Source organism: uncultured Reyranella sp., assembly GCF_945957355.1.
GTDB lineage: Bacteria > Pseudomonadota > Alphaproteobacteria > Reyranellales > Reyranellaceae > Reyranella.
On sequence record NZ_CAMFKM010000006.1, the window covers coordinates 115,343 to 339,430 of the forward strand.

219 protein-coding genes, 2 tRNA genes and 2 pseudogenes (2 of these 223 only partly in view) are annotated in these 224,088 nt (G+C 65.8%); 85 read left to right on the top strand and 138 right to left on the bottom strand.

The features are described 5' to 3' along the window. Nucleotides 1-3, top strand: the 3' portion of a protein-coding gene (locus Q0Q48_RS11970) for an SGNH/GDSL hydrolase family protein (protein ID WP_295137793.1). The gene continues 1,053 nt to the left of window position 1, outside the view; the window shows 3 of its 1,056 coding nt (coding positions 1,054-1,056); its start codon lies beyond the left edge, outside the window; it ends in the stop codon at nt 1-3. A gap of 10 nt (nt 4-13) precedes the next feature. Here the strand turns inward: Q0Q48_RS11970 and Q0Q48_RS11975 are convergent, their stop codons facing one another. Continuing rightward, the gene (locus Q0Q48_RS11975) at nt 14-409 is read right to left on the bottom strand and encodes a VOC family protein (RefSeq protein WP_295137795.1); all 396 of its coding nucleotides are present in this window, start codon (nt 407-409) and stop codon (nt 14-16) included. 83 nt (nt 410-492) lie between these two features. On the opposite strand from Q0Q48_RS11975, the gene Q0Q48_RS11980 reads away from it, so the two are divergent. From Q0Q48_RS11980 to Q0Q48_RS11990, 3 genes are read left to right on the top strand one after another with little or no spacing between them, the layout of a single operon-like run. After that, a complete protein-coding gene (locus tag Q0Q48_RS11980) occupies nt 493-1,710 on the top strand; it encodes a winged helix-turn-helix domain-containing protein (RefSeq protein ID WP_295137797.1) in 1,218 nt (405 codons plus the stop codon). Between the two features lie 25 nt (nt 1,711-1,735). After that, nucleotides 1,736-2,869 carry an amidohydrolase/deacetylase family metallohydrolase gene (locus tag Q0Q48_RS11985; protein WP_295137799.1) on the top strand — a complete coding sequence of 378 codons (1,134 nt, stop codon included), beginning with the start codon at nt 1,736-1,738 and terminating at the stop codon, nt 2,867-2,869. Between the two features lie 2 nt (nt 2,870-2,871). After that, on the top strand, nt 2,872-3,108 hold the full coding sequence (locus Q0Q48_RS11990; protein ID WP_295137801.1) for a hypothetical protein: 237 nt from the start codon (nt 2,872-2,874) through the stop codon (nt 3,106-3,108). A 169-nt stretch (nt 3,109-3,277) separates the two neighbouring features. Here Q0Q48_RS11990 and egtD read toward each other — a convergent pair whose 3' ends face one another. Together egtD and egtB are read right to left on the bottom strand one after the other, a co-directional pair. Next, a complete protein-coding gene (egtD, locus tag Q0Q48_RS11995) occupies nt 3,278-4,237 on the bottom strand; it encodes an L-histidine N(alpha)-methyltransferase (protein ID WP_295137803.1) in 960 nt (319 codons plus the stop codon). Then, nucleotides 4,234-5,418: an ergothioneine biosynthesis protein EgtB gene (egtB, locus tag Q0Q48_RS12000; RefSeq protein WP_295137805.1), complete on the bottom strand. Its 1,185-nt coding sequence runs from the start codon at nt 5,416-5,418 to the stop codon at nt 4,234-4,236. The genes egtD and egtB overlap by 4 nt, the downstream gene beginning before the upstream one ends. Nucleotides 5,419-5,519: 101 nt before the next feature. Between egtB and Q0Q48_RS12005 the strand changes: the two genes are divergently transcribed. Next, nucleotides 5,520-6,422: a hypothetical protein gene (locus tag Q0Q48_RS12005; RefSeq protein ID WP_295137807.1), complete on the top strand. Its 903-nt coding sequence runs from the start codon at nt 5,520-5,522 to the stop codon at nt 6,420-6,422. Here the strand turns inward: Q0Q48_RS12005 and Q0Q48_RS12010 are convergent. Further along, on the bottom strand, nt 6,419-6,586 hold the full coding sequence (locus Q0Q48_RS12010) for a DUF1328 domain-containing protein (protein ID WP_295137809.1): 168 nt from the start codon (nt 6,584-6,586) through the stop codon (nt 6,419-6,421). The two genes, Q0Q48_RS12005 and Q0Q48_RS12010, sit on opposite strands and share 4 nt — an antisense overlap. Nucleotides 6,587-6,710: 124 nt before the next feature. On the opposite strand from Q0Q48_RS12010, the gene Q0Q48_RS12015 reads away from it, so the two are divergent. Together Q0Q48_RS12015 and Q0Q48_RS12020 are read left to right on the top strand one after the other, a co-directional pair. Next, nucleotides 6,711-6,842 carry a hypothetical protein gene (locus Q0Q48_RS12015; protein WP_295137812.1) on the top strand — a complete coding sequence of 44 codons (132 nt, stop codon included), beginning with the start codon at nt 6,711-6,713 and terminating at the stop codon, nt 6,840-6,842. Between the two features lie 9 nt (nt 6,843-6,851). Next, entirely contained in the window at nt 6,852-7,247 is a 396-nt protein-coding gene (locus Q0Q48_RS12020) for a DUF2177 family protein (RefSeq protein WP_295137814.1), read from the top strand. Here the strand turns inward: Q0Q48_RS12020 and Q0Q48_RS12025 are convergent, their stop codons facing one another. The 8 genes and pseudogenes from Q0Q48_RS12025 to Q0Q48_RS12060 form a co-directional block, all read right to left on the bottom strand. Continuing rightward, the gene (locus tag Q0Q48_RS12025; protein WP_295137816.1) at nt 7,248-7,517 is read right to left on the bottom strand and encodes a GNAT family N-acetyltransferase; all 270 of its coding nucleotides are present in this window, start codon (nt 7,515-7,517) and stop codon (nt 7,248-7,250) included. Between the two features lie 60 nt (nt 7,518-7,577). Beyond that, nucleotides 7,578-9,149 (bottom strand): ABC transporter substrate-binding protein, encoded by a 1,572-nt coding sequence (locus Q0Q48_RS12030; protein WP_295137818.1) that lies wholly within the window; start codon nt 9,147-9,149, stop codon nt 7,578-7,580. 112 nt (nt 9,150-9,261) lie between these two features. Continuing rightward, nucleotides 9,262-9,852, bottom strand: a complete 591-nt coding sequence (locus Q0Q48_RS12035; RefSeq protein ID WP_295137820.1) for a hypothetical protein — start codon at nt 9,850-9,852, stop codon at nt 9,262-9,264. A 12-nt stretch (nt 9,853-9,864) separates the two neighbouring features. Then, nucleotides 9,865-10,065, bottom strand: a pseudogene (locus Q0Q48_RS12040) (CsbD family protein); the annotation flags it as partial. A 207-nt stretch (nt 10,066-10,272) separates the two neighbouring features. Then, on the bottom strand, nt 10,273-10,422 hold the full coding sequence (locus tag Q0Q48_RS12045) for a hypothetical protein (RefSeq protein WP_295137822.1): 150 nt from the start codon (nt 10,420-10,422) through the stop codon (nt 10,273-10,275). Nucleotides 10,423-10,523: 101 nt separating this feature from the next. Next, nucleotides 10,524-13,088: a response regulator gene (locus Q0Q48_RS12050; RefSeq protein WP_295137824.1), complete on the bottom strand. Its 2,565-nt coding sequence runs from the start codon at nt 13,086-13,088 to the stop codon at nt 10,524-10,526. Then, entirely contained in the window at nt 13,081-14,808 is a 1,728-nt protein-coding gene (locus Q0Q48_RS12055) for a sensor histidine kinase (protein ID WP_295137826.1), read from the bottom strand. The genes Q0Q48_RS12050 and Q0Q48_RS12055 overlap by 8 nt, the downstream gene beginning before the upstream one ends. 14 nt (nt 14,809-14,822) lie before the next feature. Continuing rightward, nucleotides 14,823-15,746, bottom strand: coding sequence for a response regulator (locus tag Q0Q48_RS12060; RefSeq protein WP_295137828.1), 924 nt, complete (start codon nt 15,744-15,746; stop codon nt 14,823-14,825). 348 nt (nt 15,747-16,094) lie between these two features. Here Q0Q48_RS12060 and Q0Q48_RS12065 point away from each other — a divergent pair, with 348 nt between their 5' ends. From Q0Q48_RS12065 to Q0Q48_RS12080, 4 genes are all read left to right on the top strand, one after another. Beyond that, nucleotides 16,095-16,559 (top strand): sigma-70 family RNA polymerase sigma factor, encoded by a 465-nt coding sequence (locus Q0Q48_RS12065; protein ID WP_295137829.1) that lies wholly within the window; start codon nt 16,095-16,097, stop codon nt 16,557-16,559. Nucleotides 16,560-16,692: 133 nt separating this feature from the next. Further along, entirely contained in the window at nt 16,693-17,274 is a 582-nt protein-coding gene (locus Q0Q48_RS12070) for a sigma-70 family RNA polymerase sigma factor (RefSeq protein ID WP_295137831.1), read from the top strand. A gap of 118 nt (nt 17,275-17,392) precedes the next feature. Continuing rightward, complete coding sequence (locus tag Q0Q48_RS12075; protein ID WP_295137833.1) at nt 17,393-17,620, top strand: NepR family anti-sigma factor; 228 nt, start codon at nt 17,393-17,395, stop codon at nt 17,618-17,620. A 249-nt stretch (nt 17,621-17,869) separates the two neighbouring features. After that, a complete protein-coding gene (locus Q0Q48_RS12080) occupies nt 17,870-18,634 on the top strand; it encodes a glucose 1-dehydrogenase (protein ID WP_295137835.1) in 765 nt (254 codons plus the stop codon). Between the two features lie 4 nt (nt 18,635-18,638). Here the strand turns inward: Q0Q48_RS12080 and Q0Q48_RS12085 are convergent, their stop codons facing one another. The 6 genes and pseudogenes from Q0Q48_RS12085 to Q0Q48_RS12110 form a co-directional block, all read right to left on the bottom strand. After that, on the bottom strand, nt 18,639-19,226 hold the full coding sequence (locus Q0Q48_RS12085; RefSeq protein WP_295137837.1) for a hypothetical protein: 588 nt from the start codon (nt 19,224-19,226) through the stop codon (nt 18,639-18,641). Nucleotides 19,227-19,252: 26 nt separating this feature from the next. Continuing rightward, the gene (locus Q0Q48_RS12090) at nt 19,253-19,756 is read right to left on the bottom strand and encodes a prepilin peptidase (RefSeq protein ID WP_295137839.1); all 504 of its coding nucleotides are present in this window, start codon (nt 19,754-19,756) and stop codon (nt 19,253-19,255) included. 10 nt (nt 19,757-19,766) lie between these two features. Next, nucleotides 19,767-19,901, bottom strand: a complete 135-nt coding sequence (locus Q0Q48_RS12095) for a Flp family type IVb pilin (protein ID WP_295137841.1) — start codon at nt 19,899-19,901, stop codon at nt 19,767-19,769. A gap of 273 nt (nt 19,902-20,174) precedes the next feature. Continuing rightward, nucleotides 20,175-21,008: a CDP-diacylglycerol--serine O-phosphatidyltransferase gene (pssA, locus tag Q0Q48_RS12100; RefSeq protein ID WP_295137842.1), complete on the bottom strand. Its 834-nt coding sequence runs from the start codon at nt 21,006-21,008 to the stop codon at nt 20,175-20,177. Nucleotides 21,009-21,031: 23 nt separating this feature from the next. Beyond that, nucleotides 21,032-21,730, bottom strand: a pseudogene (locus Q0Q48_RS12105) (phosphatidylserine decarboxylase); the annotation flags it as partial. Nucleotides 21,731-21,752: 22 nt separating this feature from the next. Further along, complete coding sequence (locus Q0Q48_RS12110; RefSeq protein ID WP_295137843.1) at nt 21,753-22,796, bottom strand: LysM peptidoglycan-binding domain-containing protein; 1,044 nt, start codon at nt 22,794-22,796, stop codon at nt 21,753-21,755. 116 nt (nt 22,797-22,912) lie between these two features. Here Q0Q48_RS12110 and Q0Q48_RS12115 point away from each other — a divergent pair, with 116 nt between their 5' ends. From Q0Q48_RS12115 to Q0Q48_RS12130, 4 genes are all read left to right on the top strand, one after another. Further along, nucleotides 22,913-23,506: a TIGR00730 family Rossman fold protein gene (locus tag Q0Q48_RS12115; protein ID WP_295137845.1), complete on the top strand. Its 594-nt coding sequence runs from the start codon at nt 22,913-22,915 to the stop codon at nt 23,504-23,506. A gap of 175 nt (nt 23,507-23,681) precedes the next feature. Next, the gene (locus Q0Q48_RS12120; protein WP_295137847.1) at nt 23,682-25,904 is read left to right on the top strand and encodes an NADP-dependent isocitrate dehydrogenase; all 2,223 of its coding nucleotides are present in this window, start codon (nt 23,682-23,684) and stop codon (nt 25,902-25,904) included. An 80-nt stretch (nt 25,905-25,984) separates the two neighbouring features. After that, the gene (locus Q0Q48_RS12125; protein ID WP_295137849.1) at nt 25,985-27,202 is read left to right on the top strand and encodes an NADP-dependent isocitrate dehydrogenase; all 1,218 of its coding nucleotides are present in this window, start codon (nt 25,985-25,987) and stop codon (nt 27,200-27,202) included. Nucleotides 27,203-27,209: 7 nt separating this feature from the next. Then, entirely contained in the window at nt 27,210-27,884 is a 675-nt protein-coding gene (locus Q0Q48_RS12130) for a DUF429 domain-containing protein (protein WP_295137851.1), read from the top strand. A gap of 133 nt (nt 27,885-28,017) precedes the next feature. On the opposite strand, the gene Q0Q48_RS12135 is transcribed toward Q0Q48_RS12130, so the two are convergent. The 6 genes from Q0Q48_RS12135 to Q0Q48_RS12160 form a co-directional block, all read right to left on the bottom strand. Continuing rightward, nucleotides 28,018-28,857, bottom strand: a complete 840-nt coding sequence (locus tag Q0Q48_RS12135) for a universal stress protein (RefSeq protein ID WP_295137853.1) — start codon at nt 28,855-28,857, stop codon at nt 28,018-28,020. Nucleotides 28,858-28,956: 99 nt separating this feature from the next. Next, the gene (locus tag Q0Q48_RS12140; RefSeq protein WP_295137855.1) at nt 28,957-29,943 is read right to left on the bottom strand and encodes a tripartite tricarboxylate transporter substrate binding protein; all 987 of its coding nucleotides are present in this window, start codon (nt 29,941-29,943) and stop codon (nt 28,957-28,959) included. Next, the gene (locus tag Q0Q48_RS12145) at nt 29,940-31,085 is read right to left on the bottom strand and encodes a beta-propeller fold lactonase family protein (protein WP_295137857.1); all 1,146 of its coding nucleotides are present in this window, start codon (nt 31,083-31,085) and stop codon (nt 29,940-29,942) included. The genes Q0Q48_RS12140 and Q0Q48_RS12145 overlap by 4 nt, the downstream gene beginning before the upstream one ends. Nucleotides 31,086-31,194: 109 nt before the next feature. Beyond that, on the bottom strand, nt 31,195-31,467 hold the full coding sequence (locus Q0Q48_RS12150) for a DUF2312 domain-containing protein (RefSeq protein WP_295137859.1): 273 nt from the start codon (nt 31,465-31,467) through the stop codon (nt 31,195-31,197). Between the two features lie 118 nt (nt 31,468-31,585). Continuing rightward, nucleotides 31,586-32,536, bottom strand: a complete 951-nt coding sequence (locus tag Q0Q48_RS12155) for a polysaccharide deacetylase family protein (protein ID WP_295137861.1) — start codon at nt 32,534-32,536, stop codon at nt 31,586-31,588. A gap of 14 nt (nt 32,537-32,550) precedes the next feature. Then, entirely contained in the window at nt 32,551-33,681 is a 1,131-nt protein-coding gene (locus Q0Q48_RS12160) for an FAD-dependent monooxygenase (protein WP_295137863.1), read from the bottom strand. Between the two features lie 308 nt (nt 33,682-33,989). Between Q0Q48_RS12160 and Q0Q48_RS12165 the strand changes: the two genes are divergently transcribed. Genes Q0Q48_RS12165 through Q0Q48_RS12180 form a run of 4 tightly spaced genes read left to right on the top strand, consistent with a single transcriptional unit; the run spans nt 33,990 to nt 37,175 of the window. Further along, entirely contained in the window at nt 33,990-34,967 is a 978-nt protein-coding gene (locus tag Q0Q48_RS12165) for an ABC transporter substrate-binding protein (RefSeq protein WP_295137864.1), read from the top strand. After that, entirely contained in the window at nt 34,964-35,779 is an 816-nt protein-coding gene (locus Q0Q48_RS12170; RefSeq protein ID WP_295137866.1) for an ABC transporter ATP-binding protein, read from the top strand. The genes Q0Q48_RS12165 and Q0Q48_RS12170 overlap by 4 nt, the downstream gene beginning before the upstream one ends. A 3-nt stretch (nt 35,780-35,782) precedes the next feature. Beyond that, nucleotides 35,783-36,544 carry an ABC transporter permease gene (locus tag Q0Q48_RS12175; RefSeq protein ID WP_295137869.1) on the top strand — a complete coding sequence of 254 codons (762 nt, stop codon included), beginning with the start codon at nt 35,783-35,785 and terminating at the stop codon, nt 36,542-36,544. 13 nt (nt 36,545-36,557) lie between these two features. Next, the gene (locus tag Q0Q48_RS12180) at nt 36,558-37,175 is read left to right on the top strand and encodes a MarR family transcriptional regulator (protein ID WP_295137871.1); all 618 of its coding nucleotides are present in this window, start codon (nt 36,558-36,560) and stop codon (nt 37,173-37,175) included. 5 nt (nt 37,176-37,180) lie between these two features. On the opposite strand, the gene Q0Q48_RS12185 is transcribed toward Q0Q48_RS12180, so the two are convergent. Together Q0Q48_RS12185 and Q0Q48_RS12190 are read right to left on the bottom strand one after the other, a co-directional pair. Next, a complete protein-coding gene (locus Q0Q48_RS12185; RefSeq protein WP_295137873.1) occupies nt 37,181-37,477 on the bottom strand; it encodes a DUF1244 domain-containing protein in 297 nt (98 codons plus the stop codon). 60 nt (nt 37,478-37,537) lie between these two features. Continuing rightward, the gene (locus Q0Q48_RS12190) at nt 37,538-38,311 is read right to left on the bottom strand and encodes an N-formylglutamate amidohydrolase (protein WP_295137875.1); all 774 of its coding nucleotides are present in this window, start codon (nt 38,309-38,311) and stop codon (nt 37,538-37,540) included. Nucleotides 38,312-38,340: 29 nt separating this feature from the next. On the opposite strand from Q0Q48_RS12190, the gene Q0Q48_RS12195 reads away from it, so the two are divergent. The 8 genes from Q0Q48_RS12195 to Q0Q48_RS12230 all read left to right on the top strand — a co-directional run bounded on the left by Q0Q48_RS12195 (nt 38,341) and on the right by Q0Q48_RS12230 (nt 45,772). After that, complete coding sequence (locus Q0Q48_RS12195) at nt 38,341-39,618, top strand: glycerate kinase (RefSeq protein ID WP_295137878.1); 1,278 nt, start codon at nt 38,341-38,343, stop codon at nt 39,616-39,618. Then, on the top strand, nt 39,615-40,034 hold the full coding sequence (locus tag Q0Q48_RS12200; protein WP_295137880.1) for a hypothetical protein: 420 nt from the start codon (nt 39,615-39,617) through the stop codon (nt 40,032-40,034). The genes Q0Q48_RS12195 and Q0Q48_RS12200 overlap by 4 nt, the downstream gene beginning before the upstream one ends. A 9-nt stretch (nt 40,035-40,043) precedes the next feature. After that, nucleotides 40,044-41,300, top strand: a complete 1,257-nt coding sequence (gene otnK, locus Q0Q48_RS12205) for a 3-oxo-tetronate kinase (RefSeq protein WP_295137882.1) — start codon at nt 40,044-40,046, stop codon at nt 41,298-41,300. Further along, on the top strand, nt 41,297-41,944 hold the full coding sequence (otnC, locus tag Q0Q48_RS12210; protein WP_295137884.1) for a 3-oxo-tetronate 4-phosphate decarboxylase: 648 nt from the start codon (nt 41,297-41,299) through the stop codon (nt 41,942-41,944). Before otnK ends, otnC begins: the two co-directional genes overlap by 4 nt. A gap of 13 nt (nt 41,945-41,957) precedes the next feature. After that, nucleotides 41,958-42,743: a 2-oxo-tetronate isomerase gene (otnI, locus tag Q0Q48_RS12215; RefSeq protein WP_295137886.1), complete on the top strand. Its 786-nt coding sequence runs from the start codon at nt 41,958-41,960 to the stop codon at nt 42,741-42,743. Between the two features lie 3 nt (nt 42,744-42,746). Continuing rightward, entirely contained in the window at nt 42,747-43,661 is a 915-nt protein-coding gene (gene ltnD / locus Q0Q48_RS12220) for an L-threonate dehydrogenase (RefSeq protein ID WP_295137888.1), read from the top strand. A gap of 9 nt (nt 43,662-43,670) precedes the next feature. Then, a complete protein-coding gene (pyk, locus tag Q0Q48_RS12225; RefSeq protein WP_295137891.1) occupies nt 43,671-45,083 on the top strand; it encodes a pyruvate kinase in 1,413 nt (470 codons plus the stop codon). A gap of 434 nt (nt 45,084-45,517) precedes the next feature. Next, complete coding sequence (locus Q0Q48_RS12230; RefSeq protein ID WP_295137893.1) at nt 45,518-45,772, top strand: hypothetical protein; 255 nt, start codon at nt 45,518-45,520, stop codon at nt 45,770-45,772. A gap of 116 nt (nt 45,773-45,888) precedes the next feature. Here the strand turns inward: Q0Q48_RS12230 and Q0Q48_RS12235 are convergent, their stop codons facing one another. The 14 genes from Q0Q48_RS12235 to Q0Q48_RS12300 form a co-directional block, all read right to left on the bottom strand. Then, the gene (locus Q0Q48_RS12235; RefSeq protein WP_295137895.1) at nt 45,889-47,352 is read right to left on the bottom strand and encodes a Rieske 2Fe-2S domain-containing protein; all 1,464 of its coding nucleotides are present in this window, start codon (nt 47,350-47,352) and stop codon (nt 45,889-45,891) included. Between the two features lie 174 nt (nt 47,353-47,526). Beyond that, a complete protein-coding gene (paaK, locus tag Q0Q48_RS12240) occupies nt 47,527-48,816 on the bottom strand; it encodes a phenylacetate--CoA ligase PaaK (RefSeq protein WP_295137897.1) in 1,290 nt (429 codons plus the stop codon). Continuing rightward, complete coding sequence (locus Q0Q48_RS12245) at nt 48,813-51,443, bottom strand: DUF2339 domain-containing protein (protein ID WP_295137899.1); 2,631 nt, start codon at nt 51,441-51,443, stop codon at nt 48,813-48,815. Before Q0Q48_RS12245 ends, paaK begins: the two co-directional genes overlap by 4 nt. 30 nt (nt 51,444-51,473) lie before the next feature. Next, entirely contained in the window at nt 51,474-52,709 is a 1,236-nt protein-coding gene (locus tag Q0Q48_RS12250; protein WP_295137901.1) for an amidohydrolase family protein, read from the bottom strand. Between the two features lie 39 nt (nt 52,710-52,748). After that, entirely contained in the window at nt 52,749-53,345 is a 597-nt protein-coding gene (locus Q0Q48_RS12255) for a tetratricopeptide repeat protein (RefSeq protein ID WP_295137903.1), read from the bottom strand. A gap of 19 nt (nt 53,346-53,364) precedes the next feature. Continuing rightward, a complete protein-coding gene (locus Q0Q48_RS12260; protein ID WP_295137905.1) occupies nt 53,365-54,684 on the bottom strand; it encodes a heterodisulfide reductase-related iron-sulfur binding cluster in 1,320 nt (439 codons plus the stop codon). A gap of 1 nt (nt 54,685) precedes the next feature. Next, nucleotides 54,686-55,855 (bottom strand): glycolate oxidase subunit GlcE, encoded by a 1,170-nt coding sequence (gene glcE / locus Q0Q48_RS12265; protein WP_295137907.1) that lies wholly within the window; start codon nt 55,853-55,855, stop codon nt 54,686-54,688. Nucleotides 55,856-55,859: 4 nt separating this feature from the next. After that, nucleotides 55,860-57,347, bottom strand: a complete 1,488-nt coding sequence (locus tag Q0Q48_RS12270; RefSeq protein ID WP_295137909.1) for an FAD-linked oxidase C-terminal domain-containing protein — start codon at nt 57,345-57,347, stop codon at nt 55,860-55,862. Between the two features lie 80 nt (nt 57,348-57,427). Further along, complete coding sequence (ykgO, locus tag Q0Q48_RS12275; RefSeq protein WP_068191747.1) at nt 57,428-57,553, bottom strand: type B 50S ribosomal protein L36; 126 nt, start codon at nt 57,551-57,553, stop codon at nt 57,428-57,430. A 172-nt stretch (nt 57,554-57,725) separates the two neighbouring features. Further along, on the bottom strand, nt 57,726-58,331 hold the full coding sequence (locus Q0Q48_RS12280) for a UdgX family uracil-DNA binding protein (protein WP_295137913.1): 606 nt from the start codon (nt 58,329-58,331) through the stop codon (nt 57,726-57,728). A 1-nt stretch (nt 58,332) separates the two neighbouring features. Further along, on the bottom strand, nt 58,333-59,205 hold the full coding sequence (locus Q0Q48_RS12285) for a DUF72 domain-containing protein (RefSeq protein WP_295137915.1): 873 nt from the start codon (nt 59,203-59,205) through the stop codon (nt 58,333-58,335). A 45-nt stretch (nt 59,206-59,250) separates the two neighbouring features. Next, a complete protein-coding gene (gene clpS / locus Q0Q48_RS12290) occupies nt 59,251-59,556 on the bottom strand; it encodes an ATP-dependent Clp protease adapter ClpS (RefSeq protein WP_295137917.1) in 306 nt (101 codons plus the stop codon). Nucleotides 59,557-59,576: 20 nt separating this feature from the next. Further along, nucleotides 59,577-61,019 carry a 4-hydroxyphenylacetate 3-hydroxylase N-terminal domain-containing protein gene (locus Q0Q48_RS12295; protein ID WP_295137919.1) on the bottom strand — a complete coding sequence of 481 codons (1,443 nt, stop codon included), beginning with the start codon at nt 61,017-61,019 and terminating at the stop codon, nt 59,577-59,579. 25 nt (nt 61,020-61,044) lie between these two features. Beyond that, on the bottom strand, nt 61,045-61,641 hold the full coding sequence (locus tag Q0Q48_RS12300) for a glutathione S-transferase family protein (RefSeq protein WP_295137921.1): 597 nt from the start codon (nt 61,639-61,641) through the stop codon (nt 61,045-61,047). Nucleotides 61,642-61,705: 64 nt separating this feature from the next. Here Q0Q48_RS12300 and Q0Q48_RS12305 point away from each other — a divergent pair, with 64 nt between their 5' ends. Next, nucleotides 61,706-62,545, top strand: a complete 840-nt coding sequence (locus Q0Q48_RS12305) for a TauD/TfdA family dioxygenase (RefSeq protein ID WP_295137923.1) — start codon at nt 61,706-61,708, stop codon at nt 62,543-62,545. An 85-nt stretch (nt 62,546-62,630) separates the two neighbouring features. On the opposite strand, the gene Q0Q48_RS12310 is transcribed toward Q0Q48_RS12305, so the two are convergent. The 3 genes from Q0Q48_RS12310 to Q0Q48_RS12320 are packed head-to-tail and all read right to left on the bottom strand — an operon-like array spanning nt 62,631 to nt 66,496. Beyond that, on the bottom strand, nt 62,631-63,695 hold the full coding sequence (locus Q0Q48_RS12310; protein WP_295137925.1) for an ABC transporter ATP-binding protein: 1,065 nt from the start codon (nt 63,693-63,695) through the stop codon (nt 62,631-62,633). Further along, nucleotides 63,692-65,398: an iron ABC transporter permease gene (locus Q0Q48_RS12315; RefSeq protein WP_295137927.1), complete on the bottom strand. Its 1,707-nt coding sequence runs from the start codon at nt 65,396-65,398 to the stop codon at nt 63,692-63,694. Before Q0Q48_RS12315 ends, Q0Q48_RS12310 begins: the two co-directional genes overlap by 4 nt. Before the next feature lie 3 nt (nt 65,399-65,401). After that, nucleotides 65,402-66,496 (bottom strand): extracellular solute-binding protein, encoded by a 1,095-nt coding sequence (locus Q0Q48_RS12320; protein WP_295137929.1) that lies wholly within the window; start codon nt 66,494-66,496, stop codon nt 65,402-65,404. Nucleotides 66,497-66,679: 183 nt separating this feature from the next. Here Q0Q48_RS12320 and Q0Q48_RS12325 point away from each other — a divergent pair, with 183 nt between their 5' ends. Further along, entirely contained in the window at nt 66,680-68,275 is a 1,596-nt protein-coding gene (locus Q0Q48_RS12325) for an AMP-binding protein (protein ID WP_295137931.1), read from the top strand. A 27-nt stretch (nt 68,276-68,302) separates the two neighbouring features. Continuing rightward, on the top strand, nt 68,303-68,692 hold the full coding sequence (locus tag Q0Q48_RS12330) for a Rid family hydrolase (RefSeq protein WP_295137934.1): 390 nt from the start codon (nt 68,303-68,305) through the stop codon (nt 68,690-68,692). Here the strand turns inward: Q0Q48_RS12330 and Q0Q48_RS12335 are convergent, their stop codons facing one another. Genes Q0Q48_RS12335 through Q0Q48_RS12345 form a run of 3 tightly spaced genes read right to left on the bottom strand, consistent with a single transcriptional unit; the run spans nt 68,693 to nt 71,189 of the window. After that, nucleotides 68,693-69,460, bottom strand: a complete 768-nt coding sequence (locus tag Q0Q48_RS12335) for a C13 family peptidase (protein ID WP_295137936.1) — start codon at nt 69,458-69,460, stop codon at nt 68,693-68,695. Nucleotides 69,461-69,483: 23 nt separating this feature from the next. Then, a complete protein-coding gene (locus Q0Q48_RS12340) occupies nt 69,484-70,146 on the bottom strand; it encodes a TetR/AcrR family transcriptional regulator (protein WP_295137937.1) in 663 nt (220 codons plus the stop codon). Further along, a complete protein-coding gene (locus tag Q0Q48_RS12345; RefSeq protein ID WP_295138272.1) occupies nt 70,143-71,189 on the bottom strand; it encodes a phosphotransferase family protein in 1,047 nt (348 codons plus the stop codon). Before Q0Q48_RS12345 ends, Q0Q48_RS12340 begins: the two co-directional genes overlap by 4 nt. 124 nt (nt 71,190-71,313) lie before the next feature. Between Q0Q48_RS12345 and Q0Q48_RS12350 the strand changes: the two genes are divergently transcribed. From Q0Q48_RS12350 to Q0Q48_RS12390, 9 genes are all read left to right on the top strand, one after another. Continuing rightward, a complete protein-coding gene (locus Q0Q48_RS12350; protein ID WP_295137939.1) occupies nt 71,314-72,129 on the top strand; it encodes a sulfite exporter TauE/SafE family protein in 816 nt (271 codons plus the stop codon). A 165-nt stretch (nt 72,130-72,294) separates the two neighbouring features. Next, nucleotides 72,295-72,705: a tripartite tricarboxylate transporter TctB family protein gene (locus tag Q0Q48_RS12355; RefSeq protein WP_295138274.1), complete on the top strand. Its 411-nt coding sequence runs from the start codon at nt 72,295-72,297 to the stop codon at nt 72,703-72,705. A 1-nt stretch (nt 72,706) separates the two neighbouring features. Further along, nucleotides 72,707-74,215, top strand: a complete 1,509-nt coding sequence (locus tag Q0Q48_RS12360; RefSeq protein ID WP_295137941.1) for a tripartite tricarboxylate transporter permease — start codon at nt 72,707-72,709, stop codon at nt 74,213-74,215. A 32-nt stretch (nt 74,216-74,247) separates the two neighbouring features. Beyond that, nucleotides 74,248-75,204 (top strand): hydroxymethylglutaryl-CoA lyase, encoded by a 957-nt coding sequence (locus Q0Q48_RS12365; RefSeq protein WP_295137943.1) that lies wholly within the window; start codon nt 74,248-74,250, stop codon nt 75,202-75,204. Beyond that, nucleotides 75,201-75,557, top strand: a complete 357-nt coding sequence (locus tag Q0Q48_RS12370) for a cupin domain-containing protein (RefSeq protein ID WP_295137945.1) — start codon at nt 75,201-75,203, stop codon at nt 75,555-75,557. Before Q0Q48_RS12365 ends, Q0Q48_RS12370 begins: the two co-directional genes overlap by 4 nt. A gap of 77 nt (nt 75,558-75,634) precedes the next feature. Next, nucleotides 75,635-76,819, top strand: coding sequence for a CoA transferase (locus tag Q0Q48_RS12375; protein WP_295137947.1), 1,185 nt, complete (start codon nt 75,635-75,637; stop codon nt 76,817-76,819). A gap of 49 nt (nt 76,820-76,868) precedes the next feature. After that, the gene (locus tag Q0Q48_RS12380) at nt 76,869-77,573 is read left to right on the top strand and encodes a DUF6134 family protein (RefSeq protein WP_295137949.1); all 705 of its coding nucleotides are present in this window, start codon (nt 76,869-76,871) and stop codon (nt 77,571-77,573) included. Continuing rightward, complete coding sequence (locus Q0Q48_RS12385) at nt 77,570-77,953, top strand: hypothetical protein (protein ID WP_295137951.1); 384 nt, start codon at nt 77,570-77,572, stop codon at nt 77,951-77,953. The genes Q0Q48_RS12380 and Q0Q48_RS12385 overlap by 4 nt, the downstream gene beginning before the upstream one ends. A 1-nt stretch (nt 77,954) precedes the next feature. Then, complete coding sequence (locus Q0Q48_RS12390; protein WP_295137952.1) at nt 77,955-78,812, top strand: alpha/beta hydrolase; 858 nt, start codon at nt 77,955-77,957, stop codon at nt 78,810-78,812. Between the two features lie 39 nt (nt 78,813-78,851). Here the strand turns inward: Q0Q48_RS12390 and Q0Q48_RS12395 are convergent, their stop codons facing one another. The 6 genes from Q0Q48_RS12395 to Q0Q48_RS12420 form a co-directional block, all read right to left on the bottom strand. After that, on the bottom strand, nt 78,852-79,484 hold the full coding sequence (locus Q0Q48_RS12395) for a LysE family translocator (protein ID WP_295137954.1): 633 nt from the start codon (nt 79,482-79,484) through the stop codon (nt 78,852-78,854). Then, entirely contained in the window at nt 79,484-79,954 is a 471-nt protein-coding gene (locus Q0Q48_RS12400; RefSeq protein ID WP_295137956.1) for a DUF3237 domain-containing protein, read from the bottom strand. Before Q0Q48_RS12400 ends, Q0Q48_RS12395 begins: the two co-directional genes overlap by 1 nt. Nucleotides 79,955-79,976: 22 nt before the next feature. Beyond that, nucleotides 79,977-81,578, bottom strand: coding sequence for an AMP-binding protein (locus Q0Q48_RS12405; protein WP_295137958.1), 1,602 nt, complete (start codon nt 81,576-81,578; stop codon nt 79,977-79,979). A gap of 9 nt (nt 81,579-81,587) precedes the next feature. Continuing rightward, a complete protein-coding gene (locus Q0Q48_RS12410; RefSeq protein WP_295137960.1) occupies nt 81,588-81,995 on the bottom strand; it encodes a rhodanese-like domain-containing protein in 408 nt (135 codons plus the stop codon). A gap of 91 nt (nt 81,996-82,086) precedes the next feature. Next, nucleotides 82,087-84,135: an NAD(+) synthase gene (locus tag Q0Q48_RS12415; protein WP_295137962.1), complete on the bottom strand. Its 2,049-nt coding sequence runs from the start codon at nt 84,133-84,135 to the stop codon at nt 82,087-82,089. A 71-nt stretch (nt 84,136-84,206) separates the two neighbouring features. Continuing rightward, nucleotides 84,207-84,281 (bottom strand) — tRNA-Val (locus Q0Q48_RS12420). A 127-nt stretch (nt 84,282-84,408) separates the two neighbouring features. Here Q0Q48_RS12420 and Q0Q48_RS12425 point away from each other — a divergent pair. From Q0Q48_RS12425 to Q0Q48_RS12435, 3 genes are all read left to right on the top strand, one after another. Further along, nucleotides 84,409-85,311: an N-formylglutamate amidohydrolase gene (locus Q0Q48_RS12425; RefSeq protein WP_295137964.1), complete on the top strand. Its 903-nt coding sequence runs from the start codon at nt 84,409-84,411 to the stop codon at nt 85,309-85,311. 354 nt (nt 85,312-85,665) lie between these two features. Continuing rightward, nucleotides 85,666-87,165, top strand: a complete 1,500-nt coding sequence (locus Q0Q48_RS12430; protein ID WP_295137966.1) for a M81 family metallopeptidase — start codon at nt 85,666-85,668, stop codon at nt 87,163-87,165. An 8-nt stretch (nt 87,166-87,173) separates the two neighbouring features. Then, a complete protein-coding gene (locus Q0Q48_RS12435; RefSeq protein WP_295137968.1) occupies nt 87,174-88,634 on the top strand; it encodes a D-aminoacylase in 1,461 nt (486 codons plus the stop codon). 53 nt (nt 88,635-88,687) lie between these two features. On the opposite strand, the gene dksA is transcribed toward Q0Q48_RS12435, so the two are convergent. The 4 genes from dksA to Q0Q48_RS12455 form a co-directional block, all read right to left on the bottom strand. After that, nucleotides 88,688-89,113 (bottom strand): RNA polymerase-binding protein DksA, encoded by a 426-nt coding sequence (gene dksA, locus Q0Q48_RS12440; RefSeq protein ID WP_295137970.1) that lies wholly within the window; start codon nt 89,111-89,113, stop codon nt 88,688-88,690. 191 nt (nt 89,114-89,304) lie between these two features. After that, nucleotides 89,305-90,078, bottom strand: a complete 774-nt coding sequence (locus Q0Q48_RS12445; RefSeq protein ID WP_295137972.1) for a DNA-binding domain-containing protein — start codon at nt 90,076-90,078, stop codon at nt 89,305-89,307. Continuing rightward, a complete protein-coding gene (locus Q0Q48_RS12450) occupies nt 90,062-90,901 on the bottom strand; it encodes a DUF692 domain-containing protein (RefSeq protein WP_295137974.1) in 840 nt (279 codons plus the stop codon). The genes Q0Q48_RS12445 and Q0Q48_RS12450 overlap by 17 nt, the downstream gene beginning before the upstream one ends. Nucleotides 90,902-90,903: 2 nt before the next feature. Then, complete coding sequence (locus Q0Q48_RS12455) at nt 90,904-91,152, bottom strand: DUF2282 domain-containing protein (protein WP_295137976.1); 249 nt, start codon at nt 91,150-91,152, stop codon at nt 90,904-90,906. A 102-nt stretch (nt 91,153-91,254) separates the two neighbouring features. On the opposite strand from Q0Q48_RS12455, the gene Q0Q48_RS12460 reads away from it, so the two are divergent. Next, nucleotides 91,255-91,449 carry a DUF3553 domain-containing protein gene (locus Q0Q48_RS12460; RefSeq protein ID WP_295137978.1) on the top strand — a complete coding sequence of 65 codons (195 nt, stop codon included), beginning with the start codon at nt 91,255-91,257 and terminating at the stop codon, nt 91,447-91,449. Here Q0Q48_RS12460 and mobA read toward each other — a convergent pair. Further along, a complete protein-coding gene (mobA, locus tag Q0Q48_RS12465) occupies nt 91,412-92,092 on the bottom strand; it encodes a molybdenum cofactor guanylyltransferase MobA (RefSeq protein ID WP_295137980.1) in 681 nt (226 codons plus the stop codon). The genes Q0Q48_RS12460 and mobA overlap by 38 nt on opposite strands. 47 nt (nt 92,093-92,139) lie before the next feature. On the opposite strand from mobA, the gene Q0Q48_RS12470 reads away from it, so the two are divergent. Next, the gene (locus Q0Q48_RS12470) at nt 92,140-92,940 is read left to right on the top strand and encodes a hypothetical protein (RefSeq protein ID WP_295137983.1); all 801 of its coding nucleotides are present in this window, start codon (nt 92,140-92,142) and stop codon (nt 92,938-92,940) included. Between the two features lie 6 nt (nt 92,941-92,946). Here Q0Q48_RS12470 and pdeM read toward each other — a convergent pair whose 3' ends face one another. Then, the gene (pdeM, locus tag Q0Q48_RS12475; protein WP_295137985.1) at nt 92,947-93,642 is read right to left on the bottom strand and encodes a ligase-associated DNA damage response endonuclease PdeM; all 696 of its coding nucleotides are present in this window, start codon (nt 93,640-93,642) and stop codon (nt 92,947-92,949) included. Nucleotides 93,643-93,744: 102 nt separating this feature from the next. Between pdeM and Q0Q48_RS12480 the strand changes: the two genes are divergently transcribed. The 6 genes from Q0Q48_RS12480 to Q0Q48_RS12505 all read left to right on the top strand — a co-directional run bounded on the left by Q0Q48_RS12480 (nt 93,745) and on the right by Q0Q48_RS12505 (nt 100,866). Then, nucleotides 93,745-94,536, top strand: a complete 792-nt coding sequence (locus tag Q0Q48_RS12480; protein ID WP_295137987.1) for a DUF1849 family protein — start codon at nt 93,745-93,747, stop codon at nt 94,534-94,536. 40 nt (nt 94,537-94,576) lie between these two features. Next, nucleotides 94,577-95,986, top strand: coding sequence for a deoxyribodipyrimidine photo-lyase (locus Q0Q48_RS12485; protein ID WP_295137989.1), 1,410 nt, complete (start codon nt 94,577-94,579; stop codon nt 95,984-95,986). Nucleotides 95,987-96,010: 24 nt separating this feature from the next. Then, complete coding sequence (locus Q0Q48_RS12490) at nt 96,011-97,372, top strand: FAD-dependent oxidoreductase (RefSeq protein WP_295137991.1); 1,362 nt, start codon at nt 96,011-96,013, stop codon at nt 97,370-97,372. Beyond that, a complete protein-coding gene (locus tag Q0Q48_RS12495; protein ID WP_295137993.1) occupies nt 97,369-98,142 on the top strand; it encodes a DUF1365 domain-containing protein in 774 nt (257 codons plus the stop codon). Before Q0Q48_RS12490 ends, Q0Q48_RS12495 begins: the two co-directional genes overlap by 4 nt. A 79-nt stretch (nt 98,143-98,221) precedes the next feature. Further along, complete coding sequence (locus tag Q0Q48_RS12500) at nt 98,222-99,331, top strand: cyclopropane-fatty-acyl-phospholipid synthase family protein (RefSeq protein ID WP_295137995.1); 1,110 nt, start codon at nt 98,222-98,224, stop codon at nt 99,329-99,331. 59 nt (nt 99,332-99,390) lie between these two features. Beyond that, on the top strand, nt 99,391-100,866 hold the full coding sequence (locus Q0Q48_RS12505; protein WP_295137997.1) for an MFS transporter: 1,476 nt from the start codon (nt 99,391-99,393) through the stop codon (nt 100,864-100,866). Here the strand turns inward: Q0Q48_RS12505 and Q0Q48_RS12510 are convergent. The 5 genes from Q0Q48_RS12510 to Q0Q48_RS12530 are packed head-to-tail and all read right to left on the bottom strand — an operon-like array spanning nt 100,863 to nt 105,214. Further along, a complete protein-coding gene (locus Q0Q48_RS12510) occupies nt 100,863-101,942 on the bottom strand; it encodes a DUF1501 domain-containing protein (protein ID WP_295137999.1) in 1,080 nt (359 codons plus the stop codon). The genes Q0Q48_RS12505 and Q0Q48_RS12510 overlap by 4 nt on opposite strands. Nucleotides 101,943-101,952: 10 nt before the next feature. Continuing rightward, the gene (locus tag Q0Q48_RS12515; protein ID WP_295138001.1) at nt 101,953-103,515 is read right to left on the bottom strand and encodes a DUF1800 domain-containing protein; all 1,563 of its coding nucleotides are present in this window, start codon (nt 103,513-103,515) and stop codon (nt 101,953-101,955) included. Between the two features lie 10 nt (nt 103,516-103,525). Further along, nucleotides 103,526-104,068 (bottom strand): Spy/CpxP family protein refolding chaperone, encoded by a 543-nt coding sequence (locus Q0Q48_RS12520; protein ID WP_295138003.1) that lies wholly within the window; start codon nt 104,066-104,068, stop codon nt 103,526-103,528. 1 nt (nt 104,069) lies between these two features. After that, nucleotides 104,070-104,618 (bottom strand): hypothetical protein, encoded by a 549-nt coding sequence (locus Q0Q48_RS12525; protein WP_295138005.1) that lies wholly within the window; start codon nt 104,616-104,618, stop codon nt 104,070-104,072. 38 nt (nt 104,619-104,656) lie between these two features. After that, entirely contained in the window at nt 104,657-105,214 is a 558-nt protein-coding gene (locus tag Q0Q48_RS12530) for a sigma-70 family RNA polymerase sigma factor (RefSeq protein WP_295138006.1), read from the bottom strand. Nucleotides 105,215-105,308: 94 nt separating this feature from the next. Here Q0Q48_RS12530 and Q0Q48_RS12535 point away from each other — a divergent pair, with 94 nt between their 5' ends. Then, on the top strand, nt 105,309-106,865 hold the full coding sequence (locus Q0Q48_RS12535; RefSeq protein ID WP_295138008.1) for a gamma-glutamyltransferase: 1,557 nt from the start codon (nt 105,309-105,311) through the stop codon (nt 106,863-106,865). Between the two features lie 87 nt (nt 106,866-106,952). On the opposite strand, the gene Q0Q48_RS12540 is transcribed toward Q0Q48_RS12535, so the two are convergent. The 4 genes from Q0Q48_RS12540 to Q0Q48_RS12555 all read right to left on the bottom strand — a co-directional run bounded on the left by Q0Q48_RS12540 (nt 106,953) and on the right by Q0Q48_RS12555 (nt 112,164). Further along, on the bottom strand, nt 106,953-107,129 hold the full coding sequence (locus tag Q0Q48_RS12540) for a hypothetical protein (protein WP_295138010.1): 177 nt from the start codon (nt 107,127-107,129) through the stop codon (nt 106,953-106,955). 202 nt (nt 107,130-107,331) lie between these two features. After that, nucleotides 107,332-107,898 carry a TIGR00645 family protein gene (locus Q0Q48_RS12545; protein ID WP_295138012.1) on the bottom strand — a complete coding sequence of 189 codons (567 nt, stop codon included), beginning with the start codon at nt 107,896-107,898 and terminating at the stop codon, nt 107,332-107,334. A gap of 87 nt (nt 107,899-107,985) precedes the next feature. Next, nucleotides 107,986-110,247, bottom strand: coding sequence for a mechanosensitive ion channel family protein (locus Q0Q48_RS12550; RefSeq protein WP_295138014.1), 2,262 nt, complete (start codon nt 110,245-110,247; stop codon nt 107,986-107,988). 306 nt (nt 110,248-110,553) lie between these two features. Continuing rightward, on the bottom strand, nt 110,554-112,164 hold the full coding sequence (locus Q0Q48_RS12555; protein WP_295138016.1) for an NAD(P)/FAD-dependent oxidoreductase: 1,611 nt from the start codon (nt 112,162-112,164) through the stop codon (nt 110,554-110,556). 133 nt (nt 112,165-112,297) lie between these two features. Here Q0Q48_RS12555 and Q0Q48_RS12560 point away from each other — a divergent pair, with 133 nt between their 5' ends. Continuing rightward, nucleotides 112,298-112,483, top strand: a complete 186-nt coding sequence (locus Q0Q48_RS12560) for a hypothetical protein (protein WP_295138018.1) — start codon at nt 112,298-112,300, stop codon at nt 112,481-112,483. A 24-nt stretch (nt 112,484-112,507) separates the two neighbouring features. Here Q0Q48_RS12560 and Q0Q48_RS12565 read toward each other — a convergent pair whose 3' ends face one another. Continuing rightward, nucleotides 112,508-113,101 carry an NAD(P)H-dependent oxidoreductase gene (locus Q0Q48_RS12565; protein WP_295138020.1) on the bottom strand — a complete coding sequence of 198 codons (594 nt, stop codon included), beginning with the start codon at nt 113,099-113,101 and terminating at the stop codon, nt 112,508-112,510. Between the two features lie 117 nt (nt 113,102-113,218). Further along, on the bottom strand, nt 113,219-113,626 hold the full coding sequence (locus tag Q0Q48_RS12570; RefSeq protein ID WP_295138022.1) for a DUF333 domain-containing protein: 408 nt from the start codon (nt 113,624-113,626) through the stop codon (nt 113,219-113,221). Between the two features lie 81 nt (nt 113,627-113,707). Here Q0Q48_RS12570 and Q0Q48_RS12575 point away from each other — a divergent pair, with 81 nt between their 5' ends. Further along, on the top strand, nt 113,708-115,153 hold the full coding sequence (locus Q0Q48_RS12575) for a DHA2 family efflux MFS transporter permease subunit (RefSeq protein ID WP_295138024.1): 1,446 nt from the start codon (nt 113,708-113,710) through the stop codon (nt 115,151-115,153). Here Q0Q48_RS12575 and Q0Q48_RS12580 read toward each other — a convergent pair. Next, nucleotides 115,150-115,647, bottom strand: a complete 498-nt coding sequence (locus Q0Q48_RS12580; RefSeq protein ID WP_295138026.1) for a TspO/MBR family protein — start codon at nt 115,645-115,647, stop codon at nt 115,150-115,152. The genes Q0Q48_RS12575 and Q0Q48_RS12580 overlap by 4 nt on opposite strands. After that, entirely contained in the window at nt 115,644-116,315 is a 672-nt protein-coding gene (locus tag Q0Q48_RS12585; protein WP_295138028.1) for a DUF1345 domain-containing protein, read from the bottom strand. Before Q0Q48_RS12585 ends, Q0Q48_RS12580 begins: the two co-directional genes overlap by 4 nt. Before the next feature lie 62 nt (nt 116,316-116,377). On the opposite strand from Q0Q48_RS12585, the gene Q0Q48_RS12590 reads away from it, so the two are divergent. The 6 genes from Q0Q48_RS12590 to Q0Q48_RS12615 all read left to right on the top strand — a co-directional run bounded on the left by Q0Q48_RS12590 (nt 116,378) and on the right by Q0Q48_RS12615 (nt 122,495). Beyond that, nucleotides 116,378-117,007: a trimeric intracellular cation channel family protein gene (locus Q0Q48_RS12590; protein WP_295138029.1), complete on the top strand. Its 630-nt coding sequence runs from the start codon at nt 116,378-116,380 to the stop codon at nt 117,005-117,007. A gap of 112 nt (nt 117,008-117,119) precedes the next feature. Then, nucleotides 117,120-117,896 (top strand): orotate phosphoribosyltransferase, encoded by a 777-nt coding sequence (locus tag Q0Q48_RS12595; RefSeq protein ID WP_295138031.1) that lies wholly within the window; start codon nt 117,120-117,122, stop codon nt 117,894-117,896. A gap of 27 nt (nt 117,897-117,923) precedes the next feature. Then, nucleotides 117,924-119,585: a peptide ABC transporter substrate-binding protein gene (locus Q0Q48_RS12600; protein WP_295138033.1), complete on the top strand. Its 1,662-nt coding sequence runs from the start codon at nt 117,924-117,926 to the stop codon at nt 119,583-119,585. Continuing rightward, nucleotides 119,582-120,562 carry an ABC transporter permease gene (locus Q0Q48_RS12605; RefSeq protein WP_295138035.1) on the top strand — a complete coding sequence of 327 codons (981 nt, stop codon included), beginning with the start codon at nt 119,582-119,584 and terminating at the stop codon, nt 120,560-120,562. Before Q0Q48_RS12600 ends, Q0Q48_RS12605 begins: the two co-directional genes overlap by 4 nt. Further along, on the top strand, nt 120,559-121,461 hold the full coding sequence (locus Q0Q48_RS12610) for an ABC transporter permease (RefSeq protein WP_295138037.1): 903 nt from the start codon (nt 120,559-120,561) through the stop codon (nt 121,459-121,461). Before Q0Q48_RS12605 ends, Q0Q48_RS12610 begins: the two co-directional genes overlap by 4 nt. Next, nucleotides 121,461-122,495: a succinylglutamate desuccinylase/aspartoacylase family protein gene (locus Q0Q48_RS12615; protein WP_295138039.1), complete on the top strand. Its 1,035-nt coding sequence runs from the start codon at nt 121,461-121,463 to the stop codon at nt 122,493-122,495. The genes Q0Q48_RS12610 and Q0Q48_RS12615 overlap by 1 nt, the downstream gene beginning before the upstream one ends. Before the next feature lie 71 nt (nt 122,496-122,566). Here the strand turns inward: Q0Q48_RS12615 and Q0Q48_RS12620 are convergent, their stop codons facing one another. The 7 genes from Q0Q48_RS12620 to Q0Q48_RS12650 form a co-directional block, all read right to left on the bottom strand. Continuing rightward, nucleotides 122,567-123,427 carry a DUF6671 family protein gene (locus tag Q0Q48_RS12620; protein ID WP_295138041.1) on the bottom strand — a complete coding sequence of 287 codons (861 nt, stop codon included), beginning with the start codon at nt 123,425-123,427 and terminating at the stop codon, nt 122,567-122,569. Nucleotides 123,428-123,454: 27 nt separating this feature from the next. Further along, nucleotides 123,455-124,648, bottom strand: a complete 1,194-nt coding sequence (locus Q0Q48_RS12625) for a M20 aminoacylase family protein (RefSeq protein WP_295138043.1) — start codon at nt 124,646-124,648, stop codon at nt 123,455-123,457. 134 nt (nt 124,649-124,782) lie between these two features. Beyond that, nucleotides 124,783-125,820, bottom strand: a complete 1,038-nt coding sequence (locus Q0Q48_RS12630) for an oligopeptide/dipeptide ABC transporter ATP-binding protein (RefSeq protein WP_295138045.1) — start codon at nt 125,818-125,820, stop codon at nt 124,783-124,785. Further along, entirely contained in the window at nt 125,813-126,835 is a 1,023-nt protein-coding gene (locus tag Q0Q48_RS12635; RefSeq protein ID WP_295138047.1) for an ABC transporter ATP-binding protein, read from the bottom strand. Before Q0Q48_RS12635 ends, Q0Q48_RS12630 begins: the two co-directional genes overlap by 8 nt. Before the next feature lie 12 nt (nt 126,836-126,847). Further along, entirely contained in the window at nt 126,848-127,786 is a 939-nt protein-coding gene (locus Q0Q48_RS12640; RefSeq protein ID WP_295138049.1) for an ABC transporter permease, read from the bottom strand. A 1-nt stretch (nt 127,787) separates the two neighbouring features. Continuing rightward, nucleotides 127,788-128,783 (bottom strand): ABC transporter permease, encoded by a 996-nt coding sequence (locus Q0Q48_RS12645; protein ID WP_295138051.1) that lies wholly within the window; start codon nt 128,781-128,783, stop codon nt 127,788-127,790. 103 nt (nt 128,784-128,886) lie between these two features. Continuing rightward, nucleotides 128,887-130,503 (bottom strand): ABC transporter substrate-binding protein, encoded by a 1,617-nt coding sequence (locus Q0Q48_RS12650; protein ID WP_295138053.1) that lies wholly within the window; start codon nt 130,501-130,503, stop codon nt 128,887-128,889. A 200-nt stretch (nt 130,504-130,703) separates the two neighbouring features. Between Q0Q48_RS12650 and Q0Q48_RS12655 the strand changes: the two genes are divergently transcribed. From Q0Q48_RS12655 to hemA, 3 genes are all read left to right on the top strand, one after another. Continuing rightward, nucleotides 130,704-132,113, top strand: coding sequence for an aspartate aminotransferase family protein (locus Q0Q48_RS12655; protein ID WP_295138055.1), 1,410 nt, complete (start codon nt 130,704-130,706; stop codon nt 132,111-132,113). Nucleotides 132,114-132,115: 2 nt separating this feature from the next. Then, the gene (locus tag Q0Q48_RS12660) at nt 132,116-132,469 is read left to right on the top strand and encodes a hypothetical protein (RefSeq protein ID WP_295138057.1); all 354 of its coding nucleotides are present in this window, start codon (nt 132,116-132,118) and stop codon (nt 132,467-132,469) included. Nucleotides 132,470-132,572: 103 nt separating this feature from the next. Further along, entirely contained in the window at nt 132,573-133,796 is a 1,224-nt protein-coding gene (gene hemA, locus Q0Q48_RS12665) for a 5-aminolevulinate synthase (protein ID WP_295138059.1), read from the top strand. A gap of 5 nt (nt 133,797-133,801) precedes the next feature. On the opposite strand, the gene Q0Q48_RS12670 is transcribed toward hemA, so the two are convergent. Continuing rightward, entirely contained in the window at nt 133,802-135,016 is a 1,215-nt protein-coding gene (locus Q0Q48_RS12670) for an MFS transporter (protein WP_295138061.1), read from the bottom strand. A 72-nt stretch (nt 135,017-135,088) separates the two neighbouring features. On the opposite strand from Q0Q48_RS12670, the gene Q0Q48_RS12675 reads away from it, so the two are divergent. Then, nucleotides 135,089-135,499, top strand: coding sequence for a hypothetical protein (locus Q0Q48_RS12675; RefSeq protein WP_295138063.1), 411 nt, complete (start codon nt 135,089-135,091; stop codon nt 135,497-135,499). A gap of 4 nt (nt 135,500-135,503) precedes the next feature. On the opposite strand, the gene Q0Q48_RS12680 is transcribed toward Q0Q48_RS12675, so the two are convergent. The 4 genes from Q0Q48_RS12680 to gor all read right to left on the bottom strand — a co-directional run bounded on the left by Q0Q48_RS12680 (nt 135,504) and on the right by gor (nt 140,273). Further along, a complete protein-coding gene (locus Q0Q48_RS12680; protein ID WP_295138065.1) occupies nt 135,504-136,133 on the bottom strand; it encodes a glutathione S-transferase N-terminal domain-containing protein in 630 nt (209 codons plus the stop codon). Between the two features lie 16 nt (nt 136,134-136,149). Next, nucleotides 136,150-137,298 (bottom strand): hypothetical protein, encoded by a 1,149-nt coding sequence (locus Q0Q48_RS12685; RefSeq protein WP_295138067.1) that lies wholly within the window; start codon nt 137,296-137,298, stop codon nt 136,150-136,152. A gap of 39 nt (nt 137,299-137,337) precedes the next feature. Next, entirely contained in the window at nt 137,338-138,783 is a 1,446-nt protein-coding gene (locus Q0Q48_RS12690; RefSeq protein ID WP_295138069.1) for a class II 3-deoxy-7-phosphoheptulonate synthase, read from the bottom strand. Between the two features lie 95 nt (nt 138,784-138,878). Then, nucleotides 138,879-140,273 (bottom strand): glutathione-disulfide reductase, encoded by a 1,395-nt coding sequence (gor, locus tag Q0Q48_RS12695; protein ID WP_295138071.1) that lies wholly within the window; start codon nt 140,271-140,273, stop codon nt 138,879-138,881. A gap of 138 nt (nt 140,274-140,411) precedes the next feature. On the opposite strand from gor, the gene Q0Q48_RS12700 reads away from it, so the two are divergent. Further along, complete coding sequence (locus Q0Q48_RS12700) at nt 140,412-140,900, top strand: EF-hand domain-containing protein (RefSeq protein ID WP_295138073.1); 489 nt, start codon at nt 140,412-140,414, stop codon at nt 140,898-140,900. 72 nt (nt 140,901-140,972) lie between these two features. Here the strand turns inward: Q0Q48_RS12700 and Q0Q48_RS12705 are convergent, their stop codons facing one another. The 6 genes from Q0Q48_RS12705 to Q0Q48_RS12730 all read right to left on the bottom strand — a co-directional run bounded on the left by Q0Q48_RS12705 (nt 140,973) and on the right by Q0Q48_RS12730 (nt 147,126). Next, nucleotides 140,973-142,193, bottom strand: a complete 1,221-nt coding sequence (locus Q0Q48_RS12705) for an ABC transporter substrate-binding protein (protein WP_295138075.1) — start codon at nt 142,191-142,193, stop codon at nt 140,973-140,975. A gap of 189 nt (nt 142,194-142,382) precedes the next feature. Next, nucleotides 142,383-143,600, bottom strand: coding sequence for an ABC transporter substrate-binding protein (locus Q0Q48_RS12710; RefSeq protein WP_295138077.1), 1,218 nt, complete (start codon nt 143,598-143,600; stop codon nt 142,383-142,385). A 98-nt stretch (nt 143,601-143,698) separates the two neighbouring features. Then, on the bottom strand, nt 143,699-144,706 hold the full coding sequence (locus tag Q0Q48_RS12715; RefSeq protein ID WP_295138079.1) for a branched-chain amino acid ABC transporter permease: 1,008 nt from the start codon (nt 144,704-144,706) through the stop codon (nt 143,699-143,701). Between the two features lie 2 nt (nt 144,707-144,708). Further along, nucleotides 144,709-145,614, bottom strand: a complete 906-nt coding sequence (locus Q0Q48_RS12720; RefSeq protein WP_295138081.1) for a branched-chain amino acid ABC transporter permease — start codon at nt 145,612-145,614, stop codon at nt 144,709-144,711. A 10-nt stretch (nt 145,615-145,624) separates the two neighbouring features. Continuing rightward, complete coding sequence (locus Q0Q48_RS12725; RefSeq protein ID WP_295138083.1) at nt 145,625-146,338, bottom strand: ABC transporter ATP-binding protein; 714 nt, start codon at nt 146,336-146,338, stop codon at nt 145,625-145,627. Further along, nucleotides 146,338-147,126 (bottom strand): ABC transporter ATP-binding protein, encoded by a 789-nt coding sequence (locus tag Q0Q48_RS12730; RefSeq protein ID WP_295138085.1) that lies wholly within the window; start codon nt 147,124-147,126, stop codon nt 146,338-146,340. The genes Q0Q48_RS12725 and Q0Q48_RS12730 overlap by 1 nt, the downstream gene beginning before the upstream one ends. 260 nt (nt 147,127-147,386) lie before the next feature. Between Q0Q48_RS12730 and Q0Q48_RS12735 the strand changes: the two genes are divergently transcribed. After that, nucleotides 147,387-148,484, top strand: coding sequence for a hypothetical protein (locus Q0Q48_RS12735; protein ID WP_295138087.1), 1,098 nt, complete (start codon nt 147,387-147,389; stop codon nt 148,482-148,484). Between the two features lie 69 nt (nt 148,485-148,553). Here the strand turns inward: Q0Q48_RS12735 and glmS are convergent, their stop codons facing one another. Both glmS and glmU read right to left on the bottom strand, forming a co-directional pair. After that, nucleotides 148,554-150,377: a glutamine--fructose-6-phosphate transaminase (isomerizing) gene (gene glmS, locus Q0Q48_RS12740; protein ID WP_295138089.1), complete on the bottom strand. Its 1,824-nt coding sequence runs from the start codon at nt 150,375-150,377 to the stop codon at nt 148,554-148,556. A gap of 27 nt (nt 150,378-150,404) precedes the next feature. Continuing rightward, nucleotides 150,405-151,778 (bottom strand): bifunctional UDP-N-acetylglucosamine diphosphorylase/glucosamine-1-phosphate N-acetyltransferase GlmU, encoded by a 1,374-nt coding sequence (gene glmU, locus Q0Q48_RS12745; RefSeq protein ID WP_295138091.1) that lies wholly within the window; start codon nt 151,776-151,778, stop codon nt 150,405-150,407. Between the two features lie 59 nt (nt 151,779-151,837). Here glmU and Q0Q48_RS12750 point away from each other — a divergent pair, with 59 nt between their 5' ends. Both Q0Q48_RS12750 and Q0Q48_RS12755 read left to right on the top strand, forming a co-directional pair. Beyond that, the gene (locus tag Q0Q48_RS12750) at nt 151,838-152,542 is read left to right on the top strand and encodes an HAD-IA family hydrolase (protein ID WP_295138093.1); all 705 of its coding nucleotides are present in this window, start codon (nt 151,838-151,840) and stop codon (nt 152,540-152,542) included. 35 nt (nt 152,543-152,577) lie between these two features. Beyond that, a tRNA-Val gene (locus tag Q0Q48_RS12755) sits at nt 152,578-152,652 on the top strand. 137 nt (nt 152,653-152,789) lie between these two features. On the opposite strand, the gene Q0Q48_RS12760 is transcribed toward Q0Q48_RS12755, so the two are convergent. Continuing rightward, the gene (locus Q0Q48_RS12760; RefSeq protein ID WP_295138095.1) at nt 152,790-153,821 is read right to left on the bottom strand and encodes a glycosyltransferase family 61 protein; all 1,032 of its coding nucleotides are present in this window, start codon (nt 153,819-153,821) and stop codon (nt 152,790-152,792) included. Nucleotides 153,822-154,342: 521 nt separating this feature from the next. On the opposite strand from Q0Q48_RS12760, the gene Q0Q48_RS12765 reads away from it, so the two are divergent. Together Q0Q48_RS12765 and Q0Q48_RS12770 are read left to right on the top strand one after the other, a co-directional pair. Continuing rightward, nucleotides 154,343-154,984 carry a hypothetical protein gene (locus Q0Q48_RS12765; RefSeq protein ID WP_295138096.1) on the top strand — a complete coding sequence of 214 codons (642 nt, stop codon included), beginning with the start codon at nt 154,343-154,345 and terminating at the stop codon, nt 154,982-154,984. Nucleotides 154,985-155,167: 183 nt separating this feature from the next. After that, on the top strand, nt 155,168-155,644 hold the full coding sequence (locus tag Q0Q48_RS12770; protein ID WP_295138098.1) for a histidine phosphatase family protein: 477 nt from the start codon (nt 155,168-155,170) through the stop codon (nt 155,642-155,644). Nucleotides 155,645-155,894: 250 nt separating this feature from the next. On the opposite strand, the gene Q0Q48_RS12775 is transcribed toward Q0Q48_RS12770, so the two are convergent. Continuing rightward, a complete protein-coding gene (locus Q0Q48_RS12775) occupies nt 155,895-156,674 on the bottom strand; it encodes a hypothetical protein (RefSeq protein ID WP_295138100.1) in 780 nt (259 codons plus the stop codon). Then, nucleotides 156,671-157,696 carry a GSCFA domain-containing protein gene (locus Q0Q48_RS12780; protein ID WP_295138102.1) on the bottom strand — a complete coding sequence of 342 codons (1,026 nt, stop codon included), beginning with the start codon at nt 157,694-157,696 and terminating at the stop codon, nt 156,671-156,673. Before Q0Q48_RS12780 ends, Q0Q48_RS12775 begins: the two co-directional genes overlap by 4 nt. A 495-nt stretch (nt 157,697-158,191) precedes the next feature. Between Q0Q48_RS12780 and Q0Q48_RS12785 the strand changes: the two genes are divergently transcribed. The 3 genes from Q0Q48_RS12785 (at nt 158,192) to Q0Q48_RS12795 (ending at nt 162,237) form a co-directional block, all read left to right on the top strand. Continuing rightward, a complete protein-coding gene (locus Q0Q48_RS12785; protein ID WP_295138104.1) occupies nt 158,192-159,382 on the top strand; it encodes a multidrug effflux MFS transporter in 1,191 nt (396 codons plus the stop codon). 83 nt (nt 159,383-159,465) lie between these two features. Next, a complete protein-coding gene (locus tag Q0Q48_RS12790) occupies nt 159,466-161,091 on the top strand; it encodes a dihydroxyacetone kinase subunit DhaK (RefSeq protein ID WP_295138106.1) in 1,626 nt (541 codons plus the stop codon). A 90-nt stretch (nt 161,092-161,181) separates the two neighbouring features. Then, entirely contained in the window at nt 161,182-162,237 is a 1,056-nt protein-coding gene (locus tag Q0Q48_RS12795) for a 2OG-Fe(II) oxygenase (protein ID WP_295138108.1), read from the top strand. 18 nt (nt 162,238-162,255) lie between these two features. Here Q0Q48_RS12795 and Q0Q48_RS12800 read toward each other — a convergent pair whose 3' ends face one another. The 6 genes from Q0Q48_RS12800 to Q0Q48_RS12825 form a co-directional block, all read right to left on the bottom strand. After that, a complete protein-coding gene (locus tag Q0Q48_RS12800) occupies nt 162,256-163,263 on the bottom strand; it encodes a TauD/TfdA family dioxygenase (RefSeq protein WP_295138110.1) in 1,008 nt (335 codons plus the stop codon). 31 nt (nt 163,264-163,294) lie between these two features. After that, nucleotides 163,295-164,806, bottom strand: a complete 1,512-nt coding sequence (locus Q0Q48_RS12805; protein ID WP_295138112.1) for a M81 family metallopeptidase — start codon at nt 164,804-164,806, stop codon at nt 163,295-163,297. Between the two features lie 157 nt (nt 164,807-164,963). After that, a complete protein-coding gene (locus Q0Q48_RS12810) occupies nt 164,964-165,512 on the bottom strand; it encodes a carboxymuconolactone decarboxylase family protein (protein WP_295138114.1) in 549 nt (182 codons plus the stop codon). 72 nt (nt 165,513-165,584) lie between these two features. Beyond that, nucleotides 165,585-166,253: a ChrR family anti-sigma-E factor gene (locus Q0Q48_RS12815; RefSeq protein ID WP_295138117.1), complete on the bottom strand. Its 669-nt coding sequence runs from the start codon at nt 166,251-166,253 to the stop codon at nt 165,585-165,587. Continuing rightward, nucleotides 166,250-166,807, bottom strand: coding sequence for a sigma-70 family RNA polymerase sigma factor (locus Q0Q48_RS12820; RefSeq protein ID WP_295138119.1), 558 nt, complete (start codon nt 166,805-166,807; stop codon nt 166,250-166,252). Before Q0Q48_RS12820 ends, Q0Q48_RS12815 begins: the two co-directional genes overlap by 4 nt. Before the next feature lie 12 nt (nt 166,808-166,819). After that, nucleotides 166,820-168,214, bottom strand: coding sequence for a M20 family metallopeptidase (locus Q0Q48_RS12825; RefSeq protein WP_295138121.1), 1,395 nt, complete (start codon nt 168,212-168,214; stop codon nt 166,820-166,822). A gap of 54 nt (nt 168,215-168,268) precedes the next feature. Between Q0Q48_RS12825 and Q0Q48_RS12830 the strand changes: the two genes are divergently transcribed. Next, nucleotides 168,269-169,414 (top strand): iron-containing alcohol dehydrogenase, encoded by a 1,146-nt coding sequence (locus Q0Q48_RS12830; RefSeq protein ID WP_295138122.1) that lies wholly within the window; start codon nt 168,269-168,271, stop codon nt 169,412-169,414. 142 nt (nt 169,415-169,556) lie between these two features. Here the strand turns inward: Q0Q48_RS12830 and Q0Q48_RS12835 are convergent, their stop codons facing one another. Genes Q0Q48_RS12835 through Q0Q48_RS12850 form a run of 4 tightly spaced genes read right to left on the bottom strand, consistent with a single transcriptional unit; the run spans nt 169,557 to nt 173,964 of the window. Next, nucleotides 169,557-170,405 (bottom strand): alpha/beta hydrolase, encoded by an 849-nt coding sequence (locus tag Q0Q48_RS12835; RefSeq protein ID WP_295138124.1) that lies wholly within the window; start codon nt 170,403-170,405, stop codon nt 169,557-169,559. A gap of 56 nt (nt 170,406-170,461) precedes the next feature. Further along, entirely contained in the window at nt 170,462-171,436 is a 975-nt protein-coding gene (gene speB, locus Q0Q48_RS12840) for an agmatinase (protein WP_295138126.1), read from the bottom strand. A gap of 17 nt (nt 171,437-171,453) precedes the next feature. Beyond that, on the bottom strand, nt 171,454-172,791 hold the full coding sequence (locus Q0Q48_RS12845; protein WP_295138128.1) for an aminotransferase class III-fold pyridoxal phosphate-dependent enzyme: 1,338 nt from the start codon (nt 172,789-172,791) through the stop codon (nt 171,454-171,456). Between the two features lie 30 nt (nt 172,792-172,821). Beyond that, on the bottom strand, nt 172,822-173,964 hold the full coding sequence (locus Q0Q48_RS12850; protein ID WP_295138130.1) for an FAD-binding oxidoreductase: 1,143 nt from the start codon (nt 173,962-173,964) through the stop codon (nt 172,822-172,824). Nucleotides 173,965-173,990: 26 nt separating this feature from the next. Between Q0Q48_RS12850 and Q0Q48_RS12855 the strand changes: the two genes are divergently transcribed. Next, entirely contained in the window at nt 173,991-174,179 is a 189-nt protein-coding gene (locus Q0Q48_RS12855; protein WP_295138133.1) for a hypothetical protein, read from the top strand. A gap of 2 nt (nt 174,180-174,181) precedes the next feature. Here the strand turns inward: Q0Q48_RS12855 and prpF are convergent, their stop codons facing one another. The 5 genes from prpF to Q0Q48_RS12880 all read right to left on the bottom strand — a co-directional run bounded on the left by prpF (nt 174,182) and on the right by Q0Q48_RS12880 (nt 179,850). Beyond that, on the bottom strand, nt 174,182-175,351 hold the full coding sequence (prpF, locus tag Q0Q48_RS12860) for a 2-methylaconitate cis-trans isomerase PrpF (protein ID WP_295138135.1): 1,170 nt from the start codon (nt 175,349-175,351) through the stop codon (nt 174,182-174,184). A gap of 20 nt (nt 175,352-175,371) precedes the next feature. Beyond that, on the bottom strand, nt 175,372-177,009 hold the full coding sequence (locus tag Q0Q48_RS12865) for a putative 2-aminoethylphosphonate ABC transporter permease subunit (protein WP_295138276.1): 1,638 nt from the start codon (nt 177,007-177,009) through the stop codon (nt 175,372-175,374). Between the two features lie 64 nt (nt 177,010-177,073). Further along, nucleotides 177,074-178,141 carry a putative 2-aminoethylphosphonate ABC transporter ATP-binding protein gene (locus Q0Q48_RS12870; protein WP_295138137.1) on the bottom strand — a complete coding sequence of 356 codons (1,068 nt, stop codon included), beginning with the start codon at nt 178,139-178,141 and terminating at the stop codon, nt 177,074-177,076. A gap of 88 nt (nt 178,142-178,229) precedes the next feature. Beyond that, on the bottom strand, nt 178,230-179,276 hold the full coding sequence (locus Q0Q48_RS12875) for a putative 2-aminoethylphosphonate ABC transporter substrate-binding protein (protein WP_295138139.1): 1,047 nt from the start codon (nt 179,274-179,276) through the stop codon (nt 178,230-178,232). Between the two features lie 103 nt (nt 179,277-179,379). Beyond that, nucleotides 179,380-179,850 carry a MarR family transcriptional regulator gene (locus Q0Q48_RS12880; protein WP_295138141.1) on the bottom strand — a complete coding sequence of 157 codons (471 nt, stop codon included), beginning with the start codon at nt 179,848-179,850 and terminating at the stop codon, nt 179,380-179,382. Nucleotides 179,851-179,899: 49 nt separating this feature from the next. Between Q0Q48_RS12880 and Q0Q48_RS12885 the strand changes: the two genes are divergently transcribed. Further along, complete coding sequence (locus tag Q0Q48_RS12885) at nt 179,900-180,358, top strand: ester cyclase (protein ID WP_295138143.1); 459 nt, start codon at nt 179,900-179,902, stop codon at nt 180,356-180,358. On the opposite strand, the gene Q0Q48_RS12890 is transcribed toward Q0Q48_RS12885, so the two are convergent. After that, complete coding sequence (locus Q0Q48_RS12890; protein ID WP_295138145.1) at nt 180,355-181,170, bottom strand: isocitrate lyase/phosphoenolpyruvate mutase family protein; 816 nt, start codon at nt 181,168-181,170, stop codon at nt 180,355-180,357. The two genes, Q0Q48_RS12885 and Q0Q48_RS12890, sit on opposite strands and share 4 nt — an antisense overlap. Before the next feature lie 33 nt (nt 181,171-181,203). Here Q0Q48_RS12890 and Q0Q48_RS12895 point away from each other — a divergent pair, with 33 nt between their 5' ends. Beyond that, nucleotides 181,204-181,983: a hydratase gene (locus Q0Q48_RS12895; protein ID WP_295138147.1), complete on the top strand. Its 780-nt coding sequence runs from the start codon at nt 181,204-181,206 to the stop codon at nt 181,981-181,983. A 63-nt stretch (nt 181,984-182,046) separates the two neighbouring features. Here Q0Q48_RS12895 and Q0Q48_RS12900 read toward each other — a convergent pair whose 3' ends face one another. From Q0Q48_RS12900 to Q0Q48_RS12910, 3 genes are all read right to left on the bottom strand, one after another. Next, nucleotides 182,047-182,517: a hypothetical protein gene (locus Q0Q48_RS12900; RefSeq protein WP_295138149.1), complete on the bottom strand. Its 471-nt coding sequence runs from the start codon at nt 182,515-182,517 to the stop codon at nt 182,047-182,049. 36 nt (nt 182,518-182,553) lie between these two features. Next, on the bottom strand, nt 182,554-184,038 hold the full coding sequence (locus Q0Q48_RS12905) for an NAD(P)/FAD-dependent oxidoreductase (protein ID WP_295138151.1): 1,485 nt from the start codon (nt 184,036-184,038) through the stop codon (nt 182,554-182,556). Between the two features lie 64 nt (nt 184,039-184,102). Then, complete coding sequence (locus tag Q0Q48_RS12910) at nt 184,103-184,474, bottom strand: RidA family protein (RefSeq protein ID WP_295138153.1); 372 nt, start codon at nt 184,472-184,474, stop codon at nt 184,103-184,105. Between the two features lie 114 nt (nt 184,475-184,588). Between Q0Q48_RS12910 and Q0Q48_RS12915 the strand changes: the two genes are divergently transcribed. After that, nucleotides 184,589-184,969 carry a rhodanese-like domain-containing protein gene (locus Q0Q48_RS12915; RefSeq protein WP_295138155.1) on the top strand — a complete coding sequence of 127 codons (381 nt, stop codon included), beginning with the start codon at nt 184,589-184,591 and terminating at the stop codon, nt 184,967-184,969. Between the two features lie 3 nt (nt 184,970-184,972). Here the strand turns inward: Q0Q48_RS12915 and Q0Q48_RS12920 are convergent, their stop codons facing one another. The 3 genes from Q0Q48_RS12920 to Q0Q48_RS12930 all read right to left on the bottom strand — a co-directional run bounded on the left by Q0Q48_RS12920 (nt 184,973) and on the right by Q0Q48_RS12930 (nt 187,357). Continuing rightward, nucleotides 184,973-185,602, bottom strand: coding sequence for a hypothetical protein (locus Q0Q48_RS12920; protein WP_295138157.1), 630 nt, complete (start codon nt 185,600-185,602; stop codon nt 184,973-184,975). A gap of 9 nt (nt 185,603-185,611) precedes the next feature. Further along, nucleotides 185,612-186,436 (bottom strand): isocitrate lyase/phosphoenolpyruvate mutase family protein, encoded by an 825-nt coding sequence (locus tag Q0Q48_RS12925; RefSeq protein ID WP_295138159.1) that lies wholly within the window; start codon nt 186,434-186,436, stop codon nt 185,612-185,614. 69 nt (nt 186,437-186,505) lie between these two features. Then, on the bottom strand, nt 186,506-187,357 hold the full coding sequence (locus Q0Q48_RS12930; protein WP_295138161.1) for a hypothetical protein: 852 nt from the start codon (nt 187,355-187,357) through the stop codon (nt 186,506-186,508). 236 nt (nt 187,358-187,593) lie between these two features. Here Q0Q48_RS12930 and Q0Q48_RS12935 point away from each other — a divergent pair, with 236 nt between their 5' ends. Both Q0Q48_RS12935 and Q0Q48_RS12940 read left to right on the top strand, forming a co-directional pair. Beyond that, nucleotides 187,594-188,868: a DUF3300 domain-containing protein gene (locus Q0Q48_RS12935; RefSeq protein ID WP_295138163.1), complete on the top strand. Its 1,275-nt coding sequence runs from the start codon at nt 187,594-187,596 to the stop codon at nt 188,866-188,868. Further along, nucleotides 188,865-189,797, top strand: a complete 933-nt coding sequence (locus Q0Q48_RS12940; RefSeq protein ID WP_295138165.1) for a DUF2950 domain-containing protein — start codon at nt 188,865-188,867, stop codon at nt 189,795-189,797. The genes Q0Q48_RS12935 and Q0Q48_RS12940 overlap by 4 nt, the downstream gene beginning before the upstream one ends. 9 nt (nt 189,798-189,806) lie before the next feature. Here the strand turns inward: Q0Q48_RS12940 and Q0Q48_RS12945 are convergent, their stop codons facing one another. From Q0Q48_RS12945 to Q0Q48_RS12960, 4 genes are all read right to left on the bottom strand, one after another. Continuing rightward, complete coding sequence (locus Q0Q48_RS12945) at nt 189,807-190,166, bottom strand: GFA family protein (protein ID WP_295138167.1); 360 nt, start codon at nt 190,164-190,166, stop codon at nt 189,807-189,809. A gap of 243 nt (nt 190,167-190,409) precedes the next feature. Next, nucleotides 190,410-191,864, bottom strand: coding sequence for a phosphonoacetaldehyde dehydrogenase (phnY, locus tag Q0Q48_RS12950; RefSeq protein ID WP_295138169.1), 1,455 nt, complete (start codon nt 191,862-191,864; stop codon nt 190,410-190,412). Between the two features lie 9 nt (nt 191,865-191,873). Beyond that, on the bottom strand, nt 191,874-193,130 hold the full coding sequence (phnA, locus tag Q0Q48_RS12955; RefSeq protein WP_295138171.1) for a phosphonoacetate hydrolase: 1,257 nt from the start codon (nt 193,128-193,130) through the stop codon (nt 191,874-191,876). Between the two features lie 11 nt (nt 193,131-193,141). Continuing rightward, complete coding sequence (locus Q0Q48_RS12960) at nt 193,142-194,293, bottom strand: 2-aminoethylphosphonate--pyruvate transaminase (RefSeq protein ID WP_295138173.1); 1,152 nt, start codon at nt 194,291-194,293, stop codon at nt 193,142-193,144. On the opposite strand from Q0Q48_RS12960, the gene Q0Q48_RS12965 reads away from it, so the two are divergent. Both Q0Q48_RS12965 and Q0Q48_RS12970 read left to right on the top strand, forming a co-directional pair. Then, on the top strand, nt 194,292-195,233 hold the full coding sequence (locus Q0Q48_RS12965) for a LysR substrate-binding domain-containing protein (protein ID WP_295138175.1): 942 nt from the start codon (nt 194,292-194,294) through the stop codon (nt 195,231-195,233). The two genes, Q0Q48_RS12960 and Q0Q48_RS12965, sit on opposite strands and share 2 nt — an antisense overlap. 69 nt (nt 195,234-195,302) lie before the next feature. Further along, nucleotides 195,303-196,988 (top strand): Na/Pi cotransporter family protein, encoded by a 1,686-nt coding sequence (locus Q0Q48_RS12970; protein ID WP_295138177.1) that lies wholly within the window; start codon nt 195,303-195,305, stop codon nt 196,986-196,988. Here the strand turns inward: Q0Q48_RS12970 and Q0Q48_RS12975 are convergent. From Q0Q48_RS12975 to Q0Q48_RS13010, 8 genes are read right to left on the bottom strand one after another with little or no spacing between them, the layout of a single operon-like run. Then, complete coding sequence (locus tag Q0Q48_RS12975; RefSeq protein WP_295138278.1) at nt 196,955-199,420, bottom strand: FAD-dependent oxidoreductase; 2,466 nt, start codon at nt 199,418-199,420, stop codon at nt 196,955-196,957. The two genes, Q0Q48_RS12970 and Q0Q48_RS12975, sit on opposite strands and share 34 nt — an antisense overlap. Then, nucleotides 199,417-200,589 (bottom strand): iron-containing alcohol dehydrogenase, encoded by a 1,173-nt coding sequence (locus Q0Q48_RS12980; protein ID WP_295138179.1) that lies wholly within the window; start codon nt 200,587-200,589, stop codon nt 199,417-199,419. The genes Q0Q48_RS12975 and Q0Q48_RS12980 overlap by 4 nt, the downstream gene beginning before the upstream one ends. Next, complete coding sequence (locus tag Q0Q48_RS12985) at nt 200,589-201,953, bottom strand: glutamine synthetase family protein (RefSeq protein WP_295138181.1); 1,365 nt, start codon at nt 201,951-201,953, stop codon at nt 200,589-200,591. Before Q0Q48_RS12985 ends, Q0Q48_RS12980 begins: the two co-directional genes overlap by 1 nt. Before the next feature lie 28 nt (nt 201,954-201,981). Next, complete coding sequence (locus Q0Q48_RS12990) at nt 201,982-203,286, bottom strand: TRAP transporter large permease subunit (protein ID WP_295138183.1); 1,305 nt, start codon at nt 203,284-203,286, stop codon at nt 201,982-201,984. Between the two features lie 23 nt (nt 203,287-203,309). Beyond that, nucleotides 203,310-203,894, bottom strand: coding sequence for a TRAP transporter small permease (locus Q0Q48_RS12995; RefSeq protein ID WP_295138186.1), 585 nt, complete (start codon nt 203,892-203,894; stop codon nt 203,310-203,312). Next, complete coding sequence (locus tag Q0Q48_RS13000; protein ID WP_295138189.1) at nt 203,891-204,904, bottom strand: TRAP transporter substrate-binding protein; 1,014 nt, start codon at nt 204,902-204,904, stop codon at nt 203,891-203,893. Before Q0Q48_RS13000 ends, Q0Q48_RS12995 begins: the two co-directional genes overlap by 4 nt. Before the next feature lie 54 nt (nt 204,905-204,958). Continuing rightward, on the bottom strand, nt 204,959-206,632 hold the full coding sequence (locus Q0Q48_RS13005) for a hydantoinase B/oxoprolinase family protein (RefSeq protein ID WP_295138191.1): 1,674 nt from the start codon (nt 206,630-206,632) through the stop codon (nt 204,959-204,961). 10 nt (nt 206,633-206,642) lie between these two features. Next, nucleotides 206,643-208,721 carry a hydantoinase/oxoprolinase family protein gene (locus Q0Q48_RS13010; RefSeq protein WP_295138193.1) on the bottom strand — a complete coding sequence of 693 codons (2,079 nt, stop codon included), beginning with the start codon at nt 208,719-208,721 and terminating at the stop codon, nt 206,643-206,645. A 59-nt stretch (nt 208,722-208,780) separates the two neighbouring features. Here Q0Q48_RS13010 and Q0Q48_RS13015 point away from each other — a divergent pair, with 59 nt between their 5' ends. From Q0Q48_RS13015 to Q0Q48_RS13030, 4 genes are read left to right on the top strand one after another with little or no spacing between them, the layout of a single operon-like run. Further along, nucleotides 208,781-210,010 carry a cyclic nucleotide-gated ion channel gene (locus Q0Q48_RS13015; protein WP_295138195.1) on the top strand — a complete coding sequence of 410 codons (1,230 nt, stop codon included), beginning with the start codon at nt 208,781-208,783 and terminating at the stop codon, nt 210,008-210,010. Beyond that, nucleotides 210,007-211,698, top strand: a complete 1,692-nt coding sequence (locus Q0Q48_RS13020; protein WP_295138197.1) for an FAD-dependent oxidoreductase — start codon at nt 210,007-210,009, stop codon at nt 211,696-211,698. Before Q0Q48_RS13015 ends, Q0Q48_RS13020 begins: the two co-directional genes overlap by 4 nt. A gap of 26 nt (nt 211,699-211,724) precedes the next feature. Then, nucleotides 211,725-213,131, top strand: a complete 1,407-nt coding sequence (locus Q0Q48_RS13025) for a mannose-1-phosphate guanylyltransferase/mannose-6-phosphate isomerase (protein ID WP_295138199.1) — start codon at nt 211,725-211,727, stop codon at nt 213,129-213,131. A gap of 2 nt (nt 213,132-213,133) precedes the next feature. Continuing rightward, nucleotides 213,134-214,096, top strand: a complete 963-nt coding sequence (locus Q0Q48_RS13030) for a hypothetical protein (RefSeq protein WP_295138201.1) — start codon at nt 213,134-213,136, stop codon at nt 214,094-214,096. On the opposite strand, the gene Q0Q48_RS13035 is transcribed toward Q0Q48_RS13030, so the two are convergent. From Q0Q48_RS13035 to Q0Q48_RS13080, 10 genes are all read right to left on the bottom strand, one after another. Then, nucleotides 214,093-215,391 (bottom strand): glycosyltransferase family 2 protein, encoded by a 1,299-nt coding sequence (locus Q0Q48_RS13035; protein ID WP_295138203.1) that lies wholly within the window; start codon nt 215,389-215,391, stop codon nt 214,093-214,095. The two genes, Q0Q48_RS13030 and Q0Q48_RS13035, sit on opposite strands and share 4 nt — an antisense overlap. 10 nt (nt 215,392-215,401) lie before the next feature. After that, a complete protein-coding gene (locus Q0Q48_RS13040; protein ID WP_295138205.1) occupies nt 215,402-216,646 on the bottom strand; it encodes a glycosyltransferase family 2 protein in 1,245 nt (414 codons plus the stop codon). Between the two features lie 16 nt (nt 216,647-216,662). Next, nucleotides 216,663-217,379, bottom strand: coding sequence for an ATP-binding cassette domain-containing protein (locus Q0Q48_RS13045; RefSeq protein WP_295138207.1), 717 nt, complete (start codon nt 217,377-217,379; stop codon nt 216,663-216,665). A gap of 2 nt (nt 217,380-217,381) precedes the next feature. Continuing rightward, the gene (locus tag Q0Q48_RS13050; protein WP_295138209.1) at nt 217,382-218,659 is read right to left on the bottom strand and encodes an ABC transporter permease; all 1,278 of its coding nucleotides are present in this window, start codon (nt 218,657-218,659) and stop codon (nt 217,382-217,384) included. Then, entirely contained in the window at nt 218,659-219,657 is a 999-nt protein-coding gene (locus Q0Q48_RS13055; protein WP_295138211.1) for an efflux RND transporter periplasmic adaptor subunit, read from the bottom strand. The genes Q0Q48_RS13050 and Q0Q48_RS13055 overlap by 1 nt, the downstream gene beginning before the upstream one ends. 55 nt (nt 219,658-219,712) lie before the next feature. Next, nucleotides 219,713-220,867 (bottom strand): polysaccharide biosynthesis/export family protein, encoded by a 1,155-nt coding sequence (locus tag Q0Q48_RS13060; RefSeq protein ID WP_295138213.1) that lies wholly within the window; start codon nt 220,865-220,867, stop codon nt 219,713-219,715. A gap of 91 nt (nt 220,868-220,958) precedes the next feature. Further along, entirely contained in the window at nt 220,959-221,342 is a 384-nt protein-coding gene (locus tag Q0Q48_RS13065; RefSeq protein ID WP_295138215.1) for an STAS domain-containing protein, read from the bottom strand. Then, complete coding sequence (locus Q0Q48_RS13070) at nt 221,339-222,505, bottom strand: glycosyltransferase (protein ID WP_295138217.1); 1,167 nt, start codon at nt 222,503-222,505, stop codon at nt 221,339-221,341. The genes Q0Q48_RS13065 and Q0Q48_RS13070 overlap by 4 nt, the downstream gene beginning before the upstream one ends. Nucleotides 222,506-222,510: 5 nt before the next feature. Further along, complete coding sequence (locus tag Q0Q48_RS13075) at nt 222,511-223,317, bottom strand: ABC transporter ATP-binding protein (RefSeq protein WP_295138219.1); 807 nt, start codon at nt 223,315-223,317, stop codon at nt 222,511-222,513. Further along, on the bottom strand, nt 223,295-224,088 hold the 3' portion of the coding sequence (locus Q0Q48_RS13080) for an ABC transporter permease (RefSeq protein WP_295138221.1). It continues 49 nt past the right edge of the window; the window shows 794 of its 843 coding nt (coding positions 50-843); its start codon lies off the right edge, out of view; the stop codon is at nt 223,295-223,297. The genes Q0Q48_RS13075 and Q0Q48_RS13080 overlap by 23 nt, the downstream gene beginning before the upstream one ends.

Below are 224,088 nucleotides of genomic sequence, written 5' to 3' on the forward strand. Positions count from 1 at the left end.
TGACTCGGCCCGCTCACCAGGTGATGTGCACGCTGTCGGCGGACCTCACGTGGGGACCGTGATAGACCGCTTCGACATTGTTGCCGTCCGGATCCAAAGCAAAGGCCGCATAGTAGCCGGGATGGTAGTCCCGCGGCCCCGGCGCTCCGTTGTCCCGGCCGCCCGCCGCCAGCACTGCGGAGTGGAATCGATCGACCGTGGCGCGATCCCTGGCCTGGAGGGCGAAATGCACATGCGCGACAGCGGTGCCGACATCCACCCATAGCTCGTCGGCGAAGAAGTGGTCCTTGCCGTCGACGAGCGGGATGCCGAGCGCTTCCATCGCCGCCTTGTAGAAGCGCCTGGACGCCTCGAGATCCTTGACCTTTAGATGCAGATGATCGATCAGGCGGCCGCGATTCGTCTCCATGATTCCTCCCTCCATCGAATGGCTGGGAGGGAAACGCCCTTATTCAGTGGCCGTTGCGGCCGCGCCTGGATTAGGGTGGCACCGTGACTCGCAAGGTTGACAAGATCGGCGCCGCTGCCGCCCGGCGCGTTGCGCTGGCGGCCCAGGGCTTCGGCATTCAGCGCCCCGACGGCGCCTCCAACCTGGGCCATGTAAAACGCGCCATCGACCGGTTGGGCCTGCTGCAGATCGATTCGGTCAACGTGCTCGTCCGCGCGCACTACCTGCCGCTGTTCTCGCGCCTCGGCAACTACGACAGCTTGCATCTCGACAGGCTGGCCTGGGGCGGCAAGAGCCGCCGCGGTCTCTTCGAGTTCTGGGCGCACGAAGCCTCGCTGCTGCCGCTCGCGTCGCAGCCCCTGCTGCGCTGGCGCATGGCGCGCGCGGCCGCCGGCATCAGCAAGGGCTCACTGCAGGAGTTCGGCCGCGAGAAGGCGACCTATATCGAAGAGGTTCGGAGGGAGGTCGAGGATCGCGGGCCCATTGCGGCCTCCGACCTGTCGGACGGCGGCCCCAGGCGCGGGCCGTGGTGGGGCTGGAACGACGGCAAGCGGGCGCTCGAATGGCTGTTCTTCGCCGGCATCGTCACGACAGCGACGCGACGCGGTGCGTTCGAGCGGATCTACGATCTCACCGAGCGCGTATTGCCGGCGGACATCCAGGCGCTGCCAACGCCCTCGCCCGAGGAGGCACAGCGTGAACTGCTGCGCCTTTCCGCCCGCGCGCTGGGCGTCGCGACCGAGTTCGACCTGCGCGACTACTATCGCCTGCCCGTCGCCGACACCAAGGCGCGGCTCGCCGAACTGGTCGAGGCGGGCGACCTGATCCCGGTCGACGTCGAAGGGTGGAAACAGCCGGCCTATCTCGACCCGGCCGCCCGCCAGCCGCGGCAGATCGAGGCGCGCGCCCTGCTCGCCCCCTTCGACCCGTTGATCTGGGAGCGGGACCGCACGGAGCGTATCTTCGACTTCTTCTATCGCATCGAGATCTATACCCCGGTCGCCAAGCGCAAGCATGGCTACTACGTCCTGCCGTTCCTCCTGGGGGACCGGCTCGTCGGCCGGATCGACCTGAAGTCTGACCGCGCCAATTCCAGGCTGCTGGTGCCGGCTGCGCATCTCGAACCCGGTATCGAGGCGTCCGACGTCGCCGCGCCGATGCTAGAGGAGCTTCGCCTGATGGCGGACTGGCTGGGCCTCGAAGACCTCGGCCTTCCTCGCGCTGGGGCGCTGGGGCGCGAGTGGAGTAGAATGGGTAAGTGATGTGCGTGAAAGGGAAGAAGCAAGCATGAACGATCTGGTTCTCAAGGGCGGCCGCGTGATCGACCCCTCGCAGGGCCTCGACCGCGTGACCGATATCGCCTTCGCCAGCGGCAAGGTCGCCGCCATTGGCGATGGCCTGTCGGGCAACAATACGCGCGATGTCTCCGGCAAGATCGTCTCACCGGGCCTCATCGATCTGCACACGCACGTCTATTGGGGCGGCACTTCGCTCGGCGTCGAAGCGGAACTGCTCGCGCGCTCCGGAGGCGTCACGACCTTCATCGATGCCGGCAGCGCCGGACCGGGCAACTTCCACGGCTTCCGCAAACACGTGATCGAGACCTCGCCGGTCCGCATCCTGCCGTACCTCAACGTCTCCTTCCCGGGCATCTTCGCCTTCTCGAAGTCGGTGATGGTGGGCGAGAGTGCCGACATGCGGCTGCTCGATGCGCGTGAGGCGGTGCGAGTGGCGCGTGAGCACAAGGACCTGGTCCTGGGTGTGAAGGTCCGCGTCGGCAAGTCAGCGAGCGGCGATTCCGGCATCATGCCGCTCGACATCGCGCTGGACGTCGCGGAGGAGACGGGCCTGCCGATGATGGCGCATCTCGACTCGCCGCCGCCGTCGCGGCACGAGGTGGTGAGCCGCCTGCGGCCGGGCGACATCCTCACCCATTGCTTCCGGCCGTTCCCCAATGCGCCGGTCCAGGCCGATGGCAGGGTGCGCGACGAGATCCTGGCGGCGCGGGCACGGGGCGTGATCTTCGACATCGGCCATGGCGGCGGATCCTTCGGCTTCGGCACGACGCGCAAGATGCTGGCCGCGGGCTTCCTGCCCGACGTGATCTCCTCCGATGTGCATGCGATCTCGATCGAGGGCCCGGCCTTCGATCTCCTCACCACCATGTCGAAGTTCCTCTGCCTCGGGCTCGACCTCGCCACGGTAATCAAGCTTGCGACCACGAATGCCGCGGCGGCCATCAAGCGGCCCGATCTCGGCACGCTCAAGGTCGGCAGCGTCGGCGAGGCCACGGTGATCGACCAGGCAAGCGGGACGTTCGACTATGCCGATTCGATCGGCGAGAAGCTGATCGGCGACAAGCGCCTCCTGTCGTCGGGCGTCGTGCTCGCGGGCCGCTGGTGGCATCCGCTCCCAGGCTGAAGATGCCTGACGACGATCCCGCCTCTCCAGCCTGCCTCGCCCATGAAGCCGAAGACGCCTACATGGGCTTTGCGACGCGCGAGGAGATCGTCCGCTTCCTGGTGGAACTGGACAGGGCACCGGCCGCCGCGAAGGCACACATGCTGAGGAAGATGTTGCCGAAAATCCGCGACGAACTGCTGCATGAACAGCTCAAGAGCCGCCTGTCGGCAATTGAATCCGGCAAATCAAACACTTAGGGAGAGCCATTTTTTTGGGCCAGTCAGCAACCCCAAGGGCTCGGTCGCCGTTGATCTGACGCGACCGGATAGTTGGCGTTGCCTCTGCCCCCGCTCAGCAACGCCCCTCTCCCCATCCGGCGTCCCAGCCCGCTCCTGAACACCTCGGGAGCGGGCTTTCTCTTGCGGCCTAAGTGAGGAAGACGATCGCGAACAGCCGGGCCGGATCGGTCCAGGTATGGGCAATCGAAAATCCGCCCTGCCGGGCCAGTTCGCCGATGCCGGCGGTGTCATATTTGTAGGAATACTCGGTATGGACCCGATCGCCTTTCGCGAAGGTGAATCGGCGGCCGGCAACCATGACCGTCTGATCGCGGAGACTGCGGAAGTAGATTTCGATGCGGCCTGCAGCCTCAATATAGAACGCCTCGTGGGCGAAGGCCGAGAGGTCGAAGTTAGCGTCCAGCTGGCGGTTCATGCGTCGAAGGAGGTTCAACGTGAACTGCGCCGTTACGCCGGCCGCGTCGTTGTAGGCATCGTGGAGAAGCCGTGGATCCTTCTTGAGGTCGATGCCCAGGATCAAAGCGCCGTCGCTTCCCAGCAGCCGGCGCGCACGGCGCAGAAAGAGCACCGCCTCCTCCGGCATCAGGTTGCCGATCGTGGAACCGGGAAAGAAGCCGATCCGGCGAGCACCATTGATCACGGACGGAAGCGCGTCGATCGCCATGTAGTCGCCGGAAACCGGATCGACCCGCAGCCACGGATAGTCCTCGCGCAGCCGCCGTGCCGTCGCATCGAGGTGCTCGCGCGAGATGTCGATCGGCACATAGGCGTGAAGATCCGGCATCGCCTCGAGCAGGAGTCGGGTCTTCACGCTGGATCCGCTGCCGTATTCGACGAGCGCACATCCCGGTCCGGCAAGGCGCGCGATGTCGGCCGCGCATTCCCGCAGGATCGAGGTCTCGGTTCGCGTGGGATAGTATTCCGGCTGTTCGCAGATCGAGTCGAATAGCGCCGAGCCACGAGCGTCGTAGAGGAACTTCGCGGGAATTGCGCGCGGCGATCCGCCCAACCCCGAGAGAACGGCACGACGGAAATCCTCGCGATCGGCGGCATCGCCGCCATCCATCGCCAGAAGCGGGACATTCATCGGAGATCCTCCGCGAGACGGATTCCGCCGAACATCCAGCGCGCGTCGGGCGGAAAGAAGTTGCGATAGGTGGGGCGGACATGGCCGGCTGGCGTTGCCGTACATCCGCCACGCAGCACCATCTGACTGGACATGAACTTGCCGTTGTATTCGCCGACGGCACCGGCTGGTTCGCGATAGCCGGGATAGGCGACATATGGACTCGCCGTCCATTCCCAGACCTCGCCGATGCCTTCCACCGCAGCGGAGGCGATCTCCCACTCCGCTTCGCGCGGCAGTCGCTTGCCCGACCACTTGGCGAAGGCGGCAGCCTCGAAGGCGCTGACGTGACAGACCGGCCGCGTCGCATCGACCGGTTCGAGGCCCGACAGTGTGAAGACGTGCCAGGCCCCGTCCTTCTTCTCCCAATAGAGGGGGGCCTCCCAGCCGCGCTGCTTCACGCAGTCCCAGCCGGCTGACAGCCAGAACTCCGGCCGACGGTAGCCGCCATCCTCGATGAAGCCGAGATACTCGCCGCAATTGACCGGACGGATTGCCATGGCGAACGCGTCCAGCCAGCACCTGTGGCGCGGTCCCTCATTGTCGAAGGCGAAGCCCTGCCCGTCATGTCCGGTCTCGACCAGGCCGCCCTCGAACTCGCGCCAGCCCATGGCTTGCACTGCCTGCGCCTTCCTGGTCGGGGCGGTTCTATAGGCGGGCCGCAGCGGGTTCAGGGAGAGTGCGTGCTTGATGTCCATCAGGATCAGCTCCTGATGCTGCTGCTCGTGCTGCAGCCCCAATTCGACGAGGTCATGCGCTTGATGTTCACGCCGCAGGAAATCGAGCATGGCGGTCGTGACGTGGCGACGATAGGCCAGCACTTCCTCGACACCGGGCCGCGTGATCAGCCCGCGTTGCGGCCTTGGGTGCCGCGGCCCCACCGCCTCGTAGTAGGAATTGAAGAGATATTCGTAGGCGGGATCGAAGATGCGGTAGCCGCTTGCGTACGGCCGCAGCACGAACGTCTCGAAGAACCACGTCGTGTGCGCGAGGTGCCACTTGGTGGGGCTCGCGTCCGGCATCGACTGCACGGTCTGGTCTTCCGCCGAGAGCGGAGCGGCAAGTTCCTCGCTGCGGGAACGGACAACCTGGAAGGTATGGAGGCCGCGCATCTCCGCGGAAAGCGTCATCGATTTTGCCACGGGACCTCCGCACGCCATAACGTGGTGCCGCGCCGGTCGGTTGCAAGGGCGCCACCGGACGCTCACCCTGTAGCGTCCGCTCGTACTGATGAGGGAAGCAAGTGCCGATTTGCGAGATCGACCCGTGGCGCACTCAATATTTCGCGAAGGTGGCTTGCCCTGCGCACGTCTTCATACCGACTGAGGACTCGGATGCCTGGCTCTGGAACCCGCAACACCGCTGGACTTATGACAAGCTGGCCGTAGCGACACGGCAGGGACTCGAGGCGGCGCCCCATGGCGTGGCGCCGAAGACCTATCCGGTTTTTTCCAAGCCGGTCTACAACCTCAAGGGCATGGGTGTCGGCAGCCGAGCGCTACGCTCACAGGCCGACTACGAGGCCGCGTATCAGCCCGGTCACATGTGGATGCCCTTGCTCGACGGCGAACACATCAGCAGCGACGTAGCCTTGGTCGACGGTGCGCCGAGGTGGTGGCGGCATGCTGCTGGCATTGCAAGCGGCGACGGCACGTTCGACTCCTGGGAGATCCGCGCCCGGCCCGAGCCCGCCGTCGAAAGCTGCGCGGGCGACTGGTGCCGGCAACACCTCGCAGGATACACCGGCATGGTGAATCTTGAGACGATCGGCGGACGGATCATCGAGATGCATCTGCGGTTCTCCGACCAGTGGCCGGATCTCTATGGCGAAGGCTGGGTCGAAGCGCTGGTGCGGCTCTACGCGCAGCAGGAGTGGCTCTACGAGGATCGTGACAGGCGTACGGGCTACAGCGTCGTCCTGTTCATGCCGCACGGTCGTTCCTATTACCATCCGCCTCCTGCGCTCCTCGAAGGGATTGAGAGAATGGCAGGCGTATCGAGCGTCCAGATCACTTTTCACGAATCGATGGCGCCGGAGAAGCACGCCATGCCACCCGGCGGCTTCCGGGTGGCCATCATCAATTGCTGGCACCGCGAGGCAGGGAATGAAGCCCGCTCCCTGCTCCGCGATCACTTCAGCGCCTAGAGATTGCGACGGACGAAACCAGCAAACAGGCTGACGACGAAAAGAATCAGCGCGATCACGAACAGGATCTGCGCCATGCCGGTAGCGGTCGAGGCGATGCCGCCGAAGCCGAAAATGCCGGCCAGCAGGGCGATCACGAGGAACATCAGGGCCCAGTACAACATTTGCTTGCTCCTTCCGCGCATTGGCAGGTGTTGCGCGAATGAACGTCGGGGCGCGACTACGGGTTCCACCGGGCAACCCTCTCCTTCACGCGGGCGTTACCTCGACGAATGAGGAGGACGTATTATGCAGCCCGAAGTTACTCCGACCGAAGCCCGCAGCGGTGTCGTTACCGGGCGCGTCATCACCGTGCTCATCGTCTCGTTCATCGGCGCGGCGGGAGGCATGGCACTGGCCTGGTACCTGCTCACACACTAAGTTTCGTCGATGAAAACCCTGGCCGTCAGCTATCTCGTCGCGCTCGTCATACTGGCTATTCTCGACGGCTTGTGGCTGGGCGTCGTCAGCCGCGAGTTCTACAAGGCGCGGCTGGGGCAGATGCTCCTGGACAAGCCGGTCTGGAGCATCGCCCTGCTCTTCTATCTCGTGCACGCTGCCGGCATTGCCGTGTTCGCGGTCCCGCCCGCGGTCAATGCCGGCACCTGGGCGAGCGCCTTACTCTATGGCGGCTTGTTCGGCTTCTGTGTCTACGCGGCCTACGATCTCACCAACCTGGCGACATTGCGCGGCTGGCCGATGGCCGTGAGCGCCGTCGACCTGGCGTGGGGCACCGTCGCAACGGCAGCCGCGACGGTCGTGGCCTTTCTTGTCGTGAAGCCCTGATCAGCGCTTGCTGTCGTCGAACTCCGGATGCCGGCGCACATAGGCAACGACGAAACTGCAGGCGGGGACGATTCTGAAACCCTGATTGCGCGTGTCCTCCAAGGCGGCCTTCACGATCCTCGCACCGATGCCCTTGCCCTCGTCCTCTGGCGGAACCTCGGTATGTGTGAAGACCCGCGAGTCGCCCTGTTGGCGATAAGCGGCAATCGCCAGGCCATGATCGACCTGAAGTTCATATCGTTGCTGCGCGACATTGTGCGTGACTGTCATCGTCCACCTGTCATTGGGCACGCCCGCCCCGCAACGGGGCGAGCGCGGGACCGGTTGCCGCTAGCGGTCGACTTCCCAGAACATGGGGTAGGACGACTGGATGAGGTTTTTCAGGTCGCTGCGATATCCGGCGGGTCTCGTGAACTGCCCCCACATCACGGCCGGGACCAGTTCATAGGCGAGGACCTGGATGTCGGCGGCGATCTTGCGGCGTTCCTCGAGCGTGCCGGCCCGCGTGTAGGCCTTTAGCAGGTCGGGAATGCGATTGTCGCAGGACCAGCCCGGGAAGTCGTTGCAGGTCGCCGCGATATAGAAGTGCGTGAGCGGCGAGAACATGTCCGTTCCGTTTGAATAGACCGGAAACATCGACCAGCCATCCTTCTTGGCACGACGCGCCAGAACGGTCGGCCAGTCGCGCGGCTGCTGCTCTACGGTGAAGCCAACGTCCTTCATGTTCTGGACCAGCACCTGCGAAGCGGTTTGGCTAATCGATCCAGCGACTTCGAGGATGATGACCGGCTCGCCCTTGTAGCCGGAAGCCTTCAGTTCGGCACGGGCCGCGGCGAGGTCGAACTTGTTGCCGCTGGCGCCCGCATCCGTCGAAAGCGGCGCGCCACACATCCAGAACGAAGCGCAATTCTTCGTCTGGTACTTGTCCGGCACCCCGATCGCCGTCAACGTCGCATCGGGGTCGACCAGCTTCCACATGACCTTGCGCACCGCCGGATTGTCGAACGGCGGGAAAGCATGATTCAGTCGGAAATTGCCCTGGAACTGGTGAATACCGCCCAGGCCCAAGAGCTTGACGGACTTCTCCTTTTCCAGGACCGGCAGCATGTCGAACGGCAGGTACTGCATGTAGTCGATCTCGCCCGCGATCAGCGCGTTGGCACCGGTCGACGGGTCCGGCATCACGCGCAGGGTGAGCTGGTCGATCTTCACGTTCTTTCCACCGGTCAGAAAATCCGGCGTTTCCTTGCGCGGTAAATAGGCGGCGTTGCGCTCCAGCACCATGGAATCGCCGGGCCGCCACTGGTTCTTGAGGAAGCGGAAGGGACCGGACCCGATCGGCTCGGGAATGCGCTGGTCCGCCGGTGTCGCGGCAAGACGGGCCGGCATCATCACCGGCAGCGGTGCATTGGGCTTGCCCAGCACGTCGAGCAGCAGCGGGAACGGCTGCTTGAGGACAAACCTGATGGTCTTCTGGTTCGTCGCTTCCAGCGTATCCGTATCCGCCATCAACATCTTGCCCAACGGATCGCGCACCGCCCAGCGCTTCAGCGAGGCCACGCAATCCTCGGCCGTCACCGGGTTGCCGTCATGCCATTTCAGCCCGTCGCGCAAAACGAAGGTCCAGGTGAGCTTGTCGGGACTGCTGTCGAAGCTCTCGACCATCTGCGGCTTGATCTCGCCCTTGTCGTTCATGGCGAAAAGCGTGTCGAAGACATGGGTGCCGAAGGTCCGGGTGATCGCGGCCGTCGTCGCGTGCGGATCGAGGATCGTCACCTCGGATTCCAGGACCACCGTCAGCCCCTTGGCCGCCCGCGCCTCGCGCGGCCTGATCAAAGACGCGCCCGCCAGGGCGACACCGCCTGCCAGTGCCGTCCGACGTCCAAAAACAGTGCTACGCATGTGCAGGATTTCCCTTTGTCCCCAGGGCACCACCGTACCGGTGTTTCAGGTCAAACGAAACGGGCCGGCCTCTCCTTTCGGAGAGGCCGGCCCCCACCGTTTCGAAAGGCGGTTACGCCGGGGACAGAATACGGCAGGTCACCCGATCGACGAACGTCGACACGGGCGGCCCGTAGACGGGGACACCCCAACGCTCGCCGGGGCCGGCCGGAGAAAGGACCACGCGCGTGTCCTGGACCGGACGACCGCCGTTCGTAAAGGTGCAGCCCACGACCGGATCGACGACGCTTCCGCTGTTGTTGGTGACATAAACCACGGTCAACCAGTTCTGTTGCGGCACGGCCTGAAGCCACGGGCTGTCGATTACCACGACGGGCACCGTCGGACCGGCAGTGATGGGTACGGTCCCCATCAGGTTGCCTCGCGGCCTCTGAACGACGACTTGGGTTGCCACCGACTGGGCGCTCGGATCGAACGCCTTGTCCGCCGGCGTCTTCGGCATAGCCGCCTGCTGTTGCGGGGTCTGATTGTCCTTGCTGACATTCTCGGGCGTCCAGACCTTTCCGGTCCGTTCGTCCTTGAACTGCGTCAGCCCGTTGGTCGAAACCCCAGCGCCGACCGTGCCAGGCGCCTGGGCAAACGCCGACGTCGAGGCGACGACGACCGAAGCGGCCAGCGTTGCCAGAAGAGCGGAGCGCTTCATGATCATCACTCCTCACATATCCTTGATGCGGGACTTCTCCCAGGTGACGACCTGCGCCTCGGCTTCACTCTTCGAGATGCCGTAGCGGGCCTGGATCTTGCCGACCAACTGGTCGCGACGGCCCTCGATGGCGAGGAGGTCGTCGTCTGTGAGCTTGCCCCATTGCTCCTTCACGGCGCCTTTGGTCTGATTCCAGTTGCCCTTGAGCTTTTCCCAAAGCGTCTTGGCGTCGCTCTGAGCGGTCGTCTGGCCGGGCGTCTGCGCGTTGGCGACGAGCGGCAGTGACACGATGGCGAAGCCGGCGCATGCGGCCAGCTTGACGATTGATCGCATGGAGAACCTCCTGTTGGGACCTGGTAACGGGGCGGCCAAACCGAGGTTGCCGGGGTCGTTTGAGGCCGACCCGGGCGCGACCCGCGCCTAAACCCAGAGCGATTTCAGGGCGAACGCGATCGGAATGACGATGATCATGGCGACGTAGAGGTCCATGAGTTCGCCCGCCAGTGGGCCATGGTCCGAACGATCCTGCGTCATGATGTTCGACGTTTCGGGCACTTGCTTGGACTTCATGATCCCCTCCACGATTGCCCCATCCTGAACAGATGAACGCCGCAAAATCGTGCGGGGTTGCAGCCGTCGCGCGGGATTCTTGGGGCGGTCTGTGGATGGCTTCAGCCCGACTTGCGTACAGTGTGGTCGAGGGCCTGCTGCAGGTCGATCGACGAATAAGGCTTGGAGATGAACTGGATTCCGTCGCCCTGCAGGCCCGGGCGGCTGTAGCCGCTGGCAATTACGACAGGCAGCGACGGGTAGCGTTCCCGCACCTTTGTTGCGAGTTCTTCGCCGCTCATCCCCGGCAGGCCCACGTCGGTCACCAGAAGATCATAGCCCGCTTCATGTTCCAGCAGGTCCAGAGCGGCCTCGCCGCTGCCGACCCCGGATACCGAACATCCCAGCCGTTCCAGCATGTCCGTGGTCGACATGCGAAGCAGGACCTCGTCTTCGACCAGCAGGACGCGCCTGGCCCCTCCCCCAGCGGCCGGCGGGGCGACCTCTTCCGAGGAAGCGTCGGGTTCCGGTGGGGATATGGGCCGCCGGTTTGCCAGCACGCTGCGCAATTTGGCTGAAAGCGCATCGCTGCTGTAGGGCTTGGCGATCATGGGATAACCCGACCGCGAATGGTCCGGGATCAGGCCGCGAGCGAATCCGGACGTCAGGAGGACCGCGATTCCGGGCCGCAGGCGTTGCGCCAGTTGCGCCAGCTCGACGGCGGTAATCGTCCCAGGCATGACGATATCGGTGAACAGCAGGTCGAACGCGCAATCCCTCTCCAGGATCGCCGCCGCAACATCGGGATCCTCGGCAGCCTCCACCCGATACCCCCAGCCCTTCAGCATGTCGACGACGGCCCGCCGGACGTCTTCGCTGTCCTCCACAACGAGGATTCGCTCGCTGCCGCTCACGGCGCTGGCTGGGTCAGCCGCTTCTTCGACGACCGGATCCTCGGTTCGCGGCAGATAGAGCTTGATGCTGGTGCCCTGTCCAATCGCGCTGTCGATGCGGATATGGCCATTCGACTGGCGCACGAAGCCGTAGACCATGCTGAGGCCGAGGCCCGTGCCCTTGCCGTCGCCCTTCGTCGTGAAGAATGGATCGAACGCCTGCGCCGCAATCTCGGGCGGCATGCCGGTACCGGTGTCGCTGACGTCGACCAGGACATACGGACCGGGCGTCACTTCGGGATGAAGGGCGGCATAGCGGCGGTCGAGGGTGGCGTTCGAGACTTCCACCCGAACCGTGCCACCGTCGGGCATGGCGTCGCGAGCATTGATGGCCAGATTGAGGATGGCGTTCTCGAGCTGGCCCGCGTCGATCCTGGCGTTCCATGGATTCTCGGCAATCTTGAGCTCGATGGCGATGCGCTCGCCCAGCGAGTGGCGCATCAGGTCGGCAAGGTCGCCGACCAGCCTGGCGATGTTAGTGGGCTGCGGCGTGAGCGGCTGACGCCGTGCGAAGGCCAGGAGCTGCTGGGTGAGCCGCGCGCCGCGATCCGCCGCCGCCGTCGCGCTCTGCACGCGCGACAGCATCGCGGCATTCTCGGCGGCCTCGCCCTTCAGCAGATCGAGGTTCGCGCGAATGACCTGCAGGATGTTGTTGAAGTCGTGTGCCATGCCACCGGTGAGCTGGCCGGTGGCTTCCATTTTCTGGCCCTGCCGAAGGGCAGCCTCGTCACGCAGCTTCTCGGTAATGTCGACGCATCGCACCACGGCGCCACCGCCCGACATCTCGCCACGGTAGATCTCGTAGTCACGACCGTCATGCGCAACCCGGACCACGGCCGGCCCCCTGGCGGGAGTCGTGGCGAGGTCGAGCGGCAGGAGCAGCGCACGGGTCGCGGGTGAGCGGTCCGAGAGCAGTTGATCCAGGGTTGGTGGCGCCTGCTTGCCCGGCTCCCATTGCGCCAGCCTGGCGAAGGCCTCGTTCCACGCCACGACACGCCGCTCCCCGTCGATCACGAAGATCGGATCGCGCAGGCTCTCCAGGGTCGCCTGGAGGAGGCGCGACCGGCCGGCGAGAGCATGCTGGCTGCGCTCCAGGCGGCCGGCGCCGCGAACGATGATGTAGATGCCGACGATCAGGCAGACGAACGCTCCGCCCATCACGAGCAGACCGGCCATGTCCGCCTGTTCCTGCTCCGATCGCAGGGCCGTGAGGCGCCGCGCCAGCAGGAGCCTCTGCCCTTCGACGAGAGCATCGCTCAGCAGCCTGACCTGGCTGAGCATCGCCCGGCCTGCGCCCGTCCGGTCGAGCGCGAGGGCCGCCTCGCGACCATTGAGCTGATACGCGCCGACCGTAGCGTTCAGCTGGTCGAATTTCTGAGTCGTAACGCTGCGGAATTCATCGAACTGCCGCGTGGTATCGGGATCGTCCGCCACGGCGGCCTCGAGCTGGCGCATGCTCGATTCGATCCTGAGGCGCGCGCGCTCATAGGGCTCCAGGCTCGAGACATCGCCGGTCAGCAGAAAACCGCGCAGCCCGATCTCGGCATCTTGCACGGCGATCACCATCTCCCGCATCAACGCCATCGTCTCGTAGTTGGCCACGACCAGGCGCTGTTGCCGCGCCGCCGACTTGGAATGCGTGAAGGCCAGCATGAGGCCTGTCGCGATCAGCACGGCGAGGATGATTCCGGCGATGACCCCGGTCGAACGTGCCGATCGCAGGAGGCTAGGCATTTGCCGGCTCGTCCGCGGCAGGCATCGGAAAGACGACGATTACCCTGTTGCCGCCCTCGGGCATGCGTTCGATGGTGACCTCGCCGCCCAGCTGCATGGCCAGTCCGCGGATCAAGGTGAGGGCAAAGCCACCCTTCGCGTCTGGGATCGGTGCGCCACCATCCCGGGCAACGCCATTGTCCTCGATGACGAGCTGGACCTCCTCGCCGCGCTCACTCGTCTCGATGCGGACTTCCGGCGTGGCCGCCTTGCTGAAATCATGGGTGAGCGCAATGCTCACGGCTTCCGTGACGATCAGGCCGATGGGAATGGCCGTGTCCGGACCAACCGCCATGATCGGCGCGCGGATGTGATAGCGCGGCGCCTGATGGCCGAGCGGCCTGCGGCCAACCGATATCTGCCGCACGAGATCGCTGATGAACTGCTGGAAGTCGACCAGCGACCAGCTCGACCGCTCGTAGAGATGGCGGTGCAGAATCGACAGCGTAAGAACGCGGTTCTGCGCATCGCCGAAGAAGCGCCGGATGCGCGGCGACCTGATCTCGCCGGCCTGGAGGTTGAGCAGGCTCGATATCATCTGCAGGTTGTTCTTCACCCGGTGATGGATCTCGCGAAGCATGTGGTCGCGCTGCTCCAGGTTGGCCCGCAGGGCGGCCTCGCGGCTGGCGATGGCTTCCGCCATCGCCGTCACGCCCGCCCCGACCGAGGCCATTTCGGGACTCCATGGTCGTGGCGGCGACAGGGTGATGTTTTCCCCGCGAGCGACCTTGTCGGCAAAATCCTGGATATAGCGGAGAGGCCGGACACACCAGCGGTCGGCACCAAACCAGATCACCAGCAGCACGACCAGCGACGCGACCACGACGAGGAAAAACGGCGCCCAGGCTCCGGCAAAAGCCAGCGCAGAGTCGCCGACCGGTGCCGACACCACGGCAAAAAGAGCGTTGCCGCCAACCGGCCGGACACGAAATTCGTAGAACGAGCCGTCCTGTCCGAAGTCGGAGAACCTGACCTGGCTGCCGGTCAGGACCTCGGCCAGCCGTGCCGGCACCGGCAGCCGCCGCATTGCCGTTGCATCGCCCCCGATGGGGGCCCCCGACCGATCGACCACGGCCACGGCAGTCCCGCCAGTGCTGTCCGCCTGGGCGGCCGCCTGCGCCAGCGCTCTCAACGAGATGCCCATGGCGCACATGCCGCGAAACGCGCCGTCGCGAATGATGGGAATGGCGATAGGAATGATTGCGTTCGGGGTGATGCGGCTGGCGATCGTATCGCCGATGACGAGTTCCGTGGCGGGCCGCACCTTCTGGAAGACATCGCGATCGGCGAATGACATGCCGACAGCCTTGGGGTCACTTGCGCATCGTGCAATGCCCTGTTCGCCAGTCACAAGTGCGGTCGAATACTGACCGGGGTATGCGGCGAGCACCTTCGACAGATAGCTCCCGCACTGTGCAATGGCGGACGCGGGCGGATCGTTCGATGCGCTCTGCTCGATGGACTTGTCGGCACAAGCAGCCGACAGGAGGCGCCGCGACGCCTCGAAGAGGCTGGCATAGCGCGCCACCGCCAGGTCGGATACCGAGCCCAGCGCGGCAACCCGCTGCGCGGCATCGGCCTCCTCCTGGCGTTCAGCCTGCCAAGCCGCCACCCCGAGTACAGGCAGCAAGGCCAGCGCAACGAGCGTGACGAGCTTGGAGCGAAGCGACCATCGCGCCACGGCTCTGCTCGGGCTCAGATCGATACGGTATCGAGAGCCTGTGCGATCGCCGCGCGAAGAAGGTCAGGATCGAACGGCTTGGAGATCACGAAAGCCGGCTCCACCTGCTTTCCGGTCAACAGACGCTCGGGGAAGCCCGTCACGAAGATCACCGGGACGGACATCGACTTCATGATCTGGTTCACGGCGGAGATGCCGCTGTCGGAGCCGCGAAGCTGGATATCGGCCAGCACGAGGTGCGGCGAATGCTTCTTGGCGAGCTCGATGGCGGCCTTTTCGGTCGCGGCGATGCCCACGACCTCGTGGCCGGCGTTGCGCACGATGTCGGCAACGTCGAGCGCGATGACGGCCTCGTCCTCGATGACGAGAATGCGAACCGAGGCGACACGCTGGAGTTCCCGGCGCGCTTCCTCGAGGCTGCGCTCGGCGGCGTCGACGCTGACGCCCAGAATATGGGCCGCATCGCCCACGGTGAAGCCTTCCAGCACCGTCAGGAGCAGGACCTGACGCTGCATCGGTGCCATTTCGGTGAGCGATTCCTTCAGGCGGCCGCGGACGCTTTCGCCGTCGCTTGCCGCCTCCTCCAGATCGCCGAACGGCTGACGAAGCCGATGGAACAGGGCAAACACGCCGAGCTTGGTGTCTTCGGCCCCGGCGATGAGCTCCGGCTGCTCAACGGCGACCTCGGCGCAAAGGCGAACCCATTCATCGCCGCGCTGCTGCGAACCGGTAACCGCCCTCGCATACCGACGCAGGAAGGGCAGCGTCCTCGTGATCGCCTCGGACACCTTCTTCGAAGCTACCTGCTCATCAGCCACGTCGTTCTCCCTCATCGCTCCAACAACCTTGCCGCAGGCCGGCGCGGTACAAGGCCTACAGTACGCCGCGGGCGCCTGCAGACAACTCACTATTGCACTATCACCAGTGGCCAGGCCCAATTCGACGCTGCCCCGCGTCCGGCCCTGCAAAATGCTTGCGGACGGGATCCAGACTCCCGTCCGCAATTTCCGACTGCCTGTCCCCTGTTATCTCGTCCTCAATGGAGCCAGCCCAACACCCACATCAGCAGCAGCACCGGGATCGGTACCCCCAAAAGCCAAAGGATTGCCGCGCGTCCCATACAGTCCTCGTCATGGCATGAATGTCGGCAGCACAACGCATGACAGCCTTGCTGGTTCCACACCAACCGATTGCGGCGCTCCGTGCGGAAAAGAGCAGCCTGTCTCCGGGCCGCTATCGAGATTCGCCCTTTCACCGTCGCGACGTCATCCCCAAATGGAGAAACGATGAAAGAAGAGATCGTCGCACTCCTCCCCGATCTTCGTGCGTTTGCACGCTTCATGTGTCGCGAGCGCGAGGCGGCCGACGATCTCGTGCAGAACACCATTCTCGCCGCTCTCGACAAGCAGACGCAGTTCACGCCGGGCACCAATCTCAAGGGCTGGCTCTTCACCATCATGCGTAACCGTTTCTATTCCGATCTCAGGACCCAGCGTCGCCGCCCACTGACGATCGACAGTGAGGCAGCGGCGCCGTTGCCCGCGGTGGACAATCCCGAAGCGACGATGGCCTTGAAGGAACTCTCCACGGAACTGTGGAAGCTCAACCCCCAATCGCGTGAAGCCCTGGTGTTGATCGGCGCGGGCGGCTTCTCCTACGAAGAAGCCGCCGCGTTGTGCGGCTGTTCGGTTGGCACCCTGAAGGCACGCGTCTCCCGCGCACGGAAGTATCTCTCAGAAAAGCTCCAGTAGAGACGTTCGAAAGAGTCTCCGGAACCGTTTCCGCTTATATTCCAATCACTTAGCAGATTCATCCATTCTTGTGTAACCAAACCGGGACGCGGGCATTCATTCACCACAGGACGCAACTTTCCGGAGATTGCCAATGACCACGCAGACCAAGCAGGATGAAGCCACTGGGGATTTTCACGAGCAGCTCAAGACCGTCCTGCCCCGCCTGCGCATCTACGCCCTGTCCCTGACGCGCGACCGGGACGCGGCGGAGGATCTCGTCCACGACACCGTGATCAAGGCTCTGACCGGCCGGAACAGTTTCCAGCCTGGTACCAACCTAGCGGCGTGGCTGTTTCGCATTCAGCGAAACGAGTTCATTTCGGGACTGCGCCGCCGGCGTCCGACGGTGCCAGTTGACACCGCAATCGCCGAATCACTTTCTCATCCCGCTCATCAGGAAAGTGGCCTCGTCATGCGTGAATTCATGTCGGCGTTCGGGAAGCTTGCTGCGGCGCAGCGCGAGGCTCTGCTTCTGGCGGTGCTCGAGGGCCTGCCCTACGAGACGATCGCCGAACATACCGGTGTATCGGTCGGCACGGTCAAGAGCCGCATCTCTCGCGCGCGCGATACGCTCGAGCGGCTCCTGCTGGAAGGGGAAGCCCGCCCCTCGTCCGGCCCCGGCCGGACGTCCGCCTACCTCCGCGATGACGATTCCCCGGTCGCGACTCGTTAAAAGTCCTCTTTCACGACCGACGTTTGGGTGCGACAAAGTCATGAGTGGTCCCAGGGGGAGAGTTGGATGGGTCGGACAGGATCCCGCGGAGTGGAGTTCCGTCTCCGGGGAGCATGTTATGGCCACTAACGACGACAAGCCCGAGGACGGACGCGCCGGTGGCCCGGCGCGTTCGAAGCCTCGCAGCAGTGATCGGCCGTTCGACATGTGGCTGCACAAGCAGCTTCACGCGATGTACGATGAGATCGCAAGCGAACCGCTGCCTGACGATCTTCTCAATCTCATCGACAAGGATGCCGCCAGCGACAAGAAGCGTGGTGCATCGGAAGAGCCGCCCAAGAAGTAGGCGTCGGGTTTCGTCGTCACAACCTGGCGATACGTCCACCACACATTCCCCAATGAAATGGCGGCGATCTTTCGATCGCCGCCACCCTTGTTCGCAACCCGCCGGTCAGCCCGGCCGGCACGCCGCGAACTCGTATCGCGCCACCACTCCGTTTTGTGCCGCCACTGCCTGTACCCAACGACCGTCCTCTGTTTCGGGTTCCGCGAGTTCGCTATAGGGACGAAGACAAAAAAACAGGGAGGTACATCGATGGAGCTCTTTGATCTTTCCGGCCGCGTGGCCGTCGTTACCGGCGGCAATGGCGGCATCGGACTCGGAATGGCCTTGGGCATGGCGCGCGCCGGCGCGACCGTCGTCGTCGCGGGCCGCGACGCCGCCAAGAACGAGGCGGCGGTCAAGGAACTGCAGGCGACCGGCGCAAAAGCCGCCTCGATCGTCGTCGATGTGCTGAAGGAAGAGTCGTGCCGCGCGCTCATCGCCAATACGGTCGCAGCCCATGGCCGGCTCGACATCCTGGTGAACAACGCCGGCATCAACATTCGCAAGCAACCGCAGGAATACTCGCTCGCCGAATGGCACCAGGTGATGGATAGCAACCTGACCAGCGCGTTCCTGTGCAGCCAGGCCGCCTATCCCGAGATGAAAAAGGTCGGGGCGGGCAAGATGATCAACATCGGCTCGATGATGTCGATCTTCGGCGCCTCCTTCACGACGGCCTATGCGGCAAGCAAGGGCGGTATCGTGCAGATGACGAAGGCGATGGCCACCGCCTGGGCCAAGGACAACATCCAGGTGAACGCGATCCTGCCCGGATGGATCGACACCGCGCTCACCCAGCGCGCTCGTCGCGACGTGCCGGCGCTGCACGATTCGGTGCTGAAGCGCACCCCGGCCGGACGCTGGGGCACACCCGGCGACTTTGCCGGCATCGCGGTTTTCCTGGCGGCATCGGCGTCGGACTATGTCACCGGCGCCGCCATCACCGTCGATGGCGGCTATTCGGTGCAGGGCTAGGCGATCAGGGCGAGACGATCCGGCAGTCGGCGCGATCGACGAACAGGTCGGTCCTGGGTCCGTAGATCGTGATTCCACCACGCACCCCGGCGCCGACGCCAGGCACCAGCACACGGGTTTCCTCGACGAGTTTCCCGGCGTTGGTGAACCGGCAGTCGATCATCGGCGCCAGTGTGCCCGCGCTGTTGTTGTTCACGTAGAGGACGACCTGCCAGCGCTTTCCCGGAACCGCCCGCAGACTGGCATTGTCCATCGTCACGAGCGGCGTGCTCGGGCCGGCGGTCGGCGCGGACCAACCGAGAGCCGAGAATTTGGGCCGCTGCACCACGACGCCCTTGATCCGCGCGGCCTGGGCCAGCGGATCGAAGGCGAGATCGGCCGGCGTGGGCTTGCCGATCGGCCCCTGCCCGACATTCTCCGGCGTCCAGATTTGACCCGTCTTGGGGTCGCGGAACTCGGGCATGCCGGGGGTCGTAGACACTTCCACATGGCTGCGGGGCACTGGCGGCGGCGCGGTCTGCGCGCCTGCGGCGGTCGCCACGAGTATGGCGGCCGCAGCCACGATGACAGTCTTTGCGATCGGCGAAATCATGGGCCCTCCGTGTTCGGCTGCCGATCTCAACCGACGACCAGCCTGGTTGCAACCCAAAGTCCGCCTACTGCGATCGCGGGGCCGTAGGGCAGTCGCCGGCGCAGCGCCGCCTCGCCCGGGCCCGAAACCGGACCAACGGGCGCTCCCGCCAGAAGGGCGATGCCCAGCAGGCCGCCCGCCACGGCTGTCACCAGCAGCAGATCGAGGATCTGAGCCGGACCTGCGAACAGGGCCACTGCGGCCAGAAGCTTGACGTCGCCTCCGCCCATCATGCCGGCGGCAAACGCCGCCGCGCCCGCGGCAAACAGGCCGGTCGCGCAGGCGATCGATACGCCGATGGCGCTCAATGGGAAAGTGCCGCTCGCCAGGCCAAAGACGGCCCATGCGGCAAAAAGGGCCGCGATGGCGATCGAAAGCCCGTTTTCAATGTGGAGAGTGCGCAAATCCTGCCACGCCGCCGCAATCAGCAGGACCGCGAGGATCGCCAGGCAGCCGGTCTGGAGGAGCGTCACCAGATTCGGCAAAGCCACCTGCTGCTCGCTAGTTGAGGGCCGCCGCACCGAGGACGTGGCTAACCTTGTCGGTGACCGATCGGATCGATGCGATCGCGGCAACCGCGATCAACGAGGTGATCAACGTGTATTCGACGGCCGTGGCGCCTTGGGTGTTCTTCATCAACCGACGGAAGATCGAAAGCATTCCCCAGCCTCCAGCCTAGACTTGCCGGCCCCGTGCCGAATCAACTTAGGGAAAATACTTAATGTGAAATCTCAGGTCAATTGAAAGCCGACCATTTTGTGTCATCATTTCTAATAATTTGATTCCAATGGGGAATTTCTGTGGCCGTCATCGAGTCGCGCCGTCGGCAAACGAGGTGTCCCGAGGTAAGGAATCGGGAAATCTGAACCCGAGAAACGGCCGGCGGACGCCTCCCCGCAGCGGCACGACTCAGTCGCCCGAGGGGCTTCCCCGGTCGACGGCGCGCAGCGGCACCACCCCTGCCGCCTCGGCCGCCTTGCGATCCTGCGCCGCCTGCCGGCGATAGGACAGAAGGCTGAAGGGAATCAGGCACATGTAGCCGAGCCCGATCAGGGACAGCGCGATCCAGGGGGCGCTGGCCAGCACCCCCATGACCAATGCAGCCGCCAGCAGCGTCGGCAGCACGAGATGGCGCGGGATCCTGCCCTTCTTGAACGAGAAAGTCGGCACGCGGCTCACCATGAGACCACCGACGGCGACCAGGACCAGGCCGACGACGACGGAATGGCGGGGCCATGCCGCCTCGATCTCGAAGCTCACCATGAGCGGCATCAAAGCCAGCAAGGCGCCCGCCGGCGCCGGCACACCGGTGAAGTAGGATCCCGTCCAGACGGGCGGCGGCGTGTCGGAAACCAGAGCGGTATTGAACCGCGCGAGACGCAGCGCCGAGCAGATCGGGAACATCAGGGTCACGATCCAGCCCAGAGCTCCGACATGGCTCAAGGAGGCGAGATAGAGGACCAACGCCGGAGCGACGCCGAAGCAGAGGAAATCCGAGAGGGAATCGAGTTCGGCACCGAAGCGACTGGTGACGCCCAACCGGCGCGCCACGCGGCCGTCGAGAGCATCGAAAATCGCCGCGACGATGATGGCGATCACGGCCAGCCGCATCTCCCCCTGCAGGGCGAAGCGGATCCCCGTCAAACCGGAGCACAGGGCGGCGAGTGTCAGGACGTTCGGGATCAGCCGGTGAATGGAGAAGCCACGCAATCCGCCGCGTTGCGAGCGCAGGTCGCTATCCATGCAGGACTCCCTCGAATTCGTCGCTAGAACTCGATGGCGAGACGCGGCCCCGCCATCACGGGGTCGAGTTCGGCCATGACGGTCTCGCCGCCGATCATGCGCTGCCCCGGAGAAACCAGCAGCCGCGCACCTTCCGGCAGGTAAAGGTCCGTCCGACTACCAAAGCGGATATGGCCAAAACGTTCCCCCGCGACCACCGCCTGCCCCGGCTTCACATAGCAGACGATGCGGCGGGCAACGTATCCCGCGATCTGCACGCAGCCGATAACGCGGCCGTCGGCGCGGCGCAACGCCAGTGCCGTGCGCTCGTTGTCTTCGCTGGCCTTGTCGGCATTAGCACTCAGGAACTTGCCCGGCCGGTAGGCCACGACGTCCACGGTCGCGGCGCAGGGGCTGCGGTTGATGTGGACGTCGAATACACTGAGGAAGATCGAGACCCGTGTCAGCGGCTTGTCGCCGAGGCCCAGTTCCTGCGGCGGAACGGCGTCGACGACCATCTGCACCAGGCCGTCGGCCGGCGCGATCAGCAGCCCGTCATCCTGCGGCACGCCGCGCGGCGGGTCGCGGAAAAAGTAGATAGACCACAAGGTGACGACGAACAGCGGCCAGAACAGCCACGCTGCGCCGGTCAAGGCGGCCAGGAACGTCGCGGCCGCAAACAGGGCGATGAATCGCCAACCGTCCTCGAGGATCGGCACCAGGAAATTGGCAAGCATGAGTGTCGCGCTCTTCGTTGTCCGAAGGTCAGTTGACCTTGGGCAGGCTGAGGATTTGTCCGGGGTATATCAGATCGGGATTCTTAACCTGATCCTTGTTTGCGGCGAAAATGACGGTGTGACGCCACCCCGCACCATAGTGCGCCTGCGCAATGTTCCAGAGATTGTCTCCCTTTACGATGTGCAGCCGCCTGCCGTCGGCGCTCGAGACCGGCGCCACGACAACGCGCTCGAATGGCAGTTCGAGGCGCGCGACGGGCTTGCCGTCGGTGGCGATACGATCGAGCCTGAGCATATGCTTGCCCTGTTCGACCGGGTCCGCGGGCTTCAGCCGCCAGCGACCGTCGGCGGCCGCCCTGCCTTCAGCGACCAGCCTGTCGTTCATGTATGCCCTGACGACGGTGCCCGGAGCGGCCAGGCCCGAGACGGTGACGTGGCCGCCGTCGTCGTAGTCCAGCGTCGACACGGAAAGATCGGCCGACTTCGGGAGGCCGGCGGACGTGGGCGGCTGCACGAGGGTTGCAGCGCCGGCCGGCGGCGAGATCATGACCAGCGTCTCCGCACGCGGCTGAGCGGGGGCGTTCGCTGCGGGCGGCTCCGGCACGACGGCGACAACGGCCTGCTCGGAGGTGAGCGGCGCCTTGCCCTCGAAATGCTGCACGACGCGCAATTCGTGCTGGCCGACCGTGAGCGGCGGGTCCTGGACGATGATGACCCACTCCCCGCGCGAGTCGGATTCTGCCTTGGCGATCTCCTTGCCGCCGTCCAGCAGCACGATCTTGGCGCTGGGGGCGGCTCGGCCAGCGATCACCGCGCGGCCATCCGGGCCGATACGGGCGACATCGAACGAGGGCGAGGAAGGGGCGGCCGATGGAACCGATGCGGGCGCCGGGGCAGTGGTTGCGGTCGAGGTGCTGGCAGGCGTAGGCCCCGATGCCGGGCCGCCAATGACGGCTTTGACCGGCTGGTCGATGGCGGCCTGCTCGCTCAACTTCCCGCGCCATGCGACGCCGAGGGCGATCGCGATCACCACCGCGCCCACAGCGACCAGCCCGAAAACAGTTCGTGACATCGCCCTCCCAACGGTGCGACCACCATCCCCATTGGCGTCGCAGCCAGCCTTTGCGTAACAATACCATGTCACACCGTCGCTGAAACGCGCCGGATCGTCCCAGAAAAGCAGCTTTCGTGCCCGAGATCACCCCCTCTTCCCTCTGCGTCTTCTGCGGCGCCCGTTTCGGAACAGACCCCGCCACGCGGGAGACCGCCGTCGGCCTGGGACGGCTTCTCGCCGCCCAGGGCATTACCCTGGTCTATGGCGGCGGCGGCGTCGGCCTGATGGGGCTGGTCGCCAATGCCACCCTCGACGCCGGCGGCCGGGCCGTGGGCATCATTCCGAACTTTCTCCTGCAGCGCGAAGCGGGCCATCCGGCGCTCACCGAGACCGTGGTCGTCGAGACCATGCACGAGCGCAAACTGCAGATGTTCGAGCGAGCGGACGGTTTCGTGGTGCTGCCCGGTGGCATCGGCACCCTGGAGGAGTTCTTCGAGGTCCTGTCCTGGCGGACCCTCGGTCTCCACAGCAAGCCGATCGTGATCATCGATCAGGGGGGCTACTGGGAGCCCTTGGCCGCCCTCCTCCGTGGCGTCGTGGAAGGTGGATTCGCCGAGCGAACCCATCTCGACCATGTCGCCTTCGTAAGCGACTTGAAGGACGTCCTGCCCGCCATTGCGGCAATGCCCGCGTTCAACGGCTTCGAGAAGCGCCTGGACAAGGTCTGATCCTTTCGCATGACGAAGCCAGGCCGGTTTTCTGACGGCGCCTCCGCGTCCTGCGCCGGCTGCCCGTAGGCATCCTGCCCAGATTGCCTTTGCCTCTCGGCGGTGCAACAAGACTGGCCACAATCAGCAATTTATCAACCCAGCCGAAACCAAAGCGGCGCACGGAGGTGCAGGTATGTCAGATCTCGAAATCGTCTGGACGAAGGTCGATGAGGCCCCCGGACTTGCGACGTATTCCCTCCTTCCGATCGTCGAGGCCTTCGTCGCGACAGCCGGCGTGAAGGTGAAGCTGAAGGACATTTCGCTGACCGGCCGCATCATCGCGAATTTCCCCGAGAAGCTGAAGCCCGAGCAGAAGATTCCCGACGAGCTTGCCGAGCTCGGCAAGCTGACGCTGAAGCCGGAAGCCAACATCATCAAGCTGCCGAACATCTCGGCCTCGATCCCGCAGCTCAAGGCCGCGATCAAGGAGCTGCAGGCCAAGGGCTACGACATCCCCAACTACCCCGACAGCGACGCGACGCCGGCCGACAAGGAAATCCGCGCCCGCTACGGCAAGGTGCTGGGCAGCGCCGTCAATCCGGTGCTGCGCGAGGGCAATTCCGACCGCCGTGCCGCCGGCGCCGTGAAGCAGTACGCCCGCAAGCATCCGCACAAGATGGGCGCCTGGAGCAAGGATTCGAAGACCCGCGTCCTCCACATGACGGCCAACGACTTCTACGGCTCTGAAGTCGCGACGACCCTCGCCGCGCCGACGAACGCCCGCATCGAGCTGGTCGCCGCCGATGGCGCGACCACGGTGCTGAAGCCCAAGATTCCGCTCAAGGCCGGCGAGATCATCGACTGCTCGGTGATGAACGCCAAGGCGTTGCGCGCGTTCTACGCTTCGGCGATCGAGGCGGCGAAGAAGGACGGCGTCCTGTTCTCGCTGCACCTCAAGACGACCATGATGAAGATCTCCGATCCCATCCTGTTCGGTCATTGCGTTTCCGTGTTCTTCGCCGACGTGTTCGCCAAGCACGGCGAGACGCTGAAGAAGCTGGGCGTCGATCCCGACAACGGGCTGGGCGACATGCTGACCCGCATCGAGACGCTGCCGGACGCCGAGAAGGCCGCGATCAAGGCCGACATCCAGGCCGAGTACGCCAAGCGGCCCGGTCTCGCCATGGTCAACTCCGACAAGGGCATCACCAACCTGCACGTCCCCAGCGACGTGATCATCGATGCCTCGATGCCGGCGATGATCCGCGAATCGGGCAAGATGTGGGGCGCCGACGGCAAGCTGCACGACTGCATCGCCGCGATTCCCGACCGGTGCTACTCGACGCTGTATCAGGCCGTCATCGAGGACTGCAAGGCGCACGGCGCCTTCGACCCGAAGACGATGGGCACGGTGCCGAACGTCGGCCTGATGGCCCAGCAGGCCGAGGAGTACGGCTCGCACGACAAGACCTTCCGGATCGCGACCGACGGCAAGGTCAATGTCGTTGCCGAAGACGGAACTGTGCTGATGACGCAGAAGGTCGAGGCCGGCGACATCTTCCGCATGTGCCAGGTCAAGGACGAGCCGATCCGCGACTGGGTCAAGCTGGGCGTGCGCCGCGCACGGCTCACCAACACCCCGGCAGTGTTCTGGCTCGATGCCAAGCGTGGCCACGATGCGCAGCTGATCGCCAAGGTCGAGAAGTACCTGAAGGAAGAGGACACGAAGGGTCTCGACATCCGCATCCTGGCGCCGGTCGAGGCGATGAAGTTCTCGCTCGACCGCATCCGCAAGGGGCTCGACACGATCTCCGTGACGGGCAACGTGCTGCGCGACTACCTGACCGACCTCTTCCCGATCATGGAGCTCGGCACCTCGGCCAAGATGCTGTCGATCGTGCCTCTGCTGAACGGCGGCGGCCTGTTCGAGACCGGCGCTGGCGGCTCTGCCCCCAAGCATGTCGAGCAGTTCCAGCACGAGGGCTACCTGCGCTGGGATTCGCTGGGTGAGTTCCTGGCGCTGGGCGCCTCGCTGGAGCATCTGGCGCAGACGACCGGCAACGAAGACGTGAAGGTCCTTGCCGAGACGCTCGACGAGGCCAACGCCAAGATCCTCGAGGACAACCGGTCGCCCGCCCGCAAGGTTGGAGAGATCGACAATCGCGGTAGCCATTTCTATCTGGCCAAGTACTGGGCGGAGGCGCTGGCCCGCCGCGACAACAGCACGGCGCTCTCCGCCCGCTTCAAGCCGCTGGCGAAGAAGCTGGAGGAGAACGAGGCCAAGATCGATGCCGAGCTGATTGCCGCGCAGGGCAAGCCGGTGGATACGGGCGGCTACTATCTGCCCGACCCGAAAAAGACCACGGCGGGCATGCGGCCGAGTGCGACGTTGAACGAAGCGCTCGCTGCCCTCTAAAGCAGCGTCAGGTCAAGCCGCCCCGGGCAACCGGGGCGGCTTTCTAAATGGTGCGTTACGCGAAGTGTGAGGTCCGGAAGATGCCGAAGATCAAGGTCAAGAACCCGGTCGTCGAGATGGACGGCGACGAGATGACCCGCATCATCTGGGCATTCATCAAGGACAAGCTGATTCTTCCCTATCTCGACGTCGACCTGAAGTACTACGACCTCGGCATCGAGAATCGCGACAGAACCGGCGACCAGGTGACGGTCGAGTCGGCCAGGGCTGCGCTGCAGTACGGCGTCGCCGTGAAGTGCGCGACCATCACGCCGGACGAAGCGCGGGTCAAAGAGTTCAATCTCAAGGAGATGTGGCGGTCGCCCAACGGCACCATCCGCAACATCATGGGCGGCACCATCTTCCGCGAGCCGATCGTCTGCAAGAACGTGCCCCGCCTCGTCCCCGGCTGGACGCACCCGATCGTCATCGGCCGCCACGCGTTCGGCGACCAGTATCGCGCCACCGACTTCGTGGTGCCGGGCAAGGGCAAGCTCACCGTCCGCTTCGAGGGCGAGGACGGAAAGGTCATCGAGCATGAGGTGTTCGACTTCCCGGCCGGCGGCGTCGCAATGACGATGTACAATCTCGACGAGTCGATCATCGGATTCGCGCGAAGCTCGTTCAATTATGGCCTGATGCGCGGCTGGCCGGTCTACCTGTCGACCAAGAACACCATCCTCAAGCGCTATGACGGCCGCTTCAAGGACCTGTTCCAGGAGGTCTTCGACAAGGAATTCGCCGACAAGTTCAAGGCGAAGAACATCCACTATCAGCACCGCCTGATCGACGACATGGTCGCCTCCGCCCTGAAGTGGCACGGCGAGTTCGTCTGGGCCTGCAAGAACTACGATGGCGACGTCCAGTCCGACACGGTGGCCCAGGGCTTCGGCTCGCTCGGTCTCATGACGTCGGTGCTGCTGACTCCGGACGGCAAGACCGTCGAGGCCGAGGCCGCGCACGGCACGGTGACGCGCCACTACCGTGAGCACCAGCAGGGCAAGCCGACCTCGACTAATCCGATCGCCTCGATCTTCGCCTGGACGCAGGCCCTGAAGTACCGCGGCACCTTCGACGACACGCCGGAGGTGGTGAAGTTCGCCGAGGCGCTCGAGAAGGTCTGCGTCGAGGCCGTGGAGAGCGGCAAGATGACCAAGGACCTCGCGCTGCTGATCGGCATGAATCAGGCCTACCTGACCACCGAGGAGTTCCTCGCCGTGCTCGACGGCAACCTCAAGAGCCAGATGGCCAGCTGGTAGGGCGCATTTGATCGTCGCCGGCGCCGACGGTTGCCGCACCGGCTGGGTGGTTTGCCGGCGTGACAGTGACGGTGCCCTCGACGTTGGAGTTGTGAAGACCCTCGCGGAGGCCTGCGAGGGTCTTTCCGTTCTGGCCGTCGACATGCCGATCGGCCTCGTCGACGAGCCGCGGCCCGGGCGCGCCTGCGAGCGCGAAGCCCGCGCCCTCATGCCCGGCAAGACGAGCTCCGTCTTCCCCACCCCCTGCCGGCCGGCCCTCGCCTGCGCCACGCATGCCGAGGCCAACGCCCTCAGCAAGGCACTGGGTGTCGGGCTGACCCGGCAAACGTTCCACCTCTTCCCCAAGATGCGCGAGGTCGACGCGCTGATGCGCGGCAACGAGACCTTGCGCTCGATCGTCTACGAGGCGCATCCCGAACTGGCCTTTGCGCGCATGAACGACGGCAAGCCCGTGCTCAGCAAGAAGCGCCGGCCCGAAGGCTTCGGCGAGCGCCTCGAGTTGCTCGCTCGACACGGCTTCCCGTGGGAGCCACGATCGCTCCCCGGCGCTGCCCGCGACGACGTGCTCGATGCCATGGCCGTCTGCCGAACGGCCCTCCTGATCGCCCAGGGTACGGCGACGCGCCTGGGACCGGCGCAAGAGCGTGACCGCCACGGCCTGCCGATGAACATCTGGTTCTAAGGCGCTGTTAAAAAAGGCTTTTCAGAAAAACCGGCGAGCAACGGTGCCCCATCGACGGCCCCGCGGGGCCCAATTCCGGAGGGTGCGACATCCACTTCGTTTGTTTCGTTTATTCGCGAAGACTCCGGCTCACTCAGTGGTAGATGAAGAGCGGAACAGGAGCGTTGTCGAACAGGTGCCGGGTCGTTGAGCCGAAAAGAATCTCCCGGACTCCACGATGACCGAACGCTCCCATGACGAGCAGCCGCGCGCCTGTTTCCGAGGCGCGCCGCAGCAGGACATCCGCCGGATTCCCTGTCGTTGCGACCGCCTCGACGTCCGCCTCGACCTCATGAAGAGCGAGGAAAGAACGGGCCCGTTCGGCAACCGACAGGGCGGCGGATTGCTCGCGCCCGATTGACAGGATGCGCGCCCTGGAAGTTCCGAAAATCCCCATCAGCGTCGCGACCTGCAATGCCTTCGCAGCCGGCGCGCTTCCATCGTAGGCCACGAGCACGGGTCCGCTATCCGCCCACTCGGGCCCGGTCACCACGACGGGACGGCCGCCTTTGGCGATGATGTGATCGACGAGCGGTGTCAACCCGTCGATTGCCTCGAGATGAAACTCGGCGTCCCGGCCGGTGACGACCAGGTCGCACGTCTCGATCATCCGAAGCAATCCGGCGCGCACGTCCGCTTCCATCGTGGCGCATTCGGCATCCATGCCCTCGTCGGCCAGGCAGCGCCGGAACACCTCAGGCAGTTCCGCGATCCTTGCGCGTCGTTCGTCCGCCAACTTCTTGCGATGTTTCAATCGGTCATGGGCATACTGCTCACCGCCGATCGGAACCGGCTCGACGCGATCGAGATCGCTGACATCGAGTGCAGTCACCCCTCTTACCTGGGCTCCACACTGTCGAGCCAGTGCTATGGCCAGCCCCCGGGCGGCGACGGCGGATGGCGTGTCATCGACAGTAACGAGAATCGAACGCATGCATCCCTTCTTCCACAACACCTGACGCTAGAGAGACCGTCGGTCGCCGCATTGACCTGCATCAACGTGGCGGCAGCGGCAGGATAAAATGGCGTCGGACTACTCCGGCTTGATCCCCGCCGCCTGCAGCACCGGCACCCAGATCGGCTCCTGCACCTTGAGCCAGTCGGCAAGTTCCTGCGGCGTGCCGCCCATGGCGACGAAGCCGCGCTTGGCGAGATCATCCTTCTGCCCGGGCGTGCCCACGGCGGCGTTCAGCGCCTGGTTCAGCCGGGCAACGACCGCGGGCGGCGTGCCGGCCGGCGCGAGCAGCGTATAGACGATCGTACCATCGACATCCCCCGCGCCCAGCTCCTTGAAGGTCGGGATCGTCGGCGCGACCGAGGACCGTTCCAGCGAGGCCATTGCATAGGGCTTGAGCTTCCCGGATGCGATCTGCTGCGCGACGCTGGTGATGCTCGACATGCCGAGCTTGATATGGCCGCCCAGCAGATCGGTCACCAGCGGGCCAGTGCCGCGAAACGGCACGTGCGTCAGCTTGATCCCGTTCAGCATGGCGAACTGCTCCGTCGACAGGTGCATCGGCGTGGTCAGGCCGGCCGTGCCGTATTGCACCGAGCCCGGCGCCGCCTTGGCTGCAGCAATGATCGCTCTCAGGTCCGGCCACGGCGCATCGAGGCTGCCGACGAGGACGGATTCCTGCTTCGCGATGAAGCCGACCGGCACGAAGGCCGTCTTCGCGTCGAAACCGAGCTTGGCCACGATGTGCGGATAGAGCGGCAGGTTGTTGGCACTGACCACCAGCCAATGGCCGTCCGCCGGCTGCTTGGCCACGAATTCGTGGGCGATGCTGCCGCCGCCACCGCCCTTGTTGTCGACGATCACCGTGGCGCCGCCCATGCCACCGAGCGCCTTCTGCATGGGCTCCTGGATCGCCCGTGCAAGCGAGTCGGTGCCGCCGCCCGGCGGAAAGGGCACGACGATATGGACCGGCTGAGATGGGAAAGTCTGGGCCCGCGCCGCCGGTGCCGCGCCCGCCGCAAGGGCGGCGAGCGAGAGTTTGAGCAAGGTTCGCCTCTGGTTCATCGGTCGGACGAACTCCTCACGGCCGCGGCACCGCCTCCCACATCGATCTTCTGACCGGTGTCGGTGATCTTGCCATTGTCGTTCTTGAACACCTGCAGGTTCTTCTCGTTCATGTTCTGCACGACGATGACAGAGCCGTCGCGCGAGAAGGACGCTCCCTGTGACCAGCCGCCGATCGGCGCCTCGCCGGTCTTGGTCAGGCCGGTGCCGTCGAGCCTGTAGAGCACGACCATCCCGTTGGGCTTGTATTGCGGCGCATTCTTGGGCCGCGTCGAGCCCGCATGCGCGACCCCCGCGATCCAGCGGCCGTCGCCCGACATGATCATGCCTTCGAGGTTTTCATGACCGATGTCGGCGGTACCCACGATCTTGCCGCTGGCGAGGTCGATCACGGTGAGGATGCCGTTGGCCTTGGGATCGCCAAGGCTCGCCACGACAGCGGACTTGCTATCGGGCGTCACCGAAACGGCATATGGCCGCGGCGCCACGTCGAGCACCGAGGACGAGCTGACGGTGTCACCGCCCAGCTTCACCAGTTCAACCTTGGCGTCGCCATTGCGCGTCACCACCCCGGTCGCACCGTCGGGCGACACCGCCACGTGGCTGAGCAGCGCCTTGGCGTCCGTCAACGGCACGGTCTTCTGCAGCCTGACATCCTTGCCGTCGATCGACAGGATCGAAATCGATCCCGCCATGCGATTGGCGACGTAGGCGCGCTTGCCGTCCCGGGTGATCGAGATGCCGGCGGCGCCCGCGCCGGTATTCAGCGTGCCGAGAATCCTGCGGTCCTTGAGATCGATGATGGTCACGCGATCGTCGGGGACCAGCTTGGTCGGGTCGGCGGGATCGAGCTTCGACGAGGAGGCGATCAGCGCAAGCGATTCGTCTGGCGTGATCGCCACTGAAAGCGGTGGTCCCACCACGCTGCCCGGCACATTCGACACGGTGCCCACGACCTTCACCGGCAGGGCGCGGAGATCCATGATCGTGATCGTATCGGGCGGCGGATTGGTGACGTTCTTGTTGACGCCGTTTTCCTGGATGATCTTGTGATCGTTAGAGGAAACGGCGATCTGTGCTTGGGCCTGCAGGGCGCCAAGACTCAACGCTACACAAACGCCCGTGATGACGGTGTTTCGCATGGAAGTTCCTCCTCGGCCCGCTCCTGTCGCCGGAGCATTCTGCCGTGGAGAAACCTAGCGCCTGCGTGAGGCCTGCGAAATCAATTTCCCGTATTCAGTCGAGGGGCGATCAGACCATGCCGAGGGCATGCTTGTAGACGTCGAGCAGCGTCTCCTGCTCTGCCCGGTCGGCAGCGTCCATGGCGCGCATCGAAACGATCTTGCGCATGGTCTTGACGTCGTAGCCGACGCCCTTGGCTTCGCTGTAGACGTCCTTGATGTCGCCGCCGATGGCCTTGCGCTCTTCCTCGAGCTTCTCGATTCGCTCGATGAAACTCTTCAGGCGGTCGGCCGAGATCGGGCCCGCTTTGGTCTTCTTGGAAATCGAGCTACCGTCCGGCATGTCCAACTACTCCATGGTCCGACCGGCAAGACCATAGAAGCGACCACCGTGTCCACTCAATTACATCGACGCCCTGAAACGTGGGGATAACGGGGACTGTGGCCTGGCCTCCGGTGCTCTATGCACGAGCCGGGAAGCGTGTTCGCCAATGCTGCGCGATGTCGATGCCGCGGCAGAACCAGACCCCTTCGCGAGCCTTCGCATGCTGCAGGAACCTGACGAGGCCGCCCGCACGGCCCGGCCGTCCGATCAATCGATCATGAAGGCCGATCGACAGGAGCTTCGGCGCGCCGGCCGCCCCCTCCTCGTAGAGGAAGTCGAAGGCGTCGCGCATGTATTCGAAGAAGTCCTGGCCGGTCGAGAAGCCGGAATTCGCATCGAAGCGATTGTCGTTGGCTTCGTATGAGTAGGGAATCACCAGATGGGGGCCGTGCGCGGTCTCGACCCAGTAGGGCAGTTCGTCGGCGAGTGAGTCCCGGTCGTACAGAAAGCCGCCCTCCTCGGCCACGAGCCGGCGCGTATTCTCGCCGGGGCGCCCGGTCATCCAGCCCAGCGGACGGCTCCCGGTGAGGCGTGTCAGGATTTCGACTGCCCGGCGGACATGCTGGCGCTCGGTCGCCTCGTCCACGTCGCCATAATCGATCCAGCGATAGCCGTGGCTGACCATCTCGTGGCCGCGCTCGACGCAGGCCCGCGCAAGCAGCGGATTCTGTTCCAGGGCGCGGGCGACACCCAGCACGCTGACCGGCACCGAGAATCGCGCGAAGATGTCCAGAAGCCGCCAGGCCCCTCGCCGGCTGCCATACTCGAAGACCGATTCGACGAGCGGCACCCTTCGGCCGGCCCTGGTATCCACCCCGATATCGTTCAGCATCCCTTCCGACACCGGATCGCCGTTGAACATTGTCGACTCGCCGCCGCCCTCGACATTGAGGTTGAAGTTGACGGCGATCCGGGCATTTCCCGGCCAATGGGGATTGGGCGGCATCTCTCCGTAGCCGACCAGATCCCGGGCCTTCATCGGATCGGGACGAATATCGCTGGCGCCGGCGGGGGCGAGGATAGGCATTTGTGGCTCCGGGATCAGGCGGCGGCGTCGAGCGGGGCGTTGCAGGGATCGTAGGCGAAGAACCAGTCGACCTCCGTTGGCCCGTGCATCCAGGTATTGTCGATCGAGATGCGCTGCACTTCGGCGACCCGCGGGATCCGGTTGGCGGCGTAGCGGCAGAAGGCCGCCTCCGGGTCGGTGGCCTCGACGATGCAGCGGTGGAGGATGGCGGCGTCCTCGATCGCCATCGAGCCACCAGCGGCCATGAACGGCCGGACGGCGTGGCAGGCGTCGCCCATCAACACGACGCGGCCCTCGTGCCAGCGGTCGTTTCGCGGCCGGTCCATGATCGGCCAGACGGTCACGTCCGTTGCCGCCTCGGCCGCCCGCAGCAGTTCGGGATGGAAGCCTTCCAGCGCGGAGACGAAATCGTCGCGCGTGCCGGGGATCGGCGTGCCATCGCCGTCCCAGCGACTGGCTGGAATGGCGGCCATCACATAGACCTCGTCCCGTCGCGCGGTCATGTAATAGACGAGCACGTGGCGGTCGGGGCCCCACCATTTGGTGCAATCGCGGATGGCCAGGTCGCCAAGCCGCTCGGCGGGAAAGACCGCCCGCGGCGCGATGCGTCCGATGAAGCGCGGCTCTTCCTTGCCGAGGATCTCGTCGCGTACGCGCGAGCGAATCCCATCGGCTCCGATCACGATATCGGCCTCGGCGCTGGCGCCGTTGTCGAAGGCCAGCCTGATTCCGGCGGGAGTCTCTTCGAGACCCGCCAGCCGATGGCCGAACCGAATCGTTCCCGGCGCGAGCGGTGCCTGAAGGATGCGATGCAGGTCGGCCCGATGAATGTTGACGAATGGACCGTCGAACCGCGCTTCGCAGGCGGCATCGAAGATCAGTTCGTACAGCGTCTCGCCCGTGTCCCATGCCCGGCTGACGAAGGCATCCGGCCGGATGCCGGTTTCCGTGAAGCTGCGTTCGAGGTCGAGGGACCTAAGGACCTTGGCGACGTTGGCACCAAGGATGATGCCCGCGCCGATCCTCGAAAAGTTGGGCGTCTGCTCGTAGACGGCGACGGGGTATCCGTCCCGCTGCAACAGAGCCGCCACCGTCAGCCCGGCCAATCCGCCGCCGACAACGGCTATTCGCGTCTGCCGATCCATCCGTTCCACCTCGATCAACGTCTTTCGAGGACCCTTCGTAAATCATTCGACTTCGAATGAATAGAGGCCAGAACACGATCTCCAACACAACACACCCGCGCCACAATCATTGAAACTTGCTCGATAATAGGCGCTTTGGTGTGCATTCTGATCAAGAGATAGGCACTCGCAGATCCGCTCAATATGGAGCCAGACGTCTCTTTTCATTCGATGTGGAATGAAATATGCAAAGGCTCCTGGGTCTTCAGTGCGGCGATGGCGCCGCAGCCCGCCGGGGGCCTTCCCAGTTCGAATCGAGGATGTGATCCATGAAACTGCTTGGACGTTTCGCCGCCGCAATCGGCCTCGTCGTCGGCATGGCCGGCGCCGGCGCGTTACCGGCCCGCGCGACCGACGTGAACTTCATCACCGATTTCGGCTTCAACGGACGGCACGCCTATTTCTATGTCGCGCGCGAGAAGGGCTACTACAAGGAAGCGGGTCTCGACGTGACCTTCCTGCGCGGCCAGGGCTCGGCCGATGCGATCAAGAAGGTGGCCGCCGGCCTCGCCACGATCGGCTTTGCCGATGCGGGCTCGCTGGTGCTGGCCCGCGGCAATGACGGCGTCCCGGTGAAGCTGGTCTCGATCGTCTATGCCCGGCCGCCGCAGGCCATTTTCGGCGTGAAGGGAACGGGCATCGCCAAACCCAAGGATCTCGAAGGCAAGACGATCGCCGATACCGCCTCAAGCTCCGTCCGCCTGCTCTTCCCGGCCTTCGCCAAGGCGGCCGGCATCGACGCCAACAAGGTGAAATGGGTCGTCGCGGAAGGCTCCGCCCTGCCCTCGCTGCTCGCCAACGGCCGGGTCGATGCGATCGGCCAGTTCTCGGTGGGCGAGCCGCTGATCGCGGCAGCGATCGCGCCCAAGGAAACGGTCCGCATCGCCTACAAGGATTCGGGGCTCGACTACTACGGCAACGGGTTGATCGCGTCCGAGGAGACGATCGCCAAGCAGCCCGAACTCGTGCGGGCCTTCGTCAAGGCGACGATCAAGGGCATGAAGGACGCCTTCGCCAATCCGGCCGAGGCCGCCGCCATCATGGCCAAGTATCAGAAGGAGCTGGCGCCGGCGATCATCGAAGGCGAGACGAAGCTCGTCGGCGAACTCGCGACCGTTCCCGGCCAGCCGCTGGGCAGCATCAACCCGAAGAGCATCGCGGGAACCGTCGAGGTCATGTCGGCGAACTTCACCCTGAAGTCGCCCGTGCAGCCGGCGCAGCTCTACGCTCCGGGCTTCGTCGAATGATCGCGGCCGCTGGTGGCCTGGCAGCCGCCCCTCCGCCGGCGGCGGACGTGGCGGCCATCGATCTCCGGGGTGTGAGCAAGCACTACCCCGGCGCGGTGGGAACCTCGGTCCATGCGCTGGGGCCGATCGACCTGCGGATTCCGACCGGCAGCTTCGTGGCCGTCGTCGGCCCCTCCGGCTGTGGCAAGTCGACCCTGCTGCGGCTGGTCGCCGGCCTGGAGATGCCCGACACCGGCACGATGTCGCGCTATGGCACGCCGCTCGACGCGCCCTCCCATGAGGTGGGAATCGTCTTCCAGGAACACGTGCTGTTCCCCTGGAACACGGTGCTGGAGAATGTGCTGCTCCCGGCCGACGTGCTCGCCCTGCCCAAGGCGGCGGCGCGGGAGCGCGCCCTGCGCCTTCTCGAAATGACGGGTCTCGCCGCCTTCGCCCATCACCGTCCCCAGATGCTGTCCGGCGGCATGCGCCAGCGCGCGGCGCTCTGCCGGGCGCTGCTCGCCGATCCGCGCCTGTTGCTGCTCGACGAACCGTTCGGCGCACTCGATGCCCTGACGCGCGAAGAGCTTTCGCTCGAACTGTCGGGCCTCTGGCAGGACCTGGGACGGACCGCCTTCCTGATTACGCACGACATCGAGGAGGCGATCCTGCTCAGCGACCGCGTGCTGGTCATGTCGCCGCGACCCGGAAGGATCCGCGCCGACATCGAGGTCGATCTGCCGCGCCCGCGCAATGCCGACACGCCCAGACTGCCGCGCTTTCAGGAGCTGAAGCAGGAAATCCGCGACATCATCTTCGATCGCCGGGCCTGAGCGATGAGCGTGTCTCCGTCCTCTCGCCTCGCCGGCCGCACCACCATCCTCGCGGTTTACCTGGCGCTGCTGGTTGCCTGGGAACTGTCCGTTCGCGTCTTCACCATTCCCGCCTGGATCCTGCCCGCCCCGACCGAGATCGGCAGGACGGCCGTGCAGTGGGCGCCCGAGCTCGCCCTCAACAGTCTCGTGACCTTGCGCGAGACCCTGGTGGGATTCGGGCTCGCCATCGTGCTGTCCCTGCCGCTCGCCGTGCTGATCGCCCTGAACGCCACCGCCCGCAGGCTGCTCTATCCGATCCTGCTCGGCCTCCAGTCGGTGCCCAAGGTCGCGGTCGCTCCACTGATCATCCTGTGGCTCGGCCTCTCGGAATGGCCGAAGATCGTGATCGTCGTCCTGGTCTGCTTCTTCCCGATCCTGGTCAACCTGATCGCCGGGTTGGAGGCCGCCCCGCGCACCATGCTCGACCTCATGCGCTCGCTGGGCGCCTCGCAGCACATGATCTTCCGGCGCCTTCGCATTCCCGTGGCGCTGCCGCACTTCTTCACCGGCTGCAAGGTGGCGGTGACCTTCGCCGTCATCGGCTCGGTGATCGGCGAGTTCGTGGCGGCGCAGGAAGGGCTCGGTTATCTCATCCTCATCTCGACATCGCAGTCGCAGACTCCGCTCGCCTTCGCCGCCATCGCCCTGCTGACCCTGCTCAGCATCGCCCTCTTCCATGGCATCGAATGGATCGAGCGTCGCGTCGTGAACTGGACGCCCTGAACCCGCGCGTGCCATGACGGGCTTCGACGGAGGGACGATGGGCAGCGGCAAGCTGGAAGCGGAAGGCAAACCGGAGACCGAGGTCGCGAAGCCGCAACGGCCGGGCCGGCGCCCCACGGCCAAGGCCCGGGCCGCGCGGGACCAGGTGGATGCCATCTTCTCGCAATGGCGCGCCGAGCGGCCCGACATCGACACCAGCCCGGTACAGATCTACGGCCTGATCGCGCGCATCCAGATCCAGTGCACCGCCTTCATCGAGGAAGCGCTCGTGCCCTTCGACCTGACGCGCGGCACGTTCGACGTGCTCACTGCTCTCAGGCGCGCCGGCACTCCCTACTCCCTCACGCCCAAGCAGCTCGTCCAATCGCTATTGCTCAGCGGCGCTGGGCTGACGAGCCGCCTGAACAAACTGGAATCGCAGAACCTGATCGCCCGGCTCGCCGAGCCCAGCGATCGCCGGACGCTACGCGTCCAGCTCACGGCGGCGGGCGAAGCCGTCATCAACGAGGCCATCCCGCGCGTCTTCGACGTGCAGCGCAGCCGCCTGCAGAAGCTGGGCGACGATGGCCAGAAGCGGCTTCTCGAAGAACTTTCGCGCTTCGCCGAGGCGATCGACACCTGGCCGGGCTAGTCCCTTCAGCCGTGCTTGTGGGCCTTCTCGAAGGCCTTCTTCTGGTCGGCCGAGGCGTCCTTCTGGAACTTCGCCTTCCACTCGTCGTAGGGCATGCCATAGACGATCTCGCGGGCCTTCGGATCGGCGATCTCGACACCCTGCTTGCCAGCCTCCTCACGATACCAGCGCGACAGGCAGTTGCGGCAGAAGCCGGCCAGGTTCATCAGGTCGATGTTCTGGACGTCGGTGCGCTCCTGGAGATGCGATACCAGACGCCGGAAGGCGGCGGCTTCGAGTTCGGTGCGGGTCTTGTCGTCCATGATCGCCTCCCGGAAGTGCGGACTGAAATCCAGTTCCGGATATAGGCTCGGCTGGCCGGATTAACCAGACACCAACGCCTTTTTGACCGCGGCCGAGATCGCGGGGGCGAGCCGGCGGCCCCAGGAACGGGCGTCGCCCGGTGTGCTCATGAGATCCTGCCGGACTTCGAGCGAGCAATGCGGCAGCGCCCGCGGCCGGGCATGGGCGGTCAACGTGTATTCGTAGGACGCGCGCGCCGAATAGGGTTCGTTGTCGCCCACCACGAGCATAGGATCGCGGCGCAGCTCTTCCAGCAGCGGCTCGGGCAGGCGCGGATCGTCGTTCCACAGCACGCCGACATGCCAGGGACGGACGAAGCCCTTCATCACCGGTGTGAAGCTGTGCATCACCAGCAGGCAGACCGTGCGCCCGCCCTCCGTCATTGCGTCGAGCAGGCGGTCGACCTCGCGGTGGTAGGGCCAGAAGCAGGCCTCGGCACGGGCGTCGACCTGTTCCCTGGTCAGGTTCTTGTTGGCCGGAATGACCGTCTCGTCGCTGATCTCCGGTGTCGAGCCCTCGCCGCCCGGCCAGCGGTTGCAGTCGATGACCAGCCGCGAATAGCCGGACGCGACCAGCGGGGCGTCGAGCACCTTCGCCAGTTCGATCGCCGCATCGAGCCCGCCGATGTCCCAACCGATATGCTGCGACAGCTCGCTCTCGGAAATGCCGAGGTCGCCCAGCGCCTGCGGGACCGCCTTGCTGGCGTGATCGCAGAGCAGCAACAGCGGCGCCCGCCCCTGTTCGTTGAAGACGGAAAACGGCGGCGGATCGCCCGGCCGGAGCAATGGTTGCATCGCGCCCCTATAGTGCGAAGATCGGGCAAATGAAAGATGCCGACGCCCGCGCCCTGCTGCGCGCCCTCTTCGATGCCGCCCTCGCCGCCGCTCGTCCCGCCACCTGTCTCGCACCCTACATCGCCAAGCTTCAGCCACCCAAGGGCCGCACGATCGTGATCGGCGCCGGCAAGGCGAGTGCCGCCATGGCGCGCGCCGTCGAGGACCAGTGGCCGCATCCACTCGAGGGGCTGGTGGTGACGCGCTACGGCTATGGCGAGGCCTGCAAGCGCATCGAGATCATCGAGGCCGCGCATCCCGTGCCCGACGACAAGGGCCGCGAAGCCGCCGGCCGCATCTACGAGCGCGTGCAGGGACTGAGTGCCGACGATCTCGTGCTCTGCCTGATCTCGGGCGGCGCCTCGGCGTTGCTCGCGTTGCCGGCCCCCGGCCTCACCCTGAACGACAAGCAGGACGTCAATCGCGCCCTGCTGAAATCGGGCGCCAACATCGTCGAGATGAACACGGTGCGAAAACACCTCTCGGCGATCAAGGGCGGCCGGCTCGCGATCGCTGCCCAGCCGGCGCGCGTTCTCTCCTGGCTGATCTCCGACGTCCCGAATGATGACCCCGGCGTCATCGGCTCGGGCCCGACCGTCGCCGACAAGACGACCTTCGCCGATGCGCTCGCTGTGCTCGCCAAGTACCGGATCGATCCGCCAGTCACCGTGCTCAAGCATCTGCAGGAAGGAGCCGCCGGCCGCATCGAGGAGACGCCCAAGCCCGGCGATCCGCGCCTCTCCAATGTCGAGACCATCATGGTCGCCACCCCCAGGCGCTCCCTGGAAGCCGCCGCCGCCGTCGCCAAGGAACACGGCGTGGAAGTGGTCATGCTGGGCGACAATCTCGAAGGCGAAGCACGCGAGCTGGGCGCCGCACACGCGTGTCAGGCCATCGAGCTCGCCAAGCGCGGCGGCAAGCCCGTCGCGATCCTGTCCGGGGGCGAGACCACCGTCACGGTGCGCGGCAAGGGCCGCGGCGGCCGCAACGTCGAATATCTGCTGGCGCAGGCCATCGCCGCCAGTGGCGCGTCCGGTATCTGGGGCCTGTCAGCCGATACCGACGGGGTCGATGGCGCGGAGGATATTGCCGGCGCGATATTCACACCCGACACGCTGACGCGTGCACGTGCCAAGGGCCGCGATCCGCAGGCCATGCTCGACGACAACGATGGGCACGGCTTCTTCGGGCTTCTGGGCGACAGCCTGATCACCGGGCCGACGCGAACCAACGTCAACGACTTCCGGGTCACTCTGATCGCGCCATGACGACCTATCCCGGTTCCTGCCACTGCGGCGCGATCACGATCGCGCTCACCTCCGACATGCAGCCGGAGCAGATGCGGGTCGGCCGCTGCGCCTGTAGCTTCTGCCGCCGCCAGGGCGCCCGCACCATGGGCGATCCGACGGGAAGCGTGGCATTCCGCAGCGCACCAAATGCCCTGTCGCGCTACCGCTTCGGCCTCGGCATCACCGATTACCTTCTCTGTGCCCGTTGCGGCACCTATGTCGGCGCCGTAATGCCCGAGGAAAACGGCACCATCGGCATCGTCAACGTCAACTCGCTCGACATCCGCGACACTTTCGATGCTGCACCGCCGTTGCACCATTACGACGGCGAGGATGAGGCCCGGCGGCGCTCCCGGCGCCGAAAGTTCTGGATGCCTGCAACCGTCATCGCCTAACGTCATCCCATGGCCATTCTTGGAGTGATCGCCGACGACTTCACCGGCGCAACCGACATCGCGGGCATGCTCGTCAAAGGCGGCATGCGCACGATCCAGACAATCGGCGTACCGGCGAAAGGCACCATCCCCGACGATGTCGATGCCGTCGTCGTCGCGCTCAAGACCCGCTCGATCCCGGCGGCCGACGCGGTCGCACAATCTCTCAACGCGCTGAAGGCCCTGCAGGACGCGGGCTGCGTTCGCTTCTTCTTCAAATACTGCTCGACCTTCGATTCGACCGACGCCGGCAATATCGGCCCTGTGGGCGATGCGCTGCTGGATGCGCTGAAGGCAAGGCAGGCGATCTACTGCCCCGCCTTTCCGGTGAACGGCCGCACGATCTTCTTCGGACATCTGTTCGTGGGCGACGTGCTGCTTTCCGACTCGCACATGAAGCACCACCCACTGACGCCAATGACCGACGCCAGCCTGGTGCGCGTGCTGGCGCGGCAGACGCCGCACAAGGTTGGGCTCGTGGCACTGAAGCAGGTCCAGTCCGGCTCGGCCGTGCTGCGCGAGTCGCTCGACAAGCTCGCGGCCGACGGCGTGCGCCACGTCGTGGTCGATGCCGTGGCGGACACCGATCTCGGCATCATCGGCGAGGCGATCGGCGACGACACGCTCGTCACGGGTGGCTCGGGCGTGGCGCTCGGCCTGCCCGCCGCGTATCGCCGCCGCGGACTGATGCAGCACAAAGCCGGCGCCGACGCACTGCCAAAGATCGACGGCGCGCCGGCGGTGCTGGCCGGTTCCTGCTCCGCCGCCACGCTGGGCCAGATCGCAGCCTTCAAGGGGCCGCATCTCGCCCTCGACACGGATGCGATCTGCCGCGGCGAGGACGTCGCCGGCAAGGCCCTCGCCTGGGCCCGCGAGAAGCTCGGCACGGCTCCGATCCTGCTGTCGGCCAGCGACACGCCCGACGCGGTGAAGGCGCTGCAGGCCAAGTACGGTATCGAAAAATCGAGCCTGGCGATCGAGAAGACCATGGCTGCCCTGGCACGCGGCCTCGTCGAGGCCGGCGTCGGCCGTCTCGTCGTCGCGGGCGGCGAGACCTCCGGTGCTGTCGTGAGCGCGCTCGACGTCACGGCGCTGCGCATCGGCCCCGAGATCGATCCCGGCGTGCCGTGGACCGCGTCGGTCGGCGCGAGGCCGATCCTGCTCGCGCTGAAGTCCGGCAATTTCGGCGCGCCCGATTTCTTCACCAAGGCATTCGACAGATTATGAGCACCGCAGAAACCAAGATGCGCGAGCAGATCTGCGCGCTGGGCGCCAAGCTCGCGGCGCGCGGCCTCTGCCCCGGTACCTCCGGCAACATCAGCGCCAGGGTGGCCGACGGCTGGCTGATGACGCCGACCAATTCCTCCCTGGGCGAGTTGGAGCCCGGTCAGCTCTCCAAGATCGATCTCTCCGGCAAGCATGTCGCTGGCGATCCACCGACCAAGGAAGCGCTGCTGCATCGCTCGGTCTACGACGTGCGGCCGAAGGACGGTGCGATCGTCCATCTCCATTGCACGCATGCGGTGGCGATCTCCTGCCTCGACCCTTCCTGCCACCACAATGCCGAGACGACCCTGCCGCCGATCACGCCCTACTTCGTGATGCGGGTCGGCAAGCTGCCGCTGATCCCCTACTTCAAGCCGGGCGACCCCAAGCTCGCCGATGCCATCCGCGACTATGCCAAGGGCCATCGCGCGGTATTGTTGGCCAATCACGGCCCTGTCGTCGCGGGAACCTCCCTGTCCGCCGCCTCCGCCTCGATCGAGGAGCTGGAGGAAACGGCCAAGCTCCACCTGCTGCTACAGGGCTTCAAGCTGCGCACGCTCTCGGATGCGCAGGTGCGCGACGTCGAAGAAGCCTATCCTTCCTGATTGGACCAGAAGAATGCCCAAGCTCGCCGCCAATCTTTCGTGGATCTACCAGGAAGTGCCGTTCCTGCAGCGCTTCGGCGCCGCCGCGGCACACGGCTTCAAGGCCGTCGAGATCCTGTTTCCCTACGAGGCGCCGGCGGCCGAGATCGCTGCAGAACTGAAGAAGCACAAGCTCACGCAGGCGCTGTTCAATCTGCCGCCGGGCGACGCGAGCAAGGGTGAGCGCGGACTGGCCGCCCTGCCCGGCCGTGAGGCCGAGTTCGCCGCCGCCATCGACAAGGCGCTGGACTATGCCCAGGCGCTGGAGTGCCGGACCCTGCACGTGATGTCCGGGATGATCGCGCCCGGCGCCGACGTGAAGGCGATGCACCGCACCTTCATCTCGAACCTCAGGAAGATCTGCGACCGCACGGCCAAGATGGATCTCACCATCGTGCTGGAGCCGATCAACCATCGCGACATTCCCGGCTACTTCACCAACACGACCGACCAGGTGAAGGCGATCATCGACGAAGTCGGCGCGCCGCATCTGCGCCTTCAGCTCGACCTCTATCACCTGCAGGTCACCGAGGGCGATCTGCAGAAGCGGATGGAGCACCTCTTCCCCCTCACCGCACACGTCCAGATCGCGGGCAATCCCGACCGCAACGAGCCCGACATCGGCGAAGTCAATCACCTCTACCTGCTCGATGTGCTCGACCGGCTGGGCTACGAGGGATATGTCGGACTCGAATACAAGCCGAAGACCACGACCGGCGCCGGCCTCGGCTGGGCCGGCAAATACGGCATCAAGGCCTGATCCATGACCGACAAGAACACACCCGTCGTCGCATTCGTAGGCCTGGGCTCGATGGGCCTCGGCATGGCGAAGAACCTGCTGAAACATGGCCACAAGGTGATCGGTGTCGATCCCAGTGCCGCGGCGCGCGAGGCCTTCGTCGCGGCAGGCGGCACGACGGCCGCGTCTCCCGCCGAAGCCGCGAAGACCGCCGACGTCGTGGTCGTCGCCGTCGTCAATGCCCAGCAGGTCGAAGCTGTGCTCTATGGCGAAGGGGGCGCCGTCGCCACGCTCCGAAAGGGCGGCCTCGTCATGCAGTGCGCCACCTGCCCCGCCACTTTCGTCCGCAAGCTCGACGAGCGTCTCGCGACGACCGGGCACGAGCTGCTCGATGCACCGATGTCCGGCGGGCGGGCACGCGCGGAATCCGGCGAACTCACTTTCATGTCCTCCGGCAATGCCGGCGCCTTTGCCGCGGCCGAGTCCATCCTGTCCGCGACCTCTGCGAAAGTGTTTCGCCTCGGCGACAAGGCGGGCATCGGCTCGCTGGTGAAGACGGTGAACCAGCTCCTGGCCGGCGTGCACATCGCGACGGCCGCCGAAGCGATGGCGCTCGCCGCCAAGGCAGGCGCCGATACGCGCGCGGTCTATGACGTCATCTCGGCCAGCGCCGGCAATTCCTGGATGTTCGGCAATCGCGTGCCGCACATGCTCGACGACGATTACACGCCGCTCTCCGCAGTCGAGATCTTCGTGAAGGATCTGGGCCTGGTACTCGACACCGGCCATGAGCTGCGCCTGCCGCTGCCGCTGGCCGCCGCCGCGCACCAACTCTTCATCGCGGCCGCCGGCGCCGGTCACGGCAAGCTGGATGACGCCGCCGTCGTCAAAGTTTACGAGGCGGCCGGTGACTTCAAAGTGTCGTCGCCCTCCAGATAGACTGGTCCCATGCACCGCAATCGATTCACCAAAATCGTCGCCACGCTCGGCCCTGCTTCCTCGACGCCAGAGCGCCTGCGGACCCTGTTCGAAGCCGGCGCCGATGTCTTCCGGCTGAACTTCAGCCACGGCCAGCCGGAGGATCACCGCCAGCGGGTCGATCAGCTTCGCGCGCTTGAAAAGGAATACAAGCACCCGATCGCCATCCTGATGGACCTGCAGGGCCCCAAGCTGCGCCTCGGCACCTTTGCCAAGGGACCGATGGACCTGAAGAAGGGCCAGAAGCTGCGCTTTGACATGGATGCGGCGCCGGGCACGGCCAAGCGCATCCCCCTGCTCCATCCCGAGATCTTCAAGGCGGCGAAGCCGGATGGCCTGTTGCTGATCGACGACGGTAAGGTGCGCCTGCGCATCGTCGAGCATGATGCCGAGACCATCGACACGGTGGTCGAGGTCGCGGGCACGATCAGCGATCGCAAGGGCGTCAACCTGCCGAACCTCGTCCTGCCGGTGTCGCCGATGACGCCGAAGGATCACAAGGACCTGGTGTTCGGCCTGTCGCTGGGCGTCGACTGGGTGGCACTGTCCTTCGTCCAGCACGCCCACGACATCGCCGAGTTGAAGAAGCTGGTGGCTGGCCGCGCAGCCGTGATGGCCAAGCTCGAGAAGCCACAGGCGATCGAGCATCTCGACGAAATCATCGAGCAGAGCGACGGTATCATGGTCGCCCGCGGCGATCTCGGCGTCGAGATGCCACCCGAGGCCGTGCCGCCGCTGCAGAAGCGAATCCTGGCTGCCTGCCGCGCCGCCGGAAAACCGACCATCGTCGCGACGCAGATGCTGGAGTCGATGATCCACTCGCCGACTCCGACGCGCGCCGAAGTCTCCGACGTGGCCACCGCCGTCTATGACGGCACCGACGGGGTCATGCTGTCCGCCGAATCCGCGTCGGGCGATTACCCCATCGAGGCGGTCACGATCATGGACCGCATCCTGAAGAGCGTCGAAGGCGACCCGCTCTATCGCCGCCTGATGGATGCGAGCCGACGCGAGCCCGAGGCCACGACCGCCGACGCGATCAGCGCCGCGGCACGCCAGTGCGCCCACACGCTTTCGGCCGCCGCCATCGTCACCTACACCAACACCGGCTCGACGACCCTGCGGGCGGCGCGCGAACGGCCCGATGTGCGGATCCTCTGCCTGACGCCCAACCTCAACACGGCGCGGCGCATGACGCTCACCTGGGGTGTCCATCCGGTCCGAACCGAGGATGCGCACAACTTCGCGGACATGGTCCAGCGCGCCGTGCGTGTCGCGCGTCACGAAGGGATCGCCAAAGAAGGCGAGCGCCTCGTCATCACGGCGGGCGTCCCGTTCGGCACGCCGGGTGCGACCAATATCCTGCGCATCGCCTACGTCTGACGCGCTGTGCGCGCTTGATTTTGGCTAGGGATGGTCACCATCCCCTCTCCGTAGTGTTCCGTACGAACACAACGAGAGGTTCCATGTCTCGCCGCAATTTCGCCACCGTTGACGCTCTTTTGATCCTGGTGTGCATCGTGATCTTCGCCGGTGGCGTGCTTGCGCAGCGGGGCGCGTCTTCCACGCCGGCAACGCCTCCCACACACGCTACCGGAGACAGGCCATGAAACGCCGCCGACTCTCGCTCGGCTGGATCGATTTCCTCGTGATCGCGGCGTCTATTCTCACCTTTGCCGCAGTGGCCGGCGCGACGCTCGGACATGGCTGACACAAACGACCTTGGTGTCGCCTCAGTGCGGTCGCGGCTCCGACCGAAATTGGAATCATAAGGCAACCTTTACAGCCCAGCCGAAACACCGTTCCCAGAGGCCAACATGAACCAAGGCCAGAAGAAGAAGCGGGCGATCGCCGTCCCCTATGAACTTCGCAAGTCACGCTTTTCGTGGATCGACCTGCTCGTGATCGCCGCCGCCCTGATCACGCTCGCGGTCGTCATCGACGCCTCGGTGGGCCGTGCAAAGGCAGCAGCCCCCGTAACACAGGTGAACCTCATTGCGCCTGAGATCAGCCAGCTTCCCGACGATCCCGGGCTACTGAAGGCCCGACTTCGCCTGGCCTCGGGACTCTAGAGTCTTTCCACCTCAACTCTGTCCACTCGCCTCATCCGTCGAGAGGCATCGCCGCCCAATGCCCCTCGGGATGAGGGAACCCAGACTGGTCCTTTGACCCACAGCCGACTTGGCAGTCACTCCTGTCTGCCGGCGTCGATTGTCGCCTGGCCTCTCGACATGGCGACATCATAGGCCTCCTCGAACCACTCGATGCGCTTCTCATGCGCGCCGAGGATCGGAGAGCCCTCAAACTGATGGGCGATCTTTTGCATCTGCTCGCAGGCTCGGCGGTCTTCGTCGGTGATTTTCTTCGTGAAGTGTCGCACGAGATGCGCGCGGATCACGTCCAAGAATGGACGTGTCCAGCGATCGAGTGCGCGCTCTTTCGCTGGAAATCCTGTCTGGAAAAGCCACGTCATATGGCGTGTTTGGCTTGGGGATGCCGGCGCAAACAGCTGGACGTGGCAAAACCAGTAAGGTCGTGCGTTGAAGATTGAAACAGCAAGGTTGGGAAAGATATTGAAGATGCGATAGTCGCTTGGAATATAGCGATTCTCCCGGCACGCCACCGACATCGAGGCCAGCGTGCCGTCGTGGCCCGTAAAGTGCGCGCTATGCATGCCGAAGCGGAAGTACGCAATTTCGCTGTTCTTGGCGTAGCGATTTTTGTGATGGATCGCGACATTGTGGTAGTCGTCCATCGTAATTTCCATCGACAGCTTCCAATTGGCGCCAATTTGGCCGTTCAAACGCTGTGGATGCTTGGGCATCGTGCACATGGCATCGAGGATGGGAAAGCCTTCGCCGAGATAGTCCTCGAGGCTTTCCGACGTATTCCCTCCTGGAAACCTGCCAAAGACGAGAGATCCGCAGGTGGCGATGTCCAAAGCGACCAATTTGGCGCCGACCTCGCGTGGATTGGTGCCGAACAGTTCCAGACAATTGGGGATGCCGACCGCATGGCCGTCTCGATTGTAGTGCCAATGGTGAAAGCCACAAACGATCGGGCCGTTACCCTTGTCGCACGTTCGCAAAGGAAAAAACCGATGCGCGCAGCGATTCTCAAATCCTTTGATCGTGTCACCGAATCTCTGCACGAAGACCGACCGACCGCCCAAGGTCGTGCGAAACCAGTCTCCGTCCTTCTCCAGGTCCGGAGTAATCCCGAGAAGCGTCCAGCAATGCCCCAGCATGGCCTGCTCTTCCCTGAACTCGCTGTCGCCGGTAAGGGCGCGCGCCCAGTCGGGCGAGATACTTTCTCCTCGGCCGGGCCTCGGCGAGTTGGCGGTGCCATGCCGGTTGCCGTTGGTTAGCCAGTACTCGGTGTCTGCCACCCGGGCAGCGATGGGACCGTCGTCGCCCACCTCTGGGGGAAGGGCAAAAGAAAAGGCATGTTTGCCGTCGCCAATGCCGGTAGCAGCCAAATCGGACCGAAACGTATCGGCGCGTGCGACGCCGGCGAGAATGCCGCCAGCGTAGATTTCAACGGAGAGCCGCTCGCAGGGGCGACTACCGTCTTGCGCCCAACCATGGACGCGCCCGCCGCTCAACGCGTCGAGGCTCCCGCGATATCGAGATCGCTGCAGAAAATCGAACATTCGCGCCAAAGTGGTCTGCCTCAGTTCGCAATGCAGTCCGCGATTGGAGTCCGCTCGTTCTGGCCAGCCCGTTAGCTGATCGGAGCGTAGGCAGGAGAGCGGCTGGCGACAAGATGGTTTCTGCGGCGGGCGGCCGGTAGCCCTCGCCGACCAAATCCGGTCGGCGTCGGAATTCTAGGCTTTCGGGCGCTTGTCGATGACGCGGCGCGCCTTGCCCAACGACCGCTCGATCGTCCCGGGCGCGGCAACCTCGACATCGGCCGTGAGGCCGCACATCCCCTTGAGCCTTCGGGTCAGTTCGGTGGCCGACTGAAGCCGAGCCCCCTGCTCCTGAACCTGCCGCGCCTCGACGCGCACCAGCAGATCGTCGAGCGCGCCCGTCCTCGTCAGCTCGATGACATAGTGGCCGCTCAGGGCCGGATCGCGCAGGATCTGTTCCTCGACCTGGCTCGGGAAGAGATTGACGCCGCGCACGATCAGCATGTCATCGCTGCGGCCGGTGATCTTGGCCATGCGCCGCATCGCGGTGACCGAGCCCGGCGTCAGGCGCGTGAGGTCCCGCGTGCGATAGCGCACCACGGGCATCGCTTCCTTGGTCAGCGTCGTGAAGACCAGTTCGCCCGGCTCTCCCTCGGCCACCGGCTGGCCGGTCACGGGATCGACGATCTCGGGATAGAAATGATCCTCCCAGATCGTCGGCCCGTCCTTCGTCTCCACGAACTCGCAGGCGACGCCCGGTCCCATCACCTCGCTCAGCCCGTAGATGTCGACGGCGTCGATGCCGAGCCGCCGCTCGATTTCGGCTCGCATCCCCTCTGTCCACGGTTCGGCACCGAAGATTCCGATGCGCATCGCCGTGTCGCGCGGATCGACGCCCTGACGTTCGAATTCGTCGGCGATCGCCAGCATGTAGGATGGCGTCATCAGCACGATCCGGGCGCCGAACTCGCGGATGAGCTGGACCTGCCGCTCGCCGAAGCCGCCGGACATCGGCACCACGGTACAGCCCAGCCGCTCCGCGCCGTAATGCGCCCCCAGCCCGCCCGTGAAAAGGCCGTAGCCGTAGGCATTGTGGATGATGTCGCCCGGCCGCGCACCGCCCGCGAACAGCGAGCGGGCCATCAGGTCGCCCCAGGTGGCGATGTCTTTTGCCGAATAGCCCACTACAGTCGGGCGGCCGGTGGTGCCGCTGGAGGCGTGCAGACGCACACAGCGCTCGCGCGGGATCGCCAGCATGCCGTAGGGATAGGCGTCCCGCAGGTCTCCCTTCTCCGTGAAGGGAAAGCGCGCCAGATCGTCTAGACCAGCAAGCTGGTCCGGATGGACGCCCGCGGCCTCGCACTTGGCGCGGTACGGCGCCTGGTTGTCGTAGGCGTGACGCAACGTGGTGCGCAACCGGTCAAGCTGCAGCGCCCGCAGCGCATCGATCGACAGGCCGAGTTCGGGAAACGACGCTCCGGTCATTTGCTGTCGAATCCGAAACGACGGTAGGCGTACCCCAGACCGATCAGGGCGGCTCCGAGTCCGAGGAATGAGAAGACCCGCAAGAGGCCCTGCAGCCCCGCCATGTCGATCAGGAACACCTTGGCGACCACGATGCAGACGAGCACCATGCCGGCATGGCGAAGCGCCGCTGCCTGCCTCAGGAAGCCGAGCGCCAGCAGGGCTACGCCGAACAGCAGCCAGGCGATCGAGTAGGCGTAGAGTTCCAGCCCGTGGGCGTCGAAACCGCGTCTCTCGAACCCGGGATCGAAGAAGTGGCGCACTTCGAAGGAGACATAGGCAAAGGCCAGGACAGAGGCTGCCGCTTCGACGAGGAGATCGACCCGCCGATCGGGCTCGACGTCGATCCAGCGGCGCGCCAAGGCAGCCATCGCGGCCGGCGCGGCATAGGCCAGCAGCAGCCCGTTGAGGATCGGCAGCCGGCCAACATCGGCCGGCTCGAACACGGGATTGGCGACCAGCACCTGGACGATCAGCACCACCGCGACCGCCACCCCGCCGCTCAGGCGCCACGCCCACAGCGCCACGAGGTCGCCGTCGAGCCGCGCCTTCCACAGGGCCGCCAGGGCAAAGGCGCCCCAGACCAGCACGTAGCAGGCCCGTTCCATGAAGCTCGCATCGGGCATCATCATGGCGGTCGGCTGGAAGAGGCTGCGCACTTCGAGCGTCAGCAGGACGAAGACGAGCAGAGCCGCCGCCGCTTCGACGGCCCGCACCAGCCGCATGTCGCCGGTCGGGCGCAGGAAGCGTAGCGCCACGACCAGCGCGGCGACGGAGAGGCCGTAGCCCCAGAGCATCCAGTTGAGGATCGGCGTCAGGCCGATCGGGTATTTCAGGATCTCGGGGTTCACGACGAAGCGCACGATCACGATCGCGAGCAGCGGCCAGCAGAGCCGGCGCAGGGTTACCAGCCCGAGCTGCGCGGAGATGGCGGCGACCGCGGCCAGCTCGATCGCGTAGGCGACGGTGATCCATTCGCGATTGAGCTCGAGCGGAATGGCCGCGCCGATGAAGAAGGTCACGCCCGCTGCCAGGAAACCCAGGGCTTCGGTGGCGCCCGGCATGGTCCCGCGCCAGCGGGTGAGACGCTCGGCGCCTACAAGGAACGGTGCCGCAAGGCCGACGCTGATCAGGCCCCAGGGAATGCCGGGCGTACCGCGCAGCCCGTACCAGGCGAGCAGGAAGTGCGAGAGCGCGGCCGACACTGAAAGGGCTGCCCAGAAACCCGGCCGGGCGGCGTTCCACAGCAGCGCGAAGGCCGCAGCGGCGTACAGGCCGCCGAACACCGTGACAAGCCAGCCGAAGCGGCCGTCGTTCCACTCGGAAGGCACACCGCTCGCCGTCCACCACCAGAGCGCCAGCGCCGCCAGCGACAGGGCCGGGGCGAGGCCGGCGGCGAACTGGAAACGCGGCGCCCAGCGCGAGAAGGCAAAAATGCCGATCCCGTGCACGGCCAGGGCCACCCAGCCGGCCGTCTGCGCGCCGCCGTCCTGCGCGATGGCCATCACGAGCAGGCCGCCGGTGACGGCCAGCGAGGCCCAGACGAGCGCCAGCACATCCTTTGCCGGGTTCTCGCTCTCCTGCAGGCGCCGCCAGGACGCCCAGACGAAGAGGCCCGCGAGAGCCACCAGGAAGAGTCCGACCCAATGCAATTCCGGCTGGTCGGGATCGGCCAGCATCCAGATGCAGGTCCACAGCGCAGAGCCCGCCAGCACGCCCCAACCGAGCATCCACCAGCCGCGGAGCCGGATCACCGTGAGCGTGCCCGCAGCAATGGCCAGCAGATAGCCGAACAGGACAGGCGTGTTGGGCTGCTCGCTACCGATGATCGCGGGGCTCAGGAAGCCGCCGACGAAGGCCAGCGCCGCCACGAAGATTCCATGCCGCAGCGAGAGCGTGATCGCGAAGGCTGTCAGGGCCGCCGCGCCGCCGCCGGCCGCCACCTTGGAGATCATGTCGTAGAGCGCCACGGCCGAGAGCAGCGATCCGTAGAGTGCCGCCACACCGGCGGCGGCCAGCGCCTGCGAGACGCGATCGTCGTGCGGCCGCATGCGCTCCGCGCCTGCAATCAGGGCGAAGCCGAACAGGGCCGCGAGGATGACCCGCACCTCGGGCGAGAGGTACCCCTCCTCGATCGAGTAGCGGACGAGGAAGACGGCCGCCAGGGCCAGGGTGATCGCGCCGACCCAGATGAAGGCGCGTGATCCCAGCCGCTGCTCCCATCCGCCCTTCACCGGCTCGACGGTCGGGAGTGCGGGAGGCAACGCGGACGTTGGCGGGGATGCCGGCAGGTCCGCACCGATGACGATCGCCTCGGGCTCGGCCTGGGGCTCCGGAACAAAGGGCGGAGCCGGCGGTGGCGGCACGAGCGTCTCGACCGGCGTTACCGGAAACGGAGCGGCTTCGGCGGGTGGTGGAAGTGGCTGTTCGCCAATGGCAGCGATCTGGCGCCGCAGCGCCGCCATTTCGGAGGCCAGTCGATCGTTCTGCGCGCGCAGGCCCGACGTGCGGACCAGCGCCATGATGGCGATCAGCGGCGTGCCGAGCGCCCAGGCGATCCCGACGAGGATGAGGAAGATTTCTTCCACGAAGGCTCCGGGATCGCCCTGCCCTGCTCTTTATTCCGCCGCGACGCGAACGGCTTCGCTCGAGAAGGCCGCGCGGTTGTCGCGGGCGACGAGGCCGCGCTTTACCACCATCCGGTGGTTCTCCTTGCGTGCGGCGCGCTTGATGTCGGCCAGCGCGTCGCCGTCGCAAATGACGAAGTCCGCCACGTTGCCTTCCCTGATGCGGCCGTGATCGCTAAGCCGCATAAGGTCGGCCGCACTCGCGGTCGCGAAGAACAGGGAGTCGCGGCTCGAAATGCCGATGTCGCACATGAACTCGAGCTCGCGCGCATTCTCGCCATGGCGATTGTGCGGTGTGCCTGCGTCGGTGCCCATCGCAATGCGGCCGCCGGCCGAATAATACATCTTGGTCGCGGCGATGTGGCGGTCGAACACGCGGCGGCTCTTCTCGATGACGTAGTCGGGAATCGACCGGTCACCCTCGTCGTAGCCCTTGAGGATGTTCTTCACCGCCGCCAGGGTCGGCACCAGCCAGACGCCGCGCTCCTTCATCTCGCGGCAGCATTCCTCGTCCATGAAGATGCCGTGCTCGATCGAATCGATGCCGCCGCGCACCGCGTTCAGGATGCCCAGAGCACCCTGCGCGTGGCTGGCGCAGCATTTGTGGAAGCGATGCGCCTCCGAGATGCCGGCCTTCATTTCCTCGGCGCTGTAGTGCGCGTCCTCGGGATTGACGCCGGCGGTCATCACGCCGCCGGTGGCCATGATCTTCACCAGGTCGGAGCCGGCATGGACCTGCTCGCGCACCGCCTTCACCACCTCGTCGACACCGTCGGCAACGCGGCCGACGCGATTGCCGTGGCCGCCGGTCATGCAGATCATGCGGCCGGCGCAGCGCATCGTCGGGCCGAGGAAGCGGCCGGCGTTGTAGGCGTCGCGGATCGCGAACTCGATATAGTCCTTGCCGCCGCAGTCGCGCACGGCGGTGACGCCGCCTTCCAGGGTCTGGCGCATGAACTCCATGCCGCGCACCGTGAGCTGGGCGGCGCTCAGGCGATCCTGGACGGCGCCGGGATTGCCCTCGGCGCCCGACAGCGAGTGGACGTGGCAGTCGATGATACCGGGAATCAGCGTGGCGCCCGAAGTATCGACCGTCTCGCCGGCAAAGCCCTTGAACTCGCCCGCCGCGGCGACGCGCTTGATGCGGCCGCCCTCTTCCAGCACCGCCTGCCCGTCCTGCACCTTCTCGCCATCGAAAAGACGACCGCCGACATACAACGTGGCCATTGACCCAACTCCTGAACTGAACGCTCGAGCGACTTTGACCTACGTCGAGGGCCGGCCGCAACCCAACGGATCGGCATCCGCGCCGTTATCCCCGCCCAATGCCTTCAGGCGCGCGATCTCGCCGTCGATTCCTGCGATATGCGGGTTCCACTTGCGCGCCAGCTCGAAGGCAGCCACCGCCCGTGCATTCTCACCCATTTCCGCGCGGATCATGCCCAAGCCGGAATAGGCGCCGAAATGGCGCGGCTCGCGTTTCACCGTCTCGCAAATATCGGCCAGCGAGGCCGGGAAGTTACCCATCAGCCAGTGCGCGGTCGCCCGCTTGTTCCACGCTTCTGACAAATCGGGCGCCAGGTCGATCAGGCGCGTGAAGGTCTCGATCGAGGCCTTCAGCTCCTGCTGCTGCATCTCGGCGATGCCGCGCATCATGACCGCGCGCTGGCCCATGTCGGGCACCATCACCCACTGTTCCCAGATCGCCGCCTCGAGCGACCTGATGGCGGACGGATCGGTGGCGCTCTGCAGCTTGATGAACAGGGTGTCGAGCATGGTGCCGCTCCCGGCGTTCTGCGCCTGCACGTTGGCCCCGAGCATCAGTCCGATCAGGGCGGCAAGGCAAGCGCGAAGAGCGTTCATGCCTCCCCCACGTTCGCGGTCAGTCGAGCGCGGCCGGCTTCGGACCGCCGGTGGCCCAGTCGAGCAGCTCGACCGTATGGGCGATGGGTATGCCGGTGCCCGCGGCGATGTTGCCGATGCAGCCGAAGTTGCCGGCCGCGATCACGTCGGGCTTCAGGCTCTCGATGTTGGCCACCTTGCGGTCGCGCAGGCGGCGCGAGAGTTCGGGCTGCAGCACCTGGTAGGTGCCGGCCCAGCCGCAGCAGAGATGGCCCTCGGGCACGTCCTTCACGACGAAGCCTGCGTCGCGCAGCAGCCGCTTGGGCGGCTCGATCACCTTCTGGCCATGCTGCATCGAGCAGGCCGAATGGTAGGCGACGGTGAGGCCCTTGGGTTCGACGTTCACGAGCCCGATCTCGGCCATCACTTCGCTGACGTCCCTCGCGAGCTTCGCGACCTGCTGTGCCTTTTCCTGCCATTCCGGCTCGCCGGCCAGCATGTTGCCGTAGTCCTTGACCGTCGTGCCGCAACCCGAGGCATTGATGACGATGGCATCGAGGCCGGCACCGTCCATCTCTCGCAGCCAGGCGGTGATGTTGGCCTTGGCCAGCGCGATCGCCTGTTCGTTGCGCCCGACATGGAGAACCGACGAACCGCAGCAGCCCGAGCCCGCGACGTTCACCACTTCGATGTCGTGACGGGTCAGCAGCCGCACCGTGGCCTCGTTGACCTCCGGCGCCAGCACCTGCTGTCCGCAGCCCGGCATCAGCGCCACGCGCTTGCGGCGCAGGCCCTTGGCCGGAAAAGTCTGCGGCCGGTCCACCGGCGACGGACCGCGCAGGCGCGCGGGAACTGCATCGAGCATGGCGCGCAGCCTGCGGAGAAAGGTGGCGCCACCCGGATCGGGGCTGGTGGCCGGCAGCAGCGGCGCCAGCGGCTTGGCGAGACGTCCCAGCATCATGGCCCAGCGGAAAGCGGTGGGCCGTGGCATCAGCCAGGCCAGCAGCCCGCGCATGAAACGGTCGGCCGGCGCCCGCGCATAGGTCTCCTCGATGCGGTGGCGGCCGTGATCGACCAGATGCATGTAGTTCACGCCCGACGGGCAGGTCGTCATGCAGGACAGGCAGGACAGGCAGCGATCGACGTGCCGCACCTCCTGCATCGTGGGCGCGCGATCGCCCTCCAGCATCGCCTTGATGAGATAGATGCGGCCGCGCGGACTGTCGCGTTCGTCGCCCAGCAGCACGAAGGTCGGGCAGGTGGCGGTACAGAAGCCGCAATGCACGCACTTGCGCAGGATGTGCTCGCTGCGCGCATTCTCGGGATCGGCAAGCTGGGCCAGGGTGAAATTGGTTTGCACGTCAGCCCATCCGGCCTGGATTGAAGAGACCCTTGGGGTCGAAGCTTTCCTTTACACGTGCCGCCAACGCCAGCAGCGCGGCAGGCTGGGGCTGGAAGACCGACACGGCAGCGCGCACTGTCTCGGGCGCGCGGATCAGGGTCGCGTGACCGCCGGTCGCGCCCAGCGCTCCACGAACCAGCCGGTGATCGGCATCGTCCGAGGGCGGCAGTGCCAGCCAGATCAGCCCGCCCGACCAGTCGTAGAAGGCCTGTGCGGCGGGACGCTGCGCCTTGACGCGCGCCAGGATCGCCGGACCTTCGGTCGGAGGACAGGAGATCTTCCAGACGATTTCGTCGGGACCGGCGTTCAATGGCGTGACGTCACGCACCTCGCGCCAGAAGGCCCGACTCTCCAGGGTGCCGAGTTCCTCCATTTTCGCGCCAGCGTCGACCATCAGATCGCGCAGGCCCTTGAGACGCGCTTCGACCGAAGGCGCCACGCCTTCGAGGCGCAGCGCCGTGCGACCCGGCAGGTGGGCAGCGCCCGAGACTTCGTGCGGGCTGCCCATCGCCGCGCACATCGCCTGAACGGCCGCAGCGTCGTCGAGGCCCAGCAACAGCAACGTCGCCGTCTGGTCCGGCGCGGGCAAAACCTTGACCGAGACTTCGTCGAGCACGGCCAGCGTGCCCCAGGATCCGGCAAGGACCTTGGAGAGATCGTAGCCGGTGACGTTCTTCATCACGCGGCCGCCGGACTTGAACGCTTCGCCGCGCCCGTTGACGCCGCTGAAGCCCAGCAGGTGATCGCGCGCCGCACCGGCCGAGAGGCGGCGCGAGCCCGCGAGATTGCCCATGACGGCACCGACCAGCGTGCCCAGCCCCGGCTCACGCCCCAACATCGGACCGAGATCGGGCGGCTCGAAGGCCAGCATCTGGTTGCGCTGAGCGAGCAGCGCCTCGACCTCGCGCATCGGCGTGCCGGCACGCAAGGTGACGACCAGCTCCTCGGGCGCGTAGTCGACGATGCCGGAGATACCGGAGAGGTCCAGGACGTGATCGCACCGCATCGGCTTGCCGAGCGCGAGCTTGCTGCCCTCGCCACGCACGTCGAGCGTAACGCCCTCGCCCAGCGCCCACTCCACCGCCTGCCGCAGCTCCTTCGCGTCGCGCGGCTTGATCGTACCAGTCATCGGATCAGAACCGCGGGATGTCGGGGAACGGGATGTTGTTCTGCGTCACGACCAGCCGGCCGAGTTCGGCGCAGCGGCGCAGCTTGGGGAACACCTTGCCGGGATTGAGCAGATGATCGGGATCGAAGGCGCATTTCACGCGCATCTGCTGGTCGAGATCGATCTCGGTGAACTGCACGCCCATCAGGTCGCGCTTCTCGATGCCGACGCCATGCTCGCCAGTCAGCACGCCGCCGACCCGCACGCAGAGCCGCAGGATGTCGGCGCCCAGCTCCTCGCAGCGCCGCAGTTCGTCGGGATCGTTGGCGTCGAACAGGATCAGCGGATGGAGATTGCCGTCGCCGGCATGGAACACGTTCACGACGCGCAGGCCATACTGTTTCGAGAGCCGGCGCATCTCCGCCAGCACCTCGACCAGTTTGCCGCGCGGCACCGAGCCGTCGAGACACATATAGTCGGGCGAGATCTGGCCGACGGCGGGGAATGCGGCCTTGCGGCCGGCCCAGAAGAGCACCCGCTCCTGCTCGTCGTGGCTGACCCGGATGGTCGTGGCGCCGCGGCCCCGGGCGATCTCGGCCACCCGCTCGACAAGGTAATCGACCTCGACCGGCGGCCCGTCTAGTTCGACGATCAGCAGCCCTTCGGCATCGAGCGGATAGCCCGCCCCGACATAGGCCTCGGCGCACTTGGTCGCGTCCTTGTCCATCATCTCCATGCCGCCGGGGATGATGCCCGAGGCGATGACGGCGGCGACGCAGTCGGCCGCGCCGGCCTCGGTCGGGAAGCCCAGCAGCACAGCGCGCGCGGTCGAGGGCTTGCGCAGGAGGCGGACGGTGACTTCGGTCACGACGCCCAGAAGCCCTTCCGAGCCGGTCATCAGGCCGAGCAGGTCGTAGCCGCCGGAATCGAGATGTTTGCCGCCCAGCCGCACCACCTCGCCGTTCATCAGCACCATCTCGATGCCCAGCAGGTTGTTGGTCGTGAGCCCGTACTTCAGGCAGTGCACGCCGCCGGAATTCTCCGCGACGTTGCCCCCGATCGAGCAGGCGATCTGCGAGCTGGGATCGGGCGCGTAGTAGAAGCCTTCGTGCTCGACGGCCTTGGTGACGCCGAGGTTGGTGACGCCGGGCTGCACGCGGGCGCAGCGGTTGGCGTAGTCGATCTCAAGCACACGGTTGAACTTGCCCATGGCCAGCAGGATTGCGTCGCCCACCGGCATCGAGCCACCGGACAGCGAGGTGCCGCCGCCGCGCGGCACGACCTTCACCTTGTTGTCCTGGCAGTAGCGCAGGATGGCGGCCACCTGGGCCACGGTCTCGGGCAGCACCACGACCAGCGGCATCTGCCGGTACGCCGACAGCGCGTCGCATTCGAAGGGGCGCATGCCGTCGAGATCGTCGATGACGCCCTCGCCTGGAACGATGGCACGCAGCGCGGCGACGATCTCCGACCGGCGGGCAAGAATGGCGGGATCGAGCGGCGGCATCTCCATCCTTCGCTCATACGCCAAATGAAAAAGCGGCGAAAGCCGAAGCCTCCGCCGCTTTTTTCGCAAAGACGCTGACGCCGTCTTCAGCCCTGGCGGGCCTTGAAGCGCGGGTTGGTCTTGTTGATCACGTAGACGCGGCCCTTGCGGCGCACGATGCGGCAGTCCTTGTGACGGAGCTTCACCGACTTGAGAGAATGACGGATCTTCATGGCCCTAACTCAACAAAAAGCCCCGGCCGGGCCGGGGTGAATTCCGAAAGCGGGCGGAAAATACGGACCGCGAACGCTTCCGTCAACCCATTGATTTTCCACCCAACTTTCGCGCGCCCTTATGGCGTGGAGGAGCGGATTCGTCAATGATCCCAACGACTTGAACGCAAGATCATGCGTTGGCGATCAGCGCAGCCGCTTCCAGGTCGGCCACGAGGGCCGCGAATCCCGCTCGGCGCCCCGCCTCGTCGGGCATCCGCAGGAGGGCGGATGGGTGGGTTGTCACCATGCCGCGATGGCCGCCAGGCAGTTCCAGCATCCGCCCGCGCTCGCGCGACAGCACGATGGAGCGGCGCCCGGTCAGGCTCTGCGCGGCGGTGACCCCCAGCGCCAGTATGAGGACCGGTCGCACCAGCGACATCTCCTTGTCGATCCAGACTTTGCAGACCTCTGTCTCGTAGCGGTTCGGCCGCTTGTGCAGCCGCTTCTTGCCGCGCGGTTCGTTCTTGAAGTGCTTCACGGCGTTGGTGAGATAGACCTTGCCGCGATCGATGCCCGCCTCGGCCAGGGCCCGGTCGAGCAGCTTGCCCGCCGGGCCGACGAACGGACGGCCGGCCAAATCCTCCAGATCCCCCGGCTGCTCGCCCACCAGCATCAGCTTCGCGCGCGCCGGCCCTTCACCGAATACGGTCCGTGTAGCGCTGCGATAGAGCGGGCAGCGCGTGCAGGCTCTTGCCTCCTCGGCCACCGCCTTAAGTTCCGCTGCGGCACTCGCCATCCTAGCCCCCCAGCTTCTGCATCAGGGTGCGCGCATCCCCCGGCGCATGCAGCTTGTCGGTATTGTCAAAGTACACGTAGACGTCGCGCCGGCGGAGGCGTGCCAAGGGCCGTCCGGCGAACGTGCCGTCGGTCATGGGCGCCCCATCGCGCCAAGCCGCCACGCGCATCGCCCAGCGCGAGAGCTCTCGCTCGCTGTAGGCACTGCGATAGAGCTCGCTCGCCCCGTGGAGGCGGCAGTAGACGAAGTCTGCCGTCAGATCCATCAGCAGCGGCCAATCGACCGTGTCCGCACAGACCAGTGCGATCCGGTGCCTGCGCAGTAAGGCAATGAAGGCCGGATCACGGAAGCTCTCGTGGCGGATTTCCACCGCATGCCGGATCGGGCCCGGACTTTCCGACCGCAGCCACGCGCGAGCCCTCAGGCGATGATCGTGCTGCCGGCCGAGCCGCACCGCCTGCTCGGTGTCACGTGGCAGGACCTCGAAGAAGCCCTCCAGCCTCTCCGGCTCGAAGCGGAAGCTGGGTGGGAACTGCCAGAGGATCGGCCCCAGCTTGCGGCCCAACCGCAGCACGCCCGAGGCCATGAAATTTGCCAGCGGCGCCACCGGATCACGCAGCCGCTTCATGTGGGTGAGAAAACGCGGTCCCTTGACCGCGAACACGAAATCGTCGGGCGTGGCATCGAACCACTGCCTGAACGAGTCCGGCACCTGCAGACTGTAGAAGGTGCCGTTGATCTCGACCGTCGGGAATATCGTGGCGAGATGGGCGAGTTCATCCTTTTGCGGCAGGCCTACCGGGTAGAACTGGCCACGCCACGGGGTGTAGCGCCATCCCGATACGCCGATACGGACCTCTGATCGTCGAACCATGCCGCCAAACGATGCGCGCGCACAACGGTTGCCCCTCCTCGGGCCCTACTCCTCAGGTTCGGTACTGAACTCCAAGGGATGGCCGGCGCCACGGGCCATGTCGTTGGCCTCACTTGCCTTGGATTCGGCAATGTCACGGGTGTAGGTCGCGACGACGCAGGCGCCGCGCTGATGGGCCGTCATCATCACGCGGTAGGACTGTTCCTCTGTCATGCGGAACACGGCCTTCAGGACGACGACCACGAACTCGCGCGGGGTGTAGTCGTCGTTCAGCAGGATCACCTTGTAGAGCGGCGGCTGCTTGGTCTTCGTCCGCTCCACCGCCTGCGGCTTGGTGTCGATATCGCTCATCGGCCCCTCCTCGCCCTGCCCTAATGATGCGCCTCGTCCAGGAAGCGCTGCACGAGCCGGTCGGCCCGGCTGCGATCGGTGAACTGCAGGTGGCGCGCCAGGTTGCGCGCCGACGAGGCCAGATAAAAGCGCTCGTACTGCTCGTTGCGGCTGGCCAGCGCACTGCCGGCGAAGTCCCAGGCGAGCCGGAAGACGCGGATGCGCTCCTCCGCCGCCATGCCCTTGGCGCCCGGCAGGTAGCGGTCGATCAGCGGCCGCAGGTCCGGATCGGCGAGCTGCGCCGCGGTCGGCGCGGCCAGCAGATTGTGCGAACCGATCAGGCGCAGGATCTCGTTCACCCTCGGAAACCAGAGCGGCAAGGTGGCCCGCAGCGCATGCAACGGGCGGACGCCGCAGGTCCACAGGCCCGACGGCCACTCGCGGGCCTCCGCCTCGGCAGCGACGATGGCGGCTCGCGTGAACTCCGCATAAGTCCAGATCTCGCCGATCATGCGTTGCGTCTCGGGATCGACGGCGTTGATCGACGACGCCATGCGCAGCGCGAGTCCCCAGGCGAAGTCGAGCTTCGTCCACGCCCGGATCATCGTCTGCTGCATGATGTTGGGCTGCCAACTCGACGTCATCACCGTGTTGTACGTGGCGAGATTGCGGTCGATGAACAGCCGGTCGCGCGGCACCTCCACGTCATCGAAGATCACGAAGGCGTCCTGCTCGTCGAAGCGGCCCGAGAGCGGAAAGTCGAACCGGTTGCCCGGCGCCGACATCGAATCGCGGCAGAGGAATTTCAGGCCCGGCGTGCCGATGGGGATACAGAAGGAGAGCGCATAGTCGTCGGAGCCCTGGGGCAGAGGCGCGCCGGGATAGACTGCGATCTCGTCGGCGAAGGGCGCCAGGGTCGCCAGCACCCGCGCGCCGCGCACGACGATGCCGTGCTCGGTATCGCCGACCTTGCGCAGGGCATGGGCGTTGCCGGCCGACGGTGCATCGCCCGTGGCCTTGTCGACGGTGGGCTGAACGATCGTATGCGTGAGCGCCACGTCGCCGCGTCGCAGGAATTTCTGGTAGGCGACCAGCCGCTCGGCGCCCGCCTCGTTGCCGTGCGCGCCCCACTCGTCCATCCGGCCGGCGAAGCCCGCATAGGTGACGTTCATGTAGTCGGGCGTACGGCCCATCAGGCCGACCGAGTATTCCGCCACCTGCCGCAGCGCCGTGTGGCGCCGTTGCAGGTCCTCCCGCGAGCGCGGGATCAGATGGCTGACCGGTATTGGCTCACCGGTCTCCGGATCCGGCGCGAGGCACGTCACGGCGTCTCTGTGGTGGAGATCATAGACCTCGGCCAGCGCATGGGCCGCCCCACGTAGCCTGGGGTGGTCGACGACGTCGGCGATCTTCTCGCCGTCGACCCAGACGTCGCGCGGGCCACGAAGGCCCTTCAGGAATTGTTCACCCGTCCGTGCCGGCATTGCAGCCCTCCCCGGACGAGGACTGTCACCCCACCGGCATCGTCTCGGCAAGAGGCGGCAGCTTCACGACCCTGTCGTACCAGGCCGAAAGCTTGGGATGGCCCGGACGCCACGGCTCGTTGGCGTAGCGGAAGTCGAGATAGCCCAGCGCGCAGCCGATGGTAATCTCGCCGATCGTGGTCAGGTCGCCCAGCGAATCGGCCTGCTTCTCCAACTCGTCCAGCGCGCGCGTGACCTTGCCCTGCTGCAGGGCAATATAACTCTGCCGTCCCTCGTCCTGGGGCAGTGCGATCTCGCGGCGACGCGGCTGCGTGGCGTCGAGGATGCCGTCGCCCAGCGCTTCCTGCGTCAGCGCCTTCCAGCGCGCCGGTCCGACCGGCGGGAACAGCTTGGGTGCATTGCCGATGCTGTCGAGATACTCGCAGATCACCGGGCTGTCGTAGATCGACGTGCCGTCGTCGGTGATCAGCGTCGGCACTTTTGACAAGGGGTTCACCGGCAGCAGGGCCGGATCGGTCGTGCCGATCTTCCAGCGTTCGATCTTGTCGTTGAGCCCGCGCGCGATGGCGCAAGCCATCACTTTGCGGACATACGGGCTTGCAGCGGAGTAGGCGATCTTCATGTCGGTCCCCCTTGAGATTCATCGGATCGGCGCGCACGTTATCCCGCATCCCGGGAGCAACGCCATGAATTTCCAGACCGAGAAACTGGCCCCCCACATGGCCGCAGCGGTGAGCGGCATCGACCTCAACATACCGGCTGACGACGCGACGCAGGCCGCCCTGACGGGCGCGCTGCACGACAACCTCGTGATCTGCATCCGCGATCAGCACCTGGTGCCGCCAGTCTTCCTCGCGGCCATGTCCAGGTTCGGAACGCCGATGCTGCGCAAGCAGCTCGCCCGCACACCGGAATGCGCGGAGGTGAACATCATCTCCAGCGAGGATCGCGACGTGCTGGGCGACGGCAAGAAGATCGTGAACGGTGCCAACTGGCACACCGACGACAGCTTCATGCAAGCCCCCTGCTCTCTCACCATGCTCTACGGCGTCGAGGTTCCGTCGCGCGGCGGCGACACGCAGTTCACCAACATGTATGCGGCCTACGAGGACCTGTTGCCGGAGATGAAGGCGCGCATCGATCCGCTGAAGGTGATCCACAAGTACCATTCGAGCCGCAAGCTCAGCCGCATCTCGACCCGCCCGGCAGAGGAAATGGCGGCGATGCCCGAGGCAACCCATCCGCTGGTGCGCACCCATCCGGAGACCGGCCGCAGGTCGCTCTATCTCAATCCCAACCGCATGGAACAGGTCGTGGACCTCGACCGCGCCGAGAGCGACAGGCTGCTCGACGAGCTGATCGCCCATGCGACCCAGCCGAAGTACGAGTACCGCCATGCCTGGCGACAGGGCGACATCGTGATCTGGGACAATCGCTGCACGATGCACAAGGCCAACGCCGACTATCCTGAAGGCGAGCGCCGGCTGATGCACCGGGTGATCGTGGCAGGGACCGAGCCGTTCTGAGGGCTCATTGGAGCGCGCCACTCCAGTGGCGCTCTTCGCTTAAACTAACGACGTATGAGCGCCACTGGAGTGGCGCGCTCCATTGTCAGGCTTCGAGCAGCACACAGTGCTCGGGCGCGAAGGACAGCGTCACGTCGGCGCCTTCCGGCAGCAGGTTGGTCGGCGGGCGGCGCACGATCATCGCGCCCACCGGACTGTCGACGACGTACTGCACGAAATCGCCGTGGAACAGGCGCTGGCGGACCTTGCCGGGCACATGGTTCTCGCCGGCCAGCGGCTCCAGCCCGATATAGGCGGTACGGACGGCGACCTCCGTCTCCTTGCCGTGCGGCTTGTGCGGCGCCATGACCTTCAGCACCGTGCCGCCCTGCGCGACGAAGGTGCCGTCACCGGCGGGCCTGCCCTTGATCAGGTTGGCCGAGCCCACGAAGTCCGCGACGAAGCGGCTGCGCGGCTTGTTGTAGATTTCCTCCGGCGTGCCGATCTGCTCGATGACGCCCACGTTCATCACGATGACACGGTCTGAGATCGCCAGCGCCTCCTCCTGGTCGTGCGTGACATAGACCGAGGTGATGCCCAGCCGCCGCTGCAGCTCGCGCAGCTCGACCCGCATCTCGGCACGCAGCTTGGCATCGAGATTGGAGAGCGGTTCGTCGAACAGGACGACGGTCGGCGAGAAGGCGATGGCACGGGCCAGCGCCACGCGTTGCTGCTGGCCGCCCGACAGTTTCGACGCACCGCGCTCGGCGAGATGGCGCATCTGCACCAGGTCGAGTGCGCGTTCGACATTGGTCTTGAGGGCGGCCTGGTCCTGTTTGCGCACCCGCAGGCCATAGGCAACGTTGTCGAACACGCTCATATGCGGCCAGATGGCGTAGGACTGGAACACCATCGACACGCCGCGCTGCTCGGTCTGCACGTTGGTGCGCGTCGCCGCATCGTACACCGCGCGACCCTCGAGGCTGATGCGGCCGCCCGACGGATGCTCGAGCCCGGCGATGGCGCGCAGGGTCGTGGTCTTGCCGCAGCCTGACGGTCCGAGCAGAGTGAGGTGCTCGCCCCGGCCGACGGTGAAGCTCACGCCGTTCACCGCGACCTGGTCGCCGTAGCGCACGACCAGATCCTGCACCTCGATACGCGTCTCGCTCACTGCAACTCCTTGGTCATGCCGCGCGCCACGCGGAACAGGATGACCAACGCCACGATCACGGTGAAGGTCTGGATCAGGGCCATCGCCGCCGTCAGCTCGGTGCCGCTGGTGGCGAAGGCGCTGACGATCGACGGCGCGATCACCTTGGCGTTGGGTCCCATCAGGAAGGCCGACGCGCCCAGTTCGCGCACGCAGGCCATGAAGATCAGCAGCCACGCCGCCAGGATGCCGGGCTTCAGAAGCGGCAGGGTGACGGTGCGCATCTGATAGGCCCAGGAGGCGCCGCAGACGCGCGCGCACTCCTCAAGGCTCTTGTCGATCTGCAGCACCACGCCCGCCAGGGTGCGCACGCCGAGCGGCAGCATGACCGTGAAGTAGGCCAACGCCAGCAGCCAGAGAGTTCCATAGATGCCGATCGGGATATTGAGCCAGGCCCACAACAGCGCCAGGCCGAACACGAGGCGCGGCACGGCCTGCGGGAACATCACCAGATACTCTATGGCGCCGCGGCCGCGCAGCTGCGAGCGGTAGATGATCCAGACCAGCAGCGCCATGATCACCACGCCGACCGTGGCGACCCCGAGGCCCAGCATGATGCTGTTGAACAGCGCCGTGCGCACCGGACCGAGGGACAGCGCCGTCTGGTAGTTGGCGAGGGTCCACTGCGCCTGGTCCAGGAGCACGGTGGCGAAGCGCTGCAGCGAGGTCATGAGCAGCGCCGCGATCGGGAAGACCACCGCCAGCGCGACATAGAGCGCGCAGACGCCAAACAGCACCCAGGCGAGCCGTCCCATTTCCATCGGCCGCGGCCGGAAAGCCTTGCCGCTGATGGTGGTGAAGGTGCCGCGGCGGATCATGCGCCGGTAGAAGGACAGCATGAGGAACATGACGACGAACAGGGACAGTCCCATCGCCGAGGCGCGGCCGTAGTCGGGCGGATAGGACAGCGTCGAATCCCAGATCGCCGTCGTGATGACGTAGATGCGCCCGGGAATGCCGAGCACGAGGGCGGCGGCGAAGGAGCCCAGCATCTCGGCGAAGACGAACAGCATGGCGCCCAGCACGCCCGGCATCACCAGCGGCAGGGTCACGGTGAGCATGGTGCGGAACTTGGAGGCGCCCATGACCCTCGCCGATTCCTCGAGCGCCGGGTCCATCGACTTCATGGAGGCCGAGATCATCACGAAGGCGACCGTGCCCTCGAACAGGGCCATCACCCAGGCGATGCCGAAATGGGTGTAGATGTCGGCAATGTCGCCGGTGCCGCCCACCGCCTTCCACAGCTGGTTGACAAAGCCGCTCTTGGGTCCGGCGATCACCGCCCAGGCCAGCGCACCGACCAGTGGAGTCATGTAGTAAGGCAGCTCCATCAGCCGCTCGAGCTTCTCGCGGCCGGGCACGTTGGTGCGCGTCAGGATCCAGGCCAGCGTGAAGCCGATGAAGATCGCCATCACGGTGGCCATCACCGCAATGATCAGCGTGTTCCAGACGGTCTTCAGATCCTCCTCGAAGATCGCGATGTAGTTGGCGATGCCGAACTCGACCGGCGGAAACGCCATCGGATCGCCGACGTTCAGCGACTCCTCGACCAGGAACACCATCGGGAGCAGGACCAGGAAGCCGACGATCAGAAGGACCGCCAGTGTCGTCAGGGCCTGCCCGTTCAGTCGTGGGCGCAATATGCCCGTGGACGCATCAGCCAAAGCCTAGCGCCCGGTGCCGACGATACGGTTCCATTCCTTGGCAAAGGCCGGACGATCCTTCTCGAAGGCATTCCAGTCGGCCGGCGAGAGCAGCTTCATCTTGCTGAGCGGCACCGTGTCCGCCCCGCCTGGCGGCGGCACGTCGGGGCGCGGCGAATGGAGCAGCAGGGCATCGGCGAGCGCCTTCTGGCCGACCGGCGAGAGGAACCAGTCCATGAACAGCTCGGCAGCGTTGGGATGCGGCGCCTGGTCGACGATGCCGTAGGTCTCGGGCACGGCCGGCACGCCGGTTTCCGGGAATACGAAGGCGAGCGGCGCGCCCTTGGCCTTGAACTCGATGTAGCCCGAATACTGGGCGCCCATGATGATCTTGTCTTGGCCGTCGACCAGGCGGCCATACTGCTGGACATAGGAGTCAAAGGCGCGCGGCTTCTGTTCGCCGAACTTCTTGAAGTAGTCCATGCCGAGGATCGGCATCAGCATGTACCATACGCCGTGCTGCAGGCCCGAGTTGGACACCTTGACGTTGATGCTGTCCTTCCACTTCGGATCGAGCAGATCTTCCCACTTCTTGGGTGCATCGGCCGCCGGCACCTGGTTGGGGTTGTAGGCAATGCCGGCCATGATGACCGACCCCCAGGTCCAGAACCCTTCCGGCTGGCTCTTCGCCTCCTTGGGGAAGAATTGCATCTCGGGCGAGATGTACTGGCGGAAGCCGCCCTTGCGCTGGAAGTCCAGGATCATGCCCATGTCGGAAATCTGGATCACGTCGACCAGATAGGACTTGGCCTGCCGCTCCGACAGAACCTTCGCATACAGCGCGCCGGCCTGCAGCCGGACGTAGCTGGTCTTGATCTCGGGGAACAGCTTGTTGAAAGCGGCGAGCAGCTTGACTTGCCCCTGCTCGGGGTCAGTGGAGTAGAGCGTGAAGGCGCCCTCGGCCTTGGCCTTCGCCACGTCGGCGCAGGTCTTGAAGCCGTCCATCTGCTTCGGGGCGGCGCAGAGCTTGGCTCCGCCGGTAGCCTGGGCGTTTGCCGGATAGGCAGCGGCCAACGCGATAGCGCACAGAGCCGCGGACGCGGCAGCGAACAGCTTCATTGTTTCCTCCGATTGGCTCTTATTTGCAGCGAAGGTAACGACCGCTGCACGGAGGTTCAATCGCTGTGTTATTCGTCACCCTGATACGCTGACTGCACCGTCACGTATCTTGTCGCGATGACGGGCTGCGCCGGGTCGAGGCGACGCTTGAGCTGGGATGGTGTTCGAGTAGTCTCCGCGCGCATGCCTCCCGCCCAACCCGCCGCCGATGTCTGGTCTCTCATGGCCGACATCGCCGAGCTGACGCCCGACGCGCCGGCCCTCCTCCATGGAGACCGGACGATCTCCTTCCTCGAGCTCATCGAGAACGCGCGGCGCGCTGCCCAGGGTCTTGCCGACCTTGGCGTCGGTCCGGGCGATCGCGTGGCGCTGTGGCTGCCCAACGTGCCCGCCTATCCGATCCTCTACCTCGCCTGCATCCGGCTGGGCGCCATCGCCGTCGCCGTGAACACGCGCTATCGCGCCGTCGAGGTTGCCGACATCGTCGGCCGATCGGGTGCCAAGGTGCTGGCGTGCGCGCCCGGCTTCCGGCGCATCGATTTTCTCGCGATTCTGGCCGACATCGAGCCGGAATCGCTCGACAGGCTCTCGGCCGTCGTCACCGTCGGGGACGAACCCGCGTCGGTGTCGTCCGGCATCGAACGGTTGCGGCGTGTGCCGTTCGAGCGACTGCTGTCACGTCCACGGCTTGGACTGAACCACGCGAAGGCCAGCGCACCCTGCAACATCTTCACCACCTCGGGCACGACCAGCGCGCCGAAATTCGTGCTGCACCGCCAGGGCGCGATCGCGGGTCATGCCCAGCAGGTCGCCCGCGCCTTTGGCTTCACGGCGCCCGACACGCTGTCTCTTTCCATCCTTCCGCTATGCGGCGTCTATGGCTTCGACCAGACGATGGCAACGCTGGCCGCCGGAAAGCCCTGCGTGCTGGTCGAATCCTACGAGATCGACGAGATCGTCCGGCTGATCGAGCGGCATCGCCCGACGACGATGTTCGGCAGTGACGACATGTACGCCCGTCTGCTCGACGCGGTGCCCGGCGAGAGTCCCTTCCCATCGGTGAAATGGGCCGGCTACGCGGCCTTCAATGCCTCGCTCGACGATATCGCGGAAACCGCGGAGGGACGCGGCCTGCGGCTCTGCGGACTCTATGGCATGAGCGAGGTGCAGGCTCTCTACGCGCTGCAACCGATCGATTCGGACGTGGCGTTTCGCAAGAAGGGCGGCGGCATTCCCACCTCACCGCTCGGTCATGTCCGGGTGCGCGATCCGGAGACCGGCGAACTGCTGGGCGTCGGCCAGCCGGGCGCGCTGGAATGCGCGGGCCCGTCTTTGATGGTGGGCTACTACGGCGACGAAAAGGCCACTGCCGAAACGGTCACCGCGGATGGCTATGTCCGCACCGGGGATCTCGCCGAACTCGACGGACGGGGCGGCTTCACCTTCCTCAGCCGCATGGGCGACGTGCTGCGGCTCTCGGGCTTCCTGGTGAACCCGCTGGAGATCGAGGCTCATCTGCAGAAGCTGCCCGGCATCGCCGCCTGTCAGGCGATCGCCGTGCCGCGCCCCGACGGCGTTCGCGCCGTCGCGTTCGTGATCCTGGCCCCCGGCGCGACTCTCGACGAGGCCTCAGCCATCGCGCACTGCCGGCACGGCCTCGCTAACTACAAGGTCCCGCTGCGGGTCTTCGCGATTGACGATTTTCCCAGGACGCCCTCGCCCAACGGCTTCAAGATCCAGCGCGCCCGGCTGCGCGACATGGCGCAGGAAAGGCTCTAGCATTCCCGCGAGCAGGGGAGAGAAACGATGACCAGGCGTAAGAGCATCAATTATCCAGGCTACAGCCACCAGAATCCGATTCCCAATGCCAGCCGCATCGGCAACATCGTGATGTCGAGCATCATGAACGGCACCGAGCCCGGCACGCGCAACGTCCCGCCCGACCTCAGCGCGCAGGTCATCAACATCTTCAAGCACATCAGGCTCTGCATCGAAGCCGCCGGCGGCACGCCCGACGACATCATCAAGATCAATTTCTGGATGAAGCAACCCTCGACCGGCCGCGCGGCGCTGAACGACGAATGGGTGAAGATGTTTCCCGACGAGGCCTCGCGCCCGGCGCGCCACACGCTTCAACTCTCGGGGGACAGCCCGCACCAGGTGACGTGCGACTTCACCGCCGTGATCGGTGGTTAGTTACCGACCGGGAATCCTGAGATTGGCGACCGCGGCCCCCACGAAGATCTGCGGGCGAGAGGGCGTGCGGATGCCCATGCTCTTCTCGAGGTTCTGAACGCAGGTCCGCGTGGCCTGGGCGAGCTGGCCCCAGGTCGAGGCCGCATCGAACTGCTGCAGCAGGCACTGGTCGTAATAAGTAAAGCGGTCGCCCGCGCCGCAGCCGAAGCTGACACGGTCGGCCGCGGCAGCCGTCAGAACCACGCGGTTGGGCTGGCGCATGGCCGTCGTCAGGAAGACGCCGCTGTGGCAGGCCGAGACGACGAGAACGGTCGGCCGGGAGCCGCAACCGGCGTCCAGTGCATTGTCGAGGGTGCCAGGTCGAATGACGCCGTTGGCCAGCCGCAGCACGACACCAGTCTCGTTGCCGTGGCTGGTGATATAGGCAAGACATGCCTCCGCACCACCGCCGTTGCGCAGCGCGCTGGACACGTTCGCTGCACTGGCGACCTCGGCCGACGGGTTGCGTCCCGGATCGGAAGTAAGCATGCGGATGTCTCGCACACCGCGCGCCGAGAGCTTGTCGCGCAACGCGTCGATTCCGTTGTCGAAGGATGGGCTGTTGTTGTCGCCGGCAATCAGCACGGCACGCCATCGCGGCGCCGGCACGTCGCCGGGCGCAGCCGCCATGGACGTGCTTCGGCCGACAGGCGGCGCCGCATCGGAATCCTGTGTGCAGGCGACGAGCGACGCCAGCAACGCGACCAGGGCGACGACGCGAAACAACATTCTTCCCGCTCCAGTTACCAAACTCAGGCCTGCGGCGCGGCTCCGACGACGCGCAATGCCATGTCGGTATAGAGCTTCGCCATCTGCTCTTCGGTGAGATCACCGCCCGGACCGTACCACATCGATACATGGGTGCACTGGTCGAGCAGCGCCATGGCGATCGCCTTGAGATCGTGCTTTCCGTCGACGCGCGGCGGATCGAACACGCCGCGCTCGACCCCGTGCTCGAGGATGGTCACGACGATGTCACGAATGGCCCGGCGGCTGCGGCGGATATCGGCCACGCGAGCGGAGTCCAGCCAGCCGATCTCGCGGTTGGCGACCAGCGCCTCGATGCGCAGGCGGCAGTGGCGCATGACATAGACCCGCACGAAGGCCGCGAGTTCGGCGCGCGGATCGCCGCCCGCTCCCGCCACCGCTTGCTGGCACTGCCGCTCCAGTTCGCCCTGGGTCGAGGCGATGATGTCGTGCAGCAGCTCGTCCTTCGACTTGAAGTGATTGTAGAGCGCGCCCTGCGTCAGGCCGCAGGCCTTCATGATGTCGCGCACCGTGACGACCGGGTAGCCACGTTCGGCGAACTGCGCAAAGGCCGCGGCGCGGATCGCCTCCACGGGCGGACGCGGCTCACGCTCCGCGACGGCCGCAGGCACCTCGTCGTCGGCATGCATCGTCTTGCGCTTGCTCATCGCGAGGCTCCGGACATGTTGCTCACGATTTCCCAAGCGAGGTCGGCCGCAGGCTTCACCAGCTTGCCGGACTCGGCCGCGCGCATGTTCGAGGCCGTGCCGTCGAGCGACCGCGCATAGACGCCCTGGCGGATGCATGACACGCGGAACAGGTTATACGCCATGTAGAATTCCCAAAGTGCGGGCTCAGGCACGGCGCGCTTCGACAGGGTGCTGTAATAGCCTACCATCTCGGCCTCCGTGGGAAGGCCCAGAGCGGCGAGGTCATGTCCCAGCAGCCCGCCCCAGTCCTTCGGCGTGCGCCACAGCATGCAGAGATAGGCGAGTTCGGCCAGCGGATCGCCCAAGGTCGAGATCTCCCAGTCGATGATGCCCAGCACACGCGGCTCGGTGGCGTGGAAGATCATGTTGTCGAGGCGGTAGTCGCCATGGACCAGCACCGTTTCGTCGTTCGCCGGCAGGTTGGCCGGCAGCCAGTCGAACAGCCGGTCCATGGACTCGATCTTTTCGGTTTCGGAAGCCTTGTACTGTTTTCCCCAGCGCGAGATCTGGCGGGCCACGTAACTGCCGGGACGGCCGAAATCGGCAAGGCCGAGAGCGGCATAGTCGACCCTGTGGAGCCGGGCAAGCGCCTCGAACTTGGCCTGGTAGATGTCCCGCCGCCCCTCTTTAGGGACGTCCGGCAGCAGCGGATCCCACAGCACGCGGCCGTCGCAATATTCCATTATATAGAAAGGCGTACCCACCACGCTCACGTCCTCGCTGAGCGCGTAGGCCCGCGGGGTCGGCACGTCGGTACGATTGAGGGCCGAGATCACACGGAATTCGCGGTCGACCGCGTGAGCCGAGGGCAGCAGCTTGCCGGGCGGCTTGCGGCGCAGGACGTAGCGGCGTCCGGCGCCGTCGGTCAGCCGGTAGGTCGGGTTGGACTGGCCCCCCTTGAACTGCTCGGCGCGGACCGGCGGCACGAAGCCCTCGACGTTGCCGGCCATGAAGCGGCCGAGCGATTGCTCGTCGAACCGGTGCTTTTCCTGCACCGCCATCGTGCCGATATAGTCCTCGCCCCGCCGTGACACCCGAAAGCCTCCTGAACGACCATTTATATTGGCCAGGAGTTTGCTCGTCCGGTGGGGCGCATGCAATATCGACCAACGGGGACATTGACGCGTGGAAACGCTGCTTACGAGCTATTCGCCGGCGGCCTGGACCGCCCTTCTGGCAACGGGCGTTCTGATCGGTCTGCTGGCAGGCTTGCTGGGGGTCGGCGGCGGCGTCGTGGCCGTTCCGATCCTGCTCGAAATCTTCGAATTTATGGGCATTCCTACTTCACTCGCTGTGTCACTTGCGGTCGGCACCGCCCAAGCCAGTATCCTCATTGCTTCGACCACGGCCGCCGCGGCCCACTGGCGGGCTGGGACGATTGATAGGGAACTCGTGCGATCTTGGCTGCCGGCCCTGATGGTCGGCGCCATGATCGGGTTGGCCGTTGGGCCGTTCGCGCCATCATGGGTGCTCACCAGCCTCTTTGCGGTGATCGCCGCCGCACTTGCCGTGAAAATGGCGGCGGGTGATCGCCTCATTATTGGGCATCAGCAGCCTCAAGGCCGGCTCGCTCTCATGCCCCCCACGCTGGTGGGCGGGCTGGCCGCCGCCGTAGGGGTCGGCGGCGGAACCCTGAGCACCCCGGTGCTGACTCTGTTCTCGTTCTCGATCAAGCGCGCCATCGGTGCGGGGGCACTGTTCAATCTCGTGATCGCCGTGCCAGCGACCCTGGTCTTCCTGCTGATGGATCTGAACACCCCAGGCCGGCCCGCCGATGCGCTAGGCGATGTCGCCCTGTTTTGCGTTGCAACCCTCTCGCTTCCGGCGCTCTTTGTCGCGCCGGTCGCGGCGCGGTGGTCGACACGCGCTCCCGTGTCTTTGCTGCGGCGCTTGTTTGCGTTCTGCCTCGCTGTAATCGCAGTCCGTCTGCTGCTTAGGTAGTGCATTTAGCACTTGTATTGCACTTGGCACTTGGGCAAAGCGGCCGAATTGTGTTTAGCTGCTGGCGGCCCGGAGGTTCGGGCCCAACAGCACATCTGAAGACTACGCGTTTCTGGGGAGGCATCGTTGAATCGATTCCTGAGCAAGGACTTTTTGTCCGGGCTGATGTTCATTGGCTTCGGGCTGATCGCACTCTACTTCGGGCAGAAGCTAGCAATCGGGACACCCGTTCGCATGGGGCCGGGATATGTCCCGCGAATGCTGTCCCTCATCCTCATCGGGCTCGGAATCCTGGTCTGCATCGTCGCCATCGTGAGCGGCAGCGAGCCGGTCGAACGGCTCAAGTGGAAGCCGATCACGCTGGTGACCATCGGCATCATCTGCTTCGGATTGCTGTTCGAGCGCGCCGGCCTGATCCCCGCCCTTGTCGTGCTGATCATGATTTCCTCGCTGGCCGGTGAGGAATTCAAGTTCATGGAGGTGATCGGAAACATCGTGGTCCTCTCTGTTCTCTGCACGCTCGTCTTCAAGGTTGGGCTGGGCATGAACATCAACGTCCTGCACGGAGTCTGGTGAGATGGAACTGCTCGACAATCTCGCCCTCGGCTTCAGCGTCGCCTTCTCCTTACAGAACCTGACCTACGCGCTGCTGGGCTGTCTGCTCGGCACGCTGATCGGCGTTCTTCCCGGTATCGGCCCGGTGGCGACCATCGCCATGTTGCTGCCGATCACCTTCCACCTGCCGCCGACGGCCTCGCTGATCATGCTGGCCGGCATCTACTACGGCGCGGCCTATGGCGGTTCTACGACGTCGATCCTGGTTAACCTGCCGGGTGAAGCCTCTTCGGTCGTCACCTGTCTCGATGGCTATCAGATGGCGCGCAACGGGCGTGCCGGTGCGGCGCTGTCGATCTCCGCCGTCGGCTCGTTCTTCGCCGGCACCGTCGGCACGGTGATCATCGTGCTGTTCGCCGAGCCGCTGACGCGTATGGCGCAGAAGTTCGGACCGGCCGACTATTGTTCGCTGATGGCCCTCGGCCTCGTCGCAGCCGTCATCCTCGCGAGCGGCTCGGTCGTCAAGGCGATCGCCATGATCTTCCTCGGCCTGCTGTTCGGCCTTGTCGGCACCGACGTGAACACCGGCGCCCAGCGCTTCACCTTCGACATCCCGGAACTGAGCGACGGCATCGACTTCGCGCCGATCGCCATGGGCCTGTTCGGCATCGCCGAAATCGTGGTGAACCTGGAGAGACATCTCACGCGCACCGGCGGCACCATCAAGGTAACGTCGTTGTGGCCGACCATGGAGGAAGTCCGGCGGGCCGTTCCGGCGGCCCTGCGCGGCACCTTCCTCGGCGCGGCGCTCGGCGTGCTGCCGGGCGGCGGTCCGACCCTCGGCGCCTTCTCGTCCTATACGCTCGAGAAGAAGATCTCAAAGAACCCCGGCCAGTTCGGCAAGGGCGCGGTCGAGGGCGTCGCGGCGCCCGAGGCGGCCAACAACGCCGCCGCCCAGACCTCGTTCATCCCGATGCTGACCCTGGGCATTCCGTCCAACGCCGTCATGGCGCTGATGGTCGGCGCCATGATCATCCAGGGCATCCAGCCGGGCCCCGAGGTCATGACCAAGAAGCCGGACCTGTTCTGGGGCATGATCGCCTCGATGTGGATCGGCAACGCCATGCTGGTCATCATCAACCTGCCGATGATCGGCATCTGGGTGAAGCTGCTGACCGTGCCGTATCGCTTCCTGGCGCCGGCCATCCTGCTCTTCTGCTGCATCGGCGCCTACAGCCTGCAGAACAGCACCTTCCACGTCATGCAGGTCGCCATCTTCGGTATCCTCGGTTATGTGTTCGTCAAGCTGGGTTGCGAGGGTGCGCCGTTCCTGCTGGGCCTCGTGCTGGGACCACAGATGGAAGAATATTTCCGGCGCGCCATGCTGCTCTCGCGCGGCGACGCGATGGTCTTCCTCCAGCGTCCGATCAGTCTCGGCCTGCTCATCACGACGGGCGTCCTGCTGTTGCTGATGGCCTTGCCAAGCTTCAAGAGGGCGCGCAAGGAAGCATTCGTGGAAGAGGAGGGCTGACGCCCTCCTCCCAGAAAATCCGGAGGAAGACCATGTCGGACCTGCCCAAGCGCGTGACCATCGACGAGGAGGGTCCTCGCGAGGGCTTCCAGTCCGAGAAGAAGATGATCCCGGTGGCCGACAAGGTTCGTCTCATCGAGGCGCTTGCGGACACCGGGTTGAAGCGCATCGCTTGCGTTTCCTACGTCAACCCGAAGCGCGTGCCGACCATGGCCGACGCCGAGGAAGTAGCCTCCAGGATCGATCGCAAGCCCGGCGTGCAGTACAGCGCGCTGTGGCTGAACCAGCAGGGCCTCGAGCGTGCGCTTCGGGGCCCTTTGCACGTCGACGGCGGCGTTCGCGTCACCGCCTCAGACACCTTCTCCCGCAAGAACATTGGCAAGTCGGTGCCCGACGCGATGGTCGAGCAGCGCATGTCGCTCAAGACCTTCAAGGATCGCGGTATGCCGGTCGAATGGGGCATCATCCTGGGCGCCTTCGGCTGCAACTACGAAGGCGAGCTGTCGACCGAACTGATCCTGCAGCGCGTACAGCTTGCGCTCGACGAGGCTGAGCTGGCCGGCTTCAAGCTGAAGGGTATCAAGCTCACCGACGCGATGGGCTGGGCCACCCCCGCCTCCGTTGAGCGCCTGATCGGCGCCGTGCGTTCGAAATGGCCCGATCTCGAGATCGCCCTGCATCTCCATGACACGCGCGGTACCGGTTCGGCGGCAGCCTATGCCGGCCTTCGCATGGGCGTCACCAGGTTCGACGCGTCCGTCGCGGGCCTAGGGGGCTGCCCCTTCGCCGCGACCGATGGCGCGGCCGGCAACATCTGCACCGAGGACTTCGCCTTCATGTGCGAGGAGATGGGCGTGGAGACCGGCCTCGACATCGACCGGCTGATCGAGGTCGCGAAGCTCGCCGAGGAGATCGTCGGCCGCCCCCTGCCCGGCCACGTGATGCGCGGCGGCACCCTGAAGGCGGCTCGCCGCAAGGTCGCCGCATGAACGTCGAGACCCTGGCCAGCCCCGGCCCGGATTCCACCTATGTCGACGTGAAGGACGTGCCGTGGCAGCCGACGCGCTTCCCCGGGATCGACTGGAAGATCCTGATGGAGCAGAAGGAGACCGGCCTCTCGACGGTGCTGATGCGCTGGGCGCCGGGCGCCCGCCTGCCGAAACACGAACATGTGGCGATCGAGCAGACCTACGTGCTCGAAGGTTCCTTCGCCGATCATGCCGGCGTCTGCCGGGCCGGCAATTACGTCTGGCGGCGTGCCGGCAGCCGCCACGACGCCTGGACCGACGAAGGCTGCCTCATGCTGGCAGTCTTCCTGAAGCCCAACACCTTCTTCGATTAGAACCGGTCCGCGACCTCTGCTAATGCTGCCCATAGCAGCCCGCCCCGTCGAGGCGGGCGCCAGGGAGGCAGAGGTATATGTCAGGCGTTCTGGAAGGCATCCGCGTACTCGATTTCGGCCGCTACATCGCCGGTCCGTTCTGCGGCACGATGCTGGCCGATCTCGGCGCCGAGGTGATCCGCGTCGAGAAACTCGAGGGCAGCGAGGACCGATGGGTGACACCGGTCGTCGAGGGCGGCGAAGGCGCCATGTTCCTCCAGATGGGGCGCAACAAGCTCGGCCTCACCTTGAACCCGATGAAGCCCGAGGGCCGCGAGATCGTGAGGAAGCTGGTCGCGACGTCCGACGTGGTGATCGCCAATCTGCCCTACGAAGACCTGCAGAAGATGGGCATCGACTACGAGAGCCTGTCCGCCATCAACCCTCGCATCGTCCTCGCCACCACCTCGACCTTCGGCTCGGAAGGCCCCTATAAGACGCGTGTCGGCTTCGACACGATCGGCCAGGCGATGTCGGGCGCCATGCACCTCTCGGGCGACGGCGACACGCCGACCCGCATGAACGCCCCGTTCGTCGATTTCGGCACGGCGCTCCTCAACACCGTGGGTGTGCTCGCCGCCCTCATGGAGCGCACCAAGAGCGGCAAGGGCCAGAAGGTCGAGACCGCCCTGCTGCGGACGGCCATCAACATCACGAACGGCCACCTCATCGAGCAGGCGATGCTCAACCTCAACCGCATCGCCACGCTCAACCGCGGCTTCACGGCCGGACCGTCCGATACATTCAAGTGCAAGGACGGCTGGATCTACGCGATGACGATCGGCCAGCCGCTGTTCGTGCGCTGGTGCCGCCTGATGGGCGACGACAGCCTGGCCGCCGACCCGCGCTTCAAGGACGATCTCGCGCGCGGCGACAATGGCGAGGCGCTGTCGGCCATCATGCAGAAGTGGTGCGATACCCGCACCGTCGCCGAGGCGCTGGCGGCCCTGGAGGCCAACCGCATCCCGGCCGGCCCGGTCTACACGCCGCAGCAGACGCTCGACGACCGGCACGTCCAGGAAGCCGGCTTCTTCCATTCCATGGACTACCCCGGCGCCAGGATGGGCGTGCCGGTGCTGCAGGAGCCGGTAAAGCTCTCCCGGACCCCCCTCACCATCCGCCGCCGCGCGCCGACGCTGGGCGAGCACACGGAACAGATCTTGCAGGAACTGGGCTATGATCCGGCCGTTATCGCCAAATTGAGGGCCGACCGGGTCGTTTGAGGGGCTGATCCGGCGGCTCCAAAGGGCGTATAATAGATCAGGAGGCTCGATGATGCGTCGTCTGATCCTTGCGCTGGCGTTGATGGGGTGCGGTTCGGCTGCCGCCCAGGCCACCTCTGATTTTCCTTACGGTCCCAGCCACGTCTTCGCGGCCTTTCGCAATGGCGAAAGGATCGGCACGCACTCCCTGAGCTTCCAGCAGAACGGCGACACCCGCACCGTCACCACCTCGATCGACTTCGCGGTGAAGGCGATGGGCTTCGTCATGTATCGCTACAATCACCGTGGCCAGGAAATCTGGAACGGCAATACGTTCGAGTCGATCGCCACCCAGACCGATGACAACGGCACGAAGTACTCGCTGAAGGCCAAACATCAGCCGAGTGGCGTTTCCGTCGTGCGCGAAGGCGGCGGTGCCCCCAGGGTTGCGGCCAACGATGCGGGCTTCCAGCAAGGCACGGCCAGTCAGGTCACCGTGCCGGCCACTACGCTGCCGACTACCCACTGGAATCTCAACCAGGTGAAGCAGTCGGCCATCCTCAACACCCAGAATGGTGCGCTGGCGAAAATCCAGGTCACGCCGCGGGGCCGAGAGACCGTCAAGACCGCCAGCGGAAAATCCCTCGAGGCGACCCGCTATTCCTATTCGGGCGATGTCGAGATGGAGCAGTGGTTCGACGAGCGCGGCCGCTGGGTGAAGGCCGCTTTCAAGGCTTCCGACGGGTCGACGATCGAGTACATTCTGCAGGAATGACCCCAGCAGATCGTTTTGCGAAGCTGCCCGAACTCCTCGCTGATGACGCCGACCTTGTGCGACGCGGCCGCTGGCTGACCGTCGACTGCAGGATCGATATCGGTCGTGAGCCCTTCCACCTGACGATCGCCCAAGGCGCGCTTGCCGCCTTCGATCGCGGCCCGAGATTGATGCGCTCCACCGCCTTCACCGTACGCGGGACGGACGAGGCGTGGCGTCATCATTGGAAAGTAATGCCCGAGCCGGGTTGGCATGACCTCTTCGCGCTCACCAAGCGCGGCGCCGCCTCGTTCGAAGGCGACCTGCGGCCCCTCCTGCAGAACCTGCAATACTTCAAGGATCTCCTGGCGCTGCCGCGCCGCCTGCCGGAGGCCTCCTGACATGCCGCCCGTTCTCGATCCCATGGTCGGTCGCTACATGCGTCTCGACATCGACGGTACGCCGCATCGCATCTATTTCGAGGAAGCAGGACAAGGGATTCCCCTGGTCTGCCTGCACACCGCCGGCGCCGACAACCGCCAGTTCCGCCACCTCCTCGCCGATCCGGAGATCACGCGCCGCTATCGCGTGCTGGCGTTCGACATGCCCTGGCATGGCAAGTCGACGCCGCCCGACGGCTGGGAGAAGAGCGAATATCGCCTGACCACCGCGTCCTACACCGCCGCCATCCGCGCCTTCTGCCAGGCCCTGGAGCTCGACCGGCCCGTGGTGATGGGTTGCTCCATCGGCGGCCGCATCGTGCTCAACCTCGCGATCGCCCATGCCGCCGAGTTCCGGGCGCTGGTCGCTTTGGAGGCCGCCGATTTCCAGCAGCCCTGGTACGATACGGCGTGGCTGCACCGCCCCGACGTCCACGGCGGCGAAGTCTGCGCCGCGTTGATCTCCGGCCTGATCGCGCCGCAGAGCCCGCCGTCGAGCCGTCACGAGACCTTGTGGATGTACATGCAGGGCGGCCCCGGCATCTTCAAAGGCGATCTCTATTTCTATCGCGTCGACGGCGACCTGCGCGAGAAGGTGAAGTCGATCGACACCAGCGTCTGCCCGCTCTACCTGCTGACCGGCGAGTACGACTTCTCCTGCGCGGCCGAGGATACGCTGCGCACTGCCGCCCAGATTCCCGGCGCACAGGTGCAGGTCATGAAGGAACTGGGCCATTTCCCCATGAGCGAGAACCCGGCCAGGTTTCGAGAGTACATCCTGCCGGTGCTGGAGAAGATCGCGGCAACTCCGTCTCGCTGAGTGCCGCGAACGCCCTGCGCCCGGGATGACAGAGAGGCGCTAAGACCTGCTGTCGAACGCGAGTCTCGCAGCCAGGCCGGCGAAGACGGCGCCGAGGAAATATTGCGGCAGGCGGCGCAGGCGGCCTCGTCCGGAGAAGATGCGGCCAAGGCGGCTTGCGCCCAGGATGACGGCGCCGTTGACCACCAGCCCGATCGCGTTGAGCACGGTTGCGAGCACGAGGATCTGCAAGGCCACAGAGCCCGCTTCCGGCTGAACGAACTGCGGAAACAGCGCGAGGACGAACAGCGCCATCTTCGGATTCAGGAGATTGGTCAGCAAGCCCTGACGGAACATCGTGCCGACGGGATATCGACTCCCGCCGGCCTCCGGTGCGATCGTAGCGCCACCGGATCGCACCGTCTTCCAGGCGAGGTATAGCAGATAGGCCGCGCCGGCATAGCGTACGGCGTCGTAGGCGTGCGGCACGATCAGGAAGAGCTGCGACAGGCCGAAGGCCGCCGCCAGCGCATGGCAATAGGTGCCGGCCTGAATGCCGGCCAGGGTCGCGAATCCTGCCGCCCTGCCCTGGCTCGCGCTGCGCGACGCGATCAGCAGCATGTCGGGCCCCGGCGTCATCGTGAGCGCGAGGGCCGCGATGCCGAACAGGGCGAGGGCCGGAAGATCGACCATCACAGGATCTGGAAGACCTCGTAGACCGGTCCGGTGGGCTCGCGGCGGCCGGTCGAGACGCAGACGATGCGATTGAGGAAGCGGTACTTCTCCGACGCCGTCTCGAACCAGGGCGTGGCGCGGAAATAGTACTGGCTGGGATCGACCTTCTCGCCCTTGTTGAGCTGCTCGATCACCCAGGCCGGGCCGTGCCGCATGCCGCGATAGCTCATGTAGACGAGGTGCCCGTCGTCGGTCTTGAGCGTGAGCCGCACGTCGAGCTGCAGGATGCCGTCGCGCCGCTGCAGGATCCAGTCGCCGGCCGGCGCCGGCAGGACGATGCCCCGCAGCTCCTCGCCCTCGAAGGTGCCGCCCGTGACGGTAGCGATACGCCGGCGGCCATAGGGCGTCTCGCCGACATCCGTGAAGTTCGGGTCGACCTGAAGCGTGAGGGTGAAGAGATGGGTTGAACGCAGTGTCGGTTCGCTCATGCTGATCCTCGAATCCTGGCCATCAGATCCTGGCCGTCCGGCCTTCCCAGTAGGGAGCCCGCAGCTCGCGCTTCATGATCTTGCCAATGGTGCTGCGCGGAAGCGAGTCGCGGAATTCGACGGCGACGAGCCTCTGCGTCTTGCTGAGCTGGCCGTTCGCCCACTCGCGCACCGCCTCTTCCGTGATGGTCGCGCCGCCGCGGCGCACGCAGAGTGCCATCGGCGATTCGCCCCACTGGTCGCTCGGCACGCCGATCACCGCGACGTCGATCACGTCGGGATGCTTCAGAAGCAGCACCTCGATATCGGCGGCATAGACGTTGAATCCACCCGAGATGATCATGTCCTTCTTGCGATCGAGCAGGATCAGGAACCCGTCCTCGTCGAGCTTTCCCATGTCGCCCGATTTGAAGAACAGGCGGCCGTCGGCGTCGTACCAGAAGAGTTCGCGCGTCTTGTCGTCCTGCTTGTAGTAGCCCTTCATCATCATCTCGGCGCGACCGGCGATCTCGCCCACCTCGCCTTGGGGCAGTTCCCGGCCCTGTTCGTCGAGGATCTTGAGTTCGACGCCGAAGCCCGCCTTGCCCACGGTGTGGAGCTTGTCGGGATGGAGGTTGGCTTCGAGCATGCAGCTTCCACCACCTTCCGTCAGGCCGTAGATCTCGATCAGCCGGCCGGGCCAGCGCGCGAGGCAGTCGGCCTTGACCTGCGCCCGCAACGGCGCGCTGGTCGAGAGCTTGGCCTTGAAGGAGCCGAGGTCGTACTTGTCGAAATCGGGATGGGCGAGGATGCGCTGGTACTGCACCGGCACCAGCATGGCATGCGTCACCCGCTCGCCCTGCGCCAGTTCGAGGAACTTCACCACGTCCGACTTACGCATCAGGATCGAGGTGCCGCCCACCCCGACGGTCGCCAGCAGGGCGACCAGCGTGGTGTTGGAATAGAGCGGCGTCGAGACCAGCGAGATCGTGTCCGGCCCGTAGTCGAAGGCAGGAAAGCGCACGGGAAGCTGGCTGCGCAGTGCATGCGAGTGAAGGATGCCCTTGGGCAGGCCGGTCGTGCCGGAACTGTAGATGATGTTGAAGTCGTCCAGCGCCTCGATCGCCACCCCGAAAGGCGCGTCGCTCGCCGGCTCCAGCCAAGCCTCGAAATCCTGCCAGCCCGGGCGGGCGAAGTCGTAGGCGATGCGGCCGCCGGCCACCAGCTTGGTCAGGCGGCGTTCGTATGGCTCGACAAGGGCGCGGTACTGGTCGGACAGGAACAGGACCTTGGCGTCGCAATCGTCGAGCATCTTCTCGAGCGCATCGGCTGCCGCCATGGTCGAGAGCGGCACGACGCAGACGCCGGCGCGCAGCCCGCCCATGAAGGTTTCGAGATACTCGATCGAATTGGCCGCGAGGATCGCGATCTTGTCGCCCCGGCCCAGGCCCATCTCCGACAGAAGCCGCGCAACCCGGTTGATGCGCTCGTCGAAAGCCTTCCAGCTTCTCACCACCCCGTCGCACTTCACCGCCGGCTTGTCCGGATGGCTCGCTGCATGCCGCGCGACCAGGGCCGGGATCGACGTGAAATCGGGAATATCGTCGATGACCGGCTGGGGAACGACAGGCTGGTCGGGGCTCACGGGCGGCGCCTACTTCTTGGGCTCGACCGTCTCCACCGGACCACCGGCCTTCTTCCAGGCACCAAAGCCGCCCTCGAAATGGGCGACGGGCGTGAGGCCCATGTCCTGCGCCGTCTTGGTCGACAGCGCCGACCGCCAGGCGCCTGCGCAGAAGAACACGAACTTGTTGCCGGTCTGGAAGTAATCCTTGGCGTATGGGCTGTGCGGATCGATCCACATTTCCAGCATGCCGCGCGTCACGTTGATTGCGCCGGGGATCGTCCCGTCGCGCCACAGTTCGCGCGGATCGCGGATATCGATGAAGGTCACGTCCGGCTGGCCGTGCATCTTCATCGCCTCGGCCAGCGACAGCGTCTCGATCTGGCTGTTGGCCTCGTCGACCATCTGCTGGACCGTCTTCTTGATCTCAAGCGGCATCGAACCCTCCTACGCGCTTCCTTCGAGCGTCAGTAGCATTTTGGCTGCTGCACGCAAACGACGGCCGGGCCGCCGCGTGAAATCGCGGCTGCTATTTTTCGCCGACACCCGGGATGGCCTTCATCTCCTCCAGCCAGACGTCGGGGCTGCCATCGGACGGTGCCCGCCAGTCGCCGCGCGGCGACAGCGAGCCGCCGGAAGAGATCTTCGGTCCGTTCGGCACCGCCGAGCGCTTGAACTGGTTAGTGAAGAAGCGGCGCAGGAACAGCGCCAGCCAGCCGCGGATCTCCTCCAGCGTGTAAGCCCGCCGTGTTCCTTCCGGCAGGTTGGCCGGCCAGGCGCCCTTCTCGATGTCGTGCCAGGCATTCCAGGCGAGGAAGGCGATCTTCGACGGCCGGTAGCCGAGCCGCGTCAGGTAGAAGAGATTGAAATCCTGCAGCGAATAGGGACCCACGAAGCTCTCGGTTGCCTGCACCACGCCCTTCTCGCCGGCCGGAATGAGCTCCGGCGAGATCTCGGTGTTCAGGATGTCGAGCAGGATCTCCGCCGTGTCCTTGCTCACGTCGCCCGACGCCGCGACGAAGCGGATCAGGTGCTGGATCAGCGTCTTGGAGACCGAGCCGTTCGGATTGTAGTGGGACATGTGATCGCCCACGCCGTAGGTGCACCAGCCGAGGCCGAGTTCAGAGAGATCGCCCGTGCCGACGACCATGCCGCGCTGCTGGTTGGCCAGCCGGAACAGATAGTCGGTACGCAGGCCGGCCTGCACGTTCTCGAAAGTGATGTCGTAGACCTTCTCGCCCTTGCCGAACGGATGGCCGATGTCGGCCAGCATCTGGGTCGCGGCCGGCTTGATGTCGATCTCGGCCGCGGTGACGCCCAGGGCCTTCATCAGCCGCCAGGCATTGCTGTAAGTCTTGTCCGAGGTGCCGAAGCCCGGCATCGTGTAGGCGAAGACGTTTTTGCGGCTGAGCCCGAGCTGATCCATCGCCCGGCAGGTGACGATCAGCGCATGCGTCGAATCGAGGCCGCCCGACACGCCGATGACGGCATTCTCGGTGCGGCTCGACCGCAGGCGCTGCGCCAGCCCCTGGACCTGGATGTTGTAGGCTTCGTAGCAATTGTCGCGAAGCTTGGCGGGATCCGACGGCACGTAGGGGAAGCGCTCGATGGCGCGGTCCAGCGCGACGCTGTCCTTTGGCGGATCGAACGCGAACGGCAGCGTCCGGAAGCGCTCGATCCTCCCCTTTTCCTGCAGCGCGCAATCGGCGAAGCCGTTGTAGCGCAGGCGCTCCTGCCGGATGCGGCCGACATCGACGTCGGCCTGGATCATCGTAGACTCCTTCTCGAAGCGCGACGACTCGACGAGCTGGTCCCCCAGCTCATAGATGGCGGCGTGTCCGTCCCAGGCGAGATCGGTCGTCGACTCGCCCGGTCCCGACGCCGAATAGGCGTAGGCGGCGACCGCCCGCATGGACTGGCTGCCGCACAGCAGACGCCGCGCCTCGGCCTTGCCGATCGTGATGTTGCTGGCCGACAGGTTCACCAGAAGCTCGGCGCCCGCCAGCGCGGCGTGGCTCGAGGGCGGGATCGGCACCCAGACATCCTCACAGATCTCGACATGGAAGGTGAGATCGATGCCACTTGCCTTGAACAGGAGATCGGTGCCGAAAGGCACGATCTGTCCGGCCAGTTCGAACTCCTGGCAGATCACGTTGGCGCCGGAGATGAAGTGCCGCTTCTCGTAGAACTCGCGATAGTTCGGCAGGTAGGTCTTGGGAACGACGCCCAGCACCTTGCCGCGATGGACGACGATGGCGGTGTTGTAGAGGCGGCTCGATATCCTGAGCGGCGCGCCGACGATCAGCACCGGGAAGAGCTCGCGCGACGCCTCGACCACCTTGGCGATCGACCGCTCGACCTCGTCGAGCAGCGCGTCCTGCAGCAACAGGTCCTCGATGGCATATGAGGACAGGCCCAGTTCGGGGAAAACCATCACGGCCGCCCGCGCCGCGTCGCCCTGGGCCGCAAGCTTCAGCGTCTCGGCGAGATTGTAGGCCGCATCGGCCACGCGGGTGCGCGGCACGCAGCAGGCCACGCGCACGAACTCATGGGAATAGAGCGAGAAGAAATCGGACATCGGGACTCCAGCCATTCCCTACTGGTGCCTCGTCGTACGTTTCCAATCAAGGTCTGCTGGAAGGAAGGCGATGGTGGGCGCGACAGGGATCGAACCTGTGGCCACTGCCATGTCAAGACAGTGCTCTACCGCTGAGCTACGCGCCCATCACCTGCTGTCGCCGGGGTCCGAAAACCAACCGGTAACGCGGAAGCCCGGTCGTCTACATTGCCGCAAACGGATTGGCAAGAGCGCGCACGTGACGCGCCCCCTCTCAGCCGCTATGAGCATGGGATGGATTTTCTTCCGGTCCTGTCCGACCACGAGGCCCTGGATTGCCGGCTGCCGGCGCACCAGACGGTTCCGGTGGTCGTGGCCTCGCCGCATAGCGGCTCGATCTATCCCGCAGCCTTTCTCGAGCAGGCCGCCGTTCCGCTCGCGGCCTTGCGCCGGGCGGAGGACGCCTTCGTCGACGAGCTTTTTGCCGCCGCCCCGTCGCTCGGCATGCCGTTGCTGGCCGCCCGCTTTCCCCGCTCCTACGTCGACGCCAACCGCGAGCCCTACGAGCTCGATCCGGGCATGTTCGAGGGCCCGCTTCCGCGGCCGCTGAACCATCGCACCACCCGGGTGGCCGCCGGTCTTGGCATGATCCCGCGGGTCGCGGCCAGCGGCGAGGCGATCTACCGCGGCCGTGTCCCCTCCGACATGATCGAGCACCGGCTGGAAACCTGCTGGAGACCCTATCACCAGACCCTGTCCCAGCTGATCGAGCATACCTACAGCACGTTCGGCGGGGCGCTGCTGATCGATGCCCATTCAATGCCCTCCTCGGCCTCCACCCTGGGTTCGCGGGATCGAGACCAGCGGGTCGACATCGTCCTGGGCGACAATCACGGTGAAGCCTGCGCGCCGGAATTTACCGCCGCCGCCGAGCGATGGTTCCGCGCACGCGGCCTGCGCGTTCTACGCAACCAGCCCTATGCAGGTGGCTTCACGACCCAGCGCTACGGTCGGCCGGCGCTGGCGCGCCATACGCTCCAGATCGAGATCAATCGGGCGCTCTACATGGATGAAGCCCGGCACGAGAGGCTCCCGGTCGCAGGCGTCCTCACCCGCGTGATCACCGGCCTGCTCGAGGAGATGGGCCAGCAGGCCCACGAAATCCTACAGTCCCGGCGGCCCCTGGCCGCCGAGTAGCGCCGCCCGACAGTTGCCCGCCCTGCCGTTCGGGCAAAAAAAGGGGCCGTGACAAGCACGGCCCGAGTTTAGGGAGGAAACGCCCAAGACGGGCATACAGCAAACAAAGAGGCTACCGAGGTAGCGTTTGCTGCCCGCTAAGAATGGTGCACCTGCGAAGAGAATGCAAGAGCGAAAAAGAGCCCTGAATTCACATATTTAGCGTTCGTTGATGTCTGACATCGGGTGTGTTGTTTTTGCAACGCACAAGAATAGTGCGATGCAGCTATGCATCGATCGCATTGCTTCAGCAAACGCGCGGGGACGCTATTTCTGTAGGATGTTCAAAGACTTAAGCCCCGGATGGAGGGATTGTTGGCCAAGAAGTTCGTAGTCGCGATGATGATGCACGAGACCAATACGTTCTCGCCGCTGCCCACCCCCATCGAATCCTTTGCCCGGGCAGGCTCGCTGAGCGGCCCGGTTGCCATCCAGGAAGCCGAGGGCACCAATACCTCCCTGGGCGGGTTCATCGAGGTGGCCCGCAAGGCCGGGGCCGAGTTCACCGTTCCAATGGCCGCCTCTGCCCACCCCTCCGGCCTGGTCACCAAGGCCGCCTACGAGCAGATGACCACTGCCATCGTGGACGAAGTGAAGAAGGGCTGCGACGCGGTCCTGCTGGCCCTGCACGGTGCCATGGTCGCCGAACACTACGATGACGGCGAAGGCGAGTTGCTCAATCGCATCCGCCGGATCGCCCCCGACGTTCCGATCGCCGTGGCGCTCGATTTCCACACCCAGATGACCGACGCCATGGTCAACGGCGCCACCATCATGACGGGCTACCGCACCTACCCCCATATCGACATGGCCGACACGGCCCGCCGGGCCGGCCGCACACTGATCCGCACCCTGGCCGGCGAGGTCGAGCCGAAGATGGTCTGGGGCAACCGCCCGATCATGAGCAGCTCGCTGGTCCACACCCCGTCGCGCGAGCCGATGAAGACGCTGATGGGCATGGCCAACCAGGCCGAGGATACCGGCGAGGTCCTGAACGCCTCCGTGTTCGGCGGCTTCCCGCAGGCCGACATCCCCCACCTCGCCCTCTCCTCCGTCATCGTCTGCGACAAGCGTACGGCCGAGGGTCAGATCCTGCTCAACCGCATCCTCGACACGGCGTGGGAGAAGCGCGAGGGCTTCCTGTTCCATCCCGAGCCGCTCTCGGTCCAGGTCGGGCGCGCCAAGGGCTACACCGACTATCCCGTCGTCATGGCCGATCACGGCGACAACACCGCCTCGGGCGGCACGCAGGACGTGATGAGCGTCATCGAGGAAGCCATGAAGCAGGAACTCGACGACGCCTGCGCCGGCCCGATCTGCGACCCCGCCTGTGTCGAGCAGATGATCAAGGCCGGCGTCGGCGCCGAAGTGACGCTCGAGCTGGGCGGCAAGATCGACATGCCGGCGATGGGCCTGAAGGGCAAGCCCCTCAAGGTCACCGGCAAGGTGAAGGCCATCACCGACGGGCAGTTCACCGTGACCGGCCCGATGGCCACCGGCACCACGGTGCGCATGGGCCGCACTGCCGTGCTCGACACCGGCAAGATGCAGATCGTCGTATCGGAGAAGCGCGCCGAGCCCTACGACCTCGGCGTCTTCACCCATTGCGGCATCGATCCGCGGCGCAAGAAGTACGTGCTCATCAAATCGCGCCAGCATTTCCGTGCCGGCTTCGAGCCGATCGCCAAGCACATCGTGATGTGCGACGGTGACGGCTGCACCGCCTCCGACCTCAAGCTGTTCAAATACGAGCGGGTCAAGCGCCCGCTCTACCCGTTCGACCTCGACATGCGGCTCGGCCGCAACGAAGCCTAGGAGCCCCCATGGCCACTTACGATATCGTCATCCGCAACGGCCAGGTGGCCGACGGAACAGGCAAAAAACTCTTCGCCGCCGACGTGGCGGTGAAGGGCGACCGCATCGCCGCCGTCGAGGCGCCGGGCACGCTGCGCGGCGACAACGAGATCGACGCTGCAGGCAAGGTCGTGGCGCCGGGCTTCATCGACGTGCACACGCACGATGACACCGCGCTGATCGACAACCCGGCCATGGCGATGAAGGCGAGCCAGGGCGTCACGACCGTGGTGTGCGGCAACTGCGGCGTCTCAGCTGCGCCATACGTCCGGCCCGACGTCGGCCACTGGATGTCGCTGATCATCAAGAAGAAGGAAAACCTGTCGAAGGACTTCGCGTCCTTTGCGGCCAAGGTCGATGCGGCGAAGCCCGCCATCAACGGCGCCTTCCTGATCGGCCACGGCACCCTGCGCATCAACTCTATGGGCGACGACCTCAACCGGGTCGCCACGGGCGCCGAGATCAAGCAGATGCGCGAACTGCTCGACCAGAGCCTCGAACAGGGCGCGATCGGCATGTCGAGCGGCCTGTTCTATGCGGTGTCCAGCCACGCCTCGACCGACGAGGTCGCGGAAGTGGCCGCGCCGCTCGGGCGCTGGGGCGGCGTCTACACCGCCCACATGCGCGACGAGGGCGACCATATCCTGAAGGCGATGGACGAGACGTTCGAGATCGGCCGCCGCGTCGGCGCCGAGATCATCGTCTCGCACCACAAGTGTTCGGGCCGCTCCAATTTCGGGCGCATGAAGGAGACGCTGCCGCATTTCAATGAGGCAATGAAGAAGCAGCAGATCTCCTTCGACGTCTATCCCTATGTCGCAGGCTCCACGATCCTGCGCAGCGACATGCTGGAACGCGCCGACAAGGTCCTCATCACCTGGTCCGACAAGGTGCCGGGCATGAGCGGCCGCGACCTCAAGGAGATCGCCGAGGAGATGGGCTGCTCGATGAAGGAGGCGGCCGACCGGATCCAGCCGGCCGGCGCCATCTACTTCATGATGGACGAGAAGGACGTGCAGGCCGCGATGTCCCATCCGGGCGCCATGATCGGCTCGGACGGCATCCCGTTCGACGCTCATCCGCACCCGCGCCTGTGGGGCACCTTCCCCCGGGTGCTCGGCCACTATTCGCGCGACCTCGGCCTGTTCCCGCTCGAGGACGCGGTGCGGCGCATGACGTCCTATTCGGCGCAGCGCTTCCATCTGGCCAAGCGCGGCGAGGTGAAGCCCGGCTTCTATGCCGATCTCTGCATCTTCGATCCGGCGACGGTGATCGACACGGCCACGTTCGAAAAGCCGATCTCGCCGGCCAAGGGCATCGACACGGTGATCTGCAACGGCGCCTTCGCGTGGCGCGACGGCAAGCCGGGCGGCGGCCAGGCCGGCCGCGCTCTCAACCGCCAGGCCATGCAGGCCGAAGCGAGGGCCTGAAGGTCCCGACGAATGCCAAAGAAAAGGCCCGCGAAAGCGGGCCTTTTTGCTGGTCAGTCGTTGCCTTCGTCGCGGCGGGTGCGCTCCATTCGCTCGTGGCGCTCCTGCGCCTCGACCGACAGGGTCGCGATCGGCCGGGCCTCGAGACGCTTCAGCGAGATCGGCTCGCCGGTCTCCTCGCAATAGCCGTAGGTGCCTTCCTCGATCGACTTGATCGCCTGGTCGATCTTGGAGATCAGCTTGCGGAAACGATCCCTCGTCCGCAACTCCAGCGAGCGGTCGGTCTCGGCGGTTGCGCGATCAGCGAGATCGGGCTGCGCCAGGCTCTCTTCCTGCATGTTCTGGAGCGTCTGATTGGACTCTTCGATCAGCTCGTCCTTCCACTTCAGCAGCTTCTGCCGGAAGTACTCCTGCTGCATCGGGTTCATGAAAGCTTCACGTTCTGACGGCCGATAATTCTGCGGCAACGTAATCGACATCGTCGGCAACTCCACTCGCAGCGTCGATGGTCCGCGCGGGGAAGGCGGACCCTTTTCGAAGCGCGCGGAGTATAGGGACGAGCCCCAGCGGAGCAAGAAGGTTTCAGCACCGGCCGCTGATTCAGCCGTGCACCGCAACAATGACAGAGACTGTCATAAATCCTCAAAAATGCGGGCTTTTTGCCCTGGGCTCAGCAATCTTGTTGCAACGCAGCAAATGCCTGCAAAGCGAGCAGCCGCGCCACGCTTGTCGAGAGGTCGAAAGCCGGTTCGGTCGCAAACGCGGCCTGGGCGCCCTCCTCCAGCGTCTTGCCGTCGTCGAGCGCCTCCACGAAGGCCGCCTCGGCCGGGGACAGGGTAGCGAAGGCCGCATCGTCGGCACGGCGCAGCACGATCACCGCAACGCCGCCTTCATCCAGCGACACCCGTCCTGTCGCCGTCCCGGGCCGGGACGCATGCCAGATCCTGTCGATCGGATAGGCCGACCGGACAAGAGTCGAGCCGGCGGCGAGGGAGACCCTCGAAGCCAGCAGGCCTTCGGGTGGCAGGTCGGCGAGGTCGGACACAGACAGCCGGGAGTGCCAGGGCGCATGAAACGCCAGATTCAGAGCCCAATCGAGCCGTGCCATATCGGCCAGGTAGGGCAGCGAAGCGGCCGGCCCGTACCCGGCAACGAAGGCCGGGAAGGCCTCGCCATATTCGGCCAGCACCGGTTGCCGCGGCAGGTCCGCCGCCGCGAGCTCCCTGGCCATGATCCGGAAAAAGTCTTCCCCGACGATCGCCTGGACCGTCGAGTAGGTGGCGGCAAGGGCCGTCGCGAGACTCTCCGCCACGTGATGGCGATGGACCCGTAGACGCGCTGCGGCGGTGATCGAATCGCCAACGACGGCCTCTGCCAGGTCAGGCCGGTCCTCGCCCCCCAGCTGGGCGGCAAAAGCCGCCTGCAGATCACGCAGCGCGAGCATCCGCCTTCGTCTCGCTTCGGAGCGACCGCGCCGCCCTGCTCGACTCGTCGAGCAGGACGTCGAGCGGCGGCAGGTCCGTGTCCCATTCGACCAGGGTCGGGCGTGGCCCATACCGCCGCACGATCCGCTCGAACAGGGTCCACACACCCTCCCCGACCCGGCTCCCGTGATCGTCGATCAGGATCGGCTCGCCATCGGCGTCGTTCACCGCGTGGCCAGCAAGATGGTATTCGCCGATCGCCGACGCCGGCAGGTCCCGGAGCCACGCTCCGGGATCCAGCCGCAGATTGTGCGCCGTGACGACGATATTGTTGGCGTCGAGCAGCAGGCCGCAGCCGGTCCGGCGGGCGAGTTCGGCCAGGAACTCGGGTTCGCAAAGTGTCGAATAGGCGAACGCCAGGTAGCAGGACGGATTTTCGACAAGCACCTGCCGGCCCAGACGGTCCTGCAGCCGGTCGACATTGCGCGCGACCACTTGCAGTGCCTCTTCCGTATAGGGCAGTGGCAGCAGGTCGTTGAAGTAGCGGCCACCGGCCACGCTCCAGGAAAGATGCTCGGAGACGAGCGTCGGCTGGAGACGATCGACCAGTGCCGCCACACGATCCAGATGCGCGTCGTCGAGGCCGTCGACGGACCCGAGCGACAGGCCGACCGCGTGAACGGAGAACTCGTAGTCCCGGCGCAGGAGCTCGACGGTTCCCAGTGCCGGAGAGTGCGCCAGATAGTTCTCGGCGTGAATCTCGAGAAAGCCGGTCGCCGGACGGTCGCGCGCGATTTCCGCGAGATGCGGCGAGCGCAGGCCGATGCCGGCAACCGGATCCATGCTCAGCCGGGCGTGAGCTTGCCGCCGACGATCTTCTCGCAGGCGCCCTTGGGCACCGACACCCAAGCGTCGGCCTGCGCATCCTTCTTCGATGTACCGGCACACGACGACTTCGCCGTCTGGCAGTCGTTCTTGCCGGCCTTCGCGATGCCGTAGCATTTTTCCATGTTACCCTGCGCCTGGCTGGTGGCCGCCGGCAGCACGAGCGCGGCGGCGAGAGCTGAGGCGATGGCGACGCGGGTGCTGTTCATTGTGTCCTCCATGACATGATGAAACCCAGTCTATACTGCAGATTGAGGCAGCAGGGCGTCAGGCGCCCGATAACGTACCCACATCGGCGGAGTAACGGAAACTTGTTCGACAAGCCCGGCAACGGACTGCTTAGCCCCGGCGACTTCGTGCGTCATCCCGGCCGCCCGGACTGGGGCCTGGGTCAGATCCAGTCGATGATCGACCATCGCATCACCGTCAATTTCGAGAATGCCGGCAAGGTCGTCATCGACGGCAACGTCATCGAACTCGCTCCAGGCGACGCATCGCCTCGCTGAGCTCGGCCGGCGTATTGACGTTCAGAAACGGCGCGGCGTTGCCCGGCCACACGAGTTCCTCGAAGGCATAGCGCTGGGCGAAGGTCTCGACCCGGCGCATCCCTTCCTCGAGGATGGCGCGGCGGAGATCGGCGGCAAGCTTCACCGACCAGATGGCGAGCGTATGCTCACGCCGCTTGCCGTGACGAACCATCAGGACGTCGGGCTCGGGAACATGCATCAGTCCACACAGCCGGACGGTGAGATCGAGCGGCAGGAACGGCACGTCGGCCGGCGCCGTCAGGATCCAGCCGCTATGGGGATGATGCGCCAGCGCCCATTCCATCCCGGCCAGGATGCCGGCCAGAGGCCCGAGTCGCCGTCCCTCGCGCCGGGCCATCTCCTGGATATCCGGCGGATCGGCGATCACCGGCACGCCGAGTGCGCGAAATTCCGGCGCCGGATCATTGGCGACGATCACGAGGTCCATGACCTGCGGCCGCAGCCTGTCCACGACATGCGCCACCATGGGCCGACCTGCGAGCAGGCGCAGCGGTTTCAGCGCGCCCGGTCCCATGCGTCGCCCCTCGCCGCCCGCCAACACAACGCCGACCACAGCCCCGCTGCGAACGGGTCCGAAATTTTGCAACGCTTTCGCCGTCATGGTGGCACTATGCGACGACGATGAAATCAAGCAAGGGGGAGGCTCCAATGACGTTCAGCATCGCCAAGGCGGCCACATGGCTGCATCAGGTCGACAAGGCCCGTGCCGTGGTCGGATGGTGGCCGGAACGGTTCGCAACGGACGACGAACGCCTCGCCTACAAGGTCCAGGACGCCTTCCTCAAGAAGCAGGTCGTCAAGCAGGGCCCGCTGGTCGGCTACAAGATCGCGCTGACCTCGCCGCAGATCCTGGCGCAGACCGGCCTGAAGGGGCCCGCCTACGGGCCGATCCGCAAGAAACGCGTATTCGAGCACAAGGCGACGGTCCGCGCCGATCGCTGGACACGACTGGGCGCCGAACTCGAGATCATCCTGATCGTGAATGCCGACGTCCCGGCGCCCAAGGGCAAGCCCTACGACCGCGACTCGATCGCGCAATATGTCGGCGAGGCGCGCGCCGGTTTCGAGCTGATCGAGGACCGCGGCGCCGACTACAGCCGACTTGCGGTCAATCCGCTGATCATGGATGCCGGCTGGAACGGTGGCTCGCTGCTGGCGAAACCCAACAAGAACTGGGCGAAACTCGATCTCGGCAATCTGCACGGCTCGGTTTCCTTCGACGGCAAGGTCGTGCGCGAGGGCCACTCGGGAGATGTGCTGGGTCACTGCTACAATGCGCTGGCGTGGCTTGCGAACAAGCTCGGCGACCATGGCAAGCGCCTGAAGAAGGGCATGATCGTCTCGTCGGGCAGCATGGTGGCCTGCCAGTTCGTGCCGCCGGGCAGCACCGCAACCGGCAGGATCGAGGGCCTGGGCGAAGTGACGCTGAAGTACGAGCTGCCGAAGTAGAGCCGGCTATCTGAAGGTCGCGTCAGGCCGGAGCTGCCGCCACGACAGGCGGCGCACCGTTTCCTTCCCGACGACGAGCGCGTCGTAGTCGTCGGGAAAGAGCTGTGCGATCGCAGGGTCGAGCGCGTTGAGGCCACCGGCATAGGCACCGAACGCCGGGAGGATGAGACGCCTCCCGTCGGTGAGGAAGCAACGCCGCCGCAAGCCGCGCCCTCGCACCGTGAGGGCCGCCACCGGATGATAGTGGCCCGAGACCTCGCCGTCGGCCGGTCCGAACAGCGCCTCGTGCCGGAACACCAATGGCCCCGCCTTGATCTCTTCCGCGACCTCTCCCCAGCCGGACGGCGGCGGTGTGGGGTCGTGATTGCCGGCGATCCACACGAAGCGCGTCCGGGACGTCAGCCGTTCGATCTCCCGCCGCTCCTCGTCCGGCATGCGCTCGATGGCCGCACGATCGTGAAAGGAGTCGCCCAGGCAAACGACCGTGCGCGGTTGCACGGCTTCGATCAGCGCCGCCAGCATGCCCACGGTTTGGCGCGTGTCGTAGCGCGGCAGCAGTTTGCGAGCGCCGACCGCATAGGACGAGCCCTTCTCCAGATGAAGATCGGCCACTGCCAGCAGCCGCTCCGCCGGCCAGTGCAATGCGCCCATCGGCAGCGCTTCGAGCGGCTCTCCCGCACAGATGAACTCGAGCCGGTTCATGTCCTCTTGCGGTCGAAGCCCCGCCGGAATCCTGCCACGATCCCTCGCCATTCCATACGAAGCACGATTGACCCGATACCGGCCTGTGCGCAAGGTGGCGTGATGCAGCGTCTTGTGTGTTTCGTCCTCATGGCGTTCCTCGGCGGACCGCAGCTTGCGTTCGCGCAGATGCAGCCACATCGCGCAGAGTACGTGCTGCGACTGGGCGCCGCCGCCAATGCGCCTCGGATCGGCACGGCGATCCACGATCTCTCCCAGGATTGCGCCGGCTGGCACCTCAAGCGCGACATCACGTCCGAGATCGCGCTGACCGCCTCCTGGAAGATGAGCCTGTCCTCCAAGCTCGACGCCCAGGAGCCGCGCAGCGGCAACAGCCTGCGCTACCAGACCACGCAGGTTCAGAACGGCAACAAGCGCGAGACCACGGGCCGCGTCCAGCGCGCCAAGGGCGAGTTGCGCGCCGAGATCGCGACGGCAGGAGCGCAGCCCTCGCAGTTCTTCCTGCCCTTCGCCACACTGATGCCGGTAGCGGCGATCGACCATCTCACCGAACGGCTCCGCGCCAATGCCGTCTCGTTTCCCGCCCTGATGTTCGACCCCGAGGTCATGGGGGACGGTTTCCTGATCGATGTGACGCAGCTGGAGGATGGCCGCCTGCGGGCGTCCCGTCCGACGGACAAGCCTGTCGCCACGCCCAAGGGGAAGTCCTGGCCGGTATCCATGAGCTTCACCCGCGGTCGCGACCAGGCTCAGCGCCCCCTCTTCTCGGTGACGGCGCAGGTCTTCGAGAATGGCGTCCTCGACCGGCTGACCGTCGATACCGGGCTGCTCACCGTCACCGCGGATCTCCAGAGCCTGGAGATGCGGCCGGCGCCCAACTGCCCCCGCTCCTGACCTAGCTCGCGGCGATCATCCATTCGTTCGTCATGTGCGTATGTCGCACATGTCGGTTTCGATCGTCTGGTTCCGCAATGACCTTCGCCTCTCGGACAATCCCGCGCTCACCAGGGCGCTGGAGGCCGGCAGAGCCGTCGTGCCGGTGTTCGTGCTGGACGAAGAAACCCAGGGCCTGCGACGGCTCGGCGGCGCTGCGCGCTGGTGGCTGCACCATAGCCTGTCCGCACTCGACGCATCGCTGCGCCGGCTCGGATCCCGCTTGGTCCTGCGCCGCGGGCCGGCCGAGAAGGTCCTCACCGAGCTCGCGGCCGAATGCGGCGCCGAGGCAGTCTTCTGGAACCGGACTTACGACCAAGCGTCGCGCGACCGCGACGGGCGCCTGAAGAAGTCGCTTTCCGGCCGGGGCATGGCGGCCGAAAGCTTCAAGGCCAACCTGCTCTTCGAGCCCTGGGAGGTGACGACGCAGAGCGGCGACGCCTTCAAGGTGTTCACGCCTTTCTGGCGTGCCTGCCGCGCGCTGCCGGCACTTGCAGCCCAGCTGCCTTCGCCGAAGAGCCTGAGCGCTCCAAAGTCGTGGCCGGTTGGCGAACCGCTCGCCTCATGGCGGCTGCTGCCCACCACGCCCGATTGGGCTGGCGGAATTCGCGCCGCCTGGACGCCGGGCGAGGACGGCGCCAGGCAGCGTCTCGCGAATTTCCTCGACGAGGCTCTCGAGGACTATCGCGAGGCGCGCGACCGTCCGGCGGTGGAGGGCACGTCCCGCCTGTCTCCCCATCTCGCCTTCGGCGAGGTGTCCCCTCGTCAGATCTGGCAGGCCGCAATGACCCGAGGCGCCTCGGCAGCAACCGAGAAGTTTCTCTCGGAAGTCGGCTGGCGTGAGTTCGCCTACCATCTGATCTTCCACAACGGCGATCTGGCGGAGCGAAACTTCCGGCGCGAGTTCGATGCGTTCCCCTGGGCCGATCCGGGAACAGCCCTCGGCGTCTGGCAACGCGGCCGGACGGGCTATCCCATCGTCGATGCGGGGATGCGCGAGCTCTGGGCGACCGGCTGGATGCACAATCGCGTGCGCATGATCACGGCATCCTTCCTGACCAAGGATCTGCTGATCGACTGGCGCCGGGGCGAACGTTGGTTCTGGGACACGCTCGTCGACGCCGACCTCGCGAACAACGCGACCGGCTGGCAATGGGTCGCCGGCTGCGGCGCCGATGCCGCCCCCTACTTCCGGGTGTTCAACCCCGTGCTGCAGGGCGAGAAGTTCGATCCCGAAGGCGACTATGTGCGACGTTGGGTGCCCGAACTCGCCCATCTGCCCAACGATTCGCTCCACCGTCCATGGACGGCCAGCGTGCCGGCCGATGTCTATCCGGCGCGGATCGTCGAGCACGGCGCCGCCCGGGACCGGGCGCTGGCCGCCTTCCAAACCATCAAGAAATCAGCGTAGAAGCATCCAGGGGAGCCTTCGAAAATGAAAATCGCCGTCATCGGCGCCGGTGTGTCCGGTCTCGGAGCCGCCTGGCTTCTCAGCCGCAGCCACGACGTGGTCGTGTACGAGCGCGAGAACCGTTTCGGCGGACACTCCTGCACCGTCGAAGCGCCAACGAAGCAGGGCCGCCGGCCGGTCGACGTCGGCTTCATCGTGTTCAACGAGCGCAACTATCCCAATCTCGTCGCGCTCTTCGATCACCTCGGTGTGCCGACCGAGCCGTCGGACATGTCATTCGCCGTAAGCCTCGACAAGGGCGGGTTCGAGTATGCCAGCTCCTTCGCCGGCTACTTCGCCCAGCGCAGCAACCTCGCCCGCCCCTCCTTCCTGCGCATGACCCACGACATCCTGCGCTTCAATCGTCTTGCGCCCCAGCTTCTCGAAAAGGCCGAGGATCTCGACTTCACGATCGGGGACTTCATCGACCAAAGCGGCTTCGGCGCCGCCTTCCGCGACCGCTATCTCGTGCCGATGGCGGCCTGCATCTGGTCGACCCCGCCCGGACGCATGCTCGACTATCCGGCGCAGACCTTCGCGCGCTTCTTCAACAATCACGGACTCCTGACGATCGGTCCGCAACTGCAGTGGCGTACGGTGAGCGGCGGAAGCCGCTCCTATGTCGAGCGGATCGTGGCACCGCTGCGCGCCCGTGCACGGCTGGCGACGCCCGCCACCGCGGTCCGGCGTGCCGGCGAAAGCGTGGAAGTGCGCGACGCCGGCGGACACTGGGATCGCTTCGACCGGATCGTGATGGCTTGCCATGCCGACGAGGCGCTTCGCCTGCTGACCGATGCAGACGACCAGGAGCGCAGCCTGCTCGGCCGCTTCGCCTACTCCTCCAACGAAGTCTGGCTGCACGGCGACGAGAGCCTGATGCCGAGGCGCCGCAACGTGTGGGCAAGCTGGAACTATGTGGCCGACACAGGCAGCCGCGACAGCCATGTCAGCGTCACTTACTGGATGAACCGCCTGCAGAACCTCCCCGATGGCACGCCACTCTTCGTGTCGGTGAATCCCGGCCGCGCGCCCACAGCGGCCTACTCACGCTTCTCCTTCGAGCATCCGATGTACGACGCAGCAGCCATCCGCGCCCAGCGCGAACTGCATCGCATCCAGGGCGTCCGAGGCACCTATTTCTGCGGCAGCTACTGCGGCTACGGTTTCCACGAGGATGCGCTCTCGGCCGGCCTCGACGTTGCGGAGCAGCTCGGCGTCCACCGCCCCTGGGCGCGGCCGGACGAGCACCGCCGGATCGGCGATCCGCCGCGCGTGGTGGCCGACCGCCCGGCCATACCGCCGCTGCCGATTCCCGTCGCGGCGCGGGTCGCCACGGAAACGACGTGAGCAGCGCCTCCCCTCATTCGATCGTCAACGCCTCCGTCGTCCACCGGCGGCTCAGGCCGCGCGAGAACGCGTTTCGGTACAAGGTCGGTTATCTCTGCCTCGACCTCGATTCGCTGGAAGGCGCCGCCGGCCGCTGGCTGAAGGTCGACCGCCGCGGCGCCGTTTGCTTCCGGCGTGCCGACCATGGCCCGCGCGACGGCTCCGATCTGAAGGTCTGGCTGAAGGACATCCTGCGGCAGCAGGGAGTTGCCGATGTCTGCGACGGCGAGGTCGTGCTGATGACCATGCCGCGCATGCTGGGCTACGTGTTCAATCCTGTGAGCTTCTGGTTCTGCCGCGACCGCAGCGGAACCCTCCGGGCCGTCCTCTGCGAGGTCAACAACACGTTCGGCGAGAGCCATTGCTATCTGGTCCACCACGACGACCGCACGCCGATCGAGCCCGACCAGTGGCTGGAAGGCCGCAAGGTCTTCCACGTCTCCCCGTTCCTGCCGATCGAGGGCGGCTATCGCTTCCGCTTTCGCCTCGACGACGAGCGCGCGCATGTCGACGTGAATTTCCATGACGCCCGGGGACTGATGCTCGCCACCTCGGTGGGCGGCCGTCGCGAACCGCTGGAAGACCGCGGCATATTGCGGCGCTTCCTCGCGAACCCGACCATGACGCTGGCCGTCGTGATCCGGATCCACTGGCAGGCCTTGCATCTGTGGCGGAAGCGGGCGAGATTTTACACTAAGCCAGCACCGCCGTCGGAGCTCGTGACCCGCTGACTTCACTTCGGACCGCATGCCCCTCGCCGCCCGGTTTGTCCTGAAATCCCTGGAACGTCTGTCCGTCGGTTGCCTAACCGTGCGACTGCCCGACGGTAACGTGCGTGTCTTCGGCATGGCCGGCGGTACCCCGCACGCCGAGATCGATGTCCGGAACTGGCGTTTCTTCCGGAAGGTCCTTCTCGATGGCGACATGGGATTCGCGGAAGCCTACATGGAGGGCTTCTGCGATTCGCCCGACCTGCCCCGCTTGATCGGCCTCCTGCTGGCCAACGAAAAGGCGCTGGGCAAGATCACCCGGACGAATTTCTTTCACGGGCTGCTGCTGAAGTTCCTGCATCGGCGCCATGAGAACACCCGCGAGGGATCCAGGAAGAACATCCATGCCCACTACGACCTGGGCAACGAATTCTACGGCCTGTGGCTCGATCCCTCGATGACCTACTCCGCGGCCCTGTACGCAGGTCAGGAGAGCACCCCCCTCGAGGCGGCCCAGACCGCTAAGTACGAGCGCATCCTGTCGCAGCTTGGCGCCCGCCAGGGCGACACCATCCTCGAGATCGGCTGCGGCTGGGGTGGTTTCGCCGAAGTCGCCGCCCGCCGCGGCATGCGGGTCACCGGCGTCACCATCTCCCGGGAGCAGCTCGATTATGCGCGCGCCCGGCTGCAACGGGCGGGGCTGGCCGACAGCGTCGACCTGCAGTTCCGAGATTATCGCGACATCGAGGGCCGCTTCGACCATATCGTTTCGATCGAGATGATCGAGGCCGTCGGCGAACGCTATTGGCCCGACTATTTCGCGACACTGAAGCGCCATGTGGTACCCGGCGGATCGGCCATTGTGCAGGCCATTGTGATCGCCGACGATTTCTTCGAGCGCTACCGCAAACACCCGGACTTCATCCAGACCTACGTGTTCCCCGGCGGCATGCTCCTGTCTCCCGCCACCCTGCGCGAGCAGTGCAGGCAGGCAGGCCTCAAGGTGGCCGAGCTCTACAGTTTCGGACTGGATTATGCGCGGACCCTGGAAACGTGGCTCGGCCGTTTCGACCGGGTGGCCGACCAGGTCGGGCGTCTGGGCTTCGACGAGCGTTTCCGCCGCATGTGGCGCTATTACCTAGCCTATTGTGCCGCAGGCTTCTCGACGCGCCGCACGGACGTTTTGCAGGCACACTTCAGGCATATATAACTTTCGGCAATCAAGAGGCCGCCAGTCAAAGGTGAGCCGAACAGGAAGGCAAAACACGCGTGCATGCGCCCAAGTCCGGCCTCGGCTCGACGACGTCCATAAGGCTGCGTTTCGACCGTCTCGTCGCCTACTCCACCAATCAGCTGCCGCTCAACATGGCGGCCCTGCCGGTGGTGCTGAACGTCAGCCATTTCTATGGTGAAATTCTGAAGGTGCCGCTCGGCATCATGGGGCTGATCTTCATCACCACCCGCGTGATCGACGCGGTGCAGGATCCGGTTATCGGCCTGATCAGCGACAGGTTCACCCATCGCGGCCCGCGCGGGCGCCTCACCTTCGTGGCCCTGATGCTGCCGCTACTGATCGGCGGTTTCTACATGCTGTTCCACCCGCCGGCGTCGCTTTTCGTCCAGCCGGCGCTGCTGGCCACCTGGCTGTTCGTCGCCCTGTTCGTGGTCCATCTCGGCTACGCCGGCGTCTCGATCAGCTATCATGCCCATGGCGCGGAACTGACCGACGACTACAACGAACGAACGAGGGTCACGGTCGGCCGGGAAGTCTTCGGCCTGCTCGGAATGACCCTGGCGGTCGTGCTGCCGACATACCTGACGGCGCAGTTCGGCGAGCATACCGGCTATGTCTACATGGGGTTGTTCTTCATCCCCATCGCCTTGGTGTTTGCAATGCCGACGCTGCTCTGGTCGCCCCCCTCCGTGCATCCGCCTGTCGTGCGCGAGAATCCCGAGATCCATGTCCGCTATTTCCGCGACTGGCTGACCAGCATGATGCCGTGGCTCGCCCGGCCGACACGGAACATGGAACGAAGCTTTACGATCAGGACCCTGATCCCGTTCTTCGCTCCGCTGAAGAATCGGCTGTTCCGCCGCCTGCTGCTGGTGTTCATCGTCAACGGCGCGGCGCTGGGCGTCGCGGTGTCGGTGATGCTCTTCTACGTCGAGCATGTGCTGAAGGGCAGCAAGCTGCAGGCCGGCATCATCCTGCTGGTCTATTTCGGCGCCGCCGCCGCCAGCGTCCCCCTCTGGCTGATGCTGTCGCGGCGCCTCAGCAAGACCGCCGCCTGGTTCGTCGCCATGGTGTTGACGGCCGCAGCCATGTCGCTCGCCGTGTTCCTCGGCGCCGGCGACTTCATCTGGTTCATGCCCATCGCCATTGTCACCGGCCTCGGCATCGGCGCCGACTACGGCCTGCCGCCATCGGTCCTCGCCGACATCATCAACTCCGACGAAGGCAAGGACACGAAGGGTGACACCGGCGCCTATTTCGGCCTGTGGGCGCTCTCGACCAAGCTTGCGACGGCGATCGGTGCGGCGGGTTCGCTGCCGGTGGCGGCCCTGCTGGGCTTCAACCCCTCGATGGGCCTCTACAGCGGGACGGCGCTGGTCTTCGTCTATATCGCCATCCCGGTGGTCATCAAGATCATCGCCGCGGTGCTCATCTGGTACATCCGCATCGAGGCCGACCGCGGCTCGGTGCGTGACGAGATCCTGGGACGCCGTCGCGCGCCCCTGGGTTAGGTCAGGAAGCCCAGCCTTTGCGGCTGGCGAAGGCCGAAATCGCAGGACTGGCCCCAGCAGCCCCGGGCCAGTGTGGCGAAGACGTTGCGGAAGTCGACCGTGTGCCTGAGGTCGCCGTCCGGGAGATCCGACAGCGACGGATAGGCGCCGTAGAGACCTCCCTTCACCTCGCCGCCCATGACGAATTGGGGGGCTGACGTGCCGTGGTCGGTGCCGCCGCTGGCGTTCTGCTTCGCGCGCCGGCCGAACTCCGAATAGGTCACCACCACCACGTCCTTCCAGAGGTTCGCGGCGATCAGATTCCGACGCAGGATCGCGAGGTTGGACGCCAGCGATGCCAGCAGGCGCTCATGCGCGGGCATCTGGTTCGCATGCGTGTCGAAACCGCCCAGCGCCACCTTGATGGCCACGACCGGCACCCTGGCGGAGAGAACCCGTGTCGCAAGGTCGAGCTGCCGGCCGAGCAGCAATTCCTGCGGATAGGCCTCGGTCGGCGGCGGGGCATCCCGCAGCCGGTCGCGCAGGCCGGCCGCCGCGGCGTTGATCTCCTGCCGCACAGCCAGCAGGTGACCCAGCGCCGGATTGCCGACATCGGCCATCGCCGATGCCCTACCGATGGCATTGGCCTGGCGCAGGAAGTTCTCGGCATCCTGCATCACGATGGTGCGCAGCGACGGGCCGGTCGATGGCAGCGCGTTGGTGTCGGCCACGATGCAGTCGACGCCAACACCCCCGGCGAGCTTCGTGCCCTTGAAGGCCTGGGCGACCCAGCCTTCGCTCAGCGTCTGAGACGAGGCCGACGCAGTGTCCCAGATCTCGATCGATCGGAAATGCGAACGGTTGGGATAGGGATAGCCGACACCCTGCACGATCGCGAGGTCGCCTGCCTTCCACGCGTCCATCAGGGGAGCGAGCTTCTCATGCAGGCCAACCTTCTCGTCGAGCTGCACGACCCTTTCGCGGGGCACGCCGATGCCGGCACGCAGTTCCCGATATTCCGGATCGGCATAGGGCACGACCGTATTCAGCCCGTCATTGCCGCCCTTCAGTTCGACCAGCAGGAGAATACGGCCCATCGCCCCCTCCTCACTTCAACTGGTAGGTCGTATCGAGCAGCGCCGATGCCACCACGGCTCCCGCCGTCCCATTGGCATCCGCCCCGTCGATCGGTTGGAGCGGCAGCAGCGTGCGCACCAGCATGGCACTGTCGACACCGGCCAGGGTCGAACCCAGCCGTACCTCGGCGCCGGCATTGCGCAGGCTGCGGCCTTCGACAGGACGCGGCGGGTCCATCATCTGCAGGGCCTCGGCGGCAGGAAGTTGCTCGCGGCGGTCGGCCCTGCGGTTGGGTCGGTCGGCCATCCGCATGCCGCCGTCCATCGGCGCCACCGTGGTCGCTTCGATCATGCGCCGCAGGAACTGCTGGCGCAGCAGCAGCGTGTAGGTCGAGATCCAGCTTTCGCCGCCGGCCCAGCCCTTCACGTTCGGCGGATCGAACGGCACCTGCCCCAGCCCCTGCAGCATGCGGACCAGGCCCGTCTTCTCCGGCACCGGCAGGCCGAGCACATGGACGGTCCCGACAATCAGGTCGACCGGCGACTTGATCAGGGCGCCGCGATTCGCGGGATCGCGGAAGGCTGCGGACAGGAAGAGTGCCCGCATCAGCGGCTTGATCTCGTAGCCGCCCTGGCGGAACCCGGCCGCCAGGCGCGTCACCTCAGCGGGATCGGGCTTCAGCGATACGAATTCACGCCACAGTTTCTCCACGATCATCTCGGCCGTACGCGGATGGGCGAGCAGGATCGTCAGAATCTCGTCGCCTCCGAAGCGGCCGGACTTGCCGAGGAAGGTCTTCTGGCCATCGTCGTGCCGGCCGGGATGCTCGACGAACTGTCCGGACTCGCGGTCGACGCTCCAGCCGGTGAAGGCACGGGCCGCCGCCTTGATGTCCGCTTCGCCATACTGCCCCTCGCCCAGGGCGAAGAGCTCGAGCAGCTCGCGGGCGAAATTCTCATTCGGCTGGCTTGCGACCGATCCGCTGCCGTCGAGATAGATCAGCATTGCCGGATCGCGCGCGACGGCCCGCAGCAGGCTCGCGTAGTTGCCCAGCGCCTCGCGCCTGAACAGGGCGTTCTGGCGAAACAGGGCCGACGGATAACGCACCTTCATCAGCGAGGAGGTGAAGTGGCCGTGCCAGAACAGGGTCATGCGCTCGACCAGCGGCTGGTCGGTCGCGATCATCTCCTCGATCCACCAGTTCTTCAGCTCCCGGCCCTGATCCCGGACCGGCAGCCTGACTTCCAGCTTCTTGCCGTCGACGCCCGCCTTGCGCTGGGCATCGGCGGCCTTCTGAAGCCGTTGCAGTTCGGCCGGTCCCATGCCGATCCAGTCGGGTGCAGGCGTCATCGCTTCCCGCCGGGGAGCGGCCAGCAGGCGGTCGACGGCAACGGTATAGTCGACCGCTTCGAGGTTGCGGATCTCGGCGGGCGTCGCACCAAACGACGTGCGCGACAGGAGATGCCGCGCATCGTCGAAGCCCATCGCTGATGCCGCCTGCGCCGGCACGACTGACCAAAGACCGCTGGACAGGCCAGCGGACAGCACCGCGGCGCCTCCCACGAAACGGCGACGACCAAGGCGTGTGCTCATGACAGGCCTCCTATTGCGGTGGGCGCGGCGGACCTCCAGCCGGCGGACGAGGTGGCGGTGGCGGCGCGACGCGGTCGACGAGCAGCTTCTGCAGACGTTCGCGCTGGCCGGGCCGCAAACTTGGCTCGAGCTGGATCAACGTGTGCAGCGTCTCCTTCTGCTGCTCGGCGCGTAACTGGCTCACCTGATCGACGAGTGCGTCTATTTTCGCCATGTCGAGGGGCGCGCGGGAAATTTCCACGCCTGTTTGCTCGCGCAGACGTGCAATCGCCTGCAGGCGCTCGCGTCGCTCTTTCGCATATTGATCGAACAGGTCCTGCATGACCTTGCGTTGCTCGGCATCGAGATCGAGATCGCGCGCCACCATCTCCACGGGATTGAGGCGCGGGCCGCCCGGTTGCCCCGGCAGACCGGGCGAACCGTGCGGCGGGGGCGGCATCCGGTGCATGTCGAACGGCGGGGCGATCCAGCTGCGGTAGACGAATCCCGCCAGGACGAACGTGTTCAACAGCAGCGAGAGGCCGAGCAGGGCCTGGATCAGGCGCGAGGTCATGTCAGATGCCGTCGCCCGCGAAGAACTCGCTGACCTCATTGGAGGTCGTTGTCGTCGTGCTGGCGGTCCCTGTGGCCGGATAGCCCTCGCGTTGCTGGGCAAGCGATTCGCCCAACCCGCCGCCGACCATGAATCCGCCGGTCGCGATCACCAGGACCGCCACCGCCATCACCCCCTGCTGAAGCGCATGGCGCGGACCGGCGAAGGGGGCCCGCCCCGAGAACCATCTTCCGAACAGGCCGCCGCCCCCCACGCGCTCGGTCTCAAATCCCACCAGGGCGCGAGCCCGAACGACCATCCGCTGCGGCGCGGCCGGCAGGGTCTTGCCCAGAATATCGGCAAGGTCGAGCGCCGCCCGACGCAGCGTCGGGTCCGCCGCCAAAGCTGCTTCGATCGGGGCGGCCGCCTCCTCCGAGAGGCGGCCTTCGAGCCAGGCGGCAAGGTCCATTTCGCTCACCGCGGCAGGGGCGGAGACACGCGCGACGGGGAGCTGGATGGCGAGGCTCCGCCACAGCTCCTTGTCGCTCCTCGGGATCCGCTGGGTGTTCATGGGTCGCTCCTGCTCACACTACGCCAAAACATCGCGGTTCATCCCCCACCGCCGGTTTCTTCTTCCCGGAAATGCGCACGCAGCCTCTGCAGGGCCTTGTGGTGGGTGCTTCGGATGGTTTGCGCATCGACGGACAGCAGCCGTGCAACTTCAAGGACGTCACGCTCCTCATCGTAAAGATACTTCAGGATCAGGACCTGCCGGGCCGTCAGGAGGCCGTCGGGGATCCTGAGCTTCTCCACATGGCGATCCTCGACACCCAGAAAGGCCTCCGGCACGTCATCGATCGGCTCGGTGGACTGGCGCCGGCGCCGCAGATGGTCGATGGCGCAGGATCGAGAGACGACGGACAGCCAGGTCGGCAGGCCGGCGCGGGCGGGATCGTAGGTTTTCAACAGCCTGAAATCCTGGGCGCACAGCCGGACGAAAACGTCCTGGGCGGCATCCAGGACGTCGTCCTCGCTCAGCCGGTAGGGAGCGAGGGTCCGGCGCACGACGGCATTGATCAACGGCGCAGCAGCAACGACGAACGCATCCCACGTGCGTTTGTGGCCTCTGGTGAGCGCCCGCAGATCGATCTGGTTCAGTTCAGCCACGCCACGATCTTTCTGCCGGTCCGCCCTGCAGTTTAACAGGCTTTGTGGCCAAATGAGGCCCCGCTAAAGTCTTCCCAGCATTTGAGGAGCATCGATGAGCGAGTCGCTGACACGGCAACTGAAATTCACCAAGCATGCGGTTCGCGGCAAAGGTGTGGTCGTCGCCCAGAACGTGAAGGCGGCCGAAGTCGGCGCGTCGATCCTGCGCAACGGCGGCAACGCCATCGACGCGGCCGTCGCCACGGGCATGGCGATCGGCGCCCTCGAGCCCTGGATGAGCGGCATCGGCGGCGTCGGGTTCATGACCATCTGGAGCGCCAAGGAACGCCGCGCCTGGACGGTCGACTACGGTCCCGTCTCCGCCAAGAAGCTCGATCCGTCGGTCTACGAGATCGTCGGCCCCGGCCCCGCCAATCCCTTCGCCTGGCCCGACATCAAGGAGCAGCGGAACGAGGTCGGCTACCACTCGATCGCCGTGCCCGGCATGGTCGCAGGCCTCGCCAAGGCGCTGGAGCGCTTCGGCACGGTCGCCTGGAAGGACGTGCTCCAGCCCGGCGTCGAGATCGCCCAGCGCGGCATGGAACTCGACTGGTACATGCAGGTGATGATCGCCAACGGCGCGAAGCATCTCGAGAAGTTCCCGGCCTCCAAGGCCAATTATCTGTGCGACGATGGCCGCGTACCGGCCAGCGACTGGGCCGGCACCCGCCGTTACATCAAGCTCGGCAACCTCGGCGAGACCATGCGCCGGCTCGCCGAAGGCGGCCCGCGCGAATACTACGAGGGTAGCCTCGCTCGCGACATCGTCGCCGACCTGCAGGCCGGCGGTTCGAAGATCTCCTACGAGGATCTCGCGGGCTACGAAGCCAGGATCGTCGATCCCCTCGCCTTCGAGCATAACGGAGTGACCATCAACGTCGCGGGCGGCCTCACCGCCGGCCCGACCCTGCGCCGCGCCATCGAGCTCGCGGGCGCCGCGACCAGGGGCCAGGGGGCTCCCGGCGCCGAGTTCTTCGCCGCCATCGCCGAGGGCATGCACAAGGCCTACGACGAGCGGCTGAAGACGCTGGGCGACAAGCCGACCGACACCTGCACCACGCATTTCTGTGCCGCCGACTCCGAAGGCAACATGGTCGCGCTGACCCAGACCCTGATGAGCCTGTTCGGCTCCTGCGTGATGCTGCCCAAAACCGGCATCACCATGAACAACGGCATGCTGTGGTTCGATCCCGAGCCCAACCGGCCCAACTCGATCGCCCCGGGCAAGAAGCCGCTTTGCAACATCTGCCCGGTCGTCGTCGTCAAGGACGGCCAGCCCTGGTTCTGCATCGGTGCCTCGGGCGGACGGCGAATCGTGCCAGCCGTCTCCCAGCTCTCGCTGATGATGATCGACCGCGGCATGGACGTGGAAGCGGCCTTCCACCAGCCTCGCGTCGACATTTCCGGCGTCGGCCCGATCCGGGTGAACCGTGACCTGCCCGACGAGGTGAAGAAGGCGATTGCGGCCAAGCTGCCGATGGTCGAGGTCGACAATCCGGTCTCGCCGCTGGGCTTCGCCAATCCGTCCTGCATCGTGCGCGATCTCAAGACGGGCGAACTCACCGGCATGAACGAGATCATGTCGCCATGGGCAGGCGGCGCCGCGCAGTAGTCCGGCCCCGCTCCAGCGCGCCCCTCGCGTCCGGCAGCTCCATTTGCTGCCGGACAGAAAGGCTCCAAAGACAACGGCGTCGAGCGGCTATCTTTGCGGATCGCAGGCGCGGGGATCGGCCGAGGATTTTCCCAACGCGCAGTCAGGCAGATACGGGCCAATCGAAGGCGGCTGGTATTGGCTGCGCTGCATGACTGCCGCCAGGAAGAAAATGCCGACGATCACGACGGCGACAGCGGCCAACCCGGTAACAAGATCGCGCATCTCAACGAACGGCGCTCAGGCGCGCGGTTTCCGGACGTCTTTCGGCCATGAGGCTTGCCGCCCGCGCAGTGACAGTAGTTATTCGTTTGCGATACACCCGTTATGGTAGCATCTGTGAAATCTAGCCGGCAATCCATAAACTGTCAGCGGCGAGTGCGGGACTCGACCGCCCCAATTCGATGACAGGCTCGTCACCGACTACTCAGTGATGCTGTCCCGGCGGCTGCGAAAGACGGTCGACGACGGCAATGCCGATGGCAGACAGGATGAAAAGGGCATGGATGATCGCCTGCCACATGATCGCGGCTTCGGTATAGGTCGAGCCCGGCCTGCCGAGCGTGCCCGCCTCAATGAAGGTCCGGAGCAGATGGATCGATGAAATGCCGATGATCGCCATGGCCAGCTTGATCTTGAGAACGCTGGCATTGACGTGACTGAGCCATTCCGGCTGGTCGGGATGGCGGTTCAGTTCCATGCGCGACACGAAGGTTTCGTAACCGCCCACGATCACCATGATCAGCAGGTTGGAGATCATCACCACGTCGATCAGACCCAGCACGATCAACATGGCCTGTTGCTCGGTGACGCTGGGACTCTCGACCACGAGGTGCAGCAGTTCCTTCAGGAACAGGAAGACGTAGACGACCTGCGCCACGATCAGCCCGACATAGAGGGGAAGCTGGAGCCAACGTGAAGCGAAGATGAAGCGCGGGATCGGCCGCAGGCTGCGCGGATCGCGGATGGTCTGGGAATGCGCTTCGGTCGTCATAAGGCGGCTCCTCGCAAGGGTCGGGAGGCGCTTTTGCACCAATCGGGCTGCACGTCGCAACCCGTATGCAATGACGTAATTAAGGCGTCAGCTCGCAGCCACCGGAACGTTTGCGGGCGCCGGTGCAGGCGGGGGCGGCGTCGGCATTCCCTCCGACGCATCGCTCGAGGCCGGCCCAGTGTGAACGACGACGTTGGCGCCGTCCTTCGCGAACTCGAAGCCGAGCGCGGGGAAGGTGCTGAACATCCGCTTCATGGCCTCGCGCTGGATCGCCGCCGGATTGCCCGGCCGGGCCGTGAACTTGAACCGCACGACAATGGCATTGCCGGTGATGTCCGCGACACCCTGCATCTTGAAGGGCGCCAGGATCTGGTCGGCGAGAGCCGGCATTTCCATCATGTCGGCGCCGATCTTCTTCGACGCCTTGCGCAACTTCTCGATGTCCGTGTCGCGGGCAAAGCGCAGGTTGAACTTCGTGGTGATCCAGTCACGGCTGAAGTTCGTGATCTGGCCGAGCTGGCCGAAGGGGATCGTGTGCACCTGGCCGTTCTGATGGCGCAGCTTGATCGAGCGCAGGGTGAAGCCCTCGACCGTGCCCTTCGCCTTGCCGCAGTCGATGTACTCGCCCACCCGGAAGGCATCGTCGGACAGGTAGAAGAGGCCTGAGACGATGTCCTTCACCAGCGTCTGGCTGCCGAACGAGATGGCAATGCCGAACACCGAGGCTCCGGCGATCAGAGGCGTGATGTTGATGCCGAAATCCTGCAGCGCGATCATCACCGCGATGAGGATGATCAGCACGGCCGCAGTGCGCCGCATCAACGGCATCATGGTGCTGAGCCGCGAGGCCGGGCCCGCGGCCGCATCCCCGTCGGCGATTGCCTGGGCGGCATCCTTGGCCTTCGGGCCCATATAGGGCTCGGTCATGTACTTGAAGAGCTCCCACGCCACGAAGGCCACGAACAGCGTGACACCGGCCGTGCGCGAGGAGTTCGTGAGCTGTGCCCATTCGCTGACATTCACCAGACCCAGCACGTTGACCACCCAGCTTTCGGCGATCATCACCGCAACACCGATGAGAACCGCAACCCGGATGCATCGCGCCACGACGTCAGGCAGCTTGGGCGTGTTGCCGGCGGGCGTCTTCCCGGCGAGCTGGGAGTCGAGACGGCGTACGAAGGCCTGCATGAGCGTCTCGAAGACCAGGACGCCGACGACCAGGTTCAGCGTCAGGACCATCGCCGAGCCGACATGCACGGAACCGGACACGGCCCCGTAAATGAGCGTCACGCCCAGCGCGATGAAGAACAGCGGAGCAATGGGGATCCACCTGCGGCCGAGGGCACCGATCACGGGGGCAAGCTCTCGCAGCCCGCCGAACCATTGTTGCGCAGCGACACGCGACCGGTAAGCCAGCCACAGGAACACGGCCAGATAGAGGCCGCCGCCAACGACCTGGAAGGCCGCCAGAGCGTCTGCCGGCGTGCGAATGGCCACCAGCACCTGGCCCAGGATACGCATGAGCACGATGACCAGCATCACCACGGAGATGCGCAGGTACATGGACTTCGCCTGTCGATCATCGACCGCACAGAGGCGCGCCGCGGGCAGCTCGGGCTGCAGGATGACACGGAACAGCAGCACGTAGAGCCGCCAGGAGAAGATGCCCGCCAGCACGGCGGCAGCCAGCTTGTCCTGTCCCGTCGTTCCCGTGAACCAGGCCCCGGTGGCTGCATTGCAGATCAGCCAGACGGCCAGCACGCCCAACCCATCCAGGATGGCCAGCCCCACGAGGTGGGCGATCGACCGCACGCCGTGTTCGGGGCCGGCATTTGCCGCCAGCCGTGCCCTGAACCCGTGAAGCAGGAGTCGTAGAATGGCCTCGGCGGCGACAGCGACCACGCCGACGGCGCAGAGGAGCAGCAGGAAGGTCGAGGCCCCTCGCCCACCGGCTGCTTGCTGGTTGAGAAGGCCCGGAATGCGGCCGAGTTCGGTGCCGAGCGTGGGCAGCGCATTGACCACCTTGACCGTGCCATCGATCAGGGCGGCGAACGGATCGGGTCCTTTCTTCGGCTCGACCCTTACGATCTTGGGTGGCGGCGGCGCCTTGGACTTCGACTTTGATTCGGCGGGTGCCGCGGCCGGCGCGGCAGCGGGGGCCGGTGCATGCGCGCCTTCGGCCTTCAGCTTCTCGGAGACGGAATTGCTGATCGAATCGACCAGGGAGTCGAACTGCTCCTGGGAGAGGCCCGCGGGCGGCGCGGGCGGCGTCTGAGTCTGAGCCTGAGCCGAAACGCACAGCCCCAAGGCAAGCGTCAACGCCAATGCAAGCGTACGAAAAGCGTTCACGTTCCAGATCCTTCCGTAAGCCAGTTGCCCGTACAGGCGCCTTCGCTTCTTATTACACTAAATCTGTATGATTTCGAACGGTGATGTCGGCGCGCACGTCGCGCACCGTGATGCAGCCTTGCCATCGAGCGCGCTCGGTGCCCGCCATCGAGCTCGTCCCCTGGAGGCCAGCCTTCATTGGACTCAGCATGATCCCGTTCCCGTGCCCGGACACGCACATGGAGTTCCTGCTGCTCGGCCTGGCTGGCGCTCTCGTTCACTTCGCCGCGGGTCGGGACCACCGTTGCCGGCTGGTTCCGCCGCTAGCTACCCCAGGTCCATCTCCCGGTAGCCGCCCGCGGCGACCTCGTCGCAGCGGGCGCGATAGGCCGGGGCGCTGCCGCTGTAGCGTGCGATGCGCCGCGTCTGCTTGCCCTCGACATTGGTGTTGACGCCGGTGAACCACGAATTGACGTCGTTGGACAGCAGGCCAACCGACGCTTCCTGGACCGTCTTCATCCACGCCTTCACCCCCTCGGGCCGGGCGTCGATGCGGGTCAGGCCGCGGTCATTCATGAATCGCAGCAGGTCGGTCACCCATTCGACATTGTATTCGATGCTGCGCGGGATGTTGCCCAGCGCCGTGTGCGGCCCGAGCAGCATCAGCATGTTCGGGAACCCTTCGACCGACATGCCGACGAAGGTCTCCGCCCCCTCGGCCCACTTCTCCTTGAGCTTTCCGCCGCCCACGCCCCGGATGTCGATGCGGTCGAAAGCGCCGGTGAGCGCGTCGAAGCCGGTGGCGTAGATGATCATGTCGAATTCGTAGTCGCGCGCGCTGGTCTTGATGCCGGTCGGCGTCACCCGCTCGATCGGCGTCTCGGTGAGATCGACGAGATCGACGTTGGGCTGGTTGTAGACTTCGTAGTAGCGCGTCTCGAGCGGCACGCGGCGAGTGCCGAATCCGTGGTTCTTCGGGATGAGCTTCTCGGCGACCCTGGGATCCTTCACCCGGCTTCGGATCTTGCGGGCGACGAAATCGGAGACCAGCGCGTTGGCTTCCTTGTTGGTCAGGATATCGTTGAAATTGCCGACCCAGATTCCGAACCCAGGCTCGCCATAGAGCTTCTCGAAGAAGGCCTCGCGCTCTTCCGGCGTCACCTCGAAGGTACCGCGCGGATCGGCGGTGTGCAGGAAGCAGGCGAAGGTCTCCTGGCAGCGTCTGAAGATCTCGGGATAGTTGGCACGGATGCGTGCCATCTCGGCGGCGTCGATCTTGCGGTTGTGCAGCGGCGCGCACCAGTTGGGCGTACGCTGGAACACGGTCAGGTGCTTTGCGGTCTTCGCAACTTCCTGGATCGTCTGAACGCCCGTCGCGCCCGTGCCGATCACGGCGATCCTCTTGCCCTCGAAGCTTACCGGTTCGTGCGGCCAGCGCGCCGTGTGGCAGCTTTGTCCCTTGAAGGAGTCGACACCCTCGATACGCGGCATGGTGAAGGCCGAGAGTGGCCCGATGGCCGTGATCAGGAAGCGCGCCGTGTGGTGGCTGCCGTCGTCCAGCGTCACCCGCCAGCTTCGCGTCTCCTCCTGCCAGTGCGCCGCCGTGACCTTGCTGCGGAACTGGATGTCGCGGCGCAGGTCGAACCTGTCGGCGACGTGGTTGAGATAACGCAAGGTCTCGGGTTGGGGCGAGAAATGCTCCGTCCAGTCCCACTCGGCCAGGAGTTCCTTCGAAAACGAATAACCATAGGAATAACTCTCGGAATCGAAGCGCGCGCCCGGATACCGGTTCCAGTACCAGGTACCGCCGACGCCAGTGCCCGCTTCGAAAACCCGGACCTTCAGGCCGAGTTCGCGCAGGCGGTGCAGTTGAAAGAGGCCGGACATACCGGCACCGATGATGATGGCGTCGAAATCTGGGCTGTCTTGAGTGGTCATGCCCGGAGCCTAGCCGCGCGTGTGGCCGATCCGCAACGCATCATCACCGCACAGCGATCGCCCGGGGGGTTGGAGCAACCGGCGTGCCCCGCCCCCGTTGGCCCCAGATCAATTGCAGAGGCAGGAGAAATCCATGATCAAGTCCATCGTTCTTGTTGTCCTGGTCAGCGCCAGCGTCGCCGCTTGCTCCGTTCGCACCGAGCGCGTCGTCGAGGCGCCGGCCGCCACCACGACGCAGCGTACGACCACCGTATCGCAGGATCCCTACGCCCCGGCCGCGACGACGACGACCACGACCTACACGACCCCAGCCCGCTAAGGCGGCGAGACTGAGGCGCGGCCGTCACCGGATACTGGCGAGCCGCGCCTTTACCTTGTCCAAAAAGGCCCCCCGCGAGCGGGCTGTGGAATGATCCATGTCATAGTGCGCCAGCCAGAAGCTCGAGGCACCCTTGGCGCACATCGGCTTCAGGCCGCGCATCATGACCTTGCGCCCCGGATTTCCGGCGAACAGGCGGACCATCCACCATGGCGAGCCATAGGTCGTCACGACGCCGAACAACCTGATGCGTCTCAGGTTCGGCTCGAGATGATTGTCCTTGGCGTCATACAGGAACGCCGTGCCCGGTCCCCAGACACGATCGACATATCCCTTCAGCATGGCCGGCATCGAGAACCACCAGTGCGGATAGCAGAAGACGATGCCGTCCACGCTCCTCAGTATCTCGACATACCCGGCGACCGCGGAATCGTCGTAGCCGTTTCCCATGTAGGTCCGACGTTCGCCCTCGGTCATCGCGGGCTGGAATCCCTCTCGATACAGGTCGGTGGAAACGACCTCGTGGCCGCCCCCGCGCAGCGCGTCGACCGTGGCCCGGAAGAGGGCGCCATTGAAACTGTCTTCGAGCGGATGGCAGTGCACGACCTGTATGCGCATGAAGCCTCCAACGGTCACCCTGCGGCCGCGTTGCGCCAGGAGTGCCTCATGGTATTCGTCCCACAAAAGCGGCTCATCTCATCGTCGAAGCGGTTCTGCTCCGTGCCCTGGCATGGCCTAGCGCCCCGTGCAGGCGCCGGCGTAGTAGCCGTCGGCCTCACAAGACCTGCCGTTCGGCAGCAAGCAGCTGCCGCGCTCCGGCATTGCGCCGGGCGCCGATACGACCGAGTAGCGCCCGCCGGTGATGGCGCAGTAGCGTCCCGCCGGCGTGGCATAGCCCGTCACGCGCAGGCCGTTCTTCGGGCACTCGCCGCGAAACAGCGCCCATTCCTCGCATTGGTAATTATCCGTGAAGGTGCAGACCCCGAACTGGCCGCCATCAGGCCGCCGTTCGATGGTCAGTGTGCCTCCCTGCTGCGTGCAGTTGACCGAGGCCGGGTTCGCGAGCTGCGGCGACGATTGGGTCTGGGCCGCGGCGCCGGCCGCCCAAAAGGCGATAATTACTGAAACGACGATCCGGTCCATGCAGACCTCCTATCGAACACTATACGAACCGGTGCATTGCGTCCGCTGCCGGTCTGGGATCAGACTGCGGATGAATTGGACATGAGCGCGCCTTCGCCCCCTTTGCCCGACGACAGCATCAAGCGCCTGCTGCCCTGGCTGGTCGCCGTGGCGTTCTTCATGCAGTCGCTGGACACGACCATCCTGAACACCGCGGTGCCGGCCATCGCCCGGGCGATGGACGTGACGCCGCTCAATGTGAAGTCGGTGCTGGCGAGCTACACGCTGAGCCTCGCGGTGTTCATTCCGGTGAGCGGCTGGATGGCGGACCGTTTCGGGACGCGGCGCGTCTTCGTGGCGGCGATCGCCGTTTTCTGCGCGGGCTCCCTGCTCTGCGGCCTGTCGACCAGCATCGAGATGCTGGTGGCATGCCGCGTCCTGCAGGGCGCCGGCGGCGCCATGATGATGCCGGTCGGCCGCATGACGCTCGCCCGCACCTACGGCAAGGCCGACCTGGTGAGGGCCATGAGTTTCGTCGCCATTCCCAGCCTGATCGGCCCGATGGTGGGCCCTGTGGCGGGTGGCGCCATCGTCCACTGGCTCCACTGGAGCGTGGTCTTCTTCGTCAACATTCCGGTGGGACTCGTCGGCCTCTACTTCGTCGGCCGCTACCTGCCCGACTATCGCGAGCAGAAGACCCATCCGCTCGACGTGCTGGGACTGGTCCTGTTCGGCGGCGGCATCGCCCTTCTTTCCTATGTCCTCGAGGTGTTCGGCGACAATACCCTCTCGGGCCAGGAGGTCGTCGTCCTTCTGGCGGTTTCGGCGGCGATGCTCGGGGGCTACGGCATCCGCGCCATGCTGACGGAGTTTCCGCTTCTCAATCTCGGCCTGTTCAGGATCCGCACCTTCCGGGCCGCCGTGAACGGTGGCTTCTTCACACGCCTGGGCCTGGGCGGCATCCCGTTCCTGTTTCCCCTGCTCTATCAGATCGGCCTCGGCTTCTCGCCGATCCAGTCAGGTTTGCTGGTTCTGCCGCAGGCCATCGCCTCTATCGGGCTCAAGAGCTTCATGCCGGCCATTCTGGCCCGCTTCGGCTATCGCAACGTACTGGTCTTCAACACCATCGTCGTCGGCCTGCTCATCATGTCCTTTGCCACCGTGGGCGCCGAGACCCCGATCTGGCGCATCGTGCTGCAGGCCTTCGTGCTCGGCCTGTTCACGTCGATGCAGTACACGAGTATGAACACGCTGGTTTATGCTGACGTATCAGGGCCCCAGACCAGCGGCGCCAGCACGATTGCGTCCACAGGCCAGCAGCTCTCCATCAGCTTCGGGGTGGCCGGCGCCTCCCTGATCGCCGCGATGTTCGTCCCGACGGATATGCACTCCCATGCCGGCGCAATGATCTACGGCGTGCAGCGGGCCTTCCTGATCCTGGGGGTCATGACGATCGCCTCATCCGTCGTGTTCATGGAACTCAAAGCCGATGACGGCGGCGACATCAGCAAGCACGACAAGTCCACCGACCATCCTCACGAGCACTAGTTCAAGCGCCAGACCGCGAAGTTCAGAACCGTCGCGAAGGCGATCCAGGCCAGGTACGGCACCAGGAGCAACGCCGCGAGACCGTCGATTCGCCGGAACATGAGCGCCGTCGCGAGCACCAGCAGATCGAGCACGAGGATGACCGCAACGGCCAGCCCGGGATCGCGAAGGCCGAAGAAGGCGATGCTCCAGCCGAGGTTGACCGCGAGCTGCAGCGCGAAGACCGCGAGTGGCCCGCGGGCGCTGTCGCGGTCGGCCGACCGCCAGACCCGCCAGGCGGCGATGCCCATCATCGCGTACAGCGTGGTCCAAACCGGGCCGAACACCCAGTTCGGCGGATTGAATGACGGTTTGTTGAGCGTCGGATACCATTCGGTCACGCTGGAGGCCGTAACGGCACCGCCCAGCCCCCCGATACCGAGGCAGATGCCGACCAGCAGGGCGAGGGCCAACAGATCCCTGCCGGTGCCGAGATCGGATCGTTTCGTACTCATGACAGAAGGCTCGCTCCGACATTGATGGTGAGGGCGAGGATCGCCGTATTGAATACGAAGGAAACGATGCCGTGGACGAGTGTCACCCGCCGCATGGCGGGAGAAACCGTACCGACGTCGCCAGTCTGCGCCGCGCAGCCGATTACGAAGGAATAGTAGACGAAGTCCCAATAGTCGGGCGGACGATCGCCCGGGAATTCGAGGCCGCCCGGCCCGTCATCGTCCGGCCGGTAATAGATGTTGGCGTAGTGCAGGGTGAAGACGAGATGCGTGAACGCCCAGGACAGGGCGACGGTTGCGCCAGTGAGCACGAGCGCGTGCCACAGCGGGCCGTGCGGTGACTTGAGGACCGCGAGTTCGGAGAAGATCGTGGCGAAGCTCGCGCTTGCGCTCACGACGACCACCACGAGAATCACCCAGTCGCCCTCGTCGTAGTAGGCCGCCCGGGCGTAGCAGGTTTCCACGGTTGATCGGGCGATCATGATCAGCGTCATCACGATGTAGGCCAGCGCCGTCAGATCCCAGGACAGCAGGGTCCTGGTGGCGAACCGCATGTCCTGCGGCAGCACGACAAACAGGACGAGACCTGCCGCCAGCGCGATCAGCAGCCGCGTGCGGGCGTGGATGAAGCGGCGCAAGGCGCTGGAGGGGACGGTCGACTCGGTCATGCTGGCTCCATACCGCACTCTGGCATCTCGGCGGCGGACGGCAATCGTTGTAAGCTTTCTGCATGTTCTTTGACGCGATGGACCTGGCCGCCACCTTCGTGTTTGCCATCAGCGGCGCCACGCGCGGTGTACGCAAGCAGCTTGATCTGTTCGGGGTGCTGGTCGTCGCCTGGCTGGCGGGGGTCGCCGGCGGGCTGGCGCGCGACCTGCTGATCGGCGCCGTGCCGCCGGCGGCCATCGTGGACTGGCGCTATCTTGCCGCGACGGCGGCGGCGGGGCTGCTGGGATTCTTCGCATCGGACATCATCGACAGGTTGCGCACCCCCGTCCTCCTCTTCGATGCTGCCGGCCTCTGCCTGTTCGCCGTCACGGGCACCGAGAAGGCCCTTCTCTATGGGCTCAGCCCCCTGATGGCGGCCATGCTGGGCACGGTGACCTGCATCGGCGGCGGGGTGGCGCGCGACCTGCTCACCCTGCAGGTTCCGACGGTCCTGCGGTCCGAACTCTATGCCGTGGCGGCCCTGGCGGGGGCGGGCACGATCTCTCTCGGATTCTGGGCCGGCTGGCCCACGCTCCCGACCGCTCTGGCGGGCGCCGGCATCTGCCTGTTCCTCCGATTGATGTCGATATACCGGGGATGGCGACTGCCCGTGGCGGCCACCCGACATAAGTTTAATCCGGAAACTGACTAATTTTCCGCCTTGGTGTTGCCGGATTGCTTGTCCTGCCCTTGCCGGTACGGTGCGTGGAGGCTAAACACACGGCCGTCATTTTGTCGCAAGCGGCGTGGGGGAAAAGAGCAGCATGGCGACGAAGAAGAAGGCCAAATCGACTGAAACTGCGCCTGCAAGCAAGGCTGCCAAGAAGTTGACGCCAAAAGCGAATTCGGACCGCGCGAGCGGCACCCCGGAAGCGCGGGACACCGCCCGTCTCCTGCTGGAGATCGAGGCCATCCACTGCCGCCCCGACAACCCGTACATCTTCACCTCGGGCCGGGCGAGCCCGGTCTACATCGACTGCCGCAAGATCATTTCGTTCCCTGAGGCCCGGGCCAAGATCATGGCCCACGCCCACAAGATGATCGAGAAGACCATCGGCTGGAACAAGATCGACGTGGTGGCCGGCGGCGAGACGGCGGGCATCCCGTTCGCGGCCTTCCTGGCGGCACTCTCCAAGAAGCCGATGATCTATGTCCGCAAGCAGCCCAAGGGTTTCGGTCGCATGGCGCAGATCGAGGGTGAGCTGAAGCCCGGCAAGCGTGTGCTGCTGGTTGAGGACCTCGCGACCGATGGCGGCAGCAAGCTGGTGTTCATCGAGGCGCTGAAGAAGGCCGAGGCCAAGGTCACTGACTGCTTCGTGGTGTTCCATTACGGCATCTTCCCGCAGAGCATCGAGATGCTGGCCGCGGCCGGCGTGAAGCTGCATGCGCTGGCGACCTGGTGGGATGCGCTGGAAGCGGCTGAAAAGCACAAGTACTTCGACGACATGGGCCTGACCGAGACGCGCGCCTTCCTCGAGGCGCCGGAGAAGTGGTCGGCCAGCCATGGTGGACGCCCGCCGTCGCGTACGCTGGGCCGCTAGCCGGCTCTTTGCTACGGTGCGGCGGACATGATCCGCCGCCTCCTCTCGACCCTCCTCGCGCTCGGCGCCCTCGCCCCTCCCGCCTCCCTCAAGGCGCAGGTGAAGGACGAGCTGGTCGTCGCCATGACGCAGATGCCGGGTACCTGGAACCCGATCATCAGCTCCATGTTGGCCAAGTCGCTGATCGCCAACATGACGGCGCGGCCGGTCACGGCCTACGACGCCGACTGGAAGCTGGTCTGTCTCGTCTGTACCGAGTTGCCCACCATCGAGAACGGCAAGGCGCGGGTGATCGATCTTGCCGATGGCAAGAAAGGCATGGAAATCGACGTCGAGCTGCGTGACATGCGCTGGGGCGACGGCACGCCGGTCACCGCCAGGGACGTGGAATTCACCCTGGAGGTCGGCAAGCATCCGCTGTCGGGTGTCGCCTCTTCAGACGGTTACAAGAGGATCATCAAGCTCGACGTGAAGGACGATCGTCGCTTCACCATGACGATCGACCGCGTCACCTTCGACTACAATAGCATCGGCCTGCAGCTCCTGCCGGCTCATATCGAGAAGCCGATCTTCGACGCCAATCCGGCCGAGTATCGCAACAAGACCGCCTACGACACGCAATCGACCAATCCCGGCCTCGGCTTCGGACCGTTCCGGCTCACCGAGATCGTGCCCGGCAGCCGCGTCGTGCTGGAGCAGAACCCGACCTGGACGGGCGAGAAGCCGCATTTCAAGCGCATCACGGTGCGCATCATCGAGAACACCGCGGCGCTGGAAGCCAACCTGCTGTCCGGCAGCGTCGATTATGTGCTGGGCGAACTCGGCCTGTCGCTCGACCAGGCCATCGCCTTCGAGAAGCGCCACAAGGACAAGTATAATGTCATCTACAAGCCGGCGCTGATCTGGGAACACATAGACGTCAACCTGGACAACAAGCTCCTGGCCGACCGGCGGGTGCGGCAGGCGATGTTGCTGGCCATCGACCGCAAGGCCATCTCGGAGAAGCTGTTCGAGGGCAAGCAGCCGATCGCCCATGGCGGCATCAGCGAGCTCGACCCGATGTTCAGCCCGGCGGCTCGCCAGTACGCCTACGACGCGGCGGCCGCCCGCAAGCTGCTGGACGAGGCGGGTTTCTCGACGCTCCGGAACAACGTGCGGCAGAACGCGGCCGGCGAGAAACTGTCGATCGAGCTGGGCACCACTGCCGGCAATCGGGTGCGCGAGCTGGTGGCGCAGGTGATCCAGAGCCAGCTTCGCCAGGTCGGCATCGAGGTCCGCCTCAAGGCCGAGCCGCCGCGCATCTTCTTCGACGCGATGGGCAAGCGGACCTACAGCGGCCTGGGCATGTACGCCTGGGTGCAGCGGCCCGAGGGCGTGCCTCGCTCCTCGCTTCATTCCAAGGAGATCCCGTCGGCCGCCAACGGCTGGAGCGGCCAGAACTATCCGGGCTACGCCAATCCCGAGATGGACAAGGCGCTCGACGCCGCCGAGCGCGAACTTGACGCCGTCAAGAGACGCGCCCTGTTTGCCGAGATCCAGAAACTGGCAGCCGACGACCTGCCCTCCCTGCCGCTGTTCTTCCGCGTCGATCCCTTCGTGATCCCCAAGCCGCTCAAGGGCGTGACGCCGACCGGCACGCTGAACAGCTCGACCCTGTGGGTGGAGCGGTGGCGCTGGGAGATCCAGTGAGCCGCTACTTCGTCGCGCGCGCCGTCCAGACCACCCTGACGCTCCTGGTGATGAGCTTGGTCGTCTACCTGTTGATCGGCCTGATGCCGGGCGATCCGATCGACATGATGATCTCGGGCGACCCGACCATGACCAGTCAGGACGCCGCCCGCCTGCGGGCGGCCTACGGCCTCGACAAGCCGCTGTTCGAGCGATACCTCGCCTGGCTCGCTCAGGCCCTGCAGGGCAACTTCGGCTACTCGCGCTCCTTCGGCCAGCCGGTCCTGACTGTCCTGTGGCCCCGACTGCTGAACACGCTGCTCCTTGCCGGCGTCGCTTTCGTCATCTCGGTGGCGATCGCCCTGCCACTCGGCATGTGGGCGGCCGCCCATCCGCGCAGCCGGGCCGACTACCTGATCAACCTCCTGTGCTTCGGCGGCATCTCAGCCCCGCCCTTCTGGCTGGCGCTGCTGCTGATTACGCTGTTCGCCGTGAAGCTGGGCTGGTTACCGGCCGGCGGCATGGCCGACATCCGGCCCGGGACATCCTGGTCAGCCGCGACGGTCGACCAGCTTCGGCATCTGGCCCTACCCGTGCTGACGCTGACCCTCGTCCAGCTCGGGGGCTACACCCGCTTCATGCGCGGCGCCATGATCGAGGCGCTGCGACAGGACTATGTGCGGACGGCCCGCGCCAAGGGCGCCTCGGAGCGCATCGTCCTGTGGCGCCATGCCTTCGCCAATGCGCTGTCCCCGGTCCTGACGATCCTCGCCCTCTCCTTCGGTGGCCTGGTCTCCGGGGCGCTGATCACCGAGACGATGTTCGCCTGGCCTGGCATGGGCAAGGCGATCTACCAGGCCATTCTCGAGAACGACTACAATCTGGCGCTCGTGGGCCTGCTGGTTGCCACTGCCGCCACCATCGCCGGCAACCTGCTGGCCGACCTCGCCTATGCCTGGGTCGACCCGCGCGTTTCCCTGGCGGACGTAGCCCCGTGACGGCGGTCGCCCTCCGGCCCGCCGCGTGGCGCCGCATGCTCCGTCACAGGCTGGCCTGGATCTCGCTGGCGTTCCTCTCTGTCATGTTCGTGTTGGCGCTTGCCGCACCGTTGATCGCCGAACTGCGCGGCGTCGATCCTACTGAGACCGACCTGTTCCGCCGCTTCGAGGGGCCCACGGCGCAGCACTGGCTGGGGACGGACGATCTCGGCCGCGATCTCTTCCAGCGCCTGCTCGACGGCGGCCGGGTCTCGCTGCTGGTCGGCATTTCGGGGGCGGTCCTGTCGGCGATCCTTGGCGCTTTCGTCGGCGTCGTTGCGGGCTATCTCGGCGGGCGCTTCGATGCCTTCCTGATGCGCCTCACCGACGGTGTGATCTCGCTACCGCTGCTGCCGCTGCTGATCGTGCTGGCGGCGGTCGATCCACGGAAGCTCGGCATCCCGGCCGAGATCGCCCAGTCGGAGATGTTCTCGCTCTACCGCATCGTGGTGATCGTGGCGCTGACCGGCTGGACGACGGTCGCGCGGCTGGTGCGGGCCGAGACCCTGTCGCTCAAGGCGCGGGATTTCACGCGCGCCGCCGTGGCCCTCGGCGCCCGGCCGCAACGCATCATGTTCCGCCACATCCTGCCCAACACCGCCGGCACGTTGGTTGTGGCGACCACCATGTCGGTCGGCACGCTGATCCTGTTCGAATCAACCTTGTCGTTCCTCGGCCTCGGCATCCAGCCGCCGGCCGCGAGCTGGGGCAACATGCTGACCGGCGCCCAGGAACTGCTGCAGGAGGCTCCCGTGCTGGCCCTGTGGCCGGGCCTGCTGATCTTCCTGACCGTGATCGCCTTCAATTTCCTGGGTGATGGACTGCAGGATGCCCTCGATCCAAGAAGCGAGAGACGCTGATGACCGACGCAACGTTGAAGTCCACCGAATTCACCGCGATGAGCCGGCTCACGCCGGACATCGACCTCAACGCCGAGGGCAAGGCCACAGGCTTCGTGCGCGTGCCGCACTCTGTCCACCGTTCGGCCTATGGCTGGATCCCGATCCCCATCGTGCGCATCAAGAATGGCGAAGGCCCCAACGTGCTGATGCAGGCCGGCAACCATGGCGATGAGTGGGAAGGCCAGATCGGGCTGGGCAACCTGATCCGCGCGATCGAGCCCGGGGACATCAAAGGCCGGCTGGTGATCCTGCCCTCGGCCAACTTCCCGGCCGCGATGGAGGGCCGCCGCACCTCTCCCATCGACGAGGGCAACCTCAACCGCTCCTTCCCCGGCGACGCCGAGGGCACGATCACCCAGCAGATCGCGTACTGGATCGAGCACGCGCTGCTGCCGGGCTTCGACTATGCCTTTGACTTCCATTCCGGCGGGAGCTCGCTGACCTACATCCCGAGTGCGCTGGCGCCGCGCCATCAGGATGCCGCGCGCATGGAGAAGGTCATGGGCCTGCTGAAGGCCTTCGGCGCGCCGGTCAGCTACATTTCCGCCGCGCCGCAGGGCGGCGGCCGGACCTTCACCTCGGCCTCCTATCGTCAGGGCGTAGTCGGCATGGGCACCGAGTTGGGCGGCGGCGGACTGGTGACCCCCGGCTCGCTCAAGGTGGCCGAGGACGGCATGCGCCGCGTGCTGGCCCATGTCGGCCTGCTGCAAGGTCCGGTGCCCGCGCCGACAAAAACCCGCTTCACCGAGATCGGCGGCGACGACTACTACGTCTACGCCACGGACGGCGGCCTGTTCGAGCCGCTGGTCGAACTGGGCGACGAGGTGAAGGCCGACCAGCCGGCCGGTCGCATTCACTTCCATCACACGCCGTGGCGCGAGCCGGAAGTCGTACGCTTCAAGCGCGCCGGCCTCGTCCTCTGCAAGCGAGTCCCCGCCCGCTGCGAACGCGGCGATTGCCTGTTCCATCTCGCGACGGATCTAGTCGTTTAGCCTTCAATGGAGCGCGCCACTCCAGTGGTGCTCATGAATCTGACGCGCCACTGGAGTGGCGCGCTCCATGGCTACGCCGTGCGACAGCTCTTGCAGGAGAGCTTCGGCGCCGTCTTCCGCCCGTCCTTGCGTGGGCGGGCCTCGGCGTGGCCGCAGACGTTGCAGCCGTCGATCTCGAAGTCGATCCAGTGGGTGGGATCGCCACAGGCCTCGCAAGGCAGGCCGCGGCGCGACTGGATGGGACCGAAACCCGGTGCATGGCATTTCGGGCAGAGGCACTGCAGTCGCCTGGCGAGCTTCCAGCCGGCCGCGCGCAGCACCTTCATGCGGGTCGGATTGCGGTGTGCGCGCATATCCGAATAGAGGACCGCCAGCCCCTCCGTCGAGCGCTCGGCCTCACGGTCCATGGTCGCGATCACCTCTTCCTCGGTGGCGAGGCCCTTCACCGGATGGTCCATGTCACTGCTGCAGGCGACGAACACACCGTAGCGCGGGAAGCCCATCGCGCGCAGTACGGCAAGCCGGTTGGGATCGCCGGCGCGGAAGCGCGACAGGCGCCAGCTCGTATGATGGGTCGGGAAGGTGTCGATCAGCCGGATGCCCCGCTTGCGGTCGATGAAGGCCAGGATCTCGACGCCGCTCGAGACCAGCGGCACCCGGTCGATCGGTCCATAGCTGCCCTCGCTCGCGACCGCGCAATCGACGTCCATCGTCCGGAAGGCCAGCTCGGCCTTGAGCAGCGAGGTCTCGACCAGGGCATCCGGGCGCGGCACCTCGCCGGAGAAGGTGCCGAGCGTGTCGGTGTCCAGTTCAGGCACGGCGACGACGTCCGCGCCGAGCACGCGCCGGAAGGCGGGCCCGAGCGCCCGCTCCTTCTCGTGCATCGTCGCCAGCCCGATGCGGGCATTGGCATAAGGGTGCAGACCTGACACGACCGCGCCGCAGGCTGGAGTTTCGCGTTACTCCGCGGCCTGGGGCATCGCCTCGCGCGCGAGCTGCTGCTCGACCAGCGTCGCCCAGTAGGATGCGCCGAGCGGCAGGATCTCGTCGTTGAAGTCGTAGCCCGGGTTGTGGACCATGCAGCTTCCCGCGCCGTCGCCATTGCCGATCCAGATGTAGCAGCCGGGCCTGGCGAGCAGCATCCAGGCAAAGTCTTCGCTGCCCATGGCGGGCGTGGGGTTGCGGTTGACGTTCTCCAGCCCGACCAGCGAAGCGGCGGCGTGTGCCGCGAACTCGGTTTCCTGCGTGCTGTTCACGGTGGCGGGATAGCGCTTCTCGTACCGCCACTTCACCACCTCGGCGCCGAAGCCTGCGGCGACGTTGCGCGAGATCTTTTCGATGTTCTTCTCGATGAGGTCCTGCACCGGCTTCTTGAAGGTACGCACGGTGCCGCGCAGCACGCATTCCTGCGGGATCACGTTCCAGGCGTCGCCGGCATGGATCTGCGTCGTCGACACGACCGCGGTGTCCATCGGATCGACATTGCGCGCCACGATCGACTGCAGCGCCGTCACGATGTGCGCGCCAACGACGACCGGATCGATCGTGTGCTGCGGCATCGCGCCATGTCCGCCGACGCCCTTCAGCACGACCTCGAAAATGTCGTAGGCAGCCATCATCGGGCCGGGACGGACGGCGAATTTGCCGACCGGAACGCCCGGAATATTGTGCATTCCGTAGACGCCCTCGACCGGAAATTTCTCGAAGAGTCCCTCCTCGACCATCACACGCCCGCCGCCCTCGTTCTCCTCGGCCGGCTGGAAGATGAAGTAGACGGTGCCGTCGAAGTTCTTCGTCTCGGCGAGATACTTGGCAGCGCCCAGCAGCATCACCGTGTGGCCGTCATGGCCGCAAGCGTGCATCTTGCCGGGGATCGTCGACTTGTGATCGAACTGGTTGGTCTCGTGGACGTCGAGCGCATCCATGTCGGCGCGCAGGCCGATCGCGCGGTTGGACGTGCCGGAGCGCAGCACGCCCACGACGCCGGTCTTGGCAAGCCCGCGATGGACCTCGATCCCGAAGCTCTTCAGCTTCTCGGCGACCACGTCGGCCGTCCGCACTTCCTCGAAGGCCGTCTCCGGGTGGCTGTGAATGTCATGACGCCACGCGGTCATGTCCCTGTGGAACGAGGCAATGCGGTTGATGACCGGCATCCTGAAATCTCCGTTGAAATTGTTGCGCCGGATCGTAAGCGAGCCCCGGCATAGATCAAGCGCACTCGGTGGCGGCCGACGCACATCAGGCCTGACGCAGCGTGGTCCCGCCGGCAGCGTCAGGCCCGGCAGCGTCAGGCGCTGACCGCGTAGGTCCGGTCCTCGATCGGCAGGCGGCCCTCCTCGATCGCGTGGCAGGCCACGGTGCCGCCCTCGATTGGCAGCGCCTTGGGGCGCTCGGCCTTGCAGCGGTCGTTGGCGAAGGGACAGCGCGGGTGGAAGGTGCAGCCCGAGGGCGGATTGATCGGGCTCGGCACTTCGCCGCCGACCGGGCTGCGCTGGCGGCCCGTCATCTCGAGGTCGGGGATCGTGTCGAGCAGCATCCGCGTGTAGGGGTGCTTGGGCCGCCGGAACAGCGTGTCGGTCGGCGCCACCTCGACCAGGCGGCCGAGGTACATCACGCCCACCCTCGTGGAGATGTGATAGACGACCGCCAGATTGTGGCTGATGAACAGGTAGGTGAGCTGCAGGCGGCGCTGCAGATCGACCATCAGGTTCAGGATCTGCGCCTGCACCGAAACGTCGAGCGCCGAGGTCGGCTCGTCGCACACCAGGAATTCCGGTTCGCTGGCGAGCGCGCGCGCGATCGAGATGCGCTGGCGCTGTCCGCCCGAGAATTCATGCGGATACTTGCGGCCATCGGCCGGGTTCAGCTTCACCTGGCGCAGCAGGGCCGCGACACGGGCTTCGAGATCGGCCTTGCCGGTGGAGAGGCCGAAGGCGCGGATCGGCTCGGCGATGATGTCGAACACGCGCCAGCGCGGATTGAGGCTGGCAAACGGATCCTGGAAGATCATCTGCATGCGGCGCCGCAGCGCGGCCATGTCGGAACGGCTGTGACGGCCCGCCATGTCGTTGCCATCGAATTCAATGCGGCCGGCCGTCGGCGGATAGAGCCCGACGACGAGGCGCGCGACCGTCGACTTGCCGCAGCCCGACTCGCCCACCAGCGAAAAGGTTTCGCCCTTGGCGATCTCGATGTCGATGCCGTCGACCGCCTGCACGACCTGGCGCGGCCGGCCTTCCAGCTTGCGCACCAGCCAGGGTGCGGAGACATCGAAGTGACGCTTCAGCCCTTGGATGCGGACAAAATCGGCGCCGCCGTCAGGCATCGACCGTCTCCTTGAGGATGGGGGCGCCGACGCCACCGCTATCGTGCAGCCAGCAGGCCGCCCGTGTGGCGCCGGCCGGCATCAGGTCCGGCCGCTCGACCAGGCAGCGCTGCCCCTTGAGCGTGCAGCGCGGATTGAAGGCGCAGCCTCGGGGGATCTCGGTGAGACGCGGCATGGCGCCGTCGATCTGGGTCAGCCGATCGGTGCGCACGCCGAGGCTCGGGATCGAGCCCATCAGGCCCTTCGTGTAGGGATGCTTGGCGTGCTTAACGACCTCGCGCACCGGGCCGATCTCCGCCACCCGGCCGGCATACATGACGGCGACCCTGTCAGCCGTCTCGGCGATCACGCCCATGTCGTGCGTCACCAGCATCACCGCCGTGCCATGTTCGCGGCACAGCCGCTTCAGGAGCGCGATGATCTGCGCCTGGATCGAGACGTCGAGGGCGGTCGTGGGCTCGTCCGCCACGATGAGCCGCGGGTCCGCGCACAAGGCCAGCGCGATCACGACCCTCTGGCGCATGCCGCCGGAGAACTGGTGCGGATAGTGGTCGATGCGCATCTCGGCGCCGGGAATGCCCACTTCCTTCAGCAGTTCGATGGCGCGAGCGCGCGCCTGGGCCGCCGAGAGCGGCTTGTGTGTCTGGATCGTCTCCACGAGCTGGTGGCCCACCGAATAGAGCGGATTGAGGCTGGTCAGCGGGTCCTGGAAGATCGCACCGATCTGCGCGCCGCGGATCCGGCGCATCTGCTCATAGGGCAGGTTGTCGATGCGCCGCCCTTCCAGCCGGATCTCACCGCCGGCCACGCGGCCCGGCGGCTCCAGCAGGCCGATGATGGCGTTGCCGGTCAGCGACTTGCCGGCGCCGGACTCGCCCACCACGCCCAGCACCTCGCCGGGCGCGATGTCGAAGGACACATCGTCGACGGCGAGCAAGGTGCCCCTGCGCGTCGGAAACTCGACCCGCAGGTTGCGGACTTCGAGAAGAGGCTGGTTGTTCGATGCGGCGGCCATCCTGCGTGCCCCCTATCGCAGCTTCGGATTGAGGGCGTCGCGCAGCCAGTCGCCCAGCAGGTTGACCGCCAGGACCAGCGCCGCGAGCGTGGCCGCGGGAAAGACGGTGATCCACCAGTCACCCGATTGCAGCACATCGTTGCCCAGTCGGATCAGGGTTCCAAGCGAGGGCTCCGTGGACGGCAGGCCGACGCCCAGGAACGACAGCGTCGCCTCAGTGATGATGGCGAGGCCGAGGTTGATGGTGGCGATCACGAGCACCGGTCCAGTTACGTTGGGCAAGACATGACGCACCATGATCAGGAGCGGCGAGAGGCCGATGACCCGCGCCGCCTGGACGTATTCCTTGTTCTTCTCGACCATCACGGACCCGCGCACCGTGCGCGCATACTGGACCCAGAAGCTGAGGCCGATGGCGCCGACGATGACGAACACGGCAATCTCGTCGTGGCGCTGTACCGAGATCACGCTGCGCACGATGCCGTCGATCAGCAGCGCCACCAGGATTGCCGGGAAGGTGAGCTGCACGTCGGCGATGCGCATGATGAGTGCGTCGACCGCGCCGCCGAAATAGCCGCTCAGCAGGCCGAGCGCGATGCCGATCGTCATGGCGACGACCACCGAGGCGAAGCCGACGATCAACGAGAGCCGCGTGCCGTACATGATCGAGGACAGGATGTCCCTGCCCTGATCGTCGGTCCCGAGCGGGAAGGCCCAGTCGCCATCCGGCGACAGCAGCACCGGGGGCTTCAGCCCATCGCTGAGGCTGAGCGTCGCCGGGTCGAACGGCGTGTGCGGTGCCAGCACCGGCGAGAGAAAGGCGATCAATACGATCAGGATCGTTCCGATGGCGGCGACGACGGTGAGCGACGAAGACTTGAAGCTCCACCAGATGTCGCTGTCAGTCACCGTGTGCAGCCAGCCCGGCTGAGAGGTCGAGCGGTCGCTCATCTCAATGCCCCGCCACGCGCGCCGCGCCGCCCTGGCTGCGCAGGCGCGGATCGACGACGAAATAGAGAAGATCGACCGTGAGGTTGATCAGCACGAACAGGAGGCCGATCAGCATCAGGTACGCCGCCATCACGGGAATGTCGGAGAACTGCACCGACTGGATGAAGAGCTGGCCGACACCCGGCCAGGCGAACACCGTCTCGGTGACGATCGCGAAGGCGATCAGGGCGCCGAGCTGCAGGCCGGTCACGGTGATCACCGGCACAAGCGTGTTCTTGAGCGCATGACCAAAGTTGATGGCGCGGTTGGTGAGCCCCCTCGCCCGCGCGAACTTGATGTAGTCCGTGCGCATGACCTCCAGCATCTCCGAGCGCACCAGCCGCATCAGCAGCGTGAGCTGGAACAGGCCGAGCGTGATCGACGGCAGGATCAGCGCCTGCAGGCCCTTGATCGTCAGGAAGTTGGTGGGCCACCAGCCGAACAGCATGACCGTCTCGCCGCGCCCGAAGGACGGCAACCAGTGCAGCCACACTGCGAAGACGAGGATCAGCAGGATGCCGATCACGAACGTCGGCAGCGAGATGCCTATGAGCGAGACGGCCTGCATCAGCCGGCTCGACCAATGCTTCGGATAGAGGCCGGTATAGACGCCCATGGGCACGCCCACGAACAACGCGAAGACCGCCGCACAAAAGGAAAGCTCCAGGGTGGCCGGCAGGCGCTCGACGATCATCCGGCCCACCGGCTCGGACGTGCGGTAGCTCAAGCCGAACTTGCCCTGCGCCGCATTGCCGATGAAGCGCAGGAACTGGATCGGCGGCGAGTCGTTCAGGCCCAGCCGCTCGCGCAGCGCCTCGCGCTCACTGGCCGGCGTGTCCTGACCGACCATCGAATTGATCGGGTCGCCGACGTAGCGAAAGAGTGAAAAAGCCACCAGACCGACCGTCAGCAGGACGGCGATCGATTGAAGAAGTCGTCGGAGGATGAAGGCGAGCATGTGCTGTTCTTGGCCTGGCGCAGCCCTAGCAGGATTGACGCCAGAACGGAACCGGCCCCGGCCGCAGGGTGCCTGCGCCGGGGCCGATCGTCGGTTGCCGAAGCTACTTCAGGTTGACGAAGCGCAGCGGGAAGCTGTTGTCGGCCGGCTGGACCAGGTCGACGTTCTTGCGGGTCGCCCAGACCAGCGCTTGCTGATGCAGCGGGATGTAGGCGAAATCGTCGACATAGATCTTGGTCGCCTCGGCGATCATGGCGTCACGCTTGGCCTTGTCCGTTTCTACCTCGACCTTGTTCGACAGCTCGTCGAACTTCTTGTTCGAGTAGCCGCCGGCGTTATAGAGGCCCTTCTTAGCCTTCACGTCCGGCGTCTGGATGATCTGCTCGAAGACGTTGTGCACATCGTAGGTCGTCGCCGGCGACCAGCCCAGCATGTAGAAGCTGGTGTTGCTCGGCTTGCCGTCCGCCGTGCTGCGCAGGATCTTGGCGAAGTAGAGATTGCGCGTCTGGGCTCGCAAATTCACCTTCACGCCGATCTTGGCGAGCATCGCCACGACGGCCTGGCAGATCTTCTCGTCGTTGACGTAGCGATCATTGGGGCAGTCCATGCCCGTCTCGAAGCCGTTGGGATAGCCGGCATCGGCCAACATCTTCTTGGCCTCTTCCGGCTTCAGCAGCGCCGGGCGCTTGTCGAGCGCCTTGGTGTAGCCATTGATGCCCGGTGCGACCATCAGGTTGGTCGGGAAGGACTGGCCGCGCATCACGGTGCGCTTGATGGCGTCGACGTCGATCGAGCGGTGCATCGCCTCGCGGACGCGCTTGTCCTTGAAGGGGTTCTTGCCCTTGACGTTGGACTCGACCAGCTCGTCGCGCTCCTGGTCGAAGCCCAGGAACACGACGCGCGTCTCCGGCCCTTCCAGGACCTTGATGTTGGCGTCCTTCTTGAGGTTGTCGGTGTCGGCCGGCGGGACCTCGTAGGTCATGTCGATGTCGCCCGCCTTGAGCGCGGCGATACGGGTCGCGGCGTTCGCAACCGGCGTGAACACCACCTCGGTGAGGTTATGGACCGGCTTGTCCCACCAGGTCGGATTCGGGACGAGGACCGTCTTCTCGCCGGCGCGGCGCTCCTTCAGCATGAAGGGGCCGGTGCCCATGGCGTTGCGGGTCGCGAAGTTCTCTTCGTTCTTGATCATGTCCGCGGGCTGCACGGCATTGTTCTTCTCGGCCCAGGCCTTCGACATGATCGAGATCGACGCCCACTTGTCGGCGAGCAGCGGATCGGGAACGCTGGTCGTGACCTCGACGCGATGGTCGTTGATCTTCTTGATCTCCTTCATCGAGGAGAAGTTGCCATTGACGTTCGAGCCCGGGCCGTTGGCGCGGTTGATCGAGAAGATGACGTCGTCCGCGGTGAACGGCGTGCCGTCGCTGAACTTCACGCCTTCGCGGAGGTCGAAGAACCAGGTGGTCGGGCTGGTCTGGCCCCACTTGGTGGCCAGCGCCGGCTCGAGCTTCAGGTCCTTGTCGCGGCGGACCAGCGGGTCGTAGATGTTGGCCGTGAAGGTGAGGAGGAACGTCTCCTGGCGGGCATAGGGGTCCATCGAGCTGACGTCGCCCGAGTTGGCCCACTTGAACGTCTTGGCGTCGGCCGACGCAACGAAGCCGAAACCGGCGCAGGCGAGCGCCGCCAGCGCCACTGAATGCCGCAGTTTGAAGTGCATGAATTAACCCCTTCGATGATCCCCGTTCGTCTGCACGAGGGGGCCTCCCCGGCCGCCGTCCCCGTGTCAGCGATATTTCAGTCAAATTGCACCCCGGCCCTGAGGCCGTCAATTGCACAAAAAATTTGCATGGTCAGATACAGTGTACTTCGGCCTCGGGCGGGCTATCGTGCGCGCCATCACAGTCCAGGGGTACCGGCATGAATGACGTTTCTCGCAGCTTCCGCGGCAATTCCAATGCCTCGCGGGACATCGCGCACCATCTCCACCCGTACACCAACTTCAAGAAGCACGAGCAGACCGGTCCCCTGACCATCGTGCGCGGCCGCGGCGTCTACGTCATGGACGATGACGGCAAGGAGTACATCGAGGGCATGGCCGGCCTCTGGTCGGCGGCCTTGGGCTTCAGCAACGAGCGGCTGGCAACGGTCGCCTACGAGCAGATGAAGCAGCTGCCCTTCTATCACGCCTTCAACCAGCGCAGCCACGAGCCCGCGATCAACCTCGCGGAGAAGCTGAAGTCGATGGCGCCCGTCGAGATGTCGAAGGTGTTCTTCGCCAACTCCGGCTCCGAGGCCAACGACACCGTCGTGAAGATGGTGTGGTACATGAACAATGCGCTGGGCCGCCCGCAGAAGAAGAAGATCGTCTCACGCACCAAGGGCTACCATGGCGTCACTGTTGCTTCCGCGAGCCTCACCGGCCTGCCGGCCAACCACCGTTCGTTCGACCTGCCGATCCAGGGCGTGCTGCACACGACCTGCCCACACTTCTATCGCTTCGGCGTCGAGGGCGAGACCGAGGAGCAGTTCGCCACGCGCTGCGCCGAGGAACTCGAGGCGCTGATCATCAAGGAAGGCGGCGCCGACCAGGTGGCCGCGATGATCTGCGAACCGGTGATGGGCGCCGGCGGCGTCATCGTTCCGCCCAAGGGCTACTACGAGAAGATCCAGGCGGTCTGCACCAAGTACGACATGCTGTTCGTCGCCGACGAGGTGATCTGCGGCTTCGGGCGTACCGGCAATGTCTGGGGCAGCCAGACGATGAACATCAAGCCGGACATCCTGACCTGCGCCAAGGCGCTGTCGGCATCGTTCCTGCCGATCTCGGCAGTGATGGTGAGCGAGAAGGTGTACCAGGCGCTGATGAGCGAGAGCGACAAGATCGGCACCTGGGGCCACGGCTTCACCTACTCCGGCCATCCGGTTGCCGCCGCGGTCGCGCTCGAGGCACAGAAGATCTACGACGAGACCGACCTGTTCGGCCATGCCAAGCGCATGACCCCGGCCTTCACCAAGCACATCCAGTCGTTCGCCGACCATCCGCTGGTCGGTGAGGCGATGAGCGTCGGCATGATGGGCGCGCTCGAGATCGTTGCCGACAAGAAGACGAAGACGCCGTTCGACCTCGTCGCGGTCGGCGCCGGCCTGCGCGTCTACAACCACGCCGTGGCGCGCGGCCTGTTCATCCGCAACATGGGCGACCGCGTCGCGATCTGCCCGCCGCTGGTCATCAACGAGAGCGAGCTCGCCGACCTGTTCGGCCGCCTGCGCCAGGCGTTCGACGCCGCCCTGGCGGACCTCAAGTCGGAAGGCCTGTTCAAGGGCTGACCATGAGCGCCGGTTCCGAGGGCGGCGGCGCGACGGCCGTTCGCACGCCGCCCTTCGGGACGGGCCAGCGCATCCGCACCCGCGCGATCTGGGCGGTGTCCCTGTTCACCGCCGCGATCCCACCGGCCGTCGTGGGCTTCGGCATCTCGACGGCCACCGACGACCAGGTGAATGTCGCACTGCCCCTCGCCCTCCTGTTCTGGGTGCTGGGTTTCTTGTTTGCCCTGTGGGCCGCCGTACCGACGCTGCGGCACTGGGACGGGCTGCCGGCGCAGACGCGCTGGCTGGGCGCCCTCCCGCTTCTCTCGGTATCGCTTTTCCTCAGCCTCGCCCTCCTCGTTCCGCTGCTGCGCTAGGTCACTGCGAACCGTTCTCGTTTGACACACGTCAACGCGACCAATTGTGGCTGCGGGCAAAAGCGCCTTGCGCCTAGAATGAGTGCGCGGGAGACACCAGCCCATGGACTACGAAGCTTTCTTCAACGGCCATCTGGGCCGCCTTCGTGACGAAGGGCGATATCGCGTCTTCGCCGAACTGGAGCGCATCGTCGGCGCCTTTCCCCGCGCCCGCCTCCATCGCGAAGGTGAATCCCCACGCGACGTCACGGTCTGGTGCAGCAACGACTATCTTGCCATGGGCCAGCATCCCGCCGTCGTCGAGGCCATGCAGGCCGCCATCGGCGCGCAGGGCTCGGGCGCCGGCGGCACGCGCAATATCTCCGGCACCAACACGCTCCACGCCGCGCTGGAGTGCGAGCTTGCCGCGTTGCACGGCAAGGAAGCCGCCCTCGTCTTCACCTCGGGCTACGTCGCCAACGAGACCACCTTGCAGACGCTCGGCGCCATGCTGCCGGGCTGCGAGCTCTATTCCGACGCCTTCAATCATGCCTCGATGATCGCGGGCATCCGCCACTCCGGCGCCACCCGCCGCATCTTCCGGCACAACGATCCGCGGCATCTCGAGGAACTTCTCGCCGCCGCCGATCCCGAGACGCCGAAGATCGTGGCCTTCGAATCGGTCTATTCGATGGACGGCGACGTCTCGCCGATCGGCGAGATCTGCGACATCGCCCATCGCTTCGGCGCCCTCACCTATCTCGACGAGGTCCACGCCGTCGGCATGTACGGGCCGCGTGGCGCCGGCGTCGCCGAACGCGACGGCGTGCTCGACAAGGTCGATATCGTCCAGGCGACGCTCGCCAAGGCGTTCGGCGTTGTCGGCGGCTACATCGCCTCGACGGCGGCCACGGTCGACTTCGTGCGCTCCTGCGGTTCGGGCTTCATCTTCACGACCTCGCTGCCGCCGGCAATCGCCGCGGCAGCGCTCGCCAGCGTGCGCCTTGTCAGCGGCCAGCCGGAGCTGCGCGTCCGCCACCAGGAGCGCGCCGCCACCCTGAAGCGCCGCCTCACTGCCGCCGGCCTGCCGGTGATGCCCTCGACCACGCACATCGTGCCGGTCTTCGTGGGCGATGCCGCGCTCTGCAAGCAGGCGAGCGACCTGCTGCTTGACCGGCATGCGATCTACGTGCAGCCGATCAACTACCCCACCGTGCCGCGTGGCACCGAGCGCCTGCGCCTCACGCCGACGCCGATGCACAGCGACGACGAGATCGCGCGCCTGGTCACGGCCCTGCAGGATGTGTGGCAGACGCTGGGCCTCGGCTCCCGCGCCGCTGCGGAATAGCAGCCCTACTCCACCGTCCGCATCGACCACAGCCGCGACTTCAGCAGGACAATCGCGATCATCAGCAGCATCGCGATCGCGGGGGCCAACAGGGCGGCCTTGAGGCCCCAGATCGAGCAGATCGTGCCGGTGAGGAAGGCGCCGATCGGGCCGCCGCCGCTCAGGCCGAGTTGGAACAGCGACATCAGCCGCGCGCGGTGCGTCGCAGGCGCCACGATTTGAACCACCGTCCGGCTCTGCGTCATGGTGATGCCGGCGCCCAGTCCCCAGATGAAGATCAGGGCGAGGAACACCGGGAACGGCGGCAGCATCGCGAGCGACAGCAACACGATGGCGCCGACCAGCACCGCGGTGCCGATCAGCCGTCCCCGCAGGGTCAGCCGCCGCGCGAGGCCAACCAGCGCCATGCTGGCCACGATGGTGGCGGCCCAGAAGGCCAGGTTCATGTAGGAGAGTTCGGCCGCACCGCCCGCATAGTGGTCGCGGATCGCCAGCGGCAGCACCGCCATGAACGGGCCGACATAGAAGACGCCGACCCCGAAGTTGAGCAGCAGCACGGGCCAGATTTGGTCCGACCTCGCGGCGGCCGACACACCCTCGCCGATGCTGCGCCAGAAGCCCGGATGTTCGGTCTTCGGGTGCGGCGGCGGGTCGGGCAGCCGACGCACGAAGATGCAGCCCGCCAGGACCATGCCGGAATGCAACAGCAGGAGCGGCAGGGCGCCGAACCGGTCGGCGGTCGAGGCGCAGGCGATGCCCAGAAGCTGGCCACCGAACTGCAGCGCCGTCGCCAGCGCCACGGCCTTGGGCAGGCCGCCCTTGGGCGCCACGACCGGCAACAGGGCATCGCGTGTCGGGATAGCGAAGGCGCCGATGGCTCCCGCCGCGACGCCATAGGCGATCAAGAGTGGATAGCTCAGCCCGCCCGACCAAAGGACCAGCGCCAGCGCGAGCGGCGGCAGGGCGTAGATCAGGTGATAGCGCAGCAGCAGGCGGCGGGCATTGCCGCGGTCGGCGACCAGGCCGCCCAGTGGCAGGAAGAGCAGCGACGGCGCCATGACGGCCGCCTGCGCGACACCCACGGCGAAGGCGTCCATGTGCAGGACCACGGCGACCAACCACGGGAACAGCACCATCTGGATGCCGAGCGGCACGAACCAGCTGGCGAGGCCCGCGAGGTAAACCGGGAAAGCGTTGGCAGGGGGCTTCCCTTGATCCAAGGCACATCCATCTATATGTTGTAGACACTTAGTGCCCGTTGCTCACGCGATAGTCAAAGGCGCCGAACGCAAGTGTCCACCTTCAATCGCAACACCTTGGTCAAGGTCCTCGAGATCCTCGACAGCAGCCATGCCCAGGAGGCGCTGGCCGCCGCCAAGCTCGCCTCGGCCATGGTGCGGGAAGCGGGCCTCACCTGGGATCAGGTGATCGACGACGCCATCCTGCCGCGTGTCGCCGCCCCTTCCCCTGCCACGCAGGAGCCGGCGCAGGCCCGTGCCCCCGGTGCCGGGCCGTTCGGGTATCGCCGCGAGCGTGAGCTCTCGCCACACGAGCAGTTCTTCATGGTGCTGCTGAGCCCGCGCACGCCGGTGGACATCAAGCGCAAACTGCGTTCGTGGGAAGGCCGCGTCCTGGACGGCGAGATCACGCCGCAGGAGAGCGCCGACCTTCAATTCATGTACCAGAGTTTCGTGGTCGGCTGACGAATCAGGCGGCGAGCAGGACGCTCTGCTCGCGCTCCAGAACACGCATTACGGCGGGCCTCGCCAGCATGCGGTCCTTCCAGGCCGTGTAGTTTGCAAGCTCAGCGACCGGCATGCCGATGCGCTTGCCCCAGCCGTAGAAAACCAGCGCGTAGCCGTCGACCACCGAGAACTCGTCGCCCAGGATCCAGGTCTTGCCCGCCAGGAGACCGTCGATCTCCTTGAGGTTGGCGAAGAAATTCTCGCGGCCCACGGCCTTGAGATGGTCGAAGACGGCGGTGTCGGTGGCGAAGCGCTCGGGGCGACCGATATGCGTGAAGTTCGGATGCACGGCGTTGGAGAACCAGGCCATCAGCGAAATGGCACGGGCCCGCGCCACGGGATCCTTCGGCATCAGATGCGGTGCGTATTTCGTTGCGATGTAGTCGAGGATCCCCGTGTTCTCGACGATCGTCCCCTCGTCCACGACCAGCGCCGGCACGCGGCCGCGCGGGTTGACCTTGAGGTACTCCGGCGTCCGCTGCTCGCTCTTGGCGAAGGAAAGCGCCTGCGAATCGTACTTCGCCCCGCTCTCCTCGAGCCCGATGTGCGAAGCCGTCGAACAGGCGCCCGGTGCGTAATAGAGCTTGAGCATCTTGACCTCGGGAGGGTTAGAGCGGCCGGGCCGCGTCGGCAGGGCGGTTACGATGCAGGAATTCGCGGCCGATCTTCACCCGCTTCTCGCCGTCGTACTCGACGATGTCCGCGGTGGCGTAGGTTTCGGACCAGTTGGACGGCAGGAACGAGCCCGAGCCCACCACGTCGATCGGCGCCTTGGCCTCGGCCATGACGCGGCACTTGGCCGGGCCGAAGCCGGAAGACGCCACGATCTTCACCTTGTCAAAGCCGTTGCGGTCGAGTTCGGCCCGCAGGTGGAAGATGGCCGCCGCCGACACGCCCGTGCCGACGAGGTAACGCAGCTCCTCCTCGCTGCGGTAGCCGCGGATCGATTCCGGGGAGAAGCGCTCGAGCACGGCATAGGACGAAGCGGGATCGAGGCCCTCGACATAGCGACCACCGGTCGTGTCGAGGCGCAGCGACAGGTTCCCCTGGGCGGCAAGCTCGGGAAAGCGCCGGCAGACCTCAAGCGAGTCGGAAATCTCACGCGCAAAATAGTCGACCAGCACCGTCATGCCTTCGGCCGGAAAGGTCTCGTGGAACATCTCGGCGGCACGCAAGGTCGAGCCGGCATAGCCGATCAGGGCGTGCGGCATGGTGCCGAGGCCATACTCGCGGCCGAAGTAGTGCGCCGTGGCATGGGTGGCGTTGCCGATGAAGCCGACGGCGCCGACCTTGCGCTTGGCGCGCGCCGATCCTACCGAAGCGGCATAGGCCATCATCTCGGCCATCTCCCGGCCCGCGCAATGGCGAGCGTCCATGGCGAGGAAGGCCGACTTCGGCATGTCCGCGCACATGGTCCAGGCGTTGTAGGCCGCCACGCAGGCGGGGCCGAGCTTCTGCAGGAAGATCGTCTCGAGGTCGACCAGGTGGAAGAAGGAGCCGGTGATGTACATCATCGGCTCGCCGGCACCGACCCACTTGCCCTCGCGGTAGCGCATGTCGAGTTCGACCGTGGTGTTGCGCGCGCGGCCGGTCTCCTCCAGCCATTCGAGCGCCAACCGTGGCGCGAACACCACCGGGCGCCGCATGAAGATCGCGTAGGTGACCGTACAGTCGCCGAACTTGCCGATCACCTGCTTCGAGCGATTGAAGTAGTGATCGGTGTAGCGTTCAATCTCGCCATTCTCAGGATGCGTCATGGCCCTCCCCGGGCTCTCGTGCCACGCCTCGGCCGTCGCTCAGATGGCCGGGCGGGCCCTTGCGACGGACAGGCGTTCCGCCTTGAGCTGCTCGGCGAGCAGGAACGCGAGTTCGAGCGCCTGGCTGGCGTTCAGCCTGGGATCGACCAGTGTCTCGTAGCGCTCGTTGAGATTGTCGACCGTAATCTCGGTCGAGCCGCCGATGCACTCCGTGACTTCCTGGCCGGTCATCTCGAAGTGCACGCCGCCGGGATGGGTGCCCTCGGCACGGTGCACGGCGAAGAACTCTTTCACCTCGCGCAGGATCGCATCGAAGGGGCGGGTCTTGCGGCCGTTCGAGGCCGTGACCGTGTTGCCGTGCATGGGATCGCACGACCACACGACCGTCCGGCCCTCGCGCTTCAGCGTACGGACCAGCGCCGGCAGCTTGTCGGCCACTTTGTCGGCGCCCATGCGCGCGATGATCACGATGCGTCCCGCCTCGTTCGACGGGTTCAGCGTGTCGATCAGGCGCAGCAGATCATCGGTTGGAAGCGTCGGACCGGCCTTGAAGCCGATCGGATTGCGGACGCCGCGCAGGAACTCGACATGGGCACCGTCGGGCTGTCGCGTGCGGTCGCCGATCCACAGCATGTGGGCCGAGCAATCGTACCAGTCGCCGGAAGTTGAATCGACGCGGGTCAGCGCCTCCTCGTAGGGCAGCAGCAGTGCCTCGTGGCTGGTGAAGAAGTCGGTCTCGGCGATCTGCGGCGTCGTCGCGGAGTTCAGGCCGCAGGCGGCCATGAAGTTCAGCGTCTCGTCGAGGCGGGCCGCGAGGTCTTCGTAGCGCGCCGAGGCGGGCGAGCTGCGCACGAAGTCGAGGTTCCAGCGGTTGACCTCGTGCAGGTCGGCATAGCCGCCCTGGGCGAAGGCACGCAGCAGGTTGAGCGTCGCGGCCGACTGGTTGTAGGCTTGAACCATGCGCTCCGGATCGGGCAGGCGCGCGGCGGCCGTGAACTCGATGCCGTTGACGTTGTCGCCGCGATAGGACGGCAGCTCGACGTCGCCGATCTTCTCGACATTGGAGGAGCGCGGCTTGGCGAACTGGCCGGCGATGCGGCCGAGCTTCACCACCGGCATGCCCGCGCCATAAGTCAGTACGACCGCCATCTGCAGCAGCACGCGGAACGTGTCGCGGATGTTGTTGGCGGTGAAGTCGGCGAAGCTCTCGGCGCAGTCGCCGCCCTGCAGCAGGAAGGCCTCGCCGCTGGCGATCTTGGCCAGCGATGCCTTGAGCTTGCGAGCTTCGCCAGCGAAGACCAGCGGCGGATAGCGGCGCAGCCGCGCCTCGGCGTTGGCCAACGCGGCGGCGTCCGGATAGACCGGCATCTGCAGTGCCGGCCGGCTGCGCCAGCTCGTCGGCGACCAGTTGGCGGCGCTCGACGTGCGGGACTGGGCTTTCGCAGTTCGCGAATCGGCCCTGGATTGGCCTTGGATCGCGGTCATCGACTCCTCCTCGACCCGCAGGCCGAAGGGGCCGGCGGGGTGGGTGAACCTATACGTGCTGTGGATAAAAGGCCAGCCGGGAGCCCGGCCCCGTTCTACTCCGCGGCTGCCCGGGTCGGGGCCGAATCCGCCCGCGCCGTGCGCATGGTGACGAACTCCTCGCCGGCCGTCGGATGGATACCCACGGTGGCATCGAAATGGGCCTTGGTCGCGCCCGCCTTCATGGCCACGGCGAGCCCCTGGATCAGCTCGGCCGCGTCGTCACCCACCATGTGGATGCCGACGACCCGGTCGGTCGCGGCCTCGACGATCATCTTCATGAAGGTGCGCTGGTGGCGGCCGGAGACGGTGTACTTCATGGGCCGGAATGCCGCCGTATAGATGCGCAATTCACCCAGCTGCAGCTTCGCCTGCTCCTCGGTCAACCCGACATTGGCCATCTCGGGCTGGCAGAAGACCGCCGACGGCACATCGTGGTGGTTGGCCTTGCGCGGTTTCTTGCCGAACTCGGTATCGGCAAAGCAGTGGCCCTCCATGAGGGCGACCGGCGTCAGGTTGATGCGATCGGTGACATCGCCCACGGCCCAGATATTGTCGGCCGTCGTCTTCGACCATTCGTCGACCGCGATGGCGCCCGCTTTGTTCAGCTGCACGCCCGCCTTCTCCAGCCCGATGCCCGACGTGTTGGGCGCGCGGCCGGTGGCATACATCACGCAATCCGTCTCGAACATGCCGCCCATCGGCGTATGCAGCTCGAACGGACCGCTTTTGCCATCGGCGCCCTTGGCGACGATGCGGCCGATCTCCGTCTCGGTGCGCATGCGGATGCCGCTTTCCTTCAGCGCCTCGTGCACGAAGGTCCGGCACTCCTCGTCGAAGCCGCGCAGCACGCGGTCGCGCCGCAGCACGAGATCGACCTTGGCGCCAAGCCCATGGAAAATGCCGGCGAACTCGACGGCGATGTAGCCCGCGCCGACGATGGTGATGTGCCGGGGCAGCTCGGGCAGGTGGAATGCATCGCTGGAGGTGATCGCCAGTTCGCAGCCGGGGATGGACGGGATCACGGGATGGCCGCCGGTTGCGATCAGGATCTTCTCGGCGGTGATCGTCTCCTCGCCGACCTGGATCGTATGGCGGTCCATCAGCCGGCCGCGGCCCATGTGCAGCTTCACGCCGGCGCCGTCGAGCAGGCGCAGGTAGACCGCGTTCAGCCGGTCGACTTCCCTGTTCACGTTGTCTCGCAACGTCGGCCAGGAATGGGAGGGCGGGGCCACGGTCCAGCCATAGGCTGCCGCATCTTCGAACTCGTGCGCGAACTTGGAGCCGTACATCAGGAGCTTCTTCGGCACGCAGCCGCGGATCACGCAGGTGCCGCCGACGCGATAGTCTTCGCAGATGCCAACGCGCGCGCCGTGGGTCGCCGCGATGCGCGAAGCGCGCACGCCGCCCGATCCGGCGCCGATGACAAAGAGATCGTAATCATAGGCCATGGGTTATCCCCAGAGAGAACAAAACCTCAACGCGGCCACAATTCGGTCGCCCGGCAGACTATATCGGGGCCTAGACGGGCCGGTAAGGGAAATGGCGCGTGTATTGCCGTCTCCTGACACAACCCAAAGGACATGCCCATGCCGAGATTTTCCCTGCTCGCGACCGCTTTCCTGATGCTGGCGGCCCCTGCCCTCGCCGCCCCTGGCGACTCGCCCGCCGCGCCGACGGCTCCTTCCGCCCCTGCCGCCCGGCCCGCGCGCACTGACGGCGGTGTCATGCGCTACGATGCCAACAAGGATGGCGCGGTCACGCTCGAGGAATGGCGAACCGGCCAGGAGGCCCGGTTCAAGCGCCTCGACGCCAATGGCGACGGCAAGATCAGCAAGGACGAGCTGTTTGCCCGCACGCCCGCCGTCGGCAACAGCGTTCTCCCGACCGACCGGCAGGCCAACCAGCAATCCAGCTACTTCCTGCTCCTCGACACCGACAAGGACGGCTTCGTTTCACTGACCGAGTTCCTAGCCGGCACCGAGCGCAACTTCACGCGCTGCGACCTCGACAGGAACGGCCGCATCGACACCGCAGAGTGTCGGCAGGCGCTGCAGCGCAAGCGCGCCGAGCGGTAGGCTGGCGCCCCACTGCAAACAAAAGGCCGCCGGGCACTGCCGGCGGCCTTCCATTCGATGCAGAGCGATACCTCAGGAACCTTCGGCGGACATGATGTCGCCGAACAGCTCCCAGGTCTCTCCCTTGAAGCGAGCAAGTTTCACCGACTGGATCGGATAATAGTCGGTGGGGCTGGTGCTGACCGTGATGCCCGGCAGCAGCAGCGGCACCCTGTACTTCTTGAAGCTGGTGGCCTGCTTCATCAGGTTCTCGCGCGTCAGCGTGTCGCCGCACCGCTTCAGTGTCTCTTCCATCAGGCTCGCGACGGCATAGGCGAAGACGTAGTTGCCGTCGTCCTGGCTGGCGCCCGGCATGTACTTGCTCATCCAGGTACGCCAGACCTTCATCTCGGCATTGTCACTCCACTGCTTGTCAGTGGGATCCATCAGATAGAGCGCCGTGATCATGCCCTGGCTGTTCTCGAGGCCGGCCGGCTTGAGCGTCGATGCGACCGAAGACGAAACATTGTTCAGGTACTGGATGGGCTTCCAGCCGATGTCGGCCACCTTGCGGATGGCCTGGGCAGCGAACTTCGGAATCGCAATGTTGAAGAACACATTGGCGCCGGCATCCTTGAGCTGGATGATCTGGCTGTCGACGGTCGGGTCGGTCGTCTCGTAGGTGACATGCTTGACCACCTTGTTGACGTCCTTGCCGAGTCCTTCCTTGAACCCTTCCCAGTAGTCCTTGCCGTAGTCGTCATTCTGCATCAGCACGCCGATCCTGGGATCCTTCACGGTCGCGAGGATGTGCTTGGCATAGATGACGGCTTCGGTGTGGTAGTCGGGCTGGAAGCCCATCGTCCACGGGAACTCCTTGTACTTGCCCCACTTGGAGGCGCCGGTCGAAACGTAGAGTTGCGGCACCTTCTTCTGGTTCATGTAGCGGTGGATCGCCGAGTTGGTCGGCGTGCCCAGCGTGTTGAACAGGCACAGCACCTTGTCCTGTTCCACCATCTGGCGGACCACTTCGACGGTCTTGGCCGGATTGTAGCCGTCGTCCATGGTAATGAACTTGACCATGCGTCCGTTGATGCCACCACGCTCATTGACGCTCTTCCAGTAGGCTTCCTCGCACTTGCCGATGACGCCGTAGGACGAGGCTGGCCCGCTGTACGGGTTGGTGTGGCCGATCTTGATTTCCTTGTCGGTCGCACCGTCGTCGTATTTTTTCTGCGCGAAGGCCCTGCCGGATGCCGACAAAACGGCGGCCGCCGAAACGCCGCCCAAAAAGGTACGTCTTTTGGTCTTCAATGTTGCCTCCCTTGGATGAACAGTCTCTTCCCTCTTCTTGATTTGTTATGCGGAATATCGTTACGCAGAACGGACGGCTTGGAAAGGCAAAACGTGGCCCGTGCCGGCTCTTTCGATGCTGCAGCGCGGGATCAAACAAAAAGGCCGCCGGGATCGCCGGCGGCCTTTCGTCGTCAAGAAAGTTTGGGTTCAGGAACCTTCGGCCGACATGACATCGCCGAACAGATCCCATGTCTCGCCCTTGAAGCGCGCGAGCTGCACCGACTGGATCGGGTAATAGTCGGTCGGGCTGGTGTTGATCGTAATGCCCGGCAGCAGCAGCGGCAGCTTGTACTTCTGGTAGTTGGCCGCCTGCTTCATGACATTCTCGCGGGTCAACGTGTCGCCGCACTTCTTCAGCGTCTCGAGCATCAGGTTGGAGACGGCGTAACCGAAGACATGGTTGGCGTCAGCCTTGTTGGCGCCCGGCATCCACTTGTCCATCCAGGCGACCCACGCCTTGAAGTCGTCGGTGTTCTCCCACTGCTTGTCCGTGGGGTCCTTGAGATACTGCGCCGTGATGATGCCCTGGCTGTTCTCGAGACCGGCCGGCTTCATCACCGAGCCCACCGAGGCGGACACGTTGTTGAGGTACTGCGCCGGCTTCCAGCCGATGTCGGCGGCCTTGCGGATCGCCTGGGCGGCGGCCTTGGGCGTCGCGATGTTGAAGAACACGTTGGCGCCGGAATCCTTGAGCTGGATCACTTGGCTGTCGACCGTCGGGTCCGTGACCTCGAAAGTCACGTGCTTGACGATCTTGCCGGTTTCCTTGCCCAGGCCTTCGCGGAAGCCTTCGTAGTAGTCCTTGCCGTAGTCGTCGTTCTGCATCAGCACGCCGATCTTGGCGTCCTTGATGTTGGCCAGGATGTGCTTTGCATAGACGACGCCCTCGGTGTGGTAGTCGGGCTGGAAGCCCATCGTCCACGGGAACTCCTTGGGCTTGCCCCACTTCGACGCACCGGTCGCTACGTAAAGCTGCGGCACCTTCTTCTGGTTCATGTAGCGATGGATCGCCGTGTTGGTCGGCGTGCCGAGCGTGTTGAACAGGCACAGGACCTTGTCCTGCTCGACGAGCTGGCGCACCAGCTCGACCATCTTCGGCGGCGAATAGCCGTCATCGCGCGTGATGAAGTTGATCTTGCGTCCGTTGACGCCGCCGGCCTCGTTAACCGACTTGAAGAACGCCTCGATCGTCTTGCCGATCTGGCCATATGACGATGCCGGGCCGCTATACGGGCCGGTATGGCCGATCTTGATTTCCTTGTCGGTCGCGCCGTCGTCGTACTTCTTCTGCGCAAAAGCCGACTTCGTGCCCAGAACCGCGAAGGCTGAAGCGCCCGCTACAAAACCACGCCTGCTCGTACGCATTGTTTTTCCTCCCAGTGTCTAACGTCTGCCGGAGCTTCGTCTCGATTCCGGCCAGAAAGAAGGCCGCCTTCCGGCGACTTTCGGACAAGGGGCCCGGGTTACGCCCGTGCACCCCGCAGCTTGCGGTAGGCCATGTACAGCCCGCCGGCGATGCCCATCGGCATCAGATAGATGATGGCGATCAGCAGCACGCCGAAGACCGTGTAGGCGGAGAGATCGAACGGCAGGCCGAGGTCGTTGCGGATGAACTGGGTCAGGGACTGCGCCGAGTTGTCGACCAGCACGTAGAAGATGCCGCCGAGCACCGAGCCGAACAGCGAACCGATGCCGCCCACCACGAGACCGATCAGGAACTTGATCGACAGGAAGATGCCGAAGCTGTCGGGCGCCACGAACGCGATTGCGGAGGCCGACAGCGCACCGGCGATGCCGGTATAGGCCGCGCTGATCCCGAAGGTCACCGTCTTGTAGAGCGCCGTGTCGATGCCCATCGTGTCGGCCGCCAGATACTGGTCGCGGATCGCCATCATGGCGCGGCCACTGCGGCTGTTCAGCAGGTTCGCCGCCCCCCAGAACAGCACGATCATGATCAGCAGGCAGAAATAGTAGAGCCACTGGTCTTCGCTGAGCGGCAGGCCGAACGGTACCTCCGGCTTCATCAGCACGATGCCCTGCACGCCGCCGGTCAACCCTTCGAGCCACTTGTATTTCAAGATCTGGGGTACCGCGAGAGCGAGCGCGAAGGTCGCGAGCGCGAGGTAGTGACCTTCGAGCTTGAGCGCCGGCAGGCCGAACAGGTAGCCGACGATGAAGCAGACGATGGCCGCCGCCGGGATCGTCGCCCAATAGGGCACGTTCAGCTTGTCCATCAGGATGGCGGCGGTATAGGCGCCTACTGCGTAGAAGGCGCCGTGGCCCAGTGAGAACTGGCCGTTGAACCCGGTGAGCAGGTTCAGCCCCAGCACCGCGATCGCGGCAATGATCATCGTGCTGACCAGGAACAGGCGATAGTCGGAGACGACCTCCGGAAAGACCGGCTGCAGCAGCGGCACCAGCACCGCGAGCACGATGACGCCCAGCACCCACTTCTTCGACGAGGCGGCCATGATCAGACCCTCCTCACGACGACCCGGCCGAACAGGCCGGCGGGTTTTACCGTAAGGACGAAGATGACGATGATCAGCGCCACCGTGAGCTTCTCGCCGTTGCCGATGATGTAGATGCCGGTCGCCTTCTCGATCTGGTTGCCGGCGTAGGCCACCATGTTCTCGAGGATGCCGACGATGAAGCCGCCGGCCACCGCGCCCGCCGGATTGGAGATGCCGCCGACCAGGGCGCTCGCGAAGGCATAGAGCAGGATGCCGCCCATCATATTGGGCTCGAGATAGACGATGTGGGCGACCATGATGCCCGCCACCGCCCCCACCGAGGCCGCGAGGCCCCAGCCCAGGGCCAGCATCCAGTCGACGCGGACGCCCACCAGCCGTGCCATCTGCGGGTTCTGCGCCGCCGCACGCATGGCGAGGCCGAGCGGCGTGTAGCGAAAGAAGACGAACAGAAGTCCCAGGACGATCAGCGTGACCAGGACCACGCCCAGCTGATGGGGCCCGATCACCCCGGCAATGCCGAACTCGGCCTTGGGAAAGGGTGACGGGAATTCCTTGATCAGGTAGCTCCAGAAGGCGCCGGCCATCGAATTGAAGATCGCCAGCAGGCCGATAAACACCACGATGATCGACAGGACCGGGGCGTTGTGCAGCGGCCTCAGGATGAGCCGCTCGATCAGGACACCCATGGCGAAGGAGATCAGCACGGTGAGGATGAAGGCGAGCCAGAAGCTCATCCCCCAGTCCATGAGCTGCCAGGAAATGTAGGTGCTGAACATCGCCATCTCGCCCTGGGCGAAATTGATGTGATCGGTCGACACGTAGATCATGACCAGCGCGAGAGCCACGCAGGCATAGATGGCGCCATTGGCGAGGCCGGAGGCGATCTGCTGGAGAAACTGTTCCATTACGTCTGCCTCAGTAGCCGAGGTAGGATTTGCGGACGTTCTCGTCGTTCTTCACGACGTCCGAGGGACCCGACATGACGACCTTGCCGGTTTCGAGCACGTAGGCGTGCGTTGCGAGGTCGAGAGCGAGAGCCGCGTTCTGCTCGACCAGCAGGATGCTCACCTTCTCTTCCTCGTTGATGCGCCGCAGGATGCGGAAGATTTCCAGTACGATCAGCGGCGCCAGGCCGAACGACGGCTCGTCGAGGAGCATCAGGCGCGGCTTCAGCATCAGCGCCCGCGCGATGGCCAGCATCTGCTGCTCTCCGCCCGACAGCGTGCCGGCCTGCTGCTGAATGCGTTCCTTGAGGCGCGGGAAATAGGCGAAGACCCTCTCCAGCTCGTTCTTGACCGCCTGCTTGTCCTTGCGGGTATAGGCGGCGATGCGGAGATTCTCGTCAACGGTCATCGTCGTGAAGGTGCCGCGGCCTTCGGGTACATGGGCGATGCGCTGACGGACGATTTCTTCCGTCGCCATGCCGCGGATGTTCCTGCCGTCGAAGCGGATCGTGCCGTCGGTGCGGACCATGTTGCAGATCGCCCGCAGCGTCGTCGTCTTGCCGGCGCCGTTGGCGCCCAGCAGCGTGGTGATGCCGCCGGTCGGGATTTCGAAGCTGACGTCATAGAGCGACTGGGTCTGGCCATAGAAGGCTTTCAGTCCGCTCACCTCCAGAAGTGCAACCATTACGCGGTCCCCAGGTAGGCGCGGATCACTTCCGGATCGCGCTGCACTTCGGCGGGCGTGCCGTCGGCGATCTTCCTGCCGAAATCGATCGCGACCACCTTGTCCGACACCGACATCACCAGGCTCATGTGATGCTCGACCAGCAGGACGGTGACATTCTGAAGGTCGCGAACGCGCTTGATCTGGCTCTTCAGGACCTCGATCTCGTCGTGGTTCAGACCCGCAGCCGGCTCGTCGAGCAGCAGCAGCTTGGGGCTGGACGCCAACGCACGGGCAAGCTCGACCCTCTTGCGGATGGGGAACGGCAGTGGCCCCGCCATGGCGTCGGTGAAGGGCACGAGATCCATGAACTCGATCAGTTCGAGGGAGCGCCTGGTGATCGCCTCCTCCTCGACCTTGACCTTGGGAACCCGCACGGCATTTTCGAAGAAGCTGGTCGAGCTGACGCTGTGGCAACCGACCTTGACGTTGTCGAGCACCGACATCTTGTCGAACAGCGCCACGTTCTGGAACGTCCGCCCGATGCCGATCCGGGGGATGGCGTGCCGGGGCTGGTCGAGGATGGTCCGCCCTTCGAACTGCACGTCGCCGCTATTGGGCGTGTAAAGCCGGCTCAGGCAATTGAACAGGGTCGTCTTGCCGGCGCCATTGGGCCCGATCAGCCCGGCGATCTGGCCGCCGAAGACATCGAAGGTTACGCCGTCGAGGGCGACGATGCCGCCGAACCGGACAGACACGTCGCGCACGCTGAGCAGCGGCGAGCCGCGGGATGAAGTTGGTCCTGCCATGTGAATGCGGATTCCGCTGGCCAGCGCATTACACGCGCCGACGTGGCGAAATTACCCTGTCCTCCCAAGTACTTGCGACCCTTCTTCGGAGTCTGCATTTCAATTACGATGGCTCATCCCGCGCGAACACGCAACTCAAATGGAACGATGCCATGCTTTCGGCGCGATTGCGCCGCAGGTTGGCTTTGGTTAGCGGACATTGACATGCCGCTCTTTGCAACCGATACGAAAACTCCCCTTCCAAAAGCGGGCTCACCGCAATGAATCGCATGTTCCGCTCGACCCTCTTCCTGACTGCTGCGGCCTGCCTCGCCATCCCGGCCATGGCACAGACTCCGCCGACCCAGGCTTGGCCCCAGAACCGTCCGCCGGCCCAGGCGGCTCCTCCTGCCCCCGCGCAGCCCGCGGCTCCGCCGGCCGCGACGCCGCCGGCCGCCGCCGCGGCACCCACCCCCGGCGGCGCAGTTCCACTGCCCCAGTGGTTCGTCGACATTGACGTCAACAAGAAGGGTGAGATCACCCGTGCCGAATTCCTGAAGTACCGGATGAAGTCCTTCGAGACGCTCGACACCAACAAGGACAACAAGCTCTCGCTCGAGGAGTTCATCAAGGTCGTCGAACCGCCGGTGACGCCCGCCGATGCGCCGGGCCTGCCGCCGCTCGAGGAGCGCCGCACCCGCGCCCGCGCCGAGTTCCAGAATCTCGACACGAACCGCGACGGCGTCGTCGACCGCGGCGAGGCGGAGGCGCTGGTCCATTCGGAATTCAACAACTACGACACCGACCGCGACAACAAGGTCACGGAGCCCGAGGTTCGCCTGATCATCCAGCGCGCGATGCAGCGCGAGGCGGCGGAACGCCAGCAGGCCGAGGCCCGTCGCCGGCAGGGCATGATGACCCTGAACGAGTTCATGGACATGCAGCTGCGGCAGGGCGACCAGCTCGACAAGAACAAGGACACGAAGATCAGCGGCGCGGAATACGTCATTCTGGCCGGCCCGGCGGATGGGCCGCAGGCCAAGAACCTGTTGCCGTTCGACATGCGCAAGAAGATCGCCATGCGCAAGTTCGCCGAGATCGACACCAACAAGGACGGCCAGATCGACCGCGTCGAACTGAGCGGCTATGCGCTGAAACAGTTCGAAGAGATGGACCTCAACAAGGACCGTTTCATCAGCGAGGAAGAGTTCAAGAAGGCGCAGGAGGCGGAAGCCGCGAAGATCCGTGCCATCGTGCAGACGATGATGCCGGCCCAGCAGCCGGCGCAGCCCCGGCCGGCTCAGCCCCAGCCGCGCGGCGGCCAACCGGCTCCGGCGCCCTCCGGTCCACCGCCGGGCCTGCCGCAGGGCACGCGCTAAGCATTCCTGGAAATCGAAAGCCGCGGGTCCGAAAGGCCCGCGGCTTTTTTTTGCGCCCGCCCGAGAGCGCTACTCGACGGTGACGCTCTTGGCGAGATTGCGCGGCTGGTCGACGTCGGTGCCCTTGGCGACCGCCGTGTAGTAGGCCAGCAACTGGACCGGGACCGTGTAGAGGATTGGTGCCACGACGGGGTCGACCGACGGCAGCGTGAGCGAGGCGACCGCGTGCGGGCCGAGGCGCGCCACGCCGGCGGCGTCGCTCAGCAGCACCAGCTTGCCACCACGCGCCTTCACCTGCTCGAAGTTCGATGCCGTCTTGTCGAACAGTGAATCGTTGGGTGCCACGACCACCACCGGCACCAGCTCGTCGATCAGCGCGATCGGCCCGTGCTTCATCTCGCCGGCCGCGTAGCCCTCGGCGTGGATATAGGAGATCTCCTTCAGCTTCAGGGCACCCTCGAGGGCGACCGGGAAGGAGGTGCCGCGGCCCAGATAAAGCACATCGCGCGCTTCGGCGAGCACATGGTCGGCGATCTGCCGGTACTGTGCCTCCATGTTCATCGCCTCGTTGATCAGTGCCGGCAGCTCGATGAGCGCGGCCACGTAACGCGCCTCGTCGGCCGCCGACAGCGTGCCCCGGGCGCGCCCCGCCGCGATCGCCGCGGCCAGCAGAACGGTCTGCTGCGTGGTTGTGGCCTTGGTCGAGCAGACGCTGATCTCGGGGCCGGCCAGCGTGTGCAACACGACATGCGATTCTCGGGCGATTGCACTTTCCGGCACGTTCACGACCGAGAGCACGGTCTGCTTCTCCGCCTTGGCGTAGCGCACCGCCGCCAGCGTATCGGCCGTCTCGCCCGACTGCGAGACGGCGATGCAGACGCCCCCCTCGGGCAGCGGCGGCGCGCGGTAGCGGAACTCGGAGCCCAGTTCGACCTCGACCGGCAGGCGCGCGATCTGCTCGAACCAGTATTTCGCGACCATGCAGACATAGAACGCACCGCCACAGCCCGTCAGGGTGATGCGACTCACCTTGTTCCAGTCGAACGGCAGCGCCGGGAGCGCGACCGTCCGGCTCGCCGGGTCGATATAGCTCTGCAGCGTATCGCCGATCACCGCCGGCTGCTCGTAGATCTCCTTGAGCATGAAGTGGCGATGGTTGCCCTTCCCCATCATGGCGCCGCTGAGACCGGTCTGCCGGATCTCGCGCCTCACCTCGGTGGTACCCTGATAGACCTTTGCGCCATCCTGGGTGACCACGACCCAGTCCTCGTCCTCGAGGTAGCTGACTCGCTTGGTGAACGGGGCCAGTGCCAGTGCGTCGGTGCCGATATACATCTCGCCGTCGCCGTAGCCGACCGCCAGTGAGCTCCCGCGGCGCGCACCCATCAGCAGATCGTGGCGGCCGCTGAAGAGGACGGCGAGCGCAAAGGCGCCGCGTAGCCGCTCCATCGCCGTGCCCATCGCCTGCTCGGGCGACATCTGCCGCTCGAGATAGGACGTGATGAGCTGGGCGACGACTTCGGTGTCGGTGTCGCTGTCGAAGCGGCGACCCTCGGCCTCCATCTCCTCCTTCAGCTCCTGGAAGTTCTCGATGATGCCGTTGTGAACGACCGCGACCCGGTCGGTGGCGATCGGATGGGCATTGCGCTCCGAGGGCTTGCCGTGCGTCGCCCAGCGCGTGTGGCCGATGCCGATCGTGCCCTTGAGCGGATCGTCCTTCAGCCGCGCCTCGAGGTTCACCAGCTTGCCCTCGGCCCGGCGCCGGTCGATATGGCCGTTCACCAGGGTGGCGATGCCTGCCGAATCATAGCCGCGATATTCGAGCCGCTTCAGCGCGTCGACCAGGAGAGGCGTGACGGGCGCTTTGCCGATGATGCCGATGATGCCGCACATGGGATCTGTCTCGACCGAGAGAGGGGACTATTTCTTGCCGGACCGTTCTGCCGCAGCCTTCTTGAGGGCCGCGGCGCGGTCCTTCAGTTTCGCACGAAGCGCCGCCGCGCGCCCCTTCTTCGTGACCTGGCGGGCGCGGCCGAAGACCAGGGCGCCGACCGGAACGTCCTCCGTCACCACGCTGCCCGCCGTCACGTTGGCGCCCCTGCCGACCTTGAGCGGCGCCACCAGGGAGCTGTTGGAGCCGATGAACACGTCGGCGCCGATGATCGTCCGGTGCTTGCCGTAGCCGTCGTAGTTCACCGCGATCGTGCCAGCGCCGATGTTGCTGCCCGCCCCGATGTCGGAATCGCCCAGATAGGCCAGGTGGTTGGCCTTGGCGCCCTTCGCCATCCGCGTCGCCTTGAGCTCGACGAAGTTGCCGATGTGGACGCCGTCGGCCACCTCCGAGCCCGGCCGGATCCGGGCGAACGGCCCGACCAGCACGCCCCTGCCGATGCGCGCACCCTCGATGTCGCAGAAAGCATTGATGACGGTATCCGATCCGACACTCACCCCCGGCCCGAAACGCACGTTGGGACCGATCGCGACGTCGGTGCCGAACTTCGTATCGGCTGACAGCCAGACCGTGCCGGGATCGGTCATGGTGACGCCGCCCGCCATGGCGGCGGCGCGCAGCCGCTGCTGCAGCGCCTGCTCGGCCGCCGCCAGCTCGGCCCGGGAGTTGATGCCCTGGAACTCAGCCTCATCGCCCGCCACGGCGATCGCCCTGCGGCCGGCTTCACGGGCCAGACGCACGGCATCGGTCAGGTAGAATTCGCGCTTCGCATTGTCGTTGCGTATGGCGCCGAGCAGCGAGGCGATCAGCCTGCCGTCGATACACATGACGCCGGAGTTGGAGAAAGCGACCGTCCGTTCGGTCTCGTCGGCATCCCTGCTCTCGACGATCTTCACCAACTCGCCGTCCTGGACGATCAGGCGGCCGTAGGGCGTAGGATCGCGGGCAATGAAGCCCAGTACGCCGACGGCGGCTCCGGCCTTGCGGCAGGCCGCGACCAGCTTCCGCAGGCTTGCCGTCGTCACGAGCGGCGCGTCGCCGAACACGACCAGCACCGGCCCGTCATGCCCCTTCAGGGCGCCGAGGGCCGCCTTGGCCGCGTGCCCCGTTCCCAGCGGCTTGGTCTGAACCACCGTCGGATGCGGCGCAAAAGCCTCTGCCACCCCGGTGGCGCCGGGCGCGACCACGCCGACGACGAGGCTGGGCTTCAGCGCCTCTGCATTGGCCAGAACGTGCGCCACCATGGGCCGGTTGGCCAGCCGATGCAGGACCTTCGGCAGCCTCGACTTCATGCGGGTGCCGGCACCGGCTGCCAGGACGACCACGGCAATGGGTGATTTCATGCCTGTCGGATGCCATGGGGCTGGCGGACGGGCAAGGCGGATGTGGTAGAGGAACGAGCATGCAAACAGATGCCGGAAAACTCATCGCCGCCCGTTTCGACACGGTCCTCTACGACCTCGACGGTACCCTGATCGACAGCGCCAAGGACATGCAGCTCGCGGTCAGCAACGTCCTTGCAGACCATGGCCTGCCGCCCGTGACCGAGGACGATGTGCGGATCTTCATGGGCCAGGGCAGCAAGGTCACCATGGGCAAGGCCTTCGCCAAGCACGGCAAGTCCCTGGACGACGAGGCGCTGACCACTGTGACGCGCGAGTTCGTGCGCTATTACGAGGCCGACCCGATCAGCCATACCACCGCATTCGCCGGGGTCGCCGACGTGGTTGAATCCTTCGCCGGCCTCGGACTGAAGCAGGGCGTCTGCACCAACAAGTTCGAGAAGCCCTCGCGCATGATCCTCGAGCACCTGAAGCTGATGCCGCCGATCAGCGACGTGGCCGGTGCCGACAGCTTCCCGGTGCGCAAGCCCGACCCACGCCACATCCTCATGCTGCTGGAGCGCATGGGCGGCGATCCCAGGCGCGCCGTCATGATCGGCGATTCGACGCACGATGCAGAGGCCGCCCGCGGCGCCGGAATCCCGGCCGTCCTGGTGAGCTGGGGCTACACCGCCAGGCCCGCGAGCGAACTGGGTGCCGATGCCGTGATCGACCGCTTCGACGCCCTGCCCCAGGCGCTGGCCCGACTCGCATCGGCCCGTTGACGACCACGCCCGCCTGCCCTATACGCCCCGCTTCCGGGCGCTTAGCTCAGCGGGAGAGCACACCCTTCACACGGGTGGGGTCGTAGGTTCAATCCCTACAGCGCCCACCACTTACCTCTCTGATTTCATTTCTCTTTCTTGATTTCAGCGTCGTTGGTGGACAGGAACGAAACCGGCAAATCGGTGCGTGCAATGCACCTCCCCGCAGCAAACTGGGGGCAAGGCCGGGCAAAGCCCTCAGGCTGTTTCAGCCAATCTCGCGCACTGCCCGTTCGACCACATCCATGTCGAGCAGCATTTGGTCGGGCAGTCCGCCTTCCGCGAGACTCGACACGTGAAAGCCCTCGTAACCTCGGATGGCGCCGATCAGCAACTGGTTGACGGCGGGTCTGGTGCGGAGCTCGATCAGCCTGGCCTGCGGATTGGCGTTGAAGAGCATCATATGCAGCGCAGAACCCGATGCCCCGGCGACGTGCGTCGCATTGGCGACGATGGCGACCTGTTCCTCGAACGCCAGCAGTTCGGGCTGCAGAATCTCATAGCCTTGCCCACGGAAGAAGGTCTCTGCCTCTTCTTCATTGCGGATCACAGCCTCAGGCCGAACGGCGGCACGCTCTGCTCCGAAAGCCCGCCGGCTGAGATAGACCTTTTCGGGCGTCCGTCCATTGCCGAGGCGGAATTTCAGCATCCGCTCCCTCAAGTGATCGAAGATGGTGCACATGCCGGGCGAAGCCCAGACGCCCGGCCAGAATTGAGAGGACGGCAGGATGAGATTGCTTACCCTGAGATCGCGCGTGGCAACGACCTTGATCCGGGACGGCTGCACGTTCAGCGCCTTCAGGATGGCCGATGCAAAGGGAGGCACGATCAACCGGTCGGCCCAGCTGTGGAACACAAGCGGGATCGAATGATCAGCCTTCGTTAGGTACCAGGCGCACGCCAGGGACTCGAGGAGAAAATGACCGAAATGGTGAGACCAGCGGCCGAGATAGACGCAGGTGTCATGGATGCTGTCGGCTTCCTCGATACGGGCACGCTCCAATACAGGGGCGTTAATGCGCCTGTTCCAACGGTGCTGCGTCAGCGCATCCTGTTCCAGGAACTCGGGCACGATGTGCCCGCCATTGCGATACACACCGCCGGAAAACGTGCGCGGCGGCAATGTCGGGTCCCTCTGTCTGGACACCAGGGCGTTCGGGATCTCCTCGACTTCGAGCGGACGTGCGTCCTCCTCCGCGAGTACATAGCGGCTGTCCGGATCGAGGTTGAAGAACGTCAACCGGCCATCGCTCCGCCGCCAAATCGGAGCACCTCCCTGTTGCGGCGGAGACAGATGACGTTCCTGCCGCCTTCCTTCCGATCCGACCTGCCTGACACGCGGCGAGAGCAGACTTAGAGGCTCGGCGAGCACTCTCATCGCTCGGGCCAATGGGCGAGTCGCAACCTGCTCAAACTCGACGAATGGTCGAGCCACATCGACCCTTCTCTTCCTTTTCCTTTCGGCTTTGCGTGCCTGACGCCTCAGCAGCTTCGCAGTAGGCAAGCCCTCGGAATTGGAAGTTGGCCGGTCTTTCATCCTATGTCCTCAACCTGAGCTTACGTGCCTCTCTGTGCTGCTCGCTATCAAGATATCGGAAGCATTGGTGTAAAAAAGCACCCGCCCCAACCGACACCGAAAGGGCTCAACGTCGCCATTTCCTTATGCAACGCTTTCGGCACACGCTGCTCTCCGGTCCTCGCTGGGGGTTGATCGACTGAGCCGCGCTTTCGTGATTGAATGGCTCGATGCAGGGGGAGGCGGTGATCGACAGTTCGTTTGCGGGCGCACTCATCAAGAACGAACACAAGACTACCGAGCGCAAGTCCATCATCATCTGCGGTCCTACACGAGGCGGGACGTCGTTCGCAGCCTCAGTATTTTACCGCTTGGGCGTGCCTTTTACTCGCGATCCCGATGACAGGCTCACCATTCGCCTTGAGCACTCCGATCTGATGCGCGCCTTCTCGGCGCGGGACCGGAGAACGCTAGAGACGACCGTCGAAGAGTTCTGCTACCTCCATTCGGTCTGGGGATGGAAGCTGCCAGCCATCGAAAGTCAGCTCGAAGCGGTGGCGCAGATGGTTCCCAATCCGCACGCCGTCATGATTTTCAAGGAGCCGCTGTCGGTCGCCGCTCGAAAGGCGATTGTTCGCAAAAAGGATCTGGTGCTGCTCCTTGAACGAGTTGTTAAAGTCTACACGAGAATGGCGGCTCTCGCCGCATCAACGGAACATCCGCTACTCCTGATCTCCTACGACAAGGCGGCCTCAAACCTGCCCGCGTTCTTAAAGGTCGCCGCCAACTATGCGGGTGTCACCTCATACGACGAGGAAGCCGTCATCGCGGGAATCCAGGATGACCAGCGACGCTACTTTGAACGCAAGCCGGACGTAGCGGCATAGATGTCATCGCGCAGCGAGCGGGGCGGACCGAAGGGGAATTTGCGGGTCCATCGGATGGCGCGACCCAATTCTGGATTTGGAACAGCAAGCCCATCGCGGCGCGCCGTCCTGGCCGGCCTTCTGGCCCTGACAACGGGGGCCAGCGGTCGTTCCGTCTCAGCCGAGAGCGATCCGTGGGCAACCTTGCGCCGCCGTGGATCCTTCGCCCTGATCCGTCATGCCACGGCGCCCGGCACAAACGACCCACCGGGCTTTCGCCTCGACGACTGCGCAGCACAGCGCAATCTCTCGGCCGAGGGCCGAGCGCAGTCCGTCCGGATCGGCGACCTGTTCCGCGCCAACGGCATCGCCACCGCCGAGGTCTACTCCAGCCAGTGGTGCCGCTGCCTCGACACAGCGAGCCTGATGAAACTGGGTGAGGTGCGCCCGCAACCGCTGCTCAATTCATTCTTTCAGGACCGGTCGCGCGAAACCGCTCAGATTGAGGCGCTGCGGCAGTGGATCGGACAAGTCGACCTCACCGGGCCGACGGTGTTCGTCACGCATCAGATCGTGGTGACGGCTCTCAGCCAGGTCTTTCCCGGCAGCGGCGAGATCGTGGCGATGCAACGCGGCGCCGACGGCAGCCTCTCGGCCCAGGGACGGCTGCCAACCGCCTGATGGAGGGCGGCACTGTCCGGCGGAGCCGATGGCTGCCATGAACCCGCCTCCGCCTTTCGCGGATACGCACGACTAAACCGCCGATCTGGCTGCCGATGAGGCCCCCTCGGGCTCGCCCGGATCAGGGAGCGCGTAGCCGCTCACGACGAGGCCCTCGTGATCTCACCCGTTGTCTCCTACCGCCCGTCGATCGACCGAACCGGGGAGGACGATCGAGCGGCCTCATCCGATGCCCTCGAGGTCACGCGCCTCACAGGCCTCGGCTTGTCAGCCAGTTTTCGATCCGACGACAAATGATGGCACCGTACTGCTCGTTCATGTGCCGGTAGTCGCGGTGATCCTCTTTATAGCGCCAGGGATTGCCGCGCTTGTCGCGCTTCGTCAGGCTTCTTAGGCCGCCATAAGCGTACTCTGCGCGCGTGAACACGCCGTCTATCGTCTCCGGAGGCTGCTCCAGGAGGTCGACCACCGGGTCGAACACCTGGTGCAGGGACGAGATGTACCGCTCGACGAGGAAAGGAGTGTGTTCGCCGGTCCACACATCAGCGCCTCGTTCGTCCTTGGCGATCTCTGCGTTCATCAACGGCTCCGGCACGAGGAGCACGGGAACATTCGTAGCGGCACGAAGCTTTGCAATGATCGAATTTACGCCGAGCTTCTGGATCGATTCCGCGACGGCCGAGTCGAACGCGGCACGAGAGAGGAGATGGAGCCCTTGGCGATGATGCGCGAGGAGCCGATGCGAAAGATAGATCGAGGCCAGAAGATTGATGCTCAGGCCCATACCGACGATCACAAAACCGCTGTAGTCGGTGGCGCGGGCCTCTCCCAATCGAGCGTCCGCTGGAATGGCGGAAGTGTTGGTCGGCGGCTTGATGATACCCTCGACAACGTCAAAATCTGCCGCGTCAATCTGGTTGAACGCCACATAGTCGACGGTTCGTCCGCCCAGAAGTCCGGGCTCAATATCCATTGCAACCTTTACGCACGCCAAATGCGAGTTGCCGACGAGCAGGAATTTGCGGCTCACGGAGCAAAGGCCTCGAGCAGGATGTCCTCACATATTGCCGCCTCGGGGTCCTGGGCGGGAACGAGCGCGCTTCGGGCAGGTGGCTGCCCCCGACCTTCCAGATCAACTTCGGGCTTGGCTGTCGGGGAGACGCCGCCATGCTCCCGAATGAAGGTCGCCATCGCCATGTCGACACCTTCAGACGTCACTTCCCGTTTGCTCTCGTCGTAGAAGTTCCCGAAGAACGGCGTGGAGATCAGCTCGTAAGAAGGAAAGTAGTCGACATCTTCAAACCGAGTCGCCAGCGCGCCCGCGACGGCGCGAAGAATCGACTTCGAATGAATCGTCGCGCTGAGCACGTGCGCATCTTCAGCGGTTGCCGCGAGCGGCACCGGCGATACCGTGACGAGAAACTTCATCTCCGGCCGCCGACGCTTCAGGAAGCGTCGCACGTGCCTGAAATCCGCAAGAATCTGCTCGTAGGCAAAGTTGACGAAACTGTGCTGGGTCGGATCGAAGGAACCGGCGATCGTGCCCGGCGCTGTCGGATAAACAGTCTCGCTCGCCGTATGCTGCCACGCTTCGGTCAGGCCAAAGGTGAAGATCAGGAGATCGGCCTTCTTGACGGCGCTATTGACGCGCGCCAGATGGTCGAGGCGATGAGCCCGCACTTCCTCGGGTGACTCAAGTCCGTCGGGCTCGACGGCCGGCCGCAAGGCATCGAAGAACCGCCCGCCCCTCTCCCAAATGATATCTTGAGGATGGAAGCGGCCGGACGCCTCGCGCAACAATTGCAGCAGCTGCCGCGCCGTATATATGTTGCCGTAGCGGGCAGAGTAGGTGCGGTAGCCGAATTGCTTGGCCGTACGATCGCGAAGATGCGCCGGCGCAGGCTCTTCGTCGATTACCGAAAAGCCACGCTTCCTCAGGTGAGTCGCGATATGCTGGGCGAAGCAGCTACCCGCCGTCATGATCTGCATCGACGGATCGATCGCGAACTTCTTGCGATAGAAATTGTCTGGCGGCGCGATCGCCTCTCGCACGCCCGTCTTCCAGAATTGCCTCGATGGGAGGCCCCTGTAGGGGGAGACTGCACGCCCGGAACTTGAAACCATGCTGGGATGTTGGCCGAACCGCGAAACAGCTGCAAGAGGAGTCGATGTCCTGGGCTAGGAAAATAGGCGCCCCCTCGACTGAGGTCGAAACAGGCGCTCAGTTTCAGGATGGTTACATCGACGGACATGTCAGGTCGAATCTCGGGCGCAACAAAGGTCTAGTTCAAGCAGTTCGTCATCGGGAGCGCGCATCGCCTTGATTCGCTATGCGCTGGCGCCCTGAAACAATGCCTGCCGGGTTTCGCCTCAATGACCGTAGCGGCGACATCATGATAATGTAGCGCGTGTCCGACGGCCATCTGACACACGGACGCCGAGCCCCGTTTCGTTCTTCGATCCTCCGCCGGTCGGCACTGCCCGGCGCGGCCGAAGGCTGCTATGAGCCCAGCCTCCGCCTTTCGCGGACATGTGAAATTACCGCGTATGCGCACGACCAAACCGCCGATCTGGCTGCTGATGAGCGCCACCGTATCCTCGCAGATGGCGCTGACCATCTTCCTGCCGTCCCTGCCGACCATCGCGAAGGACCTGGGTGTCGCCTACGGCACTGCGCAGCTCACGCTCTCGATCTACCTGTTCGCCTTTGCCTTTGCCCAGCTGGCCGTGGGTCCCCTCTCCGACAATCTGGGCCGGCGGCCCATGCTGCTGGCGAGCCTCGTCGTGTTCACGATCGGCAGCGTCTGCTGCGCGATCAGTCCGACAGTGGAGACCCTCATCGCCTCACGTCTGGTGCAGGCGTGCGGCGCCTGCGGCGGCGTGGTGCTGGGCCGCGCCATCGTGCGCGACAGCCGCACCGGCCCTGAAGCGCCCCGGGCGATGGGCTACATGGCTTCTTCCATGGCGCTGGCGCCGGCGCTCTCGCCGCTGCTGGGCGGCCAGCTGCTCGGCTTCTTCGGCTGGCGCAGCAATTTCTGGTTTACGGCCGCCTGCGGGATCGCCGTGCTCGTCATGGTCTGGCGCATCGTCGGCGAGACCGCACCCAAGGCCGCCCCGCGCACGACCGGCGTGGTGCGCGACTATCTCGACGGCTTCCGCGCCGTCCTGCGCGAACGCCGCTTCATCGGCCTCATGACAGCGACGACCTGCGCCTCGGCCGGCTTCAATGTCTTCTTCTCGGGTGGCCCCATCCTCTTGATCCAGGTGATGGGCGTGGCCGTCGAAACCTTCGGCTGGTTCACCCTCGCCTGGGCCGGCAACTTCGTCGTCGGCAGCCTGGTCTCGAGCCGCCTGCAGGGCCGGGTGAAGAGCCTGATCCTGATTCCGGTGGGGCAGATCGTTCTCACGATCGGCGCCCTGGCGATGATCGCGACCGCCGCCCTGGGCTACATAACGCCGCTCGCGCTGATCGTGCCGCTGGTCCTGATGGGCTGGGGCAACGGCCTCAACATGCCCAACGCCATGGCAAACGCCCTGGTCGCAGTCCCCGCCAACCGGGTCGGCGCAGCGTCGGCGCTGCTAGGCTTCGTGCAGATGGTTACCGCCGCGGTGCTGACCCTGCTCGTGGGCTACGTGCCCCACGACACGCAGATGAACATCGGCATCGGTGTCGCCATCACCGGCATCGTCGGGCTGATCGGCTGGTGGACACTCGTGCGCCGGTCGCCGGCCGCCTGACGGTGCCGAAGCCTGGCTTCCGCATGCGGCCAGCCGCCGGCTATACCGTCCCACTTGCTGCAACCGTACGACGTGGGACCGCCATGCAATTCATAAACGGCACGGAGAGCCTCGTCGTCGACGCGATCGATGGGCTATTGCGCAGCAGCGGCGGCGCCAACCTGGCGCGTCTCGACGGCTATCCCGGCATCAAGGTCGTCCTGCGCACCGACCACAAGCCGGGTCGCGTGGCCATCGTGGCAGGCGGCGGATCCGGCCACGAACCGGCACATGCCTCCTTCGTCGGCAAGGGCATGCTGACCGCCGCCGTGTGCGGCGACGTCTTCGCCTCGCCGTCGGTCGACGCCGTGTTCGCCGCGATCATGGCGGTGACGGGCAAGGGTGGATGCCTCGTCATTTTCAAGAACTACACCGGCGACCGCCTGAATTTCGGCCTCGCCGTGGAACGCGCCCGCGCGCTCGGCAAGCAGGTCGAGGTCGTGATCGTGAAGGACGACATCGCGCTGCCGGACATCCCCCAGCCCCGGGGTATCGCCGGCGTCATGCTCGTCGAAAAGGTCGCCGGCCACTACGCCGAGCAGGGGGCGAACCTGAAGACCGTCGCCGCCATGGCCCGGAAGGCCGCCGACGCGGTGGTTTCGCTCGGCGTTTCACTGTCCTCCTGCACGCTTCCCGGCATCGGCCGCGAAGACCGTGTGCCCGACGGCAAGGCCGAACTCGGCCTCGGGCTCCATGGCGAGCCGGGCGTCGACCTGGTGAATTTCGAAGGCGCGCGCCAAGCGGCCCTCGTACTCGTCGACCGCCTCTTCGCCGCGGCAAAACCGGCGCGCTCTTACGCCCTTCTGGTCAACAATCTCGGTTCCACCACGGCGCTCGAGATGAACCTGCTCACCAACGAGGTGCTGGCGAGCCGTCGAGGCGCCAAGTTCAAGCTGGTGCTGGGCCCGGCCACGCTGGTGTCGTCCCTCGACATGCACGGCTTCTCCCTGAGTCTTCTGCCGCTGACGCCCGACTTCGAGAAAGCACTACTTTCGCCGGCCAGCCCGCTGGTCTGGCCGAAGATCCGCACCCACGTGAAACCAAAGCTCATGAAGCTGCCGAGGGAGCTGAAGAGAAAGCCCGTCAGGGCGAGCCGGAACCCATCGTTGAATGCCCTTGTAAGTCGGGCCTGCGACATCCTGGTTTCTGTTGAGGGAAAGCTCAACGCGCTCGATGCCCGGGTGGGCGACGGAGATACCGGCTCGACCGTCGCCACCGCCGCCCGCCACCTGCAGGCGGCATTGCCCTTGATGCCGCTTGCCAGGCTCGACCGCTTCTTCGCGGCAACCAGCGAAGGGCTGTCCCGCTCCATGGGAGGATCGTCGGGCGTGCTGCTGGCGATTTTCTTCGCCGCGGCCAGCCAGTCGGCGTCGGAGGGCGCAACCTGGCAGGACTCCATGTCGGCCGGGCTTGCGAAGATGATGTCCCATGGTGGCGCCAAACCTGGCGACCGCACCATGATCGATGCCATCGCGCCGGCACTCCAGGCCCTGCCACAGGGGCTGGATGAAGCAGCGAGCGCCGCACGCGCCGGCGCCGACGCCACCGCCCGCATGATGACGGCCCGCGCCGGCCGCTCGAGCTATGTCCCGGCTTCGCACCTCGAGGGCATTCCCGATCCGGGAGCGGAGGCCGTCGCCCTATTGCTGGAAGGTCTGGCGAGACATTGAGGGGCATTATCCACAGACTGCGGCGACTTGCGACGCCCGGGTCCCAAGGCTTCCAGTATCTTGCCCCTCCCTGCGGTAGCCCCCGAATGAATGATGACGAACACGCTCTCCCTACGGCCCGGTGACCGTCTTCCCGACTTCGTACTTCCGGGTCTCGATGCAAAACTCCGCAAGTTCGTCTGGTCGTTCAACGGCGACCCGGTCGCCCTGCTCGCCGTTATGGATCTGTCAGCCGTCGACGCCGCGCAATTCGCATCCTTGCGCGCGGCCTGCACCGCGGCCTCGACGACGCTCGTCGTCGTCGCGGGCAATACCGTCGCGGCGTCTGGACCTCTCTGGAAGAAGCTTGGAGCCTCGCCCGAGGAACCGCTGCTGCTCTGTGACGACAAGGGCCAGTTCCTGCCGGCGCTGCTCTCCCAGGCCGGGGCGGTCTCGTTCGGCCAGGGCATGGGCCTGCGCCAGCGCGTGATCGTGCTCGATCCCAACCTGCGGGTCGCGACCACGTTCGACACGCGCGCCCTGCTGGCCGCCGCGGAGACAATCAGGGACGTTGCCGACTCGGTGCGCGCCGACGGCGGCGCCGACCTGCGTCTGACCACGGCGATGGCGCCGGTGCTGGTCCTGCCGCGCGTTTTCGAGCCGGATTTCTGCACCCAGCTCATCCGGTTGTGGGGCAAGGGCGACCACAAGGATTCGGGCGTCTCCAGCCGCTACGGCAATGTCGACATGGCGGCCCTGAAGCGCACCGAGGACTATACGATCGTCGAGCCGATGATGCTGAAGGCGGTGTCCGATCGCCTCGCCTATCGCATCGGCCCCGAGCTCACCAAGGTTTTCGCCTTCGATCGCGAGTTCACCTTCGACTCCCATGTCGTGCTGTCCTACAGCGCCGAGGGTCGGCATTTCTTCGCCGCGCATCGCGACAATGGCGCGCCGACGACGGCCGATCGCGCCTTTGCCGTATCGCTGAACCTCAACGACGATTTCGAGGGCGGCGAGCTGGTGTTTCCGGAGTATGCGGCCGTGCGCGTCAGTCCGCCGGCGGGCGCAGCGGCGGTCTTCTCCTGCTCGCTGCTGCACGCAGTCGGCCCGGTCACGCGCGGCCGTCGCTACGCGCTCACGACCTTCTTCCGCCAGAAGCGCTGAGCCGGATCAGGCGCCCCCTTAGGCTGCGGGCGCCGGAATCCAGCTCTTCTTCTCGCCAGCATAGTAGGCGCCGGGATTGCCGTGCACGGTCGTGCGCCACATCAGCCGGCCTTCACGGTCGCCATCGAACCAGGTGGCGGCATGGACGAGGCAGCGATTGTCCCAGATGAGAAGATCGCCCTCGGTCCATTCGTGGGCGTAGCAGAAGCGACGCTCCGTGTAGTGCGCCATGATCTCGTCGAGCAGCGCGGCCCCCGCCCCGTGCGGGCCGGGTTCCATGCCCACGAACGGCCCTTCGAACCAGTCCATCTGGCCCCATTCGCAAAGGAAGAGCGACTTCTCGCCCGTCACCGGATGGGTACGCACGACCGGCTGCGGCTGCGAGCGCTCGTGCGGTGCGAAGACGCGCGGTGTGCGCCCAGCCAGCGCCGCCTCGCGCGAGCGGCCCGAGCCCGGCTGGGCATGCAGGCCGACCAGCGTGTCGACCTTCTCCTTCAGCGCCGGCGGCAGGGCCTGATAGGCCAGGATGCCATTGGCGAACAGGGTCTGGCCGGTGTCGCGCCGGGCCGGCGTCACGGCATAGAACAGCGAGATATCCGGCGGCGGCCGGCGATAGCTCTGGTCGGTGTGCCAGCCCTTGCGATGGGGATACTGGGTCGGGATCAGGCCGTCGGCCGCAAGCGGCGGCTCGGGCAGCTTGGGCGGCGGCTTGGAGACCGGCGGCATGTTGGAGACCAGCAGGATCTCGGGCACCGAGATATGCACCGAGTTCAGGTTCGTGAGCGTGTGGCGATAGTCCTCGACCTCCGGACCGAAGACGCGGCTCAGGCGGATCAGCAGATCGGGATCGTGGGAGATCCCGTTCATGCCTTGGATCAGTAGCAACCCCTTCGCCTCGGCCAGGGCTGCCGGAAGGGCCTTCGGATCGCTTTCGGCGGCCGCCACGATCTCCGCGGCGTCGCCGTCGAGCCGAAGCGTTGCACCAAAGGATGCGCCGGGAAAAGGCGCCTCGCATGTGACGTTCATGCCGATCCTCATGCCAGTGTCATGCCAACGGTCAGGCGCGCTGCCCCGCATAAGGATCGTTCACGCCGTCGAGCGGCCAGATCGGCCGCCGCAGCTTGGTGAACTTCAGCCGCGAGATGTCGGGCGAGCAGATGCCGCCGGAATCCACGAGCACGACTTCGCGCGCGATCGGCGCATAGGCCGCCCGAAAGTGCTGCACGCTCTTCACCACCACGACGCTCTTGGTGCGCGGATCGATCCCCTGGCTCAGGAAGACCTGCAGGTCGATGGTCTGGATGCGGTTGGAGATGGTGACCACGTCGATGCCGCCGATGCGCAACACCGCAGTCGGCCCCATCGAGGTCTCGACGCCGGCATTCATCGGCCCGTCGTTCTTGAACGAACCGTCGGACAGCATCTTCACGAGCGCCCGGGCCTTCACCGGCGCCCCCATAGAGGGATCGGTATGACCGCCCAGTTCGACGTCAATCTCCGCGCCGACGCCGGCCTTGATCGCCTGCTGCACGGTGCCGGGATCGTAGATCGTGCCGAAGGCCACGTTCTCGACCTTGGCGTCGATCAATGCCTGCAACACCGGCGTCGTGTCGTTGTAGCCGCCGCCGCCCGGATTGTCGGTGCCGTCGGCAACGACCAGAGGTCCTTCCTTGCCCACGCCGGCCTTCGCCGCGGCAATGGCGTCGGAGACCGGCCGGAAATCGGACGAATTCTCGTCGCGGCGCTTCCAGATCTCGTCGAGGATCGCGGCCGCCACTTCCTTTGCACGCTTCTCCGCTGCCGGTTCGTGGCTCACCGCGATCGAGGGGCCGGTATAGGGAATGTCAGCCCAGGTGAAGCCTGCCTGGATGCTGACGACGTTGATGCCCGGCTCCTTCTCGAAGGCGTCGGCCTTGGCCAGCAGGTCGCGCATCAGGCCGGGCTGTGTGGTTTTGCCGTGATCGGCGCCGTCCAGCATCGCAGACTGGATCAGCAGGCACTTCGGGCTCTTCTTGCCCTCCAGCGCCTCCTGTACGAGTGCCGCAGCCTGCACTGCCCGCTCATAGCCGTCGATGTGCGGATAGGTGCGATAGCTCACCAACGCATTGGCGTGCCGGGCCATCTTGGCCGTGGCGTTGGCATGGAGATCGAGCGTGGCGACGACAGGGATGTCCGGCCCGACGATGGCGCGCAACGCCTCGAGCAGGGCACCCTCGGCATCGTCCTCCGTGTCCGTCACGGCCGCACCATGAAGCGACAGGCAGATCGCGTCGAGCTTGCCCGCCTTCTTCGCGGCATCGAGGATCAGGTCTCGGATATGCTCCCAGGTCTCCTTCGTGAGCTTGCCCGAGGGCGTGGCATTCGCCGCAGCCGCCCAGACCGGCTCCCAGCCGTACTTCTTCACCGAATCGATATAGCCGCCGACCTCGTTTTTGGTGCCCGTGAAGCGCGGCACCATCTCCTCGCCCTCGATCAGCCAGCGCTTGCGGTAATCCTCCAGTGTCGTCTTCAGTTTGCTGAAGGTATTGGTCTCGTGCATGAACTGCGCGATCAGGACGCGGTACGCCATCTCTCTACTCCTAGTCTTCCATCCCGCCTCCCCATTCGAATGGGGAGGTGCCCCGTCATCGGAGCGGTGGGGTCATGCACTTTTTATGCGCTTCCTGACCCCTCCGTCGGCGCGGAACGCCGACACCTCCCCCGATGACGGGGGAGGAATTTGATGCCTACAGCTTGGCTGTCTTGAGCCACTCGGCCTGGCCCTCTTCGCCATCGACGCCCATCGACTCGAGGAAGCGGCAGACCATCATGTAGTAGCCGATGGTGAGCGTGAGTTCGACGAGGGCGCCCGCTGACAGGAAGGCCTGAACGGCCTTCAGGGTCTTGTCCGAGGCACGGACATTGCGCACCACGTCGTCGGTGTAGCGCAGCACGGCCTTGTCATGGTCAGTGAAGGCCGGCGCCTCGATGGTGGCGTCGCGCAGGGCGGCGATCTTCTCCTCGCTGACGCCGACCTCGCGACCGATGCGCTCGTGCTGGAAGACCTCGTAGGCGGTGCGGCTGAGCCGGCCGACGCGGATGATGGCGAGTTCGCGCAGCACCGGGTCGAGCTCGCAGCGGTACAGCAGCCCGTTGCCCATGCGCAGGAAGCCTTTCGCGCCCTGCTCGGAATTGGCCAGCATCCGATAGATGTTGAGCATCGGGTTCAGCTTGCCGAGCAGCTCGGCATGCTTGCCCGTGGCGTTTTCGACTTCGTAGTACGGAATGCGCGGCATTGGGGTCCTCTCCTCAGGCCACAAACCTGAAGGCAAGCCCCTGCGCGGTCAACGTTGCTCCGTTGGGCCGCTTCAGATCCAGCCGCGACTGACCAGCGGATTGAGCCAGCGCCCCCAAGGACCCGTCAGCACGATGGGATTCTCGACGACGATCAGCGCGATACAGGCCTCGCCCGGATCGGCGATCGGCTCGTGCCGCTGGTCGCCCGGCCCGACCGCGAAATCGCCGACGCCGTAATTGCCGGTCTCATCGGTATATCCGCCCTGCAGCACGACCGTGTACTCGTAGCCGGCATGCTTGTGCTCCGGCAGGCCCCGCCCCGATTCCAGGCGCAGCAGCGAGACGCGATGAAAGTCGCCGGGCAGATCGAGGCGGATTTCGTCGAACTTTCCCATCACCCGGCGCCAGTGCATCCCGGGCCGCAGATGCGGCACCAGGGGCGCCGGCGCCCATTCGAAGGCGCCGTGCCGTCGATCCGCGGCCGAAGACCGCGGTTCCACGGGCAGGTCGTCCAGCCGGGCGAGCGCTCGCTCCAGTGCCGCCGCGTCGTTCTCACCGCCGAACGCCGGGACCGGTTCGCGCTCGATGAGCGCCCCTCCCACGGCATTCAGCCTGTCGACGATGCGCTGCGACTGCGGATCCAGCGCGACATGAAGGGCCACGGCCAGGGCCGGCCCGTCCGGCAAGGTACCCGCGGCATAATCCAGCAGAAGTTCATCGGGCGCCGGATGGCGGCTCATGACTCGTCTCTCTCCAGGGCTTCCCGCAGGCGCGCCAGCGCCAGACGGATGCGCGACTTCACCGTGCCCAGGGGCAACTTCAGCTCCTCGGCGATGACCGTGTGAGTCTTGTCCTCGAAGAATGCCTTCTCGATCACCACCAGCTGATCGGCCGACAGCCCTCCGAGCAACTCCTTCACACGAGTATACGTCTGCCCTGCGAGAACGGATTTGTCGGCGTCGTCGTCTTCCGGTGCAAAAACCGTGAGCCAGTCGTCGGTATCGATCGCCGGCCGGTTATTGCGCCGCAGATGGTCGATCCGCTTGTTGCGGGCGATGGTGTAGAGCCAGGTGGACGCCGAGGCTTTCGTCCGGTCGAAGCTGGCAGCCTTGCGCCAGACCATGATCAGCGCTTCCTGCGCCACTTCCTGCGCAACTTCCGGATCCGCACCACCACGCATGATGAAAGCCTTCACGCGGGGTGCGAAATATTGGAACAGGCGCGCGAAAGCCGCGCGATCCTGGCGGGTCGCGATGGCTTCGATCAGGTCTGCGGCCTCGTCGGCTGAAAGCATCGGGCCCGGAGCCTAGACCGGCCGCCCCTGAGCGCCCAAGTCCCAGAACAGGCCGGTCATCAGCCGCAGTCCTTCCCGGGCGACGGGCGCCAGCAGGTGCTCGTCCGGCGCATGCTGCGAGCAGGCGGCATAGGAATGCGGTACCCAGACCGTAGGCAGGCCGAGAACGTCCGTGAACACCTCGTTGGGCAGCGAGCCGCCCAGGTTGGGCAGCATGTTGGGCTTCTGCCCTGCTGTCCTCTCGATTGAGCTCGACGCGAACTTCGCCCAGGGATTCTCCGGATCGAGACGGGTCGCGTTCATGATCACATCGCGCGCCTGCTCGATCTCGATCATGCCGAAACCATGCTTGTCGAGATGCCGGCGCAGCGCCGGGATGATGTCATGCGGATCGGTGCCGACGACGAAGCGCAGTTGGCAATAGGCGACGGCGCTGGGAGGGATCGCATTGACCGGGCGGTCGGGGTTGCCAGTCTTGAAGGCAAGGACCTCGAAGCTGTTCCAGCCGAACACGCGCTCGACCGGCGTCAGCGACTTCTCGCCCCAATCCTCATTGATCTCGGGAGCGCCCTCGCCCGCATCGACATGGGCGTCGGCGAGCGCCGCCCGGATCGAATTGGTCAGCGTCCTGGGCCGCCACTCGGGGACTTTGATCTGACCGCGCTCGTCGGTGATGGTGGCCAGCGCATGGGCCATGATGATGCCGGGATTGGCCAGCAGCCCGCCCCAGTTCCCCGAATGGTGGCCGCCCTCGCGCATCGTGAGCTTGAGGTTGAAGTTCAGCGTGCCGCGCGTGCCGCCGAAGATGGTCGGCCGGCGATGGTCGAGGCGTGGCCCGTCCGAACCGATCAGGGCGTCGGCCTTGAGCGCCTCCTTGTTCGCCTTGCAGAAATCGCCGAGGCCGGGCGAGCCGGTCTCCTCGCCGGTCTCGATCAGGATCGTCGAATTGAAGCCCAGCGTCCCGCGCTCCTGCATGACGCAGGCGAGCGCGGCGATGTTGATCGTGTGCTGGCCCTTGTTGTCGGCCGTACCGCGGCCATACATCTTGTCGCCCTCGATCACGATCTTCCACGGCGACAGGCCCGAGCGCCACTGCTCCTCCTGGCCACGGATCACGTCGCCATGGCCATAGGTCAGCACGGTCGGCTTGGCGGGATCCTCGACCCGGCGGGCGATCAGGAAGGGACCGTACTCGCTGCGCGGGTTGGGCAGCACGGTGCACTCGTAGCCGAGCTTCTGCAGCGAGTCGGTCATCTCGCCGGAGACGTATTGCTGCAGGGCAGGCATAGAGCCCTGCTCCTGGCTGGTCGTGGGGATGGCGACCCGCCGCTGCAGCTCCTCTAGGAAGCCTCCTTCGTCGAAATATTTCTCTGCGCGGGCGATCGCGCCATCCCGGGTGCCGGTCATGCTTTTCCTTGCCTGGTTTCGCCGCCACGATAGCAAAATTACAGGGGGATGAGCATGACCGCTTCAGGCCGTGTGGTTTTCAGCAAAATGGAAGAAGTCGTGTTCGGCCGGCCCGCCGCCGAGGCGCTGGCGGAACTGGTCGAGCGGCAGGGCGCGAACCGCGTCTTCCTGATGGTGAGCGGCACCCTGAACCGCGAGACCGACGAGATCGAGAAGCTGCGCCGGGCCCTGGGCAACAAATGCATCGGCACCTTCGACAGGATGCCGGCGCATTCGCCGCGCAGCGCCGTGGTCGCGGCGGCCGAGCAGGCCCGCGCGGCTGGTGCCGACCTGATCGTCACCCTGGGCGGTGGCTCGATCACCGATGCCGCCAAGGCCGTCCAGCTCTGCCTGTCGAACGACGTTCGCACGCCCGAGGACATGGACCAGATCCGCGGCCAGGTGGAGGTGAAGCCGCCGACCGTGCGGCAGATCTCGATCCCGACCACCCTCTCGGCCGGTGAGTTCTCCGCCATCGCGGGCGTCACCAACGAGGCCACCAAGGTGAAGGAGATGTTCCGCCATCCGCTCACCATCCCGCAGGCCGTGATCCTCGATCCCGAGGTGACGCGTCACACCCCGATGTGGCTCCTGCTCTCGACCGGCATCCGCGCCGTCGATCACTGCGTCGAAGGCGTCTGCTCCAACGAATCGACCGAGTTCAGTAACGCCTCCTCCCTGCACGGCCTGTCGCTGCTGGCCCGCGGCCTCCCCAGGGTGAAGGCCGATCCCTCCGACAGGGCGGCACGGCTCGACTGCCAAACCGGCGCCTGGCTCTCCATGACCGGCATCGCCGCCGGCGTGCCGATGGGCGCCAGCCACGGCATCGGCTACGTGCTGGGCGCCGTGTTCGACGTGCCGCACGGCCACACCTCCTGCATCATGCTGCCGTGGGTGATGCGCTGGAACAAACCCGCCAACGCCGACCGCCAGGCCCTGATCGCCAACGCAATGGGCCATCCCGGCGAGGATGCGGGCGACGTGCTCGACCGCTTCATCCGCGGCCTCGACATGCCGCGCCACCTGTCGGACGTGAAGATCGGCCGCGAACATTTCGACCGCATCGCCCAGCAGGCCATGGGCACCCCCTGGGTGCCGCGCAACCCGCGCCCGATCCCGACCCCCGCCGAGGTGAAGGAGATCCTGGAACTGGCCGCCTAAGCGCAGACCCCCTGCAGGTTCGAGAATCGCTCGCCGGGGGTGCGGCGTTGCCTTCGTTTGTTTCGAATATTTCGTCTATTTCGGTTATGCGGTTCGACGATGCAGGCGAGGCGCAGGTTCGGAACGCATATACGACTGCGAGTCAGTCCCATTTGCGGTCGAGGAAGCGCTTCACATCATCGGTGAACTGCTGCGGTGCCTGGAGCATCGAGAAGTGGCTCACCTCGGGCTGCAGGAGCAGCCCCGCCTGGGGAATCGCCCCCGCCATGAACTCGGTGTTCTCGCGCTTGATCGCCTCGTCGTGGTCGGCGTCGACGATCCAGGTATGGACCTTGATGGCGGAGAGATCGGCTGCCGTCCAGTTGGGCTGCGTCGCCCACATGGTGCTGATCTCCTCGACGAATTTCGTGTACTCGCGCGGCGTGGCCGAGAGCGCTTCGTATTCCTTCTGGCCGCGGGCAATGAACGCCATGAACACAGGGCTCTTGTTCACGTCCTTGACGCCGCCCGGGTCGGAATTTGCGGCGAAGGCGAAGAGGCGCGACACACGCTGGGGATGGGACATCGCCATACTGAGGCCGATGATGGCGCCGTCGCTCCAGCCCACCACCGCAGCCTGCGGCACGCCGAGATAGTCCATCAACCCCAACACGTCCGAGGCCATCAGCGCATAGCCGTAGGGCTTGGCGTCCCGCGTGCTGCGGCCGTGGCCGCGGCTGTCCATGACGATCACCCGGTGGGTCTTCGCCAATTCGGGAACCTGGTGCCCCCAGTAGTTCGAGTTGGCGAGCCCGCCGTGCAGCAGGATCACCGGCGGCCCGCTTCCGAAGGTCGCGTACCAGATCGAGACGCCGTTGACCGGCGCGTGACCGCTGCTCACCGCAGGCGGCAACGTAGGCGTAGGCGGCAGGGTCAGCCAGCGCGGCACCGGCTGCGCCGAGGCAGACGAGGCGACGAAAGCGATGAGGAGGCTGAAGAGAAAGGCGCGCATGGCGGCAGGATAGCGCCGACACCCGGACAGGCGCCATCCCTGGCAGGTGCGAGGGGTCAGACCCGCCCCTTCCGCTTCGCCACCGATTCCGCGAGCAGGCAGAGGATCTCCCACATCATCGTCACGCCGACGAGCGCGGTATTGCCGCTCATGTCGAAGGGCGGCGAGACCTCGACGACGTCGCCGCCGACCAGGTCGAGGCCCCGCAGGCCGCGCAGCATGCGCTGCGCCTCATGCGGGGTGTAGCCGCCGATCTCGGGCGTGCCGGTACCCGGCGCGTACGCCGGATCGAGGCCGTCGACGTCGAAGCTCACATAGGTCGGGCCAGTACCGACGACGCGGCGCGCCTCTGCGACCACCTTTTCGACGCCGAGGTCGAAATACTCCTCGATGGTGATGACCCGCATGCCCTGGTCGACGGCCCACTGGTTGTCGTCGGCCTTGTAGAGCGAACCGCGGATGCCGATCTGGACCACCCGCCTGGGGTCCAGCAGCCCCTCCTCCACGGCGCGGCGGAAGGGCGTGCCGTGCGTGTACTTGAAGCCGCCGAAATAGGTGTCCCAGGTGTCGCTATGGGCGTCGAAATGGACCATGCCGAGCGGCGGCAGGCCTTTGCGAATGCCGCGCATGATCGGCAGGGTGATCAAGTGGTCGCCGCCGGCCGACAGGGGCACCACGCCGGCGGCATGAAGCCTGGCGTAGTGCTTTTCGATGCGGTCGAGTGAATCGTCGACGCTGGCCGGATTGACCGGCGCGTCGCCGAGATCGCCGCACTTCGCCAGTTCATAAGGCGCCACCCGCGTAACGTGATGGATGCGCCGCATCATGGTCGAGAGGTCGCGCATCTGGCGCGGACCGTGCCGTGCGCCGGGACGGTTGGTCGTGCCGCCGTCCCACGGCACGCCCACCATGCCGATCTCGACCTCCGCCGGGTCGCGGAACAGCGGCAGGCGCATGAAGGTTGCGACGTCGCCGAAACGCGGCACCACGGTGCCGGCGACCGGCTGGGGGAACTCCTGGTTGCTGATCATTTCCCCAGTGTAAGCCGTTACGACGGCTGCAAAAGGGCCTTTCGTGCCGCAACGAACTCCTCGACGGCCGCCACGAAACGGTCACCCTCGGCATCTCCGATCATGACGTTCAGCGCCACGAAGCCGCGCCGGGCGATCCAGATGCCGGCTGCCACCATGTCGAAGAAGAACAGCTCCTTGGCGTCCTGGTTGCTTGACGCGAGATCTGCCGCGCTCTTTATCGGCCGCGTCGTGGCATGCGCCGTCATCATCGAGCCGATGCCAGAGAACTGAAACTCGACACCCGCTGATCGGCAGATCGCGTTCAACCGCTCGCGAATCTTGTCGCCGCGGTCATTCAGCACCTTGGCCGCCTCGGGGGTGTAGACCTCGCCATAACCCGCGACGCCCGCGGCCATCGTGAGCACGTTGTTGTTGAACGTGCCGGCATGCGGCAGCGAATCGGGCTTGGTCGGATCGAACAGCTCCATGATGTCGCGCCGGCCACCGAAGGCGCCGAACGACATGCCGCCGCCGATATACTTGCCGAGCGTCGTCATGTCCGGAATCACACCAGTCTTCTCCTGCAGGCCGCCGGGCGACAGGCGCGAAGTCATGACCTCGTCGAAGATCATGGTGATGCCGCGCGCCTTGGTCTCGCTGCGGACCATCTGCAGGAAGTCGAGATTGCCGGGCAGGCAGCCGCCACTGCCCTGCATCGGCTCGAGCAGAACGGCGAACAGCTCCTCACCATGCTTGGCGAGGAGCGCACGGGTGCCTTCGACGTCGTTGTACGGCGCCACGACATATTCGTAGGGCATGTTCACCGGCGAACCGCCGCTCACGAAGTAGAGCACGCCGCCGTGATAGCCACCGTGGAACACCATCACCTTCGTGGCCTTGGTGCGGCCCTTACGCTGGGCAAAGACGCGCGCACCGGCCAGCGCCATCACGTTGCCCTCGGTGCCGGAGTTGGTGAAGCGCACCAGGTCGATCGACGGGATGCGATCGACCACGAGCTTGGCGAGCTTACCTTCGCTCTCGTTGCGGCCGGCGAAGTTCCAGCCATGGTCGAGCGCCTTGTCGATCGCCTTACGGATCACCGGATGGGAATGGCCGTAGATGCCGGCGGTATATTCGCCCAGCACGTCGATGTATTCGTGGCCGTCGGCGTCCCACAGCCGGCAGCCCTCGCCGCGCACGACAGTGAGCGGGAACGGCGCATTGTGCAGGGTGGTGCGGGTGTTGCCGCCCGGCATGGCCACGCAGGCATCCTGGTGGCGGGCGAAGCTCTTGGGATTGCGGTCGACATAGGCCTGCTTGGCCTCGGCCAGGGCAGATTGCAGATCCGAATTCACCAGCGCTTGATCGGGCACGTCCACTCTCCTCGCGTGAGGCAGGGAGTATCACACGACGTTCAGCTCGCGGATAGGCCGGCCTGATTCAATGCGGTCATAACCAAAAGTATTGAGATCGAGCGTCCGGTAATCCCCGTGCACGATCAGTTCGGCGACGGCGCGCCCGACCGCCGGGGATTGCTGGATGCCGTGGCCGGAGAAGCCGGTGGCAAAGATCAGGTTCTCGATCCTGGGGTGGCGCCCGACGATGCCATTCTGGTCGAACGTATTGTACTCGTAGTAGCCCGCCCAGGAATTCACCACCTTGGCCGCCTCGAAGGCCGGCACGCGTGCCGCCAGGGTGGGCCAGACCATCTCGTCCCATTCCGCGTGCTGCACCTCGAGCGGCGCGCCCGGCGCATCGTTGCCCTCGGCCGGTGTTGTGCCGGCGATGTAGAAGCGGCCCTCCGGCCGGAACCAGGCGCCCGACGGATCGATGGTGAGCGGCGTCACGCCCGGCGCCTCGCGGACGTCGAAGACGAAGACCGAGCGGCGGCGCGGCTCCACCGGCAGCACGATGCCCGACCGTCCCGCCACCTCGCCCGACCAGGGGCCTGCCGCCAGCACGACGGTGCGCGCCTCCAGCCGCCCCCCCTCCTTCAGATCCACGCCGCCCGCATCGAACGAAACCACCTCGTCGGCGATGTAGGTCGCGCCGAGATCGCGCGCCGTGCGCCGGAAGCCCTGCATCAGCGAAGGTCCGTCGAACCAGCCTTCGTTGGCCGTTCCGTGCGATGCCAGCGCAAGTCCATCGGCCGCTATCCACGGGAAGCGCGCCTTCAGCGCCACGGGATCGAGCAACTCGACCGAGCATCCCTCGCCCCTCTGCACCGCATGATTGGCGCGCAGGACGGCTTCGCCGGCATGGCTCGCGAGGAAGAGATATCCCGGCTCCTTGAGCCCGAGATCGACGCCCAGCAGCTCCTGCGCGCGCCGCAGGAAGCCGATCCCGAAGCGCGACAGATGGATATTGAGCGGCGTCGAGAATTGCTGACGGATCGAACTCGCCGACAGCGCCGACGATGCCCGCGTATAGGCCGGATCGCGCTCGACCACCGTCACCGTTCCCGAGAAAGCCGGATCGGACTTCAGATGGTAAGCGACGGACGCCCCCATCGCCCCGCCCCCGATCACCACGACATCTGACCTCATCGCCCGCCTGACCTATGCTGATACGCGTGACAGCGCTTTATACCGCCATCCTCTACTTCGGCAGCTTTCTCGTGATCGGCTGGGTCGGCAAACTCGTCCTCACCCGATGGATGAGGCGGCACGGCGCAACGCTGTCCGAGGTCAACAACCAGTTCGGCGGGAGCGCCGGAAAAGGCCGCCGCTTCCTGTTGGGCTTCTGGCGGAACGAGAGCTGACTCTAGTCGCCCGGCACTCGCACCCAGCCTTCCATAAGGCGGCGCGCTGACCGGCTCATCATGACCTTGCTGACGGTCCATTGACCGCTCGCCTCGCGGGCTTCGGCGCCGACGCTGAGGGTGCCGGAGGGATGGCCGAAGCGGATGCGACCGTCGGCGCCGGCAGGCGCCACGCGGCTCACGATCGTGCCGGGAATCGCAGCCGCGGCGGCGATCGCGACGGCGCCGGTCCCGGTCATGGCGTGGTGCAGCACGCCCATGGAGAAGATGCGGGCCAGCAGGTCGATGGCACCTGCTTCGATGCGCTTGCCGTCCGCAGCGGTGTAGGCGGCGGGCTTTGCGACGAAAGCGAGCTTGGGCGTGTGTGGACGCTTGTCCGTAGCCTCCTGCTGTGTGGCGACGAGGCCCATCGCGACGGCGCCGAGCGCGCGCACGGCCTCGACCCGCTTCAGCAGGTCCTTGTCACCGTTGATGTCGCCCTGCAGCTCCGTCCCCTTGAGCCCGAGGCTCGCGGCATCGACGAAGATCGTCGGGTTGCCGGCATTGATCAGCGTCGCCTCGAGCCTGCCGAAACCGGGCACCTCCAGCAGGTCGATGCGGTTACCGGTCGGGAACATGGCGCCGCCGCCCGCGCCGTCGCCGCCCTCCTCGTCGGCGGCGGGATCGAGGAATTCGACCTTCACCTCGGCCGCGGGGAAGGCCACGCCGTCCAGCTCGAAGTCACCCAGCTCCAGCACCTCGCCGCCCTGCATGGGCACGTGGTTCACGATCACTTTCCCGATATTGGCCTGCCAGATCCGCACCGTCGCGATGCCGTCGGCCGGCCCCTCGACCAGCCCCATGCCCAGCGCGCAGGCGCCGACAGCGGCGCTGAGGTTGCCGCAATTGCCCGACCAGTCGATGACCGGCGCATCGATCGCCACCTGGCCGAAGCGATAGTCGACATCGCAGTCGTCACGCTCGGATTTCGACAGGATCACGACCTTGCTGGTGCTCGACGTTGCACCGCCCATCCCGTCCGTGTGCTTGCCGTAGCGGTCCGGGCTGCCGATCACCCGCAGCAAGAGCCTGTCTCGCGCCGCCGGATCGGCGGGCAGGTCGTGGGCCTGGAAGAACACACCCTTGCTGGTGCCGCCGCGCATGTAGACGGCAGGAATTCGAAGCTGCCTCATCGCGCGATGTTCGCGCGAAATCAGCGTCGCCGCCAGACCTGCAGCCGGGCGAAGAGGAAGCGGTCGGCGACGAGGTGGGCGGCCTTGACCGCGGCCGAGGTCAGCACGATCACGACGCAGAGAGCCGCTGCGGCGGCGGTCGTCCCGGCTTCCTCGATGTTCACGGCGGCCACCGACGCGAGCTTGGTGTCGGGCGCGTAGAGGAAGATCACCGACGACACGGTCGTCATCGCGTTGACGAACAGGTAGATCGCGATGTCGAGGATGGCCGGCAGGCAGATCGGCGCGGTCACCCGCACGAAGGTCCGCCAGACCGGCACCTTTAGCGAGGCCGAAACCGCCTCGAACTCCGGATCGATCTGCTTCAGCGCCGTCGTCGCGGTGAGGTGCCCCACCGTGTAGAAGTGCGCCACCGTGTTCAGCACCAGGATGCCCATGGTGGCGTAGAGGAAGTTGAGCGGATTGTGCGGCGCATTGAAGAAGAAGATGTAGCCGAGGCCCAGGACGAGGCCGGGCACCGCCATCGGCAGGAAGGCCAGGAACTGCACGACGCCGCGCATCGCCCCGAAGCCGCGCGTCTTCTCGTTCAGCCAGGCGCCGGTGAACATCAGCACCGTGCCGAAGACCGCCGCGCCCACCGCCATGCGCACCGAGTTCCAGTATGAATCCCAGCCGTTGGCGTCGAACTTGGCGAAGTCGTAATTGTCCAGGGTAAGGCTGAGATTGTACGGCCAGTACTTGATCAGCGAGCCCCAGATCGCCATGCCGAGGATGGCGAGGATGGCCGCCGATACGAACAGGCAGAACAGCGTGAAGAAGAGGTCGCGCGCGAACCTGGGCCGCGGCACCAGCGGCACCGCGCGCGCCGTCAGCAGCGCCACCTGCTTCCTCTGCACCAGCCGGTCGACCAGGAAGGCGAGCGCTGCCGGTGCCAGCAGCACCATGCCGACGACCGCCCCCATCGAGAAATCCTGCTGGCCGATCACCTTCTTGTAGACGTCCGTGGCCAGCACGTTGAAGTTGCCGCCGATCACCTTGGCGATGCCGAAATCGGTGATCACCAGCGTGAACACGACCAGCGCGGCGCTGATCAGGCCATACTTCGCGCCGGGCAGGGTCACGGTGAAGAAGATGCGGCGCTTCGAGGTGCCCAGCACGTCGGCCGCCTCGTAGAGGCGGGCGTCGGCGGTGGCGAGCGCGGTCGTCAGGATCAGCGTCGCATGCGGGAAGCAGTAGAAGACCTGGGCGATGACGATGCCGTCGATGCCGTAGATCGAGCCGCCGCCCAGCAGCGCCTTGAAGAAACCCTGCGTGCCGAACAGGTAGATCAGCGCGAGCCCCGGCAGCAGCGACGGCGCGAAGATCGGGATCAGCGAGATGCCCTGGAACAGCCAGCGCATCGGCAGCACCGTGCGCGTCAGTGCATAGGCATAGAGGAAGGCCAGCGGCACGACGATCACGGTGGTGATCGACGCGACCTGCAGGCTGTTGAGCGCCGACTGGAACAGCGCCGGCGTCGAGAAATACGAGACGTAGTTGGCGAGGCCGATGAACTTGCCGTCGCGGTCCTCGAAGCCCTTGGCCAGCAAGGACCACAGGGGCAGGCCCAGCATGACCAGGAGCACTCCGGCCAGCACGACGACGCCGGCCCGCATCATCAGGTCGTCGCGCGACAGGCCGGGCTTCACAGCCGGGGCGGCCACACTCACGAGTGAGCTCCCCTCACGCGAAGACCCTGAGCCGGTCGGGCGGCAGGGCGATATCGAGCTTCGTGCCGATGTCGACGCCGAGATCCCGGATCAGGTTGCTGGAAAAATCGGCCGTCACGGCGACGTCGGAGGCCGCCCGCGCCTTCAGGGTCGCGCGGCAGAACGCCCCCACGAAATCCAGCTCCGCCACCTCGACCGGCACGCGATTGGCGATGCCGGCCGGCAGGTCGCGCACGCGCACGTCCTCGGGCCGGATGCAGAGGCTGACCTTCTGGCCGGGCGCCAGCCCGTCCTGGACCGGACAGACGAAATCGACGCCGGCGACCCGCACCCTGTCCGGCGCCATCAGGGTCCCGGCGAGGAAGTTCATCGAGCCCACGAAGTCGGCCACGAAAGCCGTCGCCGGCCGACGATAGATCTCCTGCGGCGTGCCCACCTGCTCGATGGCGCCGTGGTTCATGACCACGATGCGATCGGCCATGGTCAGCGCCTCTTCCTGGTCGTGCGTCACCATGATGGTCGTGACGCCGAGCGTCCGCTGCAGCGCCTTGATCTCGTGGCGGAGCCTCAGCCGCACCCGCGCATCGAGCGCCGACAGCGGCTCGTCGAGCAGCAGCAGTCCCGGCGAGGTCGCGAGCGCGCGGGCCAGTGCAACGCGCTGCTGCTGGCCGCCCGAGAGCTGGGCGGGATATTTCGGGCCGGCATCGGGCAGGCCGACCAGCGCCAGTAACTCTGCGACGCGCTTGGCGATCGCTGCCCTGTTCTGACGACGGTTCACCAGCCCGTAGCCAACATTGTCGGTGACCGTGAGGTTGGGGAACAGCGCGTAGGACTGGAAGACGATGCCGAAGTCGCGCTGCGCTGGCGGCAACGCCGACACGTCCCGCCCCTTCTGGTGGATCGTGCCGGAGGTCTGCGGATCGAGCCCGGCAATGGCCCGCAAGAGGGTGGTCTTTCCGCAGCCCGAGGGGCCGAGGAAGCAGACGAACTCGCCTTCGACGACGTCGAGCGAGACGTCGCCGAGAGCCGAGAAGTCACCGAACCGCTTGGAGAGGTTGCGGACCTCTAGGTAGTTAGCCATGGCAACCACTGTCATCCTGAGCGAAGCGAAGGATCCTTACGACTTACGGAAGATCCCTCGCGATGCTCGGGATGACACGCTTCGCGTATCACTTGGCCTTCGGAGCGGACTTGCCGTCGTAGCGCTTCGTCCACTCCGCCAGGATGCGGTCGCGGTTCTTGGCCATCCACTCGACGTCGTTCTTCACCATCACCTTCTCGAGGTTCGGCGGATAGTTCGGCGGGGTGATGGCGACGCCCGGATAGGCGACGATCGGATAGGTCTTGGCATAGAGCTCGTTGGCCTTCTTGGTCGCGGCCCAGTCGGCGAGCTTCTTGGCGGCTTCGAGGTTCTTGGTGCCCTTGACGATCGCGGTGACCTCGAGCTCCCAGCCCAGGCCCTCCTTGGGGATCACCAGCTCGAGCGGCGCGCCCTTGGTCTTCTCCGAGGCGCCGCGGGTGTCGAGGCCGATGCCGATCAGGCGCTCGCCCTTGGCGGCCTGGACGCAGGGCGCCGAGCCCGAGTGGATGTACTGCGCGATGTTCTGATGGAGCGCGTCCATGTACTTCCAGCCCGCTTCCTCGCCCATGATCTGCAGCCAGGCCGCGATGGTGAGGTAGCCGGTGCCCGACGAGGCCGGGTTCGGCATCACGATCGAGTCCTTGTACACAGGCTTGATCAGGTCGGCCCAGCTCGTCGGAACCGGCTTGTTGCCCTTCTTGCCTTCGGCTGTGTTGAAGCAGACCAGCGAGAGGTAGGCGTCCATGCCGACCCAGGTCTGGGGCGACTTGCCACTCAGGAACATCGGGTTGAGCGCGGTGGCGCCGGCCGGCGTGTAGGGCTCGAGCATGCCCATCGAGGCCATCAGGCCGACGTTGGACGCGGCGAGGCCCCAGATGATGTCGGCGCGGGGATTGTCCTTCTCGGCCATCAGCTTCGCCGCGACGACGCCGGTCGAATCGCGCACCCAGGCGATCTCGATGGTGGGATTGTCGGCCTCGAAAGCCTTCTTGAACGGGTCGAGCTGGTCGTTCTCCAGCGCCGTATAGACGGTGAGCCTGGTCTTCTGGGCGAAGGCCGGCGACGCCAGGCCGAACATGGCAAGTGCGGCGGCGCCCGCCAAGGTGGCGCGCCTGAAGATGGTCCGATCGATCATTTCCTAGTCCCCCTAGTCTTCATCCCCAGTCGAACGCCTGCAGCTACAGGCCGTTCATGACCCTTATGTTACACTTCCTGCGAATGGGTGCACGTGGGCTTACTCAGCCTTCCCCAGACAGTTTATTGCCGACCGCGGCAAGCCATCGCCGGACGACCGGCTCCTCCTCCCGATCCAGCAGTTCCCGGAGGCGTTCCTCGACCTCCATGACCCGGCCCCGGCACCGTTTCAGAAGCGCCGCGCCCTGGTCCGTCGCATGGAGCCGCAGGATGCGGCCATGCACGGCATCGGCCGACTTGGCCACCAGCTCGGCCCTGACCAGGTTGCGGACGATCACGTTGATCGTCTGCGGCGTCAGGAACGTAAGCCTAGCAAGCTCCGCGCCAGAGATACCGGGATAGTTCACCACCATGGTCAGCACCGCGAACTGAGGCGGCGTGACGTCGAGATCGGCCAGCGCCTTCTCCATGGCCCCGCGCACCGCCGCATGGGCCTGCCGCATCAGATAGCCAAGATGGCCTTCCGCCCCTCGCTTGCCTTCGCCCGGACCCGGGATCGCACCCTTGCGATTCATATCAGCACTCTTATATATTATAAGTACACGAATATTATTGGAGGCGCTCTTGAACCGGACACTCGCCGATCTCGCCCACCGCCATCTGGTGGCAGAGAACCAGCAAGACCTCACCGCGACCCTGGCCACCCTTCATCCGGAATGCCGCTTCGACGATTTCGCGACCGGTCAGACTTGGCATGGTCACGAAGGCGCCGCCGCCCATTACCGGCAATGGTGGACCACCTTCGATGTCGAGGTAAAGCGCGAGCCGGGCCAGGTCTCGGCCTGGACCGCCGACGATGTCTGCATGGCCGAGGCGACCTGGCATGGACGGCACATCGGACGCTTCCTCGGCATCGAGCCGACCGGCCGCACAATCGTTCAGCCTTTCGTCGTTGTCCTCGGATTCCGGGACGGTCTCATGGTGAGCGAACGATTTCACTACGATCTCAACGCACTCCTGCGCCAGATTGGCGGCCCCGCCCTGCCTGCCCTCGACGAGTTGCCTTACCGGCGCGCGGCCTAGGTGGCGAACACCTTCTTGAGCTCACTGGTCGGCATCGTGTCGCGCATCCATTGGAAGTTGCCGGCCTTCATGTCTTTCGCCCCCTTCATGAAGGCCGCCAGGGCAAGACGGGACAATGCACCGCCGACGCTGATGCGCTTCACGCCGGTCGCCGCGATCTGCTCCGCCGTGAGGTCGGGATCGCCCGCACTCATCACGACGTTCAGCGGCTTCTTCAATTCCGACGCCACGGTCCGCATCGTCGAAAGGTCGTGGAGGCCCGGCGCATAGAGCACGTCGGCGCCGGCCTTCTCGAAGGCCTGCAGGCGGCGGATCGTATCGTCGAGATCCTTAACGCCGCGGATCAGGTTCTCGGCCCGGGCAGTGAAGGTGAAGGGCACGTCGAGCGAGCGCGCCATCTCCGCGCCGGCGGCCACGCGCTCCACCGCATGATTGAAGTCGTAGATCCGGTCGCCGCTCCAATCCTCGATGGAGCCGCCGACGATGCCGACCGCAGCGGCGTCGCGCAGGATGGTCGCAGCCACCTTTGGGTCGTCGGCATAGCCGTTCTCGAGATCGGCATTCACCGGCAGGTCTGTCGCGCTCGCGATCACGCGGCAATTCTCCAGCAGTTCTTCCCGGCTCACCGCATTGTCGCCGTCGACAAGGCCCAGCGCGTTCGACATGCCGAGGCTGGTCGTGGCCAGCGCCTCGAAGCCCAGCGACTGCAACAGCTTGGCGGTACCGGCATCCCACGGATTGGGCAACAGGATGAGGCCCGGCCGCTCGTGCAGCTCGCGAAACTCCCGTCCCTTGTCCGCCTGCGTGCGCATCTCGACTCCTCCGCTTTCTGCTAAGGAACACCCATGGACCAGACAGCGCAACGGGAACTCGCCCGCCTCCTCGCCTCCCTGCGCCGCGAGCAGCGCAGCCAGAGCGGACTTGCTTCGCATCTCGTGCCTCCGGACACGGCGACGGCCTATCGGATCGCCGGCATGGTCAGCGAGGAGCTGGGCTGGCCGGTGCTCGGCTGGAAGATCGCGGCGATGAAGGAAGAGATGCAGCAGGCCCTGCGAACCGACTCGCCGATCTACGGCCGCGTCTACTTCGTGAAGGAAACACCGCACAGCGCCGTGCATGCAGCGCTTGCAAGCCCCATCCCCGAGGTCGAGTACCAGGCGAAGCTCGGCCACGATCTGCCGCCGCGCGACAAGCCCTACACGGTCGAGGAAGTAACCGACGCCGTGGCCTCGCTGCATCCCGGACTGGAACTGGCGGAGTGCCGCTTCATCCACGACGCGTCGTTCCCGCCGCTGCCCGCCATCCTGGCCGACGGTGCTGGCTCGGGCACGATCGTCTACGGCCCCGCCATCGCGGGCTGGCGGACCCGCGACATCGCGGGACAGGAAGCCACCCTCTCCTCCGATGGCCGCGTGCGCCGCAAAGGGACGGCGGCCGCCGCGCTCGACCATCCCATGGTGCCGCTCACCTGGCTCGCCAACGAACTGTCCCGCACCGGCGTCGGCATGAAGGAAGGCCAGATGGTCAGCACCGGCACCCTCACCGGCATGCTCGCGCCCAAATCAGGGGAGACCTATGTGGCCGATTTCGGCCCGTTCGGCTCGGTTACGGTCGCAATCACCTGAAGATGCCCGACAACCGCTTTCTGATCTTTTGGTGAGGGATCCTCGGCCATCCACCCGGAAGGCCTAGTGTAGTCGGGGCGGCCACGGCCATCGGTAGACGTCCTTCTTGACCACCCGCCCCTCTGCGAAACAAAGGAGCAGGACGTCCTTATGCCGGTCGATATAGCGGTCATACAGTTCGCAGGTACGGATCGGGTGCCCCAATGCTGACGTCACCTGTTCTGCCGAGAGGCCTAAGGGCAGCTCAGGCAAATCCATCTTTATATGGTCTGCCTTCTTACCGGACCCGCCTGCCCCACTGACGGTTCGCCCATTCTCGAAGTCGACGTATAGTTCGTAATCTGTACGATCAAATACCCATCGCGAGACATTGCGTGCGCCGATTTCGCTCTCGCTCATGGCTTTCCGTGCATCCGCCTCCGTGTCGCCAGCTTGTATTTTGTCGAATGCGTCCAAAGGTTCGGCGCCAAGGCTCGCGGTGCCGATGGCCGCGGCACTCGCCGCCAGGACGAACTCGAATCGCCACCTTCTCATGCGATCACCGCTGACGCCGATCGCCGTGACAAGAGATCAACGCGAGAACACCATCGCCTTGTCACGCAGCGAGCCGTGCCGGAGCGTCAACAGGTCGAGCACGTAGTTCTGGTAGAGCTTCCACGGCCGCTTGCTGCCCTGCTTGGGCTGGTGTGGTAGCGCGCGCTGGATGTAGCCGGACGAGAAGTTGACCCACGGCTCCTCGGTGAGGGTCGGATCGCTGTTGTGCGGCGTCGCCTGCCTGAAGCCCTTGCGGTCCATGTAGTTCAGCAGGCGGCAGACATACTCGCAGACCAGATCGGCCTTCAGGGTCCACGAGGCGTTGGTGTAGCCGAAGACCGAGGCGAGGTTCGGCACGTCGGAATACATCATGCCCTTGTAGATCATGGTGTCGGAAGGCTTCACCGGCCTGCCGTCGACCACCAGCTTCGCGCCGCCCAGCGGCTGCACCACCAGGCCGGTCGCCGTGACCACCACGTCGGCTTCGAGCTCGGCGCCCGACTTCAGCTTGATGCCCTTCTCGGTGAAGGTCTCGATCGTGTCGGTCACGACCGACGCCTTCTTCTTGCGGATGGCGCGGAAGAGATCGGCGTCGGGCACCAGGCAGAGCCGCTGGTCCCAGGGATTGTATTTCGGCGTGAAGTGCGTGGCGACGTCGTAGTCCGGCCCCAGCATCTGGCGGACGCCGCCCAGGATCAGGCTCTTCACCTTCTCCGGCTTGCGCTTGCACATCTGGTAGAAATACATGCCCATCAGCACGTTCTTCCAGCGTGTCGCCATATAGGCGAGCTTGAGCGGCAGCCGACGCCGCATCTTGTTGGCGAACGGGTCTTGCGCCGGGCGCGCCACGACGTAGGTCGGCGAGCGCTGCAGCATGGTCACGTGACCGGCGGTCTCGGCCATCGACGGCACGACCGTGACCGCCGTGGCGCCGCTGCCGATCACCACGACCTTCTTGCCGGCATAGTCGAGGTCCTGCGGCCAGTGCTGCGGATGCACGACCCGGCCCTTGAAGTCGGCGATACCGGGGAACTCCGGCAGGTAGCCGGCCTCGTAGCGATAGTAGCCGCTGCACATCCACAGGAAGTTGCAGGAAATGAACACGCGTTCCGGCCCGCGCTCGATCTCGACCGTCCATCTGGCGTCCGGCGTCGACCAGGAGGCGCCAACGACGCGATGGCCGTAGCGAATGTGGCGATCGATACCGTGATCGCTCGCAACCTCGCGGATGTAGCTCAGGATCGACGGCCCGTCGGCAATCGCCTTGGCATCCTTCCATGGCCGGAAACGATAGCCCAGCGTGTACATGTCGGAGTCCGAGCGGACACCAGGATAGCGGAACAGGTCCCAGGTACCGCCGCTGGCGGCGCGCCCTTCGAGGATCGCATAGCTCTTGCCCGGACAGTTCTTCTGCAGATGCCAGGCGGCGCCGATGCCCGAAAGCCCGGCCCCGACGATCAGCACGTCGAAATGTTCAGTTGCTGTGCGGCTCTGCGGCTCGGGCGCGACGATTGTATCCATGCAGACTTCATCGCGGAAACGCATGGGGCTGGCAACTCGCCTTTGCCGATCGCCCCAGCCGCCCCTACAGCGCCGCGGTGATGATGATCTCGATCAGGTCGCCTTCGGGCATGACCGACTGGACGAAGGAGCGGACCGGGCCGTGGTTGGCCGGCATCCAGGTGGCCCAGGCCTCGTCGAAGGCCGGCTTGTTGTCGTGGTCGGTCACGACGATCTCGGCCTTCACGATGCGCGTCCGGTCGAGGCCCGCATCCTTCAGGTAGCCGTCGATCACGCCCAGCGCACCCAGCGTCTGCACGCGGATGTCCTGCGTGCGGTCCGGCGACGTCGCCACGCCCCACAAAAAGCCGCCCCCACCGGGCAGCCGGTAGACGGCGACCGAGGATTTGGCCGGCACCCGTGGATTGGGCGCGCGCGTGATGTCGCTGCTGCTCATGTTTCAAACATCCCCAAGAACCGTCGCCACTATGCGCCCGGCTCCATCGCCGACCAATGAATTCGACGCGGCCATGCTATGCTCCCCCGTCACTCGAACGCGAGGGAGGATGTCATGCCCACCAACGTCAAGCAGATGATCGAAGCAGCCAATGCCGCGGTGCCGCGGGTCACACCGGCAGAGGCCAAGGAGATGATCGCCAGGGGCAACACGCTGGTCGTCGACGTGCGCGACGCGGCCGAGGTTGCCAACAGCGGCAAGGTCGCGGGCGCGGTCCATGTCTCGCGCGGCATGCTGGAATTCCGCGCCGACCCCGAATCGCCCGCCCACGACAAGGCTTTCGACAAGTCGAAGACTGTGATCGTCTACTGCGCTTCCGGCGGCCGCTCGGCCCTCAGCGGCAAGGTGCTGAAGGATTTCGGCTACGCCAACGTCGTCAACCTCGGCGCCTTCAAGGATTGGGTCGAGAGCGGCGGCGCGGTCGACAAGAGCTGACGCCTACCTTCCGTCGTCGAACTTGAGCTGCTGGATCGCCGACATCAGCTTGGCGATCTGGCTTCGCTGCGCTTCGTCCAAGGGCTTGTCGTCGGGCAGGGGCTGAAGCACGAGCTCGATATCCTCGAGTTGCTTCACGAGATTGTAGGCCCTGTTGGTCTTCTCCTTCTCCGAGCCGGCCAGCAACGGATAGACCGAGAGATAGAGCGAGGCGAGGCTGCGGTTCTGCAGTTCCGGTGTGACAGGGATCGCGCTCTTGAAGACACCGCCAAGTGCCGCCTTGGCGTCGCCAACCGTGACCGCACGACGAAGCAGGAAGCTCATCCCGTCCAGCCGGTGCTCGATCTCGAAGCGGTGGCTGGTCAGGTCCGCCTGATTCTTCAGTGAGATCTCATGCTGATGCTGCACCTGCTGCAGGAAGGCCGCGCCGCCGGTCAGAACGACCGACGACAGGAGCCACATACCCACCGAGCTGTTCAGGAACTCGTAGAGTTTGGAGCCGAATCCCGGCGGAGCCGGAGGGGGCGGTGGCTCGGGCGCGGGCCGGGCGGACTCCTCTTCCAGGGATTTGCGGATCGAATGGCGATAGCGCTCCTCGGCCGCGATGCGCTTCATCTCGTCTTCGGTCAGCATCTTCGTACTCTAGTCCTTCATGAACACGTTGAGGTCGCCTGTCGGGATCGCGCGGTCGAGATAGGTGAAGGTACCCTTCTCCTTCACCTCTGTCGCCGCATCGATCAGACCCGTCATGGCGGCGCGATAGAGCGAGGTGGCAAGGCTGATGCGCTTCACGCCCGCCGCTTCGAGCTCGGCCTTGCTGAAGGACTTGCCCTTGATGCCGACCATGAAGTTGAAGGGCTTGCGCAGTGCGCCGCAGACCTTCTTCACCGAAGCCAGATCGGGCAGCCCCGGCGCGAACAGGACATCGGCACCCGCCGCCTCGAACGCCTGCAGGCGCTTGATCACGTCGCCCAGATCCGGCTTGCCGCGCAGGAAGCCTTCGGCGCGGGCCGAAAGGACGAAGGGTACCGGCAGCGAACGCGCTGCATCGACCGCTGCCTTGATGCGTGCCGTCGCCGTTTCGATATCGAACAGCGGCTGGTCCGGATTGCCGGTCGCGTCCTCGATCGATCCGCCGACCAGCCCGACGCCTGCAGCCTGCCGGATCGTCTCGGCCGCATCCTCGGGCAAGTCGCCGAAGCCCTTCTCGAGGTCGGCCGCCACCGGCAGGTCGGTCGCGTTCACGATCGACCGTGCATTGGCCAGCGCCTCCTCGCGCGTCACCCGGCCATCGCGCCTGCCCAGCGTGCCTGCCTTGGCGCCGCTCGAACTCGCCAGGGCCTCGAAGCCCAGCCCCGCCAGTATGCGCGCCGAGCCCGCATCCCAGGGATTGGCGATGACGAATGCGCCCGGCCTCTCATGGAGCACCCGGAACTTGCGGGCCTTCTCGGCCTGACTGACACTCATGACGCCCATCCCCTCATTCGTACGATCCGGCGGAGTTTGTCCCGCCGGTTCTCTGCAAGACAATCGAGATTATTTCAACGTCGCCTCATGTCTGGCCGCAACCGCCCGGCGCCACCGCGTATAAGGCAGCGTAATCGCCACCGAGATGGCGATGTAGATGGAGATCACGACGGCAATACGTGCCCCCGGCAGCGACGTCGCAACGAACACCGCGACGCCGATGTGACGGGTGGCGCAGGCGACGGCGAGCGCCGAGCGGTTTTCCTCCTCCGGGCCGCCGACGAGGTGGCCGATGACCAGGGACATCAGGATCAGGAGCGCGAGAGCCGCGATACCCTGCCATTTGACCTCGAGCACCACATGCCAGTTCACGACCAGCAGCACTACGGCCGCCAGTGTCATGGCCAATCCCGCCAGGCCGACCACCCGCCCGCCGGTCCAGGCCGCAAACTTCGGGAAGAGCCGGCGCACCGCCATGCCCGCCAGCAGCGGCAGGAAAAACGACTCGCCCAGGACCAGCGCCGTCTTCTCCGGCGCGAGGCGCGGCAGTCGAGGGAACAGCGGGCCGAGCATCTCCAGCCACAGCGGCACGAGGATCACGGCCAATACCGATGAGACCACAACCAGGCTGAAGATATATGCCCCGTCACCGATGCCCAGCAGCTTGCGCGGCAGCAGCGGCGCCCCGGCGGAGACCGCGAGCACCAGCAGACCGGCTTCCGCCGCCGCCGGCAACGGCAGCAGAATGACCAACCCGACGGCTGCCAGCGGCGCCAGCACGTACATGGCCAGCAAGGAGCGTAACAGCAGCGCGGGCTGCCGGAACAGACGGACCGCGTCGTGCAGGGTCGAGTCGAGGCCGATGCCGAAGATGATGATCGTGACGGTGATCTTGAGGAGGACGAGAAGGCCGATGGTCATGGCTGAGGCTTATCGCACGGCCGGCGAATCATCATCCACCCACCGTTTCCGATCCTCGCACTGGATATGAGACCAGACCAGTCCGCGGCCGGGCCTCTGAGCGGACCGCCGCGAACAAGGCACCAATTTTTGTTGCAGCGGCACTGCCGAAGCGCCCAAATGGATCATGATCGCGCCGCGTCTGCCACGAGAACAGCCTGGACTGTCGGCAGAACGCGATTGGGGGAGAGAATTCCATGCAGCGTCGCAGCCTGTTGACCGCCCTCGCCGCTACGCTTGCGGCCGGCATCTGGCCCGCCGCACGAGCGCAGGACGCGGGCGGCAAGCCATTCACGCCCGAGCAGCTCGACCAGATCCTGGCGCCGATCGCGCTCTATCCCGATGCCGTGCTTGCGCAGACCCTGATGGCGGCAAGCTATCCCCTGGAAGTCGTCGAGGCCGCCCGCTGGTCAAAGGCCAACCCCAACCTGAAGGGCGACGCCGCCGTCGCGGCCGTCAAGGACAAGAGTTGGGACGTCAGCGTGAAGTCGCTGGTCGCCTTTCCGCAAGTCCTCACCCAGCTCAGCGACCACCTCGACTGGATGCAGAAGATCGGTGACGCGATGATCGCCCAGCAGCAGGATGTCGCCGATTCGATCCAGCGCCTGCGCGCCAAGGCGGCCGACGCCGGCAACCTGCAGAGCGGCAAGGAGCAGACGGTCACCTCGCAGGGATCGGGTACCGATCGGACCATTGTCATCGCCCCGACGAATCCGGAAGTGATCTACGTACCGGCCTACAATCCCAATACCGTATACGGGACCTGGCCCTACCCGGCCTCTCCACCGACCTACTATCCGCCGCCACCCGGATACGGGTACGGCTCGGCGCTGCTGACCGGCCTGCTCTTCGGCGTCGGCATCGCGGCTGCCGGCGCGATCTTCGGGGGCTGGAACTGGGGACGCGGCAACAGCTACGTCAACGTGAACGTCAACCGCGCGGTCAACATCGACCGCAACTTCAACGTCAACAACATCAACAACGGCCGCTGGCAGCACGAGCCGGTCCACCGAAAGGGCGTGGCCTATCGCGATCCCGCGACGCGCCAGCGCTTCAATCAGACGCGGCCCGGCGCAGATCAGCGCCAGGAGTTCCGGGGGCGCCTCGAAAACCAGCCGAGGCCGCAGGCCAATGCGCGTCCCAGCCCGCCGAACCGCCCCGCTGGCGGGGGCACTGCGCAACGCCCCAACGTCACCAATCGCGCCGCTGGCGGCCAGCATCCCAACTTCCAGAACCACGCCGGAGCGCCCCGCGGCGGCGGTGCCATCCGCGGCACCAACAACGGACAACAGGTCAATCGCGAGGCGGCCCGCGGGCGGGCGCAGCAATCCCGGGCCGCCACGCATCCGTCCGGTGGGGGTGGTGCGCGCGGAGGAGGAGGTAGTGGTGGCGCACGCGCCGGCGGAGGCGGCGGAGCCGGAGGTGGTGGAGGCCGCGCGGGCGGCGGCAATCGCGGCGGAGGACGGCAATGAGCGCGTCGATGTTCCGGAAGGCGCTTCTCGCCCTCCTCGTGGCAAGCGGCCTGGCCATTGCCCTCGTGACGGGTGCCTCGGCCCAATCCGCGAAGCCGGAGGGCTTCGCAACGCCCGAGGCGGCCGCCAATGCGCTAACCGACGCCATCAGGCGCGACGACAGCAAGGCCGTCGGTGCGATCCTCGGCAGCGGCTGGCGCGACATCGTGCTGGGCCGGCCGGAGGACGAGGAGCGGCTGCGCGAAAAGTTCCTCGAAGCCTGGGACACGAGCCACAAGATCGTCGTCGACGGCAACAAGGCGACGATCGAAGCCGGCACCACCGGCTGGACGGGGCCCATTCCGATCGTCAGGGACGGCGACCAGTGGCGCTTCGACGTCGAGGCGGGCCGCAAGGAAATCACCGCACGCCGTATCGGCCGCAACGAACTGTCGGTCATCCAGAGCCTGCTGGCGCTGGTCGATGCGGAGCACGAATACGCCGCACTCGATCCGATGAAGGTCGGTGCACCGGTCTATGCGCGGCGACTGCTCAGCTCGCCGGGCAAGAAAGATGGGCTCTACTGGGATGTAGCTCCAGGCGAGCCCCAGAGCCCGATCGGCCCCGCCCTCGCGACCGCCCAGGCCCAGGGCCAGGGCGGCACCGAAGACGGCTACTACGGCTACCGCTTTCGCCTCCTCTACGCCCAGGGCCCGGAGGCGCCGGGCGGCGCGTACGATTATCTCGTGAAAGGGCGCATGATTGGCGGCTTTGCCATCCTCGCCTGGCCGGTCCGCTACGATGACACCGGCGTGATGACCTTCATGGTGAACCAGGACGGTGTCGTCTATGAGCAGGACCTCGGCCCCGACACGGCAACCAAGGCCGCCGCGATCACCGTCTACAATCCGGACAAGGGCTGGGAGAAGGCCGACATGACCCCGCCCTGACGGCGGACGCTACTGGCTGCGGCCGTCCCAGTCCTTCGGACTGAGTTTGTCGACGTCTATTCCTTCGACGCAGCGAAGGTTGATCCCGACGGTGGGCGTGCCATCCGGCATCGTCCCCTCGGCATAGCTCTCGATGCCGCACCGGGTACAGAAGCGGTGGTGCAGCGACTTCTTGCCGAACTGGTAGTCACCCTGCTCGGCCGCTCCCGACTTCAACTTGAAGCTGGCCTTCGGCGCGAAGGCCCATACGGCGCCGAGCCGCGTACAGATCGAGCAATTGCACTTCAGTGCGCCGGAGACGTCGAGATCGACGTCAAAGGCGACGGCGCCGCAATGGCAGCTTCCGGAATAGGACATCGTCTCCGGCATATGGTCCTCCATCCTGTGTGGCAGCGCTAAACGCGCCGGCCCTTCAACGGATGCCTAGAGTCTTTCCGACTGACACTGAATCATAGCAGTCTTCCTAAAAAACCACCTCACCCTGCGGAGCGCTCCGCAGGAGCGCATCTCGAAGGATGGGCACGAGCACCGCGTCTGTTGTTCATCCTTCGAGACGGCCCTTCGGGCCTACTCAGGATGAGATGTTGTGTGTGAACTCGAAGCGGAAAGACTCTAGCCCGGCCAGGGCAGCGACCAGGTCTTTACATTGGTGAAGCTCTTCATCGCCTCGAGCACGCCCTCCTTGTAGCCGAGGCCCGAATCCTTGATGCCGCCGAACGGCGACATCTCGATGCGGTAGCCGGGCACTTCCCAGACGTTCACCGTGCCGACCTGCAGTTCGTCGACGAACTTCGTGATGTAGTCGAGACGATCCGTGCAGACGCCCGACGACAGGCCGTAGGCCGTGCCGTTGGAGACCTGGATGGCGTGGCTGATGTCTCTCACGCGGATGATCGGAATCGCCGGGCCGAAGGTTTCCTCGCGCACCAGCTCGGCCTGCGGATCGACGTGGTCGACGACGGTGGGCGGGAAGAGCGCGCCCCGGCGGTCGTTGCCGTGCAGCAGCTTCGCACCGTACTTCGCCACCGCCTCGCTCACCCTGTTCTGGAACAGCGTCGCCGCGCGTTCGTGGATCACGGTGCCGACATCGGTCTCGGGATCGAGCGGATCGCCGGCCTTCAGCTTCTTCGCCTTGGCGAGTACCCGCTCGACGAAGGCATCGGCCACCTTGTCGACGACCAGAATGCGCTTCACGGCGGTGCAGCGCTGGCCGGAATTCTTGGTGGCGCCCGCGACGGCCAGCTCGGCTGCCTTGTCGAGGTCGGCATCCTCCATGACGATCAGCGGGTCGTTGCCGCCCAGTTCGAGGACGATGCGCTTGTAGCCCGCCTTCTCGGCAATGTACTTGCCGACGCGGACCGAGCCCGTGAACGTGACGAGGTCGGAACGCGGATCGACGATCATCGCGTCGCCGATGTCGGACGGATTGCCGGTGATGACCGACAGCATTTCCGGCGGCAGACCCGCCTCGTAGAGCGTGTCCGCCAGGAACAGCGCCGTGAGCGGCGTCAGCTCGGTGGGCTTCAGCACGACGCAATTGTTGGTCGCGAAGGCCGGCGCCAGCTTGTGCGCCACCATGTTGAGCGGATGGTTGAACGGCGTGATCGCCGAGATCGCGTTCAGCGGCTGACGCAGGGTGAAGATCTTGCGCGACTTGCCGTGCGGGGTGAGGTCGCAGGAGAAGGTCTGCCCATCGTCCAGCATGCAGAGCTGGCCCGCGAAGGTGAAGACGTCGTAGGCGCGGCCGACCTCGTAGAGCGAGTCCTTCAGGCAGAGCCCCGACTCCAGGGTAATCAGGCGCGACAGCTCTTCCTTGCGCGAGACCAGAAGGTCGGCCGTCTTCAGCAGGATCTGCTGGCGCTGATACCGGGTGAGCTTCGGCTTGTAGTCGTGGGCGATCTGGAACGCCTCGGCCACCAGTTCGGGCGTGGCGCGCGGCACGGTGCCGACCAGGCGATTGTCCCAGGGGAAGCGCACTTCGAGGCGCGCCTTGGTCTCGACCTTCTTCCCCGCGATGCGGAGATATTCATGCCGGACGTCGGAGCCGGTGCGGGTGATGGTGTCCATGAAACTCTCTCAGGCGACGAGGTTGAGGGCGAGGTCGAAGGCGTCGAAATTGCGCCAGCGATGCGCACCCGTGTCGCCGCTCGCGAGCCTGCGGTTGCACAGCAGCGGCACGCGCTGCTCGGAGACGCCGCCATGGCTGCGCAGCGGCTCGGTGAGGCCCGAGAGATCGTGTCGCAAGGCCGAGGTGCCCAGCACCTTGTGCTTGGTCGAGACGACGATGAGATCGCCCAGGCGATCGGCCGGTAGCTCGAAGCTTGCCGCCGCCTCTTCCTTGGTGAGCGCCGCCTCGATGCCCGGCATCGCCTTCAGCCTGGCGGCCCACTCCGTCGGATTGGTGCAATAGACGACTGCAAAGGAGCCCAGTGCGCCGTGATGCACGACATAAGGATCGGTGATCGGCAGGATGACGCGGGCCTTGTCCTTGCCCACCCAGCCGTCGAACAGGTCCTGCAGGTAGATGACGTCGGGCTGGCCGTCGCTGCCGAACTTGGCGTTCATGCCATGGTCGGCCGTGATAACGATGGTACAGCCCATGGTGTCGAGCTGGGCAAGATAGCCGTCCATCATGGCGTAGAAGGCATTGGCGACCGGCGTGCCCGGCGCATGCTTGTGCTGGATGTAGTCAGTGGTCGACAGATACATGATTTGCGGCCGGTCCCTCTCCATCAGCTTGACGCCGGCGGCGAACACGAACTCCGAGAGGCCGGCGCTGTAGACGTCCGGCACGCCCATGCCCACCAGTTCGTTCACATGGTCGATGCCATTGTCGGCCAGGGTCGCCTTGTCCGACTTCTCCGACGAGAAGGAGCAGGCCTTGCCGGCGCCCAGTTCGAGCCCCTTGCCCAGCAGGCCGCGCAGCTTGTCCTTGGCGGTGATGACCGCGATACGGCAGCCGGCGCGCTGGAAGGCGGGGAACAGCGTCTCGACCCGCAGGAACTTCGGATCGTTCATCATCACTTCCTTGCCCGTCTCGGGATCGAGGAAGTAGTTGCCGCAGATCCCATGGACGGCCGGCGGACGGCCGGTGACGATCGACAGGTTGTTCGGATTGGTGAAGCTCGGCACCACGCACTCGCCGACCAGGTTCGTGCCCTCTTTCAGGACCTTGGCGAACCATGGTGCCTGCCCCGCCTCGACGGCGCGCTCGATGTAACCGGGCTCAGATCCGTCGACGCAGACCACGACGACGGGCTGCTTGGGCAGACGGTAGCTGCGGCCGTTGACGGAGATGTCGCCGCCGCTGACGTTGATGCTGTCGGGTGCCATGTCCTGTTCCCCTATTCTGCCGCCAGTGCCGGGCCGCCGTTGGTCACCCGCATCTCGTCCAGCACCTCGCGGACCGCCGCCAGGGCGCCGCGCATATGATCGGCGTTGAGGCGCCCGATGCAGCCCATGCGGAACGAATCCGCCACGGTGAGCTTGCCCGGATAGATCACGTAGCCGCGGTCCTTGAGCCCGTCATAGAAGCGCTGGAAGACGAACTTCGGATCGGTCGGCATGTGGAAGGTGACGATGATCGGCGCCTGCAGGTCGTTCGGCAGCAACGTCCTGAAACCCATGGCGCGCATGCCGTCGATCAGGACCGTGGCATTCTCCCGATAGCGCTTGCCACGGCCTGCCACGCCGCCTTCGGCCGCGTGCTCCTCGATCGCCTTGCCCAGCGCCACGATGACGTGGATCGGCGGCGTGAAACGGTACTGGCCCGTCTTCGCGAAGCCCTCGGCCTGGTCGAACAAGTCGAGCACCAGCGTGGTCGCATTGCCCTTGCATTCGGCGAGGGCGGCATTGCGGCAGACGACGAAGCCGAGGCCCGGCACGCCTTCGAGGCACTTGTTCGAGGAGGCCGCGAGCGCGTCGTAGTGGACGTTGCGGGCATCGATCTCGATCGCGCCGAAGGCCGACATCGAATCGACCAGCAGGCGGCGGCCCTGCTTCTTCACCAGGGCGGCGATCTCCACGATCGGGTTGAGGATGCCCGACGTGGTCTCGCAATGGACGGCGAAGACGTGCGTGATCGCCTTGTCGTCGACGAGAATCTTCTCGAGCCTGGCGAGATCGGGGGGCGTGTCTTCCGGCGTTTCGTAGGTCGCGACCGCGCGGCCGGCGATCTCGGCGATCTTCTTCGCGCGCTGACCATAGGCGCCGTTGATCACGACCAGCAGCTTGCCGGACTTCGGCACGAAGGTCGTGATCATCGCCTCCACGGCGAAGGTGCCGGAGCCCTGCACCGGCACGGTCACATGCGTGCCCTGACCGCCGGCCAGTTCGACGATCTTCTCCAGCACCATCTTGTTGATGGCGATGAAGCCCTGATCGCGCGAGCCCCAGTCGTGGACCATTGCCTGCTTCACGCTGGCAGACGTGGTGAGCGGGCCGGGCGTCAGCAGCAGCGGATCGCCGGTTTCGGAGGCAGCAGGCTTGATGTTCATGGCGCGGATGATCGGCTCGCTGTGTCTATCCGTCCAGTATATAATTCATATGTTAACTATTGGTTTATCATATATGACGCCCACCCAGCTCCGCGCCTTCCACCTCGTGGCCGAGGCCGGCTCCTTCTCGGCAGCGGCTCGCGCCTCCGGCCTCAGCCAACCCAATCTCTCGGGCCAGGTCACGGCACTGGAGAAAGCCTATGGCGTGCACCTGTTCGACCGCCGCGGCCGCAGCGTCACCCCCACCGAGACGGGTCGGCAGCTCCACGGCGTCACGACGCGCCTATTCGCCCTCCAGGACGAGGCGCAAGCCCTCCTGCTGGGCGAGCAGGCCCTGACCCGCGGCCATCTACGCATCGCTGCCGACTCCGCGCACCATGTGGTGCCGATCATGGCCGCGCTGCGGGAACGCGCCGGCGGGCTCACCTTCGCGCTTTCGATCGACAATTCGGCCGTCGTGTTGGAGCGCCTGCTGCGCCACGAGGCAGATGTCGCGGTGATGGCCAAGAGCCTCTCCGATCCGCGCCTGCACGCCGTTCGGTTGCGCACCGACCGGCTTGTCCTGTTCGCGCCGGCCGGCCATGCCCTCGGCAGACGCGGCCGCACGCCCCTCTCGGCACTGGCTGGCCAGGAGCTGGTGCTGCGCGAACGCGGCTCGATCACGCGGGAAGTGCTTGAACAGGCAATGGCGGCAGCCGATATCAGGCCCGCGTCGATTGTCGAGGTTCAGACCCGCGAAGGCGTGCGAGAGGCGGTGGCGGCCGGGTTCGGCGTCGGCGCGGTATTCGCGAGCGAACTCGGCGAGGATCGCCGCTTCCGCCGCATCACCATCACCGATCAGAATCTGGCGGTCGCGGAATATGCCGTGTGCCTGCAGGAGCGTCGGCGGGTCGCGCTCGTTCGTGCCTTCATGGATGAAGCGACGCGGCTGGCCGCCTGAGGCAGCTCACGTAACAAAAATGTCAAAAAACTTTCATCGTCAAACGACGAGGCGTAGGATTCCCGAATCATGCAAGGCATCGACACCATCCTGAACGTCCTCGGCAGCGTCTGCCTGCTGTTGTGGGGCGTGCGCATGGTGCGGACGGGCCTGACCCGCGCCTTCGGGGCAACCTTGCGCCGCGCCATCGGCGCCTGCTCGCGCAACCGCTTCACGGCCTTCACGGGCGGAGTCGTGCTGACGGGCGTGCTTCAGTCGAGCACCGCAACCGCCTTGCTGCTCGCCTCCTTCGCGGGACGCGGGCTGATCTCGCTGTCGATCGGGCTGGCAGTGATGCTGGGCGCGAATGTCGGCACGACGCTAACGGCACAGGTCCTGTCCTTCCCCCTCGGCTGGATCTCTCCGCTCATGATCGCGGGCGGCGTCATCGCCTTCCTGTCGAACAGCTCGGACAGGGCGCGCCATCTCGGCCGCGTCGCCATCGGCCTCGGCCTGATGCTGCTGTCGCTGCACCTGCTCGAAGCGGCCGCCCTGCCGCTGCGCTCGGCGCCGGCCTTCGTGGCCGTGCTGGAAGGGCTGCAGAACGAATATGTGATGGGCGTCCTCGTAGCGGCGGCCGCCACCTGGTTCATTCATTCCAGCCTCTCGACCGTGCTGCTGGTGATGTCCTTCGCCTCGAGCGGCATCATCGATCCCAAGCTCGGCATGGCAATGGTGATCGGCGCCAACATCGGCGGCGCGATCGCCCCCTATTTCGACCAGGCCGCGACCGATACCGAGGCGCGGCGCCTGCCGCTGGGCAACCTCATCACGCGGGTCGCGGTCGGCGTCGCCCTGCTGCCGTTCCTCGGCCAGTTTCACCAATGGCTGATGATGGTCGATCCGGCCCCCGGGCGGCTGCTCGTCAACTTCCACACCGCCTTCAGCGTGGTAGCCGCCATCGTCTTCCTGCCGCTGATCGATCCAGTGGCCGCGCTCTGCCGACGCCTGGTCCCAGACCGGCCACAGACCGACGACCCCGGCAAGCCGCGCAGCCTCGACCCCAACGTGCTCGACACGCCGGCCGAAGCGCTGGGCTGCGCGCTCCGGGAGACGCTCAATCTCGGCGACAGGGTCGCCGACATGCTGCGCCAGACCATGGACGTGTTCGAGAAGAACGACGCGCGCGCCATGAAGGCGATCGAGGCGGCGGACGATGCCGTCGACAGCCTCTACGAGGCCATCAAGCTCTACCTGATCCAGACTTCGCGGACCGAGCTGGGCGAAGAGGACGGCAAGCGCTACGTCGAGATCCTGACCTTCGTCACCAACCTCGAACATGCCGGCGACATCATCGACAAGAACCTGATGGAACTGGCGGCCAAGAAGATCAAGAATCGCTATGCCTTCTCGGCCGAGGGCACGGCGGAGCTGCGCGCCTTCCACGCCCGCGTGCTCGACAATCTCCGGCTGGCGCTGAACGTCTTCACGACCCGCGACATCACCCTGGCCCGCCGGCTGGTCGCCGAGAAGGCCGCGATCCGCGAGGCTGAGGCCCATGCAGCCGACAGCCACTATGCCCGACTGCGCGAGGGGCGCCCGGAATCGATTGAGACCAGCTCGATCCACATGGACGTGATCCGCGACCTGAAGCGCATCAACGGCCACTTTACGACGGTCGCCTATCCGATTCTCGAAGCCGCTGGCGAACTCGCCGAGACGCGCCTCAAGACGACGACGGATCAGCCCTTGATCCGCAATCCGCTGGGATCGTAGGGCGCACGCAGCGAGACCTTCGCCGCAAGCTTCGTGCCGGCAAGATCTACCTCGAAGCGGCCACCCGCCAGCCACGCCGCGTCGACCGACTGACCGTCGCTTCGCTTCACGTAGCCGAGGCCCACGGAGGCGCCGAGCGTGTGACCGTAGCCCGCCGAGGTGAGATCGCCGACCGGTCTGCCGTCGCGCAGTAGCGCCTCGCCGCCCCACAGGAGCGGCTCACGGTCTTCCAGCACGACCGAGACGAGCCGCCGGGTCAGCGGCCGGCCCTTGGCTTCGAGGAGTGCCTTCTGGCCGATGAATCCGCCCGGCTTGCCGAGGCTCACCGCCCAACCGAGGCCCGCCTGCAAGGGCGTGTCGTCGGGCGTCAGTTCGCGGCCCCAGGCGCGGTAGCCCTTCTCGAGCCGCAGCGTGTCGATGGCGTAGTAGCCGGCATCGCGCAGGCCGAATTCGGCGCCCGCCTCGTGCAGCGTCTCGAACACGGTGACGGCGAATTCGACGGGCACGTAGAGTTCCCAGCCCAGCTCGCCCATGTAGGTGCGGCGCGAGGCGAGCACCGTTGCGTAGCCTATGCCGATCTCGCGGATCGTGGCGAAAGGAAAGCCCTCGTTCGAGAGATCGGCCCGGCTCACCGTCTGGAGCAACGCGCGGCTCTTCGGTCCCATGACCGACAGCACGGTCCAGCCCGACGTCACGTCGGTGAGAACAGCATGGGCGTCGGGGGCCATGTGCCGCCCCAACCAATCCATGTCGCGGATGGGTTGCGCCGAGCCGGTGATGAGCATGAACTTGTCACGTGTCAGCCGCGCGACGGTGACGTCGCTCTCGAAGGTGCCGCGCTCGTTCAGCACGCCGGTGTAGACGGTGCATCCGACCGGCACCGCGACATCGTTGGCGCAAAGGCGCTGCAGCACGGCCTCGGCATCGCGGCCCTGCACCAGCAGCTTGCCGAATGAGGTCTCGTCGGTGACCGTGACACCTTCGCGTGTCGCGCGGTGCTCGGTGGCGACCGCGTCGAACCAGGCGCCGCGGCCCCAGCCATAACGCATCTCGGGCGCCTTGCCCTCGCCCGCGAACCAGTTGGGCCGCTCCCAGCCCATCTTGTTGCCGAACCAGGCGCCGCGCGCCTTCAGTCGGTCGTAGAGCGGCGAACGTCGGAACGGACGGCCGCTCTCCTGCTCACGCTGCGGCCACGGCATCTTGTAGTGAAGGCCCAGCGTCTCGGCGACCCGGCTGCGCAGCCAGGCATCGTTGCCGTGGAAACCCGCGAAGCGCCTGATGTCGACCGGCCAGAGGTCCATCGTCGGCTCGCCGGCGACGATCCATTCCGCCAGCGCCATCCCGGCGCCGCCCGAGCTCGCGATGCCCATGGAGTTGAAGCCGGCGCCGACATAGAAGCCGCGCAGCTGAGGCGCCTCGCCCAGGATGTAGTTCATGTCCGGCGTGAAGCTTTCCGGCCCGTTCATGAAGGTCTTGATGCCGGTCTTCTCTAGCGACGGTACGCGGATCAGCGCATTGTCCATCAGGATCTGGAACTGGTCCCAGTCGTCCGGCAGCATACCGAACTCGAAATCGTCGGGGATGACGTCCTTATTCCAGGGCTTGGCCTCGGGCTCGAAGCCGCCCATCAACAGGCCGCCGACCTCTTCCTTGAAATAGATGTAGCCGTCGGGATCGCGCATGACCGGCAGGTCGCGCGGCACGTTCTCCATCTTCTCGGTGACGATGTACATGTGCTCGCAGGAATAGAGCGGCACCGTCACGCCGACCATCCGGCCGAGCTGGCGTGCCCACTGGCCGCCGCAGTTGACCACGATCTCGGCCTTGATCGGCCCCTCGGTCGTCCGCACGCCGGTGACCCTCGGGCCGCCCGGCCCCTCTTCCGTGTCGATCGCGGTGACGCGCACCTTCTCGAAGATGCGAACACCGCCGTTGCGCGCGCCCTTCGCCAGGGACTGCGTGATGTCGGCCGGATTGGCCTTGCCGTCGCCCGGCAGCCACACCGCGCCCACGAGATCGTCGGTGCGCATGATCGGATACTTGTCGCCGGCCTGTTGCGGCGTCAGCGGCTCGCACTCCACGCCCTGCGCGCTGGCCATGGCAGCGGAACGACGCAGCAAGGTCATGCGCTCTTCGGTTCGCGCCACGATGAGCGAGCCCGATCGCTTCCAGCCGGTGGCGAGACCGGTCTCGGCCTCGAGTTTAGAATAGAGCTCGGTGCTGTAGCGGATCAGCCGCGTCAGGTTCTGGACGCTGCGCAACTGGCCCACGAGGCCTGCCGCATGCCAGGTCGTGCCGCCGCTCAGGCGCCCCTGCTCCAGCAGCACGATGTCCTTCCAGCCCTGCTTCGCGAGGTGATAGGCCGTCGAGCAGCCCATGATACCGCCACCGATGATGACGACGCGGGCGTGGGTTGGAAACGCGGCCATCAGAGCCTCCCTGCGATGGCGGCCTCGTACATCCTGCGCATCTCCGGCACGCTGGCCTTGACCGGATTGCCACGGGCCGTCGGATCGTCCGCCGCCATTTCCGAGAACCGGTCGAGATGCTCGATCTTCACACCCAGCTCGGCCAGCGTCTGGGGAATTCCCACTTCACGCCGCAGCTCGAGCGTCCACTGCATGAAACCCTCGAAGGTCGGCGTGCGCAGGTTGAGCCAGCGCGCCAGGCGCACGATCCTGTCCTCGATGGCCACGCGATTGAACTGGATCACGTAGGGCATGACGACGGCATTCGTCAGCCCATGGTGCGTATCCAGAACGGCCCCCACCGGATGCGACAGCGCATGGATGGCCCCCAGCCCTTTCTGGAAGGCCGTCGAGCCCATCTGCGAGGCCGCCAGCATGTGCCCGCGGGCCTCGATATCGCGACCGTCCCTGACGGCGCGGGCAAGGTTCTCCTTCACCAGCCGCATGCCTTCGACGGCAATGCCTTCCGCGTAGGGATGGTAGCCCGGTGCACAATAGGCCTCCAGACAGTGGCAGAAGGCATCCATGCCGGTGCCGGCCGTCAGCTTCGGCGACAAGCCGACCGTCAGCTCCGGGTCGGCAATCACGAGCTGCGGCATCATCATCGGATGGAAGATCACCTTCTTGGTTTTCGTCGCGGGATTGGTGATTACCGCCGCGCGGCCGGTCTCGGAGCCGGTGCCGGCGGTCGTCGGCACGGCGATCGACGGGCGGATGCCGGCCGGGTTGGCGCGCGTATGCCAGTCGCCGACATCCTCGAAGTCCCACAGCGGCCGGGTCTGCCCGGCCATGAAGGCGATGGCCTTGCCCGCATCGATGCCCGAACCGCCGCCCCAGGCGATGACGCCGTCGTGCTTGCCGGCACGCAGGACGCGCACGCCCGCCTCGACATTGGCCAAGACCGGATTGGGTCTCACGTCACTGAAAACCGCCACCTCGATACCCGCCTTGCGCAGCGACAGGGTCGCGCTGGAGACCATCGACAGCCTGGCCAGCCCCGGATCGGTCACCAGAAGCGGCCGCCGCAGGCCAACCGCCTTACAGGCATCGGCAAGTTCGCTGACGCGGCCGGCGCCGAAGCGGATGGCAGTCGGGAAGTTCCAGTTGCCGATGAGCGGCGCCGGGGACGACATCAGATGATTTCCATGTAGCGGTCGAGTTCCCAGTCCGTGATGGCCTTGCGGAACTCCCGCTCTTCCCACTCGCGTGTTGCCGAATAATGATCGACGAAGGCGTCGCCGAAGAGGTTGCGAGCCGGCTTCGAGGCCTTGAGCCGCCCGGCTGCTTCCATGAGCGTCCGTGGCAGCTGCGATTTGGCGGGGTGCTTCTTGTCGTAGGAATTGCCGGTGATGGGCTCGCCGGGATCGATGTCGTTCTCGATCCCCCACAGGCCCGAACCGATGGCCGCGGCGATCGCCAGGTAGGGATTGGCGTCGGCGGCGGCGACGCGATACTCGACCCGGGTCGACTTGGCCGAACCCGGGATCACTCGCAGCGAGGTGGTGCGGTTCTCGACGCCCCAGGTCGAGGCGGTCGGCGCCCAGAAGCCCGGAATGAGTCGCCGGTAGGAATTCACGTTCGAGGCCACCATCCCCAGCAGCTCGGGCATCAGCGCCGCCTGGCCGCCGACAAACTGGCGCATCGTCCGGCTCATGCGATGCGGTGCCTTCTCGTCGAAGAAAACCGGCTTGCCGCCTTTCCACAGCGACATGTGCATGTGGCCGCCACAGCCCGGCCAGTCCTTCGACCACTTGGCCATGAAGGTGGCGAGCCAGCCCTGCTTCTGCGCCAGCACCTTGGTGAAGATCTTGAACAAGGCGGCCTTGTCGGTGGCCGCGAGCGCATCGTCGACCCGGAGCGCGGCCTCGAGAACGCCGGCGCCGGTCTCCGTGTGCAGCCCCTCGATGCCCATGTCCATCGCCTCGCACATGGCGAGCAGGTCGCGGTACCAGTCCGACAGGACCGAGTTGCGCAGGACCGAATAACCGAAGAAGCCGGGCGAGATCGGCTTCAGGTTGCGGTAGCCCTTCTCGCGGATCGATTCCGGTGTCTCGGCGAAGACGAAGAATTCGTATTCGAAGCCGACCTTGACCTCGAAGCCGAGCTTCCGCGCGCGCTCCAGCACGCGGCGCAACGTGCCGCGCGGACAGATCTCCTCGGCCTTCCCCACGAACTCGCAGAGGAAAAACAGGTTGCCGGGCTCCGTCGCGATCTCGCGGCAGGTCTCCGGCAGGATGCGGACATTGGCGTCTGGATAGCCCGTATGCCAGCCCGTGTAGGTGACATTGTCGTAGAGCTGGTCGTTCATGTCCCAGCCCAACACCACGTCGCAGAAGCCGAAGCCTCCTTCGAGGGCGGAGCGGAACTTGTCGACGTGGATGTACTTGCCGCGAAGAATGCCGTCGATGTCGTGGACCCCCACCTTCACGTGGGTGAGCCCCCGCTCCTTGACGATCTTCAGGGCATCGGCGGCGGTCCTGACCTGACGCGGTTCCATTCAGCTCCCCTCGTTCGAGAGGGGCAGACTAGCTGCTGAGATAGCGGGGAAGCCAGAGGGCAATGTCGGGGAATACGGCGATCGCCATGGTGAACAGAACCATGATCGCGAGGAATGGCAAGGTCACGCGGGCGATGTAGCCCAGCCCGTCCTCGGTCAGCCCCTGGATCACGAACAGGTTGAAGCCGACCGGCGGCGTGATCTGCGCCATCTCGACGACCAGGACGAGAAAGACGCCGAACCAGATCGGGTCGAAACCGGCGGCCTTCACGATCGGCATGACGATCGGCAGGGTCATCACGATCATGCTGAAGCCGTCGAGGAAGCAGCCCAGGATCAGGTAGAAGACGATCAGGGCCACGATCAGCATGAACGACGAAAGGCCGAGGCTGCTCACGAACTCGGCGACGGCTCCGGGGATACCCAGGAAGGCCGCGGCACTTCCCAGGATCGAGGCGCCCAGTACGATCAGCGCGATCATGGCGCAGGTCTGCACCGAACCGATGGCGATGGCCTTCAGCGCGGGAAGCGACAGTTCGCGCTGGATCCCGGCCACCACCAGCGCGCCCAGCACGCCCACGGCAGCGGCTTCTGACGGCGTTGCGAGGCCACCATACATGGAGCCCAGCACGCACAGGATCAGGAACACGGCCGGTCCCAGTTCGCGAATCGACGTCAGGAACTCCGCCGCCGTGGCGATGCGCACCTTGCGCTCCGCTTCCGGCACCAGCTGGGGCTTCAGGGCGGTGTAGATCATGATCCAGCCCATGAAGCAGCCCGCCAGCAGGAAGCCGGGGATGAAGCCTGCCGTGAAGAGCTTGGCGATCGAGACGTCGCCCAGCACGCCATAGATGATCATGATGTTGGAGGGCGGAATCAGGAACCCGAGCGTGCCGGCCCCCGCCAGCGAGCCCACGGCGACATCCTTCGAGTAACCGCGCTTCAGGAGCTCCGTCAGCGAGATGCGGCCCACCACCTGGGTCGTCGCCGCAGACGAACCCGAGATGGCAGCGAAGATCGTGCAGCCGATGACGTTCACGTGCAGCAGCCGCCCCGGCAGCATCGCGGCCCACGGCGTCAGGCCGCGGAACAGGGTCTGCGACAGGCGCGTGCGGAACAGGATCTCACCCATGATGATGAACAGCGGCAGCGCCAGCAGTTCCTGCGTGGTCAGGATGTTCCAGGTGTACTGCGCCAGCAGCTTGTCGAGCGGGATGTCGCGGAAGATCGCCAGCAGCACCGTGCCGGTGACGGCCAGGGTCCAGCCGATCCACAGGCCGCCCGCCAGGAAGGCGAACAGCACGACGAACATGGTGAGGACGACTTCAAGCATCGGATATCAACTCGCGCGACAAACTACTCAGCGACGGAACCGGCGCGCATGTTGAGGTCCTCGAGCGGCAGGCCGAACAGGGCCTGGAAGAACCGCGCGATGAACTGCATGACCAGCAGACAGATTCCGAACGTCACCAGCGCCTGCGGAATCCACAGCGGTGTCGCGCTGGAGATCGACACCTGGTCCGACACGAAGCTGCGCCAAGTGAAGTTCACCATCGCCAGTGCGAGATAGCCGGAGAAGCCAACGCCCAGCGCTGCGAGGACCGTCTCCAGCCAGCGCCGCGCCTTCGGTCCGATCCGCGCCAGGATGAGGGTGACACGGATATGGCCGCCGGCCCGCAGGGTCATGGCGGCACCGAAGGTGAAGGCCGCGGCCATGAGATAGGAGCCATATTCCCAGGCGACCGGAATGTCCGACGGTACCCAGGGGAAGACGTCCGAGAGCGCCCGGACGAGGACCTCGCCCAGCATCAGGCAGGTGAGCGCCACCAGGCAGGCGGCGCCCATCCAGCCGTCGAGACGGCCCAGCACGTCGATCCCGTCGAGGAAGGCGCGCAGCACGGGCGGCGCGCCGGCGTTGGGATTGGGGCCGTGACCGCTCACGCGCGCTTCATTTCGGCGAGGTAGGCCTTGATCGGCTTCTCCGCCGCCGGAACGCGCTTGTAGAATTCGGCGATCATCGGCGCCGTCTTCTTCTGGAGGTCGGCCGTCATCGCCGCCGAGGGAATGACGAGCTGCATGCCGCCGGCGATCAAGCGGGCGTTGCTGTCCTTGTCCGCCTGCAGCGACGACTGCCAGAACTCGGGCTCCAGCTTCTTGGCCAGATCGATGATGATCTTCTGGTTGGCCGCCGAGATCTTCTTGAGCGTGTCGTTATTGATCGTGACGATCTCCGACGACCAGGCATGGTTGGTCTGGTGGAAGAACTTCAGGAACTCCCAGAACTTGCCGTCCACGGCCGAAACCGACGAGGTCGACACGCCCGCGACGGCGCCCGACGACAGAGCCGCGATCGTCTCACCCCAGGGGATCAGCGCCGGCGCCATGCCGATGGCGCTGCACATTTCCTGGGCGTTCTTGTCGGGCACGCGGATCTTGATGCCCTTGAGCGCATCCAGCGATTCCGCCTTGACCTTGAGATGCAGGTACTGCGTCGGCCACGGCACCGTGTAGAGCATGGTCTGGTTGTTCTTCAGCAGCACCTTCTCGAACTCGGGCCGCAGATACTTGTGCAGCACCTTAAGCTCTTCGATGTTGTTGCAGATGAAGGGGATGCCCTCGACGCCGAAGATCGGTTCGTCGCCGATCTGCTGGATGTTCAGGATGTCGGCCATCGGCACAAGTCCATCGCGCACGGCGCGCATCTGCTCGGGTCCCTTGAAGCCGAGCTGTCCGCCCGCCTTGACGTCGATCTCGACGGCGCCGTTCGTCGCCTTCTTCACTTCCTCGGCGAAGCGCTTGACGTTGACCGTGTGGAAATTTCCATCCGGCCACACGGTCGCGAGCGGCAGCTTCAGTGCCGCCTGCGCCCTCACCACGGCCGGCGCACCGACCATCGCCATTGCTCCCACGCCCACGCCAGCCTTCAAGGCGTTCCTGCGTCCCAGCTTCATTACAACCCCCGTTCGTTGAATTGACACCGTTCCCCGCACCCGGCCATCGCCGGCCTATTCCGCGGCCTGCGGCGGCTTGAAGTCGTAGACCTTCTCGGCCGCTTCTACCGAGATCAACCCGTCGGCCAGGTCGTTGGCAACCTGCGCGCGATCGCGGTCGCGCGGCGCGCCGATGCCCGCACCGCCCGGCGTCAGGATCACCAGCCGCTCGCCCGGCGGGATGAGCTGGAAGCCCTTGCCCTTCAGCGTCTTGCCGGACTTGAAAGCGACCACGCCGGCTTGGCCATCGTCGCCGCCGTCACGGCCGCGCGCCGGATGGTCGATGCGGTCGAAGGCGGCCAGCAGGTCGAACGGCTCATCGATTCCGCTCTCGATCTCCATGATCTGGCCGAGGCCGCCGCGCGTGCGGCCGGCACCGCCTGAATCGGGGCGGAATTCCTTGCGCCAGAAAAGGAGAGGCGTCTGGGTCTCGGCGATCTCGACGGGCGTGCCGCGCACGCCGCTGGGATAGGCCGTAGCCGACAGACCGTCCTTGTCGGGCCGCGCACCGGTGCCGCCGTTGGAGGTGATGGCCATGCCGAAGCCGTAGTTGCCGCCCTCGCCGCCCTTCACCCGGCCGCGCACGTTGATGTTCCACAGGCACGAGGTGCCCTCCGCCGGCACGCGCTCCGGAACCACCTGGCGCAGGCAGCCGAACGTCACGTCAGGCAACATCTGGCCGATGACATGGCGCGAGGCCACGGCGGTCGGCTTGGGTGCATTCAGGATGCAGCCCTCCGGTGCCGACACGGTGAGCGGCTCGAGCGAACCCGCGTTGTTCGGGATGTGCGTGGAGACCACACAGCCCAGGCCGAACACCGTGTAGGCCGTCGTATAGGCATGGGGCACGTTGATGCCGCGGCGCGACACGCCGGTCGTGCCGGTGAAATCGACATGGATGCCGGTATCCGAGATGGTCAGCGCGGCCTTCAGGGTCACCGGCTCGTCGTAGCCGTCGACCGTCATGCTATTGTGCCAGGTCCCCTTGGGCAGCTTGGCGATCTCGGCCAGCACCGCCTCGCGCGAGCGCGCGATCACGTGGTCGCCAAGTTCGTTCAGCGACTCGATGCCGAACTCGTCCATCATCTCGACGAGGCGGCGCGCGCCGACATCGTTGCAGGCGGCCAGGGAGTAGACGTCGCCCTCAGTGTCGACCGGCTGGCGCGTGTTGGCGCGGATCATCGCCATCAGCGTCTCGTTCGTCCGCCCCTGGTCGAACAGCTTCAGCATGGGAATGTAGAGCCCCTCCATGAACACGTCGGTCGCATCCGGGCCGAAGCCGATGCCGCCGATGTCCATCAGGTGGCTGGTGCAGGAGAACAGCGCCACCAGCTTGCCGTTGCGGAAGCACGGCGTGGTGATGACGAAGTCGTTGAGATGGCCGGTGCCCATCCACGGGTCGTTGGTGATATAGGCGTCGCCGGGCTTCATCGTCTCGATCGGGAAGTACCGCAGGAAATGCTTCACCGACTCGGCCATCGAGTTCACGTGGCCCGGCGTGCCGGTCACGGCCTGGGCCAGCATGCGGCCCTGCAGGTCGAAGACACCCGCGGAGAGATCGCCGCACTCGCGCACGATCGGGCTGAAGGCGGTGCGCATCAGGGTCTGCGCCTGCTCCTCGACCACGGCGATCAGGCGGTTCCACATGATCTGGAGATCGATCAGGCCGACGCTGTTGGACTGGCTCATGGGTTACTCCTCACGCTGCCTTGCGATCCATGACGATACAGCCGGAGGCATCGATGTGCGCGGCAAAACTGGCCGAAACATAGGTCGACGTCTCGTCCTCGGCGACGATGGCCGGGCCATTGAACCTGCTGCCCGGCGGCAGCTTCTCACGGCGATAGACCGGCACGTCGGCCGTCTTGCCGCTGCGTCCGTCGAACACCGGGCGGCGTCCCACCGGCTCGGGCACGGGCGCGCTGCCGGCCTTCCCCTGCACGTCGGGCCGCCTGGCCTCGGTCGAAACCTGGACCGACCAGCTCAGGATCTCGATTGCGGCATTCGGGATGTGACGCTCGAACAGCACGCCGTAGTCACGCTCATAGGCCTCACGCAGGGCCGCGGTGTCGGCCGCCGTCAGCGGCCGCTGCGGCAGGGTCACCATGATCTCGTGGCCCTGGCCGACATAGCGCATGAAGGCGACGCGCCGCTCGAAAGTCGCCTGGCCGCGCGCGCCCGGCGCCACCAGCGCCGTCGCCTCCTGGCTCATCTCATCCAGCATTTCGCTGGCGGCCTGAGGATCGAACGTGTCGAGGCGCATGTAACGGCTGCGCACCAGTTCGAATGACACCGGCGCGGCGAGGAACCCGACCGCCGAGCCCACACCAGCATTGGGCGGCACGATGACGCGCTGCACGCCGATCTTCTCGGCGACGCGCGCAGCATGGAGCGGCGCGCCACCGCCGAAGGCAATCAGCGTGTACTGGTTGACGACGGAGCCGCGCTCGACGGCGTGCACGCGGGCCGCGCTCGCCATGTTCTCCGACACCATCTCATAGACGGCATAGGCGCCCATCTCGCTGGAGAGGCCGATACCCTCGGCCACGTCACGCTCGATGGCGCCGCGCGCGGCCTCGATGTCGAGCGCGATCGATCCGCCGGCGAAATGCGCCGGGTCGATCGTGCCCAGTACCACGTTGGCGTCGGTGACGGCCGGATGCCGGCCACCGCGTCCGTAGCAAGCGGGGCCGGGTTCTGCGCCGGCGCTCTCGGGGCCGACCGTGACCCGCTTCAATGCATCGAGCCGGGCAATCGAGCCACCGCCTGCACCGATTTCAACCATCTCGATGACCGGTATGCGGACCGGCAGTCCGGAACCTTTGAGAAAACGGGCCGCACGGTCGACTTCGAACACGCGTGCGGTGTGGGGCTGGTAGTCGTCGATCAGGCAGATCTTGGCCGTGGTGCCGCCCATGTCATAGCTCAGCGCCCGCCCCTCTCCCGCACGCGCCGCCACCTGCGCCGCGAAGATCGCGCCGCCGGCCGGGCCGGATTCGACCAGACGCACCGGGAAGCGACGCGCCGTCTCGATGGCGGTCAGGCCGCCGCCGGAAGTCACGAGATAGATCGTGCCGGTGAACTTCTCGGCCGCGAGGGCCGCCTGCATGCGCGCGAGGTAGGAGTCCATGAGCGGCTGCACATAGGCATTCGCCACGGCGGTCGACGTCCGCTCGTATTCGCGGACCTCGGGGCAGACTTCGCTCGAAAGCGTGACCCAGAGGTCGGGCAATTCTTCTTTCAGGATGTCCCGCACCCGCCGCTCATGGGCCGGGTTCACATAGGAGTGCATGAAGGCCACGGCGACGCTCTCGATTCCCCCGGCCTTCAACGTCTTGGCCAGACTCCGTACCGCGCCTTCGTCCAGAGCGAGGCGGACCTTGCCGTGGACGTCCATGCGCTCGGGGATCGTGAACCGCATCGCCCGGGCGACGAGTGGCCGAGGCTTCTCGATGCTGAGATCGTACTGGTCGTAGCGGCTCTCGTTGGCGATATCGAGGACATCGCGAAAGCCTTCCGTGGCAATGAGCGCCGTGCGCGCGCCGCGCCGCTCGATGACGGCATTGGTGGCCAGCGTCGTGCCGTGCACGAAGACGCCGACATCGCCGAACCCCTTGCCGGCATCTCCCAGGATGAGGCGGACCCCTTCGAGGACGGCCTCCTCGGGCCGCTGCGGCGTCGTCAGCAGCTTGCGCGTAATCCGACGGCCCCCTTCTTCCAAAACCACATCCGTAAACGTGCCACCAATGTCGACGGCAATACGCAAATCGTTGATCACCTTGAGTGCAAACCTCTGTCGCGGGGGGATGGTCTGAGGGTAGACCGGGCGCAGCCGCGTTGCAATTCGCAGGCCAGCCCGCCTATGGTCGCTCCGTGACGGCCAAAGAAATGACGCTCCGGGCGCAGTTGTACGAACTTCTGCGCCCCAACGACCCCTTGCCGGGGGCCCGCCGCTGGCGGAAGGCCCACCTGTTGATCCTCGCCATCGGACTGCTCGCGGTCATCCTGCTGTCCGTTGATGAATTGTCGCCCCCTCATCGGGTGGTGCTGCGCGGCGCGATCTGGGGTGTGACGCTGTTCTTCCTCGTCGAGTACGTCGCCCGCCTCTGGGTGGCGCCCGAACTGCCCCACATGGCCGACCTGTCTCCCCTTGTGGCGCGGCTGCGCTGGGCCTGCAGCGTGCCCGGCCTGATCGGATTGCTCGCGATCATGCCCGCCATCATGCTGGCAGGGGGGTACAGCATCGCCGGAACCGATGCCGCCTCCGTCTTCTGCATCCTGTGGATACTGAAACTCGGTCTTCATGCGCCGGCATTCGGCACGCTCGCCCGCGTTATCTCCAACGAGCGCGCCCCCATCACCAGCGTACTGATCGTGTTCGCCATCCTGCTGATGTCCGCCGCCACCGGCGCGCACATCGCGGAGCGCGACGGCCAGCCGCAGCAGTTCGGCAGCCTGCCAAACGCAATGTGGTGGTCGGTGGTCACCCTGACGACGACCGGTTACGGCGACGTGGTACCGGTGACACCCGCTGGCCGCATCATTGGCTCGCTGCTGATGATCAGTGGCATCGCAGTGCTGGCCTTGATGACCGGTGTGCTCGCAACGGGCTTCGCGCAGGAGGAGCGGCGACGCGAATATCTCCGCGTCTGGGACCAGGTCACACGCGTTCCGATCTTCGCCTCGCTCGGCACCGTCACCCTGTCCGAGATCGTCGGCAAGTTGCGTACTCGCTACTATCCCGCCCGCGTGACGGTCCTGCGTCGCGGCGATCCAGGCGACTCGATGTTCTTCATCTCGAACGGCGAGGTTGAGGTGCGCCTGCCGACCGGCGGTACGGTTCGCCTGGGCGACGGCGCCTTCTTCGGCGAGATGTCGCTGCTCAACCGGCAGCCTCGCGCCGCAACCATTGCCACGACCACCCCCACGACCCTTTTGGTCCTATACGCCAGCGACTTCTACGAGATCGCCTCCCACATTCCAGCCCTTGCCGAAGCGGTGGAGAACGAGGCCAGACGTCGGCGCGAGGAGAACCTCGAGCGCCAATCCGGGGGAGCGAAGTCATGATCGAAACCGACCTGCTGGTGGTCGGGTCGGGAGCCGCGGGCTTCTCGGCGGCCCTGACGGCCTCTCACGCCGGCCTGGACGTGCTCATGGTCGAGAAGGAGGCGCTGTTCGGCGGCACCACGGCCTACTCGGCAGGCGTGATCTGGATCCCCGGCAACCGTCACGGCCGCGCGCTCGGCATCGCGGATTCGAAGGAAGAGGCGCTCACCTACCTGCAGCACGAAGCTGGGAACCGACTGAACCTCGAACTGGCCAATGCGTTTCTCGACAATTGCAATCCTGCGGTCGAGTTCATCGAGAACAGCACACACGTGCGATACGAGGCCGTGCCGATCTGGGCAGACTATCATCCGACCAAACCGGGCGCCGCCCAGGGCGGGCGTTCGTTGCTGCCTCTCCCATTCGACGGACGGCGACTCGGCAAGCGGTTCCGCCAATTGCGGGCCCCGCTGCGGACCATGATGGCGTTCGGCGGCATGATGCTCGGCCGCAACGACCTGCCCCATGTCTTCAAGATGACGCGCTCCGGCCGCTCTGCCCTCCACGTCGCGGGCATGACGGCACGCTATGCGATCGACCGGCTGAACCACGATCGCGGGACCCGCCTCACCAACGGCAATGGACTGATCGCCGCGCTCGCCCTTTCCGCCGAAGAACGCGGCATCGAGCTCTGGCTCGAGAGCCCGGTCGTCGAGCTGGTCCAGCGCGACGGTGACGTTACCGGCGCGATCGTGCAGCGCGACGGAAAGCGTCGGGAGATCCGGGCGCGACGCGGCGTCGTCCTGGCCTGCGGCGGCTTTCCCGCCGATGACGAACTCAAGAGCCGCTACTACGGCCATGTGCGCGACGGCCATTTCCATCGCTCGGCGCCGCCGCCGGGCAATCGCGGCGACGGGATCCGGCTCGGCCAGTCGGTCGGCGGCGCGATGGCCGAGGACGTTACCTACCCGGCGGCCTGGGTTCCGGTTTCGCTGGTCCCGCAGCCGGACGGATCGACCCTGCCGTTCCCCCATTTCTACGAGCGCGGCAAGCCCGGCTATATCGCCGTCGATCCGACGGGCCGGCGCTTCGCGAACGAATCCGCCTCCTACCACGACTTCGTGCCGGCCATGGTCGAGGCCTGCCGCGGCCGCAGCGATACGAGCGCCTGGCTCCTCTGCGACCACCGCGCGATCCGGCGCTACGGCATGGGCGCCATCGGGCCGGCACCGCTGCCGCTCGGCCCCCACATCCGCAATGGCTACCTGCTGACGGCGGGAAGTTGGCCGGAACTGGCGGCCAGGATCGGGGTTGATTCAGCTACTCTGCAGTCGACGATAGCCCATTTCAACATGCATGCCGCACGCGGCGAAGATCCCGATTTCGGCAAGGGCACCGACTCTTATCACCGCTTCAACGGCGACCCCGCGCACCGCCCCAACCCCTGCCTCGCTCCGCTCGAGCAAGGGCCTTTCTACGCCATGAAAATGGTCCCCGGGGACATCGGCACCTTCCTCGGCCTGCGCGTGGACGGCCATGCCCGGGTCCTCGACGCGGCGGGAGTGCCGATCGGGGGCCTCTATGCCGCGGGAAATGACATGACCAGTGTCATGGGAGGCACCTATCCGGGCGCCGGCATCACCATTGGCCCGGCTCTCACCTTCGGCTATATCGCGGCCCGGCACGCGGCCACAGAAGCCGCCCGCTAAGCCCCTCAGGCAACGAAAGCTCCGCAATGTCGCTCATCACGCCCGTTATCCTCGTCGGAGGCTCCGGCAAGCGCCTGTGGCCACTGTCGCGCGAGAGCATGCCCAAGCAGTTCGTGCCGCTTCTCGGCAAGCAGTCGACCTTCCAGCAGACACTCCTGCGCGTGTCCGACCGCAGCCTGTTCGGCAAGCCCGTGATCGCAACCAACGACGCCTACCGCTTCATGTGCGAGAGCCAGGCGCGGGAGATCGGCGTCGAGATCGACATCCTGGTCGAGCCGTCGCGCCGCGACTCCGGTCCTGCCATGGCGGCCGCGGCCGCCTATACGCGCAGCCTGGGCGCCAAGGCCGTGCTGGCGCTGGCGTCGGACCACCTGGTGATCGGCGCCGATGAATTCCTCGCCGGCTGCCGCGAAGGGCTCGCCGCCGTGGAGAAAGGCGGCATCGTCACCTTCGGCATCCCGCCGACGGAGCCCAAGACCGACTACGGCTACATCCGTCCCGGCAGCGAGACGATCGGCCCTGTGATGAAGGTCGCCGCCTTCGTCGAGAAGCCCAATGCCCAGAAGGCGATGCAGTACATCGCCGAGGGCCTGCTGTGGAACAGCGGCAACTTCCTGTTCGCGCCCGACCTGCTGCTCTCGGAGATGAAGCGCTTCGAGCCGGCCATGGCCGCCGCCGCCGAAGAGGCTGTCGCCAAGGCGAGGAAGACCGACTCGACGGTGTTCCTCGACGCCGCTGCCTTCGGCAAGGCGCCGGCCAAGTCGATCGACTATGCCGTGATGGAACGCACGGACAAGTGCTGGGTCGTGCCCGCCCGTTTCCGATGGTCCGACCTCGGCACCTGGGATGCGCTGCTCGATGTCGGCGATGCCGACAGCGCCGGCAACGTCACCGAAGGGCCGGTCGAGATCGACCATGTGCGCAATTCCTACATCCGTTCGGACGGACCGCTGACTGCGGTGATCGGTGTCGAGGACGTCGTCGTGGTGTCGATGAACGACGCCGTTCTGGTCGGCCATCGCGACAACCTCCCGCGCCTCAAGGACGTGGTGCAGCGCATGTCTGACGGCAAGCACCGCGCCGCGACCGAGCATGCGGTGATGCATCGCCCGTGGGGCAGCTACCAGGACATCGACCGCGGCGAGCGGTTCCGCGCCAAGCGCCTGACGGTCAAGCCCGGCGGCAAGCTCAGCCTGCAGAGCCACAATCGCCGCGCCGAACACTGGGTGGTCGTGAAAGGCATCGCCGAGGTCACGCTCGACGGCAAGGTCATGACGCTGCACGAGAACGAATCGACCTACATTCCGATCGGTGGCGTCCATCGCCTCGCCAATCCGGGCACCGAGCTGCTGGAAGTGGTCGAGGTGCAGACCGGCGACTATGTCGAGGAAGACGACATCGTCCGCTACGAGGACATCTACGCCAGGGTCTGAGCATGCTGTTCGGCGTGCACCACGAGTGGGGCAAGCTACGCGAAGTGGTGATCGGCCTCTCCCCGGCCGAAGATTTTGTCGTCTTTCATGAAGAGTCCTGCCGCTGGCTGACGCCGGAGGGGCTCGAATTCAGTCGCGCCCATACCGGCAAGCGCCTGATCGACATCGACCCCGAATGGGCGCTCCGCATCGAACGTCAGGTCGATGCGCTGGCCGAGTTCGTCGCCCGCGAGGGCGTCACTGTTCATCGTCCTCAGCGGCTGAAGGGCGAGGAGCGCACCTTCCTCGCGCCCAACGGCGAAGGCGCGCAGCTTTTTCCGCGCGACGCCGTGATCGTCGTCGGCAGGCACGTGATCGACGCCTCGCTGCGCCTGAAATGCCGCCAGCGCGAACGCTATGGCCTGCGACCGCTGATCCAGCACGCCGTGCTGGCAAAGGGTGCGCATTGGTCGAGCGTTCCGCTGGGCTCGCCCGGCTGCGTCGACGGCCCCTTCCTAGAGGGCGGCGACACGCTGCTCAACGGCCACGAGATCTATGTCGGCATCTCGGGCTGCGCTTCCGATCTCGCCGGCGCCGACTGGCTGCAGGCCCTGCTGGGCGACGCTTACCGCGTGATCCCGGTTGCCCTGAAGTCGCACGTCCTCCACCTCGACTGCGCAATGGCGCTGATCCAGCCCGGCCTGGTGATCCACTGCCCGCAGAAGCTGATCGACGGCCTGCCGATGTCGTTGCGCGACTGGGACAAGATCGAGGTTTCGCCCGAGGAAGCCACGCTCCTCGCGACCAACGGCCTCGTCCTCGAGCCGGGACGGGTCATCATCGATGCCGACAACCGGCGCGTCATCGACGAGCTGCGCCGGCGCAAGGTCGATGTCATCCCGCTGCCCTTCGATGGCCCAATCCGGCTGGGCGGCGGATTGCGCTGTGCCCACCATCCGCTTCTGCGCGAGAGCGTGCTGAGTTAAGTCCCGCGCTTGGGCGTGCGGTCGAACACGACCGGCTTGGGCTTGCTGAACATCTTCCGGAAGTGCACGCCGAACGAGCGGCCGACGGTTGCCACCTGGCCGCCCACGAAACGCAAGAGCACCACGGCGAACTGGAGTGGCGGGATCTCGCCGCCGCGGATGAAGTTGTGCCCCGCGCGCAGGAAGGTCGTGGCGCAGACCAGCACCCAGGCGACCGTGACGAAAAACAGGGTCAGCAGCAACGGCACGAGTGACGGTGCCAGCAGGCCCGCCAGAAGTCCCGAGACGATACCGACCAGAAGCACCGGCTGGTTGAGCGCCATGCAGAGATGCAGCAGAGCTGCGAGCTTCGACGACAGGGTGATGTCCCGGCTCTTCAGGATTTCCGGGAACATGCGCATCGAGACGTGCCGGAACCCGTCCTGCCAGCGCTGCTGCTGGCGCAGCCAGGTCTTGGTGTCGGCCGGGAGCTCACCCGGCACACCGACACTGGTCAGAAACAGGGCGCGCCAGCCCTTCACCCAGCCGCGATAGGTGAGATCGAGATCCTCGGTGACGGTATCGCCCTTCCAGCCACCGCCGGCGTCAATGGCCGCGCGCTGCCAGATCCCGCAGGTGCCGTTGAAGGGCAGCGGATGGCCGGCCCAGCAGCGCGTCGCCTGCTCGATGCCGAGATGGGCGTCGAGCGTCACCATCTGCATCTCGGTCAGCGCATTCTCATGCGGATTGAGGAAGTCGAAGCGCGCCTGGACGAAGGCGGTCTTCGGCTCGGCGAAGAACGGCCGCATGCAGACGCGCAGGAAGTCGGCCGGCGGGATGTAGTCGACGTCGAAGATCGCGAAGAAATCGTACGGCGTCTGCTGCATCGCCTCGTGCAGCGCGCCGCCCTTGTAGCCGCTGCGGTCGGTACGCTGGTACGCGACCACGTCGAAGCCCTTGGCCCGCAGCTCCGCCGCGACCTGGCGGACCATCTCCGCCGTCTCGTCGGTGCTGTCGTCGAGGAGCTGGATGTGCAGCTTGTCGCGCGGCCAGTCGAGCGCCGCCGCCGCCTCGGCACCGCGGCGCACCACCGGCCCCTCGTTGAACGACGGGATCTGCACCACGACATGCGGCAGGTCGGCGTCGGCCGGCAGCGGGGTCGACAGCAGGATCTCCTCGCGACGCAGGCCGCTAGCCTTCAGGCGATGATGCAGCACCACCATGTAGAGCAGGCTGCCGATGAAGGCGGCAAGCAATACGCAGCAGACCGCGAACACGGCGCCGAACAGGAGAGCCAGGGTGGCGAGGATGGCCATCGACGCTGCCTCAGACGCCCGTCTTGGGCGTGCGGTTGAACTCGGTCTTCTTGCCGAAGCCGGCGCTGACGATCGCGGTGGCGTTGGCGACGGCGAGATATACGATCAGTGCAGGCACGCTGGCAGCCGTGACCAAGTAGCGCGCCGTGCCGCCGCGCTTCAGGCGCTGGTAGGCGCCCCAGGTCATGCCGAACAGCACGGCCAGCATGCCGATCAGCCACAGCCAGAGGCCGAAGCTGAAAAGCCCCAGCAGCCGGCCATGGCCGACGATCGAGATGATCAGCGCCACGACGCCGACGACCAGCAGCGGGAAGATGAGCTGTTGGGCGAGCGCCACGGTGGTGGTGAGCTTTGCCTCGGTCGGCCAGGCCGATTTCCAGATCGGCCCCAGGAGCTTGCGGGCGACCTGCACGAAGCCCTTCGACCAGCGGCTCTGCTGGGCGCTGAAATCCTCGACCTTCTGCGGCAGCTCGCCGACCACGTGGGTGTCCATCAGGAACACGCCGGTCCAGCCCTTCAGGTAGGTCCGCAGGACCAGGTCGAGATCTTCGGACAGCGTATCGTGCGACCAGCCGCCCGCCTCTTCGACGGCGGCGCGGCGCCAGATGCCGCCGGTGCCGTTGAACTGGAACGGCACGCCGCGCCGGGCGCGGACGTCCTGCTCCACGGCGAAGTGCGCGTCCTGCATGAGGCGCTGGGCGCGCGTCAGCCAGTTGCGCTCGCCGTTGCCCCACTCGATCCGGGTCTGCACGAAGGCGGCCCGCGGATTGGCCAGCATCGCGCTCATCGCCTGCTTCAGCCAGTCCGGCGGAGGCACGAAATCGGCATCGAACACCGCAATGTAGGGCGCATCGTCGAGGGCGAGCCCCGCCGCCAGCGCCCCGGCCTTGAAGCCGCCGCGGTCGCTGCGACGGACGTGATGGGCATCGATGCCGGCCTTGCGCAGGCGGGCGATGGCGTGGGCAGCGATATCCGACGTGATGTCGTTGCTGTCGTCGAGGAGCTGGATGGTGAGGCGGTCACGCGGCCAGTCGAGGGCGCCCATGGCGGCCATCGAGCGCTCCACCACCAGCGGCTCGTTATAGACTGGCACCTGCACCAGCACGCGCGGCAACGTCTCTGGCAAAGACGGCGCCGGGCTCTCGTCGCGCGGCAGTTCGAACAACCAGTAGACCAGGTAGAGGAAATAGCCCGCGATGGCGAACTGTGCCGCGAGGCACAGGAACACGAGGAGGTCGATCAGGAAGAGCAGCATGCCGGGGCCGCCGCGCTCAATGGTAGTGAATGGGGACTTCGAAGCAGCGGCCGTCCTCGATATGGAGGCGGCGCGAGGCAACGTCGAAGATGCGTTCGTCGTGGGTCGACAGGACCACGGCGCACTTGGCGCGCATCGAGAGATCCTTGAGCTGGTCGACCACCAGCCGTCCCGACACGCGGTCGAGCGCCGAGGTCGGCTCGTCGGCGATGATGAGGTCGGGCAGGCCGATCATGGTGCGGGCGATGGCGACACGCTGCTGCTGGCCGCCCGACAGCTCGTCGGGCCAGGCCGATGCCTTGTCGCCGAGGCCGAGCAGGCCGAGCAGATGCCGTGCCCGCGGCTCGTCCCAGGCGGGGTCGGCGAGCGGCGTCGTCGACACGCCGGCGATCACGTTCTGCAAGGCCGTCAGCGAGGACAGGAGATTGCGCTTCTGGAACAGGAAGCGGATGCGGTTGCGCAGGACATCGAGGTCCGAACCGCCCAGACCCACGATATCGGTGCCAAGCAGCCGCAGCTTGCCCTCGGAGGGCTTGCGCATGGTCCCGAGGATGGTGAGCAGCGTCGTCTTGCCCGAGCCCGACGGGCCGGTGACGATCACCAGTTCGCCCTCGCGGACCTGCATGTTGATGTCGAACAGCACGTCCACCCGCTGCGGCCCCTCGCCATAGTGGTGATGAACGTCGACGGCCTCGACGACCGCCGGTCCGAACCCCTGTGCGTCGGCTGTCATGATCACTCGAACAGCATGATCGGATCGACCCGCCAGAGCCGCCGGATGGCGAACAGGCTGGAGACCAGGGTCATGATCAGGCACGCGATCAGGGCCACGACCATCTCGCGCAGGCCCATCGACATGCCGAGATGCATGGCCGCCTCCGTGGCGCCGTAGACGAAGCGCCCGAGCGTGAACGCCACGAGGAAGGCCGGCGTGATGATGGCGGCGCCGATCTGGGCGATCATGAACAGAAAGAACCACCAGTCGTAGCCCAGACTCTTCAGGATGGCGTATTCGGGCAGGTAGAAGCGGATGATCTGGTACTGGGCATAGTAGATGAAGACCATGCCGATCATCACGCCCATCACGAAGCCCAGGTCGGTGATGTAGCCGACCGGGGTCTCGCGCGACCAGTAGGTGCGCTCGCGCCTCTCGAAGTCGCGCAGGGTCACGACCTCGCCGCGTCCGGCCAGGGCGGTATTGAGCTCCTGGCGAACCTTTTCGACGTTGGAGCCCTTGGCGAGCTGGATCGCGATGAAGGCCGGCCGGTCCGACCACCATGAGCCGAACACTTCGGCCATCGTCTCCTCGGACATGATGATCGAGCCGTCGTTCAGCACGTTGGGGCCGAGCGCGAAGGAGCCGACCACGAAAAGCTGCCGCAGCAGGCCGCGCGTATCGGGCGGGCCAAGAACCTGGAACTCCGGCTTCCCGGGCCCCACCTGGTCGGCAAGATCACCGAAATACGGTCTCGACTCCCGGTCGTAGAGCAGCCGCCGGGCCTCGCGAAGGCGATAGAGGTTCTCGCGCAGACCGGGCACGTCGATGGCAGGCCGCTCCACGTCGACGGCGTACCAGGCGATGCGGCGGCTTCCTTCCATGCCCTTGTGGGTGATCGACATGACGCCGAACCAGAAGGGCAGTGTATTCGTCACCGCCGGATTGGCAGACAGGACGTCCATCATCGAAGCCGGCACTTCGGCATGAAGCTGCAGCGACTTGAAGCCGTAGGGAACCAGTACAAGGTCACCAACCACCGAGCGGTGAAGCCGGATGGCCGAGTCATAAACGGCGCGCTCGATGCCGAGCTGGGCGAAGATCACCAGCAGGCTCGCGGTGACGCCGGCGAGCGACAGAAGCGTGCTGGTCCGCTGCCGCTTGAGCTGCTGGGAGCCCAGCGGCATGCGCGTGGCGGTGACCGCTGCCGCCCGCAGCCGCGCCAGCGAGAAGCCCGTCCACCAGTTGAACCAGCGCCGCGGCCGCAGCGGCGGATTGCCTGGCAGCGTGACAGCCATCAGAGAAAGGTGACGCGCGTCTCGCGGCCCAGGACCTGGGGCATGCTGGACGGGTCGTCGAGCTGGATCTCGACCTGAACCACGCGCGCGTCGGTGGAGGAGCCGCCATCGGGCTCCATGCGCTGCATGCGCTTTACCGTCGGCGCGACGCGGGAGATCGTGCCCATGTAAACGGTCGGACTGCCGCGAAAGGTCACCTCGACCTTGCCACCGGTCGCGATGCGGCCGACATTCAGTTCGTCCACGTCGGCGAGCACACGCAGTTGCGACAGGTCGACGATCTTCGCGATGCCGTTCTGGGACACGCGCTCGCCCTGGCGCGAATAGATCTGAATGACGATGCCGTCGAGCGGCGAACGCACCAGCGCCTGCTCGCGCGTATTCCGGGCATTGTCCAGCTTGGCCTTGATGATGGAAATATCCGTGTCGATCTGCTGCAGGTCGGTCTGCAGCGTCTCCTTCATGACACGCAGCTTGGCCTGCTCCCGCTCGAGACTCTGCTGGGAAATGCTCTGTTCGAGTTGCTTCTGGTCCGGCGGCTTGCCGGAACGCTGCATCTCGAGGTTCTTGAGCTTGACCTCTTCGGCCGCCGACTTGACCATGACTTCCTGCATGGCGATCTCGGCCATGCGGTAGCCACTGACCATCGCCTCGCGGGCGCGCTCTGTCTTCGCAAGCTCCGCCTCCGACGTGCGAACGGCAATGTCGGCCTTGGGATAGTTCGACAGGACAGCGATGACTTCGTCGCGCTTGACCTTCTGGCCGTCGGTAACCCGAAGCTCGATCAGCACACCGCCGCCAGCCGGGTCACCGGCAATGAGGGCCGTGCCCGCAGGCGCGTCCGTGTAGCCGCGCGAAATCAGCGGCGGCAACGGACGGGGACCATCCTGGGCACTGCTGGTCTGCCGGCTGGGCGTCATCCACAGGACCAAGGCCGCGCCGACGAGCAGCGCGACCAGTCCTGCGGCGCTCCAAGTGAACTTTCTTACCTGCGCCATAACAAATAGTACCAGAAAACCCTTGGGGACGCTGCCCCTAGTTGAAGGTTCGGCGTCAGAAGCCGGTCGTCAGAACATTGCCGCGCGCCACGCCCACGATCGAGAAGGTGCGATAGAGTGATGTCAAAATCTTGTCGTACTCGTAGAGCGGGGCGTTCGTGATGTAGACGACGTCTTTCGGCAGCACCGGAAACTGCTGCGCAATGAAAATGGACACTGGCTGATAAAGGTCAAGGCGGAAAACCCGCCCCCGGGCCGTGGGATTATTCTGCAAATCCCCCATTCTGAACACATAAACGCCCGTTTTATTCGCGCGAGTATCGTTCAGGCCTCCGACCGTCCCCATTGCCTCGAGCAGGCTGATGGAGTGCTTGGACATGTCGACGTTGCCCGCCTTCACGACGGCGCCCAGGACGGTGAATACGCGCGGATTGGGGCGCACCACGATCTCGTCGTTCTTCTGGAGGCCGATATCGCCGCCGGCAAGCAGATCGGAATACTGCGACTGCAGGATGATCTGGCCGTTGCGGCGAACGACGACCTCAAACTGATTGGCACCCACGCCGTTGGGGGCCTGCCCGCCGATGCCGGCCGGACCGCCGGCCTTGTTGATCGCCTCCACCACCGAGCGCACTCCCTCGAGCAGAGAGATTCGCCCGGGGTTCCTGACGTCGCCCGATACCATCACGGTGTGGGTCCGGTCGGCGACGAATTCGACGATGACCTGCGGATCCTGCGCCTTGCCGGAAGCTGCCACCTGCTGGGCGATCTTCTTCTCGATCTGGCCGAGATCGAGCCCCGCCACCTTGATCGTGCCGACGAACGGCACGTTGACGGTTCCGTCATCGGTGACCCGCTGGACGCCGAAGTCGGCTCCCGGCCGCTGGATCGTCGGGAAGATGCTACCCTCGTAAGGCTCGAAGATGCGCACCTTGATGGCGTCGCCGGGCGCCACGGCGACCCGGCCGCCGGCGGGAAGATTGCTCACCACCGAGGGACGGTCGACGGGAGGGGGCTGGCGGTAATTGGCAATGGTCGTCGGCGTGAGGTCGATCACGTCGAAAGGCAAGGCATCGGTCGTGGTCGTGGCCGCGCCCCCCATCCAGGGTCCGTCGCCAGGCATCGCGGTGCAGGCCGCCAAGCCAACAACCAGGCCGAGGACAATGGCGGTAGGTCGCGCGGCGGCGCGCAGCCAGCTCCAGATTGTCAAATCCCGATCTCCGTCCGGAACTGTCGCGATCGATGCCGCGCCTCGTCCCAACTCATTGATACTTCGATACTTCACTCAGCCCAAGCTGTAGTTAACCCGCGGTGCCGCGCGGGTGCAAGCTTTCCCCGGCGGCGAGCCGTGGTTCCGCCTCAAGTCTAGCCGCGGCCTGCTCGACTGTCCCGGCGATCTCGAGCAATTCCGAGAAGCCGCTGACCAGAAGACAATCCCAGGCGGCGCCGGCGAACCGGCAGAAAACGATTCGGGCTCCCACGTTCGCCGCCTGATGCAGGACGGACGCGAAGGTACGGACGCCGGCGGCGCTCATGTAGGCGACCTCGCTGCCATCGACGATCACGCGCGCGCCCGGCCGAAGGGCCGCCAGCAGCATCCCCTCGATAGCCGTCACGGTCACGGAATCGACCTTGGCCGGCAGCATCACGGTGGAAATCGGCTGCTTTCTGTTCATGCTACTCATACGGACTTCCCGGATGCGGCATCCCTTTGCCTGTCCTCGCCGGCCACCTGGCGATCCCGCCATTGCCCGCCCAGATCGCTACCACGCCAATAGATGCTCCGGCCCACTAGGGCATTCACGATCAGCACCGGAGCCAGAGCCTCGCGAACCAGTGCGGCCGCCGCCGCGCGCAATCCGAAGGACAGGCCGCGGCCCGTCATGAACCATCGCTCGGCCAGCAGCCATGCGACGGTATGGAGGACCAGGGCGACGGCGACCAGGGTCGCGTTCGCCCCCGAACAGACGAGAGCGCCGGCGCCGGCCAGGCCCGTGACCGCCCAGCCGATCGCAGGCTCCCACAGCACCAGCGGCCAGACCGGCAGCCGCAGCCGCGTTCGTGCCCAGCGGACCTGGCGTCGCCACACGGTCTGCCAGGACCGCTCGCCAAGCGGCAGGCGCAGCATGAGCTCGCCCAGATGCGTGGAAAGGCCGAGAGCGCGTACCGAACGCACGACCGAATAATCGTCGGCGATCCAGCGGTTGAAGCCCCGCCAGTTGCCGATGCGCTGAAGCGTCTCGTGCGTCATCAGCGTGACCCCGCCTGACGCCACGGCGAGCCCCAGCCGGTCGGCGGCGAACAGGAACCTCGCCTGGTGGCCGTCGATGTAGGCGCGCTCGATCTCGGCGGCGAAGTTTGCGGGCGCTTCCGCCGCCTTGAGCGCGAGCACAAGCCCTGCTCCCTCGGCCAGGGGCGCAGCCGCACGGCGCAGCTCGTCGAGGCTGAGCTGGATGCCGGCATCGCACAGCCCCACGACCGGACGGCTCGCCGCCTCCAGCCCCTTGCGGACATTGTTCATCTTCGGGTTGAAGGTGTCGTCCTGGCCGACGAGGATCGGCGCCTCGGGCCAATGGGCCCTGACCGGCGCCACGGCGCCATCGTCCGCGTGAGCCACGCAGATCAGCACCTCGACGCCGGCCTCTGCCAGCCGCCGAAGCGCCTGCACGTACACCGCCGTCGCGTCCTCGGCGCCCGCCATTGGCGCCACGATGCTGAAATCACTCGCCCGATGGCTGGCGGCGAAATTCCGCCGGGGCTTACGCGCCAGCGCGGCACTCGCCCACTGGATCGCCGAACCGAACGACCACCAGCCGAAGCCGAGCCACGCCAGGGTCCCCGGCTCCATCAGGCCTACTCGCCCGCAGCGACCTGCTTGGCGTTTCCGGAAGAGAAGCGCTGGACGTCGTCCTTCTCGACCAGCAGGGCGCGATGATAGGAGCGGATGACGTCGTTGGGATCGCCCTCCTCGCGGATGCGTCCTTCCTCGATCCAGATGGCGCGCGTGCACAGGCGGCGCACCTCGGCCATGGAATGTGAGACGAAGAGCAGCGTTCCCGTCTTGCGGAAATTGTCGATCCAGTCGAGGCACTTGCGCTGGAAAGCGGCGTCACCCACCGACAACGCCTCGTCGACCACCAGGATGTCGGCCTCGACGTGCGCACAGATCGAGAAGGCAAGGCGCGTGCGCATGCCCATCGAATAATGCTTCACCGGCTGGTCCATGTACTCGCCGATGCCGGCGAACTCGGCAATCGAATCGAACTTGCGCAGGACCTCGCTACGCTTGAGCCCGAGCACCGCGCCGCCGATCAGGACGTTCTCGCGGCCCGACAGCTCCATGTCGAAGGTCGAGCCGAGCGCCAGCACCGGCGCAATGCGACCGTTGACCCGAAGTTCGCCATGGCTCGGCAGGGTCATGCCACAGACCACCTGCAGCAAGGTGGACTTGCCGCAGCCATTACGGCCGAGAATGCCGATGCTCTCGCCCTTCTTCACCTCGAGGCTGATGTCGCGCAGCACCCAGAACGGCTTGAAGTACGCTTTCCACCAGCCGAACAGGACCTGTTTCAGCCAGTCATTGCGGTGGGCGTAGAGCTGGAAGGCCTTGCCGAGGTTTTTCGCCTCGACGACGACCTCAGAGGACGTCGACGATGACATTCCGATACCTGTCGAAGAACCAGTAGCCGAAATAGAAGCTGAACAGCGAAATAAACAATGTCCAACCGTAGAGGATCATGTTGGGCAATCTGCCCCCCAGCACCAAGTCGCGCAGAATTTCGACAAAGCAAACCAGCGCATTGCCATACATCCAAAAATCGTAGGGCGGCGGCACCATCGACGGCAGATAGAAAATCGGCGTCGCGAACATGAAAAGAGGCACGATCGTGATCATCAGATAGCCGGCATCGCGCGTGAATGCTCCGAGAGCCGCCAGGAACCATGACATGCCGATCAAGAACGCCATGAACGGGACGAAAATGAACGGCAGCAACAGCACCGTCACGGGCAGCTCGCCAATTACCGCCAATTGGAACAGCAGCATCACCCCCAAGGAGATCAGCGTATAGGCCGTGGCGCGCAGCGTCGAAATCACCGCCAGCATGTCGCTGGGAAAGATCGTCTGCTTGATGAAATGGGTGTACTCGTGCAGCAGCATCGGTGCACGAAACGCCATCTCTGAGAAGAAATTGAAGATGATGAGGCCGCCGAAGATGAATAGGGCGTAACCGGCCTGGCTCTTGGCCAGATTCTCGGGCAGCGGCAGAGTCAGGGCCGTGCTGAACACCAAGGAATAGACGGCGATCATCAGCAAGGGGGCGATGATCGCCCAGATCCATCCGGCGATCGACCCCTTGAAGCGCTCGCGAACCTCGCGCCGCAGGATGGCGGCGATCAGGTCGCGATGCTGCGACATGCGGACGAACGGCT

What these genes read in the sequence shown, in the direction of transcription:
- Q0Q48_RS11975 (WP_295137795.1), bottom strand. Translation starts at nt 409, where the DNA reads ATGGAGACGAATCGCGGCCGCCTGATCGATCATCTGCATCTAAAGGTC.
- Q0Q48_RS11985 (WP_295137799.1), top strand. Translation starts at nt 1,736, where the DNA reads ATGAACGATCTGGTTCTCAAGGGCGGCCGCGTGATCGACCCCTCGCAG.
- Q0Q48_RS11990 (WP_295137801.1), top strand. Translation starts at nt 2,872, where the DNA reads ATGCCTGACGACGATCCCGCCTCTCCAGCCTGCCTCGCCCATGAAGCC.
- egtD (WP_295137803.1), bottom strand. Translation starts at nt 4,237, where the DNA reads ATGAATGTCCCGCTTCTGGCGATGGATGGCGGCGATGCCGCCGATCGC.
- Q0Q48_RS12010 (WP_295137809.1), bottom strand. Translation starts at nt 6,586, where the DNA reads ATGTTGTACTGGGCCCTGATGTTCCTCGTGATCGCCCTGCTGGCCGGC.
- Q0Q48_RS12015 (WP_295137812.1), top strand. Translation starts at nt 6,711, where the DNA reads ATGCAGCCCGAAGTTACTCCGACCGAAGCCCGCAGCGGTGTCGTTACC.
- Q0Q48_RS12020 (WP_295137814.1), top strand. Translation starts at nt 6,852, where the DNA reads ATGAAAACCCTGGCCGTCAGCTATCTCGTCGCGCTCGTCATACTGGCT.
- Q0Q48_RS12025 (WP_295137816.1), bottom strand. Translation starts at nt 7,517, where the DNA reads ATGACAGTCACGCACAATGTCGCGCAGCAACGATATGAACTTCAGGTC.
- Q0Q48_RS12030 (WP_295137818.1), bottom strand. Translation starts at nt 9,149, where the DNA reads ATGCGTAGCACTGTTTTTGGACGTCGGACGGCACTGGCAGGCGGTGTC.
- Q0Q48_RS12035 (WP_295137820.1), bottom strand. Translation starts at nt 9,852, where the DNA reads ATGAAGCGCTCCGCTCTTCTGGCAACGCTGGCCGCTTCGGTCGTCGTC.
- Q0Q48_RS12045 (WP_295137822.1), bottom strand. Translation starts at nt 10,422, where the DNA reads ATGAAGTCCAAGCAAGTGCCCGAAACGTCGAACATCATGACGCAGGAT.
- Q0Q48_RS12050 (WP_295137824.1), bottom strand. Translation starts at nt 13,088, where the DNA reads ATGCCTAGCCTCCTGCGATCGGCACGTTCGACCGGGGTCATCGCCGGA.
- Q0Q48_RS12065 (WP_295137829.1), top strand. Translation starts at nt 16,095, where the DNA reads ATGAAAGAAGAGATCGTCGCACTCCTCCCCGATCTTCGTGCGTTTGCA.
- Q0Q48_RS12070 (WP_295137831.1), top strand. Translation starts at nt 16,693, where the DNA reads ATGACCACGCAGACCAAGCAGGATGAAGCCACTGGGGATTTTCACGAG.
- Q0Q48_RS12075 (WP_295137833.1), top strand. Translation starts at nt 17,393, where the DNA reads ATGGCCACTAACGACGACAAGCCCGAGGACGGACGCGCCGGTGGCCCG.
- Q0Q48_RS12080 (WP_295137835.1), top strand. Translation starts at nt 17,870, where the DNA reads ATGGAGCTCTTTGATCTTTCCGGCCGCGTGGCCGTCGTTACCGGCGGC.
- Q0Q48_RS12085 (WP_295137837.1), bottom strand. Translation starts at nt 19,226, where the DNA reads ATGATTTCGCCGATCGCAAAGACTGTCATCGTGGCTGCGGCCGCCATA.
- Q0Q48_RS12095 (WP_295137841.1), bottom strand. Translation starts at nt 19,901, where the DNA reads ATGAAGAACACCCAAGGCGCCACGGCCGTCGAATACACGTTGATCACC.
- pssA (WP_295137842.1), bottom strand. Translation starts at nt 21,008, where the DNA reads ATGGATAGCGACCTGCGCTCGCAACGCGGCGGATTGCGTGGCTTCTCC.
- Q0Q48_RS12110 (WP_295137843.1), bottom strand. Translation starts at nt 22,796, where the DNA reads ATGTCACGAACTGTTTTCGGGCTGGTCGCTGTGGGCGCGGTGGTGATC.
- Q0Q48_RS12120 (WP_295137847.1), top strand. Translation starts at nt 23,682, where the DNA reads ATGTCAGATCTCGAAATCGTCTGGACGAAGGTCGATGAGGCCCCCGGA.
- Q0Q48_RS12125 (WP_295137849.1), top strand. Translation starts at nt 25,985, where the DNA reads ATGCCGAAGATCAAGGTCAAGAACCCGGTCGTCGAGATGGACGGCGAC.
- Q0Q48_RS12135 (WP_295137853.1), bottom strand. Translation starts at nt 28,857, where the DNA reads ATGCGTTCGATTCTCGTTACTGTCGATGACACGCCATCCGCCGTCGCC.
- Q0Q48_RS12140 (WP_295137855.1), bottom strand. Translation starts at nt 29,943, where the DNA reads ATGAACCAGAGGCGAACCTTGCTCAAACTCTCGCTCGCCGCCCTTGCG.
- Q0Q48_RS12145 (WP_295137857.1), bottom strand. Translation starts at nt 31,085, where the DNA reads ATGCGAAACACCGTCATCACGGGCGTTTGTGTAGCGTTGAGTCTTGGC.
- Q0Q48_RS12150 (WP_295137859.1), bottom strand. Translation starts at nt 31,467, where the DNA reads ATGCCGGACGGTAGCTCGATTTCCAAGAAGACCAAAGCGGGCCCGATC.
- Q0Q48_RS12155 (WP_295137861.1), bottom strand. Translation starts at nt 32,536, where the DNA reads ATGCCTATCCTCGCCCCCGCCGGCGCCAGCGATATTCGTCCCGATCCG.
- Q0Q48_RS12160 (WP_295137863.1), bottom strand. Translation starts at nt 33,681, where the DNA reads ATGGATCGGCAGACGCGAATAGCCGTTGTCGGCGGCGGATTGGCCGGG.
- Q0Q48_RS12165 (WP_295137864.1), top strand. Translation starts at nt 33,990, where the DNA reads ATGAAACTGCTTGGACGTTTCGCCGCCGCAATCGGCCTCGTCGTCGGC.
- Q0Q48_RS12170 (WP_295137866.1), top strand. Translation starts at nt 34,964, where the DNA reads ATGATCGCGGCCGCTGGTGGCCTGGCAGCCGCCCCTCCGCCGGCGGCG.
- Q0Q48_RS12175 (WP_295137869.1), top strand. Translation starts at nt 35,783, where the DNA reads ATGAGCGTGTCTCCGTCCTCTCGCCTCGCCGGCCGCACCACCATCCTC.
- Q0Q48_RS12180 (WP_295137871.1), top strand. Translation starts at nt 36,558, where the DNA reads ATGACGGGCTTCGACGGAGGGACGATGGGCAGCGGCAAGCTGGAAGCG.
- Q0Q48_RS12185 (WP_295137873.1), bottom strand. Translation starts at nt 37,477, where the DNA reads ATGGACGACAAGACCCGCACCGAACTCGAAGCCGCCGCCTTCCGGCGT.
- Q0Q48_RS12190 (WP_295137875.1), bottom strand. Translation starts at nt 38,311, where the DNA reads ATGCAACCATTGCTCCGGCCGGGCGATCCGCCGCCGTTTTCCGTCTTC.
- Q0Q48_RS12195 (WP_295137878.1), top strand. Translation starts at nt 38,341, where the DNA reads ATGAAAGATGCCGACGCCCGCGCCCTGCTGCGCGCCCTCTTCGATGCC.
- Q0Q48_RS12200 (WP_295137880.1), top strand. Translation starts at nt 39,615, where the DNA reads ATGACGACCTATCCCGGTTCCTGCCACTGCGGCGCGATCACGATCGCG.
- otnK (WP_295137882.1), top strand. Translation starts at nt 40,044, where the DNA reads ATGGCCATTCTTGGAGTGATCGCCGACGACTTCACCGGCGCAACCGAC.
- otnC (WP_295137884.1), top strand. Translation starts at nt 41,297, where the DNA reads ATGAGCACCGCAGAAACCAAGATGCGCGAGCAGATCTGCGCGCTGGGC.
- otnI (WP_295137886.1), top strand. Translation starts at nt 41,958, where the DNA reads ATGCCCAAGCTCGCCGCCAATCTTTCGTGGATCTACCAGGAAGTGCCG.
- ltnD (WP_295137888.1), top strand. Translation starts at nt 42,747, where the DNA reads ATGACCGACAAGAACACACCCGTCGTCGCATTCGTAGGCCTGGGCTCG.
- pyk (WP_295137891.1), top strand. Translation starts at nt 43,671, where the DNA reads ATGCACCGCAATCGATTCACCAAAATCGTCGCCACGCTCGGCCCTGCT.
- Q0Q48_RS12230 (WP_295137893.1), top strand. Translation starts at nt 45,518, where the DNA reads ATGAACCAAGGCCAGAAGAAGAAGCGGGCGATCGCCGTCCCCTATGAA.
- Q0Q48_RS12235 (WP_295137895.1), bottom strand. Translation starts at nt 47,352, where the DNA reads ATGTTCGATTTTCTGCAGCGATCTCGATATCGCGGGAGCCTCGACGCG.
- paaK (WP_295137897.1), bottom strand. Translation starts at nt 48,816, where the DNA reads ATGACCGGAGCGTCGTTTCCCGAACTCGGCCTGTCGATCGATGCGCTG.
- Q0Q48_RS12250 (WP_295137901.1), bottom strand. Translation starts at nt 52,709, where the DNA reads ATGGCCACGTTGTATGTCGGCGGTCGTCTTTTCGATGGCGAGAAGGTG.
- Q0Q48_RS12255 (WP_295137903.1), bottom strand. Translation starts at nt 53,345, where the DNA reads ATGAACGCTCTTCGCGCTTGCCTTGCCGCCCTGATCGGACTGATGCTC.
- glcE (WP_295137907.1), bottom strand. Translation starts at nt 55,855, where the DNA reads ATGACTGGTACGATCAAGCCGCGCGACGCGAAGGAGCTGCGGCAGGCG.
- Q0Q48_RS12270 (WP_295137909.1), bottom strand. Translation starts at nt 57,347, where the DNA reads ATGGAGATGCCGCCGCTCGATCCCGCCATTCTTGCCCGCCGGTCGGAG.
- ykgO (WP_068191747.1), bottom strand. Translation starts at nt 57,553, where the DNA reads ATGAAGATCCGTCATTCTCTCAAGTCGGTGAAGCTCCGTCACAAGGAC.
- Q0Q48_RS12280 (WP_295137913.1), bottom strand. Translation starts at nt 58,331, where the DNA reads ATGGCGAGTGCCGCAGCGGAACTTAAGGCGGTGGCCGAGGAGGCAAGA.
- Q0Q48_RS12285 (WP_295137915.1), bottom strand. Translation starts at nt 59,205, where the DNA reads ATGGTTCGACGATCAGAGGTCCGTATCGGCGTATCGGGATGGCGCTAC.
- clpS (WP_295137917.1), bottom strand. Translation starts at nt 59,556, where the DNA reads ATGAGCGATATCGACACCAAGCCGCAGGCGGTGGAGCGGACGAAGACC.
- Q0Q48_RS12295 (WP_295137919.1), bottom strand. Translation starts at nt 61,019, where the DNA reads ATGCCGGCACGGACGGGTGAACAATTCCTGAAGGGCCTTCGTGGCCCG.
- Q0Q48_RS12300 (WP_295137921.1), bottom strand. Translation starts at nt 61,641, where the DNA reads ATGAAGATCGCCTACTCCGCTGCAAGCCCGTATGTCCGCAAAGTGATG.
- Q0Q48_RS12305 (WP_295137923.1), top strand. Translation starts at nt 61,706, where the DNA reads ATGAATTTCCAGACCGAGAAACTGGCCCCCCACATGGCCGCAGCGGTG.
- Q0Q48_RS12320 (WP_295137929.1), bottom strand. Translation starts at nt 66,496, where the DNA reads ATGAAGCTGTTCGCTGCCGCGTCCGCGGCTCTGTGCGCTATCGCGTTG.
- Q0Q48_RS12325 (WP_295137931.1), top strand. Translation starts at nt 66,680, where the DNA reads ATGCCTCCCGCCCAACCCGCCGCCGATGTCTGGTCTCTCATGGCCGAC.
- Q0Q48_RS12330 (WP_295137934.1), top strand. Translation starts at nt 68,303, where the DNA reads ATGACCAGGCGTAAGAGCATCAATTATCCAGGCTACAGCCACCAGAAT.
- Q0Q48_RS12335 (WP_295137936.1), bottom strand. Translation starts at nt 69,460, where the DNA reads ATGTTGTTTCGCGTCGTCGCCCTGGTCGCGTTGCTGGCGTCGCTCGTC.
- Q0Q48_RS12340 (WP_295137937.1), bottom strand. Translation starts at nt 70,146, where the DNA reads ATGAGCAAGCGCAAGACGATGCATGCCGACGACGAGGTGCCTGCGGCC.
- Q0Q48_RS12345 (WP_295138272.1), bottom strand. Translation starts at nt 71,189, where the DNA reads ATGGCGGTGCAGGAAAAGCACCGGTTCGACGAGCAATCGCTCGGCCGC.
- Q0Q48_RS12355 (WP_295138274.1), top strand. Translation starts at nt 72,295, where the DNA reads ATGTTCATTGGCTTCGGGCTGATCGCACTCTACTTCGGGCAGAAGCTA.
- Q0Q48_RS12360 (WP_295137941.1), top strand. Translation starts at nt 72,707, where the DNA reads ATGGAACTGCTCGACAATCTCGCCCTCGGCTTCAGCGTCGCCTTCTCC.
- Q0Q48_RS12365 (WP_295137943.1), top strand. Translation starts at nt 74,248, where the DNA reads ATGTCGGACCTGCCCAAGCGCGTGACCATCGACGAGGAGGGTCCTCGC.
- Q0Q48_RS12370 (WP_295137945.1), top strand. Translation starts at nt 75,201, where the DNA reads ATGAACGTCGAGACCCTGGCCAGCCCCGGCCCGGATTCCACCTATGTC.
- Q0Q48_RS12375 (WP_295137947.1), top strand. Translation starts at nt 75,635, where the DNA reads ATGTCAGGCGTTCTGGAAGGCATCCGCGTACTCGATTTCGGCCGCTAC.
- Q0Q48_RS12380 (WP_295137949.1), top strand. Translation starts at nt 76,869, where the DNA reads ATGATGCGTCGTCTGATCCTTGCGCTGGCGTTGATGGGGTGCGGTTCG.
- Q0Q48_RS12385 (WP_295137951.1), top strand. Translation starts at nt 77,570, where the DNA reads ATGACCCCAGCAGATCGTTTTGCGAAGCTGCCCGAACTCCTCGCTGAT.
- Q0Q48_RS12390 (WP_295137952.1), top strand. Translation starts at nt 77,955, where the DNA reads ATGCCGCCCGTTCTCGATCCCATGGTCGGTCGCTACATGCGTCTCGAC.
- Q0Q48_RS12395 (WP_295137954.1), bottom strand. Translation starts at nt 79,484, where the DNA reads ATGGTCGATCTTCCGGCCCTCGCCCTGTTCGGCATCGCGGCCCTCGCG.
- Q0Q48_RS12400 (WP_295137956.1), bottom strand. Translation starts at nt 79,954, where the DNA reads ATGAGCGAACCGACACTGCGTTCAACCCATCTCTTCACCCTCACGCTT.
- Q0Q48_RS12410 (WP_295137960.1), bottom strand. Translation starts at nt 81,995, where the DNA reads ATGCCGCTTGAGATCAAGAAGACGGTCCAGCAGATGGTCGACGAGGCC.
- Q0Q48_RS12415 (WP_295137962.1), bottom strand. Translation starts at nt 84,135, where the DNA reads ATGTCCGATTTCTTCTCGCTCTATTCCCATGAGTTCGTGCGCGTGGCC.
- Q0Q48_RS12425 (WP_295137964.1), top strand. Translation starts at nt 84,409, where the DNA reads ATGGATTTTCTTCCGGTCCTGTCCGACCACGAGGCCCTGGATTGCCGG.
- Q0Q48_RS12435 (WP_295137968.1), top strand. Translation starts at nt 87,174, where the DNA reads ATGGCCACTTACGATATCGTCATCCGCAACGGCCAGGTGGCCGACGGA.
- dksA (WP_295137970.1), bottom strand. Translation starts at nt 89,113, where the DNA reads ATGTCGATTACGTTGCCGCAGAATTATCGGCCGTCAGAACGTGAAGCT.
- Q0Q48_RS12445 (WP_295137972.1), bottom strand. Translation starts at nt 90,078, where the DNA reads ATGCTCGCGCTGCGTGATCTGCAGGCGGCTTTTGCCGCCCAGCTGGGG.
- Q0Q48_RS12450 (WP_295137974.1), bottom strand. Translation starts at nt 90,901, where the DNA reads ATGGATCCGGTTGCCGGCATCGGCCTGCGCTCGCCGCATCTCGCGGAA.
- Q0Q48_RS12455 (WP_295137976.1), bottom strand. Translation starts at nt 91,152, where the DNA reads ATGAACAGCACCCGCGTCGCCATCGCCTCAGCTCTCGCCGCCGCGCTC.
- mobA (WP_295137980.1), bottom strand. Translation starts at nt 92,092, where the DNA reads ATGACGGCGAAAGCGTTGCAAAATTTCGGACCCGTTCGCAGCGGGGCT.
- Q0Q48_RS12470 (WP_295137983.1), top strand. Translation starts at nt 92,140, where the DNA reads ATGACGTTCAGCATCGCCAAGGCGGCCACATGGCTGCATCAGGTCGAC.
- pdeM (WP_295137985.1), bottom strand. Translation starts at nt 93,642, where the DNA reads ATGAACCGGCTCGAGTTCATCTGTGCGGGAGAGCCGCTCGAAGCGCTG.
- Q0Q48_RS12480 (WP_295137987.1), top strand. Translation starts at nt 93,745, where the DNA reads ATGCAGCGTCTTGTGTGTTTCGTCCTCATGGCGTTCCTCGGCGGACCG.
- Q0Q48_RS12485 (WP_295137989.1), top strand. Translation starts at nt 94,577, where the DNA reads ATGTCGCACATGTCGGTTTCGATCGTCTGGTTCCGCAATGACCTTCGC.
- Q0Q48_RS12490 (WP_295137991.1), top strand. Translation starts at nt 96,011, where the DNA reads ATGAAAATCGCCGTCATCGGCGCCGGTGTGTCCGGTCTCGGAGCCGCC.
- Q0Q48_RS12510 (WP_295137999.1), bottom strand. Translation starts at nt 101,942, where the DNA reads ATGGGCCGTATTCTCCTGCTGGTCGAACTGAAGGGCGGCAATGACGGG.
- Q0Q48_RS12515 (WP_295138001.1), bottom strand. Translation starts at nt 103,515, where the DNA reads ATGAGCACACGCCTTGGTCGTCGCCGTTTCGTGGGAGGCGCCGCGGTG.
- Q0Q48_RS12520 (WP_295138003.1), bottom strand. Translation starts at nt 104,068, where the DNA reads ATGACCTCGCGCCTGATCCAGGCCCTGCTCGGCCTCTCGCTGCTGTTG.
- Q0Q48_RS12525 (WP_295138005.1), bottom strand. Translation starts at nt 104,618, where the DNA reads ATGAACACCCAGCGGATCCCGAGGAGCGACAAGGAGCTGTGGCGGAGC.
- Q0Q48_RS12535 (WP_295138008.1), top strand. Translation starts at nt 105,309, where the DNA reads ATGAGCGAGTCGCTGACACGGCAACTGAAATTCACCAAGCATGCGGTT.
- Q0Q48_RS12540 (WP_295138010.1), bottom strand. Translation starts at nt 107,129, where the DNA reads ATGCGCGATCTTGTTACCGGGTTGGCCGCTGTCGCCGTCGTGATCGTC.
- Q0Q48_RS12545 (WP_295138012.1), bottom strand. Translation starts at nt 107,898, where the DNA reads ATGACGACCGAAGCGCATTCCCAGACCATCCGCGATCCGCGCAGCCTG.
- Q0Q48_RS12555 (WP_295138016.1), bottom strand. Translation starts at nt 112,164, where the DNA reads ATGACCACTCAAGACAGCCCAGATTTCGACGCCATCATCATCGGTGCC.
- Q0Q48_RS12560 (WP_295138018.1), top strand. Translation starts at nt 112,298, where the DNA reads ATGATCAAGTCCATCGTTCTTGTTGTCCTGGTCAGCGCCAGCGTCGCC.
- Q0Q48_RS12565 (WP_295138020.1), bottom strand. Translation starts at nt 113,101, where the DNA reads ATGCGCATACAGGTCGTGCACTGCCATCCGCTCGAAGACAGTTTCAAT.
- Q0Q48_RS12570 (WP_295138022.1), bottom strand. Translation starts at nt 113,626, where the DNA reads ATGGACCGGATCGTCGTTTCAGTAATTATCGCCTTTTGGGCGGCCGGC.
- Q0Q48_RS12575 (WP_295138024.1), top strand. Translation starts at nt 113,708, where the DNA reads ATGAGCGCGCCTTCGCCCCCTTTGCCCGACGACAGCATCAAGCGCCTG.
- Q0Q48_RS12580 (WP_295138026.1), bottom strand. Translation starts at nt 115,647, where the DNA reads ATGAGTACGAAACGATCCGATCTCGGCACCGGCAGGGATCTGTTGGCC.
- Q0Q48_RS12585 (WP_295138028.1), bottom strand. Translation starts at nt 116,315, where the DNA reads ATGACCGAGTCGACCGTCCCCTCCAGCGCCTTGCGCCGCTTCATCCAC.
- Q0Q48_RS12590 (WP_295138029.1), top strand. Translation starts at nt 116,378, where the DNA reads ATGTTCTTTGACGCGATGGACCTGGCCGCCACCTTCGTGTTTGCCATC.
- Q0Q48_RS12595 (WP_295138031.1), top strand. Translation starts at nt 117,120, where the DNA reads ATGGCGACGAAGAAGAAGGCCAAATCGACTGAAACTGCGCCTGCAAGC.
- Q0Q48_RS12600 (WP_295138033.1), top strand. Translation starts at nt 117,924, where the DNA reads ATGATCCGCCGCCTCCTCTCGACCCTCCTCGCGCTCGGCGCCCTCGCC.
- Q0Q48_RS12615 (WP_295138039.1), top strand. Translation starts at nt 121,461, where the DNA reads ATGACCGACGCAACGTTGAAGTCCACCGAATTCACCGCGATGAGCCGG.
- Q0Q48_RS12625 (WP_295138043.1), bottom strand. Translation starts at nt 124,648, where the DNA reads ATGCCGGTCATCAACCGCATTGCCTCGTTCCACAGGGACATGACCGCG.
- Q0Q48_RS12630 (WP_295138045.1), bottom strand. Translation starts at nt 125,820, where the DNA reads ATGCCTGACGGCGGCGCCGATTTTGTCCGCATCCAAGGGCTGAAGCGT.
- Q0Q48_RS12635 (WP_295138047.1), bottom strand. Translation starts at nt 126,835, where the DNA reads ATGGCCGCCGCATCGAACAACCAGCCTCTTCTCGAAGTCCGCAACCTG.
- Q0Q48_RS12640 (WP_295138049.1), bottom strand. Translation starts at nt 127,786, where the DNA reads ATGAGCGACCGCTCGACCTCTCAGCCGGGCTGGCTGCACACGGTGACT.
- Q0Q48_RS12645 (WP_295138051.1), bottom strand. Translation starts at nt 128,783, where the DNA reads ATGCTCGCCTTCATCCTCCGACGACTTCTTCAATCGATCGCCGTCCTG.
- Q0Q48_RS12650 (WP_295138053.1), bottom strand. Translation starts at nt 130,503, where the DNA reads ATGCACTTCAAACTGCGGCATTCAGTGGCGCTGGCGGCGCTCGCCTGC.
- Q0Q48_RS12655 (WP_295138055.1), top strand. Translation starts at nt 130,704, where the DNA reads ATGAATGACGTTTCTCGCAGCTTCCGCGGCAATTCCAATGCCTCGCGG.
- Q0Q48_RS12660 (WP_295138057.1), top strand. Translation starts at nt 132,116, where the DNA reads ATGAGCGCCGGTTCCGAGGGCGGCGGCGCGACGGCCGTTCGCACGCCG.
- hemA (WP_295138059.1), top strand. Translation starts at nt 132,573, where the DNA reads ATGGACTACGAAGCTTTCTTCAACGGCCATCTGGGCCGCCTTCGTGAC.
- Q0Q48_RS12680 (WP_295138065.1), bottom strand. Translation starts at nt 136,133, where the DNA reads ATGCTCAAGCTCTATTACGCACCGGGCGCCTGTTCGACGGCTTCGCAC.
- Q0Q48_RS12685 (WP_295138067.1), bottom strand. Translation starts at nt 137,298, where the DNA reads ATGACGCATCCTGAGAATGGCGAGATTGAACGCTACACCGATCACTAC.
- Q0Q48_RS12690 (WP_295138069.1), bottom strand. Translation starts at nt 138,783, where the DNA reads ATGACCGCGATCCAAGGCCAATCCAGGGCCGATTCGCGAACTGCGAAA.
- gor (WP_295138071.1), bottom strand. Translation starts at nt 140,273, where the DNA reads ATGGCCTATGATTACGATCTCTTTGTCATCGGCGCCGGATCGGGCGGC.
- Q0Q48_RS12700 (WP_295138073.1), top strand. Translation starts at nt 140,412, where the DNA reads ATGCCGAGATTTTCCCTGCTCGCGACCGCTTTCCTGATGCTGGCGGCC.
- Q0Q48_RS12710 (WP_295138077.1), bottom strand. Translation starts at nt 143,600, where the DNA reads ATGCGTACGAGCAGGCGTGGTTTTGTAGCGGGCGCTTCAGCCTTCGCG.
- Q0Q48_RS12715 (WP_295138079.1), bottom strand. Translation starts at nt 144,706, where the DNA reads ATGGCCGCCTCGTCGAAGAAGTGGGTGCTGGGCGTCATCGTGCTCGCG.
- Q0Q48_RS12720 (WP_295138081.1), bottom strand. Translation starts at nt 145,614, where the DNA reads ATGGAACAGTTTCTCCAGCAGATCGCCTCCGGCCTCGCCAATGGCGCC.
- Q0Q48_RS12725 (WP_295138083.1), bottom strand. Translation starts at nt 146,338, where the DNA reads ATGGTTGCACTTCTGGAGGTGAGCGGACTGAAAGCCTTCTATGGCCAG.
- Q0Q48_RS12730 (WP_295138085.1), bottom strand. Translation starts at nt 147,126, where the DNA reads ATGGCAGGACCAACTTCATCCCGCGGCTCGCCGCTGCTCAGCGTGCGC.
- Q0Q48_RS12735 (WP_295138087.1), top strand. Translation starts at nt 147,387, where the DNA reads ATGAATCGCATGTTCCGCTCGACCCTCTTCCTGACTGCTGCGGCCTGC.
- glmS (WP_295138089.1), bottom strand. Translation starts at nt 150,377, where the DNA reads ATGTGCGGCATCATCGGCATCATCGGCAAAGCGCCCGTCACGCCTCTC.
- glmU (WP_295138091.1), bottom strand. Translation starts at nt 151,778, where the DNA reads ATGAAATCACCCATTGCCGTGGTCGTCCTGGCAGCCGGTGCCGGCACC.
- Q0Q48_RS12750 (WP_295138093.1), top strand. Translation starts at nt 151,838, where the DNA reads ATGCAAACAGATGCCGGAAAACTCATCGCCGCCCGTTTCGACACGGTC.
- Q0Q48_RS12785 (WP_295138104.1), top strand. Translation starts at nt 158,192, where the DNA reads ATGCGCACGACCAAACCGCCGATCTGGCTGCTGATGAGCGCCACCGTA.
- Q0Q48_RS12790 (WP_295138106.1), top strand. Translation starts at nt 159,466, where the DNA reads ATGCAATTCATAAACGGCACGGAGAGCCTCGTCGTCGACGCGATCGAT.
- Q0Q48_RS12795 (WP_295138108.1), top strand. Translation starts at nt 161,182, where the DNA reads ATGATGACGAACACGCTCTCCCTACGGCCCGGTGACCGTCTTCCCGAC.
- Q0Q48_RS12800 (WP_295138110.1), bottom strand. Translation starts at nt 163,263, where the DNA reads ATGAACGTCACATGCGAGGCGCCTTTTCCCGGCGCATCCTTTGGTGCA.
- Q0Q48_RS12805 (WP_295138112.1), bottom strand. Translation starts at nt 164,806, where the DNA reads ATGGCGTACCGCGTCCTGATCGCGCAGTTCATGCACGAGACCAATACC.
- Q0Q48_RS12810 (WP_295138114.1), bottom strand. Translation starts at nt 165,512, where the DNA reads ATGCCGCGCATTCCGTACTACGAAGTCGAAAACGCCACGGGCAAGCAT.
- Q0Q48_RS12815 (WP_295138117.1), bottom strand. Translation starts at nt 166,253, where the DNA reads ATGAGCCGCCATCCGGCGCCCGATGAACTTCTGCTGGATTATGCCGCG.
- Q0Q48_RS12820 (WP_295138119.1), bottom strand. Translation starts at nt 166,807, where the DNA reads ATGCTTTCAGCCGACGAGGCCGCAGACCTGATCGAAGCCATCGCGACC.
- Q0Q48_RS12825 (WP_295138121.1), bottom strand. Translation starts at nt 168,214, where the DNA reads ATGACCGGCACCCGGGATGGCGCGATCGCCCGCGCAGAGAAATATTTC.
- Q0Q48_RS12830 (WP_295138122.1), top strand. Translation starts at nt 168,269, where the DNA reads ATGACCGCTTCAGGCCGTGTGGTTTTCAGCAAAATGGAAGAAGTCGTG.
- Q0Q48_RS12835 (WP_295138124.1), bottom strand. Translation starts at nt 170,405, where the DNA reads ATGCGCGCCTTTCTCTTCAGCCTCCTCATCGCTTTCGTCGCCTCGTCT.
- speB (WP_295138126.1), bottom strand. Translation starts at nt 171,436, where the DNA reads ATGATCAGCAACCAGGAGTTCCCCCAGCCGGTCGCCGGCACCGTGGTG.
- Q0Q48_RS12850 (WP_295138130.1), bottom strand. Translation starts at nt 173,964, where the DNA reads ATGAGGTCAGATGTCGTGGTGATCGGGGGCGGGGCGATGGGGGCGTCC.
- prpF (WP_295138135.1), bottom strand. Translation starts at nt 175,351, where the DNA reads ATGAGGCAGCTTCGAATTCCTGCCGTCTACATGCGCGGCGGCACCAGC.
- Q0Q48_RS12865 (WP_295138276.1), bottom strand. Translation starts at nt 177,009, where the DNA reads ATGATGCGGGCCGGCGTCGTCGTGCTGGCCGGAGTGCTCCTGGTCATG.
- Q0Q48_RS12870 (WP_295138137.1), bottom strand. Translation starts at nt 178,141, where the DNA reads ATGGCTAACTACCTAGAGGTCCGCAACCTCTCCAAGCGGTTCGGTGAC.
- Q0Q48_RS12875 (WP_295138139.1), bottom strand. Translation starts at nt 179,276, where the DNA reads ATGATCGATCGGACCATCTTCAGGCGCGCCACCTTGGCGGGCGCCGCC.
- Q0Q48_RS12880 (WP_295138141.1), bottom strand. Translation starts at nt 179,850, where the DNA reads ATGAATCGCAAGGGTGCGATCCCGGGTCCGGGCGAAGGCAAGCGAGGG.
- Q0Q48_RS12890 (WP_295138145.1), bottom strand. Translation starts at nt 181,170, where the DNA reads ATGCGCACGCAGGCGGACAAGGGACGGGAGTTTCGCGAGCTGCACGAG.
- Q0Q48_RS12895 (WP_295138147.1), top strand. Translation starts at nt 181,204, where the DNA reads ATGGACCAGACAGCGCAACGGGAACTCGCCCGCCTCCTCGCCTCCCTG.
- Q0Q48_RS12900 (WP_295138149.1), bottom strand. Translation starts at nt 182,517, where the DNA reads ATGAGAAGGTGGCGATTCGAGTTCGTCCTGGCGGCGAGTGCCGCGGCC.
- Q0Q48_RS12905 (WP_295138151.1), bottom strand. Translation starts at nt 184,038, where the DNA reads ATGGATACAATCGTCGCGCCCGAGCCGCAGAGCCGCACAGCAACTGAA.
- Q0Q48_RS12910 (WP_295138153.1), bottom strand. Translation starts at nt 184,474, where the DNA reads ATGAGCAGCAGCGACATCACGCGCGCGCCCAATCCACGGGTGCCGGCC.
- Q0Q48_RS12915 (WP_295138155.1), top strand. Translation starts at nt 184,589, where the DNA reads ATGCCCACCAACGTCAAGCAGATGATCGAAGCAGCCAATGCCGCGGTG.
- Q0Q48_RS12920 (WP_295138157.1), bottom strand. Translation starts at nt 185,602, where the DNA reads ATGCTGACCGAAGACGAGATGAAGCGCATCGCGGCCGAGGAGCGCTAT.
- Q0Q48_RS12925 (WP_295138159.1), bottom strand. Translation starts at nt 186,436, where the DNA reads ATGAGTGTCAGTCAGGCCGAGAAGGCCCGCAAGTTCCGGGTGCTCCAT.
- Q0Q48_RS12930 (WP_295138161.1), bottom strand. Translation starts at nt 187,357, where the DNA reads ATGACCATCGGCCTTCTCGTCCTCCTCAAGATCACCGTCACGATCATC.
- Q0Q48_RS12935 (WP_295138163.1), top strand. Translation starts at nt 187,594, where the DNA reads ATGCAGCGTCGCAGCCTGTTGACCGCCCTCGCCGCTACGCTTGCGGCC.
- Q0Q48_RS12940 (WP_295138165.1), top strand. Translation starts at nt 188,865, where the DNA reads ATGAGCGCGTCGATGTTCCGGAAGGCGCTTCTCGCCCTCCTCGTGGCA.
- Q0Q48_RS12945 (WP_295138167.1), bottom strand. Translation starts at nt 190,166, where the DNA reads ATGCCGGAGACGATGTCCTATTCCGGAAGCTGCCATTGCGGCGCCGTC.
- phnY (WP_295138169.1), bottom strand. Translation starts at nt 191,864, where the DNA reads ATGGACACCATCACCCGCACCGGCTCCGACGTCCGGCATGAATATCTC.
- phnA (WP_295138171.1), bottom strand. Translation starts at nt 193,130, where the DNA reads ATGGCACCCGACAGCATCAACGTCAGCGGCGGCGACATCTCCGTCAAC.
- Q0Q48_RS12965 (WP_295138175.1), top strand. Translation starts at nt 194,292, where the DNA reads ATGGCGCGGATGATCGGCTCGCTGTGTCTATCCGTCCAGTATATAATT.
- Q0Q48_RS12960 (WP_295138173.1), bottom strand. Translation starts at nt 194,293, where the DNA reads ATGAACATCAAGCCTGCTGCCTCCGAAACCGGCGATCCGCTGCTGCTG.
- Q0Q48_RS12970 (WP_295138177.1), top strand. Translation starts at nt 195,303, where the DNA reads ATGCAAGGCATCGACACCATCCTGAACGTCCTCGGCAGCGTCTGCCTG.
- Q0Q48_RS12980 (WP_295138179.1), bottom strand. Translation starts at nt 200,589, where the DNA reads ATGTCGTCCCCGGCGCCGCTCATCGGCAACTGGAACTTCCCGACTGCC.
- Q0Q48_RS12985 (WP_295138181.1), bottom strand. Translation starts at nt 201,953, where the DNA reads ATGGAACCGCGTCAGGTCAGGACCGCCGCCGATGCCCTGAAGATCGTC.
- Q0Q48_RS12990 (WP_295138183.1), bottom strand. Translation starts at nt 203,286, where the DNA reads ATGCTTGAAGTCGTCCTCACCATGTTCGTCGTGCTGTTCGCCTTCCTG.
- Q0Q48_RS13000 (WP_295138189.1), bottom strand. Translation starts at nt 204,904, where the DNA reads ATGAAGCTGGGACGCAGGAACGCCTTGAAGGCTGGCGTGGGCGTGGGA.
- Q0Q48_RS13005 (WP_295138191.1), bottom strand. Translation starts at nt 206,632, where the DNA reads ATGAGCCAGTCCAACAGCGTCGGCCTGATCGATCTCCAGATCATGTGG.
- Q0Q48_RS13020 (WP_295138197.1), top strand. Translation starts at nt 210,007, where the DNA reads ATGATCGAAACCGACCTGCTGGTGGTCGGGTCGGGAGCCGCGGGCTTC.
- Q0Q48_RS13025 (WP_295138199.1), top strand. Translation starts at nt 211,725, where the DNA reads ATGTCGCTCATCACGCCCGTTATCCTCGTCGGAGGCTCCGGCAAGCGC.
- Q0Q48_RS13030 (WP_295138201.1), top strand. Translation starts at nt 213,134, where the DNA reads ATGCTGTTCGGCGTGCACCACGAGTGGGGCAAGCTACGCGAAGTGGTG.
- Q0Q48_RS13035 (WP_295138203.1), bottom strand. Translation starts at nt 215,391, where the DNA reads ATGGCCATCCTCGCCACCCTGGCTCTCCTGTTCGGCGCCGTGTTCGCG.
- Q0Q48_RS13040 (WP_295138205.1), bottom strand. Translation starts at nt 216,646, where the DNA reads ATGCTGCTCTTCCTGATCGACCTCCTCGTGTTCCTGTGCCTCGCGGCA.
- Q0Q48_RS13045 (WP_295138207.1), bottom strand. Translation starts at nt 217,379, where the DNA reads ATGACAGCCGACGCACAGGGGTTCGGACCGGCGGTCGTCGAGGCCGTC.
- Q0Q48_RS13050 (WP_295138209.1), bottom strand. Translation starts at nt 218,659, where the DNA reads ATGGCTGTCACGCTGCCAGGCAATCCGCCGCTGCGGCCGCGGCGCTGG.
- Q0Q48_RS13055 (WP_295138211.1), bottom strand. Translation starts at nt 219,657, where the DNA reads ATGGCGCAGGTAAGAAAGTTCACTTGGAGCGCCGCAGGACTGGTCGCG.
- Q0Q48_RS13065 (WP_295138215.1), bottom strand. Translation starts at nt 221,342, where the DNA reads ATGAGTAGCATGAACAGAAAGCAGCCGATTTCCACCGTGATGCTGCCG.
- Q0Q48_RS13070 (WP_295138217.1), bottom strand. Translation starts at nt 222,505, where the DNA reads ATGGAGCCGGGGACCCTGGCGTGGCTCGGCTTCGGCTGGTGGTCGTTC.
- Q0Q48_RS13075 (WP_295138219.1), bottom strand. Translation starts at nt 223,317, where the DNA reads ATGTCATCGTCGACGTCCTCTGAGGTCGTCGTCGAGGCGAAAAACCTC.